Annotated in this window: 197 protein-coding genes, 4 tRNA genes, 1 other RNA gene, 2 pseudogenes and 1 riboswitch; of the genes and pseudogenes, 85 read left to right on the top strand and 119 right to left on the bottom strand. The window is 53.0% G+C overall.

Annotated elements, in window-relative coordinates:
- Window positions 1-184: 184 nt before the first annotated feature.
- Complete coding sequence (gene ribB, locus J4614_RS19535; RefSeq protein WP_001076978.1) at window positions 185-838, bottom strand: 3,4-dihydroxy-2-butanone-4-phosphate synthase; 654 nt, start codon at window positions 836-838, stop codon at window positions 185-187.
- 105 nt (window positions 839-943) lie between these two features.
- A riboswitch (FMN riboswitch) is annotated at window positions 944-1,142 on the bottom strand.
- A 132-nt stretch (window positions 1,143-1,274) separates the two neighbouring features.
- Between ribB and ubiK the strand changes: the two genes are divergently transcribed.
- Window positions 1,275-1,571, top strand: coding sequence for a ubiquinone biosynthesis accessory factor UbiK (gene ubiK, locus J4614_RS19530; protein ID WP_000566824.1), 297 nt, complete (start codon window positions 1,275-1,277; stop codon window positions 1,569-1,571).
- A 73-nt stretch (window positions 1,572-1,644) separates the two neighbouring features.
- On the opposite strand, the gene glgS is transcribed toward ubiK, so the two are convergent.
- Window positions 1,645-1,854, bottom strand: coding sequence for a cell surface composition regulator GlgS (gene glgS, locus J4614_RS19525; protein WP_000928927.1), 210 nt, complete (start codon window positions 1,852-1,854; stop codon window positions 1,645-1,647).
- 257 nt (window positions 1,855-2,111) lie between these two features.
- Here glgS and J4614_RS19520 point away from each other — a divergent pair, with 257 nt between their 5' ends.
- From J4614_RS19520 to J4614_RS19510, 3 genes are all read left to right on the top strand, one after another.
- Window positions 2,112-2,732 (top strand): OB-fold-containig protein, encoded by a 621-nt coding sequence (locus tag J4614_RS19520; RefSeq protein WP_061377842.1) that lies wholly within the window; start codon window positions 2,112-2,114, stop codon window positions 2,730-2,732.
- A gap of 18 nt (window positions 2,733-2,750) precedes the next feature.
- Window positions 2,751-4,430 carry a flotillin family protein gene (locus J4614_RS19515; RefSeq protein WP_000342883.1) on the top strand — a complete coding sequence of 560 codons (1,680 nt, stop codon included), beginning with the start codon at window positions 2,751-2,753 and terminating at the stop codon, window positions 4,428-4,430.
- Window positions 4,431-4,669: 239 nt separating this feature from the next.
- The gene (locus J4614_RS19510) at window positions 4,670-4,729 is read left to right on the top strand and encodes a type I toxin-antitoxin system Ibs family toxin (protein ID WP_111754053.1); all 60 of its coding nucleotides are present in this window, start codon (window positions 4,670-4,672) and stop codon (window positions 4,727-4,729) included.
- Between the two features lie 159 nt (window positions 4,730-4,888).
- Here J4614_RS19510 and hldE read toward each other — a convergent pair whose 3' ends face one another.
- From hldE to J4614_RS19495, 3 genes are all read right to left on the bottom strand, one after another.
- The gene (hldE, locus tag J4614_RS19505; protein WP_000867680.1) at window positions 4,889-6,322 is read right to left on the bottom strand and encodes a bifunctional D-glycero-beta-D-manno-heptose-7-phosphate kinase/D-glycero-beta-D-manno-heptose 1-phosphate adenylyltransferase HldE; all 1,434 of its coding nucleotides are present in this window, start codon (window positions 6,320-6,322) and stop codon (window positions 4,889-4,891) included.
- Window positions 6,323-6,369: 47 nt separating this feature from the next.
- Entirely contained in the window at window positions 6,370-9,213 is a 2,844-nt protein-coding gene (gene glnE, locus J4614_RS19500) for a bifunctional [glutamate--ammonia ligase]-adenylyl-L-tyrosine phosphorylase/[glutamate--ammonia-ligase] adenylyltransferase (protein ID WP_061377846.1), read from the bottom strand.
- A 117-nt stretch (window positions 9,214-9,330) separates the two neighbouring features.
- The gene (locus J4614_RS19495; RefSeq protein WP_208293295.1) at window positions 9,331-10,632 is read right to left on the bottom strand and encodes an inorganic triphosphatase; all 1,302 of its coding nucleotides are present in this window, start codon (window positions 10,630-10,632) and stop codon (window positions 9,331-9,333) included.
- A 241-nt stretch (window positions 10,633-10,873) separates the two neighbouring features.
- Here J4614_RS19495 and J4614_RS19490 point away from each other — a divergent pair, with 241 nt between their 5' ends.
- Together J4614_RS19490 and J4614_RS19485 are read left to right on the top strand one after the other, a co-directional pair.
- Window positions 10,874-11,488 (top strand): TIGR04211 family SH3 domain-containing protein, encoded by a 615-nt coding sequence (locus J4614_RS19490; RefSeq protein WP_208293294.1) that lies wholly within the window; start codon window positions 10,874-10,876, stop codon window positions 11,486-11,488.
- Between the two features lie 62 nt (window positions 11,489-11,550).
- The gene (locus J4614_RS19485; RefSeq protein WP_000708456.1) at window positions 11,551-12,792 is read left to right on the top strand and encodes a multifunctional CCA addition/repair protein; all 1,242 of its coding nucleotides are present in this window, start codon (window positions 11,551-11,553) and stop codon (window positions 12,790-12,792) included.
- Window positions 12,793-12,895: 103 nt separating this feature from the next.
- On the opposite strand, the gene bacA is transcribed toward J4614_RS19485, so the two are convergent.
- Together bacA and folB are read right to left on the bottom strand one after the other, a co-directional pair.
- The gene (gene bacA, locus J4614_RS19480) at window positions 12,896-13,717 is read right to left on the bottom strand and encodes an undecaprenyl-diphosphate phosphatase (RefSeq protein WP_001281933.1); all 822 of its coding nucleotides are present in this window, start codon (window positions 13,715-13,717) and stop codon (window positions 12,896-12,898) included.
- Window positions 13,718-13,814: 97 nt separating this feature from the next.
- Entirely contained in the window at window positions 13,815-14,174 is a 360-nt protein-coding gene (gene folB / locus J4614_RS19475) for a bifunctional dihydroneopterin aldolase/7,8-dihydroneopterin epimerase (protein WP_000355776.1), read from the bottom strand.
- Window positions 14,175-14,280: 106 nt separating this feature from the next.
- Here folB and plsY point away from each other — a divergent pair, with 106 nt between their 5' ends.
- Complete coding sequence (plsY, locus tag J4614_RS19470; protein WP_001272785.1) at window positions 14,281-14,898, top strand: glycerol-3-phosphate 1-O-acyltransferase PlsY; 618 nt, start codon at window positions 14,281-14,283, stop codon at window positions 14,896-14,898.
- A gap of 222 nt (window positions 14,899-15,120) precedes the next feature.
- Here plsY and tsaD read toward each other — a convergent pair whose 3' ends face one another.
- The gene (gene tsaD / locus J4614_RS19460) at window positions 15,121-16,134 is read right to left on the bottom strand and encodes a tRNA (adenosine(37)-N6)-threonylcarbamoyltransferase complex transferase subunit TsaD (RefSeq protein WP_138020081.1); all 1,014 of its coding nucleotides are present in this window, start codon (window positions 16,132-16,134) and stop codon (window positions 15,121-15,123) included.
- 227 nt (window positions 16,135-16,361) lie between these two features.
- Between tsaD and rpsU the strand changes: the two genes are divergently transcribed.
- The 4 genes from rpsU to J4614_RS19440 all read left to right on the top strand — a co-directional run bounded on the left by rpsU (window position 16,362) and on the right by J4614_RS19440 (window position 21,178).
- Window positions 16,362-16,577: a 30S ribosomal protein S21 gene (rpsU, locus tag J4614_RS19455; RefSeq protein ID WP_001144069.1), complete on the top strand. Its 216-nt coding sequence runs from the start codon at window positions 16,362-16,364 to the stop codon at window positions 16,575-16,577.
- Between the two features lie 235 nt (window positions 16,578-16,812).
- Window positions 16,813-18,558 carry a DNA primase gene (gene dnaG, locus J4614_RS19450; protein WP_138020080.1) on the top strand — a complete coding sequence of 582 codons (1,746 nt, stop codon included), beginning with the start codon at window positions 16,813-16,815 and terminating at the stop codon, window positions 18,556-18,558.
- 14 nt (window positions 18,559-18,572) lie between these two features.
- Window positions 18,573-20,555, top strand: coding sequence for an RNA polymerase sigma factor RpoD (gene rpoD / locus J4614_RS19445; RefSeq protein WP_001120159.1), 1,983 nt, complete (start codon window positions 18,573-18,575; stop codon window positions 20,553-20,555).
- 59 nt (window positions 20,556-20,614) lie between these two features.
- Window positions 20,615-21,178, top strand: coding sequence for an NADAR family protein (locus tag J4614_RS19440; RefSeq protein WP_001183951.1), 564 nt, complete (start codon window positions 20,615-20,617; stop codon window positions 21,176-21,178).
- 56 nt (window positions 21,179-21,234) lie between these two features.
- On the opposite strand, the gene mug is transcribed toward J4614_RS19440, so the two are convergent.
- The gene (gene mug, locus J4614_RS19435; protein WP_000237780.1) at window positions 21,235-21,741 is read right to left on the bottom strand and encodes a G/U mismatch-specific DNA glycosylase; all 507 of its coding nucleotides are present in this window, start codon (window positions 21,739-21,741) and stop codon (window positions 21,235-21,237) included.
- Between the two features lie 125 nt (window positions 21,742-21,866).
- Here mug and J4614_RS19430 point away from each other — a divergent pair.
- Window positions 21,867-21,942, top strand: a tRNA-Ile gene (locus J4614_RS19430).
- A gap of 135 nt (window positions 21,943-22,077) precedes the next feature.
- On the opposite strand, the gene J4614_RS19425 is transcribed toward J4614_RS19430, so the two are convergent.
- The 8 genes from J4614_RS19425 to J4614_RS19390 all read right to left on the bottom strand — a co-directional run bounded on the left by J4614_RS19425 (window position 22,078) and on the right by J4614_RS19390 (window position 29,189).
- Entirely contained in the window at window positions 22,078-22,296 is a 219-nt protein-coding gene (locus J4614_RS19425; protein WP_058215518.1) for an ogr/Delta-like zinc finger family protein, read from the bottom strand.
- A gap of 67 nt (window positions 22,297-22,363) precedes the next feature.
- Window positions 22,364-23,464 (bottom strand): phage late control D family protein, encoded by a 1,101-nt coding sequence (locus tag J4614_RS19420; protein ID WP_208293293.1) that lies wholly within the window; start codon window positions 23,462-23,464, stop codon window positions 22,364-22,366.
- Window positions 23,461-23,946 carry a phage tail protein gene (locus J4614_RS19415; protein ID WP_208293292.1) on the bottom strand — a complete coding sequence of 162 codons (486 nt, stop codon included), beginning with the start codon at window positions 23,944-23,946 and terminating at the stop codon, window positions 23,461-23,463. The genes J4614_RS19420 and J4614_RS19415 overlap by 4 nt, the downstream gene beginning before the upstream one ends.
- Window positions 23,943-27,008 carry a phage tail tape measure protein gene (locus J4614_RS19410; RefSeq protein ID WP_208293291.1) on the bottom strand — a complete coding sequence of 1,022 codons (3,066 nt, stop codon included), beginning with the start codon at window positions 27,006-27,008 and terminating at the stop codon, window positions 23,943-23,945. The genes J4614_RS19415 and J4614_RS19410 overlap by 4 nt, the downstream gene beginning before the upstream one ends.
- Entirely contained in the window at window positions 27,001-27,120 is a 120-nt protein-coding gene (locus J4614_RS19405) for a GpE family phage tail protein (RefSeq protein WP_001397628.1), read from the bottom strand. Before J4614_RS19405 ends, J4614_RS19410 begins: the two co-directional genes overlap by 8 nt.
- A 14-nt stretch (window positions 27,121-27,134) precedes the next feature.
- On the bottom strand, window positions 27,135-27,437 hold the full coding sequence (locus J4614_RS19400) for a phage tail assembly protein (protein WP_019077474.1): 303 nt from the start codon (window positions 27,435-27,437) through the stop codon (window positions 27,135-27,137).
- 54 nt (window positions 27,438-27,491) lie between these two features.
- Window positions 27,492-28,007 carry a phage major tail tube protein gene (locus J4614_RS19395; protein WP_138020077.1) on the bottom strand — a complete coding sequence of 172 codons (516 nt, stop codon included), beginning with the start codon at window positions 28,005-28,007 and terminating at the stop codon, window positions 27,492-27,494.
- A gap of 9 nt (window positions 28,008-28,016) precedes the next feature.
- Complete coding sequence (locus J4614_RS19390; protein WP_094888788.1) at window positions 28,017-29,189, bottom strand: phage tail sheath protein; 1,173 nt, start codon at window positions 29,187-29,189, stop codon at window positions 28,017-28,019.
- 204 nt (window positions 29,190-29,393) lie between these two features.
- On the opposite strand from J4614_RS19390, the gene J4614_RS19380 reads away from it, so the two are divergent.
- The gene (locus J4614_RS19380; protein WP_196214712.1) at window positions 29,394-29,705 is read left to right on the top strand and encodes a hypothetical protein; all 312 of its coding nucleotides are present in this window, start codon (window positions 29,394-29,396) and stop codon (window positions 29,703-29,705) included.
- Window positions 29,706-29,707: 2 nt separating this feature from the next.
- A pseudogene (locus J4614_RS19375) lies at window positions 29,708-30,121 on the top strand (tail fiber assembly protein); the annotation flags it as partial.
- Here J4614_RS19375 and J4614_RS22205 read toward each other — a convergent pair.
- From J4614_RS22205 to J4614_RS19285, 20 genes and pseudogenes are all read right to left on the bottom strand, one after another.
- Window positions 30,074-30,199, bottom strand: a pseudogene (locus J4614_RS22205) (tail fiber assembly protein); the annotation flags it as partial. The pseudogenes J4614_RS19375 and J4614_RS22205 overlap by 48 nt on opposite strands.
- Window positions 30,200-30,358: 159 nt before the next feature.
- Window positions 30,359-31,564: an acyltransferase gene (locus J4614_RS19370; protein WP_094888820.1), complete on the bottom strand. Its 1,206-nt coding sequence runs from the start codon at window positions 31,562-31,564 to the stop codon at window positions 30,359-30,361.
- 122 nt (window positions 31,565-31,686) lie between these two features.
- Window positions 31,687-32,115, bottom strand: coding sequence for a tail fiber assembly protein (locus J4614_RS19365; protein ID WP_154807311.1), 429 nt, complete (start codon window positions 32,113-32,115; stop codon window positions 31,687-31,689).
- 2 nt (window positions 32,116-32,117) lie between these two features.
- Window positions 32,118-33,452, bottom strand: a complete 1,335-nt coding sequence (locus J4614_RS19360) for a phage tail protein (RefSeq protein ID WP_154807310.1) — start codon at window positions 33,450-33,452, stop codon at window positions 32,118-32,120.
- Window positions 33,449-34,054, bottom strand: a complete 606-nt coding sequence (locus tag J4614_RS19355; RefSeq protein ID WP_094888627.1) for a phage tail protein I — start codon at window positions 34,052-34,054, stop codon at window positions 33,449-33,451. Before J4614_RS19355 ends, J4614_RS19360 begins: the two co-directional genes overlap by 4 nt.
- Complete coding sequence (locus tag J4614_RS19350) at window positions 34,047-34,955, bottom strand: baseplate assembly protein (protein WP_094888625.1); 909 nt, start codon at window positions 34,953-34,955, stop codon at window positions 34,047-34,049. The genes J4614_RS19355 and J4614_RS19350 overlap by 8 nt, the downstream gene beginning before the upstream one ends.
- Window positions 34,942-35,301 (bottom strand): GPW/gp25 family protein, encoded by a 360-nt coding sequence (locus tag J4614_RS19345; RefSeq protein ID WP_094888624.1) that lies wholly within the window; start codon window positions 35,299-35,301, stop codon window positions 34,942-34,944. The genes J4614_RS19350 and J4614_RS19345 overlap by 14 nt, the downstream gene beginning before the upstream one ends.
- Window positions 35,298-35,876: a phage baseplate assembly protein V gene (locus tag J4614_RS19340; protein ID WP_094888622.1), complete on the bottom strand. Its 579-nt coding sequence runs from the start codon at window positions 35,874-35,876 to the stop codon at window positions 35,298-35,300. Before J4614_RS19340 ends, J4614_RS19345 begins: the two co-directional genes overlap by 4 nt.
- A 68-nt stretch (window positions 35,877-35,944) precedes the next feature.
- Window positions 35,945-36,391, bottom strand: coding sequence for a phage virion morphogenesis protein (locus J4614_RS19335; protein ID WP_021823677.1), 447 nt, complete (start codon window positions 36,389-36,391; stop codon window positions 35,945-35,947).
- Window positions 36,384-36,815, bottom strand: a complete 432-nt coding sequence (locus tag J4614_RS19330) for a phage tail protein (RefSeq protein WP_138020018.1) — start codon at window positions 36,813-36,815, stop codon at window positions 36,384-36,386. Before J4614_RS19330 ends, J4614_RS19335 begins: the two co-directional genes overlap by 8 nt.
- Entirely contained in the window at window positions 36,778-37,026 is a 249-nt protein-coding gene (gene lysC / locus J4614_RS22200) for an Rz1-like lysis system protein LysC (RefSeq protein WP_237118421.1), read from the bottom strand. The genes J4614_RS19330 and lysC overlap by 38 nt, the downstream gene beginning before the upstream one ends.
- Window positions 36,911-37,339 (bottom strand): Rz-like lysis system protein LysB, encoded by a 429-nt coding sequence (lysB, locus tag J4614_RS19325; RefSeq protein ID WP_094888617.1) that lies wholly within the window; start codon window positions 37,337-37,339, stop codon window positions 36,911-36,913. Before lysB ends, lysC begins: the two co-directional genes overlap by 116 nt.
- Window positions 37,336-37,713, bottom strand: a complete 378-nt coding sequence (locus J4614_RS19320; RefSeq protein WP_094888616.1) for a DNZ54_00345 family protein — start codon at window positions 37,711-37,713, stop codon at window positions 37,336-37,338. Before J4614_RS19320 ends, lysB begins: the two co-directional genes overlap by 4 nt.
- Before the next feature lies 1 nt (window position 37,714).
- Entirely contained in the window at window positions 37,715-38,227 is a 513-nt protein-coding gene (locus tag J4614_RS19315; protein ID WP_001069909.1) for a lysozyme, read from the bottom strand.
- Window positions 38,208-38,423: an HP1 family phage holin gene (locus tag J4614_RS19310; protein WP_000171568.1), complete on the bottom strand. Its 216-nt coding sequence runs from the start codon at window positions 38,421-38,423 to the stop codon at window positions 38,208-38,210. Before J4614_RS19310 ends, J4614_RS19315 begins: the two co-directional genes overlap by 20 nt.
- Before the next feature lie 3 nt (window positions 38,424-38,426).
- Window positions 38,427-38,630, bottom strand: coding sequence for a tail protein X (locus J4614_RS19305; protein ID WP_061548814.1), 204 nt, complete (start codon window positions 38,628-38,630; stop codon window positions 38,427-38,429).
- Entirely contained in the window at window positions 38,630-39,094 is a 465-nt protein-coding gene (locus tag J4614_RS19300) for a head completion/stabilization protein (protein ID WP_000673529.1), read from the bottom strand. Before J4614_RS19300 ends, J4614_RS19305 begins: the two co-directional genes overlap by 1 nt.
- 95 nt (window positions 39,095-39,189) lie before the next feature.
- Window positions 39,190-39,840, bottom strand: coding sequence for a terminase endonuclease subunit (locus J4614_RS19295; RefSeq protein WP_042099595.1), 651 nt, complete (start codon window positions 39,838-39,840; stop codon window positions 39,190-39,192).
- Between the two features lie 3 nt (window positions 39,841-39,843).
- On the bottom strand, window positions 39,844-40,902 hold the full coding sequence (locus J4614_RS19290) for a phage major capsid protein, P2 family (protein WP_000742510.1): 1,059 nt from the start codon (window positions 40,900-40,902) through the stop codon (window positions 39,844-39,846).
- Between the two features lie 16 nt (window positions 40,903-40,918).
- On the bottom strand, window positions 40,919-41,752 hold the full coding sequence (locus J4614_RS19285) for a GPO family capsid scaffolding protein (RefSeq protein ID WP_000216240.1): 834 nt from the start codon (window positions 41,750-41,752) through the stop codon (window positions 40,919-40,921).
- A gap of 142 nt (window positions 41,753-41,894) precedes the next feature.
- Here J4614_RS19285 and J4614_RS19280 point away from each other — a divergent pair, with 142 nt between their 5' ends.
- Together J4614_RS19280 and J4614_RS19275 are read left to right on the top strand one after the other, a co-directional pair.
- On the top strand, window positions 41,895-43,661 hold the full coding sequence (locus J4614_RS19280; RefSeq protein WP_208293290.1) for a terminase ATPase subunit family protein: 1,767 nt from the start codon (window positions 41,895-41,897) through the stop codon (window positions 43,659-43,661).
- Complete coding sequence (locus tag J4614_RS19275) at window positions 43,661-44,695, top strand: phage portal protein (RefSeq protein ID WP_208293289.1); 1,035 nt, start codon at window positions 43,661-43,663, stop codon at window positions 44,693-44,695. The genes J4614_RS19280 and J4614_RS19275 overlap by 1 nt, the downstream gene beginning before the upstream one ends.
- A gap of 85 nt (window positions 44,696-44,780) precedes the next feature.
- Here the strand turns inward: J4614_RS19275 and J4614_RS19270 are convergent, their stop codons facing one another.
- The 11 genes from J4614_RS19270 to J4614_RS19220 all read right to left on the bottom strand — a co-directional run bounded on the left by J4614_RS19270 (window position 44,781) and on the right by J4614_RS19220 (window position 52,442).
- A complete protein-coding gene (locus J4614_RS19270; RefSeq protein WP_077950891.1) occupies window positions 44,781-46,532 on the bottom strand; it encodes an AIPR family protein in 1,752 nt (583 codons plus the stop codon).
- A 243-nt stretch (window positions 46,533-46,775) separates the two neighbouring features.
- Window positions 46,776-47,009 carry a DinI family protein gene (locus J4614_RS19265; protein ID WP_138020022.1) on the bottom strand — a complete coding sequence of 78 codons (234 nt, stop codon included), beginning with the start codon at window positions 47,007-47,009 and terminating at the stop codon, window positions 46,776-46,778.
- An 11-nt stretch (window positions 47,010-47,020) separates the two neighbouring features.
- Window positions 47,021-47,209, bottom strand: coding sequence for a hypothetical protein (locus tag J4614_RS19260; RefSeq protein WP_001154443.1), 189 nt, complete (start codon window positions 47,207-47,209; stop codon window positions 47,021-47,023).
- A 155-nt stretch (window positions 47,210-47,364) separates the two neighbouring features.
- Complete coding sequence (locus J4614_RS19255) at window positions 47,365-49,776, bottom strand: replication endonuclease (protein WP_138020023.1); 2,412 nt, start codon at window positions 49,774-49,776, stop codon at window positions 47,365-47,367.
- Complete coding sequence (locus J4614_RS19250; protein ID WP_138020024.1) at window positions 49,767-50,624, bottom strand: DNA adenine methylase; 858 nt, start codon at window positions 50,622-50,624, stop codon at window positions 49,767-49,769. The genes J4614_RS19255 and J4614_RS19250 overlap by 10 nt, the downstream gene beginning before the upstream one ends.
- Window positions 50,621-50,848 carry a TraR/DksA family transcriptional regulator gene (locus tag J4614_RS19245; RefSeq protein ID WP_000785510.1) on the bottom strand — a complete coding sequence of 76 codons (228 nt, stop codon included), beginning with the start codon at window positions 50,846-50,848 and terminating at the stop codon, window positions 50,621-50,623. The genes J4614_RS19250 and J4614_RS19245 overlap by 4 nt, the downstream gene beginning before the upstream one ends.
- Window positions 50,848-51,081 carry a DUF2732 family protein gene (locus J4614_RS19240; protein WP_094888612.1) on the bottom strand — a complete coding sequence of 78 codons (234 nt, stop codon included), beginning with the start codon at window positions 51,079-51,081 and terminating at the stop codon, window positions 50,848-50,850. The genes J4614_RS19245 and J4614_RS19240 overlap by 1 nt, the downstream gene beginning before the upstream one ends.
- Window positions 51,082-51,148: 67 nt before the next feature.
- The gene (locus J4614_RS19235) at window positions 51,149-51,490 is read right to left on the bottom strand and encodes a DUF5347 domain-containing protein (protein WP_094888610.1); all 342 of its coding nucleotides are present in this window, start codon (window positions 51,488-51,490) and stop codon (window positions 51,149-51,151) included.
- Window positions 51,454-51,654: a phage filamentation protein Fil family protein gene (locus J4614_RS19230; protein WP_094888629.1), complete on the bottom strand. Its 201-nt coding sequence runs from the start codon at window positions 51,652-51,654 to the stop codon at window positions 51,454-51,456. Before J4614_RS19230 ends, J4614_RS19235 begins: the two co-directional genes overlap by 37 nt.
- 7 nt (window positions 51,655-51,661) lie before the next feature.
- On the bottom strand, window positions 51,662-52,171 hold the full coding sequence (locus J4614_RS19225) for a phage regulatory CII family protein (RefSeq protein WP_094888608.1): 510 nt from the start codon (window positions 52,169-52,171) through the stop codon (window positions 51,662-51,664).
- A gap of 34 nt (window positions 52,172-52,205) precedes the next feature.
- On the bottom strand, window positions 52,206-52,442 hold the full coding sequence (locus J4614_RS19220) for a regulator (RefSeq protein ID WP_094888607.1): 237 nt from the start codon (window positions 52,440-52,442) through the stop codon (window positions 52,206-52,208).
- 101 nt (window positions 52,443-52,543) lie between these two features.
- Between J4614_RS19220 and J4614_RS19215 the strand changes: the two genes are divergently transcribed.
- The 4 genes from J4614_RS19215 to J4614_RS19200 all read left to right on the top strand — a co-directional run bounded on the left by J4614_RS19215 (window position 52,544) and on the right by J4614_RS19200 (window position 55,251).
- Window positions 52,544-53,158, top strand: a complete 615-nt coding sequence (locus J4614_RS19215; RefSeq protein ID WP_138020025.1) for a phage repressor protein CI — start codon at window positions 52,544-52,546, stop codon at window positions 53,156-53,158.
- Window positions 53,159-53,169: 11 nt separating this feature from the next.
- Window positions 53,170-54,069 (top strand): NAD-dependent DNA ligase, encoded by a 900-nt coding sequence (locus tag J4614_RS19210; protein ID WP_176456658.1) that lies wholly within the window; start codon window positions 53,170-53,172, stop codon window positions 54,067-54,069.
- 9 nt (window positions 54,070-54,078) lie between these two features.
- The gene (locus J4614_RS19205) at window positions 54,079-55,092 is read left to right on the top strand and encodes a tyrosine-type recombinase/integrase (RefSeq protein WP_138020026.1); all 1,014 of its coding nucleotides are present in this window, start codon (window positions 54,079-54,081) and stop codon (window positions 55,090-55,092) included.
- Window positions 55,093-55,174: 82 nt separating this feature from the next.
- Window positions 55,175-55,251 (top strand) — tRNA-Ile (locus tag J4614_RS19200).
- Window positions 55,252-55,330: 79 nt separating this feature from the next.
- Here J4614_RS19200 and J4614_RS19195 read toward each other — a convergent pair.
- The gene (locus tag J4614_RS19195; protein ID WP_023233420.1) at window positions 55,331-56,098 is read right to left on the bottom strand and encodes a siderophore-interacting protein; all 768 of its coding nucleotides are present in this window, start codon (window positions 56,096-56,098) and stop codon (window positions 55,331-55,333) included.
- A 231-nt stretch (window positions 56,099-56,329) separates the two neighbouring features.
- Between J4614_RS19195 and J4614_RS19190 the strand changes: the two genes are divergently transcribed.
- Entirely contained in the window at window positions 56,330-56,977 is a 648-nt protein-coding gene (locus J4614_RS19190; protein ID WP_000983434.1) for a PadR family transcriptional regulator, read from the top strand.
- Here the strand turns inward: J4614_RS19190 and J4614_RS19185 are convergent.
- Together J4614_RS19185 and J4614_RS19180 are read right to left on the bottom strand one after the other, a co-directional pair.
- The gene (locus tag J4614_RS19185) at window positions 56,974-58,542 is read right to left on the bottom strand and encodes a methyl-accepting chemotaxis protein (RefSeq protein WP_000478462.1); all 1,569 of its coding nucleotides are present in this window, start codon (window positions 58,540-58,542) and stop codon (window positions 56,974-56,976) included. The two genes, J4614_RS19190 and J4614_RS19185, sit on opposite strands and share 4 nt — an antisense overlap.
- A 386-nt stretch (window positions 58,543-58,928) precedes the next feature.
- The gene (locus tag J4614_RS19180) at window positions 58,929-60,449 is read right to left on the bottom strand and encodes a PAS domain-containing methyl-accepting chemotaxis protein (protein ID WP_208293288.1); all 1,521 of its coding nucleotides are present in this window, start codon (window positions 60,447-60,449) and stop codon (window positions 58,929-58,931) included.
- 429 nt (window positions 60,450-60,878) lie between these two features.
- Here J4614_RS19180 and ygjG point away from each other — a divergent pair, with 429 nt between their 5' ends.
- Window positions 60,879-62,258, top strand: a complete 1,380-nt coding sequence (ygjG, locus tag J4614_RS19175; protein ID WP_001520281.1) for a putrescine aminotransferase — start codon at window positions 60,879-60,881, stop codon at window positions 62,256-62,258.
- Window positions 62,259-62,428: 170 nt separating this feature from the next.
- Entirely contained in the window at window positions 62,429-64,447 is a 2,019-nt protein-coding gene (locus J4614_RS19170; protein ID WP_208293287.1) for an NADPH-dependent 2,4-dienoyl-CoA reductase, read from the top strand.
- Window positions 64,448-64,527: 80 nt separating this feature from the next.
- On the opposite strand, the gene rlmG is transcribed toward J4614_RS19170, so the two are convergent.
- Complete coding sequence (rlmG, locus tag J4614_RS19165; protein ID WP_115178811.1) at window positions 64,528-65,664, bottom strand: 23S rRNA (guanine(1835)-N(2))-methyltransferase RlmG; 1,137 nt, start codon at window positions 65,662-65,664, stop codon at window positions 64,528-64,530.
- 85 nt (window positions 65,665-65,749) lie between these two features.
- Between rlmG and J4614_RS19160 the strand changes: the two genes are divergently transcribed.
- The 14 genes from J4614_RS19160 (at window position 65,750) to J4614_RS19095 (ending at window position 76,142) form a co-directional block, all read left to right on the top strand.
- Window positions 65,750-66,247 (top strand): M48 family metallopeptidase, encoded by a 498-nt coding sequence (locus J4614_RS19160; RefSeq protein WP_000202966.1) that lies wholly within the window; start codon window positions 65,750-65,752, stop codon window positions 66,245-66,247.
- A 151-nt stretch (window positions 66,248-66,398) separates the two neighbouring features.
- Window positions 66,399-67,091: a vancomycin high temperature exclusion protein gene (locus J4614_RS19155; RefSeq protein WP_000951045.1), complete on the top strand. Its 693-nt coding sequence runs from the start codon at window positions 66,399-66,401 to the stop codon at window positions 67,089-67,091.
- 88 nt (window positions 67,092-67,179) lie between these two features.
- A complete protein-coding gene (locus J4614_RS19150) occupies window positions 67,180-68,178 on the top strand; it encodes a Gfo/Idh/MocA family oxidoreductase (protein WP_000617682.1) in 999 nt (332 codons plus the stop codon).
- 269 nt (window positions 68,179-68,447) lie between these two features.
- Window positions 68,448-69,416, top strand: a complete 969-nt coding sequence (locus J4614_RS19145; protein WP_001098833.1) for a TerC family protein — start codon at window positions 68,448-68,450, stop codon at window positions 69,414-69,416.
- Between the two features lie 254 nt (window positions 69,417-69,670).
- Window positions 69,671-70,915 carry a serine/threonine transporter SstT gene (gene sstT / locus J4614_RS19140; protein ID WP_208293286.1) on the top strand — a complete coding sequence of 415 codons (1,245 nt, stop codon included), beginning with the start codon at window positions 69,671-69,673 and terminating at the stop codon, window positions 70,913-70,915.
- A 438-nt stretch (window positions 70,916-71,353) separates the two neighbouring features.
- Window positions 71,354-72,016 (top strand): DedA family general envelope maintenance protein YqjA, encoded by a 663-nt coding sequence (gene yqjA, locus J4614_RS19135; RefSeq protein ID WP_000422141.1) that lies wholly within the window; start codon window positions 71,354-71,356, stop codon window positions 72,014-72,016.
- Window positions 72,017-72,019: 3 nt separating this feature from the next.
- Window positions 72,020-72,403: an EnvZ/OmpR regulon moderator MzrA gene (gene mzrA, locus J4614_RS19130; RefSeq protein ID WP_000917512.1), complete on the top strand. Its 384-nt coding sequence runs from the start codon at window positions 72,020-72,022 to the stop codon at window positions 72,401-72,403.
- 144 nt (window positions 72,404-72,547) lie between these two features.
- Window positions 72,548-72,916 carry a DUF1090 domain-containing protein gene (locus J4614_RS19125; RefSeq protein ID WP_000877297.1) on the top strand — a complete coding sequence of 123 codons (369 nt, stop codon included), beginning with the start codon at window positions 72,548-72,550 and terminating at the stop codon, window positions 72,914-72,916.
- Between the two features lie 41 nt (window positions 72,917-72,957).
- A complete protein-coding gene (locus tag J4614_RS19120) occupies window positions 72,958-73,263 on the top strand; it encodes a YqjD family protein (protein ID WP_000031219.1) in 306 nt (101 codons plus the stop codon).
- 2 nt (window positions 73,264-73,265) lie between these two features.
- Window positions 73,266-73,664, top strand: coding sequence for a phage holin family protein (locus J4614_RS19115; protein WP_000785626.1), 399 nt, complete (start codon window positions 73,266-73,268; stop codon window positions 73,662-73,664).
- A complete protein-coding gene (locus J4614_RS19110) occupies window positions 73,661-73,960 on the top strand; it encodes a YqjK family protein (protein WP_000095496.1) in 300 nt (99 codons plus the stop codon). Before J4614_RS19115 ends, J4614_RS19110 begins: the two co-directional genes overlap by 4 nt.
- Before the next feature lie 247 nt (window positions 73,961-74,207).
- Window positions 74,208-74,600, top strand: a complete 393-nt coding sequence (locus J4614_RS19105) for a DoxX family protein (RefSeq protein WP_001592732.1) — start codon at window positions 74,208-74,210, stop codon at window positions 74,598-74,600.
- Between the two features lie 66 nt (window positions 74,601-74,666).
- On the top strand, window positions 74,667-75,653 hold the full coding sequence (locus tag J4614_RS19100; RefSeq protein WP_076935688.1) for a glutathione S-transferase family protein: 987 nt from the start codon (window positions 74,667-74,669) through the stop codon (window positions 75,651-75,653).
- Between the two features lie 123 nt (window positions 75,654-75,776).
- Window positions 75,777-76,142 (top strand): DUF805 domain-containing protein, encoded by a 366-nt coding sequence (locus tag J4614_RS19095; RefSeq protein WP_000384139.1) that lies wholly within the window; start codon window positions 75,777-75,779, stop codon window positions 76,140-76,142.
- Between the two features lie 38 nt (window positions 76,143-76,180).
- On the opposite strand, the gene yhaJ is transcribed toward J4614_RS19095, so the two are convergent.
- Entirely contained in the window at window positions 76,181-77,077 is an 897-nt protein-coding gene (gene yhaJ / locus J4614_RS19090; RefSeq protein ID WP_001041026.1) for a DNA-binding transcriptional regulator YhaJ, read from the bottom strand.
- Window positions 77,078-77,181: 104 nt separating this feature from the next.
- Here yhaJ and J4614_RS19085 point away from each other — a divergent pair, with 104 nt between their 5' ends.
- Together J4614_RS19085 and J4614_RS19080 are read left to right on the top strand one after the other, a co-directional pair.
- On the top strand, window positions 77,182-77,883 hold the full coding sequence (locus tag J4614_RS19085) for a pirin family protein (protein ID WP_000633548.1): 702 nt from the start codon (window positions 77,182-77,184) through the stop codon (window positions 77,881-77,883).
- 23 nt (window positions 77,884-77,906) lie between these two features.
- Window positions 77,907-78,071 carry a hypothetical protein gene (locus J4614_RS19080; RefSeq protein ID WP_000039326.1) on the top strand — a complete coding sequence of 55 codons (165 nt, stop codon included), beginning with the start codon at window positions 77,907-77,909 and terminating at the stop codon, window positions 78,069-78,071.
- Between the two features lie 112 nt (window positions 78,072-78,183).
- Here J4614_RS19080 and J4614_RS19075 read toward each other — a convergent pair whose 3' ends face one another.
- The 12 genes from J4614_RS19075 to garL form a co-directional block, all read right to left on the bottom strand.
- Window positions 78,184-79,494 (bottom strand): serine dehydratase subunit alpha family protein, encoded by a 1,311-nt coding sequence (locus J4614_RS19075; RefSeq protein ID WP_208293285.1) that lies wholly within the window; start codon window positions 79,492-79,494, stop codon window positions 78,184-78,186.
- A gap of 25 nt (window positions 79,495-79,519) precedes the next feature.
- Window positions 79,520-80,851, bottom strand: a complete 1,332-nt coding sequence (locus tag J4614_RS19070; protein ID WP_000443189.1) for an amino acid permease — start codon at window positions 80,849-80,851, stop codon at window positions 79,520-79,522.
- A 315-nt stretch (window positions 80,852-81,166) separates the two neighbouring features.
- Window positions 81,167-82,531 carry an L-serine ammonia-lyase gene (gene tdcG, locus J4614_RS19065; protein WP_079982688.1) on the bottom strand — a complete coding sequence of 455 codons (1,365 nt, stop codon included), beginning with the start codon at window positions 82,529-82,531 and terminating at the stop codon, window positions 81,167-81,169.
- 69 nt (window positions 82,532-82,600) lie between these two features.
- Window positions 82,601-84,895, bottom strand: a complete 2,295-nt coding sequence (gene pflB / locus J4614_RS19060; protein WP_000867316.1) for a formate C-acetyltransferase — start codon at window positions 84,893-84,895, stop codon at window positions 82,601-82,603.
- A gap of 33 nt (window positions 84,896-84,928) precedes the next feature.
- A complete protein-coding gene (tdcD, locus tag J4614_RS19055) occupies window positions 84,929-86,137 on the bottom strand; it encodes a propionate kinase (RefSeq protein WP_079982689.1) in 1,209 nt (402 codons plus the stop codon).
- 66 nt (window positions 86,138-86,203) lie between these two features.
- Complete coding sequence (tdcC, locus tag J4614_RS19050) at window positions 86,204-87,535, bottom strand: threonine/serine transporter TdcC (RefSeq protein ID WP_000108129.1); 1,332 nt, start codon at window positions 87,533-87,535, stop codon at window positions 86,204-86,206.
- Window positions 87,536-87,555: 20 nt separating this feature from the next.
- Window positions 87,556-88,545, bottom strand: coding sequence for a bifunctional threonine ammonia-lyase/L-serine ammonia-lyase TdcB (gene tdcB / locus J4614_RS19045; RefSeq protein ID WP_000548366.1), 990 nt, complete (start codon window positions 88,543-88,545; stop codon window positions 87,556-87,558).
- A 97-nt stretch (window positions 88,546-88,642) separates the two neighbouring features.
- The gene (gene tdcA, locus J4614_RS19040) at window positions 88,643-89,581 is read right to left on the bottom strand and encodes a transcriptional regulator TdcA (protein ID WP_001094907.1); all 939 of its coding nucleotides are present in this window, start codon (window positions 89,579-89,581) and stop codon (window positions 88,643-88,645) included.
- A 1,391-nt stretch (window positions 89,582-90,972) separates the two neighbouring features.
- Window positions 90,973-91,347, bottom strand: an RNA gene (rnpB, locus tag J4614_RS19035) — RNase P RNA component class A.
- A gap of 32 nt (window positions 91,348-91,379) precedes the next feature.
- Window positions 91,380-92,525 (bottom strand): glycerate 2-kinase, encoded by a 1,146-nt coding sequence (gene garK / locus J4614_RS19030; RefSeq protein ID WP_208293284.1) that lies wholly within the window; start codon window positions 92,523-92,525, stop codon window positions 91,380-91,382.
- Between the two features lie 97 nt (window positions 92,526-92,622).
- The gene (gene garR, locus J4614_RS19025) at window positions 92,623-93,513 is read right to left on the bottom strand and encodes a 2-hydroxy-3-oxopropionate reductase (protein ID WP_000178106.1); all 891 of its coding nucleotides are present in this window, start codon (window positions 93,511-93,513) and stop codon (window positions 92,623-92,625) included.
- A 25-nt stretch (window positions 93,514-93,538) separates the two neighbouring features.
- Window positions 93,539-94,309 carry a 2-dehydro-3-deoxyglucarate aldolase gene (gene garL / locus J4614_RS19020; RefSeq protein WP_001057715.1) on the bottom strand — a complete coding sequence of 257 codons (771 nt, stop codon included), beginning with the start codon at window positions 94,307-94,309 and terminating at the stop codon, window positions 93,539-93,541.
- Between the two features lie 529 nt (window positions 94,310-94,838).
- Between garL and garD the strand changes: the two genes are divergently transcribed.
- Complete coding sequence (garD, locus tag J4614_RS19015; RefSeq protein ID WP_001273723.1) at window positions 94,839-96,410, top strand: galactarate dehydratase; 1,572 nt, start codon at window positions 94,839-94,841, stop codon at window positions 96,408-96,410.
- Window positions 96,411-96,649: 239 nt separating this feature from the next.
- Here garD and J4614_RS19010 read toward each other — a convergent pair whose 3' ends face one another.
- The gene (locus tag J4614_RS19010) at window positions 96,650-97,597 is read right to left on the bottom strand and encodes a sugar kinase (RefSeq protein WP_001027806.1); all 948 of its coding nucleotides are present in this window, start codon (window positions 97,595-97,597) and stop codon (window positions 96,650-96,652) included.
- 10 nt (window positions 97,598-97,607) lie between these two features.
- A complete protein-coding gene (locus tag J4614_RS19005) occupies window positions 97,608-98,441 on the bottom strand; it encodes a DeoR/GlpR family DNA-binding transcription regulator (RefSeq protein ID WP_058111632.1) in 834 nt (277 codons plus the stop codon).
- A gap of 333 nt (window positions 98,442-98,774) precedes the next feature.
- Here J4614_RS19005 and J4614_RS19000 point away from each other — a divergent pair, with 333 nt between their 5' ends.
- The 10 genes from J4614_RS19000 to J4614_RS18955 all read left to right on the top strand — a co-directional run bounded on the left by J4614_RS19000 (window position 98,775) and on the right by J4614_RS18955 (window position 108,412).
- On the top strand, window positions 98,775-99,629 hold the full coding sequence (locus J4614_RS19000) for a tagatose bisphosphate family class II aldolase (protein ID WP_000469985.1): 855 nt from the start codon (window positions 98,775-98,777) through the stop codon (window positions 99,627-99,629).
- A 10-nt stretch (window positions 99,630-99,639) separates the two neighbouring features.
- Window positions 99,640-100,554: a 1-phosphofructokinase gene (gene pfkB / locus J4614_RS18995; protein WP_000640685.1), complete on the top strand. Its 915-nt coding sequence runs from the start codon at window positions 99,640-99,642 to the stop codon at window positions 100,552-100,554.
- A gap of 26 nt (window positions 100,555-100,580) precedes the next feature.
- Window positions 100,581-102,008: a PTS fructose transporter subunit IIBC gene (locus tag J4614_RS18990; protein WP_000719914.1), complete on the top strand. Its 1,428-nt coding sequence runs from the start codon at window positions 100,581-100,583 to the stop codon at window positions 102,006-102,008.
- A complete protein-coding gene (locus J4614_RS18985; RefSeq protein WP_001175244.1) occupies window positions 101,995-102,801 on the top strand; it encodes an HPr family phosphocarrier protein in 807 nt (268 codons plus the stop codon). Before J4614_RS18990 ends, J4614_RS18985 begins: the two co-directional genes overlap by 14 nt.
- A 197-nt stretch (window positions 102,802-102,998) precedes the next feature.
- Complete coding sequence (gene gatZ / locus J4614_RS18980; RefSeq protein WP_000676006.1) at window positions 102,999-104,270, top strand: tagatose-bisphosphate aldolase subunit GatZ; 1,272 nt, start codon at window positions 102,999-103,001, stop codon at window positions 104,268-104,270.
- A 14-nt stretch (window positions 104,271-104,284) separates the two neighbouring features.
- Window positions 104,285-104,749: a PTS galactitol transporter subunit IIA gene (gene gatA, locus J4614_RS18975; protein WP_079964876.1), complete on the top strand. Its 465-nt coding sequence runs from the start codon at window positions 104,285-104,287 to the stop codon at window positions 104,747-104,749.
- A gap of 30 nt (window positions 104,750-104,779) precedes the next feature.
- On the top strand, window positions 104,780-105,064 hold the full coding sequence (gatB, locus tag J4614_RS18970) for a PTS galactitol transporter subunit IIB (protein WP_000824293.1): 285 nt from the start codon (window positions 104,780-104,782) through the stop codon (window positions 105,062-105,064).
- 3 nt (window positions 105,065-105,067) lie between these two features.
- Window positions 105,068-106,441, top strand: coding sequence for a PTS galactitol transporter subunit IIC (locus J4614_RS18965; protein ID WP_000490600.1), 1,374 nt, complete (start codon window positions 105,068-105,070; stop codon window positions 106,439-106,441).
- Window positions 106,442-106,484: 43 nt separating this feature from the next.
- On the top strand, window positions 106,485-107,528 hold the full coding sequence (gene gatD, locus J4614_RS18960; protein WP_000844174.1) for a galactitol-1-phosphate 5-dehydrogenase: 1,044 nt from the start codon (window positions 106,485-106,487) through the stop codon (window positions 107,526-107,528).
- Window positions 107,529-107,638: 110 nt separating this feature from the next.
- Entirely contained in the window at window positions 107,639-108,412 is a 774-nt protein-coding gene (locus tag J4614_RS18955; protein WP_001083899.1) for a DeoR/GlpR family DNA-binding transcription regulator, read from the top strand.
- Between the two features lie 157 nt (window positions 108,413-108,569).
- Here the strand turns inward: J4614_RS18955 and rsmI are convergent, their stop codons facing one another.
- Window positions 108,570-109,433: a 16S rRNA (cytidine(1402)-2'-O)-methyltransferase gene (gene rsmI, locus J4614_RS18950; protein WP_000812288.1), complete on the bottom strand. Its 864-nt coding sequence runs from the start codon at window positions 109,431-109,433 to the stop codon at window positions 108,570-108,572.
- A 63-nt stretch (window positions 109,434-109,496) separates the two neighbouring features.
- On the opposite strand from rsmI, the gene J4614_RS18945 reads away from it, so the two are divergent.
- The 4 genes from J4614_RS18945 to dolP are packed head-to-tail and all read left to right on the top strand — an operon-like array spanning window position 109,497 to window position 113,089.
- Entirely contained in the window at window positions 109,497-111,539 is a 2,043-nt protein-coding gene (locus tag J4614_RS18945) for a penicillin-binding protein activator (protein ID WP_000249222.1), read from the top strand.
- The gene (locus J4614_RS18940; RefSeq protein WP_000057285.1) at window positions 111,497-111,892 is read left to right on the top strand and encodes a YraN family protein; all 396 of its coding nucleotides are present in this window, start codon (window positions 111,497-111,499) and stop codon (window positions 111,890-111,892) included. Before J4614_RS18945 ends, J4614_RS18940 begins: the two co-directional genes overlap by 43 nt.
- Before the next feature lie 21 nt (window positions 111,893-111,913).
- Window positions 111,914-112,504: a DnaA initiator-associating protein DiaA gene (diaA, locus tag J4614_RS18935; RefSeq protein WP_000893481.1), complete on the top strand. Its 591-nt coding sequence runs from the start codon at window positions 111,914-111,916 to the stop codon at window positions 112,502-112,504.
- Between the two features lie 9 nt (window positions 112,505-112,513).
- The gene (dolP, locus tag J4614_RS18930; protein ID WP_000643280.1) at window positions 112,514-113,089 is read left to right on the top strand and encodes a division/outer membrane stress-associated lipid-binding lipoprotein; all 576 of its coding nucleotides are present in this window, start codon (window positions 112,514-112,516) and stop codon (window positions 113,087-113,089) included.
- 66 nt (window positions 113,090-113,155) lie between these two features.
- Here dolP and J4614_RS18925 read toward each other — a convergent pair whose 3' ends face one another.
- On the bottom strand, window positions 113,156-113,791 hold the full coding sequence (locus tag J4614_RS18925) for an NAD(P)H-binding protein (RefSeq protein ID WP_001530791.1): 636 nt from the start codon (window positions 113,789-113,791) through the stop codon (window positions 113,156-113,158).
- Window positions 113,792-113,921: 130 nt separating this feature from the next.
- On the opposite strand from J4614_RS18925, the gene yhbO reads away from it, so the two are divergent.
- Complete coding sequence (yhbO, locus tag J4614_RS18920; protein WP_000037599.1) at window positions 113,922-114,440, top strand: protein/nucleic acid deglycase; 519 nt, start codon at window positions 113,922-113,924, stop codon at window positions 114,438-114,440.
- On the opposite strand, the gene J4614_RS18915 is transcribed toward yhbO, so the two are convergent.
- Window positions 114,420-114,863 carry a YhbP family protein gene (locus J4614_RS18915; protein WP_000380407.1) on the bottom strand — a complete coding sequence of 148 codons (444 nt, stop codon included), beginning with the start codon at window positions 114,861-114,863 and terminating at the stop codon, window positions 114,420-114,422. The genes yhbO and J4614_RS18915 overlap by 21 nt on opposite strands.
- Before the next feature lie 37 nt (window positions 114,864-114,900).
- Here J4614_RS18915 and J4614_RS18910 point away from each other — a divergent pair, with 37 nt between their 5' ends.
- On the top strand, window positions 114,901-115,218 hold the full coding sequence (locus J4614_RS18910; protein WP_000928379.1) for a GIY-YIG nuclease family protein: 318 nt from the start codon (window positions 114,901-114,903) through the stop codon (window positions 115,216-115,218).
- Here J4614_RS18910 and J4614_RS18905 read toward each other — a convergent pair.
- Window positions 115,205-115,708 (bottom strand): N-acetyltransferase, encoded by a 504-nt coding sequence (locus tag J4614_RS18905; protein WP_000908562.1) that lies wholly within the window; start codon window positions 115,706-115,708, stop codon window positions 115,205-115,207. The genes J4614_RS18910 and J4614_RS18905 overlap by 14 nt on opposite strands.
- Complete coding sequence (locus tag J4614_RS18900; protein WP_000884721.1) at window positions 115,702-116,226, bottom strand: SCP2 domain-containing protein; 525 nt, start codon at window positions 116,224-116,226, stop codon at window positions 115,702-115,704. The genes J4614_RS18905 and J4614_RS18900 overlap by 7 nt, the downstream gene beginning before the upstream one ends.
- 216 nt (window positions 116,227-116,442) lie before the next feature.
- Here J4614_RS18900 and J4614_RS18895 point away from each other — a divergent pair, with 216 nt between their 5' ends.
- The 3 genes from J4614_RS18895 (at window position 116,443) to J4614_RS18885 (ending at window position 119,509) form a co-directional block, all read left to right on the top strand.
- Window positions 116,443-117,438 (top strand): peptidase U32 family protein, encoded by a 996-nt coding sequence (locus tag J4614_RS18895; protein WP_000421309.1) that lies wholly within the window; start codon window positions 116,443-116,445, stop codon window positions 117,436-117,438.
- Window positions 117,429-118,325, top strand: a complete 897-nt coding sequence (locus J4614_RS18890) for a U32 family peptidase (protein WP_001663052.1) — start codon at window positions 117,429-117,431, stop codon at window positions 118,323-118,325. Before J4614_RS18895 ends, J4614_RS18890 begins: the two co-directional genes overlap by 10 nt.
- A gap of 176 nt (window positions 118,326-118,501) precedes the next feature.
- A complete protein-coding gene (locus J4614_RS18885) occupies window positions 118,502-119,509 on the top strand; it encodes an LLM class flavin-dependent oxidoreductase (RefSeq protein ID WP_000130432.1) in 1,008 nt (335 codons plus the stop codon).
- Between the two features lie 90 nt (window positions 119,510-119,599).
- Here J4614_RS18885 and mtr read toward each other — a convergent pair whose 3' ends face one another.
- The 12 genes from mtr to J4614_RS18825 form a co-directional block, all read right to left on the bottom strand.
- On the bottom strand, window positions 119,600-120,844 hold the full coding sequence (mtr, locus tag J4614_RS18880) for a tryptophan permease (protein WP_208293283.1): 1,245 nt from the start codon (window positions 120,842-120,844) through the stop codon (window positions 119,600-119,602).
- Window positions 120,845-120,997: 153 nt separating this feature from the next.
- Window positions 120,998-122,887 (bottom strand): ATP-dependent RNA helicase DeaD, encoded by a 1,890-nt coding sequence (deaD, locus tag J4614_RS18875; RefSeq protein ID WP_000807248.1) that lies wholly within the window; start codon window positions 122,885-122,887, stop codon window positions 120,998-121,000.
- Window positions 122,880-122,960, bottom strand: a complete 81-nt coding sequence (gene yrbN, locus J4614_RS18870; protein WP_010723222.1) for a protein YrbN — start codon at window positions 122,958-122,960, stop codon at window positions 122,880-122,882. The genes deaD and yrbN overlap by 8 nt, the downstream gene beginning before the upstream one ends.
- Window positions 122,961-123,065: 105 nt before the next feature.
- Window positions 123,066-123,950: a lipoprotein NlpI gene (gene nlpI / locus J4614_RS18865; protein ID WP_000802069.1), complete on the bottom strand. Its 885-nt coding sequence runs from the start codon at window positions 123,948-123,950 to the stop codon at window positions 123,066-123,068.
- A 109-nt stretch (window positions 123,951-124,059) separates the two neighbouring features.
- Entirely contained in the window at window positions 124,060-126,195 is a 2,136-nt protein-coding gene (gene pnp / locus J4614_RS18860) for a polyribonucleotide nucleotidyltransferase (protein ID WP_001670767.1), read from the bottom strand.
- Window positions 126,196-126,436: 241 nt separating this feature from the next.
- A complete protein-coding gene (gene rpsO / locus J4614_RS18855; RefSeq protein WP_000059465.1) occupies window positions 126,437-126,706 on the bottom strand; it encodes a 30S ribosomal protein S15 in 270 nt (89 codons plus the stop codon).
- Between the two features lie 150 nt (window positions 126,707-126,856).
- Window positions 126,857-127,801 (bottom strand): tRNA pseudouridine(55) synthase TruB, encoded by a 945-nt coding sequence (truB, locus tag J4614_RS18850; protein ID WP_023137152.1) that lies wholly within the window; start codon window positions 127,799-127,801, stop codon window positions 126,857-126,859.
- Entirely contained in the window at window positions 127,801-128,202 is a 402-nt protein-coding gene (gene rbfA, locus J4614_RS18845; protein WP_001040208.1) for a 30S ribosome-binding factor RbfA, read from the bottom strand. The genes truB and rbfA overlap by 1 nt, the downstream gene beginning before the upstream one ends.
- Window positions 128,203-128,422: 220 nt before the next feature.
- Window positions 128,423-131,101 (bottom strand): translation initiation factor IF-2, encoded by a 2,679-nt coding sequence (infB, locus tag J4614_RS18840; protein ID WP_000133064.1) that lies wholly within the window; start codon window positions 131,099-131,101, stop codon window positions 128,423-128,425.
- Between the two features lie 24 nt (window positions 131,102-131,125).
- Complete coding sequence (gene nusA / locus J4614_RS18835; protein WP_001031038.1) at window positions 131,126-132,628, bottom strand: transcription termination factor NusA; 1,503 nt, start codon at window positions 132,626-132,628, stop codon at window positions 131,126-131,128.
- A 27-nt stretch (window positions 132,629-132,655) separates the two neighbouring features.
- Window positions 132,656-133,108, bottom strand: a complete 453-nt coding sequence (gene rimP, locus J4614_RS18830; RefSeq protein ID WP_000105461.1) for a ribosome maturation factor RimP — start codon at window positions 133,106-133,108, stop codon at window positions 132,656-132,658.
- 207 nt (window positions 133,109-133,315) lie between these two features.
- Window positions 133,316-133,392: transfer RNA gene (locus tag J4614_RS18825), tRNA-Met, on the bottom strand.
- Window positions 133,393-133,735: 343 nt separating this feature from the next.
- Between J4614_RS18825 and argG the strand changes: the two genes are divergently transcribed.
- On the top strand, window positions 133,736-135,079 hold the full coding sequence (gene argG, locus J4614_RS18820) for an argininosuccinate synthase (protein WP_001527949.1): 1,344 nt from the start codon (window positions 133,736-133,738) through the stop codon (window positions 135,077-135,079).
- A 197-nt stretch (window positions 135,080-135,276) separates the two neighbouring features.
- On the opposite strand, the gene J4614_RS18815 is transcribed toward argG, so the two are convergent.
- The 6 genes from J4614_RS18815 to rlmE all read right to left on the bottom strand — a co-directional run bounded on the left by J4614_RS18815 (window position 135,277) and on the right by rlmE (window position 140,879).
- A tRNA-Leu gene (locus J4614_RS18815) sits at window positions 135,277-135,363 on the bottom strand.
- A gap of 13 nt (window positions 135,364-135,376) precedes the next feature.
- The gene (secG, locus tag J4614_RS18810) at window positions 135,377-135,709 is read right to left on the bottom strand and encodes a preprotein translocase subunit SecG (RefSeq protein WP_000272680.1); all 333 of its coding nucleotides are present in this window, start codon (window positions 135,707-135,709) and stop codon (window positions 135,377-135,379) included.
- A gap of 222 nt (window positions 135,710-135,931) precedes the next feature.
- Window positions 135,932-137,269 carry a phosphoglucosamine mutase gene (gene glmM, locus J4614_RS18805; RefSeq protein ID WP_000071171.1) on the bottom strand — a complete coding sequence of 446 codons (1,338 nt, stop codon included), beginning with the start codon at window positions 137,267-137,269 and terminating at the stop codon, window positions 135,932-135,934.
- Entirely contained in the window at window positions 137,262-138,110 is an 849-nt protein-coding gene (gene folP, locus J4614_RS18800) for a dihydropteroate synthase (RefSeq protein ID WP_001646408.1), read from the bottom strand. The genes glmM and folP overlap by 8 nt, the downstream gene beginning before the upstream one ends.
- Before the next feature lie 104 nt (window positions 138,111-138,214).
- Window positions 138,215-140,149 carry an ATP-dependent zinc metalloprotease FtsH gene (ftsH, locus tag J4614_RS18795; RefSeq protein ID WP_001107480.1) on the bottom strand — a complete coding sequence of 645 codons (1,935 nt, stop codon included), beginning with the start codon at window positions 140,147-140,149 and terminating at the stop codon, window positions 138,215-138,217.
- A 103-nt stretch (window positions 140,150-140,252) separates the two neighbouring features.
- The gene (rlmE, locus tag J4614_RS18790) at window positions 140,253-140,879 is read right to left on the bottom strand and encodes a 23S rRNA (uridine(2552)-2'-O)-methyltransferase RlmE (RefSeq protein WP_000145974.1); all 627 of its coding nucleotides are present in this window, start codon (window positions 140,877-140,879) and stop codon (window positions 140,253-140,255) included.
- 126 nt (window positions 140,880-141,005) lie between these two features.
- On the opposite strand from rlmE, the gene yhbY reads away from it, so the two are divergent.
- A complete protein-coding gene (gene yhbY, locus J4614_RS18785) occupies window positions 141,006-141,299 on the top strand; it encodes a ribosome assembly RNA-binding protein YhbY (protein ID WP_001592995.1) in 294 nt (97 codons plus the stop codon).
- 155 nt (window positions 141,300-141,454) lie between these two features.
- Here the strand turns inward: yhbY and greA are convergent, their stop codons facing one another.
- Entirely contained in the window at window positions 141,455-141,931 is a 477-nt protein-coding gene (gene greA, locus J4614_RS18780; protein ID WP_001148008.1) for a transcription elongation factor GreA, read from the bottom strand.
- A gap of 247 nt (window positions 141,932-142,178) precedes the next feature.
- Between greA and dacB the strand changes: the two genes are divergently transcribed.
- Complete coding sequence (gene dacB / locus J4614_RS18775; RefSeq protein WP_001212686.1) at window positions 142,179-143,612, top strand: serine-type D-Ala-D-Ala carboxypeptidase; 1,434 nt, start codon at window positions 142,179-142,181, stop codon at window positions 143,610-143,612.
- Window positions 143,613-143,742: 130 nt separating this feature from the next.
- Here the strand turns inward: dacB and cgtA are convergent, their stop codons facing one another.
- The 4 genes from cgtA to rplU form a co-directional block, all read right to left on the bottom strand.
- Window positions 143,743-144,915 (bottom strand): Obg family GTPase CgtA, encoded by a 1,173-nt coding sequence (cgtA, locus tag J4614_RS18770; RefSeq protein ID WP_000673556.1) that lies wholly within the window; start codon window positions 144,913-144,915, stop codon window positions 143,743-143,745.
- 15 nt (window positions 144,916-144,930) lie between these two features.
- Window positions 144,931-145,896: a DMT family transporter gene (locus J4614_RS18765; RefSeq protein ID WP_000813052.1), complete on the bottom strand. Its 966-nt coding sequence runs from the start codon at window positions 145,894-145,896 to the stop codon at window positions 144,931-144,933.
- Window positions 145,897-146,025: 129 nt separating this feature from the next.
- Window positions 146,026-146,283 (bottom strand): 50S ribosomal protein L27, encoded by a 258-nt coding sequence (rpmA, locus tag J4614_RS18760; RefSeq protein WP_000940593.1) that lies wholly within the window; start codon window positions 146,281-146,283, stop codon window positions 146,026-146,028.
- A gap of 19 nt (window positions 146,284-146,302) precedes the next feature.
- Window positions 146,303-146,614, bottom strand: coding sequence for a 50S ribosomal protein L21 (rplU, locus tag J4614_RS18755; protein WP_000271398.1), 312 nt, complete (start codon window positions 146,612-146,614; stop codon window positions 146,303-146,305).
- Window positions 146,615-146,871: 257 nt separating this feature from the next.
- Between rplU and ispB the strand changes: the two genes are divergently transcribed.
- Window positions 146,872-147,843 (top strand): octaprenyl diphosphate synthase, encoded by a 972-nt coding sequence (gene ispB / locus J4614_RS18750; protein ID WP_001047353.1) that lies wholly within the window; start codon window positions 146,872-146,874, stop codon window positions 147,841-147,843.
- 232 nt (window positions 147,844-148,075) lie between these two features.
- On the top strand, window positions 148,076-148,363 hold the full coding sequence (gene sfsB, locus J4614_RS18745; protein ID WP_000444168.1) for a DNA-binding transcriptional regulator SfsB: 288 nt from the start codon (window positions 148,076-148,078) through the stop codon (window positions 148,361-148,363).
- Window positions 148,364-148,420: 57 nt separating this feature from the next.
- Here sfsB and murA read toward each other — a convergent pair whose 3' ends face one another.
- From murA to mlaF, 7 genes are all read right to left on the bottom strand, one after another.
- Window positions 148,421-149,680: a UDP-N-acetylglucosamine 1-carboxyvinyltransferase gene (gene murA / locus J4614_RS18740; RefSeq protein WP_000357288.1), complete on the bottom strand. Its 1,260-nt coding sequence runs from the start codon at window positions 149,678-149,680 to the stop codon at window positions 148,421-148,423.
- A gap of 53 nt (window positions 149,681-149,733) precedes the next feature.
- Window positions 149,734-149,988: a BolA family iron metabolism protein IbaG gene (gene ibaG / locus J4614_RS18735; protein ID WP_001518349.1), complete on the bottom strand. Its 255-nt coding sequence runs from the start codon at window positions 149,986-149,988 to the stop codon at window positions 149,734-149,736.
- Window positions 149,989-150,175: 187 nt separating this feature from the next.
- Window positions 150,176-150,472: a lipid asymmetry maintenance protein MlaB gene (gene mlaB, locus J4614_RS18730; protein WP_000188843.1), complete on the bottom strand. Its 297-nt coding sequence runs from the start codon at window positions 150,470-150,472 to the stop codon at window positions 150,176-150,178.
- Window positions 150,472-151,107, bottom strand: a complete 636-nt coding sequence (mlaC, locus tag J4614_RS18725; RefSeq protein WP_000476475.1) for a phospholipid-binding protein MlaC — start codon at window positions 151,105-151,107, stop codon at window positions 150,472-150,474. The genes mlaB and mlaC overlap by 1 nt, the downstream gene beginning before the upstream one ends.
- Window positions 151,108-151,125: 18 nt before the next feature.
- Window positions 151,126-151,677 carry an outer membrane lipid asymmetry maintenance protein MlaD gene (gene mlaD / locus J4614_RS18720; RefSeq protein ID WP_001193591.1) on the bottom strand — a complete coding sequence of 184 codons (552 nt, stop codon included), beginning with the start codon at window positions 151,675-151,677 and terminating at the stop codon, window positions 151,126-151,128.
- Between the two features lie 4 nt (window positions 151,678-151,681).
- Window positions 151,682-152,464 (bottom strand): lipid asymmetry maintenance ABC transporter permease subunit MlaE, encoded by a 783-nt coding sequence (mlaE, locus tag J4614_RS18715; RefSeq protein WP_000925786.1) that lies wholly within the window; start codon window positions 152,462-152,464, stop codon window positions 151,682-151,684.
- A gap of 7 nt (window positions 152,465-152,471) precedes the next feature.
- Complete coding sequence (gene mlaF / locus J4614_RS18710; protein WP_000531566.1) at window positions 152,472-153,284, bottom strand: phospholipid ABC transporter ATP-binding protein MlaF; 813 nt, start codon at window positions 153,282-153,284, stop codon at window positions 152,472-152,474.
- A gap of 212 nt (window positions 153,285-153,496) precedes the next feature.
- Between mlaF and J4614_RS18705 the strand changes: the two genes are divergently transcribed.
- From J4614_RS18705 to yrbL, 12 genes are all read left to right on the top strand, one after another.
- Window positions 153,497-154,474: a calcium/sodium antiporter gene (locus J4614_RS18705; protein WP_000922742.1), complete on the top strand. Its 978-nt coding sequence runs from the start codon at window positions 153,497-153,499 to the stop codon at window positions 154,472-154,474.
- A gap of 13 nt (window positions 154,475-154,487) precedes the next feature.
- Window positions 154,488-155,474, top strand: coding sequence for an arabinose-5-phosphate isomerase KdsD (gene kdsD, locus J4614_RS18700; RefSeq protein WP_000018619.1), 987 nt, complete (start codon window positions 154,488-154,490; stop codon window positions 155,472-155,474).
- 20 nt (window positions 155,475-155,494) lie between these two features.
- Complete coding sequence (gene kdsC, locus J4614_RS18695; RefSeq protein ID WP_000030029.1) at window positions 155,495-156,061, top strand: 3-deoxy-manno-octulosonate-8-phosphatase KdsC; 567 nt, start codon at window positions 155,495-155,497, stop codon at window positions 156,059-156,061.
- The gene (lptC, locus tag J4614_RS18690) at window positions 156,058-156,633 is read left to right on the top strand and encodes an LPS export ABC transporter periplasmic protein LptC (RefSeq protein ID WP_000047845.1); all 576 of its coding nucleotides are present in this window, start codon (window positions 156,058-156,060) and stop codon (window positions 156,631-156,633) included. Before kdsC ends, lptC begins: the two co-directional genes overlap by 4 nt.
- Complete coding sequence (gene lptA, locus J4614_RS18685; RefSeq protein ID WP_000669770.1) at window positions 156,602-157,156, top strand: lipopolysaccharide ABC transporter substrate-binding protein LptA; 555 nt, start codon at window positions 156,602-156,604, stop codon at window positions 157,154-157,156. Before lptC ends, lptA begins: the two co-directional genes overlap by 32 nt.
- A 6-nt stretch (window positions 157,157-157,162) precedes the next feature.
- Window positions 157,163-157,888 carry an LPS export ABC transporter ATP-binding protein gene (gene lptB, locus J4614_RS18680; protein WP_000224104.1) on the top strand — a complete coding sequence of 242 codons (726 nt, stop codon included), beginning with the start codon at window positions 157,163-157,165 and terminating at the stop codon, window positions 157,886-157,888.
- A gap of 47 nt (window positions 157,889-157,935) precedes the next feature.
- Complete coding sequence (rpoN, locus tag J4614_RS18675) at window positions 157,936-159,369, top strand: RNA polymerase factor sigma-54 (RefSeq protein ID WP_080166764.1); 1,434 nt, start codon at window positions 157,936-157,938, stop codon at window positions 159,367-159,369.
- 22 nt (window positions 159,370-159,391) lie between these two features.
- Window positions 159,392-159,679: a ribosome hibernation promoting factor gene (gene hpf / locus J4614_RS18670; RefSeq protein ID WP_001176589.1), complete on the top strand. Its 288-nt coding sequence runs from the start codon at window positions 159,392-159,394 to the stop codon at window positions 159,677-159,679.
- A 117-nt stretch (window positions 159,680-159,796) separates the two neighbouring features.
- Complete coding sequence (gene ptsN, locus J4614_RS18665; RefSeq protein WP_000609332.1) at window positions 159,797-160,288, top strand: PTS IIA-like nitrogen regulatory protein PtsN; 492 nt, start codon at window positions 159,797-159,799, stop codon at window positions 160,286-160,288.
- 45 nt (window positions 160,289-160,333) lie between these two features.
- Window positions 160,334-161,188, top strand: coding sequence for an RNase adapter RapZ (gene rapZ, locus J4614_RS18660; protein WP_000243749.1), 855 nt, complete (start codon window positions 160,334-160,336; stop codon window positions 161,186-161,188).
- Entirely contained in the window at window positions 161,185-161,457 is a 273-nt protein-coding gene (gene npr / locus J4614_RS18655; protein WP_000216797.1) for a PTS phosphocarrier protein NPr, read from the top strand. The genes rapZ and npr overlap by 4 nt, the downstream gene beginning before the upstream one ends.
- Window positions 161,458-161,703: 246 nt before the next feature.
- Window positions 161,704-162,336, top strand: a complete 633-nt coding sequence (gene yrbL, locus J4614_RS18650; RefSeq protein WP_000576805.1) for a PhoP regulatory network protein YrbL — start codon at window positions 161,704-161,706, stop codon at window positions 162,334-162,336.
- Window positions 162,337-162,410: 74 nt separating this feature from the next.
- Here the strand turns inward: yrbL and mtgA are convergent, their stop codons facing one another.
- The 4 genes from mtgA to J4614_RS18630 all read right to left on the bottom strand — a co-directional run bounded on the left by mtgA (window position 162,411) and on the right by J4614_RS18630 (window position 167,375).
- Window positions 162,411-163,139, bottom strand: coding sequence for a monofunctional biosynthetic peptidoglycan transglycosylase (gene mtgA, locus J4614_RS18645; RefSeq protein WP_001529270.1), 729 nt, complete (start codon window positions 163,137-163,139; stop codon window positions 162,411-162,413).
- Window positions 163,136-163,789: an isoprenoid biosynthesis glyoxalase ElbB gene (gene elbB, locus J4614_RS18640; protein WP_000719811.1), complete on the bottom strand. Its 654-nt coding sequence runs from the start codon at window positions 163,787-163,789 to the stop codon at window positions 163,136-163,138. The genes mtgA and elbB overlap by 4 nt, the downstream gene beginning before the upstream one ends.
- A gap of 226 nt (window positions 163,790-164,015) precedes the next feature.
- Window positions 164,016-166,352, bottom strand: a complete 2,337-nt coding sequence (gene arcB, locus J4614_RS18635; protein WP_000809807.1) for an aerobic respiration two-component sensor histidine kinase ArcB — start codon at window positions 166,350-166,352, stop codon at window positions 164,016-164,018.
- A 93-nt stretch (window positions 166,353-166,445) separates the two neighbouring features.
- Window positions 166,446-167,375, bottom strand: a complete 930-nt coding sequence (locus J4614_RS18630) for a TIGR01212 family radical SAM protein (RefSeq protein WP_023214003.1) — start codon at window positions 167,373-167,375, stop codon at window positions 166,446-166,448.
- A 671-nt stretch (window positions 167,376-168,046) separates the two neighbouring features.
- On the opposite strand from J4614_RS18630, the gene gltB reads away from it, so the two are divergent.
- The 5 genes from gltB (at window position 168,047) to J4614_RS18605 (ending at window position 177,882) form a co-directional block, all read left to right on the top strand.
- Complete coding sequence (gene gltB, locus J4614_RS18625; protein WP_001748595.1) at window positions 168,047-172,507, top strand: glutamate synthase large subunit; 4,461 nt, start codon at window positions 168,047-168,049, stop codon at window positions 172,505-172,507.
- Between the two features lie 9 nt (window positions 172,508-172,516).
- Window positions 172,517-173,935, top strand: coding sequence for a glutamate synthase subunit GltD (gene gltD / locus J4614_RS18620; protein ID WP_000081638.1), 1,419 nt, complete (start codon window positions 172,517-172,519; stop codon window positions 173,933-173,935).
- A gap of 207 nt (window positions 173,936-174,142) precedes the next feature.
- Window positions 174,143-175,246, top strand: coding sequence for a PDDEXK nuclease domain-containing protein (locus J4614_RS18615; protein ID WP_000184316.1), 1,104 nt, complete (start codon window positions 174,143-174,145; stop codon window positions 175,244-175,246).
- A 115-nt stretch (window positions 175,247-175,361) separates the two neighbouring features.
- Complete coding sequence (codB, locus tag J4614_RS18610) at window positions 175,362-176,615, top strand: cytosine permease (protein WP_001542969.1); 1,254 nt, start codon at window positions 175,362-175,364, stop codon at window positions 176,613-176,615.
- Window positions 176,602-177,882 (top strand): cytosine deaminase, encoded by a 1,281-nt coding sequence (locus J4614_RS18605; RefSeq protein WP_001180677.1) that lies wholly within the window; start codon window positions 176,602-176,604, stop codon window positions 177,880-177,882. Before codB ends, J4614_RS18605 begins: the two co-directional genes overlap by 14 nt.
- Window positions 177,883-177,963: 81 nt before the next feature.
- On the opposite strand, the gene nanQ is transcribed toward J4614_RS18605, so the two are convergent.
- From nanQ to sspA, 8 genes are all read right to left on the bottom strand, one after another.
- Complete coding sequence (nanQ, locus tag J4614_RS18600; RefSeq protein WP_000979901.1) at window positions 177,964-178,431, bottom strand: N-acetylneuraminate anomerase; 468 nt, start codon at window positions 178,429-178,431, stop codon at window positions 177,964-177,966.
- The gene (nanK, locus tag J4614_RS18595; RefSeq protein WP_000208969.1) at window positions 178,428-179,303 is read right to left on the bottom strand and encodes an N-acetylmannosamine kinase; all 876 of its coding nucleotides are present in this window, start codon (window positions 179,301-179,303) and stop codon (window positions 178,428-178,430) included. The genes nanQ and nanK overlap by 4 nt, the downstream gene beginning before the upstream one ends.
- Complete coding sequence (locus tag J4614_RS18590) at window positions 179,300-179,989, bottom strand: N-acetylmannosamine-6-phosphate 2-epimerase (RefSeq protein WP_000054444.1); 690 nt, start codon at window positions 179,987-179,989, stop codon at window positions 179,300-179,302. The genes nanK and J4614_RS18590 overlap by 4 nt, the downstream gene beginning before the upstream one ends.
- A 46-nt stretch (window positions 179,990-180,035) precedes the next feature.
- Window positions 180,036-181,526: a sialic acid transporter NanT gene (nanT, locus tag J4614_RS18585; protein ID WP_000108071.1), complete on the bottom strand. Its 1,491-nt coding sequence runs from the start codon at window positions 181,524-181,526 to the stop codon at window positions 180,036-180,038.
- A gap of 115 nt (window positions 181,527-181,641) precedes the next feature.
- A complete protein-coding gene (nanA, locus tag J4614_RS18580; protein ID WP_001029665.1) occupies window positions 181,642-182,535 on the bottom strand; it encodes an N-acetylneuraminate lyase in 894 nt (297 codons plus the stop codon).
- Between the two features lie 134 nt (window positions 182,536-182,669).
- On the bottom strand, window positions 182,670-183,461 hold the full coding sequence (gene nanR / locus J4614_RS18575; protein ID WP_000382926.1) for a transcriptional regulator NanR: 792 nt from the start codon (window positions 183,459-183,461) through the stop codon (window positions 182,670-182,672).
- A gap of 108 nt (window positions 183,462-183,569) precedes the next feature.
- Entirely contained in the window at window positions 183,570-184,070 is a 501-nt protein-coding gene (gene sspB / locus J4614_RS18570; RefSeq protein WP_000366112.1) for a ClpXP protease specificity-enhancing factor, read from the bottom strand.
- A gap of 5 nt (window positions 184,071-184,075) precedes the next feature.
- A complete protein-coding gene (gene sspA, locus J4614_RS18565; protein ID WP_000257298.1) occupies window positions 184,076-184,714 on the bottom strand; it encodes a stringent starvation protein SspA in 639 nt (212 codons plus the stop codon).
- A gap of 114 nt (window positions 184,715-184,828) precedes the next feature.
- Between sspA and J4614_RS18560 the strand changes: the two genes are divergently transcribed.
- Window positions 184,829-185,002 carry a hypothetical protein gene (locus tag J4614_RS18560; RefSeq protein WP_001518027.1) on the top strand — a complete coding sequence of 58 codons (174 nt, stop codon included), beginning with the start codon at window positions 184,829-184,831 and terminating at the stop codon, window positions 185,000-185,002.
- Between the two features lie 26 nt (window positions 185,003-185,028).
- Here the strand turns inward: J4614_RS18560 and rpsI are convergent, their stop codons facing one another.
- From rpsI to zapE, 3 genes are all read right to left on the bottom strand, one after another.
- Window positions 185,029-185,421: a 30S ribosomal protein S9 gene (gene rpsI, locus J4614_RS18555; protein WP_000829815.1), complete on the bottom strand. Its 393-nt coding sequence runs from the start codon at window positions 185,419-185,421 to the stop codon at window positions 185,029-185,031.
- A gap of 15 nt (window positions 185,422-185,436) precedes the next feature.
- Complete coding sequence (gene rplM / locus J4614_RS18550) at window positions 185,437-185,865, bottom strand: 50S ribosomal protein L13 (protein WP_000847559.1); 429 nt, start codon at window positions 185,863-185,865, stop codon at window positions 185,437-185,439.
- Window positions 185,866-186,166: 301 nt separating this feature from the next.
- Window positions 186,167-187,291: a cell division protein ZapE gene (gene zapE / locus J4614_RS18545; RefSeq protein ID WP_023212287.1), complete on the bottom strand. Its 1,125-nt coding sequence runs from the start codon at window positions 187,289-187,291 to the stop codon at window positions 186,167-186,169.
- Between the two features lie 192 nt (window positions 187,292-187,483).
- Between zapE and zapG the strand changes: the two genes are divergently transcribed.
- The 3 genes from zapG to degS all read left to right on the top strand — a co-directional run bounded on the left by zapG (window position 187,484) and on the right by degS (window position 190,569).
- Window positions 187,484-187,882 (top strand): Z-ring associated protein ZapG, encoded by a 399-nt coding sequence (gene zapG, locus J4614_RS18540; RefSeq protein ID WP_001519074.1) that lies wholly within the window; start codon window positions 187,484-187,486, stop codon window positions 187,880-187,882.
- A gap of 156 nt (window positions 187,883-188,038) precedes the next feature.
- The gene (gene degQ / locus J4614_RS18535) at window positions 188,039-189,406 is read left to right on the top strand and encodes a serine endoprotease DegQ (protein WP_000716690.1); all 1,368 of its coding nucleotides are present in this window, start codon (window positions 188,039-188,041) and stop codon (window positions 189,404-189,406) included.
- 92 nt (window positions 189,407-189,498) lie between these two features.
- Entirely contained in the window at window positions 189,499-190,569 is a 1,071-nt protein-coding gene (gene degS / locus J4614_RS18530; RefSeq protein ID WP_000497705.1) for an outer membrane-stress sensor serine endopeptidase DegS, read from the top strand.
- Window positions 190,570-190,602: 33 nt separating this feature from the next.
- Here degS and J4614_RS18525 read toward each other — a convergent pair whose 3' ends face one another.
- Together J4614_RS18525 and J4614_RS18520 are read right to left on the bottom strand one after the other, a co-directional pair.
- The gene (locus tag J4614_RS18525; RefSeq protein ID WP_000602024.1) at window positions 190,603-191,334 is read right to left on the bottom strand and encodes a triphosphoribosyl-dephospho-CoA synthase; all 732 of its coding nucleotides are present in this window, start codon (window positions 191,332-191,334) and stop codon (window positions 190,603-190,605) included.
- A 19-nt stretch (window positions 191,335-191,353) separates the two neighbouring features.
- Window positions 191,354-191,592: sodium ion-translocating decarboxylase subunit beta (locus J4614_RS18520; protein ID WP_020979246.1), on the bottom strand; the 239-nt coding region annotated here is incomplete at its 5' end.

Raw genomic sequence — 191,592 nt, 5'->3', positions numbered from 1 at the left:
CGACCTGCTCAACGACGGCTATTTTAAAGGATAGAGGATAATCGCGTTGGGTGCGTTTGAACTCAGTCATCATCACGTTCTCCGGATTTAAGTCTGGAACGTGTCAACGCTATTCAGGACGGGTCAAGGAATACAAAAAAGCCGATGACATCTCATCGGCTTTTTTCAACCATGATCCGTTCGATCAGCTGGCTTTGCGCTCATGCGCCTGGCGGTAAGCCACCAGATCTTCAATCGTGACTACCGCCATATTATGCTGGCCTGCAAACGCGATACACTCCGGCGCGCGCGCCATCGTCCCATCGTCGTTAGTCAACTCGCACAGTACACCTGCAGGTTTAAAACCGGCCAGCGTCATCAGATCGATGGTCGCCTCCGTATGACCGCCGCGCGTCAGCACGCCGCCCGCCTGAGCGCGCAGTGGGAAAACGTGCCCCGGACGGTTAAGATCGGACGGTTTTGCGCCATCCTTAATTGCCGCACGCACCGTAGTGACACGGTCAGCGGCGGAAACGCCGGTGGTCACGCCTTCTGCGGCTTCAATGGTCACGGTAAAACCGGTGCCGTAGGCGCTGGTGTTGTTTTCCACCATCATTGGCAAGTCGAGCTGCTTACGACGGTCTTCAGTAATGCACAGGCAAACAATACCGCTACCGTGACGAATGGTTAACGCCATCTGTTCTACGGTCATCGTCTCTGCGGGGAAAATCATATCGCCTTCGTTTTCACGATCTTCATCATCAAGCACCATCACACCGCGTCCTTCACGCAGCGCATCCAGTGCAAGTTCAACACGTTCAAAAGGCGTACCAAAAGAGGAAAGTAGCGTCTGATTCATGGTAAAAAAACCTCATTAACATTATGGTTACCAGAATCAGGGCAGTCTTAGGAGTGCCGACAAGCGGCAAAAAAATAACGTGAGCGGGTCCATGCCCGACTGGATCGTTACCCTCTCCCATCCGGACTTTAACCGTCGGCCCCGGAATTACACCGGATCTGCTGACCTTTTCGCTATGGCAAAAAGCGCTCGCGGGCTTTCAACCTGCTCTCCGCGTTCCGTCACGGCTCGCCGTGATGAGAAATGCGTTAAACATCGCTGATTTACCGCCGGTGGGGAATTTCGCCCCGCCCTGAGAATAAGCGGGTTAACTATAACGCTATTGATTACCTTCATCAACGCCTTTACTCCGTATGACGTCACACAATTCTGGTTTATGGCGTCCACATATCGCACTACAATAAGAGCTAACACTTACCAGTTCAGGGAAACCACAATGATTGACCCGAAAAAAATTGAGCAAATCGCACGCCAGGTTCATGAGTCAATGCCGAAAGGTATTCGCGAGTTCGGGGAAGATATCGAGAAAAAAATCCGTCAAACGCTGCAATCTCAGCTGACGCGTCTCGATCTGGTGAGCCGCGAAGAGTTTGATGTCCAGACTCAGGTCTTGCTGCGCACCCGGGAAAAACTGGCGCTGCTGGAGCAACGCCTCAGCGAACTGGAAGCTCGCGACAAGCCTGAAGAAGTAAAACCTGCGCCCGCCATCCCGCCAGTCGATCCACAAGAGTAAAAACGTGAACGGGCCTGACGGCCCGCTCATATAAGATCTGAATAATGCCCTGCACCTGTAAAGGGAGCCTGCATTAGTGTTCTAATTCTAACCTTTTCGCCTGAGTCGCCTGCTGGCAGTAAAGCGCGTAACGCTTGCAAAACCAGTCGCGGTGCTCCTCGTCCATATTGCCGGTTACCGCCTGGATATCAACAGGACGCCCCTCCGCCTGCATTCTGGCAAAACTGCGCGCCAGAAAATCGAAATTATTTAATGAATAGACGTTATTGTTGTTCATCAGCATACCCTCCAGTTATTGAATTCTGTTAAGGCTATATGCTTTTTCTGATTTCAGTATTTCCCTATATGTACGGCGGTTTTATACATAACGTGCGCAAATTTAATGCGCAAAATCACAATATTCACCAAAGATAGCGACGGATAAATCGCTTTTCGGACTTAAGGAGATATGGGTCACATGATATTGTAACGCAATGAAATAACAAGCTTGAAAATTATCACGCGAACCCCCTTCTGAAGGCGGCGACAAGGATAGAAAATATGACCTTATTTGCGGAGTATAACAGCCCCTATCTGTTTGCCATCGCGTTCGTTTTCTTTATCGGCGTGCTGGAGATGATTTCTCTGATTTTTGGCCACTTTCTTTCAGGCACGCTCGACGCCCATCTCGATCATTATGACGCCCTGTCATCTGGCCCTGCGGGCCAGGCGCTTCATTATCTGAATATTGGACGCGTTCCCGCACTGGTCGTCCTCTGTCTATTGGTCGGTTATTTCGGCCTCTTCGGTATCCTCATCCAGCATGGCGGGATCATGCTCTGGCAAGCGCCGCTCAGCAATCTGCTGCTGGTCCCGTTGAGCATTGTCCTGTCGGTCTTTGCCGTGCATTACAGCGGAAAAATCCTCGCGCCCTGGCTACCCAGAGATGAAAGCTCCGCCCTCAGGGAAGAGGAATTTATCGGCGGCATGGCGATTATTACCGGCCACGCCGCCGTCGCCGGTACACCTTGCGAAGGAAAATTTACCGATAAGTTCGGCCAGATTCACTATTTACTGCTGGAACCCGAAAAGGGAAAAGAATTTAAAAAAGGAGACAAGGTGCTGATTGTCTGCCGACTTTCCGCAACGCGTTATTTGGCTGAGCGTACCTTCTATGTCTAATTGAGAGGAACTTACATAATGGATGATGTTTTTGGCATATTGCCATCATGGATGTTTACCGCCATCGTTGCGGTTATCGTCTTACTAATTATCGGGATCATTTTTGCTCGCCTTTATCGCCGCGCATCTGCGGAACAGGCGTTTGTCCGTACCGGGCTTGGCGGGCAAAAAGTGGTGATGAGCGGCGGCGCTATTGTGATGCCAATCTTTCACGAAATTATTCCGATCAATATGAATACCCTAAAACTTGAGGTCAGCCGTGCTACCGTCGACAGCCTGATCACCAAAGATCGTATGCGCGTTGACGTGGTCGTTGCTTTCTTCGTGCGTGTAAAACCCTCTGTTGAAGGTATTGCCACCGCCGCACAAACGCTTGGCCAGCGAACGCTGTCGCCGGAAGATCTGCGTATGCTGGTTGAGGATAAATTCGTTGACGCCTTACGCGCTACCGCAGCCCAGATGACGATGCATGAGCTACAGGACACGCGTGAAAACTTCGTTCAGGGCGTACAAAACACCGTTGCGGAAGATTTGTCGAAAAACGGCCTGGAGCTGGAAAGCGTCTCATTAACCAACTTTAACCAAACGTCCAAAGAGCATTTCAATCCAAACAACGCCTTTGATGCCGAAGGGCTGACGAAACTGACGCAGGAAACCGAACGCCGCCGTCGTGAACGTAATGAAGTGGAACAGGATGTGGAAGTAGCGGTGCGCGAAAAGAACCGCGACGCGCTTGAGCGCAAGCTGGAAATCGAGCAGCAAGAAGCCTTTATGACTCTGGAGCAGGAGCAACAGGTTAAAACCCGCACCGCCGAACAAAACGCCAAAATTGCCGCTTTTGAGGCCGAGCGCCATCGTGAAGCAGAACAGACGCGCATTCTTGCTGAGCGGCAGATCCAGGAGACGGAGATCGAACGTGAGCAAGCAGTACGGTCCAGGAAAGTTGAGGCCGAGCGTGAAGTACGTATTAAAGAGATCGAACAGCAACAGGTGACAGAAATCGCCAACCAGACGAAATCTATCGCCATTGCCGCCAAATCCGAGCAGCAATCGCAAGCGGAAGCGCGCGCCAACGACGCGCTGGCCGATGCGGTTCGCGCCCAGCAAAACGTAGAAACCACCCGCCAGACCGCCGAAGCGGATCGCGCCAAGCAGGTCGCTCTGATCGCCGCGGCGCAGGATGCGGAAACCAAAGCGGTCGAACTGACCGTTCGGGCAAAAGCAGAGAAAGAAGCGGCAGAATTGCAAGCCGCCGCCATCATCGAACTGGCGGAAGCAACGCGTAAAAAAGGTCTGGCGGAAGCCGAAGCGCAACGGGCGCTGAATGACGCTATCAACGTACTATCTGACGAACAAACCAGCCTCAAATTTAAACTAGCGCTCTTACAATCGTTGCCTGCTGTTATTGAGAAGTCTGTTGAACCGATGAGATCCATCGACGGCATTAAGATTATTCAGGTCGATGGCCTCAATCGCGGCGCGACGGCGGGCGACGTCGCCGCTGGCGGCGCTAACGGGGGAAACCTGGCGGAACAAGCCTTATCTGCCGCGCTCACCTATCGTACCCAGGCGCCGCTGATCGATTCGCTGTTAAACGAGATTGGCATCGCTGGCGGCTCGCTAAAGGCGCTGACCACGCCGTTGGTTTCATCGGCAACGGATGAGATTAATCGCGAAGCAACGATAAAAGAGCAATAACCCCCCGCCATATCTCCTGTCCCTGGTCATAAGACCGGGGATTTTTTTATCTTTTTTCCACCTTGTCTGTACAAAGCGTTATGACCAGCAGGCCATTTTGCGTGGGCGATCCAGTAACGCAAAATCGGCGGGAGAAAGCCCTTGCGCCAGACAGGCCACTCACCAACAATCGCGATGTCAGCAAGGGGCTGAAACGGGAAAGCCCCTCCCGAGGAAGGGGCTTTAATAAGGAAAGGGTTATGATGCAACAGGTCATCATACTGATTGTTCTGTTACTGATAAGTTTCGCAGCTTACTAACAGCCAATCAGAGGGGGGAGAGATCCCCTCTCACCCTTATTCCTTTACTTTAGGTCGAAAAAAAAGCAGCGTCAACCGCGAGATACGCGTCGAAACAAAATGTCCGACGCGCCTTCAAAATCAGCGCCCGCCGCGTCTGTAACGCCTGATGTCGCGGTTTTACTTCTCGCTCTCGGTCTGGATCTTTTTGATGATATTGGTCGTGGAACAACCATCTTCGAAGTTCAGCACCATGACTTCGCCGCCGTTGGCCCAGACCTCTTCGCTGCCCGCGATCTCTTCCGGCTTATAGTCGCCGCCTTTTACCAGCAGATCCGGCAGAATACCGGCAATCAGTCGTTGCGGCGTATCCTCTTCAAAAGAGACAACCCAGTCGACCGACTCCAGCGCGCCCAGCACAATCATACGCTGTTCGAGCGGATTAACCGGACGGCTGTCGCCTTTCAGACGTTTAGTCGAGGCGTCACTATTGACCGCAACAATCAGGCGGTCGCCCAGTTTGCGCGCGTTCGCCAGATAAGAGACGTGGCCCGCGTGCAGAATATCGAAAACGCCGTTGGTCATGACCACTTTCTCGCCACGCTTACGCGCGCTGGCGACGGCCTGTCTCAACTCCTCTTCGGTCATGACGCCGAAGCCGGTATCCGCGCGTCCGCGCACTGCGTTTTCCAGCTCAATAGGGGAAACCGTCGACGTCCCGAGTTTACCTACCACTACGCCCGCCGCCGCATTGGCGAAATAACACGCCTCCTCCAGGGTATTTCCCGCCGCCAGCGTCGCCGCCAGCACGCCGATCACCGTATCGCCCGCACCGGTAACATCATAAACTTCCTGCGCCTGCGTCGGCATATGTAGCGGCGCTTTATTCGGTTGCAGCAGCGTCATTCCCTGTTCGGAACGCGTGACCAACAGCGCGGAAAGATCGTAATCGGCAATGAGTTTCATGCCGCGTTCAACCAGTTCGTCTTCGCTTTTACATTTCCCCGCGACCGCCTCGAATTCAGAAAGGTTTGGCGTCAGCAGCGTGGCGCCGCGGTAACGTTCAAAATCCGTTCCTTTCGGATCGATGAGCACCGGCACGCCCGCCTGGCGCGCCAGGGAAATCATAGTCTGCACGCTGGTCAGAGCGCCTTTGGCATAATCGGACAATACCAGCGCGCCGATCGATCCCAGCGCCTGGTTGATACGCTCATGCAACGGCTGCGGGTCCACGCCCTCAAAGCCTTCTTCAAAATCAAGACGAATGAGCTGCTGATTACGTGATAGTACGCGCAGTTTGGTAATCGTCGGATGCGTCGGCACAGAAACGAAGTCGCACTTCACATTGACCTCCGCCAACGTTTTGCTCAGCGCGCGCGCGGCGTCATCAATACCCGTCAGGCCGACCAGACGGGCGTTCGCTCCCAGAGACGCAATGTTCATCGCCACGTTCGCCGCGCCGCCCGGACGTTCCTCAACGGTATTTACCTTAACCACGGGCACCGGCGCTTCCGGTGAAATACGGCAAGTGGGGCCATACCAATAGCGATCCAGCATTACATCACCCACAACCATGACGCCTGCACGTTCAAACGCTGGCAGATTTACTTTCATTCCTGTCTCCTGAGAGATTCAAAATTTGCGCGCGATAATAGCATAATTCAAACGGCTACCAGCCACTTCCGCCAGCTTGCCTGCACCAGCGCGCGCTCTTTGCTAAAACACGTCTGCGCCACATGACCGGGAAGCTCCTGCAACGCCAGGTGGTGCAGTTCATCACGCAGTGTGGTGTAGGCTACCGTCAGCGCCTGCGCTTCGTGTTCATCCATAATGCCGTTTTGCGCCAGAAGCTCCAGGATGCGCACGTTATCAGACCAGCGCGTTAATTTAGGTTTTTCATGAGCGTAGCGCAGTACCAGATATTGCGCGATAAACTCAATATCCGTAATACCGCCTTCATCAGCTTTAATATCAAAACGATCGCGATGCTTATTGCCGAGATGCGCCCGCATTTTCTCGCGCATTTCACGCACTTCAGTCTGCAATGTCTTGCCGTCGCGCGCCGTCGTCATGATAGTGCGGCGTACCGCATCAAACTGTGAGGTAAGTTGTGGGTCGCCATATACCACGCGAGCGCGTACCAACGCCTGATGTTCCCAGGTCCAGGCTTCATGCTGCTGATAATCGGCAAACGCGTCCGCTGAAGTCACCAGCATTCCCGCCGCGCCAGAGGGGCGTAGACGCGCATCCACCTCATACAAAATGCCGGAGGAGGTGCGCGTACTGAACAGATGCATAATGCGCTGCGCCAGGCGCAGATAAAACTGCCGCCCGTCGATTTCACGTTCGCCGTTGGTCATGACGTCCATCGGACAGTCATGCAGGAAGATGAGATCCAGATCGGAACTGTAGCCCAGCTCCCATCCGCCCAACTTGCCATAACCGACAACCGCAAACCCCCGCCCCTGGCGCTCGTCCAGATGCGCTGGCTGACCATAACGCGCAACCATTTGCGTCCACGCCTGCTGCACCACAGCATCAATCATCGCCTCCGCCAGCCATGTGAGGTGATCGCTCACTTTCATCACCGGCAGCGTACCGGCAATATCCGCCGCCGCAATCCGCAAAAGCTGTGCCTGTTTAAACTGGCGTAATGCCTCCAGTTGTTGTTCTTCGTCTTCTTCCGGCACGCGCAGTAAATATTGACGTAATTCGTCGCGGTAAGCGTCGGTAGCCGTCGGCTGATAAAGCGTGCCGGGGTCGAGCAGTTCATCAAGCAACAACGGATAACGCGCCAATTGGCTCGCTATCATTGGCGAAGCGGCGCAGAGCATAATCAGGTGTTTCAGCGCGCCGGGAAATTCGCTCAGCAGCTCCAGATAGGTGGTGCGAGTGACAATCCCCGCCAGCAACGGCGTTATCCGCGATAGCGTAACAGCGGCGTCTTCGCGGGAACAAACGTCAGCAAGCAGGTGCGGCATCAGTTGGTCCAGCACTTGCCGCCCGCGCGGGCCGATAGGGCGTTTATCCAGTTCCTTACGGAAGTCAGCGATGAGGGTCAGAACTTGTCGCCGATCCTCATCGGCTAAATGCGCCAGCACTGGCGTCGAATCATCCTCCTGTAGCGCATCCTGCCATACTTCACGCCACGGCTCTGAACGTTCTTCCTCCTGCGGGGTATCGGCTTCATCATCGCCAATTAATTCGTTGAATACGCGGCGTACATTAGCCATATGATCCGTCAGTTCGCCAACAAGCTGCGGCCAATTCTCCGCCTTCATTCCCCAGGCCAGCCGCGCCCGATTCAGATCGTCGGCAGGCAGCGTTTGCGTCTGTTCGTCATTGATGCTTTGCAGCAGATTCTCCAGACGACGTAGAAAAAGATAGGCCACGCGCAGTTGCGCCACGTCATTCTCAGGCAGCAAATGCAGCGCAGCGATAGCATCCAACGTCGGCAGTAACGAACGCGACTGTAGCGACGGCTCGCGTCCGCCGCGGATCAGCTGGAATACCTGCACGATAAACTCAATTTCACGAATACCGCCCGCGCCAAGTTTAATGTTGTCTTTCAAACCGCGGCGTCGCACTTCGCGGGCGATCATCCCTTTCATATTGCGTAGCGACTGGATGACGCTGAAATCGATATAGCGGCGGAAAACGAAAGGCCGCAGCATGGCGCGTAATTCACGAGACCAGGCGTCGTCGTTATCGCCCATTAGCCGCGCTTTCACCATGGCGTAGCGTTCCCAGTCGCGTCCTTGTTCCTGATAGTAATCCTCCAGCGCGGCAAAACTCAGTACCAGCGGGCCGCTGTCGCCAAACGGTCGCAGGCGCATGTCCACCCGATAGACAAAACCATCCATTGTGGGCTGATCCAGCGCTTTGATCAGCCGCTGCCCGAGACGCGTAAAAAACTGGGCGTTATCGAGTTCACGGCGTCCGCCCCGGGTCTCGCCATGTTCCGGCCAGGCGAAAATCAGATCGATATCAGACGAAAAATTCAGTTCGCCGCCGCCCAGCTTGCCCATGCCTAAAATCAACAGCGGCTGCGGAACGCCCTGCGGGTTACAGGGGGTTCCCCATTCGCGGCAACAGGCGGCATACAGCCAGTCGCGCGCCCCCACAATGAGCGTCTCCGCCAGATGGCTCAACTGTTGTAAAATAGTCTCATCGTCCACCAGCGACAGCGTCTGCGCCCAGGCGATGCGTACCATGATGCGACGACGAAAAAGCCTCAGTTCATGCATCAGCGAGGCGTCGTCACAGACACCTGCCAACGCCTCCTGTAACCAGCCAGCATAATGTCGCCATTCATCAGCCTGCGGCGATGCGGATTCCAGTTCGGCAAGCCACTCCGGATGCGCTATCACGCTATCCAGCGCAAAATCGCTAAATGTAAGTACTGACTTCGCCTGCGCGCTAAGCGATGTCTCAGTAAATCCTTCTGGTAGGCGCTCAACAACGGTCTGCCAGTACTGCGATAAGGGTGAAGAGAGCGGCGTCATTTAGGGGATATCCTTTAAATAATGCCGGATGGCGGCGTTTCGCCTGATCCGGCCTACAAGTCCGCATACCGTAAGCCTGATAAGCGCAGCGTCATCAGGCGCTTTCTACGGTTCTGATTATCGTTTTCCGCTGTGCAACCAGAACGGCTGTTGGTTAATGGCCTCATTACGGAAATGTTCAATTTCAATACGTTGCCCGGTAATAATGGCGTGACGCAATCCCTGCCAGTTCTCCAGCCATGCCTGCGCGACTATCGCATCATAATACCCGGCCAGCAGTAAAACGCTGTCGATATCGCGAGTCAAACGCGGCAACTGGTCGCGATACTTATCACCCAGCGGTTGTCCAAAAACCTTCTTTAATTCAGCAGCATGACGAGAAAGATGAATGTCGGCGAAACGCTTAAAAGAATCGGCCATTTTGGCCTGCGCCTTCGCGTCCAGAAATGGCTGCCAGGCTTTCGTCACCAGCCATTCCGTCAATGCCAGTTTCGCCATCGCCGTTTGCGTACTATAAACGGCTGTGACGGCGGACACCGCGGATGTCATCGTCGCTTCCGCCTGGGTAAGTAGATCACGTAAGTGAGCGCTCGCTTTACGTGGAACAATGCCCCCAAAGAGCATTAAGGCATGGCGCACTAACCCCATAGCATCCAGCACGTGTTCTTTCGCCGACTCGTCGCCGCGCAGCCAGAGCTCTTCATGGTACTGCCACTGTGACAACGCCAGATCCAGCGAGGCCTCCAGCCCTTGCCCTACCGTGGCTTTCGCGGCAGTCCGCAGAATTGCCGTTGGTGTATTCTCTCGCGGCGCATTCCCCTGCGCCAGGTGATAACCTCGCGCCGCCTTACTCAGACTGCCCTGACGCAAACCGGTTTGCGACAGCAGTTGCTTCGCCAGTTTTAACACGGCGCGCGTATCGCCGCGAAGCAACTCAAGCTCCAGCTCACAAATCGGTTCGGCAAACTCGCCCGCTTTTACGTCGCCGAGATCGAGCGCAATTTCAATCCTGCTGCCGTCAACGTCCAGACACCATTTTTCCCGGTAAAAATCGGTACTGAACAGCGGCTGTACGCTTGATGCCAGGCCGGCGGGCAGGTTGCCATCCGGCCAGACCTCCGCCGGAAGTTGCGTCAGATCCAGCACGGGTTCGCTTAGCGCGACATTGTATTCGGGTCGCTGGTGCAGCCCGCCCGTTACCCGGCCGGCAATTTTCATGGTCATTTCATAGCGCCCATTTTCACCACGAATACGTAGCCCCATATCATGGCGGCGTAGCCAGTTATCAGGCGTTTCGAAGTAGATATTCAGCAACTGGCTGGGCGCATGATGCTCACCGCCGAGCGTATGAAGATGATTTCGCAGCGCATCTACGGCGTCGTGATTGACGATAAACTTTAATTCGATTTCCTGAGCCATGGCCTTGTACTTATGGGTTATGTCACATCTGGGAAGATTCTTGGCGAACTTACCCGCATTATTTTTGTCAGTAGATAGTATTTTGCGCCAAATTGCCATGCAACGAGCAATTTGACGGGCGTAAAAGTTTGACGTAGCGGCAAAGGCGACACAGATGATTCCGATTGATGTCGACTGCTTTGCGTAGCGACACTGATGCCGTTACTATCGTTCCACTTTCTCTGACAATAACGACAGCCTGATGCCAAAATTACGCCTGATTGGACTAACTTTACTTGCGCTTAGCGCCACCGCCGTCTCTCATGCTGAAGAGACGCGTTACGTTTCTGATGAACTGAATACCTGGGTCCGCAGCGGTCCGGGAGATAATTATCGCCTTGTGGGTACCGTCAACGCCGGCGAGGAAGTCACGCTCTTACAGAGCGATGCCAACTATGGTCAAATCAAAGACAGTTCTGGTCGTACTGCCTGGATACCGTTAAAAGAACTGAATACCACGCCAAGCCTGCGTACCCGCGTGCCGGATCTGGAAAATCAGGTCAAAACGTTGACCGATAAACTCAACAATATTGATACCGCGTGGAATCAGCGCACCGCCGATATGCAGCAGAAAGTGGCGCAAAGCGACAGCGTCATCAACGGGCTAAAAGAAGAGAACCAGAAGCTGAAAAACGAGCTGATTGTCGCGCAGAAAAAAGTTAGCGCCGCGAATCTGCAGCTGGATGACAAACAGCGCACCATTATTATGCAGTGGTTTATGTATGGCGGCGGCGTATTGGGTATTGGCTTGCTGTTAGGGCTGGTGCTGCCGCATATGATCCCAAGCCGTAAACGCAAAGACCGCTGGATGAACTAAATCGCCTTCTCTGCGGCACTGTCTTATCATTAGAGGATGATCGTTTTTAAAAGGAAAGTGGCGTGAAGATTTATCTGGTCGGTGGTGCGGTTCGGGATGCGTTGTTAGGGCTACCGGTTAAAGATAAAGATTGGGTCGTTGTCGGCGCCACGCCGCAGGAGATGCTTGATGCGGGCTACCAGCAGGTAGGCCGTGATTTTCCTGTGTTTCTCCATCCGCAAACTCACGAAGAATACGCGCTGGCGCGTACCGAGCGTAAATCCGGTTCCGGCTACACGGGCTTCACCTGTTATGCCGCGCCGGACGTTACCCTGGAAGCCGATCTCCAGCGTCGCGATCTGACCATTAATGCTCTGGCGCGCGACGATGACGGCCAGATTATCGACCCTTACCACGGGCGCCGGGATCTGGAGGCGCGTCTACTGCGCCATGTCTCTCCCGCGTTTGGCGAAGATCCCTTGCGCGTATTGCGCGTGGCGCGTTTTGCCGCCCGTTACGCTCATCTGAGTTTCCGTATCGCCGATGAAACACTGTCGCTAATGCGCGACATGACCGCGGCAGGCGAGCTGGAACATCTGACGCCGGAACGGGTATGGAAAGAGACGGAAAATGCGCTTACCACCCGCAATCCGCAGGTTTACTTCCAGGTATTGCGCGACTGCGGCGCCCTGCGCGTCCTGTTTCCGGAAATCGACGCCCTGTTTGGCGTACCCGCGCCGGCAAAGTGGCATCCGGAAATTGATACCGGAGTTCATACGCTGATGACGCTGTCGATGGCCGCTATGCTCAGTCCGCAGCTTGATGTCCGTTTCGCCACGCTTTGTCATGATCTGGGCAAAGGCTTAACGCCGAAAAACCTCTGGCCGCGCCATCATGGCCACGGCCCGGCGGGCGTGAAACTGGTCGAACAGTTATGCCAGCGTTTGCGCGTCCCCAATGACCTGCGTGATTTAGCTAAACTGGTCGCCGAATACCACGATCTGATCCACACCTTTCCGATACTCCAGCCGAAAACGATCGTTAAGCTGTTTGACGCCATTGATGCATGGCGTAAACCGCAGCGCGTCGAGCAGATTGCGCTGACCAGCGAAGCCGATGTCCGTGGACGTACCGGATTTGAAGCGTCGGATTACCCGCAGGGGCGCTGGCTGCGCGAAGCCTGGCAGGTGGCCCAAGCGGTATCGACGAAAGAGGTGGTGGAGGCCGGATTTAAGGGCATTGAGATTCGCGAGGAGCTGACGAAGCGACGAATCGCAGCGGTCGCCAACTGGAAAGAGAAACGCTGCCCGAACCCCGCCAGTTAAACGCCATCCAGCACACTAAATTGCCTGATGGCGCTGCGCTTATCAGACCGACAAAACAGTTAGGCCGGACAAGGCGGTACGCCGCCATCCGGCAGGTCAATCATCAGAAGAAGACAACGTAAACGGCAGCCGCCACCACAAAGCGGTAAATCGCAAACGGAATAAACGAGATACGCTTAATCAGTTGCAGGAAGGTCTTGATGGCGATCAGCGCCACCACAAACGCCGTCACAAAGCCCACCGCGAACATCGGAATATCCGCTGCGGTCAGGAATGACCAACTTTTGTAGAGATCCAGAACCGTTGCGCCCATCATCATCGGCACAGCCAGTAAGAACGAGAACTCAGAGGCGGCGTAACGGCTGACGCCCATCAGCATCCCACCGGAAATGGTCGCTCCGGAACGCGAGAAGCCCGGCCACAGCGCCAGACACTGGAAACAGCCAATCATAAACGCCTGACGATACGTCATATCATCCAGCCCCGGCGCGCGCGGTTCTTTCGGCTTCAGGCACTCGGCGGCAATCAGCAACAGACCGCCTACCACCAGCGCGTACATCACGTTAATCGGGTTAAATAGCGACTTGATCGTGTCATGAAAGACTAACCCCAGCACCACCGCCGGAATCATGCCCAGCAGGATGTGAATCAACGTTAATCGACCTTTACTTTCACCTTCACGCTGTAGCGGGCGGCCAAAGTGAATACCGATGAGACCAAACAACCGCCGCCAGAACATCACCACGACCGCCAGAATAGATCCAAGTTGAATCACCACTTCGAATGTCTTGGCCGTATCGCCTTCAAACCCCAGCAGATGACCCACAATAATCATATGGCCCGTGCTGGATACCGGCAAAAACTCCGTCAATCCTTCGACCACACCCAAAATTGCCGCTATCAGCAGCGAGTGCATATCGCTCATCAATAAACCCCTAAAATGAAAAACACTGCAAAAATGGATCTCGCGTTAAGACCCCATATATAACCGTTTGGTTTAAAAAATATAAAATTATTTATTTTTATTTCAGATTATTGCCACGCTCAATAATTACCCCTACGTTCGCCGCGCGCGCGACGGCGCCAGGCTTGCTCAGTTTGATGCGAACCCACGGAGAATTAAATCGGCTAAGCAGCAGATCCGCCACCTCTTCCGCCACGCGCTCGACCAGAGCAAAACGCCCGCCTTCGACATGATTTATCACCGTGTCGGCGATATCCGCGTAACTTAGACAATCTGCGACATCATCGCTTTTCGCCGACTTACGGTTATCCCACGCCATTTCGATATCGAACACCAGTTTTTGCTCGATAGTCTGTTCCCAGTCGTAAACACCGATAGTGGTGATTACCGAAAGTTGCTCTATAAATACAATATCCATCACGACCTGCCTGCTTTTTGGCTAACCCGGATACCACTTCCGGCGAAATGTGCGTATTATCCACAGAAATAGTAAATAAAACGACACTTTCAATACGGAACAGCTTATGAGTGCAATCGCGCCTGGAATGATCCTCTTCGCGTACCTCTGCGGCTCAATTTCCAGTGCCATTCTGGTTTGCCGCATCGCCGGGCTGCCCGATCCGCGTGAAAGCGGCTCCGGCAACCCGGGCGCGACGAACGTATTACGAATCGGTGGCAAGGGAGCGGCTGTCGCGGTACTTATTTTTGACATCCTTAAAGGCATGTTGCCCGTCTGGGGCGCGTATGCGTTAGGCGTTACCCCTTTCTGGCTCGGGCTTATCGCTATCGCCGCCTGTCTGGGGCATATCTGGCCGGTCTTTTTTGGCTTTAAAGGCGGGAAAGGCGTAGCAACCGCGTTTGGCGCCATTGCGCCCATCGGCTGGGATTTAACCGGCGTCATGGCAGGCACCTGGCTGTTGACGGTCCTGTTAAGCGGTTATTCATCGTTAGGGGCGATTGTCAGCGCCTTGATTGCGCCGTTTTACGTCTGGTGGTTTAAACCGCAGTTCACTTTCCCGGTGTCGATGCTGTCATGTCTCATTTTGCTGCGCCATCATGACAACATCCAGCGTCTGTGGCGTCGCCAGGAGACGAAAATCTGGACGAAGCTGAAAAAGAAACGCCAGAAAGATTCGGAGTAGTTTTTTACGCTATGCCGTGCCTGCGCATCGCCGGATAAATAGCTCGGTGATAGGCGTACATATCGAATCCGCCGCGCGTCACTCTTCCACCATTGGCGTGGTTAGGCGCGATTTTCGGCCTGATTTTCCTGGTGCTGCTGATCGTCACCGGGCTGTTGTGGATGCCCGTCGTTTTTCTGTAAACCCGTTGGGGCGGCATGATGTCGCCCCCTTTTTCCGCTTTTACGCCGCCGGCAGCTCGGCCAGCGGCCAGCGCGGACGTACCGTTACGCCAAGATCCGCCGTAACGCCCGCCTTAAACCGCACCATTCCGGCATAGGCGATCATCGCCCCGTTGTCAGTACAAAACTCCGGACGCGCATAGAACACTTCGCCGCGGCGTTTTTGCATCATTTCGGCAAGCTTCGCGCGCAGCGTGCGGTTAGCGCTGACGCCGCCCGCCATGACCAGACGCTTAAAACCGGTGCTTTCCAGCGCGCGCTTGCACTTGATCATCAGCGTATCCACGACCGCATCTTCAAAAGCGCGCGCGATATCAGCGCGAGTTTGTTCGTCGTCGCCATTACTACGAATGGTGTTAGCGGCAAAGGTTTTCAGACCGGAAAAACTAAAATCCAGCCCCGGGCGATCGGTCATCGGGCGCGGAAAGACAAAGCGTCCCGCCGTCCCCTGCGACGCCATTTTCGACAGCATCGGGCCGCCAGGATAATCCAGCCCCAACAATTTGGCGGTTTTATCAAACGCTTCACCAGCGGCATCATCAATCGACTCTCCCAGCAGTTCGTACTGACCGATTCCGGTCACGCTAATGAGCTGCGTATGTCCGCCGGAGACCAGTAGCGCCACAAACGGGAAATCCGGAGGGTTATCTTCCAGCATCGGCGCCAGCAGATGACCTTCCATATGGTGTACAGAAATGGCCGGCACAGTCCAGGCAAATGCCAGCGAACGCCCGACGGTTGCGCCGACCAGCAGCGCGCCGACCAGGCCCGGGCCTGCGGTATAGGCCACCGCGTCGATATCGCTCGCCGTCAGACCGGCTTCTTTTAATGCCGCCTGAATCAGCGGCACGGTTTTACGCACATGATCGCGGGAAGCCAGTTCAGGCACTACGCCGCCGTAGTCAGCATGTAATTTCACCTGACTATACAATTGGTTGGCTAACAGACCTTTTTTGTCGTCGTAAATAGCGATGCCGGTTTCATCGCAGGATGTTTCAATACCCAGTACACGCATGACTTGTTTTACCTCGCTCTAATACCGCGCAGTGTAGGTCGAATGCGGGTGGATGTATACCCTCAGTCCCGACTTCGTGTATACTCCCTCACCTTATAAAAGTCCCTTTCAAAAAAGGCCGCGGTGCTTTACAAAGCAGCAGCAATTGCAGTAAAATTCCGCACCATTTTGAAATAAGCTGGCGTTGATGCCAGCGGCAAACCGAATTAATCAAAGGTGAGAGGCACATGCCGGTAATTAAAGTACGTGAAAACGAGCCGTTCGACGTAGCTCTGCGTCGCTTCAAGCGTTCCTGCGAAAAAGCAGGTGTTCTGGCGGAAGTTCGTCGTCGTGAGTTCTATGAAAAACCGACGACCGAACGTAAGCGCGCTAAAGCTTCTGCAGTGAAACGTCACGCGAAGAAACTGGCTCGCGAAAACGCACGCCGTACTCGTCTGTACTAATCTTTTGAGAGCGGGCTGCTCTCAATTCAGATCGAGTTGTAGTTGTAAGGCCGTGCTTCCGAAAGGAATGCGCGGCTTGTTTTCGTTTATGCATTAGCATATACACAAAATCATTCATGCTGCGTCCAGGCGGCAAGAGAGCAAGTCCCCGGCGCTTACGCAAGTCAGCGACAGGGGTGAGCGAACGTAGCCAACACTACGGCAGCCTGAAGAATGACGTGTATAAAAGGGGCATATGGCTGGACGAATCCCACGCGTATTCATTAATGACCTGCTGGCGAGAACCGATATCGTCGATCTGATCGACGTGCGCGTAAAACTCAAGAAACAGGGCAAGAACTATCACGCGTGTTGTCCATTCCATAATGAGAAAACCCCTTCTTTCACCGTAAACGGTGAAAAACAGTTTTATCACTGCTTTGGATGCGGCGCGCATGGCAATGCGATCGACTTTTTGATGAATTACGACAAGCTCGAATTTGTCGAAACCGTCGAAGAATTAGCGGCCATGCATAACCTGGAAATTCCCTATGAAGCAGGCACCGGGCTTAGCCAGATAGAGCGCCATCAACGGCAAAACCTCTATCAGTTGATGAATGGTCTGAATGACTTTTATCAACAGTCGCTTACCCATCCTGCGGCAAAACCTGCGCGTGACTATCTGCAAAAGCGCGGTCTGAGCGCTGAAATTATTCAGCGTTTCGCCATTGGCTTCGCGCCGCCTGGTTGGGATAACGCGTTAAAGCGCTTCGGTAATAACAGCGATAACAAGGCATTGTTGCTGGATGCCGGAATGCTGGTCAATAACGAGCAGGGCAGCACTTACGATCGTTTCCGTAATCGGGTCATGTTCCCTATTCGGGACAAACGCGGCAGGGTGATTGGTTTTGGCGGTCGAGTTCTGGGGAACGACACGCCGAAATACCTTAACTCTCCGGAAACGGACATTTTCCATAAAGGCCGCCAGCTATATGGTCTTTATGAGGCTCAGCAATATAGTGCTGAACCGCAACGCTTGCTTGTGGTCGAAGGTTATATGGATGTCGTCGCACTAGCGCAATACGACATTAACTATGCGGTTGCTTCGCTGGGTACCTCAACCACGGCAGACCATATGCATATGTTATTCCGGGCGACGAACAACGTAATTTGCTGTTACGACGGCGACCGGGCTGGCCGTGATGCCGCCTGGAGAGCGCTGGAAACAGCAATGCCTTATATGACCGATGGTCGGCAGGTACGCTTTATGTTTTTACCTGACGGCGAAGACCCGGATACGCTGGTGCGTAAAGAAGGCAAGGCGGCTTTCGAAGCGCGGATGGAGCAGGCGCAGCCGCTCTCTACGTTTCTGTTTAATAGCCTCCTGCCGCAGGTGGATTTAAGCTCGCCGGATGGCAGCACGCAGTTAGCCGCACTGGCGCTGCCGCTCATTAATCAGGTGCCTGGCGACGCGCACCGTATTCAGCTGCGCCAGACGTTGGGGCTGAAGTTAGGCATTTTCGATGATAGTCAGCTTGATCGTTTAGTGCCAAAACAGGCGGAAAGCGGCGTTTCCCGCCCGGCTCCGCAGCTAAAACGCACGACCATGCGTATACTGATAGGATTACTGGTGCAAAATCCGGATCTCGCGCCGTTAGTGCCGCCCTTAGACGCGCTGGATCAGAATAAGCTGCCTGGACTTGGCTTATTTAAAGAATTGGTCAAAACTTGTTTGACTCAGCCAGGTCTTACTACCGGACAACTTCTGGAACTCTACCGTGGCACAAATGATGCTGCGACCCTTGAAAAATTATCGATGTGGGACGATATAGCAGATAAGGCGATTGCCGAAAAGACCTTTACCGACTCACTCAACCATATGTTTGATTCGCTGCTGCAACTGCGACAAGAAGAGCTGATCGCTCGCGATCGCACTCACGGTTTAAGCAGCGAAGAACGCCGAGAGCTCTGGACGTTAAACCAGGAGCTGGCCAGAAAATGAATTTAACGGCTTAAATGCCGCATATCGATCGGGAAGCCCCCGACAGCCGCAGTGAGAGGCAGCGGCCAAAATATAAGTATGCCCTCGCTTTAAATGTCGACAGCTATACCGTCGACACCAATCAAACGAATAAGTGTGGATACCGTCTTATGGAGCAAAACCCGCAGTCACAGCTGAAACTTCTTGTCACCCGTGGTAAGGAGCAAGGCTATCTGACCTATGCTGAGGTCAATGACCATCTGCCGGAAGATATCGTCGATTCAGATCAAATTGAAGATATCATCCAAATGATCAACGACATGGGTATTCAGGTAATGGAAGAAGCGCCTGATGCCGATGATCTGCTGCTGGCTGAAAATACCACCAGCACCGATGAAGATGCGGAAGAAGCTGCTGCACAAGTTCTGTCCAGTGTTGAGTCTGAAATCGGTCGTACGACTGACCCGGTACGCATGTATATGCGTGAAATGGGCACTGTTGAACTGTTGACCCGGGAAGGCGAAATCGACATCGCTAAACGTATCGAAGACGGGATCAACCAGGTTCAATGCTCCGTTGCCGAATACCCGGAAGCCATTACCTATCTGCTGGAACAGTACGATCGCGTTGAGGCTGAAGAGGCTCGTTTGTCCGATCTTATCACCGGCTTTGTCGATCCGAACGCGGAAGAAGAGATGGCGCCGACCGCAACTCACGTCGGTTCTGAACTCTCCCAGGAAGACCTGGATGATGACGAAGACGAAGATGAAGAAGACGGCGACGATGACGCCGCCGATGACGACAACAGCATTGACCCTGAACTGGCACGCGAAAAATTCGCTGAGCTGCGCGCGCAATACGTCGTTACGCGCGACACCATCAAAGCGAAAGGCCGCAGCCATGCTGCCGCGCAGGAAGAGATTCTGAAGCTGTCTGAAGTGTTCAAACAGTTCCGTCTGGTACCGAAGCAATTCGACTATCTGGTCAACAGTATGCGCGTGATGATGGATCGCGTGCGTACCCAGGAACGTCTGATCATGAAGCTCTGCGTCGAGCAGTGCAAAATGCCGAAGAAGAACTTTATCACGCTGTTTACCGGTAACGAAACCAGCGAAACCTGGTTCAATGCCGCTATCGCGATGAACAAACCGTGGTCGGAAAAACTGCACGATGTCGCGGAAGAAGTGCAACGCTGCCTGCAAAAACTGCGGCAGATTGAAGAAGAGACCGGTCTGACCATCGAACAGGTGAAAGACATCAACCGTCGCATGTCCATCGGGGAAGCGAAAGCCCGCCGTGCGAAGAAAGAGATGGTTGAAGCGAACTTACGTCTGGTTATTTCTATCGCTAAGAAATACACCAACCGTGGCTTGCAGTTCCTTGACCTGATTCAGGAAGGCAACATCGGTCTGATGAAAGCGGTAGATAAGTTTGAATACCGCCGCGGCTACAAGTTCTCCACCTACGCTACCTGGTGGATCCGTCAGGCGATCACCCGCTCTATCGCGGATCAGGCGCGCACCATCCGTATTCCGGTGCATATGATTGAGACCATCAACAAGCTCAACCGTATTTCTCGCCAGATGCTGCAAGAGATGGGCCGCGAGCCGACGCCGGAAGAGCTGGCTGAACGGATGCTGATGCCGGAAGATAAGATCCGCAAAGTGCTGAAAATCGCCAAAGAGCCTATCTCCATGGAAACGCCGATCGGCGACGATGAAGATTCGCATCTGGGTGATTTCATCGAGGATACCACCCTCGAGCTGCCGCTGGACTCTGCCACTACCGAGAGCCTGCGCGCCGCCACTCACGACGTTTTGGCTGGCCTGACCGCTCGTGAAGCGAAAGTGCTGCGTATGCGTTTCGGTATCGATATGAACACCGACCACACGCTGGAAGAAGTGGGTAAACAGTTCGATGTTACCCGCGAACGTATCCGTCAGATCGAAGCGAAGGCGCTGCGTAAACTGCGCCACCCGAGCCGTTCTGAAGTGCTGCGCAGCTTCCTCGACGATTAATTGTAAATATGTGCATAAGCCCTCCATCGTGAGGGCTTTTTTATTAAGGAAATCTGGCAATGCAGCAAGGATACTATTCTCTCCCCGCCCTTCTTTCCGCTCTCGATGCCGGGAAAAAAGTGAAATATCTGTGGTTCTGGGGTCATCAACCTGCCGCGAATAACGAAATTACCGCCTCTTGCTTTAGTCAGTGGTGGCAGGGTTCACCTTTTACCTATGATGGTATAACTTACGCCACCGCAGAACACTGGATGATGGCAGGAAAAGCGCGGCTGTTTAACGACAGTAAAACACTTGCCAGAATTCTGGCAGCGGCAACCCCGGCTGAAGCAAAAAAGCTGGGGCGACAGGTGACAAACTTTGATGAACAACGCTGGCAAGACTGCTGCTTTGAGCTGGTCAGTGAGGGGAATTATCACAAATTTAGCCAACATTCGGCATTAAAAACATTCTTGCTAAATACGCAGCCTCGCATTCTGGTTGAAGCCAGTCCGGTGGATAAAATCTGGGGAATTGGCCTTGCAAAAGATCATCCCCATGCCGGTGTGCCATCTCACTGGAAGGGGAAAAATCTGCTGGGATTTGCGCTTATGGTAGTCAGAGACCGTTTGGCGGAAGAATAAATCCGTATCTGTGAGGAGCGGTGCTTTGCCCACTCATAACTTCGTTACACTGTACTTCACAAGCCCCGCATCACCAGCGCCTGGTCCAGCTCGTGATATGCTTCCACCAGCTTCTCAAGTGAAACGCGACTCAAACCACTCGGATTTGGCAACACCCAAATTTGCGTCGCGCCAATGGTGTGCGTTTGTTTTCCCCACTGTGTGCCGCGCTGGCTGAATCCCTGTTCAAAAGCCTGTTTACCAAGCACCGCCAGCGCTGCGGGCTGGTAGTCCTCTATTTTTTCAATCAGGTTGCGTCCGCCGCTACGTAATTCATGCAACTTCACCTCAGTCGCTTGTACCGTCGGTCGATCGACGAGTTTCGTTACCCCGCAGCGAAAATCCAGTAATTTTTCCGCCTCTTCCGGTTTCAACTGTCGATCGGTAAAACCGGCCAAATGAATAACTTTCCAAAAACGATTCGCGGGATGCGCAAACGGAAAGCCGGTATTCGCCGAGGAGAGTCCCGGATTGATGCCGCAAAAAACCACCCGTAGCCCTGGCGCCAGTATGTCCTTAACCATTATTACTCCTGAGCAATACAACGTACTTTAAGTATAACGGGTTGAAAACACATTGTTTATAAAAACAGCACCCGCACGGTTACGGCTGGATTACAGCGTAAAGTTACATTATAATCCACCGCCACGGCCCCTTAGCTCAGTGGTTAGAGCAGGCGACTCATAATCGCTTGGTCGCTGGTTCAAGTCCAGCAGGGGCCACCAAATTTTAGCTTTAAAATCATATAATTAAGCCACTCTAGCGAGTGGCTTTTTTATTTAATAGAACCTAATTGGCAGCAAAATGGCAGCAGAATTTTTACTGCCTCCAATAAAAAACCCGCCGAGGCGGGTTTCTTGTTAGAAATTCATGTGGCCTTGACCACTGTTTAATGGGTGTGGCGGAGCGTGATCGATTAGTCCAGGGGTGACAATAAAGCGCACCACCGTTTCATGTGTGACAAAGGTGGTGCCACAATTAATATTCTGGCACTGGCAGTAACGCTCCTTAGTGTTATCAGATACCCGAAAGCTGCTACGAGTATGCGCCGCATGTCCACATTTTGGACAATTCATCATATCCGTTTCCCCCACCAATTCCTGCAATCACATAATGATACACTACGCATCCATTTTGTGAACAAATTCATTCCATTTCTAAATCATCAATCTTTACTTCAAGCTCCATGCTGGTTGTAAATCCATTATCCGGGCTGACAGAATGCGTCAGGGTGGTAATGGTCCATTCTGCATCATCGATCGGCTGCTTAAACCCCGTCACCTTTACCGGCATTTCCGTATAGAGATCAGCACGCCCCTCAGCGAGCTGCAGGGAAAATGAAGCAACCCCGCGCTGCAGGCGTTCCCACTGCATTTTTGCTGCGCGCTCTGCATTGCTCCGGTTGGCGTAGGTACGATTAAGAACCAACACGTTTTCATCCGTTCCCACCAGATAATCTCCCTGTTTTGCTTCCGGCTCTTTGGGTGTGGTGGTTTTCTTTCGGCGACGCTTAACACGGGTTGTCTCTTTTTTCCTGGGTTCACGCGTATGCAACCAGCTGGCAATAACACCGGTATAGGCACCACGATCAGCAAGGGTGAACCGATGACCGTCACCGGCTTTGCGCGTGATGGTGATAACCGGCAGCGGCTTGCCGCTTGCCGTTCTTCCCTGTCCCTGCCGAATAAATAGCAGGTTCCCGTCTTTAACGGAAGCAATCGCCCCATACTGCCTCGCCAGTTTCATCAGAAAACTTGCATCGCTTTCATTGGTCTGGTCCATATGATCCAGCGCCTTATCCGTCAGGTCTTTACCCAGCGCCACTTTGAGGTTATGCCGGGCGGCGATTTCCTTTACCACCTCCCCCACCGTTGTCTGATGCCATGATTTTTCGCGCCGTGTATTGAGGGTTTCACGGAAATCTGCGCTACGCGCCCTGATGGTCAGCCGGTCAGGGGCACCGCTGTGTTCAATTTCATCTACGGTAAAAGCCCCTTTAGGGAAAAGCGGCTGGCCTTTCCAGCCCAGCGCCAGCTGAATCACAGCCCCACGTCGCGGCAGGGCGATCAGCCCGTCGGCGTCGTCCAGCTCCAGATCAAGCTGGTCCGCTTCAAAGCCCCGGTTATCCGTCAGTGTCAGACTCATCAGGCGGGTATCCAGCACGGTCGTCACGTCCTTACCTTCAATGACGATACTGAAAGCCGGGCTTTTGCTGTTCAGATTCAGAAGATCAGAATTAACGTTCACTGCAGCAATCCTCCAACCGTGTTTTTGATACCTCCAATCGCAGAGGCTGCAGAATCCTGCAGGTTGCTGAGCTGGTCACTCAGGCTCCCGAACATGTCAGAGAGCGACTCATCAACCCGTTTGAGGGTGATCGTAAACTCAATGCGCCTGGGCATTCCGCTGGCAAAAAACTCCGTCTTTGTCTGGCTCAGACTCTCAATAACAAACATGCCGTAAATGGTTCCACTGCCTTCAATCAAAGGCCATGCCTTGCCCAGTTCAGCCATTTGTTCAAGCGCCAGTAATGACAGCCTGCCTCCGGTCACTTCCGGCAGCAGAACCCCGGACAGTGTCAGTGAATCGTTATCCGGGCCAAGAAACTGCGTTGACGGACGGCAGTTCACCCGGCTGTTGGCGGCGTGTCGCCAGCTGCGCTGATACTGCAGTTCCTGATAAGGGACAGTGCGCAGCATAAATACATATAAACCCAGTACCATCATCATGATTCATACCCCCCCTGATCGCTGAAATTGCTGCGCGCTTTTGCCCTGGCCCGGCGCTCCCGCTCGTCAAGCTGGCGTGCCACTTCACGGGCAATATCCTGCGCGTTCTGTCCAGGCTGCGCGACGATATGAATGGGCGCATTTATCTCATAACGAATAACCGGCGGCGGGCTGTCAGCCTTCACTGGCTGCGGCTGGTATGCCCTCGCAGGCAAACTGAACGGATGAAGCGGAACCGCTTCTGCAGGTGTCGCAGCTACCCCCATCACGCCAGCAACGACAGAGGCCAGCGCAGCAGTACGCCGCCTGCTGGTAACATTTGCCGGTCCGTTCACAATTTCAGGGCCATTTTCTCCGACAATGCCAAACTGCCCGCGTGGAATGATCCCGCCCGTGTCGTACATCCCCGCGTAAGCCGGGAACCCGCCTGGCGGCAGCACCACTTTGCCGTCACTGTTCACTGTGGCGGACTGCTGCTGCGTAACCTGCGCAGGTAATTTCGCCTTTGCCGCCTCCTTACTGACAATACCGAGCTTTTCCAGCAGCCATGACACACCGGATTTAAGTGACTCAAGTGGGTGCATCACCCTATTCAGACCTTCCGCCAGCGCCTCACCAAACCGGCGCCCCATTGCAGCTGCGCTGTTCAGTTCTTCGGAAGTGGATTTAACCGGGGTAAGTAAATCACTGAACCAGCCCCACAAGGCCTGCACCCTGTCACCAATCCACTGAAACACGGGTCTGAGCGGCTCAAAGGCGGCGCTGATGGGCGCAGCAGCGGCTTTGAACCCTTCCACCACGCCCCCCAGAAATGCACTGATGGGCTGCCAGTATTTCCACACAACCAGCGCCACACCCGCCAGCGCAGCCACAACCAGCCCTATCGGACTGAGCAGCGCACCCAGCAGGCCGGAAATACCAAACAGCGCGCCGCGAAGTAATGCCAGCGAACCAGAAACAAGAAAACGCAACACGCCACCGGTAGCTGTCAGCCCACCCCGCAACACCGCCAGCGGGTTCATCACCATACCGATAATATTACGGATGCCTGACATACCGGCACGGAACACGGCAAGCGGCGCACCTGCCACCGTTTTCAGTGCATTACCCGCTATTCCGGCTGAGCGACGCAGGGAATTAAGCGGGGCACTCAGCAACCCGACACTGCCACCGGATGACGCCATACCCCGACGCAACAGGGAAAGTGGCGCACCTGCCAGCCATGACAGGGCACCGCCAGTACGTGTTACCGCTGCAGCAACGGAAGGTAATGTTTTTACACCCAGCACAGACAGGCCAAACCGAATCACCGCAATCGGCCCCAGCACAGCAGCCACTGCCACGGCAAGTGTACCCAGCCCGACAGTGACAGCCGCCGTAGCTGCCGCCACTTTCATCAGCGTGCCAGCCAGCACGGGATTCTGCTCAACCCAGCGACGCAACGCCCCGGTCACGCGCTTAACCATGCCCATAATATCCATCAGCGGCTGGCGCAGCGTTTCCCCCAGGCTGCTGAAAGCGTTTTGCGCGCCCGTCTTAACCAGCAACCACTGCGCAGACAATGAATCCTTGTTAATGTCGGATTCTTTCTGCATGGAGCCATTAGCACCACTGCCTGATGTGAGTTTCAGCTGGCGCTGCAGCTCCGGCAGGTTGTTAGCCAGCTTTGCCGCATCATCGCCAAACTCTTTGCCAAAAATCATTGTCATGGCTGACAGGCGTTTATCCGGCGGCAGATTGTTGACCTTCTCCAGAACCCGCTGAATTGTGCCCATGGCATCGGTGGTCATCTGCTTTTCAATCTCCGCCGGATTGAGTTGCAACAGATTCATGCCTTCAAAAAATCGTTTACTTTGCATGGTGGCAATGGACAGTTCACGCACCATGGCATTAGAGGCGCTGGCGGCGATTTCCGGGGCAGCCCCAAGAGAAAGGAATGTTGAACCCAGCGCCGCGGCCTTTCGGAAGTCAAGGCGGTCAGCCACGCCACCCATACGCTGCAGGACGTTGATAATGTCCCCACCCTTTGACATGGCGTTATCGTCCAGGTAGTTCAGCGCATCGCCCAGTTGTTCAATATTGCGCGTCGGCACTTTATAGAGCTGCGCGATTTTCCCCAGCCCTTCTGCCAGTTCATCTGCGGGCAGCTCAAAGGCCGTTGCCGCTTTTGACGCCGTGGATGCAAAAGCCAGCAGGTCACGTTTCTGCTCTTCGTAAGGATCGTCCTGATTGGTCACCCCCATGCGAGCACCACCTTCAACCAGCGCGGCATAGTCTATAGCGCCGTTCTCCATCGGCAGCTGTTCACTGGCGGCCTTGATGGCATCCTGCATGTCATAATATTGTTTCGTGCGATTCCCGTTATCGTCGCGCAGGCCATTCATCTGTTTTGCCACGCCTTTCATGGCATCTTCCATGCTGGCGTAGCTCTTAACTGCCGCCACAACAGGTGCGCCCATTGCCACCCCCGCAGCCGTAGTGGTAGCCCCTGCCCCGGCGATGCGATCCCGCACCTCAAGGCGTCGGGAATATTGCTCACGGGCAGCATTCATTTTTGCCTGCTGTTCGCCCAGACGTTTCATGGATTTCTGCTGACGTTCCAGAGCCTGCCTTGTTTCATCTGCATTTTTCCGCAGTTCCCGCTGTGCGCTACTTAGCTGTTTAGTATCTATCCCAGATTCTTTCAGCGCCTGCCGCTGTCTTTGTACCGAACCCAACAGACCGTTGTATGTCTGCTGCAGTTCCTGTACGCGGGTTTTCGCCTGGCTAAATAACTTGGCCTGCGCAGCGGTTGGGCGGTTTGTTGCAGCAAACTGAGTGGCAAGTTTTGCGGCTTCTTCGCGTGCGGCGTTGAGATTTTTTGCAGTAATAGCAAGCTGTGACCTGGTTTTACGGAATTCATCAATACGCCCGGCCTGTTTATTCAGTTCTTTCAGGCTGTTCCGGGTGGTTTGAAGCACAGCAGCCAGCTCCCTCGAGCTGGCCTGCGCGGATCGAAATGGGCGGGTGAGTTTGTCAACCGCATTCAGAATCACCTGCAGACGCAGGTTATTGTCACTCATCGCTGGCCCCGCTTCTCTGAATCGCTTTGTGCCGCCACTCCAGCACCTCAGTCAGCGGCATAACGTCAGTGATGGACGGCGACCAGTGAAAGATGGTGGCGATATCCGCCACCAGGTCATCAATCGTCAGGCTGTCGGTAAACCGGCAAGCACCGACTTCTTCAACAAAAAAGTCACCACCTCGACCGACAGCGCGGTGAGATCGGCGGGGTCCAGTTCAGCCATTTCCTGTGCGGTCAGCGTCGGGGTGGAAATACGCGGGATCACTGTCATCATGGCCCCCACGTCCATATCCATAATGGCCTGCAGGCGGGTGCCGCGCAGCGCACCGGACTGCGGCTTACGCAGCACAATTTCGGTGATTTGGGTTTTACCGCGCATGACTGGCGTATCCAGTTGTACGGTTTTTTCAGTCAGCTTGTCGCTCATGTTCGTTTCCTGTTAATCAGATACTGGCGCGGATCACCGCGCCGTTAAGTTAAATCAGAGGCCAAGGGCGTTACGGTGTGCTTCCATCAGGTCCACGCCGTCAACGATTTCAATCATGTTGACCAGATCAACCTCATAGAGCACTTCGCCGTTAATGGTCAGCTTCGCGTAGCTGTTGGTGCTGCTGACTTTGGTGGTGCTGCTCTCTCCGGTTTTCCACTCGCCGGAATCCACTTCTTTATGACGCCCGCGCACAACCAGCTCAATGGCCTGAACTTCGCCGGTATCGTCACGCTGAATAGAGCCGGTGAAACGCAGCTGGATGCCATCAACGGCTGCCTTGCCCATCTGCTTGAATAACAACAGTTCGGTGCCGCCGATTGAAAATTCCGTGTCCAGTGCGCCGTCATCCAGCCCCATATCCACATCCACCGCGCCCGGCATACCGCCGCCGCGATACTTCTCAAACTTGCGGGTGAATTTCGGCAGGGTCAGGGACTCAACGATCCCCTGCCAGTTGTTCCCGTCGTTGAACAGGTTCAGGTGTTTTAGCTTGCGTGGTAATGCCATGTATCCCCCTTATGCACTGACACGGCTGGCAAAATCGACCAGGTAGCGATCGGTGATGCGCTGGCGCAGCATCAGATTTTCAAGTGGCGGCACAGGCGTGTAGTCGTAGTCGATGGTGAGTTTCCCGGCTTTCAGGGAGTCTTTATCGTTCACTGACTCATCCAGCCAGCAGTCCGCCCCGATGAGGTATCCCTGATTCACCAGGCTGCGTAATTTGGCGCGGATACCTTCGATAATGTCGCGGGCCAGTGACGGATTCAGTGGCTTATCCACCGCCCACATATGCCCCTCTGCAATCGTGTCAGCCAGCACCTGCGCCGTGCGGGTGTAGTTCTCAAACGCAAACAAGGGATCGTCACTGAGGCAGCGGGAACCCCAGAAGCGGAACCCGTCTTTACAGATCAGCGTGGTGACGTCGTTCTGGTTCAGCAGGCCCGCATCCGTTGCCGGGTCCTGCAGATCCCAGAACACATCAGCGGAAATACCGGTGACGCCATTCACACCCACGTTGGACAGGGTTTTGTGCCATCCGGTCTGTTCGTCGATTTTGGCGCGCAGCCCGAGCGCACGTGCGGAGGCGTAAGCCGTCGCATCGGCTTTTAGCACGGTGTCAAAGTTGATGAAATCAGGCCAGATCAGCATCCCCTCTCGCTGGCTGAAATTGTCCCGGTAAGCAATGGCTTCCTCCACCGTCTTACAGCCATAGGCAGACAGGTAGGCAAACCCGCGCAGTCTCTGCGCAACACTCATCAGCTCAGTGGCAACCGCCTGCGTGTCGTGCCCCGGAACACCGAGAATGCGCGGCTTAACTTTCAGCTGCGACTGCGCAGAAAGCAGCGCTTTCATACCCGTTTTTTTACCATCGGACGTGACGCCACCGATAATATTGGAGGTGGTTTCCGCTTCGGTTTCGCCCTGCGCCACGCGCACAACAACCGTCACGGGTTTAGCCTGGTCTGCAATCGCATCCAGCGAACGGGCCAACGTGCCGGACTCGCCCGCCTTACCGCTGGCAGTCAGAACATCGGTCAGCAGAACCGGCTTATTGAGGGGAAACATGGACGCATCAGCATCATCGCCGGTGCAGACCATGCCCACGATGGCAGTGCTCACCGTGGTAATAGTTCGGGTGCCCTCGTTGACTTCAACAACGCGCACCCCGTGGTGGTAATCCTGAGCCATAAGGCAGTCTCTCCGGTTTACAGGTGGTGTGCCTATGTTCTGGTTGATATGCGCGCGGCGCACGCGCCGGGCTATGTGTGGGAAATAGCACAATTGATATTGACGAAAAATGATCGTTAGCAGCGCATTTAAATTCTTTGAAAGGTTCAATTGGGAGAGGCGGCAAAAAGGGCCGTCGGGACGGGTGCAAATCAGATACCGGATATGAGCAACTTTGAGTTTCAAAATGAGCTGAATGGTGGTTATGTACGATTTCCTCAGAACTGGATGCTGCAATGGAAGAGAGTCTCTATTCCTGCTGCGTCTGGCATTACAGGGGCGACAACATCGGCAAACTATCTAATCCCGTTCACATCAACGGTTATAGGCTCATGGGCCAACGTTGAAAACCGCACCATTAACGTTGCAGCCAGTCCGTTTGTCAGTGCATCAAATAACAATTTGTCCTCGTTTCTGGCAACCAGCACATATACATCCAGCTCACTGGATGTAATGGTGTATTCAATAGGGCGTTAATTATGAAATTTTTATGGTCACCCGCAAACCTGTCATTTTTTCCCGAGACCCTAATGCAGGAATATATCGATGCTGGCTGGGATTTATCAGATGCCATTGTAATCAGCGATAACGTAAGAGCGGAATTCGGTGGTGTATGGCCGCAGGGGAAGATTCTCTCCAGCGTGAATGGAATGCCGGCCTGGGCTGACATCCCACCACCGACGAAAGAAGAATTAATTCAGGCCGCCGAATATGAACGTCAGCAGCTTCTTTCTCACGCTGATGGTGTGATGCTCGACTGGCGTACGGAGTTGATGCTGGGTGAAATCAGCGACGCCAACAGGGCTAAACTGTCAGCGTGGATGGCTTATAAGAACGAGGTTAGGTCAGTTGATGTGACAACCGACCCAGAGAATATTAACTGGCCTGTCCCCCGGAGGTATAGGCCATTCAATATCTGGAGCACTGGAGGTATCTACTGACTCCAGCGCATCAAGATAATTTAGCCATAATTTTCTAAGGGTAATGCGGTGCAACAAGCTATTGGTGCAGGATGTCCTAACAACATTATTTCCAGAATACCTAGTGTCTCCTTAACATTCAATTTTATGCAACAATGGCACTCGGGCACTCAAAATCCACGGAGATGAATGATAATGTCATCGAGAATTTCATTGTTCATGAATTTTACTCGCTGTAATACGAGTCACCATATTAGACTTGGACGCGTAACTAAATTTCCTCTCAATAAAAATGTATGTTGTCGTGCAGATAAATATGGTAATTGGTATAGCCGTAAAAACCATTGACTTATAGCCAAATGAATTACCCATAAAATGAACAGAAAGATTCAAGATTATTCCATGCATCAAATATATGCTATAACTTATCAATCCGATAAATCTTAGCGGAGTGAAACGCATAACTCCCAATAGCGTATTGCCATTTGAAACACAAATAAAGAACAGAAAGTAATAAACAATAACATATGGATTGTATACATCAGGATATTTAATTATAGCTATGCAAATTAGATACACAGAAAAAACACCCACAATCCACGATTTCAATATATTACTCACAGTACTATTGTTATAATTTCTTAAGCACGCCGAAAACATCCCTGCCATAAAACACAGCAAAAGAGAAGAGTCATGTGGGTTTATAACTCCAAAACAAAACAAATATGTTATAAACAACGTTGATACAAGTACAAATACAGAAGCAGATATCAAGCCCCCACAAAACACCGTCAGCAATGGAAGTATTAAATAGAACTTCCATTCTATAGCAAGAGTCCAGAATACACCCGCGGTTATCCGCCCATATTTAACATGATCAGTAAATCCTTCGTATGGAAACAAGTTGAATGTGAACCATCCTAACCTCAATGAAAGATAACCCCATATATCATCAACCCTGCTTAACCCATAAACACTTGAAGCCAAGAATGCAGCAGCAACAGCAAAGTAATACATGGGCGCGATTCGATATATTCTCTTGATAAAAAATTCCCTTGGAGATAAACTTCCTTTACTACTAATTAATTTATCAAAAAATAAAAAACCAGTTATCATAAAAAATATAGCCACTGCAACAGGGCCAGCATTAATTATAATATTATACAAGGTATTAACGACTTCCCCATGCCCTCCACGATAGATATTCCAATCTCCGCTTATACTTTGTTCATATACATAGAATGAATGATGAATAAAAACACCTATAGCAGCAACCCCTCTCAATCCATCAATTTCTTTAAATTTATGATCTTTAACCAATTCTTGTGATATGTAACCATGAAACAATCTAGATACAAAAAATGAAGATATAATAAATATTAAAGCTATGTAAACAATTGTGTTATAAGTTATCATAAAAAAACCAAAAAAAAATAGACCATTACATATGATATATTGGCACTCTCATGATTTCCACAAATTATTGCAGTTTCACTAACAGGTTGTTCACGCAGACGTTGTTGCTGCCTGTTGACATGTTACGTGGTTGGCACCGGAGGCCAGCTAATATCTGGTGCTGTGCTGGTATCGACAGCTGTCACCTCATCGAGATAATCTAGCCAGAAATTATACTGCACCAGCTCGTCACCTTTCAGCCGACCAATTGCCACCTTACCTGGCCATTGCTTACTGTTCATGAAATCGTTGGCAGCATCAATGCGCCGCTGGCGTTCATATTCAGCCGACTGCATTAATTCTTCTTTCGTCGGTGGTGGGATGTCAGCCCAGGCCGGCATTCCATTCACGCTGGAGAGAATCTTCCCCTGCGGCCATACACCACCGAATTCCGCTCTTACGTTATCGCTGATTACAATGGCATCTGATAAATCCCAGCCAGCATCGATATATTCCTGCATTAGGGTCTCGGGAAAAAATGACAGGTTTGCGGGTGACCATAAAAATTTCATAATTAACGCCCTATTGAATACACCATTACATCCAGTGAGCTGGATGTATATGTGCTGGTTGCCAGAAACGAGGACAAATTGTTATTTGATGCACTGACAAACGGACTGGCTGCAACGTTAATGGTGCGGCTTTCAACGTTGGCCCATGAGCCTATAACCGTTGATGTGAACGGGATTAGATAGTTTGCCGATGTTGTCGCCCCTGTAATGCCAGACGCAGCAGGAATAGAGACTCTCTTCCATTGCAGCATCCAGTTCTGAGGAAATCGTACATAACCACCATTCAGCTCATTTTGAAACTCAAAGTTGCTCATATCCGGTATCTGATTTGCACCCGTCCCGACGGCCCTTTTTGCCGCCTCTCCCAATTGAAGGTATTGGAGAAGGTCTGAAATACTTTTGCCACTGAGGCTTGTCAGCGTGGCATCCAGCGGCTGTTTGCCTGCCAGCGCATTTGTCATGGTGGTGGCAAAGTTAGGATCATTACCCAACGCTTCAGCCAGCTCATTCAGCGTGTCCAGCGCCGCCGGAGATGATGCAACCAGCGCCGCGATTGCTGATTTAACAAATGCCGTGGTGGCAACCTGCGTATTGTTGACCGTCTGTGCTGCAGTGGGAGCTGTCGGCGTTCCGGTCAGCGCCGGACTTGCAAGCGGAGCTTTCAGCGCCAGCGCGTTATTTAGCGCAGTGACCACATCCTGCACAAACGCAGTGTTGGCAATCTGCGTTGAATTGTTCCCAGCTAGTGCCGTTGGCGCTTTCGGCGTGCCCGTCAGCGTAGGGCTTTCTTTAGGTGCGTATTGGGTATGAGGGTCTGCTTCGGCAAGGTGTTTTGCCATCAGCTCATCCACATACACCTTCAACTCCAGCACCTTGTCATCCACATACTTGCGGGTTGCCAGCACCACTGCCGGGTCAATTTTCAGGGTAATATTATCGGTGCTGCTGGTAATCAGCACCATGCGCACGGTCTGCGTGCGCCCGCTCCCTTCCGCCAGTTGCGGCTTGTAACTCTCCGGGCAGTTGCCCACGGCAATCAGCGCGCCGGTGTCATCAAACAAACCAACCTCACGAATCCACCAACCGCCCTCAGTTTCGGGGATCACCTGTTCAGCAATAATCTGGCTGCTGTTCTGCGGATCGATGTACAGCATATTGAGGGAAGCGCGGCGTTTTTCAGCAACCAGCGCTGTCTGCTGTGCGCTTGGAGTCGGCAGCACTCCGCCACCGTCGCCCACCGCCATCTGGGTAATTTTCAACGGGACACCGAGCGCGGCGGCGCTTGCCAGTTTCGCCGCGCCGATATCCGTCAGCAGGGTATAAAATTTTGCGCTCATGGGTTCACTCTCATCGTGTCAATAACATGGACCGCGCCGCCCTCATAAGCGGTGCCGCCGGAAATAATGGTTTCGTTTATATACGGGTAGATCGTGATTTCTTCGCCGGTATAAGTGGCTGCCCCCACAAAATACGGGCCGCCTGTCTGCAGGTTGATGGACATGCCAACCAGATGACGGCTGCACGGTTTGGCATCACCGATCAGGCGCTCCAGCTCCAGATAGGTTTCTTCTGTTATGCCCTGGTCCTGCACGCCAATATCCAGACGAAACGTCCCTGGTGTTTCGCCAGTCTGCCACCACTCAATGATGCGGATCAGAAAGCCGAACGGCTCCACCACACGCCGCACGGAGCTGGTTGTCCCCTTGTGCTGATGGATATAAAACGCGTCCTGCACAACGCGGCGCTTGACGCTTTCTGTCCAGCCCTCATCCCAGCGGTCAACAGAAAACGCCCAGGCCAGATAAGGCAGAAATCTGATCGGGCAGGTTGCAGGGTTCCACAAATCCCGCAGTAATACCTGCAGATCGGAAATCCCGCTGCAGGTCTGCGCCAGTCGGCGCTCAAGCGGCGACGAACCCGGCGGCAACAGGCTATTCATCTGTGCCCCCGTTGGTGACGCTCCATTCAGTACAGGATGCCGCCTGCGTCTTATCCAGCACCACATCACCCAGCGGGGACGTCAGCTCCACACGCTGGACGCCCTCCACATGCAACGCGGCATAAATGGCGCTGCGGCGGATATCACGTCCCAGCCGCGTCTGACTGGCGATGTATTTCTGCAGACTGGCTTTTGCTTCTGCCATCACCGGCTCAGCCTCCGGCCCCGGATAAAGGAAGATCGTTGCGTCCACGCTGTACGGAATAATTTCAGCGCTGCGCACCGTCAGGCGGTCTGCCACCGGGCGAACCTTTTCACTGTTAAGCGCCTGCTCAACCACTGCCAGCAGGTCAGCCCCTGCCGTACCGTCACCCTCGCGGCTCAGTACGGTAAGCACCACCTCTGCCGGTGCCGGACTGGTTGCGCTGGCATCAGCCACCCGCCCGTCGGCGCTTCTGGCGTGGAACTCATAGGCTCCCGTCGGCCCTGCAACGGACAGCCCCTCAAATGCTGCAGGAATGCGCTGGCGTAATGCTTCATCACTTTCCATCACTGCGGCGACCGGCGGCACTGCGTCATTATCGGCAGGGACTACCGTCAGGCGCTTCACGTTGCAGTTGCCTGCCAGTTGCTCAAGGTCATTTCCCGTGGAATAGGCCACCATGACCGCCTGCGCAGCCTCATTAATTCGCTGGCGCAGCAGGATTTCGCGGTAAGTATTTTCCTGCAGCAGTTTGGTGACAGGTTCTGACTCCAGCGCTAACGTGCGCATAACGGCCTCCTGTTCATCAGCCGGATGAAGGGCCACAAAGGCGGCCTTACGTTCTGCCAGCAATGCCTCAAAGTCCGGCACGTCCACAATCTGCGGCGGCGGTAGCCGGGAAAGGTCAATAACTGCCATTGTCTGCTCCTGTTGATACAGAAAGGGAAACCGGCGCGCCGTTATTGCTGTGCCCTGTAAGTTCAACCACCATAGAGCCGTCAAAATTGCCGTTGATGATGATGGAGTCCAGTGTGAGGCGCGGCTCCCAGCGGTTCAGCGCCACATAGACCGCAGACATAATCTGCAGGCGTAGCGCCGGGCTCTGTGGCTGGTCAATCAGGGCAGACAGCAGGGAGCCATATTCCCTGCGGGCAAGACGGCTGCCCTGCGGCGTCAGCAGAATATCCCGCACCGACTGGCGCAGATGGTCCGTATCTGCAATGGCCTGCCCGTCATTCCTGCTCATACCGATATACAATGTCATACCGGACCTCCCGTGTTAGCGCCGCCTTTCAGAACACCTGTATGCTGATGTGCATCAACCACAATTCCGTTAGAACTCATTGCACCGCCGCCCTGGGTAACGCCACCATTGATCACTACTTCGCTGTTAATACGCGTGCGGTCAGCCTCCAGCACAAACTCACTGGTTTTCAGGGTGATGTTGTCGGCAGCCTCAATGACCATGGATTTGATGCCCCTGACATACCAGCGCCCGGTGGCGGGTTCGTATTCAAACCAGCCACCGTCAGGATGTTCTGTCACGCAGGCGTCCGCCGACGTCGACGGTGGTGCGAACTGATTCGAATAGACAGCGGGCAGCGCAAAGGCAGTCTCCAGATTGCCGCCCAGACTCAGCAGCACCACCTGCTCACCTTCCGATGGTTTCCACCATGTGCGGGCATTACCCGCGCGCAGCGTCAGCCAGTTAATCCAGTTGGTTTCAAGGTCGCCCGTTTTCACCCGACAAAGCCAGTTTTCCCGGTCCACTTCGGTGACTACACCTGTGCGGATCAGATTGGTGATAAGGCGCATGATTTCGGTTAATTGTGCGTTCATAGGGAAAGGTTGCCATCAGGGGAAGAAAGGCGGCAGTGCTGCAACTTGTATCAGTGCTGATACAAAGATCATCCCGCCAGCCATTGCAGAATCATGTCGCGGGTCATTGCCTCAACATCATCATTTACACCCAGCAGGCGGCGCTCTGCATAGCGGACCTCCGGTCCTTTGCGACTGACGCGATCGCGCAGGCCGTAGTGATGAACACGGGCAATACGCTGCACCTTACCTTCAAACTGTACGCTGGCAGAATCAGAGCTGGCGGCAGTTCTCAGGTATTTTGTGGTACGCAGCTTTGCAAACATCTGACGTTTGATGCGCCCCTTTTTACTGCGTGCTGTTACCCGTCGCGGTTCATAGCTGCTGCCATCAGGGTTGCGCTGCATCCTGATATTCTGCTGCTGTGTCCGGCGCAGTTCCTGCGCCAGCTGACGCATCATACGGCTTCTTGCAGCTGGCTCCAGATTCGCCAGCAAGGCACTCAGCCAGTCGTCCACCTTCTGCAATTCAGCCACGTTTCACCGTCCACATTTCTTCAGGTTCATCGGGTTCCGCTACAGCTTCAACACTCGACACACTGCCGTCAGTACTGACCAGCACACGTTCCGTCAGTTGCAGGTTAAGGCTGATATCACAGACATCGTTGCGCAGAATATCCACCTCAAAGGTGAATAGCTTTTCCCGTAACGCCGGGTTATTGATGGCATCGGGCTGGTTATCCCGCAGCCACAGTAAAACCGGGGCCATCAGCAGATTCGGGTCGCCGCTGAAATCCTCTATCACCACGTTCAGGGTGTAACGGTACTCCCACGACATGGAGCTGGCCCCCGTGGCAACCAGCGAACCGTTATCCACAAACAGATGCAGTTTGTCCGGGTTATTGCGGACATAAGGCACCGCTTTATTGAGGGCGTGGCGCAGGGATTGTGGTTTGTTCACTGTTTCGCTCCTGACACGCAATAATCATGTCCACTTTGTCTGCACAGACCGCCCAGGCGGCCTCCGTTTCATCCAGCAACGCGTTCAGATCACCGTTAGTGCGCGGCGCTGACTGATCCAGCCGACACGGCGTCACTCGCGGACAACCACTGACGGTAAGCTGCACCTCCGGTGAGCGTCGGACGTTCCCGCAGCCGGATAATGTCAGCAGGCAAAGGAGTATCAGCCCAGCGGCGTAAATCCTCGTTCTCACGTTTCAGTTCCTCGATCCGGTGTTGTCGTTGTCTCAGCAGCGCGCTGGTCTGTTCTGCTTCGGCATAGAGCCGCGCCTGCTCCCGGTTATTGGTTTCAGTCAGAATGGACAGGCTGATAAGCTGGCTGTTGCTCTTTGCCAGTGCCTGGCTTTTGCTCTGCAGCTCGTCTGCCTGCGTGCTGATGGTCTGGCTGGCATCAGCCAGCCGCCACGTCTGCCAGCCCAGCGCCGCCAGTAATAACGCCAGCACAACCAGCAGCAACCGGTTCATGCTGCTACCTGTTGCGCCATCTGATTATGGGTGATCCAGAAGGCAATAACGGTCAGCAGATAAAAGACCAGGGTAATAGCCCACCCCGTCCAGGCGAGACTTACAACAATCAGCAATCGCATCACCCAGGTGATAAATACGTTTTCTTTTCGGGTAATTGTCTTCAGCAAAGATGCCCTTAACTCCTGCCAGAGCGGGCCATTCTTAATTAACGCAGCCAGTGCTACCGGAATTACCGCCCATGTCAGCAAACAGGCTACCCAAACGCCGGACGCTGCCAGTACCGGAAAAATCCCCTGCGGATACACCATTGCTGCGATTAACAGCGCCATCCATAACATCAGAAATAGTCCGCTGATTAATTTCTTTTTCATTTCAGTTTGCTCCCTGTAAACACCAGGCCATCTCCCGCGCACGGCGGTTATCCAGCCCCTGATTAAACACACCTTTTACATAAACCCAGCGCGGCAACTGTCGGCACGCATCCGCCCAGCGCCGCTGATTGAGCAATTTCACCAGCGTGGAACTACAGGCATTGCCCGTCCCCACGTTGAAGGCAAACGACACCGTAGCGTCATACACCTTCTGTGGTGGCTGTTGCTTCACACACCTTTCCAGTGCCCGCTCCACACGCAGCACGTTGGAGATCAGCCCTTCTGCTGCCTGTCGTTCCGTGATTGTTTTGCCGGGAATGACGCCCGATGTATTACCAATGCCGTCGGTCCAGACACCCGCGCTGCACTGATACGGCTGCAGACGACAGCCTTCGTAATCGGCAATCAGTTTCAGCCCCTCCACGGAGGTGTGAAGCTGCTGAAAACCCGGCAGCGTGGCAGCAATAGCCAGCACGGCCCCGACAAGGCAGCGTTTAACGATTGATGGATTCATAGTCCTCCCGCGAGATCTGCCCGTCGCGCAGAAGCTGGTAGGCTTTGTGTTTGTAGTACCAGTTGATAGCCAGCATCAGCACACCAATCATCAGGCCGCCCAGCGTTGAGGCATCCTTGATGGACAAATCGCCCAGCCAGGCCAGCACAACGGCGATGCAGTACGTGATAAAGGCGCTGATTCGCTCAAGCGTCATAATTCAGTCCCATAGCTGGACGGTCTGCACGGTGGTGGTGGTCGGAATGTCCGGCAGCTCCACCTGCAGCCCGTGAGGTAAAAAGGGGCCATATTCGGCAAGCCCCGGATTTGCCTTCAGTACCTGCTCCGTGACACCCTGCGTGCGCCCGTAATGACGCCAGCAAAGCGCGTCCACCGTGTCATACTGATGCGCACACACTTTCATCAGATAAGCTCCACTGTGCAGTGCGGCGCATCCTGCACCCGGCTGATGGCCCAGCGGGCGTCACGCCACAAATCACCGCTGGCTTCCGCCAGTTCCTCGCCTCGCTTCACACCGGATGCCGTGGCGTCATAGTCCTGGTATCGTTCGTTGAGCATGGCGCGTGCCCAGCAGTAAACCGCGTTGAAATAGTGCTGAATGCGCTCACTTTTGCCGTCCAGCTGTTCCGCCGGAACCTCAGCCAGCGACACATACCCCAGCATCTGCTGACGTCTGCGAAACTCATACAGCTCTGCGTTGACCTCCGAAATTGCCGACAGCGCAACCTGCTTTAAACGCGGCTGCGTCACCGTGCCGTCAGTGCGCATGACACTGCGAAACTCCGACAGGTCCACATCAGGCCAGAACGGCGTATTTCTGATGATTTCCGCCTGTTCCGGTGCCTGTTCTGGCGCAACAAACTTCATGCTGCTTTCTCCTGAAATAAAGGGCGGTGGACGGGGTTTTGATGTGGCAGTGCCTTTCGCCACCCCGTGCCGCCCGTGCGCGGGGGCACGTTCTGTCAGCGGCTGTCATTGCGCAGTCTGCGCTCCAGCTGCTGTTTGTCTTTTTTCACGCCACAGCGGGGATCGAGCTGTAACGCATGGTTGAGATGATTAAGGGCAGACGCTGGATTGCCTTCACTCAGGACCGCGCCAATCGCTTTATGCAGACGCGCCCGTGACTGGTCCGGCATATCCAGACCGTCTGTCAGCTCCAGCGTCTGCAGCAACAGATCGACATCAAAGCCGGTGGCGGCAAGCATTGCGCTCTGTGCGGCGTCTGCCATTTCCTCTGCCAGCACGGTCTGCACGTTGCGATTACCCAGCGGCATCACCCAGCCATGACGCAGGGCATGACGCCCGATCTCCAGCGCCCCGGCATAATCTCCGGCATCAATGCGCCACAGCATCACGTACATCAGCACGTCATCCTGTTGAGCGCCTCCGGCAGCCAGGACACCCTCCGCCCAGGCGGCGTACTTCGGCAGCAGCTCCACTTTGATTTCCGCTTTTTTCACCGTGGACTGAACGCCCTTGAGACGACGGCGGTCTTCCGCCAGTTGCAGCAGCATCAGGTCATAGCCCGACGCGTGGCGAACACTGCCGCCCTCGCGGGCGGCCTGTTCAGCCTGAACGCGCAGGCGATGCTGCCGTGCGGGACTCAGGCTCATGGATTACGCTCCGGCTTCTGCTGCAGCGGCGCTGAAGTCGCCAATCTGGATGTTTTCCACCAGTGCAGCGCAGCGGTAGTCCTCAACCACATAGGCTTCGTTAACGGATTCAAAGTTTTCAATCCGGTCACGTTTCGGGTTGTCGATAACTGAACGGCGGCGGGTGTCTTCCTGCCAGTAGATGGACAGGTTATCCAGACGGGTGATCAGCAGCGCATTCGGCGGGAAGAACGGCGCACGCACGGCCTGCAGGCCACCCATGCGTTTCTGGCTGATGATCATATCGGCAGCCAGTTTTTCACTGTTTTCCTGCTCTTTGTTAACCAGCGGGAAATACTTGTCAGACAGCAGTTCACGACCGCAAATCACCACCAGATCGTCATCGTCTTGGTAGACCACGTCGATAAGCTCATTGACGGCATCCATCACCACGGCGTCCAGGTTGGCATATTCGCCACCTTTCCCGACTTTCACCGCACCCGGTGTGGTTTCACCGCCCGTGGTGGTGCTGCCCATGACGTGATCCGGTGCATCCTCACGGATTTTCTGCAGCCAGCCTTTGTTCACATCCTGCAGCAGCGGGTTTTCGCTACGGTTGGAGGTTTTCGCACGCTTCACGCCGTTAAAGCCGATCATGATGCGGTCCAGTGCCTGACGTTTCACGATGGCGTCACGGATACGCACCTGAAAATCCTGAAACTTCGCCCACAGGTCCAGCTTCGCGTAGGTCAGCACCGTGTCAAAGTTGGTCTGCTCGCATTTGTATTCCACATCGACCATCAGCGTCGGATCGACAGGTTCACGCTCTTTCGCGGTGGTGTCAGTGGTTCCGGCAATGGTGCTGCCAACACCCAGCCCCAGCAACTGACCAGACTGCTCAGTCACTGGCGTGACGTTAATCAGCGTCAGGAAAGCGGCGGACTGCTGGATCTGGTCTTCCAGCGTCTGCTGCACAGACGGCTCTACGGTGAACTTGCTGGACAGTTCCTCAACTGCCACACCGTTCAGACGCGCCAGTTGCTGCAGGTAAGCGTTAAAAGCAAAGCGGGTATTCTTCTTCATCAGGTTTTGTGCTCCATCAGCAATTGGTCAGAGTGTCAGCGGGGGCGTTACCGCCTGTTGCACGCTGGCGGTAGTCCTGGCGGCTGTCTTCATGACTCAGCTTATTCACCAGTTCGTTAAAGGCGGTTTGCTGCTCCTGCAGAGCAGTCTCCAGCTCAGACAGGCGTTCTTCCTGCTCAGACAGGGATTTTTCGGTGCGTGCGCTCAGGTTCTGCTGCTCAGTGGCGACCAGCTCCACGGCCTTATGCACATCAGAGAACCGGGCGTCATCGGACTGCTCTTTTTTGGTAAACAGCGCCGTGACGCGGGCAAACAGGGACGGTTTGTCGTCCTGGATTTCTTCCAGTTCGATCACCGTTTCCTCTGCAGCGGTAAAGAGATTGGCAGGATTCTGCTTGCGGTTTGCCAGTGGGTTATGGGCTGCACTGGCGCTGAATGTCAGCATTTCAGTGCCCAGACTGGCAGGGTCATCAGTGGCAGCCAGGCCGACCAGGTAGGCTTTGCCCGTATCAGCGAACTTCGGGCTGACTTCCATAGAGGTGAATAATTTCTGGCCTTTTTTCACCAGTTCCACCAGGGACTCCGTTGGCTCAACGTCGGCATACAGCGCCATCTTGCCTGCCAGCGGACCTTCCGTGATTTCTTCAGCAAACAGCGCCGTCACCTTGCCGTAGCGGTTAAAGGTGCTGTCCGGCAGATAAGACTTGATGTGCTCAAGGTTAATCAGCGCGGTATACACCGCCGGGTTGTAGCTGGCTGCCATCTGTTCCAGCCATTCACGCTGGATTTCGCGTCCGTCGGTGGTGGCACCTTCCACCCCGATGCGAAAACGCTTTGCTTTCACTGTCATGAGCCGTGCTCCGTTAGAAAAAACTTACTGGAGCCTTATGGTTGCGGTGATGGGGGCAGTGAAACAATGCGCGGTATTTGTACCGACAACCACACAAACCGCAGGCGGGGAAAGCCGTCATTCAAGGCTGTAGGTTTATGCCATGAACACCACACTGACACCCGCAGATCTCGATCCCCGTCGGCAGGCCATGCTGCTGTACTTTCAGGGATACCGCGTAGCCCGCATTGCTGAAATGCTGGGCGAGAAAGTTGCAACCGTTCACAGCTGGAAAAAACGCGACAAGTGGGGTGACTATGGGCCGCTGGATCAGATGCAGCTCACCACTGCCGCACGCTACTGCCAGCTCATTATGAAGGAGCACAAAGAAGGGAAAGATTTCAAAGAGATTGACCTGCTGGCGCGCCAGTCTGAGCGCCACGCGCGGATCGGCAAGTTTAACAATGGCGGCAACGAAGCCGACTTAAACCCTAACGTCGCCAACCGCAACAAAGGCCCGCGCCGTCAGCCGGAAAAAAATGTCTTCACCGATGAACAGATTGAGAAGCTGGAAGAAATCTTCCATTCCTCCATGTTCAACTACCAGCGCCACTGGTGGGAAGCCGGAAAAACCAACCGCATCCGCAACCTGCTGAAGTCACGCCAGATCGGCGCGACCTTTTACTTTGCCCGTGAAGCCCTGATTGACGCCCTGCTTACCGGGCGTAACCAGATTTTCCTTTCCGCCAGTAAGGCTCAGGCCCACGTCTTTAAGCAGTACATCATCGACTTCGCCAAAGAAGTGGAGGTGGAGCTGAAAGGCGATCCGATGGTGCTTCCTAACGGGGCCACGCTTTACTTCCTCGGCACCAATGCCCGCACGGCCCAGAGTTATCACGGCAACCTGTATCTGGATGAATATTTCTGGATACCGAAATTTCAGGAGCTACGCAAAGTGGCTTCCGGTATGGCTATTCACAAGAAATGGCGGCAGACCTATTTTTCCACACCATCCAGTCTGACCCACAGTGCTTATCCGTTCTGGTCCGGTGCGCTGTTCAACCGTGGGCGCAACAAAGCTGACAAGGTGGACATCGACCTGTCCCACAGCAATCTGGCCCCCGGCCTGCTGTGCGCAGACGGGCAATACCGCCAGATAGTCACCGTGGAAGATGCGGTGCGCGGCGGCTGTAACCTGTTCGACCTCGACCAGTTGCGCATGGAGTACAGCCCGGACGAATACCAGAACCTGCTGATGTGTGAGTTCGTGGATGATCTCGTGTCCGTGTTCCCGCTCAGCGAGCTGCAGGCGTGCATGGTGGACAGTTGGGAAGTCTGGACCGACTTTCATGCACTGGCCCTGCGCCCGTTTGGCTGGCGCGAAGTGTGGATCGGTTATGACCCGGCAAAAGGTACGCAAAACGGCGACAGCGCCGGGTGCGTGGTGGTGGCACCGCCAGCCGTGCCGGGCGGTAAGTTCCGCATTCTTGAGCGTCACCAGTGGCGCGGGATGGACTTCCGCGCCCAGGCTGACGCCATCAAAAAACTGACCGAACAGTACAACGTGACATACATCGGCATCGACTCGACAGGTGTCGGTCACGGGGTTTACGAGAACGTGAAAGCGTTCTTTCCTGCCGTCCGGGAGTTTGTCTACAACCCCAACGTTAAAAACGCCCTGGTACTCAAAGCCTACGACATTATCAGTCACCGTCGTCTGGAGTTTGACGCCGGACACACCGACATAGCGCAGTCATTTATGGCAATCCGTCGCGCCACCACCGCCAGCGGCAACCGCCCGACCTATGAAGCCAGCCGCAGCGAAGAAGCCAGCCATGCCGATCTGGCTTGGGCAACAATGCACGCACTGTTTAACGAACCGCTGCAGGGCGAGTCCGCCAATACCAGCAATATTGTGGAGATTTTTTGATGGGAAAGAGTAAGAAGAACCGCGCTGCATCGACGAACCAGATTCAGCATAAAAGCCAGACTTCAGCCGAAGCATTCAGCTTTGGCGATCCCGTTCCTGTTCTGGACCGCCGCGAGCTGCTGGACTATGTGGAATGCGTGCAGATGGACCGCTGGTATGAGCCGCCAGTAAGCTTTGACGGGCTGGCGCGAACCTACCGTGCCGCAGTGCATCACAGCTCTCCCATTGCGGTAAAACGCAACATTCTGACCAGCACCTTTATCCCGCATCCACTTCTTAGCCAGCAGGCGTTCAGCCGGTTTGTGCAGGACTATCTGGTATTCGGTAATGCCTATCTGGAGAAGCGCACCAACCGACTCGGCGGCATTCTGTCGCTGGAGCCATCACTGGCGAAATACACCCGCCGCGGGATCGATTTAGACACCTACTGGTTTGTGCAATACGGCCTAACCACGCAGCCCTACGAGTTCACCAAAGGCAGCATCTTTCACCTGATGGAGCCGGATTTAAACCAGGAGATTTACGGTCTGCCGGAATATCTGTCAGCTATCCCTTCCGCCCTGCTGAATGAGTCCGCAACACTGTTCCGCCGGAAGTACTACATTAACGGTAGCCACGCAGGCTTCATCATGTACATGACTGACGCCGCGCAGAACCAGGAGGACGTGAACAACATCCGCCAGGCCATGAAAAGCGCCAAAGGGCCGGGCAACTTCCGCAACCTGTTTATGTACTCGCCCAACGGTAAAAAGGACGGCATCCAAATCATTCCACTTTCGGAGGTTGCAGCTAAGGATGAGTTTTTGAACATCAAGAACGTGAGCCGCGATGACATGATGGCAGCACACCGCGTGCCGCCTCAGATGATGGGGATTATGCCGAGTAATGTTGGGGGATTTGGGGATGTGGAAAAGGCCAGCCGCGTATTTGTGCGCAATGAATTGATACCTTTGCAGGAGCGAATGAAAGAAATTAATGAATGGATAGGGCATGAGGTCATTAAATTCAAGGCATACTGTCTTGAAGTAATATAAATATCGAAAGAGTGCCTTTAACAAAGGCACTCACCTCATAATATATCCAGCGCTAAAGATAACTAGAAACCAATATCTTATGAAACTAAATCTTGGCAAGCATCTCGTCTAAAATCGCTTGCCTTTTCATTCTATCATCCGTAATATCATCGATCGACAAAACAATATCGACAGCTCTTTGAAAGGTTGCCTTTATTTTATCTCCATGTTTTGTCATCTCAGTTATAATTTTATTACAATAAACATCCATTTTCTTTGAGCCAAACTTTGGAATGTCCTTTCCAGCAATTAACACGCAAACAACAGCCATTAGATGCCATTTATACTTCCTAATGTTTTGTGGGATATCTGCATTCGATGTAAGCAAGTGAAGTCTATATAACGTTAGACATGCCGCATAAAATACAATTTCTTTCGTATCATTAGAAAATATTTTCTCAGCCAGTAATTCGTACATTCGCTTTGGGTATCTGTATGAAAGATCTGGACGACGGAAAAACATAGCTGCGACACATTTAGCCGCCATATGAACTGAAAACACCCTTACTGCAGGTATATCTCTACCGATAAATTGTCTTTCACGTCTTTCTAAATATAAGCGGCCGTCTTGTCCTTCATATGTGTCAAAGTACGCTTCGACTTTCTTAATTATTGGACGAAGAGAATAGAATTGTGTTTCGTCAACTTTAGTTTGGCTGTTAGTGGCACGAACCAGTTCTGAAAAAACATCTTCATTCAATGTTTCAACAACCTTCAAATTAACCATCATAGTATCATCTAATGAATCACGGCACTCATAAAGTACGTTAGATGTTTGACAACCGTTGACTATTTGAAAATTTTCCAAATGCAATATACTGCCTTGAAGCTTTACATCTGGGCTTACTATGGTAATCCCATTATTAAGAACAGGAAATCTTGAGGCCGCATCTCTATCTTTAATTGTCTCAGCAATCGACGCATTAACAGGGTTGTCTATTCCCAAGAAAGCTCGGACGTTCTCAACAAAAACATGATTACGAAGAGAACCCTCCTCCGTCATTAAAAGATTACTAACAAAATCCTTTGCTTTTACAACCGCAAGATAAGCCTCTTCGATCCCATTAATTTTTGGTAGAGGAGCATTACTAAACAATGGCAATTCAGCATTAACCACAGAGTATGTATCAATCCAAGTCCTAGTTAATTCATCACGATCTACAAACTCAACACTAACATTACAAAAATAACCTAATTCTTCGATTTCTTTTATAAAAAGTTTTCGCGCGGACTCTAACTCTCTAGGGCTCTTATATATTCCTGTGGCAACATATTTAGCGGTAAAACTTGGGCGGCCGCCTCTTATCTTAGGAACATTTTTTATCACCACGTCAAATACTTCATGTGCATTTTTTTGGATATCATCTAAACAAGAGTATGGAGACTCATCAATGAATCTAAAAACAGATGCTTTAAATTTTAAAAAATCGCCTAAATCAAATGATTCGCTACGCTTTGATTGTATAAAAACGATATCGACATCGTGATTTTTACGTTGAGAGGAAAAAATAGAAGACGCATCTTCCGGAGAGATGCATAACTCTTCGTCAATTATGATAGCAATACCATCCATGCCATCATCACCAGCTCCGGTCGTTACATCATCTATTTCAAAATCCATACTGATTCGAGAAGATAGCATGGCTTTGTTACAGAACAACTCGAACTGCACATCCTCTTCATGATTTTCAATACCGTAACTCTTTACGAAGCTATCAAGATGAGCCTTAACAATTCTATGCATGAGACATCCCTTTGCGAAATGACGAATTTTTCTTATCGTACCACTTGATTTCATCTTTTGACATGCTTGCGCGCGCTCGTATCCCCGCCACGCCTGCCCGCTTTGTGTAGTGGTTTTCATGCACCTGCATAACATAAGCAAAAGCCCACCAGTTCTGGCGGGCCTCAGCAAAAACGATCCTCAAACGATCATGCGATTTCATGCGGCATAGACATGCACAACAGCACTAACGCCTCGCATGGCTCGTTGTTCAACCTTGCGGACGGTAAAAACCAGTTTTATCGTCCGCAACGTTTGCTAATGTAACCAGCTGTCGTCCTCCCAGACCTGCTGCATAATCTCCATCACTCGCTTTTTGTCTTCATCCAGTTTTAACCCACTCAGCTCGACGCAGTTGGCGCTGCCCTTGCGGATACGAATTGCTGTTTTTGGGTACAGAGGGCGCAAATTACGGTAAAGCTCGGTTTCAAGGGCGTCCAGTGTGGACTGGCTAATCTTCTGCTCTTTATCGATCATTATTTCAATGCGCATACAGATTCCTTTTAACTGGTTACGTCCATTGACCGGCAGTATTCATGGCTGCGAATTTTTGCCATCAGCTCGTCTGTCAGTTCGGATACCCACTGGATAGCCAGCCGCTTCTCTTCGTCGCTGCACTCACTAGCCGCCACAAGCTTGATAAAAAAATCAATGCGCTGGAGCTTCAACGACTCCAAAAGATAGTCCTGCATCTTCCCTCCTTTCACTGCTACGGAACACAATGCTGTATATATAACCACTGTTTATAATTACAGTATATTAGGAAGCTAGAAATGTAAAACTCTTTTTATCTGTCAACTAGATAGCCCTGACGCCGATCAATAACAGCATAAATTATTAACCCGCGTCAGTCGTACCACTGCCGCCATTTATCATCCTCCTGCAGCCACTGGTTACGGTAAAAAATACGTAAACCGGCCCCGGAAGGAATGCTGCCGCCACGCAGAAGCAAATCAATCTCCGATGCACTACCTTCAAACCCTCTGGTAGTCAGTTCTGCCTGAAGCTGCAGGCGCTGCTGCTCCGAAATACTCTGTTTGTATGCTTTTTTCCGCTTAGGTTTTACCAGTCTCAACCTGGCTGTAAGCTCCCGCCGTTCTTTCTGGCTCATACTGTGGAGGTAATCGTGCAGTTCCTTCTCATTCATGGATTTAATATCGGGCAGATCCCCCCCTGTCTGGTTCAAATTTTCAACAGGGGGACAGTTATTGCCACGAGTCCAAGGGGCGCAAGCGCCCTGGTCGGCTGCCGCCTCCTGAACGTCAACGGCCTTACGAACCTTTTTCCACTTCATCGCGTGCGTGCAAATCTTGCCCTCTGCAATCGGGGACCAGATGCCATAGATACGGATACCGTGATCGCCGTAGGCGCTCGGTTCGTCGTTAAGCTCATAAGCTGTGCGGACAAGGTGATGTTTGCGGGGAACCAGTACACCGCCCTGTTTCATGATGTAGGTGGCAAAGCAACCTGCATCCGCAGCTGCCAGTACCGCATCCAGACGCGGATTATCCAGTACCGGCGCACCCGCTTTGCGTTCGCCTTGTACTCTCGCCGCCTGACCTGCCAGCAAGCGCAGCTCGCGGTATGCCTGACGCCCCGGAATACCAAAGAAACGAAATTGCTGGACACGGTGCAGCGACGCCCAGGCGCTGACATGCTCGGCGCTGTCACGCAGTGGTCTGCCGGTTTCTTTGCTGATTTCTTTAGCCAGCCCGCGCCCGTCGATGTTCTTACTGATGTATTTGGCGATGTAGCTTGTCGGCGTGCCCTTGCGCGGGTTGATTAGCTCGGACTTGAAGCGCGGCCCGGTATTGGTGCCCAGCTCCTCGCGGTCTTCACGGATGGCAAACTTACGCAGCAGCGCGGTGATGGAACGACGGTCTTTTTTGCGCATAAAGCACAGAAGATGCCAGTGCACGGTGCCGTCATGGTGCGGCTCTGCAACGCGGACGCCGTACCAGCGCAGCCCGGTCTTGTGCATGGCCTTGCGGAAAGCGGCGAATGTATCAACCAGATAGTCACTGCTCTGCCGGACCGTGGCACTGGTCCACTTCGGATTAGGCCTGCCGTTGTTGAGAGTTGCGTGGAAGCGTGACGGGCAGGTGATGGTATAAAACACCGCGCAGTCTCCACGCATTTCCGCGATCAGCTCCAGCCCCTTAACACAGGCCATCATTTCATTACGGCGGTGCGCCGGGTTGCTGTTGCTGGCGTTCACCACGTCTTCCATGTCCAGCGTGTCGCCGTCTTCGTTGATCAGCTCATGCGAGCGGAAGAACTCCAGCGATTTGCGGCGCTGCTCGCGTTTGTGGATCACGGCTTCGTAGCTGACATACGGTGAGGCTTTCTTGTTGACCAGGCAGACGGCGCGCAACTGCTCCTCCCGCCACTCGCAGCGCATCTGCCACAATTTGCGACACCACCAGTCCGCGCACAGCATACGGGCCAGCGACGGTGGGATCAGTTCATAAGGCACCGGCTTACGGCGGCGCTTTTTGCGGCGCAACTGCTCAAAGGCTGGCGGAATGACCTCAAGGCGCATGGCTTCTGCAGCAACCCTTTCCCATGCCTGGCGGATTTCTTCTGGTTTAACATCGTCACTGACAAACAGATCACCGCAGGCCGCATCAAGACACATGCTCATATGTGCCGCAACCAGCGTGGATAGGCGTTTGACCTGATCCTGATTCATTTCAGGGAGTACCAGCAGCCCCTCCAGCCCGTCGTGGCTCGCCATGAACCGGAAAGACGCAGACACCTGGCTGTCACGCACGCGCTCCAGCCGCTCAAGACACGGCCCGATTGTTTCGCGCAGGTAGCGGGAATAAGCTTTTGCTCTGCCCAGGCTATGGAAATATTTAATCCGTTCAAGTAGCGGCTTGCTGATATGCGCCGGTTGGGCGCCCACGTCGGCAATAATGACCAGATCGGGATTAAAACGCTGCTGCTCACGCGCCGTTTTGGCATGGCTAATCAGCCGATCCTGCTCTATTTCACGCTGGACAGGATCACGGGATTCATTGAAGAAATAGCGTTCCCAGACCTCATCGCTCAGCGTCTCACGGCGCAACTGCTCCTGCTCGTTATCCGCAGCGTAAAGAGCGATCAGGTTTGAAAGCGCAGACTCCGGCGCAACTTCCGCCGGGTCCAGATACGGGTTAACCGCTTTTTTTGGGGTATTCCATGGAAAGACCACGGCGGCCTCATTCGAACCGCCGGTGGTTGGTGCATTATGTAATGTGAATTTACTCACTGCCACGCCCGCACCTCAGTTTCCACCGAGATATCAGGACCAGACGCCAAATCAACACCAAACCAGCATGCTGATTTTGTGGCGATGATTTCTACTGCAGTTTTACTATCACCGGCAGCCACGCCCATGCTGCGCTTAGCGGTTATACGATGGCGAGTAAAATCACGATAAAGCGAACGGGTCAGAGACGTATCGCTGTTGGACACGATAACCGGATGACCTTCTGATGACCGGCGTTCAAGAATAGACGCCAGATGGAACTGATCATTCTCTGTAAAACCAGCTGTGTGATATCCGTTAAACGTGCCGTCATATGGTGGATCGCAATAGACAACATCACCCGTTTGCAGCAGTGCCAGTGTCTCGTCATAGCTGGCGCAGATAAACGTTGCGCGTTTTGCTTTTTCTGCAAATGCACGTATTTCGTTTTCAGGGAAGTACGGCTTTTTATAATTACCGTAAGGAACATTAAAATAACCGTCCAAGTTATAGCGACACAGTCCGCGATAACCATGGCGATTTAAATATAAGAAATACAATGCCCGTTCAATTGCGCCACCATGGCGCAAGTTAAACTCCTGTCTCGTCTTATAATATGCCTCTGGATCATTACGGGCTTCAAAAAGATATCTGCCCTCTTTGATGAAGTATTCAACATCATTCTTAATCACCTGATAGAGATTAATCAGGTCTGGATTAATATCCGCGACAAGATAATGAGGATAGTCTGTCGCCATCATCACAGCGCACGAACCCGCGAAAGGTTCAACCAGTCGCGGGCCAGCAGGAAGGTGCTTAATCAGTTCCGGCATGATGGCGGTTTTATTGCCCGCCCATTTCAGGATGGCGCTCATACAGCACCTCCATTGTAGTGTTTGCCTTTCAGCTCTGCGATTTCCTGACAGGTGACGCAGCACTGCACGCCCGGAATGGCGCGGCGGCGTGCTGGCGGGATCGGTGCATCGCAATCAATGCAGAGAACACGGGAAACGCCCGGCGTTTTATTGCGGGCGGTGTGGATGTGGCGCTGGCGTTCTTCTTCAACGCGCTGCTGTACGAGGTCCATTGAATCAGCCATCAGTGGATCTCCTGCGCTTCGTTCTGAATCTTCACAGCTTCCTGACGCAGCAGCTCAGCCGCTTCCGTGTGGTTAAGCTGACGTGACACGATACGGGCAGCTAAAGAGTCCAGACGTGCTGCCATCACATCAGCGCGTCCACGGCGTTCTTCCATGCGCGCATCAGTCAGCAACTGATTAAGGCCAGCATCATCTGGTCCGGTTTTAGTGATACGGGTTTCAATATTTCGCATAGTTGTTTCTCCTGAATTTGGGCAATAAGAAGCCCGGCGGGTTTACGCCATTAATTTCTGTTGTGGATTAATTCGGCATGGTTAGCCGTCTTGGAAATAAGCTCACCACTGCACGAAAATGATTCATTGCTTTCACCAGTTCCCGCTTTTCGTCAGTAGTCAGATCACTAATATTGACGCCGTGACGTTCTGCCGGAATTTTTGCCATATAAAAAATGGCTGCCAGTGCCCGCTCATTCTGTTTATTATTTACGTCGCGTGGATCGCGCATATCTTTAATAAACCTTTCAAGCTCCGGCTCAATATCCAGACCAAACACTTTAGCCCTCAATTCCGCAATATGGTTCAGTCCGTCCTGGCGTTTACCGGGGCTTAATGGAACAGTCGCTGCAGCGCCTTCAATAGCCATGATTTCCCCTGTTTGGTTGTGGACAGGTCAGCCAGCAGTTCATCCTGAGAGCGGCACGGGTGCCAGCGTTTGCCATCCTTCCCCATGATCCAGCCGTGACCGTAGTGCATTACCGGGCTTTGCTTTACGAGAAGTGACGCGAAAGATGGTTCTTTAGTCAGCATAACCACCTCAAATCAGGCCGAACGAAGCGCCGAGGCCCGTCACAGTATCCACCGCGCTTGCCATCGCCGGGTTAGCCTGTAAACGCGCCTGCATGGAAACGGCAGCCAATGCCATCAGACGAGTTACAGAGTTAATGCTGCTGATAACATCGCGGCGGCCTGCAGTGGTTTTCACATCACCCGATACGGCACTGGCAGCAACACGTCCGATTTCAGCAGTAGCGCTCATGACGTAATGCGGCAGCTTCTCTTTTGCCACTTCGTTCATCGGCACGCATGGCAGGCAGTGAATCTGAGCCAGAAAACCGTCAACCAGCGTGGAGTCCTCAGTAAGATCGGTAAGCAGCCAGATTTCCGACGGCGTGAGCTGATGCGGTTGCTCCGGGTTCAATTTGTTACGCAGCGTCTGGACGTTCATTCCCGCACGTTCTGCCAGCTTCGCCATGTTGTGACGCAGCGCAAAAGCCCGGCAGGCTTCGTCAAAGTGCGGATGTTTGGAAACACGATAATCAAACATGATGTAAATCCTTTTCTATCCCAAAATGGAACTATCAGGCTTGCATTGTGACTTCGCAGCCTTGGGCCGCTTCCATCGTCAACGCGAACATGTTGATTTCGATAAGGCTGTTAACTCCGGCTTTTTTCCTGATGGGCAGGCGGTTTTCCCGGATCATTTGACGGGCATAGCTAGTCTTGTAACCAGTACGGCGACAGAACTCATCCAGTGTGATGAATGGCTCAGATACCACAAGGTTGATGCTGGGGCGCATTGAAAAATTGCTTTTCATGATGCACTATTCCTCAGTTTGTGTTTAAAAACTTCACTATTCGGAACTATTCGCAATCATTCCGAACACCACAAAACCGATGATAGGATCGCATTTTAAATATGTCAAACACAAAAGAGACCCCTTTTGGGATCTCAAAATACAACTTTCCATCTCAAAGTGGTGGAAAGGAAGCGATAACACGTATCCTCCAAGCCTATGGATTCAGCACCAGACAGGCTTTGTGCGATCACCTTGGGGTATCCCAGAGCACCATGGCAAACCGTTGGATGCGCGATACTTTTCCGCATGACTGGCTCATTGCCTGCCATCTTGATACAGGTGCATCTATGCTTTGGTTAACTACAGGACAAGGCTTGCCCACAACAAAAGCAGATAGTGACAGTGGATTGACTTTGCAATTAAAAGAAATCTCAAACGGGATTTTTTCGTCCTCTGAGCAAGTTCGCTACGACTCTCATCTTTTACCTCAAGACACAACTGCCCCATTCATTGTGAAGTTTGAAAATTCGTTCTATCTAGTTGACGAGTTCAGGGGAGAGATCAACGATGGAATCTGGTTGATTGAATTAGATGGCTTTATGAGTATTAGACAGGTTTACCGTCTTCCTGGCGGACGCTTACGCGTAGAGAATGGCCCCGCATCTTTTGAGTGCACGCCATCAGATATTGAAGCCAATGGCAGAGTGATTAGCAAAATAACGTTTACTGAATAAGGAATATTGGTATGACTCAATTTAGCGCTTTCAACTATACACACAATAGAGATAAAGCCATCGCTAACTTAATCAACCTGATTGAAGGAATGACCTGTGATGGAAAATTAAGTGAAAAAGAAATGATTTTCCTTGATACGTGGCTGATGGAATCAGACATCCTTTCCCAAAATTATTTCGTAAACTGCATCAGAAATAAAATAAGTGAAATCCTTTCTGATGGTGTAGTTGAAAAAGCTGAATTAGACGAATTGAAAGACCTGCTTCATGAAATGCAACGCGGGTTGATGGATACTCCTCACATAGATCTTTTCTCCGCAGACTCAGACAAGCATTTGCTAGAGGGACTATGTAAGGGGCTTGCTTCCGACTATCATTTGAGTGATGAGGAAATCAGCTATTTAAACTGGTTCTTATCTACAAATGTAGCTTTAAAAAGCAACTATCCCGGCAGACATCTTTACGAACTGGTTCAATCAATCCTGAGTGATGGAGTGATAACAGATGAAGAACGCACCGAATTATTACAGGAAATAACCGCTTTTACAGGCTCAAATATTTCTGAGGGTATTGTGGATGGATATTCCACAACATCACCTATTGATCTAATTGATGAGTTCAATCCTAAAGATAGTAAAGTTTGTCTCACTGGTAAGTTTCTATGTGGCTCTCGGAGACAATGTGAAAGTGACCTTTTAAAGCTTGGTTGCCAAATTGTTGATCGTGTTACTCAAGATTTGGACTATCTCATTATTGGTGCTCTCAGCTCTAAGGATTGGAAATTTCAAAGCTTCGGAAGAAAGATAGAACAGGCTATTGATTATCGTGACAATAAAGGAGTTCCGCTCAAAATCCTCAGTGAAGAACATTGGCAAACCCTAATGCGTGATAATAATTCCTTATTTCAATAGGCCTGCAGAATGGCAGTAAGCAAATTAAGCAATGGCAAGTGGCAGGCTCAGGTCTTTCCCAACGGTAGGGATGGGCGGCGTATTCGTCGCCAATTCGCCACCAAGGGGGAAGCCATGGCCTTTGAGCGCCACATTAAGGATCAAGCACAGGAAAAGCCCTGGCTAGGAGAAAAAGCAGATAAGCGACGAGTTACTGACCTTGTTGATACCTGGTTCAATGCTCACGGCGTCACACTCTCTGATGGCCTCAAGCGTAAGGGCGCAATGGAATTTGCCTGCTTTGCAATGGGGAATCCTCTTGCCACTGAATTTAACGCCAAGCTTTTTGCAACCTACCGTGAACAACGTTTAAGCGGGAAGATTACACGCTCTGATCGGGTAAAGGCAGTAACACCCCGTACTGTCAATCTTGAGCTGGCGTATTTCCGCGCCATGTTCAACGAACTGAAAAGACTGGATGACTGGAGTGCGCCCAATCCACTCGAAAACGTCCGGGAATTCAAAATTGATGAGGCAGAGCTGGCCTGGCTAACAGTCGAAGAAGTCAAGCAACTGCTGGCAGAGTGTGAGAAAAGCAAAGCGGTAGATTTAGTAACCATCGTCAAAATATGCCTTGCAACTGGGGCACGATGGGGCGAGGCCGAATCACTGACAGGCAAGCAAATCAGCCCTGGCAAAATCACCTATATCAAAACCAAGGGCAAGAAAAACCGCGCCGTTCCAATAAGTGATGAACTTTACGAAATACTCCCAAAAGTAAGAACTTCTAAACCAGTCTTTACGGGGTGTTATTCTGCGTTTCGCGGGGCTATTAAGCGAGCAGGGATTGAACTACCTGACGGGCAGCTGTCACACGTTCTACGCCACACATTTGCAAGCCACTTTATGATGCGCGGGGGCAACATTCTTGTACTGCAGCGTATCCTTGGACACACTGATATTAAGGTGACGATGCGCTACGCACATTTTGCCCCAGATCATCTAACAGAAGCCGTGGAGTTAAACCCCTTAAATCTGATTTGATGGCAGCAAAATGGCAGCAAACCTATTCACTATCCTTTCATATTCTCCATTATTCGACGGCGCAAGGCATTGAAATTAAAGTAACTTATTGTTTTTTAAGGTTTAAGTTTGGGACTCATAATCGCTTGGTCGCTGGTTCAAGTCCAGCAGGGGCCACCAAATTTTAGCTTTAAAATCATACAATTAAGCCACTCTAAAGAGTGGCTTTTTTGTTTCTGACAGAGCTCGCCCCATACCGCTATTTACGATGCCAATAGGCTGCCGCACGTACCAGGTGTGGATCAAACCCCTTTTCAAAGCACTGACTTAAACGTTTTACCGTTTTGCCTTCGCCAGTAATCCAGATGAAATAGTCTGATTCTGGTATTGTCAGCTGCGACAGGCGCGTTTGTATTGCCTGTTCATCGCCGCCAACAACATATTCCACAGTAATATCCGTCAAATGGGCGAGATAATCGCGATATTCGGCATCCTGAATGCTCACCAGCGCGGTTACCGCAGGGCGCGCAGGCAGACGACTAAGCGATTCCAGACGACGACGCAGCGCAGGCATACCGGACTCATCGCAGACATAAACCTGACAGGCATAATCCTCCGGCACCACCAGCGAACCGCGCGGCCCGCCGATCGTCAGTGTATCGCCTTCACGGGCTTCCATTGCCCAACGGCTGGCTACGCCGCCATCGTGGATAAAGAAATCCAGCGCCAGCTCGCGACGCGCCTCATCATACAGCGGCGTGTAATCCCTGGAGACCGGACGAACGCCCTCCCCCCAGATAATACCTTCCTCAGTGACTGTCGGAGGCGTAAAGCGACAGCCTGGCTCAGGGAAAAAAACTTTCGTGTGATCGTCAAAGCCCAGGGAGGTAAAGCCGTCCAGCGCCTCGCCGCCAAGTACGATCCGCTGAAATCCTGCGCTAATACGTTCTACCCGTAGAACGGTCAGCTCGCGAAAACGCAGTTCATTACGAACACGCTGTGGATAGCGTGCGGATGATGTCGTCATTTTTTGCCTTCGTGAAGTAATACGATATATCTAAACTAAAGTTGTAAATGATAATGATTGTTAATCAGTAAAAATGCAACTGTTTTTTGATAGTGTTCTGGTAACGCGTCGCTAACTATAACCTTAGAATAAAACTTTATAAATTAATATATTATAGCAACAATCGCTTTTACTCTTGCTAAAAAGCATCATTTAGATATAAATTAGATATATCTAAATAAGCAGGAGACAATGATGCAAAATCAACATGAAGGGTGTTGCAAAAACCGGGATCATAAGCACGATGGTTGCTGCAAAGATCGAGAACATCAGCATGAAGGCTGCCATAGCGCGCATCAGCATGAGAACGCCAGTTGCGGCGGCGAACACCGTCACGGACACGGCTGTGGTCGTCATGGACAGGGCGGTGGTCGACGCCAGCGATTTTTTGGCCACGGGGAACTTCGGCTGGTCATTCTTGATATCCTGACCCGGGACGCCAGCCACGGCTATGAACTGATTAAAGCGATAGAAAACCTGACGGGGGGCGGCTATACGCCAAGCGCTGGCGTGATCTACCCTACGCTGGATTTTTTACAGGATCAGCAATTTATCACGATTAGCGACGAAGAAGGCGGGCGGAAAAAAATCGCGATTACCGCGAACGGCGCGCAATGGCTTGATGAAAATCGCGAACACCTGACGCATATTCAGGCGCGGCTAAAAGCCCGTTGTGTGGGCATGGAGTTACGTAAAAATCCGCAGATGAAGCGGGCGCTGGATAACTTCAAGGCCGTGCTGGATCTGCGGATAAACCACAGCGATATCAACGACGCGCAAATCAAACGCATTATCGGCGTGATTGATCGCGCGGCGCTGGAAATCGCCGAACTGGATTAAGCGGGCTGCGTGTCCTCTTCGCGGACGCGGAACACGTTAACCAGCTCTTTTAAATGTAACGCCTGTTCGTTCAGCGACGCTGCGGCGGCAACAGACTCTTCCACAAGGCAGGAGTTTTGTTGCGTGGCGGCGTCAATCAGGCCAATCGCGCTGTTAATCTGCGAAATACCGTCAGTTTGCTCACGGCTGGCCTGCCCAATCTCACGTAATATCACATCCATCTCTTCGACGTTATCCACCATGCCATTAATCAGGGCGCTGGCTTTCTCCACCAGGTGCATCCCTTCCTGAGTCTGACTGGTTGAATCTTCAATCAAATTACGGATTTCACTGGCTGACGAGGCGCTCTTTTGCGCCAACTGGCGAACCTCTCCGGCGACAACGGCAAAACCACGTCCATGTTCGCCCGCGCGCGCCGCTTCAACCGCCGCGTTCAGCGCCAGAATATTGGTCTGAAAGGCAATGGAATCAATGATATTGATGATATCCGACATACGATTTGCCGTGTCGTTAATGACGCGCATTTTCTGCGTCACTTGATTCATCATCTCCCCATTGTTTTTCACCACGCTGGCGGCGCCGGCAGAGAGTTTGGTCGCTTCACTGGTATGGTCAGCCGTATTTTTAACCGTGGCGGTAATCTGTTCCATCGACGCCGCCGTTTCTTCAACCGAGCTGGCCTGCTCTTCCGTACGCGCCGCCAAATCCTGGTTACCGGCGACAATTTGCGCCGCCGCCGTGGAGATACTCTCCGAACCGTTTTGCACTTCCTGTACGATATCCAGCAGACGCGTTTTCATCGCCATTAATGCTTGCAGTAGTACGCCTGTTTCATCTTTATAGTCGGTGGTGATATGACGAGTCAGATCGCCATCGGCGATCGCCTCGGCAAAGCGTACCGCGTCATCAAGCGGTCGGGTAATAGAACGCACAATATACCATCCCATTACGCCTCCGGCGGCGATGCTTATCAGCGCCAAAGTGATTAACAGCGTCCGATTATTTTTAAAATCCTCTTTGACCTGCACGCTCGCTTCATGCATCTGCGCGTCCTGAACAGCGATAAGTTCCTGGACTTTGTCCTTATAGACTTTTTGCACCTGCACCGTTCTGGTCATCATCTCCTGAATGGCCGCCTGACGATTATTGCTTTGAATATCTTTCAAAATACGGAATCTGGACTCCAGGTATTGCTGGCGCGCTTCACGGATCTCATTAATGATTTTCTGTGAATCCGCATCGTGACTATTTTCCCTGGAAAGCTCATCCAGTAGCGCCGAAATGCGCTGGCTTATCTCACTGAGTTCTTTCTGCGAGCTCTGGCTCCAGCGCCCCTCTTCATCCAGTAACATGAGCTGCTGCGCGATGATGAAATCATTAAAATTATCGATTAACAGATTGGCTTTTACCGTGGTGGGATAATCATTGGTAATAATGTCCTGCATACCCGTATTAGCCCGATCAAGGCTAAACAAAGACAGAGCGGAACTCACCACCATGAGAACAATGAATAAGCCAAAGGCCATAAATAATTTTGAACGTATTTTAATGTTATGCAAAAACATATTTTCTCCCTGGGATTGCATATCCTCATACAGGAAGATTTATCGGCAATAATGTTACTAACTTTATGATATTGATCGCTTTTTATTTCGGAACATTATTAGTAAGTAATTTTTATTGTTCACAGAAAGATGAACCAATAGTGACATAAATTGGCACCAATAATGAAAGAAATACGCTAAAAGGTTAACCATTTCTTATTTATTAACTGAGCTTATACCTATTAATAGGTAGGAAGAAAGAAGGAATAAATATCACATTATTTTTAACATCACAGGCCACTGATACTCTCTGTGATGGCAGGCACCGCCTTCTATCAGAGCGCATCCGCCCGGTAAGCTTGTTGCTACCGGGCGGATGTCATTACCGTTGCTACCTACAAATAAACTTAATGCAGTACCGTGACCGCATCCTCCAGCCGGCTGGCACGGTGTTTTACCATTGCGGAGACTTGTGCGCTCTCTTCCACCAGCACCGCATTTTTCTGGGTTATGCGGTTCAACTCGTCCACGGCGCGAGTCAGGCTGGAAAGCCCATCTGTCTGTTCCTGCGTCGACTGACTGATCCGTGCGATAAGCAGGGTGACATTTTGCACCTGGGCTACAATGTCATCCATGGTACGGCCTGCGGCGTGAACCTGCTCGGAGCCTGACTGCACCTTTGTTGCGCTGGCGTCAATTAATTTACGAATATCGTTCGCCGCGTTAGCGCTGCGGCTGGCAAGATGGCGTACCTCGCCAGCAACCACGGCAAACCCTTTCCCCTGCTCGCCCGCTCTCGCCGCTTCTACCGCCGCATTCAGCGCCAGGATATTCGTCTGAAAAGCGATATCGTTAATTAGCGTGGTGATCGTCCCGATACGTTGCGTACTGTGAGCGATATCATCCATCGTTTTAATCACCGTATCCATCGCCTCACCTCCCTGAGTCGCCGCGCTACTGGCCGCCATGGAAAGCTTATCCGCAGCGGAAGCCGTCTCGGAATTGAGCTTCACGGACTCCGCCATCTGGTTCATGGTCGTTACCGTTTCCTGAACATTCTCCACGGTCTGACGGGTGTGTTCGTTCAGATCATTGTTACCCTTCGCCAGCCTTTCACTGCCGTTTCTGACGCTGGAAACCTGACTTGATACGTCATTGATCAGCCAGCGGCACATCAAGCCAAGCTGCCCCACGGCCCTCAGCATCAGCCCCAACTCATCGCTGCGATTAAGATGTTGTACGCTGTTGCGTTCGCCGGTCGCCACTTTCAGCGCCTGCGTCGCCACATTTTCAATGGGACGCACAATTTGCCATTCCAATAGCGCCGTACCTGCCAGCATCGCCAACGCGCCCAACAACAACGCCTGCCATGAGGCATCCGTACCGAACAGCGCCAACGCCAGCATTACGGCCATTAGCCCCATAATACTACGCACTCGCCAGCGAACAGGCATAGCGGGCAGTTTGCCCAGCAAGCCCTGACGAACCACCAGGCCTTTATGAATACGTTTACTACACCGCCCTTCATTTAGCGCCTGATATAAAGGCTCGACGGCGGCAATCTCATCATCCGTGGCGCGGGTACGGATCGACATATATCCCGTCACACGCCCTTCACGTATCATCGGTACCGCGTTGGCCCGCACCCAATAATGGTCGCCGTTTTTACGCCGGTTTTTCACAATGCCGCTCCACGGTTCGCCCTGTTTTAGGGTGTACCACATATCTGCGAAGGCAGCTTTCGGCATATCCGGATGACGCACCAGATTATGTGGCTGCGCCAGTAACTCGTTTAACTGATAGCCGCTCACCTGGACAAAAGTGTCATTGGCGTGAGTGATATAGCTTTCCAGGTCGGTCGTAGACATCAGAGTGGTATCATCATCCAGCGGGGTATTTAGCTGGCTGACGTAGGGATGAGAAGACATGATAGCGTCCTGTGCAGGTTATCTGGATGTTAATTTTTCGCTCAGATGTTATTTCGGCGCTAATCTATTTATCTTTAGTTGTTAAAATTGCTCTGGATCGCAATTTGCGATTAATCCTTAATATTTGTACGATTTTCACCTCATCCTGCGCCTTATTTTCATTATGAAATTGTTTAGCATGGACAACCTTTTTCTTTAAAATCTGCCCTGGCTCACCTTTTTCTCACGCCACCGTTAACGCAACACACCGTAAACCATAAAACAAGATCTGCTCAAAATGCATCCAATTGTTAACACATAACATTAAATGTTGTGTAAATGTGATTATTCCTGGTGTTTATCCCGATTTTCACTATGGGCTTAGACCCCCGCTAATCCCTGCAATACTTAATTCAGTATCATGTGATACACGGCCCTCTGGAGCTCATTTTGAACAGGTTACCTTCCAGCGCATCGGCTTTGGCCTGTAGCGCGCACGCACTGAATCTCATCGAGAAGCGAACGCTAAACCATGAGGAAATGAAAGCACTAAACCGAGAGGTCATTGACTACTTTAAAGAGCATGTAAATCCAGGATTTCTGGAATACCGGAAATCTGTTACCGCCGGCGGGGATTACGGAGCCGTAGAGTGGCAAGCGGGCAGTTTGAATACGCTTGTCGACACCCAGGGGCAGGAGTTTATCGACTGTCTTGGGGGATTTGGCATCTTTAACGTGGGGCACCGTAATCCTGTTGTGGTATCCGCCGTCCAGAACCAACTCGCAAAACAACCTCTCCACAGCCAGGAGTTACTTGACCCCTTGCGGGCGATGCTGGCAAAAACGCTGGCGGCGCTGACACCGGGGAAACTCAAGTACAGCTTTTTCTGTAACAGCGGCACCGAATCCGTCGAAGCGGCGCTAAAACTGGCAAAAGCGTATCAGTCGCCGCGCGGCAAGTTTACCTTTATCGCCACCAGCGGCGCATTTCACGGCAAATCATTGGGCGCGCTCTCCGCCACGGCCAAATCCACCTTCCGCAGACCCTTTATGCCTTTACTGCCGGGCTTCCGCCATGTGCCGTTTGGCAATATCGACGCGATGAGCATGGCATTTAGCGAAGGCAAAAAAACGGGCGACGAGATAGCAGCCGTGATTCTGGAGCCTATTCAGGGTGAAGGCGGCGTGATCCTGCCGCCGCAGGGATACCTGACAGAGGTACGTAAGCTCTGTGATGAATTCGGCGCGCTGATGATTCTGGATGAAGTACAAACCGGCATGGGGCGTACCGGCAAGATGTTTGCCTGCGAGCACGAAAATGTGCAGCCTGATATTCTGTGTCTGGCGAAAGCCCTGGGCGGCGGCGTGATGCCGATTGGCGCCACCATCGCGACTGAAGAGGTGTTTTCGGTTCTGTTCGACAACCCCTTCCTGCATACCACCACTTTTGGCGGTAATCCGCTGGCTTGTGCTGCCGCGCTGGCGACCATTAACGTCCTGCTGGAGCAAAACCTCCCGGCCCAGGCGGAACAAAAAGGCGATACGCTCCTGGATGGTTTTCGACAACTTGCGCGTGAATATCCCAATCTGGTACACGATGCGCGCGGCAAAGGTATGTTGATGGCCATTGAATTTGTCGATAACGAAACGGGCTACCGTTTTGCCAGTGAGATGTTCCGTCAACGCGTGCTGGTCGCTGGTACGCTGAATAATGCGAAAACAATTCGTATTGAGCCACCGCTCACGCTAACCATTGAACTGTGCGAACAGGTATTGAAATCAGCGCGTAATGCGCTGGCGGCGATGCAGGTGAGCGTTGAAGAGGTTTAAAAACGATGCCGGATGGCGCTGTGCTTATCCGGCCTGTTTTCCCCGGGTCGCAGCCTCTTTTTTGAATCCCATCACAATCACCACATTCCCCTTTTCCCTTTTACCTCGCGACGGCTACAGTAGTAACTCATCCGACCACATAACAATAATTTTACATACTGGATACACTTATGAGCTACCCGTCGCTGTTCGCCCCGCTCGATCTGGGCTTTACTACTCTCAGAAACCGCGTGCTGATGGGATCGATGCACACGGGTCTGGAAGAACATCCTGATGGCGCCGAGCGCCTGGCGGCATTTTATGCCGAGCGCGCGCGACACGGCGTAGCGTTAATCGTCACCGGCGGTATTGCGCCCGTTCCCTCCGGGGTCGTGATGACCGGCGGCGCGATGCTGAACGATGCCAGCCAGTTAACGCCTCACCGCGTGGTGACCGATGCCGTACATGCGCAAGGCGGTAAAATCGCGCTGCAAATTCTGCACACCGGGCGTTACAGCTATCAGCCGCACCTGGTCGCGCCGTCGGCAATTCAGGCACCAATCAACCGCTTTATGCCGCATGAACTGACGCATGATGAAATCTTGCAGTTAATCGACGACTTCGCGCATTGCGCGCAACTGGCGCGGGAAGCAGGCTACGACGGCGTAGAGGTGATGGGATCAGAGGGCTATCTGATTAATGAATTTCTCACCCGGCGAACTAACCATCGCGATGACGAGTGGGGCGGCGACTATACCAGCCGTATGCGCTTCGCGGTTGAGGTAGTACGCGCGGTACGCCAGCGGGTAGGGAACGACTTTATTATTATCTATCGCCTGTCGATGCTCGATCTGGTGGAAAATGGCGGCACGTTCGACGAAACGGTACAACTGGCGCAAGCCATTGAAGCCGCAGGTGCAAGCCTAATTAATACCGGCATTGGCTGGCATGAGGCGCGAATCCCGACCATCGCCACGCCAGTACCGCGTGGCGCCTTTAGCTGGGTGACGCGGAAACTCAAAGGTCATGTGTCGGTTCCGCTGATCGCGACCAATCGCATTAACGATCCGCAGGTCGCCGAGACGATCCTGACGCGCGGCGATGCCGATATGGTGTCGATGGCGCGTCCCTTCCTTGCCGATGCCGAATTCCTGACTAAAGCGCAATCCGGACGCGCAGATGAGATCAACACCTGTATCGGCTGTAATCAGGCCTGTCTGGATCGGATCTTCATCGGCAAAGTGACCTCCTGTCTGGTGAACCCACGCGCCTGTCACGAAACCCACATGCCGATAACGCCGGCCATACGCAAAAAGAATCTGGCCGTTGTCGGCGCAGGCCCGGCGGGGCTGGCTTTCGCGATTAACGCCGCGTCGCGCGGCCATCATGTCACGCTGTTTGACGCCCAGAGTGAAATTGGCGGTCAGTTCACTATCGCCAGGCAGATCCCGGGTAAAGAGGAGTTTTACGAAACGATGCGCTACTACCGTCGAATGATCGATATTACTGGCGTTACGCTGAAACTGAACCAACGGGTGAACGCAGAGGATCTTCAGCCGTTTGACGAAGCGATCCTCGCCTGCGGAATAGTACCGCGCCGCCCGCCGATAGACGGTATCGATCATCCAAAAGCATTGACCTACCTGGAGGTATTGCGCGATAAAGCGCCGGTTGGTAAACGAGTGGCGATCATCGGCTGCGGCGGGATCGGTTTTGACACGGCCATGTATCTGAGCCAGCACGGCGAATCCACCAGCCAAAATATTGCTGAATTTTGTACGGAATGGGGAATTGATACCAGCCTGCAGCAGGCAGGCGGTCTGCGCCCGGAAGGCCCACGCCTGGCACGTAGTCCACGGCAAATCGTCATGCTGCAACGCAAAGCCAGCAAGCCGGGCGAAGGATTAGGTAAAACCACCGGCTGGATCCATCGCGCGACGTTACTGGCGCGCGGCGTGAAGATGATCCCGGCAGTCAGTTACCAGAAGATCGACGACGACGGATTACATCTCTTGATCGGCGGCGAACCGCAGTTGCTGGAAGTGGATCATGTGGTGATCTGCGCCGGACAAGAACCTCGCCGCGAGCTGGCGGACCCGTTACGCGCCGCAGGTAAAACGGTACATCTTATCGGCGGATGCGATGTCGCGATGGAGCTGGATGCCCGACGGGCGATTGCCCAGGGCACCCGACTGGCGCTGGAGATTTAACGACTTTACCTGATGGCGCTGCGCTTATCGGGCTTACGCTGTCATACCGGTTTTATAGGCCGGTATGACGCTTGAGAGCCTTATCGACGGCGTCCCTGCTTCACCGCTTTCAAAATGACAAATTTATTGTTGGTTGCTATCGTCGCGCAATTACCGAAAATCTTCTTCAGCTTGTGGAAATAGTCCAGATGACGGTTCGCCACAATATACAGTTCGCCGTTGATTTTCAGGCAGCGGCGGGCGTGATGGAACATCTCCCAGGCGATATTATCCGTCAGCGCATGTTTCTGGTGGAACGGCGGGTTGCAGAACACAGCGTTAAAACGGAACGGCTCCACGCCGGAGAGCGCATTGTTGATCATAAATTCGCAGCGTTCGAACGCTTCCGGCAGGTTCGTTTCTACATTCAAACGGCTGGAATCTACCGCCATCGGCGATTCATCGACAAATACCACGTTCGCCTGCGGATTTTTCGCCAGTAAGCTCAGGCCAATCACCCCATTGCCGCAGCCGAGATCGACAATCTCCCCGTCGAGGTTTTCCGGCAAATGCTGCATAAAGAAGCGCGCGCCGATATCCAATCCGGTACGAGAAAACACATTCGCGTGGTTGTGAATCGTCCAGCCTGTATCTTCCAGTTTCCAGCTTAGCGTTTGCGGCGCGTCGGCCAGTTGCGGATGACTGAAGGTACAGTTAATCAGGCGCGCTTTCTTCCACGCCAGCGTCGTCGTGGTTGGGCCCAGCACTTTTTCAAACAGTTCCAGCGTAGAGGTATGAATATCACGCGCTTTCGCGCCGGCGATAATACGCGTTTGCGCCGTAACGACCTTACGCAAAGCGCGTAACTGCTGTTCCAGCAACGCCAGCGTTTTCGGTACTTTAATCAATACCACGCCCGGCGCCTGCGGGTAGTCAGCGATACTGTCGAGAAACGTTACGCTGGACTCCGCGATGCCGTTATGGCGTAAATTCTCTCGCGTACCCAGTTCGCTTAAATACGAATCGCCAATACTGTATGGCGAATGCTCCGCCAGCGCACAGCTTAGCGCGCCAAACGTATCATTCAGGATCAGCACCGGGCCGCGAATTTCCGTCTCATCCAACTGTTGCAGCAGATACTCATCGGCCGCCTCCCACGCCAGAAGCGGGTTAACATCATCCGTTTGCGGAAAACGTTTCAGCGTCAGTGAACGGAAACCGTCGTCTACGTGGCTCATTAGGCCTCCTGAATGGTAAAATTGCGGCGTTATCCCTGAAAAGGGTGCGTGAGTATACACTTTTTATCAGCAACATGGAGCTTTGATGACCTCACTAACTTACCTTCAGGGGTATCCGGAACATCTCCTTGCCCAGGTGCGCGCCTTAATCGCCGAGCAGCGCCTGGGAGCAGTGCTGGAAAAACGTTATCCCGGCGCGCATGATTACGCCACTGACAAAGCGCTATATCACTATACTCAGGAACTGAAAAGTCAGTTTCTGCGCAATGCGCCGCCCATTAATAAAGTGATGTATGACAGCAAGATCCATGTGCTGAAAAATGCGCTGGGACTGCATACCGCTGTCTCGCGCGTTCAGGGCGGCAAGCTCAAGGCAAAGGCGGAGATCCGCGTCGCCACCGTGTTTCGTAACGCCCCGGAGCCATTCTTACGGATGATTGTGGTTCACGAGCTGGCGCACCTGAAAGAGAAAGATCATAACAAAGCGTTTTATCAGCTCTGCTGCCATATGGAGCCGCAGTACCATCAACTGGAGTTTGATACGCGACTGTGGCTGACGCATCAGGCGCTGTCGGCACAATAAATTCTGAAAATGCCCCTTCCCCCGTATCTTTTTAACGGCGTGGGCATAAAATCGGCGCGTTCACATTTCGCTCATTGCCTGCCGCCACGTCAAGGATGACGATCTGTAGAGGGTATTTTTTATCCACCGCCAACGGAACCGCGCAACAACCATGCTCTCACAATGTGCCCGTTTTATCCGCCGCCTCTGTTTTACACGCCGGGCGTTAACAGTGGCGTGTTTTCTGCTTGTCGCAGCAGGCGTCGCGCTTTTCTATTCCAACTGGCTTATCGTCAACGCCTCGCAGCATCTGACATGGAATGACATTCAGACCGTTCCCGCCCGCAACGTCGGGCTGGTGTTAGGCGCTAAACCCGGCAATCGGTATTTTACCCGGCGGATTAATACTGCCGCCGCGTTGTATCACGCCGGTAAAGTGAAGTGGCTGTTAGTCAGCGGCGATAACGGCAAAAAAGAGTACGATGAACCTTCGGCGATGCAGCAGGCGCTGATAGCGAAAGGTGTGCCGGAAGCGGCCATTTTTTGTGATTATGCCGGATTCTCCACGCTGGACTCCGTGGTTCGCGCCCGGAAAGTGTTTGGCGAAAGCCGCATTACGATTATCTCGCAAGCATTCCATAATCAACGGGCGATCTGGCTAGCGCAACAATATGGCATTGACGCTATCGGCGTTAACGCGCCGGATCTGAATAAAAGGCACGGAACCTACACACGACTTCGGGAAAAGCTGGCGCGGGTTAGCGCGGTGCTGGATGCCAAAATTTTGCACCGTCAGCCTAAATATCTGGGCGCTGGCGTCACTATTGGGGCTGATAGCGCACACGGGTGCCCTTCTCGCCAGTAAAATGCCAGAGTGCGTCGCAGCGCACTGGCAAGGGCGGAAAGGCGTGCTACATTGACGAAAAATCCCTTTCTGGAGTCCGCTGACGTTTATGATACGTTTCGCTGTAATTGGGACTAACTGGATCACGCGCCAGTTTGTCGACGCCGCCCATGAAACCGGCAAATTCAGGCTCGCCGCCGTTTACTCCCGTAGTCTTGAACAGGCGCAGTCTTTCGCAAATGATTATCCCGTCGAGCATCTGTTTACCTCGCTGGAAGCGATGGCGCAAAGCGACGCGATAGAGGCGGTTTATATCGCCAGCCCGAATTCCTTGCATTTCTCCCAGACGCAGCGCTTTTTGCAGCATAAAAAGCATGTCATGTGCGAAAAGCCGCTGGCTTCTAACCTGGCGGAGGTTGATGCCGCTATCGCCTGCGCGCGCGATAACCAGCGGGTACTGTTTGAAGCCTTTAAAACCGCCTGCCTGCCCAATTTCCTGCTGCTGCGGGAATCGTTGCCGAAAATCGGCAGAATGCATAAAGCATTCCTAAATTACTGCCAGTACTCTTCACGTTATCAGCGCTATCTGAACGGTGAAAATCCGAATACGTTTAATCCGGCCTTCTCCAATGGTTCGATTATGGATATCGGGTATTACTGTCTGGCGTCGGCGATCGCGCTATGGGGCGAGCCGCGCAGCGTTCAGGCGTCAGCGAATTTGTTGGAAAGCGGAGTAGATGCGCACGGCGTCGTGGTTATGGATTACGGCGATTTTAGCGTCACGCTACAGCATTCCAAAGTCAGCGACTCGGTACTGGCCAGTGAAATTCAGGGCGAGAGGGGATCGCTGGTCATTGAAAAGCTGTCGGAATGCCAGAAAGTGTGTTTTGCGCCGCGCGGCGCGCTGATGCAGGATCTGACCCAGCCTCAGCATATTAATACCATGCTGTATGAAGCCGGGGCGTTTGCCCAGCTTATTGAAAACCATGCCGTGGAACATCCGGGGTTGTCGCTAAGTCGCGCCACGGCAAAATGGCTGACAGAAATACGCCGTCAAACCGGGGTCATCTTCCCGGCGGACGATCTGACCCATCCCCTTACTGCGTAAAATTATGTAAATTATATGTTACAGGTCATTGACTCTACGCGTGGCCTGTCATACTTTGTTACGCGCAAAGGGGAGTAACTTCATTGTCGGTCGATCGTCATTACGATGTGTGCAAAACCACATCCGGTCACCGGGCAGCCATAAAGGAATGCGTCAGCGTATTCCTTTATTGTTGTAAGTGAGACCTTGCCGAATGGCAAGGTCTATGCATAAAAGCAGCGGCTAATGCCATTCGGCGTTAGCCGTTTTTTTTTGCATGGGGAGAAATAATGAATACTGTTGGTACGCCATTATTATGGGGTGGATTCGCGGTTGTTGTGGTGATAATGCTATCCATCGACCTGTTGTTGCAGGGACGCCGTGGCGCACATGCGATGTCGATGAAACAAGCAGCAGGATGGTCAATCCTATGGGTAACGCTCTCGCTACTGTTTAACGCCGCTTTCTGGTGGTATCTGGCTGAAACGCAAGGGCGCGAAGTTGCTGACCCGCAGGCATTGGCGTTCCTTACCGGCTATCTGATTGAAAAGTCGCTGGCCGTAGATAACGTCTTTGTCTGGCTGATGCTGTTTAGCTATTTCTCCGTCCCTCCGGCTCTGCAACGCCGGGTGCTGGTGTATGGGGTTCTTGGCGCGATCGTGTTGCGTACTATCATGATTTTCGCCGGTACCTGGCTTATCACTCAGTTCGAATGGCTGCTGTATGTGTTCGGTGCCTTCCTGCTGTTTACCGGCGTAAAAATGGCGCTGGCGAAGGAAGACGAATCCGGCATTGGCGAAAAACCGATGGTGCGTTGGCTGCGCGGGCATCTGCGCATGACTGATACGATCGAGAACGAGCACTTTTTCGTACGTAAAAACGGCCTGCTGTATGCCACGCCGCTGCTGCTGGTGCTGATTATGGTTGAGTTCAGCGATGTGATCTTCGCCGTTGACAGTATTCCGGCGATCTTTGCGGTCACCACCGACCCGTTCATCGTACTGACCTCTAACCTGTTTGCCATCTTAGGACTGCGCGCGATGTACTTCCTGCTGTCCGGCGTGGCGGAACGCTTCTCGATGCTGAAATATGGTCTGGCGGTCATTCTGGTCTTTATCGGCATTAAGATGCTGATCGTCGACTTCTACCATATTCCTATCGCGATTTCGCTGGGCGTAGTGTTTGGCATTCTGACCATTACGCTGGTGATTAACGCCTGGGTTAACCATCAGCGCGATAAGAAACTACGAGCGCAATAATCTTTTATCGGGGTAAACCTGCCCCGTCAAAAACGCCCGGCAGCGCACACCTGTCGGGCGTTTTTGTTTAACATGTCACAATACTGTTAATATAAAGTTATAAAACATGATCACAGCAAAAAATCCAGGATATTTCGCTTCCCGAACCTTCAACTTTCCTTATACTCAACCAGGCAAACACTTTGTTACATCCTGAAAGATGCGCCGTAAGAGCGTGCAGGGGATGACCAGCAACACAATACAAGGAACATGAAATGGCTACGCAACGAGCATCAGGGCTACTGCAGCGTTTAGCGCAAGGCAGTCTGGTTAAACAAATTTTAGTGGGTCTGGTACTGGGGATTTTACTGGCATGGATTTCTAAGCCTGCGGCAGAAGCGGTTGGCTTGCTTGGCACCCTGTTCGTCGGCGCCTTAAAAGCAGTCGCCCCCGTTCTGGTGCTGATGCTGGTAATGGCCTCGATCGCCAACCACCAGCACGGTCAAAAAACCAATATTCGCCCTATTCTCTTCCTTTACCTGCTAGGCACCTTTTCAGCCGCGCTGGCGGCCGTTGTGTTCAGCTTCGCCTTCCCTTCAACGCTGCATCTGTCCAGTAGCGCCCAGGATATCGTGCCGCCGTCCGGCATTGTAGAAGTCTTGCGCGGTCTGCTGATGAGTATGCTGTCGAACCCCATCGACGCGCTGCTGAACGCTAACTATATCGGGATTCTGGTATGGGCCGTCGGTCTGGGATTTGCCCTGCGTCATGGTAATGAAACCACCAAAAACCTCGTGAACGATATGTCTAACGCCGTGACCTTTATGGTGAAACTGGTGATCCGTTTCGCGCCAGTCGGTATTTTTGGTCTGGTTTCATCAACGCTTGCAACCACCGGCTTCTCCACCCTGTGGGGCTATGCGCACCTGCTGGTCGTCTTGATTGGCTGTATGCTGCTGGTCGCGCTGGTGGTCAACCCGCTGTTGGTATTCTGGAAAATTCGTCGTAACCCTTATCCGCTGGTGTTCGCCTGCCTGCGTGAAAGCGGCGTTTATGCCTTCTTTACCCGCAGCTCTGCCGCCAATATTCCAGTGAATATGGCGCTGTGCGAAAAGCTGAATCTGGACAGGGATACTTACTCCGTTTCCATTCCGCTGGGCGCCACCATCAATATGGCCGGCGCGGCAATTACCATTACGGTTCTGACGTTGGCGGCAGTTCATACGTTAGGCGTCCCGGTGGATCTGCCTACAGCGCTGCTGCTGAGCGTGGTGGCCTCGCTGTGTGCTTGCGGCGCCTCCGGCGTGGCAGGCGGTTCATTGCTGCTGATCCCGCTGGCGTGCAACATGTTTGGCATCCCGAACGATATCGCGATGCAGGTAGTAGCGGTCGGCTTTATTATCGGCGTATTGCAGGATTCGTGTGAAACGGCGCTGAACTCATCTACCGATGTTCTGTTCACTGCGGCAGCCTGCCAGGCAGAGGACGAACGTCTGGCGAATAACGCCTTGCGTAGCTAAGTGATTATTGATGCCGGATGGCGTATGCCATCCGGCGTAACGATAGATCTGAATCTCCCAATCCGTAGGCTGTGACGTAAAGCGAATTTATATCCACACGCGTAACGTTATATGTAGATGGCGTCTGCCGCGGCGCTCGGTCAGCGTAAAGTATAAAGTGTCAGCCTGTGTAAATCCTCTCGCCACCCTCCCTTGCGATAAGCAAAATCAAAGCTCAACGACGCGTAATTTCTATAACGGACTTCGTTGACCTTTGTTACAATTAGATGCATTTTGAATTTTTGTGTGTTAGTGCTTGCTTACTTCACAACTTAACAAGGAATAGTTCAGGCCGCGAATTTGCCGTTTCCGCAACGCTGATAAAAACTCCAACTCTGTTGCGGCAGTGCAAACCTCAGATCACCGGCGTGACGTTAACCGATTCTCCAGGAATACTGAATGGAACTACTGACTCAATTGCTGAATGCCCTGTGGGCTCAGGACTTTGAAACACTGGCCAATCCTTCCATGATTGGCATGTTATATTTTGTGTTATTTATGATTTTGTTTCTGGAAAATGGGCTGCTCCCTGCCGCCTTTTTGCCTGGCGACAGCCTGTTGATCTTGGTCGGCGTGCTGATCGCCAAAGGCGCGATGGGTTTTCCACAAACCATTTTGCTGCTTACCGTCGCGGCCAGCCTGGGTTGCTGGGTGAGCTATATTCAGGGCCGCTGGCTGGGGAATACCCGCACCGTGCAAAACTGGCTCTCTCATCTCCCCGCACATTATCACCAACGCGCCCATCACCTTTTCCATAAACACGGCCTGTCGGCATTATTGATAGGCCGTTTTATCGCGTTTGTCAGAACGCTGCTGCCCACCATTGCCGGCATATCCGGCCTGAATAACGCGCGCTTTCAGTTTTTCAACTGGATGAGCGGCTTGTTGTGGGTGCTTATCCTGACGTCGCTGGGCTATCTGCTGGGCAAAACGCCCGTCTTTATGAAGTATGAAGATCAGTTAATGTCATGCCTGATGCTGCTGCCCGTAGTGCTGCTCTTTTTTGGCCTGGCGGGTTCACTGGTCATGCTGTGGAAAAAGAAGTATGGGAGCCGGGGATAACTTATGCTTAAACCACGCATAACTGCCCGACAACTCATTTGGATCAGCGCTTTTCTACTGATGCTGACCATACTCATGATGGCGTGGTCAACGCTGCGTCAGCAAGAGTCGACGCTGGCCATTCGCGCGGTTAACCAGGGCGCCAGTATGCCAGACGGCTTCTCAGTTCTGCATCATCTGGATGCGAACGGCATTCATTTTAAAAGCATTACGCCTAAAAATGACATGTTGCTCATTACCTTCGATTCCCCTGCGCAAAGCGCCGCAGCAAAAACAGTGCTTGATCAAACGCTGCCACACGGTTATGTCGTCGCTCAGCAGGACGATGACAACGAAACGGTACAGTGGCTGTCCCGCTTACGGGAAAGCTCACACCGCTTTGGCTAATCTCCAGGAATCCGAATCATATCACTCACTTTGGTGATTTCATTGTTTAATGACTATGATTAATAAAGCGGTGTTTAACCCACCGCGTTATTATCGGGATCACCGCCCCGGACAACGGGTCCGAACATAAGGGAAAGTTCAGGAATGAAATACCGCATCGCTTTGGCTATCACACTTTTTACGCTTAGCGCCGGTAGCTACGCTAATTCGCTTTGTCAGGAAAAAGAGCAGGATATACAAAAGGAAATTAGCTACGCTGAAAAGCACAACAATCAGCGCCGTATTGAGGGTCTGAACAAGGCGCTCAGCGAAGTACGCGCCAATTGTACTGACAGCAAGCTGCGCGCCGAGCATCAGAAAAAGATCGCTGAGCAAAAAGAAGAGGTAGCCGAACGCCAACGTGATTTAGCCGAGGCAAAAGCAAAAGGCGATGCGGATAAAATAGACAAACGTGAACGTAAGCTGGCCGAGGCTCAGGATGAGCTAAAAAAACTTGAGGCCAGAGACTACTAAATTAACGCCGAATGTAAATACTCACTCACCTGGAGAAAACTATGTCGAAAGATAACACTACGGAACATCTGCGCGCTGAGTTGAAATCCCTGACCGATACGCTTGAAGAAGTGCTGAGCTCTTCGGGCGAAAAGTCGAAAGAAGAGTTGAGTAAGATTCGTAGCAAAGCCGAGCGCGCGCTGAAAGAGAGCCGTTACCGCCTGGGCGAAACGGGTGATGTGATTGCCAAACAGACTCGCGTCGCCGCCGCCCGCGCCGATGATTATGTGCGCGAAAATCCCTGGACAGGCGTAGGCATTGGCGCCGCTGTCGGTCTGGTGTTGGGCGTACTGCTGACGCGTCGTTAATTATGGCGGACTCTCGACAGGCACAAGGACCAGGCAAAAGCGTACTGGGTATCGGGCAGCGGATTGTCACCATTATCGTTGAGATGGTGGAAACCCGGCTGCGACTGGCGGTAGTAGAACTGGAAGAAGAGAAGGCGAACCTCTTTCAGCTTTTGCTGATGGTAGGTCTTACCATGCTCTTCGCGGCGTTTGGCTTAATGAGCCTGATGGTTCTGGTCATCTGGGCTATCGATCCTCAGTACCGTTTGAACGCGATGATCGCTACCACAGTTGTGCTGTTAGTGCTTGCGCTAATCGGCGGCATCTGGACTTTGCGCAAAGCGCGTCAGTCCACGCTATTGCGCCATACGCGGCACGAACTGGCTAACGATCGGCAAATTCTGGAGGACGATCAGTCGTGAGCAGCAAAGGCGAACGCGAAAAACGTAAAGCGCTGCTTCTCAGTCAGATCCAGCAGCAACGGCTGGATCTGTCCGCCAGCCGTCGCGACTGGCTGGAGACCACCGGCGCGTACGATCGCGGCTGGAATACGGTGTTAAGCCTGCGCTCCTGGGCGCTGGTCGGTAGCAGCGTAATGGCCATCTGGACCATCCGTCATCCTAATATGTTGGTACGCTGGGCGAAACGCGGCCTGGGTATCTGGAGCGCCTGGCGCCTGGTAAAAACTACCCTCCGTCAACAACAGCTCCGCGGTTAATATCTTTTCTTTTATAGCATCGCGCCATCAGGTTATCGCCCGATTACCCCTGGTGGCGCGATACTTTTATGCATATCGTCTCTTTACCAATCACTCAAATTTTTTGAAAAAATTTGGCAATTTTCCTTGCTAACAATTCCTTTACGCCACGTTTATGATTCTCTCCAGCGATAACAATGACGCGACAAACCGCGCCATTGCTCATGAAAATAGCAGCAGCCGCCGAATCGGCCTCCTGGAGAATAAAATGAAAAAATTAGAAGATGTTGGTGTACTGATAGCGCGTATTTTAATGCCAGTTCTGTTTATTACCGCAGGATGGGGAAAAATTAGCGGCTATGCGGGCACACAACAGTATATGGAAGCGATGGGCGTACCAGGATTCCTGCTGCCGCTCACCATACTGCTTGAGTTCGGCGGCGGTCTGGCGATTCTGCTGGGGTTCCTCACCCGCACCACTGCGCTTTTTACCGCTGGTTTTACGTTGCTGACGGCATTGATCTTCCATAGCAATTTTGCAGAAGGTGTAAACTCGCTGATGTTTATGAAAAACCTGACCATTGCCGGCGGATTCTTATTACTGGCGTTAACCGGGCCTGGCGCGTTCAGCCTTGACCGTCTGCTGAATAAAAAGTGGTAAGCAATCTATACTCAATTAAAAAAGCGAGGGATAGCGCCTCGCTTTTGTCATCTGAAGGAGAGAGACATGGGACAACTGATCGATGGCGTCTGGCACGACACCTGGTATGACACCAAATCTTCCGGGGGGAAATTTCAGCGTTCAGCGTCGGCTTTCCGCAACTGGCTTACCGCTGACGGCGCGCCCGGACCTTCCGGCGAAGGCGGATTCGCCGCAGAAAAAGATCGTTACCATCTGTACGTTTCCCTTGCCTGCCCCTGGGCGCATCGCACGCTCATTTTCCGTAAACTGAAAGGTCTGGAGCCGTTTATTCCGGTTTCCGTCGTGAATCCATTGATGCTGGAAAACGGCTGGACGTTTGATGATACTTTTCCGGCGGCCACCGGCGATACCCTCTATCAGCATGAATTTCTCTACCAGTTGTATCTGCACGCCGATCCACACTACAGCGGCCGCGTCACCGTACCGGTCTTATGGGATAAAAAAAATCATACTATCGTCAGCAACGAGTCCGCCGAAATCATTCGTATGTTTAACTCCGCCTTTGATGGACTGGGCGCTAAAGCCGGGGATTACTATCCCCCCGCGCTGCAAAGCAAAATTGACGAGTTAAACGGCTGGATTTATGACAACGTTAATAACGGCGTTTATAAAGCAGGCTTCGCCACCAGCCAGCAAGCGTATGATGAAGCGGTAGAAAAGGTGTTTACTGCGCTGGCGCGCCTGGAGCAGATTCTCGGACAGCACCGCTATCTGACGGGCGACCAGTTGACCGAGGCGGATATCCGCTTATGGACGACCCTGGTACGCTTTGATCCGGTTTACGCGACTCATTTCAAATGCGACAAATACCGAATCAGCGACTACCTGAATCTGTACGGTTTCCTGCGCGATATCTATCAAATACCGGGCATTGCTGAAACCGTTAATATGGACCATATTCGTCACCACTATTTCCGTAGCCATAAAACGATTAACCCCACGGGTATCATTTCTATCGGACCGTGGCAGGATCTGCTCGAACCTCACGGGCGCGACGTGCGCTTTGGCTAACTTCAGGCGTCCTCCGGGACGCCTTATTAATAAATACCACAAATATTTACCAACATTTCATTCGCAGCTATTCTTAGTTTGATTACTTTAAAAACAAGTGATTGAACCATTATTGAGGCGAAAATGGATTGGTATTTAAAGGTTTTAAAAAATTATCTGGGATTTGGCGGCCGCGCGCGACGCAAAGAGTACTGGATGTTTATTCTGGTCAATATCATCTTTACCTTTGTGTTGGGCCTGCTGGACGCCATGCTTGGCTGGCAACGCGCCGGGGGTGAAGGCGTTCTGACCACCATTTACGGCGTTCTGATCTTTTTACCGTGGTGGGCCGTGCAGTTCCGTCGTCTGCATGACACTGACCGCTCCGCATGGTGGCTACTGTTGCTACTTATCCCCATTATCGGCTGGCTTATCATCATCGCGTTCAACTGCCAGAATGGTACGCCAGGCGACAACCGCTTCGGCCCCGACCCGAAACGTTTTTCCTGATGGCAGCGCGGCGCCGCTTTTAAAGCGCCGCGCGCTATTTATTTTCCGGCGAATAGCTTAGGTATTTCCCGCAGGCACCAGGCTTTTGCCTCCCCCATACTGTCGCGCCGCCAGGCCATAATAATATCGATTTCGCTGGTCGATTCCGGGCTGACCACGCGTAGCCGCCCTTCGGCAATATCCTGTTCCACCATCGAATATGGCATGGTCGCGACGCCAAGCCCGGCCAGCAGCGCCTGACGTTTATCTTCAATCGTGCTTACCGTCAGACGTGGCTGCTTATCCAGCAGTTGCACCGTTAATACCGGCCGCTCGCGCGCGGTATCCGCTACCGCTACGCCGCGGTATTTAACCCGCGTCACTTCCGAAAGCGGCTCCGGCTCCTGATGAATAGGGTGGTCAGGCGCGGCGACATACACATTCATTAACGTATACAACTTACGGGAGTTAATTTCCGACGACGATCGAAAATGCATATCCGGGGCGATAACGATATCCGCCCGTCCCTGCTCAAGCCGCTCCCATGCGCCAGCCAGTACTTCGGTAATCAATGAAAGCTGCGTATTGGCTTTAGCGGCCAGCCGGTCGATCAGCGGAAAAAAAGCAGGCGTCGGTACCAGAGCTTCAGTGACCAGCGTCAGATGCGTTTCCCAACCGCGGGCCAACGCTTCAGCATCCGTCGTTAACTTGTCTGCCGCTTCCAGCAATACCCGCCCGCGTTCCAGCAGCATACGCCCGACGTTGGTGAATTTTGTACGATGGCCGGAGCGATCGAACAGTACAACGTCCAACTCTTCTTCCAGCTTCTGCATGGTGTAACTCAGCGCGGAGGGCACCCGCCCCAACTCATCAGCCGCTGCGGCAAAACTGCCCCGGCGGTCAATGGCGTCCATCACACGCAATGCTTCAAGCGTCAGCGCTCTCTCTTTAGCCATAACGTTCTCATTCAGGAAATTTGAACATACCGGGCAGAATATCTGGCTAACAATGCAGCGTCCAGCCCCTTAACATAAAAGGAAGTAAAGAGAGGTTAATAACGATGATTACGACCCGAACCGCCAAACAATGTGGACAGGCAGACTACGGATGGCTACAGGCCCGCTATACCTTCTCCTTTGGACACTATTTCGACCCTACACTGCTGGGCTACGCGTCGTTGCGTGTACTGAACCAGGAAGTGCTGGCGCCGGGCGCCTCTTTTCAGCCTCGAACTTATCCAAAGGTGGATATTTTAAACCTGATTCTGGACGGCGAAGCGGAATACCGCGACAGCGACGGCAACCATGTACAGGCTAAAGCGGGCGAAGCGTTGCTGCTCGCCGCGCAGCCGGGCATTAGCTACAGCGAACATAATCTCAGCAAAGTTAAGCCGTTAACCCGAATGCAACTGTGGCTTGACGCCTGTCCTGAACGGGAAAACGCGCTGGTACAAAAAATCCCACTCCTGGCGGCGCAACAACAGCTTCTTGCCTCGCCCGACGGTGAGCAAAACAGCTTACAACTGCGCCAACAGGTCTGGGTACATCATATTACGCTGGAGAAAGGCGAATCGCTTAATTTCCAGCTTCACGGGCCGCGCGCCTATTTGCAGTCGATTCACGGTACGTTCCACGCGCTGACGCACAACGAAGAACGCGAGGCGTTAACCTGCGGAGATGGCGCATTTATTCGTGATGAACCTAACATTACGCTGGTTGCCGATACGCCGCTGCGCGCATTACTGGTAGATTTACCGGTGTAGCCAGCCAGAAAAGGAGTCGCAAGATGAGCAAAAAATCGGCGAAGAAACGTCAGCCCGTGGTAAAACCTGCCGTACAGGAGGCGATGAGCGCCACTGTGCCGCTGGGCTATGAAGAGATGCTAACCGAACTGGAAGCCATCGTGGCGGACGCCGAAGCCCGGCTGGCAGAAGAAGAGGCCGCAGCCTGAAATCATGCCGGATGGCGGCGCAAGCGCCCGATCCGGCTTAGAACAGGTAGACCCGATAAGCGCAGCGCCATCGGGCAACACGCTGCCCCGACGTCATGCCGGGGCGTTATTATTAATGCGCTTTACTGGCCATAATCTCGATGATCTGCTTGTCTGTCTGCTGCATTGAGCGACACGCCAGCGAACACAAATTCGCAATAGATTGTTCGACATTGTGCGCCACAATCCCTTCGTTTCCGGTCACCGCCGTATCATCCAACGCCATCAGTACGGCTTTCCACGCCGCCGACGCGCTGGTAGAGACTTTCATCGCACAGCTATTCGACGCGCCATCGCAAATCATCCCGCTGACATCGCCGATCATACTGCTGATAGCCATTGCGATAGTGTCATAACGACCATCTATCAGCCACGCCATACCCGCCGCCGCGCCCATCGCCGCCGTAGTTGCCGCGCACAGCGCCGACAAACGCGGAAGCTGATGGTGAATATAGATAGCGCTCAAATGCGATAACATTAGCGCGCGCGCCAGGCGCTCGTCATCGGCACCGACATGTTCAGCAACCACCATGACTGGCACCGTGGCGGTAATCCCCTGGTTGCCGGAGCCGGAGTTGCTCATCGCGGGCAACGTGGCGCCGCCCATTCTGGCGTCTGACGCCGCGCTGGTACGGATCAAAATCGCCGTGGAGAGATCTTTCGCCAGCAGACCGCGATCGCACTGTTTGGCCAGCGTCGAACCGATATGCAGCCCCCAGGAACCACGCAGTCCCTCCTGCGACAACGCGCCGTTTAGCCTGGCCGCATCCAGAATAAAGCGGATAGCGTCAAAGGGCACCGCATTCACAAACGCCAGGATCTCTTCCAGCGAGGTATGAGACAGCACTCCCAGCGGCGAGGTTTTTTCTTCTTCCTGCGCATTATCGGCCTGGGTAAATACCACGCCCTTGTCGGTTTCTATCCGCACAATGTTTGTATGATCGCCGACGATCGTGACACATGCCCAGCTATCGCCGCGATAAACTTTCGCCCGTGAAAACAGGATGTCGTTACATGGCTCCTGCAACATCACTGCGACATGTCCGGCGGCCAGCATCGCTTTTGCATTGGCAACGGCTTTAGCGGAAGCGTCTTTTAACACCTCCAACCCGGCTTTCGCATTACCGCCCAACGCGCCAAGCGCTGCGGCGATCGGTAGCCCTACCATTCCCGTTCCTGGAACGGTAACGCCCATACCATTTTTCATCAGATTAGGCGAAACCCACGCGTCAATGCGTTCAACTGTGCCGTCAAGTTCAGCCGCCGCCGCCGCTGCCGCCAGCGCCAGTGAAATTGGCTCAGTACACCCCAGCGCCGGTTTTACTTCTTCCTGTACGGCCAGGATAAAACTTTGCCACAATGGATTTATTTTAGATTCAAACATAACAACAACCTTAATCTCAGGTATATCAAGAGAATGCCAGGAACGGAGAAACGCATAGCAGCAGACCGGTAATAATAATCAGGTACAACGAAGCGCCTTTATATTTGTGCAATGCGGGAACCTTGTAGACCAACCATGCCGGAATTAAACAGCCCACCATACCGAAGATAGGGCTACAAATAGAGGTGAAACTCAGTACCGGCGCGTTGAGCACAATGGCGCTCCAGGCCAGCAAAATAGCGAAAATCATAATGCCGCGCTGTACCAGATTTTCCTTAATCTTCTCGGCGGGCATTTTGCGGCGCAGGATATTCATCACAATGCCTTGCGTCGCTTCGCGGAATCCTAAGTAAACGCCAAAGAAGGCGGTCATGACGGCAAAGATGTTCAGAATTACGCTAACCACTTTGACCCAGCCAGCGCCATCGCCGCTAATAAACTGCGCGGCGATCGCCAGGGCGGAAATATTCTGCTCGTAGGCTTTCACCGCTTCGTCATGCCCCATCGCCAGGGTGAAGGAAACCGCATAGAAAAAGACGGTAACGAACAGGACGCCAAACGCGATATTCATGGCGCGCAACGCTTTATGACGTGCGACCTCAATAGATTTTTCGCGTGAACGGTAAGAGATCACCATTGGGCTTAACGTCTGGATAAATAAAATCGAGGTCAGCGTAAATGGCAGGGTAATAATGGCGTTTTTAATCAGCAGGGCCATCGGCGGCAGCGCGCCAATGTTATACAGATGCCACATACCCACCATGGAGACGCCCAGCGCCGCTACTACCAGTAGCTTGGTCAGCACCATGCCGGTGGAAATTTTGAACAGTAATTTTTCACCGCGTGAGGAAATCGCCACCAGGATGCAGATCAGCACCAGACCATAAAACGGACTATCGGAAAGTAATCCTTCCGTTACGCCGAAAGTATGCAGATAAGAGGCGCTGTCGTTAGTAATCGCCGTAGAATAGACGAACATCCAGATGACGAGCATTACAAAGTACAGCGCACCTAATAAAATACCCCAGTTTTTGCCCAGATAGCCGCTGATCACGCTGGGGTAGTCTTTACATTCCGGGGATTCCGCCAGCGTATTAATAAACAGCCGCTGGAACAGGTACATGGCCGGATAGCCAATAATAGAAGAGAGTAAAAAGACCCAAAGTCCCATCAGGCCAACCTGGACAGGAAGAAAAACGATTCCTGCGCCGATCGCCATCCCGATACTCATAATGACCCAACCGGTGTCGGTACTATCAAATTTGATGGCTTCACGCCATTCGCTTTCTGTCATCCCTGCCCGACGCGCCGGGGCTGATGCGTCGAGGATTACGCTGGTATTACTAGCCGATTCCATAAAATTCTCGCTCAATGTGTAGGTAGAGGTTTTTTTTATTTTTCGTGCCGCAGCAAGGCGATATGCAGAACGTGAGGTGCAGGTGCTTTCTTGTAATAAGAAAATCATACGCGCACGATAAGAGAAAAACTTACCAATAAAACACCTGCATTTCTTGTGGGTTAAGAATTCTTTTCTATTTACTATTGGTTTAATGTTGTTATTTTCTCTATTTGACGCACATCACAACAAAAAAGGGCGCACATTGGTGCGCCCTTTTCTCAGCTTCTGTCTTCTGCGTTATCCCATAGCCTGCTCACTCTGCGCCTGTCGGGCCTATCCACAAACGACTTTAATCGCCAGACCGCCGCGCGACGTCTCGCGATATTTGTCGTTCATGTCTTTACCCGTTTCGTACATGGTTTCGATCACTTTATCGAGCGAAACCCGCGGCTCAGAGGTACGGCGTAGCGCCATTCGCGCCGCATTTACCGCTTTAACGGCGTTAATCGCATTACGTTCAATACAAGGGATTTGCACCTGACCCGCCACCGGGTCACAGGTGAGGCCAAGGTTATGCTCCATCGCAATTTCCGCCGCAATACAGACCTGCGCCGGGCTACCGCCCAGCAGTTCTGTCAGCCCCGCCGCCGCCATCGAACACGCGACGCCAACCTCGCCCTGACACCCCACTTCCGCGCCGGATATCGAGGCGTTCATCTTGTACAGCATGCCAATCGCCCCCGCCGACAGCAGATAGCGGGCGATAGAGTTGGCATTGACCGGACGACGGAATTTGTCGTAATAGGCCAGCACCGCAGGAATAATGCCGCACGCGCCGTTGGTCGGCGCGGTGACCACTCGCCCGCCCGCCGCGTTCTCTTCGCTCACGGCCAGGGCGAACATGTTAATCCAGTCGATGACGTTCATTGGATCGCGGGAGAGATTATCGCTGGAGACCAGCAGACGCCGTAACGCTACCGCTCGGCGTGGAACGTTCAGCGGCCCCGGCAGCACGCCCTCAGTATTCATGCCACGTTCAATTCCGGTCGCCATCACCTGCCAGATGCGGGCAAAGCCAGCGTCAATCTGCTCTTTGCTCCGCAACGCCAGTTCATTTTGCATCATCAGGCCGGAAACCGAGAGCCCCTGTCTTTCACACAGCGTCAGCAGTTCGCTGGCGGAATGAAAATCATACGGCACCGATTTTTCTACGTCGTGCGACTGACCAAAGCGTTCCTCTTCGACAATAAAGCCGCCGCCAATAGAGTAATACGTTTTGTGCAAAAGCGGCGTTTGTCCGTTCCAGGCGGTAATTCGCATACCGTTTTCATGGCGCGCCAGGGTTTCAGCGTGAAAGAGAATACTGTCGGCGACGGGAAAATCCACCACATGCGCGCCACCCGCCACCGATAAACGGCTGCTGCGGGCAACCTCCTGGATAAACGCCGGAATGCTATCAATATTGACATCCTGCGGCGTATTGCCCGCCAGGCCCATAATGATGGCGGTATCGGTCGCGTGGCCTTTGCCCGTCAGCGATAGCGATCCGTAAAGATCAACCGTGATGCGCGTCGTTCGCGGCAGGTCGCCGCTGTCGTTCAGCCGATCGATAAAAAATTTTCCTGCATTCATTGGCCCTACGGTATGGGAGCTTGAAGGTCCAATGCCAATCTTAAAAATATCAAATGCGCTAATCATATCTCCCCCTAAGATTACCGTTCAGTGAAGATCCGTCGCGGGGCGATCCACACGATCGCCCCGTTCACGTTACATCGCCTGAGTAAAGGTGCGCGAAATAACGTCCTGTTGCTGCTCACGAGTCAGCGCATTGAAGCGCACGGCATAGCCGGAAACGCGGATCGTCAGGTTCGGGTAGTTTTCCGGATGTTCAATCGCATCCAGCAACATTTCACGGTTCATGACATTGACGTTCAGATGCTGCCCGCCTTCTACCTGTGCTTCATGATGGAAATAGCCGTCCAGCAGGCCAACCAGATTGGTTTTCCGCACCGCATCTTCTTTTCCGAGCGCCGCAGGCACAATCGAGAAGGTGTACGAAATACCGTCTTTGGCGTAGGTAAACGGCAGTTTCGCCACCGACGTCAGCGAGGCTACCGCCCCTTTGCGGTCACGACCATGCATCGGGTTCGCCCCCGGCGCGAATGGCGTTCCGGCGCGGCGTCCATCCGGCGTATTGCCGGTCTTCTGCCCGTACACGACGTTCGAGGTGATGGTCAAAATGGACTGCGTCGGCACCGCATTGCGATACGTCGGCAACACGCTAATTTTTTGCATAAAGCGTTTCACCAGGTCGCAGGCGATGCTGTCCACGCGCTCATCGTTGTTGCCGTACTGCGGATACTCGCCTTCAATAGCGAAGTCGATGGCAAGGCCATTTTCGTCGCGAATCGGCTTCACCTGAGCGTACCTGATGGCGGACAGGGAATCCGCCGCCACCGACAGTCCGGCGATGCCGCACGCCATCGTCCGATACACATCACGGTCGTGCAGCGCCATCAGCGAAGCTTCATAGCTGTACTTATCGTGCATGTAGTGAATGATGTTCAGCGCGCTAATGTACTGCACCGCCAGCCAGTCCATAAAATGGTCGAGGCTCTCCATTACCGCGTCGTAATCCAGCACCTCATCCGTTAACGGCGCGGTTTTCGGCCCAACCTGGATTTTCAGTTTCTCGTCAACGCCGCCATTGATAGCGTACAGCAACGTTTTGGCAAGGTTGGCGCGCGCGCCGAAGAACTGCATCTGCTTACCGATGACCATCGGGCTGACGCAACAAGCGATGGCGTAATCGTCGCTGTTAAAGTCGGTACGCATTAAATCGTCGTTTTCATACTGCAAAGATGAGGTCACGATGGAGACCTGCGCAGCATATTTTTTGAATGCCACCGGCAACGCTTCTGACCACAGTATGGTCAGGTTCGGCTCCGGCGCTGGCCCCATCGTGTGCAGGGTATGCAGATAACGGAAGGAGTTCTTCGTCACCAGCGTGCGGCCATCAAGCCCCATCCCGCCAATAACTTCGGTGGCCCAGATCGGATCGCCGGAAAAGAGCGAGTCAAATTCCGGCGTGCGCAGGAAGCGCACCATGCGGATCTTCATGATGAAATGGTCGATCAGTTCCTGCGCCTGCTGCTCTGTCAGAAGGCCCGCGTTGAAATCGCGCTCAATGTAGATATCAAGGAACGAGGCGGTTCTTCCCAGCGACATTGCACCGCCATTTTGCGATTTTACCGCCGCCAGATAAGCGAAGTAGAGCCACTGTACCGCTTCCTGCGCGTTTCGCGCCGGGCGGGAGATATCGTAGCCGTATTTCGCCGCCATCTCCTGCATTTGCAGCAGCGCGCGACGGTGCTCCGCCAACTCCTCACGCAGGCGAATCGTCGCCTCAAGATTCTGTCCCCGCTCCAGATTCGACTGCAGGTCGGCGAATTGCAGCTCGCGTTCGCGTACCAGATAACGGATGCCATACAGCGCGACGCGGCGATAATCGCCAATAATGCGCCCGCGACCATAACCATCCGGCAAACCGGTTAATACGCCGGATTTACGGCAGCGCAGCATATCCGGCGAGTAAACATCGAATACGCCCTGATTATGGGTTTTCCGCAGGTCGGTAAAGGTATATTCAAAATCGGCGTCCATTTCGCGGCCATAAGCGTGGAATGAACTTTTAATCATGTTAACGCCGCCAAACGGATGCAAAGCGCGTTTAAGCGGCTTATCCGTTTGTAAACCGACGATTTTTTCCAGATCTTTTTCAATATATCCCGCATCGTGCGCGGTAATCGTCGTCGCGATGTTGGTATCGAAATCCACCGGCGCATGGGTCGCGTTCTCGATACGTATTCCCGCCATCACCTTTTCCCACAACGCTGTGGTCGCTGGCGTCGCGTCGGCGAGAAAAGATTCATCCCCCTCATAGGGCGTATAGTTATGCTGAATAAAATCACGGACATTAATTTCTTCTTTCCAGTCCGTACCTTTAAAATCACGCCATGCTTCGGCATACAGCATATCGCTGGTATCGATATTTACCTTCATGAAAAATAATCTCTCTACAGAACAGCCGTTAAGTTATGCAAATTCCACTGGTGCTTTCACGTTGCCTAAATGAATGGCATCAAGGGCAATCATTTTCTCTTCATTCGTGGGAATAACAGCGCAAATAACCTGAGAAGGGTTAGCGGAAATAATGCGCTCGCCGTGAGAATTCGGCTGCTTATTCATTTCAACGTCTAACGTAAGCCCCAGCACGCCCAAATGTTCAATTACCAACTGGCGAATTAATACTGAATTTTCACCAATACCGCCGGTAAAAATAATGCCATCCAGCCGATGTAACGATGCCGCGTGTCCGGCAATGTGACGGGCGATACGGTGGACAAACGTTTTTATCGCCAACCGGGCGCGCTCATGTCCTTCGTGCCAGGCTTTTTCCAGGACTCTAAGGTCGGATGACAACCCGGAGATGCCGAGCAAACCGGACTCTTTATTCACCACTCGCTCCAGATCGCTCAACGTCTGCCCGGTTTCTTTAGCTATCCACGCCATCGCGCCGAAATCAACGTCGCCACTGCGAGTGCCCATCATCAGCCCCTCAAGCGGCGTCATCCCCATTGAGGTATCCACGCTCTGACCATTGCGTACCGCGCAGATAGACGCCCCATTGCCCAGATGCGCGACAATCAAACCCGAATTTTTTTCATCGAGGTCAAGCAGTTCATACGCACGCAGCGAAACATAGCGATGCGACGTACCGTGAAAGCCGTAGCGACGCACACCCAGGCTGGAAAAATACTCCCACGGCAATCCGTACAAATAGGCTTCCGGCGCCAGCGTCTGGTGGAAACTGGTATCAAATACCGCCACCTGACGCACGGCCGGGAAAAGGCGCCGCGCCGCGTCAATGCCGCTTAAATTAGCGTAATTATGCAGCGGCGCCAAAGGCGATACCCGACGAATATTATCGATAATCTCATCGGTAATAATGACGGACTGTGTAAATAGCTCTCCACCGTGCGCAATACGGTGACCAATTAATGCCACGCTATCCGTTAAATCACGTTTTTCCAGCTCAAAGGCAATGGCTTTTAACGCGTCCTCATAATTAGAGTGCGCGAGGTTTATCGGCTTATCGCCATTAATAGATAAAAAGGCGTTTTCAGTATTCATTCCATCTGCTATTCCCGCCATTAAAACATCACAGGTAGCGACATCCAGTACAGAGAATTTGATAGAAGATGATCCGCAATTAATGACCAGAACGACCGGAAATTCATTCATGTAGTGCCTCCGTCGATGTCAGCCTGCGTCCACGCCCTGGGGCGGAACGCAGGCTAAACGTGAGGATTAGAACAATTTGTAGACAATATTCAGGATGGTCAGCAGACCAATCAGGGTGACGAACACGTTATCCAGACGACCACGGTACTTCGCCAGCGACGGCGCTTTACGAATGGCGTACATCGGCAGCAGGCATAACAGCGAGGCGATAATCGGCGCGCCCATCGCTTCAATCAGGTCCAGAATGTTCGGGTTTGCGTAAGCTACGACCCAGGTAGACCCCATAATGAAGATCATGCTGATGGTGTTAAGCTTGCCCATAGAGACTTTGGTTTTATCGCCTTTATAACCGAATTTCAGCACCAGGCCGTTCAGCCCTTCCAGCGTCCCCAGGTAGTGACCGAAGAAAGATTTGAAAATAGCAACCAGCGCGATGATAGACGCGCCATACTCCAGCACCGTTGCAAAAGTAGATTTTGTCCCCGACAAAGAGGCGAAATGGTTGGCCAGGTAGGAAAGTACCGGAATGTTCTGCGCTTTCGCATCCGCCATGTTCTGTGGAGAGAGCGTAAACAGGCAGCTAAAGGCGAAGAACATCACCACGGCGACCATCAGCATACTGGCGCGCGAGATGATCTGTGAACATTTACGCTCGGTAAATTCGCGGCCAAACTCTTTCTCATACTCTTCCCGCTTAGACACCACGAAGGAAGAGACGATGGGCGAAAAGTTAAAGGAGAACACCATGATAGAGATTCCCAGCCACACCGTAACCAGTATGCCATCGTGCCCGGTCAGCGCGATATTACTGAGATCAACCTGATCGATAACCGCCGAGTTCCAGTAAGGAATCAGCGATAATGAGATTAGTACCAGACTGGCGATAAACGGCCATACCAGGTAACTCATCACCTTAACCATCAGATCTTTACCAAACCAGATCACAAAGGCCATCAGCAGCAGCAAGAACAGCGCCACGAAACCGCGGTTCAACGCTGGCATCTGCAACTGGTTTTCCCAAAACGTCATGAACGTGTTAGTGATGGTGACGCCATAAATCCACAGCAGCGGACAAATCGCAAAGAAGTAAAGGAACGTGATAACTACTCCGCCCGTTTTACCAAAGTGCTCTTCGACCGTTTCCGTAATATTGCCGGACGGATTAGATCCGGATAAACACAGACGCGCCAGCGCCCGGTGACAATAGAACGCAATGGGATAAGCTAAAACCAGCATCAGCAGAATGGGGATAAGCCCGCCAAACCCGGCGCGGATAGGGAAGAACAGCACCCCGGCGCCGATGGCGGTACCAAATAAACCCAGCGTCCACGTCGTGTCCGATTTACGCCATGACGACTGTTTTGCCTGGCTGGATACAATGCTATCAGTAGTACTCATATCCTATCCTCACGAAAAGATTAAGCGTCAACTAAACCCGTAATTTGTGATACACGAGAAAGATCGATATTGCCGCCAGAAATAATACTGACCGTTTTTCTGTTCTGAATATGGCTATCTAATTTCCCGCTTAATAGTGCGGCGCAGGCCAGAGCGCCAGCGCCTTCAGTAATAACCTTATTGCGCTGAATTAAAGCGATCATGCTGTTACGAATTTCATCTTCGCTAACCAGAACAATGTCATCGACTAATTCACGAACGATTTCATAGGTTAAATTACCCGGGCGGGAGACATCACAACCATCCGCCAGGGTGCCGGTCGTTCGGTGCGCGGTTATTTCGCCAGCGTAATAAGACGCCGCCATACCGTGAACATTTTCGGCCTGTACGCCGATAACTTTAATGGTCGGGTTAATCGATTTAATCGCAATGGCAATACCTGCAATTAAACCGCCGCCGCCAATAGGCACGATGACATTATCGACATCGTACAGATCTTCCATAATTTCCAGACCAATAGTACCCTGTCCGGCAATAACTTTTGGATCGTCGTAAGGCGGAATAAAAATGCGGCCTTCGGTTTCGACAATTTCACTCACCTTAGCAATGGTGTCATTGAAGTTGTCACCGTGGAGCACCACTTCTGCCGAATAATCACAGGTGGCCGCCACTTTTGACTTTGGCGCGCCCTTCGGCATCACGACTTTGCCGTCAATACCCAGCATTGCGCAAGAAAGAGAAACGCCCTGTGCATGATTACCTGCGGAACAGGCCACGACGCCTTTACGTTTTTCCGCCTCCGTTAACGAGCTAAGTTTGTTAAAAGCGCCACGAATTTTAAATGAACCCGTACGCTGCATATTTTCAAACTTGAGAAATATTTCGCCTTTGCAACGTTCACTAAAATAGTTAGAGCGAGGCATTCCCGTTTTATATATCTTCCCCGCCAGTCTTTTTTTCGCTTCGAGGATATCTTCAATTGCAACCGGGAGATCGTATGTAATGTGCATTATAACCTCTTAACCTGGGTATTAAAAATAAGTTACCGTTGCCCACTGTTCAAAAGAAACAGGTGACGTCAATTTCGCTAAATATGTTTATTCCATATCATTCAATTTCTATTAACTGCCTGCGTCTGCATCCATTATATGATGAATATTGTTTAGCCAATTCTACTAATACTGAAGCGGCTTTTTTGATACGATAATTTTTAGACCATACCGCCGCATAACGTGCGACGGGTAACGTGTCTTTTATGGGTATCGTGATAAATTGATTAGAGCCAAAAGGCGTGGTCATATCGCAGGGAATAACAGTTAAGAAATCAGCATTGAGAACAAGATTATATATTGTGACAACGGAATCTGTTTTAACAATGTTTTCGATGCTGATGCCATTTCGTTGTAGAGTGGTGAGTAATTCGCTGTAGTAGCCCATATTCGTTTGCGGCAACACCCACTGTTCGTCCTTTAACGATTCCAGTGTGATGGTGCCGGTGCATGTTCGGGACTTGCTGGCTACCAGGACAAACTCTGATTCAAACAGCGGCTCGACATGCAGATCCTGTAGTTGCATTTCATTACTGAGCGTACCGATAGCAAAGTCCAGCCGCCCGTCGCGCAGGGCCGGCAGGAATGAAGAGAGCTGGGCTTCGTACATGGATACCTGCGCTTTTGGAAATACCTCTTTGAACTTATGAATCATATCGGACATGAAGGTAAAGCCAATCAGCGAAGGAAAGCCAAACGAGACGTCGACAACGGTATTGCACGTCATACTGTTCATCTCGTTGATCATGTTTTTCATTTCGCGGGTGATAGATTCAGACCAGGAAAGCAGTACCTGTCCCGCTTCGGTCAACGTAACGCCGGTATTTTTGCGTACAATTAGCTCAACGCCAAAATAGGCCTCAACATCGCTAATGATTTTACTGACGGCGGGTTGGGTTAACCCTAACGATTTTGCGGCAGAACCGATAGAACCACTTCTAATGACTTCCTGAAAGACCACCAAATGCTGTGTTTTAGGGAGAACAAGAGTATTCATATCTACCGCTCTGAAATAACATTGTGAACGGCAGGAAGTGTAGCAAATTAAATCTTAAAGGTTATGTGCGACCACTCACAAATTAACTTACCGCAATTTTTACATGGTCTTTATTAAATAAATAAAACCTATTATTTCAATAAGTTGCAAAAATAAAGCAGTAACTTAGTCTGATTTCAATCAAAAAACAGGGTCGGGATAACGATATATTATGGCGATAACCAGTCTATTTTACCTCCTATTTTCGACATCCTATGAAGACGATATTTCAATCAATTACGGGACATTTTATCGACAATTCCAGCGTTAAATTTAAAGCGTAATTTCTCAAATTTAAGTATAAACCGGAGGTAAATGCGCTTAAAAACCGTTACGCGTCACATTTTTTTACCTTATTTGTTTGTAAAGAAACATTTAATAAAATTTTAACCAAAATATTTCATACATTTAATTTTCATTTACAACAAATAATTTACACCGCTTTCTTGCTGTTTTTCAGGATGTAATTTTGTGAAAGAAATCGATTGCTTTTCACTTCAACTAAAAAGAGCGCAGTCTACAGCATTTTGTGTTTCTCATCACAAAAACGAATAATATTATGTCACCACGGCTGTCAATTAATTGCCGGATAGTGACGCTGGCGTCTTCTGCAACCTCTATACCCTTCACCGGCCTGATAAGCAAAAACCCGCCGAAGCGGGTTTTATGAAGAGCTGACACTGACCGATAAGCCGCTTTCTTTTGGGTATAGCGTCGTGGACAGTCATTCATCCTGCCGCCCTGTAAAAGCAAAAACCCGCCAGCTTACACTGACGGGTTTTATGAAGAGGTGAAACTGACCGATAAGCCGCTTTCTTTTGGGTATAGCGTCGTGGACAGTCATCCATCCTGCCACCCTGTAAAAGCAAAAACCCGCCAGCTTACACTGACGGATTTTATGAAGAGGTGAAACTGACCGATAAGCCGCTTTCTTTTGGGTATAGTGTCGTGGACAGTCATTCATCCTGTCGCCCTGTAAAAGCAAAAACCCGCCAGCTTACACTGACGGATTTTATGAAGAGGTGAAACTGACCGATAAGCCGCTTTCTTTTGGGTATAGCGTCGTGGACAGTCATTCATCCTGCCGCACTGTAAAAGCAAAAACCCGCCAGCTTACACTGACGGGTTTTATGAAGAGGTGAAACTGACCGATAAGCCGCTTTCTTTTGGGTATAGTGTCGTGGACAGTCATTCATCCTGTCGCCCTGTAAAAGCAAAAACCCGCCGAAGCGGGTTTTATGAAGAAGTGAAACTGACCGATAAGCCGCTTTCTTTTGGGTATAGCGTCGTGGACAGTCATTCATCCTGCCGCCCTGTAAAAGCAAAAACCCGCCGAAGCGGGTTTTATGAAGAAGTGAAACTGACCGATAAGCCGGGTTCTGTCGTGGACAGTCATTCATCTAGGCCAGCAATCGCTCACTGGCTCAAGCAGCCTACCCGGGTTCAGTACGGGCCGTACCTTATGAACCCCTATTTGGCCTTGCTCCGGGTGGAGTTTACCGTGCCACGGACTGTTACCAGCCGCGCGGTGCGCTCTTACCGCACCCTTTCACCCTTACCTGATCCCACTTACGTGGGCCATCGGCGGTTTGCTCTCTGTTGCACTGGTCGTGGGTTTCCCCCCCAGGCGTTACCTGGCACCCTGCCCTATGGAGCCCGGACTTTCCTCCCCTCCGCCCGTCTCCCCGAAAGGACGACGACGAAGCGGCGACTGTCTGGTCAGCTTCGGCGCGAAGTATAGAGGGTTCGCGCGACTTTGTCACCCTGCGCTGCGCATTCCTATCGCCAGAGCGGCAGCAACATTTCTGGATGCCCGATAAATATTGTCAAAAGCGCCCCGAAAAGCCTCCTCCAGCGTCACGATGCGCGTGAGTACGCTAAAGACAGCGTCGATGCCATAGTGATGCACTATCCCTACATCGTGCGTCAGGCTGCCGGCAATGCCAATCACTGGCTTATGATATTTTTTCGCCACATTCGCGACGCCAATCGGCACTTTACCGCGAATACTTTGGCTATCAATCCGCCCTTCTCCCGTCACCACCAGCGTACAGTCGTGGATATGCTCCTCCAGGTTCAGTGCCGCCGTGACAATTTCGATCCCGCTGCGTAATTCCGCACCGAGAAAAGCCATTAACGCCGCCCCCATACCGCCTGCCGCGCCTGCGCCGGGCGCCGCCTTTACGTCGACATTCAGCGATTTTTTTATGATGTCGGCATAGTGAGCAAGATTTCTGTCCAGCTCAACAATGTTCTCTTCGGTCGCGCCTTTCTGCGGCCCAAAAATTCGTGATGCGCCGTTGTCGCCGATCAGAGGATTAGAGACATCGCAAGCGACACGAATAGCGCAGAGTTTTAAACGGGGATCGAGCTTTGAAATATCAATGTCGCTTAGACAATGAAGGCTTCCGCCACCGTAACCGATATCCGCGCCGTTTGCATCGCGCAGTTTTGCGCCTAACGCCTGCATCATCCCCGCGCCGCCATCATTTGTCGCGCTGCCGCCAATGCCGATAATGATATTGCTTGCGCCGCTTTCCAGCGCCTGCAATATCAGCTCCCCCGTTCCCCGCGAGGTAGTAATCAAAGGGTTGCGTTTTTCTGGCGAAACCAGCGCCAGTCCGCTGGCCGCCGCCATTTCAATAAACGCGGTTTTACCATCCCCGGACATTCCCCAGCAGGCTTTCACTTTTTCACCCAACGGCCCGGTCACCCATGCGGCGCGTTCAACGCCCTGCGTCGCGGCAATCATGGCTTCGACCGTTCCTTCGCCGCCATCGGCAACCGGAACAGAGACATATTGCGCATCGGGGAAAATTTCCCGAAATCCTTTTTCTATCGCCTGCGCTACCTCGGCGGCAGAAAGGCTTTCTTTGTAGGAGTCGGGGGCAATTACGATTTTCATAGTGGTAGCCTGTTACTGCACAACGCCGGATGGCGTTTCACTTATACAGCCTGAAATTCAGGCCCGGATCGCTACACGCCATCCGGGCACAACGTCGTTAGCGAGTGACTTCCACTTTCGCCAGTTTTTCGTAGTAGCACGCCAGCGCGCTATGGTCGTCATTACCGTGTCCATCCGCGCGTAATGCCTGCATCATTTCCATAACGGCGGCGGTCAGCGGGAGCTGCGCGCCAACGCCGTGGGAGGTATCCAGCGCATTCGCCAGATCTTTAATGTGCAGATCGATACGGAAACCTGGCTTAAAGTTTCTGTCCATGACCATCGGCGCTTTCGCATCCAGTACCGTGCTGCCAGCCAGACCGCCGCGAATCGCCTGATAGACCAGATCCGGGTTGACGCCCGCTTTAGTCGCCAGCGTCAGCGCTTCAGACATGGCGGCGATATTCAACGCCACGATCACCTGGTTAGCCAGTTTTGTGACGTTGCCTGCGCCGATATCGCCGGTATGCACCACGGAACCCGCCATCGCTTTCATCAGGTCGTAGTACTTGTCGAAAATGGCTTTATCGCCCCCCACCATCACCGACAGCGTGCCATCAATCGCCTTCGGCTCGCCGCCGCTGACCGGCGCATCCAACATCTCAACGCCCTTCGCCTTCAGCGCATCGCTGATTTCACGGCTTGCCAGCGGCGCGATAGAACTCATATCAATCAATACGGTTCCCGGCTTCGCGCCTTCGATGATACCGTTCTCGCCCAGCGCAACCTCTTTCACATGCGGAGAGTTAGGCAGCATCGTGATGATGACGTCACACTGTTCAGCGATCGCCTTCGCCGTAGAGGCCGTTTCCGCGCCTGCGGCAATGACGTCGGCAATCGCTTCAGGATTACGATCGGACACCACCAGCGAATACCCTGCTTTCAGTAAGTTTTTGCTCATGGGCTTACCCATGATGCCTAAGCCAATAAAGCCAACTTTCATCGTCATAGCGTTCTCTCTTTCCATACCAGGATTATTTTTTAAAGGTGTCGGCAAGCTTCTGCGTGCTGGCGCGGAATGCGCCTAAATCGCTGCCAACGGCGACAAAGGTCGCGCCCCATTCCAGATAACGGCGGGCATCCGCCTCTACCGGCGCCAGAATGCCGCACGGTTTACCGTGCGCTTTAGCGCGGGCGAAAATATGTTGAATCGTCTGCTGCACGTCAGGGTGAGAAGCATTGCCGAGATGACCCAGCGCGGCGGCCAGATCGCTTGGGCCGACAAAAATGCCATCAACGCCTTCCGTTGCGGCGATGGCATCAACATTGTCGACACCCAACTGGCTTTCGATTTGAACAATAATGGTGATGTTTTTGTTCGACTGCGCAAAGTAATCAGGCACCGTACCGAACATATTCGCGCGGTGAGAAACGGAGACGCCGCGAATGCCTTCCGGCGGGTAACGCGTCGAGGCGACGGCGCGAGCCGCTTCCTCTTGCGTTTCAACAAAGGGGATCAGGAAGTTATAAAACCCAATATCCAGCATCCGTTTGATAATGACCGGTTCATTGGTTGGCACACGTACCACAGGCGCGCTGGCGCTGCCTTTCAATGCCATTAACTGCGGAATTAAGGTGGTCACATCGTTCGGCGCATGTTCGCCATCCAGCACCAGCCAGTCAAATCCCGCCAGACCGAGAACTTCGGTGGTGATTGGGCTTGCCAGTGCAGACCAGCAGCCAATCTGCACCTGTTGCGCCGCCAGCGCCGCTTTAAACTTATTCGGGAAAATAGCGTTATTCATCGCTTATACCTTCGCTTATTTCTTTAATTCTCTACATGTGATGCCGCCACCATAACTTATAGCAACGACAATAAAATGCTTATCTGAAATCAGAATGGATCTCCACATTCTATTTCTAATGTGGTACACATCCTGTATCACAATATACCGTTCTGATATCTTTATCGTCTTTTATTATTATCATGGTATTTTCAAATAACTCGTCAGATACACTGAATTCGCCATTCAGTATAAACAGCCTATGGCGGATAATCATTGTGCAAACGCTCATTAAAAAGGGATTATTTAACGCTTATTTTTGAGCATACGCCCATGATACTGGGCGCTAATGCACACATTTACGCTTTACCCGGCCTACATAAAAAATTTCATAATTTGCGGTGATCTGGATCACATTCTTATATTTATACTCCTGTCATTCTTATTTCATTATGCATGAACTTTATTTCTTATATTGAGATTTAACGATTTAACCATAACCAAAATAGATAATCCTATTTCTATCATCCAGGCTGGAGAATGTTGAACAATGGCCAATATCGAAATTCGCCAGGAATCGCCATCGGCGTTTTATATAAAAGTACATGAAACCGATAATGTCGCAATTATTGTTAATGACCACGGTCTTAAAGCCGGAACACGTTTTCCGGATGGCCTGGAACTGACTGAACATATTCCGCAAGGCCATAAAGTCGCTCTGACGGATATCCCCGCTCACGGCGAAATCATCCGTTATGGCGAAGTCATCGGTTATGCGGTACGCGACATCCCGCGCGGAAGCTGGATCGACGAGTCGCTGGTTGAACTGCCAAAAGCGCCGCCGCTGAATACGCTACCGTTGGCGACCAAAGTACCGGAACCGCTGCCGCCGCTGGAAGGCTACACGTTTGAGGGCTATCGTAACGCCGATGGCAGCGTCGGCACCAAAAATCTACTTGGCATTACCACCAGCGTGCACTGTGTGGCGGGCGTGGTCGATTATGTGGTGAAAGTGATTGAGCGCGATCTGCTGCCCAAATACCCGAATGTCGATGGCGTTGTAGGGCTAAACCATCTGTACGGCTGCGGCGTGGCAATCAACGCGCCGGCGGCGGTCGTGCCGATTCGCACGATTCATAATATCGCGCTTAACCCCAATTTTGGCGGCGAAGTGATGGTGATTGGCCTCGGTTGCGAAAAACTGCAGCCGGAACGACTGCTGGAAGGCACCGAGGATGTCCCCGCTATCGCCGTTGAAAGCGCCAGTATTGTGCGTTTACAGGACGAGCAGCATGTCGGCTTTAAATCAATGGTCGACGATATTTTGCGGGTCGCCGAACGCCATCTGACGAAACTGAACCAGCGCCAGCGCGAAACCTGCCCGGCCTCCGAGCTGGTCGTCGGGATGCAGTGCGGCGGCAGCGATGCGTTTTCCGGCGTCACGGCAAACCCGGCGGTGGGTTATGCTTCCGATCTGTTGGTACGCTGCGGCGCGACCGTCATGTTCTCGGAGGTCACCGAAGTGCGCGATGCCATTCATCTTCTGACGCCGCGCGCCATCAACGAAGCCGTGGGTAAACGCCTGCTGGATGAAATGGCCTGGTACGATAACTACCTTGATATGGGGAAAACCGATCGCAGCGCTAACCCGTCCCCTGGCAACAAAAAAGGCGGCCTGGCGAATGTGGTGGAAAAAGCGTTGGGCTCTATCGCTAAATCGGGTAAGAGCGCCATTGTGGAAGTATTGTCGCCGGGCCAGCGCCCCACCAAACGCGGCCTGATTTACGCCGCGACGCCCGCCAGCGATTTCGTCTGCGGCACGCAGCAGGTCGCTTCCGGCATTACCGTACAGGTCTTTACCACCGGACGCGGCACGCCTTACGGGCTGATGGCGGTGCCGGTCATTAAAATGGCGACGCGTACCGAGCTGGCGAACCGTTGGTATGACTTAATGGATATCAATGCAGGCACCATCGCCACGGGTGAAGAGACAATCGAAGATGTGGGCTGGAAGCTGTTTCACTTTATTCTCGATGTCGCCAGCGGCCGGAAAAAGACTTTCTCGGACCAGTGGGGATTGCATAACCAGCTGGCAGTGTTTAACCCGGCACCTGTGACCTGATCTATTCTGGAAAGCGCCTCGCAAAACATGGCTTAAGGGCCATGTTTTCATATGTTTGATAAACTGCGCCATGTTCATACCGGATATGGCAAAAACACCCAATCCACCATAAAAGCATTAAAATTCAATAAATTGAAATTCTCTGCCAGGCGCAACATTACGTTTCTCACTAATTTGAGTCGCAGCACATGCAATTTGAGGTATGTCGAATATAACGACAGCCTATTAATTACCTTTACTCAATTCTGCTGCATCATCAATTCTTTAATTTGTGCCAGCGTGGACGTGCCTTCCATCGGCCCACGCGCAGAGATAGCCAGCGATCCTGCGGCATTAGCATGGGCTAAAGCATCGGGTACGGAATATCCCGCAAGAAACAGGCTAACAAAGGTTGCGCCAAAGCAATCGCCAGCGCCTGTAGGATCAACCACCTTCACCGGATACCCAGCCACATGATGTTGTTCGTCTTTTGAATAGTAACTGGCTCCACGGGCGCCACGTTTAATGATGACGTGGGCAATTCCACGCTTGTGAAGCCTTGCGACAATTTTCTCTTCATCGCGGGATTTACTCAGGCCGAAATAATCCAGTTCGCCATCGCTTGGCAGGAAGAAATCCGTGTAATCAAGAATGTATTCAAAGGCCTGCGACATTTCGCGGATCTTTAGCATCTCTTTACGGATATTAGGATCGAAAGAAATTGTGCCACCATTTTCTTTTACAATGCTAATCGCCTTGCGTACGGCATCGATCAAACGAAAGGAAAATAATGACGATCCCATAATATGAAAGTGGCGATATTGTCTGAGTAATGTTTCATCAAGGTGATCGGCACTCAGCAAACCGCACGCACTGTCCGGCATGTTGAAAATAAAATCGCGCTGGGCCTGGCTTCGGTAGCTGACAAAAGCACTGCCTGTTGTGGCGTTCGGCAGTACGGAAATTCCCTGTACATTTACGCCATCGCGCGACAAGCGGGTAATATTCATAACGCCAAAGGCATCGTTGCCAACACAGCTAAACAACAATGAACGAAAACCAAGTTTAGCAACCTGATCGGCAAATATGGCGGGCGCCCCACTGGGATACGGCCCCCAAAATTCTCCCGGAGAGGAAAATCCCTGGTTCTCTTTTTTTGCCAGAAACTCGACGAGCAATTCACCCAATGTTGCGATTGTTATGTTCATGCGTTGTCCTTCATCTTGCCTGATGCAGGGGCGGGTTTATCCAGGTCAGACATTCGTTATTGGTATAACTGTTGGTTAAGCCGTCGGCCAGAAACCGTGAGTGGTACTCAGCGGCGACAATCTGTGGCGTAATAATCGCGCTCAGCGTATTCAGTTTCCCTACCGGATAACGCGCCACATCATGAATCGGACGCTGCGCCACCACGGCAATACTCTGTCCACTAAGGCGCAGGCATTCACTTAGCAAAGCAGCTGCACTTTCGTTTTTCACGTTGAGCGTGCCATCCTCGCTGATATGGTCTACCATCACCAGACAACATGACGGTTGAAATTGTTGCAAAGATTGGATGGCGATTTCGCCCCCCAGCGCCTGGCCACTACGCCCCAGTACACCGCCCAACAACACAATTTCACCATCGATATAATCACGGGCCGGCGCAACATGGCTAAGATCGTTGATGATAAGGCACAGATCCCGATAATCGCCCAGGAAAGGAAGCGCTTTACGCAACACCTCTCCGGCCCCCAGAAACACGGTATCGTCGTCGCAGACCAGACGGGCAACCTGCTTAGCCAGTTCCAGCTCTACGCTATGCTCTAACGCCTGCGACTGCACCACTTCATGGCTTACCGCTGCTCTGACGGGTTGGGCCGTGTAAATCGCTCCGCCAAAGGAGCGTTTCAGATAGCCTTGTTGCTCCAGGTAATTGAGATCATTACGGATCGTTACCCCTGAAACCGATAACATTTCAGCCAAATCGTCTACTTTTATTTCGCCGTTTTTACGGACGATTTCGGCAATGTCCAGACGCCTTTTCAACAGGCTGGTAGATGGTTTTGCCACAACATACCCTTTTTTTCCGCTTCGTCGGGAAGTTATCCCGTGCTTTAACTTTCATTTTTAAACTTCTGACAGGGGATGTCAATTTTGCACCACGTCACCGAATGCTCAATGGAAAACATAACAATAAAATCAATTAATTATAGAATTTTCACGTCTCCTATTTACTTACAAAACAAAATTTAAATCCACATTTTTGATTTCATTTAAGAAAAATTATCCTGCTTTTGTGTCGATGATCACAATCATGTGTGGCAATGATCGTTACATTACTTTCAAAACGAAGGTTATTTTTATTTTAAACTTTAATTTCGAAAGTTATAAACGGAGACCACTATGTTCATTATTTCCAGTAAAAATATGCTCCAGAAGGCCCAGCATGCAGGCTATGCCGTGCCAGCCTTTAACATCCATAACCTGGAAACCTTGCAGGTGGTGGTAGAAACCGCCGCAGAAATGCGCTCACCGCTGATCGTTGCCGGAACACCAGGCACGTTTAGCTATGCCGGAATGGGTAACATTGTGGCGATCGCGGGCGATCTGGCTCGTGAATACAATCTGCCACTGGCCATTCATCTGGATCATCATGAATCGTTAGCCGATATCGAAAGCAAAGTTATGGCAGGGATCCGTTCAGTCATGATCGATGGTTCCCACTTTCCCTTTGAAGAGAATGTGGCGCTGGTGAAAAGCGTGGTCGATTTTTGCCATCGCTACGACACCAGCGTGGAGGCAGAACTGGGCCGCCTTGGTGGGATCGAAGATGATTTAGTGGTAGACAGCAAAGATGCCCTTTACACCAATCCACAGCAAGCACGTGAGTTTGTGGCGCGCACCGGCATTGATTCGCTGGCGGTTGCTATCGGCACGGCACACGGCATGTATGCCGCTGAACCTAAACTTGATTTTGAGCGACTGGCAGAAATACGCGCTCTGGTGGATATCCCTCTGGTATTGCATGGGGCATCTGGTTTGCCGGAAAGCGATATTCGCCAGGCCATCAGCCTTGGGGTATGCAAAGTCAATGTTGCCACCGAACTGAAAATCGCCTTCTCCGACGCCTTAAAAGAGTATTTCCTGCAAAACCCGAAAGCCAATGATCCCCGCCACTATATGCAACCAGCAAAACAGGCGATGAAAGAGGTGGTACGCAAAGTAATTCATGTTTGCGGCTGTGAAGGGCAACTGTGAGGAATCGCCTGTGATCTACACGCTAACACTTAATAGCGCGATTGATATGAATATATTTAGCGATCCTTTACAGCCAAATATTGTCAATCGCACTCACCACACCGAGTTTTGCCCAAATGGTAAAGGGGTAAATGTTGCGCTGGTTCTGGATCACTTTCAAATACCTGCGCATATATTAGGAATTTTTGGAGGTTTCACCGGGCATTATATTGTAGAAAGCCTGCGTACCCGAAAAATGCCAGTCACACCAGCATGGGTAGAAGAACCCACGCGGATTAATATTTTCATTCATGACGGGCAGCAGGAATATAAACTGATCAACCCTGGCTCATATATTCCAGATGAATGTAAACAACAAATCATCACGATTATTTCTCAACTGCCCGATGCAGAATATCTGGTGATAAGCGGCAGCCTGCCACAAGGTATTGAAAGCCGCTTTTACGCAGAAATTATGCATATTTGTCAGCAAAAAAATATCGGCGTAATTTTAGATATTAGTCATCCGTCATTACGTCAGTTACTGGAGTTCAAACCGTTATTAATTAAACCAAATGATGAAGAGGTTAAAGCAATATTCGGTTTAACTGTCTCTGACGACAATGATGCGAAAAATACTCTTACCACTTTACATGCACTTGGTGCACAAAATGTTCTGCTAACCCTTGGCGCTAAAGGAATGTATTTCTCCAATGGGATTGATTACTGGTTTTGTAGCGCGCCAACAGTTGATTTGGTGAGCTCCGCCTGTGCAGGCGATGCTGCACTGGCCGCCTTTCTCAGCCAGTGGTTATCTACAGGAGAAGTGGAATATGCCTTATCTCTTGCCAGTGCAACAGGAGCTGATGTCGCAAGTTCTGCCGGATTAGGCCAACTTGCGGCAATAGAAACCTTACTTTCGCAAATCCACGTCAGAAAGCTGTAGGTTAAATTACAATTTAAGGTCTGCTTATGAAAAAGATCATTGCAGTGACCGGCTGCCCTACCGGTATTGCGCATACATTTATGGCTGAAGAAGCCTTAAAAAATGCCGCGAAAAAATTATCTGTTGAAATAAAAGTTGAAACCAATGGTGCCAGTGGCGTTGAAAATGCTATTCAACCTGCTGATCTGGTAGATATTGCCGGAGTCATTATTGCGGCGGATAAAGATGTCTTACCTGATCGCTTTAATGGTTTACCGGTTATTGAAGTACCGGTAAAAGAAGCAATCCATCATCCTGCGGAGCTGATTAACAAAGTTATTAATGGTGAAGCCCCAATACGTAAAGGCGAATCAACCACCAGAACGGAAATTATCGAAAAAGAATCGCTTGGGCGACAAATTTATAAACACCTGATGAGTGGTGTTTCAAATATGCTGCCTTTTGTAGTTGCCGGAGGCATATTAATTGCGGTGTCGTTTTTATGGGGGATTTATTCCGCTGATCCTAATTCAGCTGAATACAATGCAACCGCCGCTATGCTAATGAAAATCGGTCAGCAAGCCTTTTCGATTATGGTTCCGGTCTTTACCGCTTATATTGCATTCTCTATTTCTGGCAGACCAGGGATGGTGGCTGGATTTGTCGGCGGCTTACTGGCAAATGCTACCGGCGCAGGATTTCTCGGTGGGATAATTGCCGGATTCGCCGCCGGTTACCTGATGTTATGGGTAAAGAATCGACTCGAAGGCTTACCGCGTCAGTATGAAGGCCTGAAATCGATTTTTATTATGCCGCTCATTGGCGTACTGGTTATTGGCGTGTTGATGTCGCTGCTTGGGCAACCTGTCGCAGCTATCAATAATAGCATGATGAACTGGCTGGCATCTCTACAGGAAGCGAATCCAATATTGCTGGGTATTGTGGTGGGTGCAATGTGCTCCTTTGACTTTGGCGGCCCGGTAAACAAAGCCGCTTATGTCACCGGCACGCTTTTACTGGGCCAGGGCAACTTCTACTTTATGGCTGGTGTGTCTGCCGCATGTATTACTCCACCACTGGTAATTGCTCTGGCGACCACCTTCTTTCCAAAAGGTTTTAGCGAGGAAGAACGTGCCGCAGGCATGGTTAACTATATCCTCGGTTGTACACACATCACTGAAGGCGCGATTCCTTTCGCAGCGAAAGATCCTTTGCGTGTCATCCCGATGATGATGATTGCTTCCAGCATTTCCGCGGTACTTAGCTACAGCTTGCGTATTCAGGTTCCGGCTCCTCACGGCGGCTTCTTAATTTTACCTTTGGTGAGTCAGCCGCTGGCCTGGGTGTTATGTATCCTTGCGGGCTCTGCATGTGGTGCGGTGATGCTTGGCCTATGGAGATTGTGGGCTGTGCGCAAAAATTCAGTCAACACAACTCCTGTAGTAAAGGCTGGAGGTCAGAATGCAGCTCTGTGAACACGATATTTTTGTCAGCGATGAGCGCCTCGATAAAGTCACCGCTCTGCACCGTGTGGTGGAAAAGTTATCTGCGGCTGGCAATACCACGCCTGACTATTTACGCGGCATGTTGGATCGCGAAGCACAGATTTCCACTTATCTGGGCAATGGAATCGCGATCCCACACGGTACGCCAGAGTCTCGCGATGCGGTATTACAAACCGGTGTAAAGGTAATCGTTTTTCGCTACGGCGTTGACTGGGGTGACGGCAACACCGCGTATCTGGTCACCGGAATTGCCGCGCGCTCCAATGAACATCTTGAGATTTTGCGCCAACTGACTCGCGTGCTCAGCGATGACGCTATTCCGCAAGCATTGGCTAAAGCCGAATCCCCCAGTCAGGTTTTAACGCTACTGACTGGATCGACGACCAATACGCCAGCAGCCGTGGAGTTGCAGGAGGGTGAGCAGGCAACGTTTGTCATCCATAATCCGCATGGTTTACATGCCAGACCCAGTGCGGTGCTGGTGAAGTTTATCAAACAGTTTCAAAGCCACATTACGGTAGAAAATCTGGATAACGCCTCCGGCCCGGTGGACGGGAAAAACCTGATGCGGGTGGTGTCGCTCGGCGCGAAAAAGGGGCATCGCTTGTTGTTCCGGGCGCAGGGCGAAGATGCACAGCAGGCACTACGTGAAATCGAGGAGCTTATCGCCTCTGGTGCAGGCGAGATGATCACCGTTCCCGTTACCCCACCACCAGAAGTCATGCAGCCAAAGCGCAGTTGGCTATCTCGATTGTTTAATTAGCCTTCGTTTGTTCCTCCGTGCCCGCTCCGGCGGGTACGGTTTTTCATGACAAAGTGAAATCACAGACATTACATACCCTTTCGTCATCTTACATTTTCTTTCGCAACTTTCATTTATCAGATCAAAATCACAAAACAACATTACGAAAGCCTATAAATTCTTTCGAAGAAGATAAACGAAAGAATTCGGAGATAAAAGTGAAAGGAATAATTGCTCGTCATAAAGCAGGAGAACATCTGGGCATCTGTTCAGTTTGTTCTGCTCATCCCCTGGTTATCGAATCAGCTCTGCTTTTCGATCTCAACACTGACAACAAAGTATTGATTGAAGCCACATCCAATCAGGTGAATCAGTTTGGCGGTTATACCGGCATGAAACCGGCTGACTTTCGTGATTTTGTCTATGGCATCGCCCAGGAAGTGGGATTTCCACGTGAGCGGTTGATTCTTGGTGGCGATCATTTAGGGCCTAACTGCTGGCAGAACGAACCGGCAGCGGCGGCAATGGAAAAGTCGGTTGAGTTAATAAAAGCGTATGTCGCCGCTGGTTTTAGCAAAATTCACCTGGACGCGTCGATGTCCTGCGCAGATGACCCGACACCGTTGGATCCGATGGTCGTTGCACGCCGTGCCGCCGTGCTTTGTAAAGCAGCAGAAGAGACCGCAAACGAAGAACAAAAATGCCATCTGACTTATGTCATCGGCACGGAAGTGCCCGTTCCTGGCGGTGAAGCCAGTACTATCGGCAGCGTTCATGTCACCCGCGAAGTCGATGCTGCCCGTACGCTGGAAACTCACCAAATCGCGTTTCGTGAATCAGGTCTGGAAGAAGCACTGTCACGCGTGATCGCCATTGTGGTGCAACCGGGCGTTGAATTTGATCATACCCAGATTATTCATTATCAGCCGCAGGCGGCACAGGCGCTCTCCGCATGGATAAAAGAAACGCCGATGGTCTATGAAGCGCATTCGACTGATTATCAGACGCGACAGGCCTACCGCGCCCTCGTTCGCGATCATTACGCCATTCTGAAGGTCGGCCCGGCGCTCACTTTCGCGCTGCGCGAAGCCATTTTCGCACTTGCGCAAATGGAAAATGAGCTGGTATCCCCGGAACAACGTAGCCGCGTGATGGAAGTTATCGATGAAGTGATGCTAAACGAGCCAGGCTACTGGAAAAAATACTACCGTCCAACCTGGAGCCAGGCGATGGTCGACATCCACTTTAGTTTGTCTGACCGTATTCGCTATTACTGGCCGCACCCGCGTATTCGTCAAAGCGTAGAGAAGTTAATCGCCAATCTGAACAACGTCACATTGCCGCTGGGATTAATTAGCCAGTTTATGCCCGTACAGTTTGAACGCCTGTCTGAGGGCGTGCTCACCCCCACGCCGCATAACCTGATTATTGACAAAATTCAGGATGTTCTGCGCGCTTATCGCTTCGGTTGCACGCCGGATGTCGCCTGAATAATGGAGAATTTATGAGCCAACTATTTGTCCGAACCGGAATCACATTCGACTCGAGCCAACAGGCGCTGGCGCACATTGGCAAAGAGATGCTGGCGAAAGACGTGGTACATGATAGTTATCCGCAGGCGCTGGTGGAACGTGAAGCGTCTTTTCCTACCGGCATTGCGCTGGAGCGTCACGCCGTCGCTATCCCTCATTGCGAGGCGGTTCATGCGAAATCACCCGCTATCTATCTGATTCGTCCAGATAAGCCGGTCATGTTTCAACAGGCGGATGATGACGAAGAGATTGCCGTTTCGTTAATCATCGCCTTAATCGTTGAAAACCCGGCGGCACAGCTAAAACTTCTGCGCCGCCTGTTTAGTGAGCTACAGAACCCGAGCACCCTCGATGCCCTGTTAAGCGCGCCGGATGCCGAACTGGCGATACGCTTTCAGGAAACCATCCTTGAGCCTGAGCAGTGCGTCCAGGTTTGATAATAAATTGATAATAATGAGGAATACCCTATGAAACGTAAAGTAATTGTGGCCTGTGGCGGTGCGGTTGCAACCTCAACGATGGCTGCGGAAGAAATTAAAGAGCTATGTGATGCCAACCATATTGAGCTCGACTTAGTGCAATGCCGGGTCACCGAAATCGAAACCTATATGGACGGCGCCGATCTTATCTGTACCACTGCCAGGGTCGATCGCGCCTTTGGCGATATTCCCGTCGTTCACGGTATGCCTTTTGTTTCCGGCGTGGGTATTGAAGCATTACAGCAAAAAATTCTGTCCATTCTCATGGGGTAACGTATGTTTAGCGAAATAATGCGTTATATCCTCGACTTAGGCCCAACGGTGATGCTGCCTCTGGTGATCATCGTGTTCTCTAAACTGCTGGGAATGAAGCTTGGGGATTGTTTTAAATCGGGTTTGCATATTGGTATCGGCTTCGTGGGTATTGGTCTGGTCATCGGCCTGATGCTGGATTCTATCGGCCCCGCGGCGAAAGCCATGGCGGAACATTTCCAAATCAATCTCCACGTTATTGACGTCGGCTGGCCAGGTTCATCGCCCATGACCTGGGCGTCACAAATCGCGCTGGTCGCGATCCCTGTCGCCATCGGGGTTAACGTCCTGATGCTGGTGACCCGCATGACCCGCGTGGTGAATGTCGATATCTGGAATATCTGGCACATGACCTTCACGGGCGCCATGCTGCATCTGGCGACCGGTTCATACTGGCTGGGGATTCTGGGCGTTGTGGTTCATGCCGCCTTTGTCTACAAACTGGGGGACTGGTTTGCCAAAGATACCCGCGACTATTTTGGCCTTGAGGGGATTGCTATCCCACACGGTTCATCCGCGTACCTGGGCCCCGTGGCGGTGCTCGTTGATACCATTATCGAAAAAATTCCGGGCCTCAATCGTATTCACTTTAGCGCAGACGATGTCCAGAAACGCTTCGGACCGTTTGGCGAGCCGGTGACTGTCGGCTTCGTGATGGGGCTGGTGATTGGTGTACTGGCAGGCTACGACGCCAAAGCCGTTCTGCAACTGGCGGTCAAAACCGCAGCGGTGATGCTGCTTATGCCACGCGTCATTAAACCTATTATGGATGGCCTAACCCCTATCGCGAAACATGCGCGTAAACGTCTACAGGCCAAATTTGGCGGGCAGGAGTTCCTGATAGGCCTTGATCCAGCGCTACTGCTCGGTCATACCTCTGTTGTCTCCGCGAGCCTGATATTCATTCCGCTGACCATCCTGATTGCCGTCTTAGTACCGGGGAACCAGGTGCTGCCGTTCGGCGACCTCGCCACCATCGGTTTCTTTATTGCGATGGCGGTCGCGGTACACCAGGGCAACCTGTTCCGCACGCTGATTTCAGGTGTCATTATCATGGGTATCACCCTGTGGATAGCCACGCAGACGATTGGCCTGCATACCCAACTGGCTGCCAATGCCGGAGCGCTAAAAGCCGGCGGACAAGTCGCCTCGCTGGATCAGGGCGGTTCCCCCATCACCTGGCTGCTGATTCAACTTTTTACCTGGCAGAATATCGTCGGCTTCGCCGTCATTGCCATTATCTATCTGGCCGGCGTACTGCTGACCTGGCGTCGCGCCCGACAGTTTGTTGCGGCTGAGAAAGCCACGGCGCTACAGCAAAATCAAATCGCCTCTTAATTTTAGGGGAGCAATCGCTCCCCTCACCTTCCTGGAGAATGTTATGAAATCAGTGGTTATTCACGCTGAGGGAGACGTGCGCGTTGAAGAACGCCCCTTACCACAACTGCAAGCCGAGGACGATGTGTTGGTCAAAGTCGTTAGCTCAGGGCTTTGCGGATCGGATATCCCGCGTATTTTCGCGCAGGGCGCCCATTATTATCCTATTACGTTAGGTCATGAATTCAGCGGCTACGTTGAATCCTACGGCACAGGCGTAACGGATATGCAGCCTGGCGATGCCGTCGCTTGTGTCCCGCTTCTTCCCTGCTTTCACTGTCCGCAATGCGAACGCGGTTACTTTTCTTTATGCAAACAGTATCAGTTTGTAGGATCGCGCAGCGAAGGCGGTAATGCGGAATATGTGGTGGTCAAACGGGCCAATCTTTTCCGCTTGCCGTCTGATATGCCGATTGAAGATGGCGCGTTTATCGAACCGATTACCGTGGGCTTACACGCCTTTCATCTGGCGCAGGGCTGCGAGGGGAAAAACGTAATTATCGTTGGTGCCGGGACAATTGGCCTGCTGGCCTTACAGTGCGCGCGGGAACTGGGCGCGCGAAGCGTAACGGCGATTGATATCAATCCGCAGAAACTGGAACTGGCGAAAGCGCTCGGCGCAACGCATACCTGTAATAGCCGGGAAATGACCGCCGACGACATCCAGACCGCGTTGTCCGACATTCAGTTTGATCAACTGGTTCTCGAAACGGCAGGAACTCCCCAGACCGTCTCGCTGGCTATCGATATCGCCGGGCCGCGCGCGCAACTGGCGCTGGTGGGGACGTTACATCACGATCTCACCCTGACAACGCGTACATTCGGGCTAATTTTGCGTAAAGAGCTCACGCTCCTCGGCAGTTGGATGAACTACTCCGCGCCATGGCCAGGAGAAGAATGGGAAACCGCAGCGCGCCTGTTGGCTGAAAAACGTCTTCAACTGACCCCTCTCATTGCCCATCGCGGCGATGCGGAAAGCTTTGCAGAAGCAGTCAAAGCGCTTAATGGCGCGCCCATGCAGGGCAAAATCCTACTTCAACTTTCCTGATGGTACGAGCCAGCAACCTGCGCTGGCTCACATTTCCTTTCGAAATTTAGCGTTCACCTTTCGCAATCCTTCGTTTAAACTAGTTACAGTTAATTATCAGGCAAATCAATATGAACTCATTTGAGCGAAGAAATAAAATTGTCGACCTGATTAATACGCAAGGCAGCGTGCTGGTGATGGACCTTTCAAATACCTTTGGTATTTCTGAAGTGACTATCCGTGCTGACCTGCGTCTGCTGGAAGAGAAAGGCCTTGTCACCCGTTTTCATGGCGGCGCGGCAAAACCGGGAAGTCATCTGGCGGAAGGCGACAATCAGGAAGTCATTCTGGAAGATCGGTATCAACTCGCCAGCGATCCGAAAAAGCGGATTGCCCAGGCGGCTGCGGCAATGGTTGAAGAAGGAATGACCATCATTCTGGATAGCGGGAGCACAACATTACTGATTGCGGAAGCGCTCGCGCGAAAAAGCAATATTACGGTGATCACTAACAGCTTGCCTGCCGCTTTTACGCTATCAGAAAATAAAGATCTCACGCTGGTGGTCTGCGGCGGTACGGTACGGCATAAAACCCACTCAATGCACGGCACGATTGCGGAACGATCGCTACACGGCATCAGCGCCGATGTCATGTTTGTCGGGGCGGATGGCATTGATGCGACAAACGGTATTACCACGTTTAACGAAGGTTATTCCATTAGCGGCGTCATGGCGGCGGCGGCACACAAAGTTATCGCGGTACTGGACGCGACCAAATTTAACCGTCGCGGCTTTAACCAGGTATTGCCGATGGACAAGATCGATTGTGTGATAACCGATGACACCATCAGCAAACAGGATAAAGCGGCATTAGCGAAAACAGGCGTGGAATTAATGATCGTCTAAAAAGGAGTCGGTTATGCGTTGCTGATCGCGAGAGTAAGCCCGAAGGAAAGGCCCGGCCCGCTATCACCGCCCAATGCCCCCATCAATTTACCCACATCAATCACCTGATTGAGTATTAACACGATGGCGATAAAAGGCGGTTCCCGGGCGCTCGCTTTTATTCTTCCTGCTGCTCCAGCGCGTACTTATACAGCGCATTTTTCTTCACGCCGTGAATTTCTGCTGCCAGCGCCGCCGCTTTTTTCAGCGGCAGTTCTGCCTGTAGCAGCGCCAGCGTGCGCAACGCGTCGGCGGGCAGGTCGTCTTCTTGCGCTTTATGGCCTTCGACAATCAGCACCATTTCGCCTTTGCGACGGTTTTCATCTTCTTTGACCCACGCCAGCAGCTCGCCGACCGGCGCGCCGTGAATGGTTTCCCAGGTTTTGGTCAGCTCACGCGCCAGCACCACATAACGGGATTCTCCCAATACCGCGACGATATCTTCCAGGCTATCTAACAGGCGGTGGGTTGACTCATAAAAAATCAGCGTTCGCGGTTCCGTTTCAATGGCTTTTAGCGCATCACGGCGGCCTTTGGATTTCGCCGGTAAAAAGCCTTCATAGCAGAAACGGTCAGATGGCAGGCCAGCGGCGCTCAGGGCGGCAATCGCCGCACATGGCCCTGGTAGCGGCACCACGCGAATCCCCGCTTCACGGCAGGTACGCACCAGGTGATAGCCGGGGTCATTAATTAGTGGCGTACCGGCGTCGGAAACCAGCGCAATGTTCTGCCCTTCTTTTAGCTTCGCGACCAGCGTTTCCGCTTTTTGTTGTTCGTTATGGTCGTGCAGCGCGAACAATCGGGCATTAATCCCAAAATGTTGCAGCAATAAACCGGTATGACGAGTGTCTTCAGCGGCAATTAAATCAACGGCTTGTAAAACTTCCAGCGCGCGTTGAGTAATATCAGCCAAATTCCCGATAGGAGTAGGTACAATAAAGAGTTGGCCCTGAGAATTATCCGCCGATTCGTTTTGTTTCATTGTGTCGTCCGTATTGCCGATTTAATATTGAGCATTGCGTAAAAAAATATCACTGGATACAGTATGGTACCCTCAACATTTTCTCGTTTGAACGCCGCGCGCGCGCTGCCTGTCGTCCTGGCTGCGCTACTTTTCGCCGGGTGCGGCACCCAGGCGCCAGATCAAAGCGCAGCCTATATGCAGGGTTCAGCGCAAGCTGACTCCGCCTTTTACCTGCATCAGATGCAGCAAAGCGCAGATGATAGCAAGACCAACTGGCAATTACTCGCCATTCATGCACTGCTGAAAGAAGGAAAAAGCCAGCAGGCCGTCGACCTGTTCAACCAACTCCCGCAAAATCTGAATGATGCCCAGCGTCGCGAACAGTCTTTATTAGCGGTAGAAATCAAACTGGCGCAAAAAGATGTCGCAGGCGCGCAGGCCTTGCTGGATAAACTAAAACCCGCCGACTTTGCGCCACATCAGCAAGCGCGTTACTGGCAGGCGCAGATCGTTGCCAGCCAGGGACGCCCGTCGCTTACCCTATTGCGGGCGTTAATCGCCCAGGAACCGCTACTGGCGGCGAAAGAGAAACAAAAAAATATCGACGCCACCTGGCAGGCGCTCTCCGCCATGACGCCGGATCAGGCCAGGACGCTGGTTATCAACGCCGATGAAAATGTGCTTCAGGGCTGGCTGGATCTGCAACGCGTCTGGTTTGACAACCGCAACGATCCGGACATGCTGAAAGCCGGGATCGCCGACTGGCGAAAACGCTACCCGCAAAATCCGGGGGCGAAAATGCTGCCGACGCAGCTCGTCAATGTACAACGTTTTAAACCAGCTTCCACCAGCAAAATCGCTCTGCTGCTGCCGCTGAACGGTCAGGCTGCCGTGTTTGGCCGTACCATCCAGCAAGGTTTCGAAGCCGCGAAAAACCTCGGCACCCAGGCGGTGGAAATGCAGCCTGCCGCCGCGCCTGACGCGCCGGTCGAACCTGGCGTGGAGGAGACGCAACCACAAATGACCAACGGCGTCGCCAGTCCGTCGCAGGCCTCGGTGAGCGATCTGACTGATGACGCTCCATCCCAGTCCGCTACGCCAGTCAGCGCGCCACAAACTCCCCCTGCTACAGCAAGCGCGCCGGCGGATCCCTCCGCTGAATTAAAAATCTACGATACCTCTTCCCAGCCGTTGGATCAGGTGCTCGCTCAGGTTCAGCAAGACGGCGCCAGTATCGTGGTCGGGCCGCTGTTGAAAAACAATGTGGAAGCGCTGATGAAAAGCAACACGCCGCTCAACGTGCTGGCGCTCAACCAGCCGGAAACTGTACGTAGCTTCCCTAATATCTGCTATTTCGCGCTCTCTCCTGAAGATGAAGCCCGTGACGCGGCGCATCATATTTATGACCAGGGCAAGCAGTCGCCGCTGCTGTTGATCCCACGCAGCGCGCTTGGCGATCGCGTGGCGAACGCCTTCACCCAGGAGTGGCAAAAACTGGGCGGCGGCATCGTGTTACAGCAAAAATTCGGCTCCGTAGCCGAGCTGAAAATGGGCGTGAACGGCGGCGCGGGTATCGCATTGACGGGCAGTCCGGTCGCCGCCAGCGTGCCTGCGCAGCCTGGCGTCACCATTGGCGGTCTGACCATCCCTGCGCCGCCGACCGACGCGCAAATCACCGGCGGCGGACGCGTAGACGCGGTCTATATTCTGGCTACGCCGGAAGAGATTGGCTTTATCAAACCGATGATCGCCATGCGTAACGGCACCCAGAGCGGCGCGACGCTGTATGCCAGCTCCCGTAGCGCGCAAGGCACCTCCGGCCCCGACTTCCGTCTGGAGATGGAAGGTTTACAATACAGTGAAATTCCTATGCTGGCAGGCGGCAATATGCCGTTGATGCAGCAGGCGCTGAGCGCTGTACATAACGACTATTCTCTGGCGCGGATGTACGCCATGGGCGTGGATGCCTGGACGCTGGCGAACCACTTTTCGCAGATGCGTCAGGTGCAGGGGTTTGAGATCAATGGTAATACCGGCGCATTAACTGCCAGCCCGGATTGTGTGATTAACAGGAAGTTATCATGGCTCAAATACCAGCAAGGGGAGATTGTTCCCGCCAGCTAACGCGTAAACAGGCTGGCGACGCGTGGGAAGCTGCCGCGCGTCGCTGGCTGGAAAGCAAAGGACTGCGGTTTATCGCCGCCAACGTGCGCGAGCGCGGCGGCGAAATCGATCTGATCATGCGTGACGGAAAAACGACGGTTTTTGTTGAGGTCCGCTATCGGCGCTCCGGGCTTTATGGCGGCGCGGCGGCCAGTGTGACCCGCAGCAAGCAACACAAATTATTACATACTGCCCGCTTGTGGCTCGCCCGCCAGAATGGGAGTTTTGATACTGTGGATTGTCGGTTCGATGTGTTAGCCTTCACCGGAAATGAGATTGAGTGGTTTCGGGATGCGTTTAACGACCACTCATAATTGAAGATTTTAAGGATTAGCGTGCTCGAAAGAATCAAAGTTTGCTTTACAGAAAGCATTCAAACTCAAATTGCTGCGGCGGAAGCGCTTCCGGATGCCATTTCCCGCGCCGCCATGACGCTGGTTCATTCCCTGCTTAACGGCAACAAAATCCTCTGTTGTGGAAACGGGACGTCCGCGGCCAACGCACAGCATTTTGCTGCCAGCATGATTAACCGCTTTGAAACGGAGCGACCCAGTTTACCCGCCATTGCACTAAATACCGATAATGTGGTCTTAACTGCGATCGCTAACGATCGCCTGCACGATGAAGTTTATGCAAAACAAGTCCGGGCGCTGGGACATGCAGGCGATGTTTTATTGGCGATCTCTACGCGTGGTAATAGTCGCGATATCGTAAAAGCCGTTGAAGCAGCCGTCACACGTGACATGACCATTGTGGCGCTAACCGGGTATGACGGGGGTGAGCTGGCCGGACTATTAGGGCCGCAGGATGTTGAAATTCGTATCCCTTCACACCACAGCGCGCGCATTCAGGAAATGCATATGCTGACGGTAAACTGCCTGTGCGATTTGATCGATAACACGCTTTTTCCTCACCAGGATGATTAAGGAGTACACATGAAGGCATTTTCGCCGCTCGCAGTCCTTATTTCTGCGTTGCTATTGCAAGGTTGCGTCGCCGCCGCGGTAGTGGGTACGGCAGCCGTCGGCACCAAAGCCGCAACCGACCCGCGTAGCGTGGGCACCCAGGTGGATGACGGAACGCTGGAACTGCGTGTCAGCAGCGCGCTGTCGAAAGATGAGCAAATCAAAAAAGAGACGCGCATCAATGTCACGGCTTATCAGGGCAAAGTTTTGTTAGTGGGTCAGTCGCCAAACAGCGAACTCTCCGCACGCGCGAAACAGATAGCGATGGGCGTTGAAGGCACCACCGAGGTCTATAACGAGATTCGCCAGGGTCAGCCTATCGGCCTGGGGACCGCCTCTAACGATACCTGGATCACCACGAAAGTTCGCTCACAGCTACTGACCAGCGATCAGGTAAAATCGTCAAATGTGAAAGTCACCACCGAAAATGGCGAAGTGTTCCTGCTGGGCCTGGTGACTGAACGTGAAGGTAAAGCGGCAGCAGACATCGCCAGCAGGGTGAGCGGCGTGAAACGCGTAACCACCGCCTTTACGTATATTAAGTAACCGGTGTGCCGGGTGGCGATAAAAATGTGTAAACCGCGTCGCCATCCGGTAAATCATCCGGCTTCGCTACTCCGCTTTTTCCCGCAGTTGCGATGAGGTCAGAATCGTCACGCCTTCTTGTGCTGGCGCCAGCGCTTCCGCCAGCATGGCCCGCGCCACATCCCGCGCATCAATCGATTTCCAGTTTCCTGGCAACAGCCGAAATAGCGGAGCGAAAAGCGTTTCATTCACCCGCCGCGTTGTTCTGTCGCCGAGCAGCATAGAAGGCCGGGCAATCGTCAAACGAGGCCAATTTTGCGCGATTAACGCCTCCTCCATTTCTCCTTTCACCCGATTGTAGAAAAACGGAGAGTGCGCGTTTGCTCCCATTGCGCTGACCACCAACATGTGCTGCGCGCCCAGCCGACGCCCGGTCAGCGCGGTATCAACCACCAGCGTATAATCCGCATGAATAAACGCCGCTTTACTTCCCGCTTCACGCCGGGTCGTGCCCAGGCAGCAAAAAACAATATCTACCGGGTCGGTCACCTGAGCTAACGCGTCGGTAAGCTGCGGATCGTGAGGGTTATAAACGCCGACAATATCCGTCAGCGGACGACGCGTCGGCGCGGCGATAGCGCTCACCTGCGGCGTGTTGATTAACATTCTCAGCAGATGTCCGCCGACCAGTCCGGTCGCGCCGGTAATCAGTACCTGACTCATCCTCGCTCCTTTACAGATTTGTCCACCTTGCACTCTCGGCCCTATCGACCAGGCTTAATAGTCTACGAGGTAAGTATCCATCATTGTGGAAAATTTGCCTTACCCGACGCCACCACTGCGGAGGAAACGCATGAGTAAGAAAATTGCCGTTTTGATTACCGATGAATTTGAAGATTCAGAATTTACCTCGCCGGCAGCAGAATTCCGTCAGGCCGGCCATGAGGTCATCACCATCGAAAAAGAGGCGGGTAAAACGGTGAAAGGAAAAAAAGGCGAGGCCAGCGTCACCATTGATAAGGCTATTGATGACGTTCGTCCCGACGAGTTCGACGCCTTGCTATTGCCGGGAGGTCATTCGCCGGACTACCTGCGCGGCGACAGCCGTTTCGTGGATTTTACCCGCGATTTCGTTAACAGCGGTAAACCGGTTTTTGCCATTTGCCACGGCCCGCAGTTGTTGATCAGCGCCGATGTCATTCGTGGCCGCAAACTCACGGCGGTGAAACCGATTATTATCGATGTGAAGAATGCGGGCGCGGAATTTTACGATCAGGAAGTCGTCGTCGATAAAGATCAGCTGGTGACCAGCCGCACGCCTGACGACCTGCCGGCATTTAACCGCGAGGCACTACGCCTGCTGGGCGCGTGAGTCGCGTAACCAGTGCAGTTTTTTACCAAACCCCAGCGTGTTGTCGGTGAATTTAATCTCATCCAGCCGGATTTCCCATACCGGCGCTGGCAGCACCCTGGCGACCGGGAAGCGACGAAGGTAAGCTTTACGCGCGGCGTCGCTCTCCTGCCCCTCCAGACGGCGAATTACCCCTTTAAACTGCACGCCGCGAATGCGCGTCACCGTTTTCGGCTGACCATTGACCGTTCCCGCAACTGGCGCGCACGCGCCGGACATTTGCGCATGGCGGGTTTTATCATCCGTTAACAGATACAGCGCGACGTTTTGCGCATCGAACAAATAAAACGCATTGGCGCACCACAGCTCTCCCTCATGGTGTACGCACCAGGTCACCACGTGTTGTTTCGCCAGCCAACGGCCAATAGCGGTAAGTGTGTCCATCTTTATTCTCGCTTATACTGGGAACCTGAAAATTATCATGCTGATGGCGACAATGACACCCTGGTATCTGTATCTGATTCGTACTGCAGACAATGCGCTTTACACCGGAATAACCACCGATGTGGCGCGTCGTTACAGGCAGCATCAAACGGGAAAAGGCGCAAAAGCATTACGGGGAAAAGGCGAGTTAACGCTGGCGTTTGCGGCGCAGGTCGGCGATCGCTCGCTGGCCCTGCGCATAGAGTATCGCATCAAACAGCTCACAAAGCGCCAGAAGGAGCGCCTTGTGACGGAACGCGAAGCGTTTGAGGCGCTGCTGTCCAGCCTGCAAACGCCGGTGCTTAAAAACGATTGAAGTGGTCGTGATACTCCACCAGCCCCGTCACGCCTTCCAGCGCATCCTCAGCCAAACGGTGTACCTGGAAAGCGCTTTCCGTACCGGGCCAACGGCAGTGAAGATCGTAATGCGCGGCCAGTTCAAAACCGAAGCGGCTATATAACGCCGGGTCGCCCAACGTCACGACCGCCGCGTAGCCGAACTCGTTGAGCGAATCCAGCCCTTCATACACTAACTGGCGCGCCAGCCCTTGCCCGCGATACTTTTCATCGACCGCCAGCGGCGCCATGCCGACCCACTGTAAATCTTCGCCCTGCACATCAACCGGACTAAAGGCGACATAGCCCACCACCTGGCCTTCATCATCCGTGGCCACCAGTCCGAGCGTCAGAAAACCATCTTCACGCAAATCGTGAACCAGCTTCGCTTCCGCATCGCTTTCGAATGAACGGCGTAACAGCGCATCAATACCAGGCGCATCAATGGGAATTTCTACTCGAATTAGCATGGTTCACCTACCGAGGTCTGTTTGGTTTCCGGCGAGTTTTTCATACCCGCCTCAACAAAATCCGCCAGTTGCAGCAGCATAACGCGTAACGCTTTCGGCATCTGCTCCAGTTCGATGGCGTCCATCAGATTCTTCACATACAACCCTAACTCAGTATCGCCTTCAATGACCAGTCGACGCTGGAAAAAGAGCGTATCCGGGTCCTGTTTACGGGCAGCTATCATTAGCAGATCGCTGGCGTCGGCGCTAAAACTGACGTCAGCATCCGCCTGCTGGCTAACGATCAGCTTTTCATTTTCAACCGTGGTATACCATTTTAAGTCGATGTCACGAACATGAATGCTTAACCAACGACCTTCGAGGAATTCCAGCTCTCCATCGGCCAGCGCCTGACGAAACTGCCAGCTCAGAACCTGTTCCAGAACCTGGCGCTTTAGCGCAAAGGGCGTCAGTTTAACCGGTACACTCATCAGAGACGGGCCAGCATGGACTAAGCGTGAACGCAGTTTATCTAACACGAGCTTTACTCCCTGTTTCAATAGTCCTGTTATTTTGCCATATCCAATAAATCACATGGCGGCGTAAATCAACAATTGGGTCTGATTTTCTACCCCATTATTGGTGTTACCAATACGCCTTTAACTGCCTTAAATCAAAAATTGTCGCAGCAAGGTTAACTAAAATCCCTGTTCGTTAACAATTTTGCGTCTCAGACGTAACCCTCAGGATAAATTATGGAGCTGCTCTGCCCTGCCGGAAATCTCCCGGCGCTGAAGGCGGCCATCGAAAACGGCGCTGACGCCGTTTATATCGGGTTAAAAGACGATACCAATGCCCGTCATTTTGCCGGCCTTAACTTTACCGAAAAAAAATTGCAGGAAGCGGTGAGTTTTGTTCACCAGCATCGCCGCAAATTACACATCGCCATTAATACTTTTGCGCATCCGGACGGCTATGCTCGCTGGCAGCGCGCCGTGGATATGGCGGCGCAGCTTGGCGCCGACGCGCTGATTCTCGCCGACCTCGCTATGCTGGAATATGCCGCAGAGCGTTACCCGCATATTGAGCGCCATGTTTCCGTTCAGGCCTCGGCAACCAACGAAGAGGCGATTCGCTTTTATCACCGCAACTTTGATGTCCACCGCGTAGTACTGCCACGTGTACTGTCGATTCACCAGGTAAAACAACTGGCCCGCGTCACGCCGGTGCCGCTGGAGGTATTCGCGTTTGGCAGCCTGTGCATTATGGCGGAAGGTCGCTGCTATCTTTCTTCTTACCTGACGGGGGAGTCGCCCAATACCGTCGGCGCCTGCTCGCCCGCCCGCTTTGTTCGCTGGCAGCAAACGCCGCAGGGGCTGGAATCGCGCCTGAATGATGTCCTGATTGACCGTTACCAGGATGGCGAAAACGCGGGCTACCCAACGCTGTGTAAAGGCCGCTATTTAGTGGACGGCGAGCGCTATCACGCGCTGGAGGAGCCAACCAGCCTGAACACGCTGGAACTGCTGCCGGAGCTCATGGCGGCGAACATCGCTTCGGTGAAGATCGAAGGCCGTCAGCGCAGCCCGGCCTATGTCAGCCAGGTGGCGAAAGTGTGGCGCCAGGCGATCGATCGCTGCAAAGCCGCCCCGCAAAACTTCGTTCCACAGCGCGACTGGATGGAGACGCTCGGCGCGATGTCCGAAGGCACTCAAACCACGCTTGGCGCATATCACCGTAAATGGCAGTGAGAGGAGCTATGAAATATTCCTTAGGACCGGTGCTTTATTACTGGCCGAAAGAGACGCTGGAAGATTTTTATCAGCAGGCCGCAAAAAGCAGCGCTGATGTCATTTATCTGGGCGAAGCGGTGTGCAGCAAGCGTCGCGCGACCAAAGTCGGCGACTGGCTGGAAATGGCGAAATCCCTCGCCGCCAGCGGTAAGCAGGTGGCGCTCTCCACCCTGGCGCTGGTACAGGCGTCATCTGAATTAAGCGAGCTGAAACGCTATGTGGACAACGGCGATTTTCTGCTGGAAGCCAGCGATCTTGGCGTGGTGAATCTGTGCGCCGAGCGCAAACTGCCGTTTGTCGCCGGCCATGCGCTGAATTGCTACAACGCGGTCACGCTGCGCCGGTTGCTGAAAGAAGGCATGGTACGCTGGTGTATGCCGGTGGAGCTGTCCCGCGACTGGCTGGTGAATTTGCTTAATCAGTGCGATGAACTGGGCATCCGCAATCAGTTTGAAGTGGAAGTGTTGAGCTACGGGCATCTGCCGCTGGCCTACTCCGCTCGCTGCTTTACCGCCCGTTCGGAAGACCGCCCGAAAGATGAGTGCGAAACCTGCTGTATCAAGTATCCAAACGGTCGTGACGTGCTCTCGCAAGAGAATCAGCAGGTGTTTGTGCTTAACGGTATTCAGACCATGAGCGGCTATGTCTATAACCTTGGCAACGAACTGACGTCGATGCAGGGATTGGTCGATATCGTGCGGCTGTCGCCGTTGGGTACGGAGACATTTGCCATGCTTGATGCCTTTCGCGCTAACGAAAACGGCGGTGCGCCATTACCGCTTGCCTCCCATAGTGACTGCAACGGCTACTGGAAGCGGCTGGCCGGGCTGGAGCTACAGGCCTAGCCGGATGGCGGCATAAAGACCTTATCGGGCCTACAAATAGCGCTCCCGTAGGCCCGATAAGCGCAGCGCTATCGGGCATTGTTTTGCCGTCAGTCTCATAAAGCTCACTTTGTTAACAACATTCGCTAATCTTTAATGCAGTATTAAAAGATTAACCGGTAACAAAGTGAGCCGTTATGACTGACAAAACTATTCCGTTCTCGGTGCTGGATCTGGCACCGATCCCTGAAGGATCTTCGGCAAAAGAAGCCTTCACGCACTCGCTTGATCTCGCACGGCTGGCTGAAAAGCGCGGCTATCACCGCTACTGGCTGGCGGAACATCACAACATGACCGGTATCGCCAGCGCGGCGACCTCGGTATTGATTGGTTATCTGGCGGCCAATACCACAACATTACATCTTGGCTCCGGCGGCGTGATGCTGCCTAACCATTCACCGCTGGTGATTGCCGAGCAGTTCGGCACGCTGAATACGCTCTACCCGGGACGTATCGACTTAGGGTTGGGACGCGCGCCGGGTAGCGATCAGCCGACGATGCGCGCGCTGCGTCGCCATATGAGCGGCGATATCGATAACTTTCCACGCGATGTCGCAGAGCTGGTGGACTGGTTCGACGCTCGCGACCCTAATCCGCATGTGCGCCCGGTTCCCGGCTACGGCGAGAAGATCCCGGTCTGGCTGTTGGGCTCCAGCCTGTATAGCGCACAGTTGGCGGCCCAGCTTGGCCTGCCGTTCGCCTTTGCTTCGCATTTCGCGCCGGATATGTTGTTCCAGGCGCTGCATCTGTACCGTACCCAGTTCAAACCTTCAGCGCGGCTGGAAAAACCGTACGCGATGGTGTGTATCAATATTATCGCCGCCGACAGCAACCGCGACGCCGAATTCCTGTTTACCTCCATGCAACAGGCTTTTGTGAAGCTACGCCGTGGGGAAACCGGCCAACTGCCGCCGCCGATTGAGAATATGGAGACCTTCTGGTCGCCATCCGAGCAGTATGGCGTGCAACAGGCGCTGAGTATGTCGCTGGTCGGTGATAAGGCGAAAGTCCGCCACGGGCTGGAATCCATCCTGCGGGAGACCCAGGCGGATGAAATTATGGTAAACGGGCAGATTTTCGATCATCAGGCGCGGCTGCATTCGTTTGATTTGGCGATGGATGTGAAGCAGGAATTGTTGGGGTAGTGCGTTGTTTTGCCCGGTGGCGCTTCGCTTACCGGGCCTACAGCATCAAGTAGGCCGGATAAGGTGCAACCGCCATCCGGCACAATAACGTTACTGGTACACCGGCAGCAAATTAAAGCTCGACAGAATATGGATAACCGCGTTGCCGACACCGAAGACCAGAATCAGTACAATCATCGGCGTGCCGCCCCAGACGCGGAATTTCGGGCTGCCGAAACGTTTGCGAGATTTACGCGCCAACAGCGCAGGCACAATGGCCGCCCAGATAGTTGCAGCTAAACCTGCATAACCAATGGCATACAGAAAACCGTTCGGGTACAGCAGGCCACCGACAATCGGCGGTACGAAGGTCAGCAGCGCCGTTTTAAAACGCCCCATTGCCGAGTCATCAAAGCCAAACAGATCCGCCAGATAGTCAAACAGCCCCAGCGTCACGCCGAGGAAGGAACTGGCGACCGCAAAGTTAGAGAACACCACCAGCAGCAGATCCAGGCTGCGACTGTTCAGCACGCCGCTCAACGCCTGTACCAGCACATCAATATTGCCGCCTTTCTGCGCAATGCCGATAAATTCCGGACGCGGGATGTTGCCCATCGTCCCCAGCAGCCAGACGGAATAGAGCGCCAGCGCCAGTAACGTCCCATAAATCAGGCATTTGACGATGGTGCGCGGATCTTTGCCGTAATATTTCATCAGGCTCGGTACGTTACCGTGATAACCAAAAGAGGCCAGACAAAATGGCAGCGTCATCAGCAGGTACGGCGTATATGACGCATGGCTTTCAGCCACGTTAAACAACGTGGCAGGCTGAACATGCCCTAACAGGCTGCCGAAGGTCAGGAAGAAAGTAATCACTTTCGCGCCCAGCACAATCGCCGTCATCCGACTGACCGCCTTCGTACTCAGCCACACAACAAACGCCACCAGCAGCGCAAAGGCAAAACCTGCCGCTCGCGCCGGAACGTTCAGCGACATCTCAGCAAAGGTATGATGCAGAATCGAGCCGCTCGCCGAGATATAGGCGTAAGTCAGGATGTAGAGCACAAAGGCAATAGAAATGCCGTTGACAATGTTCCAGCTTTTCCCCAACAGATCTTTGGTGATGGTGTCGAAACTCGAACCAATGCGGTAGTTAAGGTTGGCTTCGAGGATCATTAGCCCGGAGTGCAGCATACAAAACCAGGTAAAGACCAGCGCCGCCATCGACCAGAAGAACCACGCCCCGGACATGACCACCGGCAGGGAGAACATCCCCGCGCCAATGATGGTGCCGCCGATAATCACCACGCCGCCAAGCAGCGAAGGTGACGTTTGGGTGGTGGTAAGTGTTGCCATTCAGCTCTCTCTCCAGTCATTTATAGTGTGACTATCTCTCAATACGCTGCACTGTACCAGTACACGAGTACAAAAGAAATAAAAAAAGCCCCGATTGTGACGATCGGGGCTGTATATTTTACTTTACGCTGTGAATGCGCAGGTCAGCGCGAGTTACGCATCACCGCCGAAACGACGGCGACCGGTAGAGTCATCACGACGCGGACCACGGCTTTCACGACGTTCGCCGCTGAAGCGACGACCATCACCACGACCACCTTCACGACGTTCGCCGCTGAAATTACGACCGCCTTCACGACGTTCGCCACTGAAGCTACGACCACCGCCGCGACGTTCGCCGCCCGCGTGCGGAACCGCATCACCCAACAGCTGCATATTCATCGGCTTGTTCAGAATGCGGGTACGCGTGAAGTGCTGCAACACTTCGCCCGGCATACCTTTCGGCAGCTCGATGGTGGAGTGAGACGCGAACAGCTTAATGTTACCAATGTAACGGCTGCTGATGTCGCCTTCGTTAGCGATAGCGCCCACGATATGACGAACTTCAACGCCGTCATCACGGCCCACTTCAATGCGGTATAACTGCATATCGCCAACGTCACGACGTTCACGACGCGGACGTTCTTCACGGTCGCCACGCGGGCCACGGTCATTACGATCGCGCGGACCACGGTCATCACGGTCACGGAATTCACGCTTAGGACGCATCGGCGCATCCGGCGGCAGAATCAGCGGACGCTCGCCCTGCGCCATTTTCAGCAGTGCGGCGGCCAGCGTTTCGAGATCCAGCTCTTCGCCTTCAGCAGACGGCTGGATTTTCGCCAGCAGCGCACGGTACTGATCCAGATCGCTGCTTTCCAGTTGCTGCTGAACTTTCGCGGCGAATTTTTCCAGACGGCGTTTACCCAGCAGTTCTGCGTTCGGCAGTTCCACTTCCGGAATGGTCAGCTTCATGGTGCGTTCGATGTTGCGCAGCAGACGACGCTCGCGGTTCTCAACGAACAGCAGCGCGCGACCGGCGCGACCCGCACGGCCGGTACGACCGATACGGTGAACGTAGGACTCGGAGTCCATCGGAATATCGTAGTTCACCACCAGGCTGATACGTTCAACGTCCAGACCACGTGCCGCAACGTCGGTGGCGATCAGGATGTCCAGACGACCATCTTTCAGGCGTTCCAGAGTCTGCTCACGCAGCGCCTGGTTCATATCGCCATTCAACGCGGCGCTGTTGTAGCCGCTACGTTCCAGCGCTTCTGCTACTTCCAGGGTCGCGTTTTTGGTACGCACGAAGATAATCGCCGCATCAAAGTCTTCCGCTTCCAGGAAACGCACCAGCGCTTCGTTTTTACGCATACCCCAGACAGTCCAGTAGCTCTGGCTGATGTCAGGACGGGTAGTCACGCTGGACTGAATGCGCACTTCCTGCGGCTCTTTCATAAAGCGGCGGGTAATGCGACGAATCGCTTCCGGCATAGTGGCGGAGAACAGAGCGGTCTGATGACCTTCCGGGATCTGCGCCATAATAGTTTCAACGTCTTCGATGAAGCCCATACGCAGCATTTCGTCGGCTTCATCCAGCACCAGACCACTCAGTTTAGAGAGGTCGAGGGTGCCGCGTTTTAAGTGATCAAGCAGACGTCCCGGCGTACCGACAACGATCTGCGGCCCCTGACGCAGGGCGCGTAACTGCACGTCATAACGCTGACCGCCGTACAGGGCAACCACGTTTACGCCGCGCATGTGTTTAGAGAAATCCGTCATGGCTTCGGCAACCTGTACCGCCAGTTCGCGGGTTGGCGCCAGCACCAGAATCTGAGGTGCCTTCAGCTCAGGATCAAGATTGTTGAGCAGCGGTAAAGAGAACGCTGCGGTTTTGCCGCTACCGGTCTGGGCCATGCCCAGCACGTCGCGACCGCCCAGCAGATGCGGAATGCACTCTGCCTGGATTGGAGATGGTTTTTCGTAACCCAGATCGGTAAGGGCTTCAAGGATAGGAGCCTTCAGCCCCAGATCTGCAAAAGTGGTTTCGAATTCAGCCATGTAGTACGTGTGCCTCAAAATTAATGGCGGCCAGTCTACATAACTCATCATGAAATTGATCTGCAATTTTCATTGAAAAGTGTGAACCGGCTCAAAGTAGGTGTATTAACGAACAACAACGCCCTCACCCGCGAAGGTGATGGCAATCAAAAAGATTACGGGCTGATATGTTCGTCAGCTATTGCTGGTCCGATTCTGCCAGGTCATCTTGGTCCTGGCCCAGGAGCGATAATTCCAACAATGCGTATCGGTGCTCAACAAAGTTATGAACGTTGTTGGCCACCGCCAGTTTGAACAGAGCCGTGGCACTGTCCAAATCCCCCAGACTTAGGTAATACTTACCTAAATAGAAGTTGGTTTCACTGAGATGCTCAGCGAGCGAGGTGTTATCCGTTGCGTCCGCCTTGAGCCTTTCCATCAGCGTTGCTTCGCTAATGTCGCCCAGGTAGAACTCGACAATGTTCCATCCCCATTGCTCTTTATCCGATTTTTCGAAGCGTGCTTTTAACGCTTCTTTCGCCTGCTTCTCATTAAGCTTCTGCTCAACAAGATACAGCCACAGGCTGCGGTAAGGATCATTGGGATCGTCTTGATAAAACGCCAGCAGATCATCTTGCGCTAACTTATCACGGCCGCCGTAATACAATGCGATACCGCGGTTTAAGTGCGCGTAGTTGTAAGTTGGATCAAGCTCTAGTACAGAATCAAACGCTTCATAGGCAGCATCAAAATTGCCTGCCTGCGTTAAATAAATGCCTAAGTAATTGAATACTTCAGGCATATCCGGTCTGATTGCCAGCGCTTGTGAAAAATCATTTCGCGCTAATGCCCTCAAACCAAGACTATCATACAACACTCCGCGCTCATATAAAAGCTGTGCGCGTTCGTCATCGGTTAAAGCCCGACTGGCAAGAATCTGTTCCATACGCGCCAGAATCACTTCCTGCTGTAAAGTCGGTTGCAATGGTACTGCGAGGACTTCACTTTTACGCCAGGCGGAATTACTGCATCCTGCAAGCGTAAGTGCTGTCGCAACGAAACACCAGCGCAAAAAAGGCTTCATTTCCCACTCCCGAAGACAACGATTGAATGAACGTCCTGTTCCCCGGTGGCTCAACAAGGCGTCCAGCCAGGTCTAAAGCCCTCCGCGCTGCGGAGGGCAAAAGGCTACCTTACTCGGCCTGTTCGCTCGCCGGAGCTTCCGGCGCAGCCGCAGGTTGAGACTGCTCGGTTGCTTCTTTAATGCTCAGACGTACACGGCCCTGGCGGTCAACTTCCAGAACTTTAACCGGGACTTCCTGACCCATCTGCAGATAGTCGGTCACTTTCTCTACACGCTTATCCGCGATTTGAGAGATGTGAACCAGACCTTCTTTACCGCCGCCGATGGCAACAAACGCGCCAAAGTCAACGATACGGGTCACTTTACCATTGTAGATACGGCCGACTTCGATCTCCGCAGTAATCTCTTCGATACGACGGATAGCGTATTTCGCTTTTTCACCGTCGGTCGCCGCGATCTTCACAGTACCGTCATCTTCGATTTCGATGGTGGTGCCGGTCTCTTCAGTCAGCGCGCGGATCACAGAACCGCCTTTACCGATCACGTCTTTGATCTTGTCCGTGCTGATCTTGATGGTATGGATACGCGGCGCAAATTCAGAGATATCGCCGCGCGGCGCGTTGATCGCCTGTTCCATCACGCCCAGGATGTGCAGACGCGCGCCTTTAGCCTGGTTCAACGCAACCTGCATGATCTCTTTGGTGATACCTTCAATTTTGATATCCATCTGCAGCGCAGAGATACCGTCGCGGGAACCCGCCACTTTGAAGTCCATATCGCCCAGGTGATCTTCGTCGCCCAGAATGTCAGACAGTACAACGTAGTTGTCGCCTTCTTTCACCAGACCCATAGCGATACCTGCTACGGCGGCTTTAATTGGCACGCCAGCGTCCATCAGCGCCAGAGAAGCGCCGCACACGGAAGCCATAGAGGAAGAACCGTTGGATTCGGTGATTTCAGACACCACGCGAACGGTGTACGGGAATTTATCCATGTCCGGCATCACTGCCAGCACGCCGCGCTTCGCCAGACGACCGTGACCAATTTCACGACGCTTCGGAGAACCGACCATGCCGGTTTCGCCTACGGAGTACGGAGGGAAGTTGTAGTGGAACAGGAAGCTGTCAGTGCGCTCGCCCATCAGTTCATCAAGCACCTGCGCGTCACGAGCAGTACCCAGAGTCGCGGTAACCAGCGCCTGCGTTTCACCACGGGTAAACAGAGCGGAACCGTGAGTACGCGGCAGCACGCCAGTGCGCACGTCCAGACCACGGATCATGTCTTTTTCACGGCCATCAATACGCGGCTCGCCTGCCAGTACGCGGCTACGCACCACGTTTTTCTCAATAGCGTGCAGGATTTCGCCCAGCTCGTTAGCATCCAGAGTTTCATCTTCTGCAATAAGCTGCTCGATGGTTTCGGATTTGATTACGTCAACCTGAGCATAGCGTTCTTGTTTATCGGTGATGCGGTACGCGTCGCTCAGACGAGATTCAGCAAGCGCAGCAACACGCGCGTTCAACGCGTCGTTGACGGCTTCCGGCTGCCAGTCCCAACGTGGTTTACCGGCTTCTTTCACCAGATCGTTGATCGCCTGGATAACAACCTGCTGCTGCTCGTGACCGAATACCACCGCGCCCAGCATAGTGTCTTCGCTCAGCAGTTCAGCTTCGGATTCCACCATCAGCACAGCCGCTTCGGTACCGGCAACCACCAGGTCCAGCTTGCTTTCTTTCAGCTCGTCCTGGGTCGGGTTCAGCACGTACTGGTCATTGATGTAACCTACGCGCGCCGCGCCGATTGGGCCGTTGAACGGAATGCCGGACAGCGACAGCGCAGCAGATGCGCCGATCATCGCCACGATATCCGGGTTAACCTGCGGGTTAACGGAAACGACGGTCGCGATAACCTGCACTTCGTTAACGAAGCCTTCCGGGAACAGCGGACGAACCGGGCGGTCAATCAGACGCGCGATCAGGGTTTCGCCTTCGCTTGGACGGCCTTCACGACGGAAGAAGCTGCCCGGGATACGACCAGCAGCGTAGGTACGCTCCTGATAGTTAACGGTCAGTGGGAAGAAGTCCTGGCCTGGCTTGGCTTTTTTCTGGCCGACAACGGTAACGAATACGGCGGTGTCATCCATGCTTACCATAACAGCGGCAGTGGCCTGACGCGCCATCATGCCAGTTTCCAGCGTAACGGTATGCTGACCGTACTGGAATTTACGAACGATCGGATTAAGCAAAATAATATCCTTTCCAATTTTTGACGGCATAATACGCGCCGTCGTTAATACCCGATCTTCTGCGCATCCTCGCGACTAATGACAACCCTAACCCTGATATGGGTAAAGCCTCTCATTAGCCGCGCGAACCTCTGCAACGGAAGATCATTCATAGCAACAATACATTAGTTTCCAGCGAATTGCTGCCATCTGCTGGAAAAAAGGGGCCATGAAGGCCCCCTCTTTCTGAAACTCGAAAGAATTAGCGACGCAGACCCAGACGCTCAATCAGCGCGGTGTAGCGTGCAACATCTTTACGTTTCAGGTAGTCGAGCAGTTTACGACGCTGAGAAACCATACGCAGCAGACCACGACGGCTGTGGTGATCTTTTTTATGCTCTGCAAAGTGACCCTGCAGGTGGTTAATCTGTGCAGTCAACAGAGCAACCTGAACATCGGTAGAACCGGTGTCGTTTGCGTCACGACCGAACTCAGAAACGATTTTAGCTGTAGCTTCAGTACTTAGAGACATTTTAAAACTCCAAAGTATTTAAGAATGAGAGGACGCCGATCTCTAATTCAGCGATCCCAGTGTACGCCGTGTAAACTGTTAAATAATTTACGCGACGTTAAGCGGCGGTATTCTACTCGCAGCGCTCTCTTATCGCAAGACGAAGCGACATTACGCTGGGTACTCTACTACCAGCCGACGAGGCGCGACACGGCCTTCGTCGTCAATTTCGCCCATACCGATAAATTTATCGTCTTCACCTTCCGTCACACGAACCAGTCCCTTCAACGGCGCGCCCGAGGTACGAACCGGGTTGCCATTCTTGAAGTATACCGAAGATGTTAACGGCAGATTAACAACAGGATAGTCCGAAGCTGGACTGTCCATTGGCATCAATAATGGATCGAGCAACTGCGCCGCCGGAACGCCCTGCTGTTCCGCCTGTGCTACCAGCTCGCGCAAGTGCTCCAGCGTCACCATTCGCTCAATCGGATACTTGCTGACCGTCAGACGACGCAGGTACGTTACGTGCGCGCCACAGCCCAGTTTCTCACCTAAATCATCAATAATGGTACGAATATAGGTGCCTTTGGAGCAGTGAACTTCCAGCTCCAGCTCGTTACCTTCATGGCGAATAAACAGCAGCTCATAGACGGTAATCGGGCGGCCTTCGCGCGGCACTTCGATACCCTGGCGGGCATATTCGTACAGCTTCTTGCCCTGATACTTCAGCGCCGAATACATCGACGGAATCTGTTCGATATCCCCACGAAAGGTCTCCAGCGCGCTCGCAAGCTGCTCAGCGCTGAAAGTCACCGGACGCTCCTGCACGATTTGACCATCGGCGTCAGAGGTATCCGTGCGCTGCCCCAGACGGGCAATAACACGATAGCGTTTGTCAGAATCCAGCAGGTACTGCGAAAATTTTGTCGCTTCGCCGAGGCAAATCGGCAACATGCCGGTCGCCAGCGGGTCCAGCGCGCCGGTATGCCCGGCGCGGTTGGCATTGTAGATGCGCTTAACTTTCTGCAGCACGTCATTGCTGGACATACCCTGCGGCTTATCCAGCAGCAGCACGCCGTGAATGTCGCGGCCACGACGACGAGGACGACTCATCAGTCCTCCTTGCTGTCGTCCGGGTTCACACGACGTTCTTCGTCATGTTTCACCACGTTAGTCACCAGGTTGGACATACGCATCCCTTCCACCAGCGAGTTGTCGTAGAAGAAGGTCAGTTCCGGTACGATGCGCAGACGCATCGCTTTACCCAGCAAGCTGCGGATGAAACCAGACGCTTCCTGCAGGGCCTTAATGCCGTTTTTCACAGCCGCTTCGTCCTGATCGTTGAGGAACGTCACGAATACTTTGGCGTATGCCAGATCGCGGGACATTTCAACACCCGATACGGTGGTCATCATACCTACACGTGGATCTTTGATTTCGCGTTGCAGGATGAGCGCGATCTCTTTCTGCATCTCTTGCGCTACGCGCTGAGGGCGACCAAATTCTTTCGCCATAATAAATTCTCCAGAATAAAGACAAAAAAGGGGCCATAAGCCCCTTTTTAAATTTCTTGCCGGGTGGCGCTTCGCTTACCCGGCCTACGCCTAATCATCTTCTAAGGATTTTGGATTGCAACAAGGCGGCAAGCTCGTAAATCCCCGGGAGCATAGATAACTATGTGACCGGGGTGAGCGAGCGCAGCCAACGCCGTTGCGGCCCAAAAGACGACGAAGATTAAGCGATAGTACGTTGGATCTCGATAATCTCGAATACTTCGATCATATCGCCAACGCGAACGTCGTTGTAGTTCTTCACGCCGATACCACATTCCATGCCGTTACGGACTTCGTTAACGTCATCTTTGAAGCGGCGCAGGGATTCCAGCTCGCCTTCATAGATAACCACGTTGTCACGCAGAACGCGGATTGGGTTATGACGTTTAATCGTACCTTCGGTAACCATACAGCCCGCGATCGCGCCGAATTTCGGCGATTTGAACACATCGCGCACTTCAGCCAGACCGATGATCTGCTGTTTCAGTTCCGGAGACAGCATACCGCTCATCGCCGCTTTCACTTCGTCGATCAAGTTATAGATGACGGAGTAGTAACGCAGATCCAGGCTTTCAGATTCGATCACTTTACGCGCAGAGGCATCAGCACGAACGTTGAAGCCCACCAGAATGGCGTTGGACGCCGCAGCCAGGGTCGCGTCGGTTTCGGTGATACCACCTACGCCAGAACCGATGATCTTCACTTTCACTTCGTCGGTAGACAGTTTCAGCAAAGAGTCGGAAATCGCTTCCACAGAACCCTGTACGTCAGCCTTCAGCACGATGTTCACTTCGTGAACTTCGCCTTCGGTCATGTTGGCGAACATGTTCTCGAGTTTAGATTTCTGCTGACGAGCCAGTTTAACTTCACGGAATTTACCCTGACGATACAGAGCCACTTCACGCGCTTTCTTCTCGTCGCGAACTACGGTCACTTCGTCACCGGCAGCCGGAACGCCGGACAGGCCGAGGATTTCCACCGGAATGGACGGACCCGCTTCCAGCACTTCCTGACCCAGTTCGTTACGCATCGCACGCACGCGGCCGTATTCGAAGCCACACAGCACGATATCGCCCTTATGCAGCGTACCTTCGCGTACCAGAACGGTAGCCACCGGACCACGACCTTTATCCAGGAAGGATTCGATCACCGCGCCGCTCGCCATACCTTTGCGTACCGCTTTCAGTTCCAGAACTTCGGCCTGCAGCAGGATAGCATCAAGCAGTTCGTCAATACCGGTACCTGCTTTCGCAGACACGTGAACGAACTGGCTCTCGCCGCCCCACTCTTCCGGCAGAATGCCGTACTGGGACAGTTCGTTCTTAACGCGATCCGGATCCGCTTCCGGCTTATCGATTTTGTTCACCGCAACCACGACCGGCACACCTGCCGCTTTCGCGTGCTGGATAGCTTCGATAGTCTGCGGCATCACGCCGTCGTCTGCCGCTACCACCAGAACCACGATATCCGTTGCCTGGGCGCCGCGAGCACGCATAGAAGTAAATGCGGCGTGGCCCGGGGTGTCCAGGAAGGTGATCATCCCGTTGTCAGTTTCAACGTGGTAAGCACCGATGTGCTGGGTAATGCCGCCCGCTTCGCCAGAGGCTACTTTCGTGGAACGAATGTAGTCCAGCAGAGAGGTTTTACCGTGGTCAACGTGGCCCATGATGGTCACAACCGGTGCGCGCGGTTCAGCCGCAGCGCCGGTATCACGGTCGCTCATTACCGCTTCTTCCAGTTCGTTTTCACGACGCAGGATAACTTTGTGGCCCATCTCTTCGGCAACCAGCTGTGCGGTTTCCTGGTCGATGACCTGGTTGATGGTGGCCATGGCGCCCAGCTTCATCATCGCTTTGATGACCTGAGAACCTTTCACCGCCATCTTGTTCGCCAGTTCGCCAACGGTGATGGTTTCACCGATCACCACGTCGCGGTTAACGGCCTGAGCGGGCTTCTGGAAGCCTTGCTGTAAAGAAGACCCTTTACGCTTGCCGCCTTTACCGCCGCGAACCGCAGCACGCGCTTCTTCGCGATCGGCTTTGGATTCGGCATGTTTGCCTTTTTTCGCCGGACGCGCCGCTTTTGCATTACGGCCACGACCACGACCGCCTTCAACTTCACGATCGTTTTCGTCTTCGGCCTGGCGCGCGTGCTGAGAAGTGGTGACATGATAGTCACTGGTGTCTTCTACTGGCTCAGGCGTTGCGGTCCATTTGTTTTCTTCCGCCATGCGGCGAGCTTCTTCTGCTACACGACGCGCTTCTTCTTCGAGTTTGCGACGTGCTTCTTCTTCCGCTTTACGCTTCAGCTCTGCAGCTTCATTCTCACGGCGGGCTTTTTCGGCCTGGGCGGTTTTGGTCATATCGTCAGTCTGTTGATTGCTCACTTTGTCTTTTTCCGCAGCTTCACGTTTCGCTTTTTCAGCGGCTTCACGCTTAGCTTGTTCTGCGGCCTCGCGTTCAGCTTTTTGTTGCGCCTCGCGTTTGGCCTGTTCTTCTGCCTCACGACGGGCTTGCTCTTCCGCTTCACGCTGCGCCTGCTCTTCCGCGGCCAGGCGTTCAGCCTCTTGCGGATCGCGTTTCACAAAGGTGCGCTTCTTGCGGACTTCGATTTGTACCGATTTACTTTTTCCACCGGTACCTGGAATATTCAGGGTACTGCGCGTCTTACGCTGCAGCGTCAGTTTATCGGGACCAGAAACCGCTTCGCGGTTCAGGTGCGCCAGTAAAGTCTGTTTTTCTTGTGCGGACACAGAGTCGTCAGCAGATTTCCGGATACCTGCATCAGCAAACTGCTGTACCAGGCGATCCACGGAAACCTGTCTCTCTGCGGCCAGCGCTTTTAGGGTTACATCTGTCATGCTGTTCCTTCCTGCTACAGTTTATTACGCTTCGTCGCCGAACCAGCAAATATTACGGGCAGCCATAATCAGCTCACCGGCTTTTTCGTCGGTCAACCCTTCGATATCAGCCAGATCATCAATGCCCTGGTCGGCGAGATCTTCCAGCGTACAAACACCACGAGCCGCCAGTTTGAAAGCCATATCGCGATCTAATCCTTCCAGATTCAGCAGATCGTCAGCCGGTTTGTTATCACCGAGGCTTGCTTCCTGGTCCTGCGCCAGAGTGGCCAGTGCGTTTTTAGCACGCTCGCGCAGTGCTTCAACGGTCGGCTCATCAAGGCCGTCAATTTCCAGCAGTTCTTTCATTGGCACATAGGCCAGTTCTTCGAGCGTGGAGAAACCTTCTTCTACCAGAACGGTCGCGAACTCTTCATCAATATCAAGATATTTAGTAAAGATCTCGATAGCGGCATGTGCTTCAGCCTGATGTTTAGCCTGCAAGTCATCAACGGTCATTACGTTGAGTTCCCAGCCGCTCAATTGCGAAGCCAGGCGGACGTTCTGACCATTACGTCCGATCGCCTGCGCCAGATTACCGGCTTCAACGGCGATATCCATGGTATGTTTATCTTCGTCCACCACGATAGACGCGACGTCTGCCGGTGCCATCGCATTAATGACGAACTGCGCCGGGTTATCATCCCACAGCACGATATCGATACGCTCACCGCCCAGTTCGGTAGAAACCGCCTGAACGCGCGCGCCGCGCATCCCCACGCAAGCGCCGACCGGATCGATACGTTTATCGTTGGTTTTCACTGCGATTTTCGCACGAGAACCCGGATCGCGAGCCGCCGCTTTAATTTCAATCACTTCTTCGCCGATTTCCGGCACTTCGATGCGGAACAGTTCGATCAGCATTTCCGGCTTGGAACGGGTGACGAACAGCTGCGCGCCACGCGCTTCCGGGCGAACAGCATACAGCACGCCGCGAATACGGTCGCCAGGGCGGAAGTTTTCGCGCGGCAGCATATCTTCACGCAGAATCACCGCTTCAGCGTTACCGGCCATCCCTTCGGATTTAATTTCCAGAGAGATATTGTCGCGGTTCACTTTCTTCACCACGCCAGTGACGATTTCGCCTTCCTGGTCGCGGAACTGATCGACAACCATCGCCCGTTCAGCTTCACGGACCTTCTGTACGATAACCTGTTTCGCAGTCTGCGTGGTGATACGGTCAAAGGTGACAGATTCAATCTGATCTTCAACATAGTCGCCGACATTCAGGCTTTCGTCTTCAAAACGCGCCGCTTCCAGCGTAATTTCCTTCGTCGGCATGGTCACTTCTTCAACGATCAACCAACGGCGGAAAGTATCAAAATCACCGCTTTTACGATCGATTTCTACACGAACATCGATCTCCTGCTCATATTTTTTCTTTGTTGCTGTCGCCAGCGCACTTTCCAGCGCTTCAAAAATTTTTTCGCGTGGCAGCGCTTTTTCGTTGGAGACGGCTTCAACAACAGCCAAAATTTCTTTGTTCATCGCGGGCTTTTCACCTCATCCAGACTGTTAAAAGTGGGGAACCAGGTTCGCCTTCTGGATATTACTCAGCGCGAACACTTCATCTTTGCCTTCGACTGTGACGGTAATCATTTCACCGTCCACCGCTTTGATAATGCCCTGCCACTTGCGACGGTTCTGTACCGCCATGCGAAGAACCAGCGCGACTTCTTCACCCTGGAAACGCGCATAGTGATCGGCAGTGAACATAGGACGGTCGAGACCCGGTGACGAGACTTCAAGGTTGTAAGCCACGGAGATAGGATCTTCAACGTCCAGCACCGCGCTTACCTGGTGGCTCACATCAGCACAATCATCAACATTGATGCCATCTTCACTATCAATATAGATGCGCAGTGTGGATGTGCGACCGCGAATAAATTCGATGCCGACCAGCTCGTAGCCTAAGGCTTCAACTGGCGCTGTAATCATCTCTGTTAATTTTTGCTCTAATGTGGACAAGCCCACCCCCAAGACATAAAAAAAGGGCCTAAAGCCCAGTTATTCTGTAGTCAGATAACAAAAAACCCCGATAAATCGGGGCTTTAGATAACTGAACCCTATAACCGCAACGGCGGTCTGGTGTACCTTCCGAAAGAATTTTTTTCAAATCCAGCTACGAAGGACATAATCTTCACAGTATATTTGAAAAAGAACTCTAAGGGAAAGTGGTTGCGGGGGCCGGATTTGAACCGACGACCTTCGGGTTATGAGCCCGACGAGCTACCAGGCTGCTCCACCCCGCGCCTGAAACGTGGCAAATTCTACTCGTTTTGGGTAAAAAATGCAAATACTGCTGGGATTTGGTACCGAGGACGGGACGTAAAATCTGCGCACAGTATAGTGACCAGGCATGAGTTATGTCAACCCTATTCCCAATATGCAGATGAATGAATATCACTCTTCGTTATACTCATCCCATCTCTCCGGCTTATACACGCATTTCACAACGTTATTTCAGTAAACCTTCACTAAACGCTTCCTGTCTCTGCTAAAAGATGATTAAATGAAAACTCATTTATTTTGCATAAAAATGCACTAAAGCAGAAACCGATCTCATTATCAGTCAATCAAGCAGGGTTCTATTCTATGACGACGATTCTTAAGCATCTTCCAGCAGGTCAACGTATTGGTATCGCTTTTTCCGGCGGTCTGGACACCAGCGCCGCACTGCTGTGGATGCGACAAAAAGGAGCTGTCCCATATGCCTATACTGCGAATCTGGGACAACCGGATGAGGATGACTATGACGCCATTCCTCGTCGCGCAATGGAGTATGGCGCAGAGAATGCTCGCCTGATTGATTGCCGCAAGCAGTTGGTTGCAGAAGGGATCGCAGCGATTCAGTGCGGCGCTTTCCACAACACAACCGGCGGCCTGACCTATTTCAACACCACCCCGCTGGGCCGTGCCGTCACCGGCACGATGCTGGTCGCCGCGATGAAAGAAGACGGCGTAAATATCTGGGGCGACGGCAGCACCTATAAAGGCAACGATATTGAACGTTTCTATCGTTACGGCCTGCTGACGAATGCTGAATTACAGATTTACAAACCGTGGCTGGATACCGACTTTATCGATGAGCTGGGTGGTCGCCATGAGATGTCTGAATTTATGATTGCCTGCGGTTTCGACTATAAGATGTCCGTTGAAAAAGCCTACTCCACCGACTCCAACATGCTCGGCGCGACGCACGAAGCGAAAGATCTGGAGTTTCTTAACTCCAGCGTCAAGATCGTCAACCCGATTATGGGCGTGAAGTTCTGGGACGAAAGCGTGAAGATCCCGGCAGAAGTTGTGACCGTCCGTTTCGAGCAGGGTCACCCTGTTGCCCTGAACGGTAAAACCTTCAGCGATGATGTTGAGATGATGCTGGAAGCGAACCGCATCGGTGGCCGTCACGGCCTGGGCATGAGCGACCAAATTGAAAACCGCATCATTGAAGCAAAAAGCCGCGGTATTTATGAAGCCCCCGGAATGGCGCTGCTGCACATCGCTTACGAGCGTCTGCTGACCGGTATTCACAACGAAGACACCATTGAACAGTATCATTCTCATGGTCGTCAGCTGGGTAAACTGCTGTATCAGGGCCGCTGGTTCGACTCGCAGGCGCTGATGCTGCGTGACGGCCTGCAACGCTGGGTCGCCAGCCAGATTACCGGTGAGGTCACACTCGAGTTGCGTCGCGGCAACGACTACTCCATCCTGAACACCGTGTCAGACAACCTGACCTATAAGCCAGAACGTTTGACCATGGAGAAAGGCGAGTCCGTATTCTCACCGGACGATCGTATCGGTCAGTTGACGATGCGTAATCTGGACATTACCGATACCCGCGAGAAACTGTTCGGCTACGCGAAAGCGGGTCTGTTAACCGCCTCTTCCGCGACCGGTCTGCCGCAGGTTGAGAATCTGGAAAACAAAGCGAAGTAAACATTTATCATTTTAAGGCCGCGAAAGTGGCCTTTTTTATGCGCGGAATATAAGGTGTCTGTTGGCCTGATAAACGTAGCGCCATCATGGGTTGTAATAATGTCGGATGGCGGCGTAACGTCTTATCCGACCTACAGACAACCACAAATAACAAACGAAAAAAAAAGACGCTTTTCAGCGTCTTTCTTTCGGAATATTGGTACCGAGGACGGGACTTGAACCCGTAAGCCCTATTGGGCACTACCACCTCAAGGTAGCGTGTCTACCAATTCCACCACCTCGGCACGGATACTGCTATTAGCGCGGGATATCGCTGGTCGGCTGGGCCGGTGCAGCAGGTTGAGTCTGCTCGGTCTTCGCCGGCGCGCTCAGATTTTCCCACTCGCTTCCTTTATTGGTTTTATTGCTATTGATATTACCCAACACCAGACTGATGATGAAGAACAGCGTCGCCAATACCGCCGTCATTCGGGTCATGAAGTTACCAGAACCACTTGAACCAAATAGCGTAGCGGAAGCGCCTGCTCCGAAGGAGGCTCCCATATCAGCGCCTTTACCTTGCTGCAGCATGATCAGACCTACAAGGCCAATTGCCACAATAAGGAAAACAACTAAAAGAGCTTCGTACATAATCAACCTGTTCCTTGCGGAGTTGCCGCGTACCAATGCTTCTACCAATAAAGCGGGATTTTTACTGTTTCCCACTGAAGCGGGTGTGAATACTAACCAAAGCGAATGACCTTCGCAAGGGCAATTTAAGCGCATTGTATCAACTGCGGAAAAAAACAGCAAAAGCGTTGTTTTTTGCGGGCCGTAAGGCGGCAACCGCCGCCTTTTTAGTCACTTAAACGCTTAAACGGCTTTTACCGCATCCGCAATACGATGGGCGAATGCCGTAACCTGCGCTTCATCCTCGCCTTCCACCATCACGCGAATCAGCGGTTCGGTACCGGATTTACGTAGCAGTACCCGCCCACGATTGCCGAGCGTGGCTTCTACGTCCGCCGTTACCGTTTTCACCGCTTCATTTTCCAGCGGATCGCCGCTACCGGCGGTGTAACGCACGTTAACCAGAATCTGCGGGAACATTTTCATACCGCTGCACAGATCGTGCAGACTCATATGATTACGCACCATCGCCGCCAGAACTTGTAGCCCCGCTACAATACCGTCGCCAGTGGTCGTTTTATCCAGCAGAATAACGTGACCAGAGTTTTCCGCGCCGATGCGCCAGCCTTTTTCCTGCAATTTTTCCAGCACGTAGCGGTCGCCCACTTTCGCCCGGGCAAACGGAATGCCAAGCTGCTTGAGCGCCAGCTCCAGCCCCATATTGCTCATCAGCGTCCCCACCGCGCCGCCGCGCAGTTGCCCCTGGCGCAGCCCTTCGCGCGCGATGATATACATGATCTGATCGCCATCGACTTTATTGCCTTCATGGTCAACCATGATGACCCGGTCGCCGTCGCCGTCAAGCGCAATGCCGAGGTCCGCCTTCTCCGCCAACACGCGCGCCTGCAACGCGCGCACGTCGGTCGCGCCCACTTCTTCGTTAATGTTGACGCCGTTTGGCTCACAGCCGATGGCGATAACGGTCGCGCCCAGCTCGCGCAGCACATTCGGTGCGATATGGTAGGTAGCGCCGTTGGCGCAATCCACAACCACTTTCAGACCGTTGAGGCTCAGTTCGTTCGGGAAGGTGCCTTTACAGAACTCAATATAGCGTCCGGCGGCGTCGACGATGCGGCTCGCTTTCCCCAGCTCGGCGGAGTCTACGCAGGTGATCTCTTTTTCCATTTCGGCTTCGATGGCTTCTTCCACATCGTCAGGCAGTTTCGTACCGTCGATAGAGAAGAATTTAATGCCGTTATCATAGAACGGGTTATGCGAAGCCGAGATAACGATACCCGCCTCCGCGCGGAAAGTCCGCGTCAAATAGGCGACGGCTGGCGTTGGCATAGGTCCGGTAAACGAGGCCGACAGCCCCGCAGCGGCAAGGCCCGCCTCCAGCGCGGACTCCAGCATATAGCCGGAAATACGCGTATCTTTACCGATAATGATTTTACGCGAGCCATGACGCGCCAGCACTTTTCCGGCAGCCCAACCCAGTTTAAGCACGAAATCAGGTGTAATGGGGGCATTGCCTACACGTCCGCGAATCCCATCGGTACCGAAATATTTACGATTACTCATAGCGTTTGTTTCCCTTTGCAGACAGAGTGGCTTCTACCACCCGCATCGCCTCTACGGTTTCTTTGACGTCATGGACGCGAATGATCTGCGCGCCCTGCATCGCGGCAATTACCGCGCACGCAAGGCTGCCGTTCAGACGGTCTGATGGTCCCACGTTAAGTAACTGACCAACCATCGTTTTACGTGACATGCCCACCAGCAGCGGCAGGTTAAAATGATGAAACTCACCCAGTCGCGCCAGTAAGGTATAATTGTGAGTGAGATTTTTACCGAAACCGAATCCGGGGTCGAGCAACAATTTCTCTTTTGCGATGCCGGCCTTCTCACAACGTGCTATTTGCTCAATAAAGTAGCGATTCACCTCGGCAAAGACATCGTCATATTTCGGCGCCTCCTGCATGGTTTTGGGGTTGCCCTGCATGTGCATAAGACTGACCGGCAAGCCGGTTTCCGCTGCCGCTTCCAACGCGCCGGGTTCGGAGAGCGAACGGACATCATTGATAATATGCGCGCCCGCCCTTGCCGCTTCACGGATCACCTCAGGTTTAGAGGTATCCACAGAAATCCACACTTCAAAGCGTTGCGCGATTGCTTCCAGTACCGGAATAACGCGATCCAGCTCTTCTTCCACGCTCACTTCCGCCGCGCCTGGTCGAGTTGATTCCCCCCCCACATCAATAATTGTCGCCCCGGCATTCACCATTAAATTCGCATGTTTCACCGCCTCAATCAGCGTGTTATGCGCGCCACCGTCGGAGAACGAATCCGGCGTTACGTTCAGGATCCCCATAACATGCGGATGAGTGAGATCGAGCGTGGCGCCCTGAGCGAAGAGTTTCATGGTCAAAATCCCTGTTTTATTTGTGGTGAGTAAAAAAAAGAAAAACCCCGGGGCAAGCCCCAGGGTTTCGGTGAGCGCTAAACATAATGTTGTACAACAAACGCTTATTTGTCGCCCAGCTGCTCTGACATCGTGTTGCCCGGGTTCGGCGTGCGTGGTTCATCAACCGGACGCGGCGCCTGAGGCGTACCATTGCTGTCAGAGTTATTGGTGCCGTTTGGATCTTCCCAGCCCGCAGGCGGACGCACTTCACGACGCGCCATCAGGTCATCAATCTGCGGCGCATCGATGGTTTCATATTTCATCAGCGCATCTTTCATCGCGTGCAGAATATCCATATTGTCAGTCAGGATCTGACGAGCGCGATTGTAGTTACGTTCAATCAGCGCTTTCACTTCCTGGTCGATGATACGCGCAGTTTCATCAGACATATGTTTCGCTTTTGCGACGCTACGGCCGAGGAACACTTCGCCCTCTTCTTCCGCATACAGCAGCGGACCAAGTTTGTCGGAGAAGCCCCACTGAGTCACCATGTTACGCGCCAGGTTAGTCGCGACTTTAATATCGTTCGACGCCCCGGTAGAAACATGTTCGGCACCGTAGATGATCTCTTCCGCCAGACGACCGCCGTACAGGGTAGAGATCTGGCTTTCCAGTTTCTGACGGCTGGCGCTGATCGCGTCGCCTTCAGGCAGGAAGAAGGTCACGCCCAGCGCACGACCGCGCGGGATAATCGTCACTTTGTGCACCGGATCGTGTTCCGGCACCAGGCGACCGATAATCGCGTGGCCCGCTTCGTGGTACGCGGTCGACTCTTTCTGCGCTTCCGTCATCACCATGGAGCGACGTTCGGCGCCCATCATGATTTTGTCTTTCGCTTTCTCGAACTCAACCATCGACACTACGCGTTTGTTGCCGCGTGCGGCAAACAGCGCTGCTTCGTTGACCAGGTTCGCCAGGTCCGCACCGGAGAAGCCTGGCGTACCGCGCGCAATGATCGCCGCATCAATATCCGTCGCTAACGGTACGCGACGCATATGCACCTTCAGAATCTGCTCACGACCGCGAACGTCCGGCAGGCCTACCACCACCTGACGGTCAAAACGACCAGGACGCAGCAGCGCCGGGTCAAGGACGTCCGGACGGTTAGTTGCGGCGATAACGATGATACCTTCGTTACCTTCGAAGCCGTCCATCTCAACCAGCATCTGGTTCAACGTCTGCTCACGTTCATCGTGACCACCGCCAAGACCTGCGCCACGCTGGCGGCCTACGGCGTCGATTTCATCGATGAAGATAATGCACGGCGCCGCTTTTTTGGCCTGTTCGAACATGTCACGCACACGAGACGCGCCGACACCGACGAACATTTCCACAAAGTCAGAACCGGAAATCGTAAAGAATGGCACCTTCGCTTCACCCGCAATGGCTTTTGCCAGCAGGGTTTTACCGGTACCCGGCGGGCCGACCATCAGGACGCCTTTCGGAATTTTACCGCCCAGCTTCTGGAAACGGCTCGGTTCACGCAGGTATTCAACCAGTTCCGCCACTTCTTCTTTCGCTTCGTCACAGCCCGCGACGTCAGCAAACGTGGTTTTGATCTGATCTTCCGTCAGCATACGCGCCTTGCTCTTACCGAACGACATGGCGCCTTTGCCACCGCCGCCCTGCATCTGACGCATGAAGAAGATCCAGACGCCGATCAGCAACAGCATCGGGAACCAGGAAATGAAGATAGAAGCCAGCAGGCTTGGCTCTTCAGGTGGTTCGCCAACAACCTTGACGTTTTTAGTCAGCAGGTTATCAAGCAGCTTCGGATCATTAATCGGAATGTAAGTCGTGTAACGGTTACTATCTTTCTTGGTAACGTTGATCTCACGTCCGTTGATACGCGCTTCGCGAACCTGGTCCTGATTGACCTCTTGCAGGAAGGTAGAGTAATCCACCTTACGGCCATTAGACTCGCTGGGCCCAAAGCTCTGGAATACTGACATCAGCACAACGGCAATGACCAGCCAGAGTATTAGGTTTTTCGCCATGTCACTCAAGGGATTAACCTCTTATTACAACTGTGTTAAAAACAGCGTCAGGATACTCTATATCCAGTTTCTTTCAAACCTTACGTCTGAAATCTGCCGGTTATCACTTTCGCCCGGTCGCTACAATGTACACTTCACGCGAACGCGCACGCGAAGAGTCCGGCTTACGAACTTTAACCTTCGTAAACAGGGAGCGAATTTCCCTTAGATACTCATCGAAACCTTCGCCCTGGAACACCTTCACTACAAAACTTCCGCCTGGCGCCAGCACATCGCGGCACATCTCTAACGCCAGCTCCACCAGATACATGGCGCGGGGGATATCCACCGCCGGTGTTCCGCTCATGTTTGGTGCCATATCCGACATGACAACTTGTACTTTACTGTCACCCACGCGTTCCAGTAACGCTTTCATGACAAGTTCATCACGAAAATCGCCCTGAAGAAAGTCCACACCAACGATAGGATCCATAGGTAAAAGATCACAAGCGATGATGCGGCCTTTGCCGCCAATCTGCGTGACCACATACTGTGACCAGCCTCCTGGCGCAGCGCCGAGATCGACTACCGTCATTCCCGGCTTAAAAAGTTTGTCACTTTGCTGTATTTCATCAAGTTTAAACCAGGCACGGGAGCGTAGCCCCTTTTTCTGCGCCTGTTGAACATATTTATCGCTAAAGTGTTCCTGAAGCCAGCGGCTTGAGCTGGCAGAACGCTTTTTACCTGTCATTTAACTTTCCCGTCGGGGCAGTTCATCGTAGCCAATGGCGTAAATTTCTACACGCCTATTTGGCGATATAAGGGAGATGGCGGTAGAATGACCCGTTTTCAATCCCAACGTAAGCAAAAATATACGATGAATCTGAGTACTAAACAAAAACAGCACCTAAAAGGTCTGGCACATCCGCTCAAGCCTGTTGTTATGCTTGGCAATAATGGTTTGACCGAAGGGGTACTGGCCGAGATTGAACAAGCGTTAGAGCACCATGAACTTATCAAGGTGAAAATCGCCTCGGAAGATCGCGAAACAAAAACCTTGATCGTGGACGCTATCGTGCGCGAAACCGGCGCCTGTAACGTACAGGTCATCGGTAAAACGCTGGTGCTGTATCGCCCAACTAAAGAGCGTAAAATCTCGCTGCCGCGTTAAGGATATCCTAAAGTCGAACACAAAATCTGTGTAAAACGAGGGGTTTTCCACGAGCAGGAGAGCAAAATGCCACGCTCTCTCCGTTGATAAAAGGCCGCTATGCGGCCTTTTTCCTTTCTTTACAATACACCAACAATTTGCGTATTGAGTACTGCTTAAAGGTATTCCACTTTAAGCACTTCGTATTCCACATCGCCGCCAGGCGTTTTGATCACCACGACGTCATCCTGCTCTTTGCCGATCAGGCCGCGAGCGATTGGCGAGTTTACCGAAATGAGATTTTGCTTAAAATCCGCCTCATCATCGCCAACAATACGATAGGTCTGCTCTTCGTCGGTGTCCAGGTTCAGCACCGTGACGGTAGCGCCGAAAATCACGCGACCATTGTTCGGCATTTTAGTGACATCAATCACCTGCGCATTCGACAGTTTTGCTTCGATATCTTTAATGCGTCCTTCGCAGAAACCCTGCTGTTCGCGTGCAGCATGATACTCCGCGTTTTCTTTTAAATCGCCATGTTCGCGCGCTTCGGCGATAGCGGCGATGATTTCAGGACGGCGCACAGATTTCAGAAAATCCAGCTCTTCGCGCAGTTTTTCGGCTCCGCGTAAGGTCATCGGAATAGCTTGCATTTGTTATACCTCTTGAACATTCCTGTAGGGGGCAATGAACTCTACCCCGGCTGCTAAGCCAGCCCCGGCATATGCCATACCAGGGTCAGAAGCAAAAAAACACCAACCCGGGCGCGCAGTCCCAGGTCAGCTACAATTTCCTCTTTGATAACCATTTTACCCTGGAGTTCCCTATGGGTCATCGTTTACTTTTTAGGGCGTTGCGCCGTAGTATGACGGCTTGTTTCCAGGGTGTTAGCGCGAGATTATGCGATTTTCCAGATTTATCATCGGATTGACCACCAGTATAGCGTTCAGCGTTCAGGCCGCGAATATTGACGAATACATCAAACAGCTTCCGGCCGGCGCCAACCTCGCGCTGATGGTGCAAAAGATTGGCGCGCCCGCGCCAGCTATTGATTATCATAGTCAGCAGATGGCGCTTCCCGCCAGTACCCAAAAGGTGATTACCGCGCTGGCGGCGCTGATTCAACTCGGCCCGGATTTCCGTTTTACGACCACGCTGGAGACTAAAGGCAACGTCGATAACGGCATCCTGAAAGGTGACGTAATTGCGCGATTCGGTGGCGATCCAACGCTAAGACGTCAGGATATTCGCAATATGGTCGCGACGTTGAAAAAGTCAGGCGTCACGCAAATCGACGGCAATGTGCTTATCGACACGTCGATTTTCGCCAGCCACGATAAAGCGCCAGGCTGGCCGTGGAACGACCTGACGCAGTGTTTCAGCGCGCCTCCCGCCGCCGCCATTGTTGACCGCAACTGTTTTTCTGTGTCGCTTTATAGCGCGCAAAAACCAAACGATTTAGCTTTTATTCGCGTGGCCTCTTATTATCCGGTAACGATGTTCAGCCAGGTACGGACTCTGCCGCGCGGTTCGGCAGACGCGCAGTATTGCGAGCTGGATGTTGTGCCTGGCGATTTGAACCGTTATACGCTTACCGGCTGTTTACCACAGCGCGCCGACCCGCTGCCGCTGGCCTTTGCTATTCAGGACGGCGCCAGCTACGCGGGCGCGATCCTCAAGCAGGAACTGAAAGAGGCCGGGATAACTTACCGCGGCACACTGCTGCGCCAGACGCAGGTTAACGAGCCCGGAACGATCGTCGCCAGTAAACAGTCGGCGCCACTGCACGATCTGCTTAAGATTATGCTGAAAAAGTCAGACAACATGATCGCCGATACTGTTTTTCGGATGATTGGTCATGTCAGGTTTAACGTGCCTGGCACCTGGCGGGCGGGATCGGATGCCGTTCGCCAGATCCTGCGCCAACAGGCGGGAATTGATATCGGCAATACCATTATTGCCGACGGTTCCGGTCTTTCTCGCCATAACCTGATCGCTCCCGCCACGATGATGCAGGTGCTGCAATATATCGCCCAACACGATAACGAGCTGAACTTTATCTCTATGCTGCCGCTGGCGGGCTATGATGGTTCATTGCAATACCGCGCCGGACTGCATCAGGCGGGCGTAGACGGTAAGGTTTCGGCGAAAACTGGGTCACTGCAGGGCGTGTATAATCTGGCGGGCTTTATTACCACCGCAAGCGGGCAACGGATGGCATTTGTACAGTATTTGTCGGGCTACGCGGTTCCACCTGCCGATCAGCGTAATCGGCGTATTCCGCTGGTACGCTTCGAGAGTCGGTTGTACAAGGATATTTATCAGAATAACTGAGTGCATCATTGCCGGATGGCGGCGCTAACGCGTCTTATCCGGCCTACAACGAACATAATAAAACGGGCCGCAAATGCGGCCCGTTGGCTTTTGTAGGCCGGATAAGCGTTAGCGCCATCCGGCTACGAGATTAACGTTTGTAGATGAACTCGACGCCTTCTTCGTCGTCTTCATCCCAGTCGTCATCCCAGTCATCGTCTGCGTCTTCTTCCACTTCAGCCAACTGCTGGCGATGATAATCGTCCCACATGAACTCGACTTTTTCCGGCTGTTTTGCTTCTTCAGCCTGCGCGATCGGATTCTCGATGATAAAGGTCATCACATCCCAGCAGAGATCTTTCACCCCCAGCTGACTGGCGGCGGAAATCAGATAGTATTTCCCTTCCCAGCCCAACGCTTCGGCGATCGCTTTCGCTTTCTCTTCCGCTTCGGTTTTATCCATCAGATCGATCTTGTTGAACACTAACCAGCGCGGTTTAGCCGCCAGATCCTGGCTGTATTTTTCCAGTTCGCCAATAATGATACGGGCGTTTTCCACCGGATCGGAACCGTCGATCGGATCGATATCAATGAGGTGCAGCAGTACGCGGCAACGTTCGAGGTGCTTCAGGAAGCGAATCCCCAGGCCCGCGCCTTCCGCCGCGCCTTCGATCAACCCCGGAATGTCAGCCACCACAAAACTCTTTTCGCTGTCCATTCGTACCACGCCCAGGCTCGGCACCAGCGTGGTAAACGGATAGTCCGCGACTTTCGGTTTTGCTGCCGATACCGCGCGAATGAACGTTGATTTACCGGCGTTTGGCATCCCCAGCATCCCGACATCCGCCAGCAGCATCAGTTCCAGCAGCAGGTCGCGCTTATCACCCGGCGTACCATTGGTTTTCTGGCGCGGCGTACGGTTAACCGAGGATTTAAAACGGGTATTGCCTAACCCATGCCAGCCGCCCTTCGCGACCAACAGACGCTGACCGTGTTTGGTCATGTCGCCCATCGTTTCACCGGTTCCCTGGTCGATAACGCGCGTACCGACCGGCACTTTGATGGTCACGTCTTTACCGCGTTTACCGGTACAGTCGCGGCTCGCGCCATTCTGACCACGTTCAGCGCGGAACGATTTTTCAAAGCGGTAATCGATCAGCGTATTCAGGTTTTCATCGGCTTCCATCCAGACGTCGCCGCCGTCGCCGCCATCACCGCCGTCCGGGCCGCCTTTCGGGATATATTTTTCGCGGCGGAAGCTCACACAGCCATTACCGCCATCGCCTGCAACGACCAGAATCGATGCTTCATCAACAAACTTCATTTTATTCTCCGTAAATCATTCGCCTGAGCGGGGTTGCGAAACCACCGTTTCATGCTTGCGTAAACCGCCCCAAATACGATGACCAATGGCGGAATACATCGCGCCCGCAACCACGACAAACGCACCGAGATAACCTAAAAGGTTTAACATCGGTCTGGCGAAGAAATCGGGCCAGGCCATAGATAAAAGATCTGAAAACAGCAGGGTAAATAGCGGTGTAAGCGTGATTATCGCGCTCACCTGCGCCGCCTGCCAACGCGCCATCGCTTCCGCCAGGGCGCCATATCCTACCAGCGTATTTAGCCCGCAGAAAATCAAACAGGCGAGCTGCCAGTCGCTCAGTTGCGCTATCACCATCGGTTTTGCCAGCGGCAAGAGCGCTATCGTACATAAAGTGTACAGTAAAAACAGGATCTGCTGCGAGGCCAGACGTCGCAATAATACTTTTTGCGCCACGCCATAGCTCACCCACACCATCGCCGCGCCTACGCCAAAAATAACGCCCCAGGTGTAGTCGGTCAGTCGGGTAAAAATCTCGATCAGACTGGTGTTAAAAAACATCACCAGCCCGCTCAATAACATCAGCGCGCCAATCACCTGCGTACCGCGCATCTTTTCTTTCAGAATAAAGACGCTGGCGACCATCATGCCAACCGGCGAAAGCTGGCCGATAACCTGCGACGCGGTTGGGCTTAAATATTGCAGGGAAGAACTGAACAAAATGAAATTACCGAACAGTCCGCAGGTCGCTATCGCCAATAACACCAACCAGCGCGGCTTACGAAAAATACGCAGCGGCGGCAGCTTTCTTTTTACTGCCAGTATCGCCCCGAGGCCAATACTGGCCATTAAGAAGCGGTAGAAGACAATGGTTGAAGGCTCCATCACCTCCAGCACTTGCTTCATTGCTATTGGCAACGCTCCCCAGCACATCGCGGTAGTGAGCGCTAAAAGAATGCCAATGCCTGCCTGCTGCTTCATGCCGTGTTCCCTGCAAAGACCCGTTAACGGCATTCGCACAGCCACACGGGTATATTTTAGTCGGCCATCGAATGTAAAAAGCCCCGCAACAGGTGCGGGGCTTTCATCCGTTACCGGACCACAAAAAACTTACTCAGCAACGATGCTGATGTATTTACGGTTTTTCGGGCCTTTAACTTCGAATTTCACTTTACCGTCTGCTTTAGCAAACAGAGTGTGGTCACGACCGCAACCAACGTTGGTGCCAGCGTGGAATTTAGTACCACGTTGACGAACGATGATGCTGCCTGCCAGAACTGCTTCACCGCCAAAGCGTTTTACGCCCAGACGTTTAGCTTCAGAATCGCGACCGTTACGAGTCGAGCCGCCAGCCTTTTTATGTGCCATTTAATCTGCTCCCCTAATCTTAAGCGCTGATGCCGGTAATTTTCACATCAGTGAACCACTGACGATGGCCCTGCTGCTTACGGTAGTGTTTACGGCGACGAAACTTAACGATTTTAACTTTCTCGCCACGACCGTGGGCAACAACTTCAGCTTTGATTACGCCGCCATCAACGAAAGGAACGCCGATTTTGACTTCTTCACCGTTTGCGACCATCAGAACTTCAGCGAACTCGATAGTTTCGCCAGTTGCGATGTCCAGCTTTTCCAGGCGAACGGTCTGACCTTCGCTTACTCGGTGTTGTTTACCACCACTTTGGAAAACCGCGTACATAAAAAACTCCGCTTCCGCGCACACCTTTCAATGATTCAGAGCGCGCTATAAATATTCACAATAGGGCGCGAATATTACGCAAATTGCACGGCTTTGACAAGTGCTACCATCAATACATGAAGAAAAAAAACACAACGCATACGGTAACGTTTATCTGCGGCGTTTTTTCAGTACAATCAGGGTATATTTCTAACCATAAACCCTACGTTACCTCATTCAGACATGGGATAATCGGGGCGATAAGCCCGGCTTTTGCGATGAATTTAGAAAAAATCAACGAGTTAACCGCGCAAGATATGGCGGGTGTCAATGCGACAATCCTTGAACAGCTTAATTCCGACGTTCAACTGATTAATCAGCTAGGATATTACATTATTAGCGGCGGCGGGAAACGCATTCGTCCGATGATTGCCGTTCTTGCCGCGCGTGCGGTGGGTTATCAGGGTAACGCGCACGTGACTATCGCCGCTCTGATCGAGTTTATCCACACGGCGACGCTGCTACATGATGATGTGGTGGATGAATCCGATATGCGTCGCGGCAAGGCAACGGCAAATGCCGCCTTCGGTAATGCCGCCAGCGTGCTGGTCGGCGACTTTATCTATACCCGCGCCTTCCAGATGATGACCAGCCTCGGCTCGTTAAAAGTGCTGGAAGTGATGTCGGAAGCGGTCAACGTGATTGCAGAAGGCGAAGTGCTGCAATTGATGAACGTGAATGACCCGGACATTACCGAAGAAAATTACATGCGGGTGATTTACAGTAAAACGGCCCGTCTGTTCGAAGCCGCCGCCCAGTGCTCCGGTATTCTTGCCGGTTGTACGCCTGAGCAAGAGAAAGGGTTGCAGGACTATGGCCGCTACCTTGGTACGGCTTTCCAGCTCATTGACGATCTGCTGGATTACAGCGCCGACGGCGAGCATCTCGGTAAAAATGTGGGTGATGACCTCAATGAGGGCAAACCCACCTTACCGTTGCTTCACGCCATGCGCCACGGTACGCCAGAACAGTCAGCGATGATCCGTACCGCTATTGAACAAGGTAATGGTCGTCATCTTCTGGAACCGGTTCTGGAAGCGATGACCACCTGCGGCTCGCTGGAATGGACGCGTCAGCGAGCGGAAGAAGAAGCCGACAAAGCGATATCCGCGTTGCAGATATTGCCGGATACTCCATGGCGTGAGGCGCTAATCGGTCTCGCACACATCGCGGTGCAGCGCGATCATTAATGCCGTTCTCTTATCCCGCGTACTACGCGGGATATCCCATTAAGTTCCAATAAACTCCAGATACTTTGCTCCCTGTCTTTTCATATAGCCATATAGGGCTTCCCCTGGCATATTCTGAATATTGCCGCCACTTACATGAACTTTTTAGAACATTCTTTCACGAAGCGTTATAGTATCGAACGTCGTCGGGTTGTTAAAACCGTAAGTGATTAACCTAAGGAGTGATGGATGTATGGAAAGCAAGCTTATTGACTGGCATCCGGCCGATATCATTGCCGGACTACGTAAAAAAGGGACGTCAATGGCCGCTGAGTCACGTCGGAATGGATTGAGTTCATCCACGCTGGCCAATGCATTAACGCGCCCGTGGCCGAAAGGAGAGTTGATTATCGCGAAAGCATTGGGAACGGAACCCTGGGTTATTTGGCCATCGCGTTATCACGATCCGCGCACGCATGAGTTTATCGACAGAACGCGGCTTATGAGAGCGCGTAATAAAAACAAACAGAATGTAGAGTAAGAGCCTGTAAAACAACCCCCGCATCGCGTTCGCGGGGGTTATTCAGCGTACAGAAGGTTATTCGCCTTTCACGCGTTCAATATTCGCGCCTAGCGCGCGCAGTTTGTCTTCGATGCGCTCATAACCGCGATCGATGTGATAAATGCGATCCACAATCGTCGTGCCTTCCGCAATACAGCCCGCCAGCACCAGGCTCGCAGATGCCCGCAGATCTGTCGCCATGACCTGGGCGCCAGAGAGCGTTTCTACGCCATGGCATATGACGGTATTGCTTTCAATTTCCGCACGCGCGCCCATGCGGCTGAGTTCAGGCACGTGCATAAAACGGTTTTCAAAGACGGTTTCAGTGATAAAGCCCGTCCCTTCCGCCACCAAGTTCAGCAACGTGAACTGCGCCTGCATATCGGTCGGGAATGCCGGGTGCGGCGCGGTACGGACATTGACCGCCTTCGGTCGTTTGCCGTGCATGTCCAGACTAATCCAGTCCTCGCCCACTTCGATATCCGCGCCAGCATCGCGCAGTTTCGCCAGTACCGCGTCCAGAGTGTCCGGTTGCGCGTTACGGCAGAGGATTTTGCCGCGAGAGATCGCTGCCGCCACCAGGAAAGTCCCCGTTTCGATACGATCCGGCAGCACACGATAAACGCCGCCGCCCAGACGCTCTACGCCCTCGATCGTAATACGATCGGTGCCCTGCCCGGCGATCTTCGCCCCCAGCGTAACCAGGAAGTTAGCGGTGTCGACAATTTCCGGCTCGCGCGCGGCGTTTTCAATGATGGTCGTCCCTTCCGCCAGCGTAGCGGCGCACATAATGGTGACGGTCGCGCCGACGCTGACCTTATCCATCACGATATGCGCCCCTTTAAGACGTCCTTCGACGGAGGCCTTTACGTAGCCCTCTTCCAGCTTGATGGTCGCACCCAGTTGTTCCAGACCGGTAATATGCAGATCAACCGGACGCGCGCCGATAGTACAGCCCCCCGGCAGAGAGACTTGTCCCTGACCAAAACGGGCAACCAGCGGCCCCAGCGCCCATATCGAGGCGCGCATGGTCTTAACCAGATCATAAGGCGCGCAGAACACGTTCACCTGGCTGGCGTCAATGTGTACCGATCCATTGCGTTCCACTTTCGCGCCTAATTGGCTCAGGAGCTTCATCGACGTATCCACGTCTTTCAGTTTTGGAACGTTTTGGATCTCTACCGGTTCTTCTGCCAGCAGAGCGGCGAACAGGATCGGCAGCGCGGCGTTTTTGGCGCCGGAAATTGTGACTTCGCCCTGGAGCGTCGTTGGCCCCTGTACACGAAATTTATCCATTATTGTATTCTCAGTTAAGCATTCATCTCCGCTACCGGCAGGTTACCCGTAGCTTAAAATCCGTTAAGTTTACGATCGCGCGCCCATTCCGCCGGGGTATATGCTTTGATCGATACGGCATGGATACGGTTGTCCGCAATGTACTCCATTAGCGGCCCATAGACCGTTTGCTGTTTCTTGACCCGGCTCATGCCGTCAAACATCTCGCCCACGGCAATAACCTGAAAGTGACTGCCATCGCCGGAGACGTGGACTTCCTGGAGGGAGAGGGCATTCATCAGCACACTCTGAATTTCATGATTTTCCATGGGTTCTTTATTCGTCAAATAGTGAAAACAGCCCAACATCTTAGAGCAAAGTCGCGCCGTCTTAAATAAGCAAAAGATTACGCTGATAAATCAGCGCGGTAAAAGTGCCGGATGGTGCTGCTAACGCAACTTATCCGGCCTACGGGGATCATGCGAAGTGTAGGCCGGATAAACCATCCGGCATTCATTACATACGGGGAAGTACGTCTTCGGGCAAGTTATATAATTGCGCCAGCGCGTAAACCTTGTCGTTAACGCCAGACAGCGACACGGCATTGCCCTGCTTTTTTGCCTGGTTCACAAGGTGCGCCAGCAGCGCCAGTCCCCCTGTATCCACCCTGGAGATCTGGCTCAGGTCGATACGGGTAACGCCATTCATCGCTTCTACGCGCGCGTCCCATAGCGGCGCCAACACGTCCTGATCCAGCTCTCCCGCCAGCACCAGAGTGTCCGCCTCACGCGTCCAGGTGAGTTGCGGCGTCATTACTGTTTCTCGTCCAAAGTAATTTTCTGTTGAGAGATAGATTTCAGTTGTGCGGTCAGGCCGTCGATGCCTTTAGTACGCAGCAGGTCGCTCCACTCATTTTGCTTGGTGGTGATCATGCTGACGCCTTCCGCAATCATGTCATACGCCTGCCAGTTGCCGGTCTGGGTGTTTTTGCGCCACTGGAAATCCAGGCGTACCGGCGGACGACCGTTGGGATCGATAATCGTTACACGGATAGGCACAATGGTCGCATCGCCCAGCGGTTGCTCAGGCGCTATCTGGTAAGTCTGGCCGTGGTACATCGCCAGCGCCTGACCGTAGGCCTGTTTCAGGTATTCGCGAAACGCTGCAAAATAGGCTTCACGCTGCGCCGGGGTCGCCTCTTTGTAGTAGCGGCCCAGCACCAGCGCGCCGGCATATTTTACCTGCACGTACGGCAGAAGTTCCTGATCAACAACGTCGCGCAGGTAATCCGGATTGGCACGAATTTTCGGCTGTTCGTTTTTTAGGCGATCAAAAGTTTTCTGCGCCGCCTCGTTCATCAGTTTATAAGGATTGCTCTGATCCGCTGCCGTTGCTGCGCTTAATGGCGCAATGACCAGCAGGGCCACCATCATCAGTCGTTTAAACATGCCTCAATTCTCCTGAGATTATTTCGTTTCGCCCGCGGGCGTTGTGGCTTCAGTATGGCCTTCCGTTGCGGCTGGCGCATCGCCAGAATTCTTATTGTCGTCGCCTTTGCTGTTATAAAGGAACTGGCCAATCATATCTTCCAGCACCATTGCAGACTTGGTGTCCTGAATCGTACTCCCATCTTTGAGGATAGACGTTCCCAGCTCAGGATCTTCAAAACCGACGTTTAATGCCAGATATTGCTCCCCCAGCAGCCCGGAAGTACGAATACTCAACGAGCTGGTATCGGGAATATGGTTATAACGCTCTTCGATGTCGAGCGTTACGCGCGGCAGGTATGTTTTCGGATCAAGCGAGATATCTTCAACCCGCCCGACAACCACCCCGCCGATGCGTACCGGGGAACGCACTTTCAGACCGCCGATGTTATCGAAGGTCGCATAAACCTTATAGGTCGGCTCCGTGCGCATAGAGGTCACATTTGCCGCCTTCAGGCAAACAAACAGCGCCGCCAGCAACGCTACCAGCAAAAAAACGCCTACCCAAATTTCATTTTTTTTCGTTTGCATGAACTCAATTCCCAAACATCAGTGCGGTCAGCACAAAATCCAGCCCCAGAACGGCCAACGATGCGTGAACCACGGTACGCGTCGTTGCCCGGCTAATCCCGGCAGAAGTCGGTATTGCGTCATAACCGTTGAATAACGCAATCCATGTTACCGTAATGGCGAACACCACGCTCTTTATCAGACAGTTCACCAGGTCCATACGCCAGTCGACGGCATTCTGCATCGCGGACCAGAAGAACCCGGCGTCGATTCCCTTCCAGCTTACGCCGACCAGCGAGCCGCCCCAGATACCGACCGCCACAAAGATAATGGTCAGTAGCGGCAACGAAATCACGCCCGCCCAGAAGCGCGGCGAAATCACCCGGCGCAATGGATCGACCGCCATCATCTCCATACTGGAGAGCTGCTCCGTCGCCCGCATCAGGCCGATTTCCGCCGTCAACGCCGACCCGGCCCGCCCGGCAAACAGCAACGCCGCGACCACCGGCCCCAGCTCGCGCAGCAGCGAAAGCGCCACTAACATGCCAAGACTGGTCTCCGCGCTGTAAGTAGTCAGAACCAGATAGCCTTGCAGCCCCAGCACCATACCGATGAATACGCCGGAGACAATAATGATAAGCATCGACAAGACGCCCACATTATAAAGCTGGCGCACCAGCAGCGGCGCATGTTTGCGAAACTCCGGCTTACCGATAATCGCATTGAATAACATTAACCCGGCGCGCCCGAACGTCCTGACGGTTTTGATCCCGCTGTGTCCGAGTGCTGCCAGCGCATTTAACAGCATGAGTGGCTTAACTCCCTGTTTCGAGTAAATCAAGGTGATAGTCGCCCGCCGGATAGCGGAACGGAACCGGCCCGTCGGCAATGCCGTCAAGGAACTGACGCACGCGCGGGTCCGTATTCTCCTGCAACGCCTGAGCGCTACCGTGAGCGACGATTTTTTTGTCCGCCATGATCCAGGCGTGATCCGCAATACTGAGCACCTCTGGCACATCATGCGAGACCACCACGCAGGTCACGCCCAGCGCGCTGTTCAATTCTGAAATCAGCTTCACCAGAACGCCCATGGTAATCGGGTCCTGGCCGACAAACGGCTCATCGAACATGATGAGATCCGGTTCCAGAGCGATGGCGCGCGCCAACGCGGCGCGACGCGCCATCCCACCGGAGAGCTCGGAAGGCATCAGTTTTGCCGCGCCGCGCAGCCCGACAGCTTCCAGTTTCATCATCACAACGCTTTTTAGCAGCGGCGCGGGTAAATTGGTGTGCTCCCGTAGCGGATAGGCCACATTGTCAAACACGTTCATGTCGGTAAACAGCGCTCCCGACTGAAACAGCATACTCATACGTTTGCGGACGGTGTAGAGCCGCGAACGGGACATGGCCGGCACATTCTCGCCATCAAATAAGATCTCGCCCTTATCCGGCGGGATCTGTCCGCCAATCAGGCGCAACAGCGTGGTTTTACCGATGCCCGACGGCCCCATGATCGCCGTGATCTTCCCGCGCGGCACCGTCAGGGAAATATTATCGAAAATGCAGCGTTCGCCACGGGAAAAGCTGACGTCGCGCATATCGACTAAATTGGCCGCAGACTGACCCATTGATTCATCCTTCGTATTGCCTTGTTGAGGTAACCATGGCGCTGAATTTAACCATGGGTTCGACATAATTACAGAATATTAACTGACAGGGTTAGCGAAAGCTGGCATTCGTTTTACTTTTTAGCCGCATAAAGTCAAAATTAGGACTTCGTTACGGCTTCCAGATATCCCTTCCAGGGGACCGGCGAGTATACCTGAAGAAAGGACTTTAGATGCTTTTAGCGATGGCGCTACTCATAATTGGTTTGCTTCTGGTGGCCTACGGCGCCGATCGTCTGGTGTTTGCGGCCTCTATTTTATGCCGTACATTCGGTATTCCCCCGCTGATCATCGGGATGACGGTCGTGAGTATCGGCACCTCGCTGCCGGAAATTATTGTGTCGGTCGCCGCATCGCTACACGGTCAGCTCGATTTGGCCGTCGGCGCGGCGCTCGGTTCTAACATCACCAATATTTTGCTGATCTTAGGGCTGGCGGCGCTGGTTCGTCCATTTACCGTGCATTCCGATGTTCTACGTCGCGAATTGCCATTAATGTTATTTGTTAGCGTGGTAGCCGGTTCCGTACTGCATGACGGACAGTTAAGTCGCAGTGATGGTATCTTTCTCCTGCTTCTGGCTGTGCTATGGCTGTTATTCATTGTTAAAATCGCGCGTCTGGCCGAACGCCAGGGGAATGACAGCCTCACCCGCGAACAACTGGCGGAGCTGCCGCGCGAAGGCGGGCTCCCCGTCGCGTTCTTATGGCTGGGCATTGCGCTGGTCATCATGCCAATGGCGACGCGCATGGTAATCGATAACGCTACGGTGCTGGCGAACTATTTCGCCATGAGTGAATTAACGCTCGGTCTGACAGTCATCGCCGTCGGCACCAGTCTGCCAGAGCTGGCGACGGCGATTGCCGGCGTGCGAAAAGGCGAAAATGATATTGCCGTTGGTAATCTCATTGGCGCCAATATTTTTAATCTCGCCATCGTGCTGGGACTGCCTGCGCTGATCGCGCCGGGGGAGATCAACCCGCTGGCGTTTGGGCGAGATTATAGCGTGATGTTGCTGGTTAGCGTGGTTTTCGCTTTACTTTGCTGGCGGCATCCGCGCCAGATTGGTCGGGGCGCAGGTATACTGCTGACCGGCGGGTTTATCGTATGGCTGGCGATGCTCTATTGGCTATCGCCACTTCTTGTTGGATAACTGGAAACGGATTATGTCGCATTTAGCGTTGCAACCGGGGTTTGACTTTCAGCAGGCAGGCAAAGAGGTCCTGGAAATTGAACGTGAAGGCCTGGCGGAGCTTGATCAATATATCAACCAGCATTTCACGCTGGCCTGTGAAAAAATGTTCAACTGCACCGGAAAAGTGGTGGTCATGGGGATGGGAAAATCCGGCCATATCGGACGGAAAATGGCCGCCACGTTCGCCAGTACCGGCACCTCTTCCTTTTTTGTACATCCGGGCGAAGCCGCGCACGGCGATTTGGGGATGGTTACGCCGCAGGATGTGGTTATCGCTATCTCCAACTCCGGCGAATCCAGCGAGATCGCGGCGCTAATACCGGTGCTTAAACGGCTGCACGTACCGTTAATTTGCATTACCGGGCGACCGGAAAGCAGCATGGCGCGTGCGGCAGATGTGCATCTGTGTGTTAAAGTGCCCAAAGAAGCGTGTCCGTTAGGCCTGGCGCCTACCACTAGTACCACCGCAACGCTGGTGATGGGCGACGCGCTCGCCGTGGCGTTGTTAAAAGCGCGCGGCTTTACCGCCGAGGATTTCGCTCTGTCGCATCCTGGCGGCGCGCTGGGACGTAAGCTACTGCTGCGCGTAAGCGATATTATGCATACTGGCGATGAGATCCCGCATGTTAATAAACATGCCACCCTGCGTGATGCGCTGTTAGAAATTACGCGTAAAAATCTCGGTATGACCGTCATTTGCGATGAATCCATGAAGATCGACGGTATCTTCACCGACGGCGATTTACGTCGCGTGTTCGATATGGGCGGCGATATGCGCCAGTTGGGGATCGCCGAGGTGATGACGCCAGGGGGCATTCGCGTGCGTCCCGGTATTCTCGCTGTCGATGCGCTGAATTTAATGCAGTCCCGCCATATCACCTCCGTACTGGTTGCTGATGGCGACCAGTTACTCGGTGTGTTACATATGCATGATCTCCTGCGTGCAGGCGTCGTGTAGAAACTCAAGGATAATTAACGATGAGTAAAGCAGGTGCGTCGCTTGCGACCTGTTATGGCCCCGTCAGCACCCATGTCATGACCAAAGCGGAGAATATCCGCCTGCTCATCCTGGACGTGGATGGCGTATTGTCTGACGGCCTGATTTATATGGGCAATAACGGCGAAGAGCTGAAGGCTTTCAACGTTCGTGACGGCTATGGTATTCGCTGTGCTTTGACCTCCAATATCGAGGTTGCCATTATTACCGGACGAAAGGCTAAACTTGTAGAAGATCGCTGCGCCACGCTGGGGATTGTCCATCTTTATCAGGGACAGTCGAATAAGCTGATCGCCTTTAGCGATCTGCTGGAAAAACTGGCCATTGCGCCGGAAAATGTTGCCTATGTCGGCGATGATCTGATTGACTGGCCAGTGATGGAAAAAGTGGGGTTAAGCGTTGCCGTTGCGGATGCGCATCCGCTGCTGATCCCCCGCGCTGACTATGTGACGCACATTGCCGGCGGGCGCGGCGCGGTACGTGAGGTGTGCGATTTGCTGCTGCTGGCGCAGGGCAAGCTGGATGAGGCCAAAGGGCAATCGATATGAGTAAAACCAGACGTTGGGTTATCATTCTACTGTCGCTGGCCATTCTGGTACTGATTGGTATCAATCTGGCGGATAAAGACGATCCTGCTGCCGTGATGGTCAACAGCAACGATCCCACGTATAAAAGCGAGCATACGGATACCGTCGTGTACAGTCCGGAAGGCGCGTTGAGCTATCGTCTGATCGCGCAGCACGTTGAATATTTTTCCGATCAGGCGGTCTCATGGTTTACGCAACCGGTATTAACCACCTTTGATAAGGATAAAGTGCCGACATGGTCGATCAAGGCCGATAAAGCCAAATTGACTAACGATCGGATGCTCTATCTGTATGGCCATGTTGAAGTCAACGCCCTGGTGCCTGACGCTCAATTACGCAGAATTACCACCGATAACGCGCAGATTAATCTGGTGACGCAGGATGTTACCTCGAACGATCTGGTGACGTTATACGGCACAACATTTAACTCCAGCGGACTGAAAATGCGCGGTAACTTACGCAGCAAGAACGCCGAGCTGATTGAAAAGGTTAGAACCTCTTATGAAATTCAAAACAAACAAACTCAGCCTTAATCTTATGCTTGCCGGCTCGCTGCTGGCCGCCAGCATTCCGGCTTTCGCCGTCACGGGCGATACCGAACAGCCTATTCATATTGACTCGGATCAACAGTCGCTGGATATGCAAGGCAACGTCGTGACCTTTACGGGCAACGTGGTGATGACCCAAGGCACGATTAAGATCAACGCCGATAAAGTCGTGGTTACCCGCCCTGGCGGCGAACAGGGGAAAGAGGTGATCGACGGTTACGGCAATCCGGCCACCTTCTACCAGATGCAGGACAACGGTAAGCCGGTGAAAGGCCACGCTTCCCATATGCACTACGAGCTGGCGAAAGATTTTGTGGTGCTAACCGGCAACGCTTATCTGGAGCAGCTTGACAGCAACATTACCGGCGACAAAATCACCTACCTGGTGAAAGAGCAGAAAATGCAGGCCTTCAGCGAGAAAGGCAAACGCGTCACCACCGTTCTGGTGCCGTCGCAGTTGCAAGACAAAAACAAAGGCCAGACTCCGGCGCAAAAGAAGAGTAACTAATTCGTTATGGCAACATTAACTGCAAAGAATCTGGCGAAGGCCTATAAAGGCCGTCGCGTAGTGGAAGATGTCAGTCTGACCGTTAACTCCGGGGAGATTGTCGGGCTGCTCGGTCCAAACGGCGCGGGTAAAACCACCACCTTTTATATGGTCGTCGGTATCGTGCCGCGTGACGCGGGCAATATCATCATCGATGATGAAGATATCAGTCTGCTGCCGCTGCACGCGCGCGCGCGCCGCGGTATCGGCTATTTGCCGCAGGAAGCCTCTATTTTCCGCCGTCTCAGCGTATTTGATAACCTGATGGCGGTACTGCAAATTCGTGACGATTTGACCGCAGAACAGCGAGAAGACCGCGCCAACGAGCTGATGGAAGAGTTTCATATTGAGCATCTGCGCGACAGTATGGGACAGGCGCTGTCCGGTGGTGAACGCCGTCGTGTAGAAATAGCCCGCGCGTTGGCCGCTAATCCCAAATTTATCCTGCTGGATGAACCGTTTGCCGGCGTTGACCCGATTTCCGTTATCGACATCAAACGCATTATCGAGCATCTGCGCGATAGCGGGCTCGGCGTGCTGATCACCGACCATAACGTCCGTGAGACGCTGGCAGTCTGTGAACGCGCCTATATCGTGAGCCAGGGCCACCTTATTGCCCACGGTACGCCGACAGAAATCCTGCAAGACGAACACGTTAAGCGTGTATATCTTGGGGAAGACTTCAGACTCTGATAGGGTAGAGGGCTATGCTGCTCTAGCGGGAGAAAACGACTCTGAATATGAAGCAAGGTTTGCAACTCAGGCTTAGCCAACAACTGGCGATGACGCCTCAGCTACAACAGGCCATCCGTCTGTTGCAGTTGTCTACGCTGGAACTTCAGCAGGAACTCCAGCAAGCGCTGGAAAATAACCCGCTGCTTGAGCAAACCGATCTTCATGACGAAATCGACACTCAGCAACCTCAGGATAACGATCCTCTCGATACCGCCGACGCGCTCGAACAAAAAGAGATGCCGCAAGAGCTGCCGCTTGACGCCAGTTGGGATGAAATTTACACCGCCGGGACGCCGTCCGGCCCCAGCGGCGATTATATCGACGATGAGCTGCCCGTCTATCAGGGCGAAACGACGCAGTCGTTGCAGGATTATCTGATGTGGCAGGTTGAGCTAACGCCCTTCTCGGACACCGATCGCGCTATTGCGACATCCATTGTCGACGCGGTAGATGATACCGGTTATCTCACCGTATCCCTGGACGAAATTCGCGAAAGCATGGGCGATGTAGAGGTGGATCTCGATGAGGTTGAAGCCGTTCTGAAGCGCATTCAGCGTTTTGATCCGGTAGGCGTCGCGGCAAAAGATCTTCGCGACTGTCTGCTGATCCAGCTTTCACAATTCGACAAATCCACGCCGTGGCTGGAAGAGGCGCGGCTTATTATCTGCGATCATCTTGATTTGCTGGCCAACCACGATTTCCGCACGTTGATGCGCGTTACCCGACTAAAAGAAGAGGTGCTGAAAGAGGCGGTAAACCTGATTCAGTCGCTCGATCCCAGACCCGGTCAATCGATCCAGACCGGTGAGCCGGAGTACGTTATCCCGGATGTGCTGGTACGCAAGCATAACGGTCGCTGGACGGTGGAGCTTAATAGCGACAGTATTCCCCGTTTACAGATTAACCAGCACTATGCCGCCATGTGCAATAGCGCGCGCAACGATGCCGACAGCCAGTTCATCCGCAGTAATTTACAGGATGCGAAGTGGCTGATAAAAAGCCTTGAAAGCCGCAACGACACGCTGCTGCGTGTCAGTCGCTGCATCGTTGAGCAACAGCAAGCCTTTTTTGAACAGGGCGAAGAATATATGAAACCGATGGTACTGGCGGATATCGCCCAGGCCGTCGAGATGCACGAATCCACTATATCCCGCGTGACCACGCAGAAGTATTTGCACAGCCCGCGCGGTATTTTTGAACTCAAATATTTCTTTTCCAGCCACGTCAATACCGAAGGCGGAGGCGAAGCCTCTTCCACCGCGATTCGCGCGCTGGTGAAGAAGTTAATTGCGGCGGAAAACCCCGCGAAACCACTGAGCGACAGCAAGTTAACCTCTCTGCTGTCAGAACAAGGTATCATGGTGGCGCGCCGCACTGTTGCGAAGTACCGAGAGTCTTTATCCATTCCGCCGTCAAACCAACGCAAACAGCTGGTTTGACCCAACCGATAAGGAAGACACTATGCAGCTCAATATCACCGGACATAATGTCGAAATTACTGAAGCCCTGCGTGAATTTGTGACGACGAAATTCGCCAAACTTGAACAGTATTTTGAGCGGATTAATCAGGTATACGTGGTGTTGAAAGTGGAGAAGGTCACGCACATCTCGGATGCGACGCTACACGTTAACGGCGGCGAAATTCACGCCAGCGCGGAAGGCCAGGATATGTATGCCGCCATTGACGGCTTGATTGATAAACTGGCAAGGCAGTTAACCAGGCATAAAGATAAACTGAAACAACACTAATTGTCCGGGCAGTTAGCCAGTGCAGGACGGCCTGTTGTGTGACACAACGGGCCATTTGTACAGTTAGCGCTCCGAACCTGGCCATCAACCTGACAGGACAGGTTCTTAGGTGAAATTATGATAAATAACGATACGACTCTACAACTGAGCAGTGTACTTAACCAGGAGTGTACGCGTAGCGGCGTTCATTGTCAGAGTAAGAAACGCGCGCTGGAAATCATCAGCGAACTGGCGGCAAAACAGCTCAGTTTACCTCCTCAGGTCGTGTTTGAAGCCATTCTGACACGCGAAAAAATGGGCAGTACCGGTATTGGTAATGGTATCGCCATCCCGCACGGGAAACTGGAAGAAGATACCTTACGCGCCGTCGGCGTGTTCGTTCAGCTCGAAACGCCGATCGCGTTCGACGCCATCGATAACCAGCCGGTCGATCTCCTCTTCGCCCTGCTGGTGCCCGCCGATCAAACTAAAACGCATCTGCACACGCTGTCGCTGGTAGCGAAACGTCTGGCGGATAAAACGATCTGCCGCCGCCTGCGCGCGGCGCTGAATGATGAAGAGCTGTATCAAATCATTACTGACACCGAAGGTGAGCAGAATGAGGCATAACAACTCAATGGCATTTCTTTCTGTCGTTGTGAGGAGAAACGGTACATGGTACTGATGATCGTCAGCGGGCGTTCCGGATCAGGTAAATCTGTCGCTCTGCGCGCGCTGGAAGATATGGGATTTTACTGCGTGGATAACCTCCCCGTCGTGCTGTTGCCCGATCTGGCGCGAACGCTGGCCGATCGCCAGATTTCCGCCGCCGTCAGCATTGATGTGCGCAATATGCCTGAATCACCTGAGATTTTTGAACAGGCGATGAATAATCTGCCTGGCGCTTTCTCGCCACAATTGCTGTTTCTTGATGCCGACCGCAATACCTTGATTCGCCGCTACAGCGACACGCGCCGTTTGCATCCGCTTTCCAGCAAAAACCTTTCTTTAGAGAGTGCGATCGATAAAGAGAGTGACTTGCTGGAGCCGTTACGCTCACGTGCGGATCTGATCGTCGACACTTCAGAAATGTCCGTCCATGAGCTGGCGGAGATGCTGCGTACCCGGCTGTTGGGCAAACGCGAGCGCGAACTGACGATGGTATTTGAGTCCTTCGGCTTTAAACATGGTATCCCGATTGATGCGGACTATGTGTTTGATGTCCGCTTTCTGCCCAACCCGCACTGGGATCCAAAACTGCGCCCCATGACCGGGCTTGATAAGCCGGTAGCCGCGTTTCTTGACCGACACACAGAAGTTCACAATTTTATCTATCAGACTCGCAGCTATCTTGAGCTATGGTTACCGATGCTGGAGACCAACAACCGCAGCTACCTTACCGTCGCTATCGGTTGTACCGGCGGGAAACACCGTTCGGTGTATATTGCAGAACAGCTGGCAGACTACTTCCGCTCGCGCGGTAAAAATGTCCAGTCTCGCCATCGCACGCTGGAAAAACGCAAAACATGACCGTAAAGCAAACTGTTGAAGTCACCAATAAGCTGGGCATGCATGCCCGGCCTGCCATGAAGCTTTTCGAACTGATGCAGGGTTTTGACGCCGAGGTGCTATTACGCAATGACGAAGGCACAGAAGCGGAAGCGAACAGCGTCATCGCTCTGTTAATGCTCGACTCCGCCAAAGGGCGTCAGATCGAAATTGAAGCCACCGGCCCGCAAGAAGTTGAAGCGCTGGCGGCGGTTATCGCGCTGTTCAATTCCGGCTTTGACGAAGACTAAACCTCCTCATATACCCTATTTTCCCCAACGCCGTCCCGGTATTTGATGACAATCATCCCAAAACCGGGCGTGTTACGCCTGCCTGCCACTTATCCCGCAGCCCCACCCTTTCGTAAGATTTGTACATTTCGTGCGCTTTACCTATGCATAAAAACATTAAGAAAACCTTAAAAAATTTCGTTTAGGTTTTATTTAAGTTCTTTGTCCATACTAAATTTATGTGAATAAATTTTTCCAGGACTTGCCATGATCTTCTTATCCAAACAGACTCCGCTGGGCACCGGTCGACATCGTAAATGCTATACGCATCCGGATAATGCCCGGCGTTGCATAAAAGTCATTTACAACCGTAACCACGGCGGTGATAAAGAGATTCGGCGTGAACTGAACTACTATGCGCATCTGTCCCGCTACCTGACGGACTGGAGCGCTATCCCCCGTTATTACGGCACGGTAGAAACCGATTGCGGCACCGGCTATGTCTACGACATGATTACCGATTTCAACGGCGCGCCCTCTATTACCCTGACCGAGTTCGCCGCGCAATGTCGTTATGAAGAGGATGTCGCTGTCCTGCGGCGGCTACTGAAAAAACTGAAACGTTACCTGCTGGATAACCATATTGTGACGATGTCGCTGAAGCCGCAAAACATCCTGTGCCAGCGTATCAGCGAGTCAGAAGTGGTTCCGGTGGTTTGCGACAATCTGGGGGAAAGTACCTTTATCCCGCTGGCGACCTGGTCAACATGGTGCTGTGAACGCAAACTGGAGAGAGTGTGGCAGCGGTTTATCGCCCAGCCTGCACTGGCCGTTGCCCTGGAGAGGGACGCGCAGCCAAAAGACAAGAAACGGCTGGCGCTTACTTCTCACGAAGCTTAATGGCCTGTGCTTATCAGGTCTGGACGACACAGATCGCAGGCCGGATAAGGCGTTCGCGCCGCCATTCAGCAAAATTAATTAAGCTGGTTGCTCGTCATAAAAGATTCCCCGCCCAGTTGGCGCATCTGGCGCATAATCCACGCCTGCCGGCTACGCACATAGCCAGAAGGCGTATTCGCCTTATAGCGTAACGGATTTGGCAATACCGCCGCCAGCAACGCGGCTTCAGACACACTCAAGCGACTGGCAGGTTTATGAAAATACCGTTGTGCCGCAGCCTCCACGCCAAAAATACCATCGCCAAACTCCGCGATATTCAGATAAACCGTGAGGATGCGCTTTTTGCTCCAGACAGTTTCAATGCCCAGCGTTAGCCCGGCCTCCAGACCTTTGCGCAGCCAACTGCGTCCATCCCATAAAAAGAGATTTTTCGCCGTTTGCTGCGAAAGCGTAGAGGCGCCGCGAATACGGCTCTCATTCCGCTCATTATGCGCCAGCGCTTTTTCAATCGCCGGAACATCAAAGCCCCAGTGCTCAGGGAACTTCTGGTCTTCCGCCGCAATTACCGCCAGCCCCATCCACGGCGAGATATCCGCCATACTGACCCAGTCAGAATGCGCCACATAACCGAACTCTCCACTCAGCCAGGCGCTAATCTGCCGTTCCGCCATCACCGCCGAAAAAGGCACCGGAACCACGCTAAACAGCGCAATGCCGCCGCCCCAAAAGACGGCGAGCGCAGCAAGGATACGTAAAAGTAGACGGCGCAAAAACGTTAACGGCGCGATGCGTCGTTTGCTCATTCCGCCAGAACCAGCACGCGCGACACTAATTTATCAATGCCGCTTGCCGCCTGGGCGATATCCTGCGCCAGCATATAGGCAGGGGTGGTCACGACCTTGTTATCCTCGTCCACAACGATATCATCAACCGGGCAAGGTACGTGTTCGGCCCCCATCTCTTCAAGTACTTCAGCGGTATCAATATCCGTCCCTATTGTCAGACGTAGCGGGAAGTCAAAGATTTTCGGCAACATTGCGGGCGCGATACAGATGAATCCCAGCGGCTTGCCGGACTGGTGCATGGCCTTCGCCAGCGCGACGACATCGCTATCCACCCGGCATTCGCTCCCCTGGCTGGCGAAATTACTCAGGTTCTTCGCCGCGCCGAAACCGCCAGGCACAATGAGCGCATCCAGTTCCTCTGGCTGAGCCTGGGACAGGGGACGAATATCGCCCCGCGTAATACGCGCCGCCTCAATCAGAACGTTACGCGTTTCCGCCATCGCTTCGCCGGTCAGGTGATTAATAACATCCGCTTGTGGTTTATCCGGCGCGAAGCAGACAGCCTGCGCGCCGCTGCGGGCAATGGCCAACAGCGTCAGAACGGCCTCATGAATTTCGGCGCCGTCATAGACGCCGCATCCGCTGAGCACTACGCCAATTTTTTTCATGGTGAACATCCTCCTGCAACCGACTCAAGCCCATTAATAATTTTGATTAAAATGCTACGCTTCACACATTTAAATGATTCATGTAACAAATCATTTAGGATTTGCTATCTTAACTGCGTGCGGCCTGAAAACAGGACTGCGCCTTTGACATCATCATAATAAGCACGGCGCAGCCACGATTTCCCTGGTGTTGGCGCAGTATTCGCGCACCCCGGTCAAACCGGGGTCATTTTTTTTCCGCGTTTGCCACCCAGGCTTTCAGCACCGCGACATCGTGCTGCCACTCCTGCTTCATCTCTTCAATCCATTCCGCGACGTTATCTTCCCAGGCTGGAAGATCCGGCGACTGGATTTGCTGGCCAAGCTGTTGCAGATGACGCAGCCCTACCGAACCGGCGGCGCCTTTAATCTTATGCCCTTCCTCAACGACGCCTTTTTTGTCACGCGCCGTCAGATTGGACTCCAGCACGCTTAAATAGCCAGGCATCATTTTTTCAAACACCGCGAGACCGTCGGTGATCAATTTAGGCCCAACCAACTCGATGTATTGTTCCAGCATCGGGATATCCAGCAGCGCTTGCGCTTTATCGCTCTCTTCAGGCGTCACGGTACTCTCCTCTTTATCGGTGGCATCCCAGAATTTTTTAATCATCGCGGTTAAGGCCGGCACCGACAGCGGCTTACTCAGCACATCGTCCATACCAGCGTCCAGATACTCTTTTTTATCTTTCAGAACGTTAGCCGTAAGCGCTACCAGCGGCGGTAAATCTTCCCGCGTGTGGCGACGGGTCAGTTCTCTGGCGATATCCAGACCCGTCATATCCGGTAGCTGAATATCCAGTAAGACCAGGTCATATTCGCCCGGCGCGAACATCTCCAGCGCCGCCTTGCCGGTCATCGCGACATCCACGCTGTTCCCCAGTTTTTCCAGTACCGAACGCGCTACGATCACGTTCAGTTCAATATCTTCGACCAGCAGAACATGCAGCGCGGGCAGCGGCATGTCGTCTTCATCAAAGGCGTCCTCCACCTCTTCCGCCACCGCTGGCGCATGAACCGTTAGCGTAAAGGTCGATCCTTTGCCCGGCAGACTGGAGACGGTAATATCGCCGCCCATATTTTTCGCCAGCCGACGGGAGACCGCCAGCCCGATACCGGTACCCGTCGCCGGCTTACCGCCATGACTGTCTTTCACCTGATAATACATGGCGAAAATTTTATCCTGCTCATCCTGCGGAATGCCGATCCCGGAATCTTCCACTTCAAAGTGCAGCATGTCGCCTTCATCATAGCGCGCCCGCACCGTCACCTGGCCCTGCTGAGTAAACTTCACCGCATTGCTGATCAAATTCCATAAAATCTGGCGCAGACGCGTTCCGTCGGTAATAACTTTGTGCGGCAGCGGCAACGTCGGCTCAAGCACAAAACGTAGCCCTTTTTGCTGCGCCTGCAAACCGGAAAGGTTTTCCAGATCGGCCATAAAGCTGGTGAAATCAACCGGTTGGTTATCAAGCTGAACCTTACGCCGCTCCATCTTATCCATATCAATGATGTCATTGAAAATATTGCCTAACGTCACGGCGGAGACATGGATTGTTTTAAGGTATTTTTCCTGTTCGGCGGTGAGATCGGTATCCAGCAGGATGCGGCTTAAACCGACGATGCCGTTAAGCGGGGTGCGCAGCTCATGACTGATGGTAGAGATAAACGTGGTCTTGTCGCGGCTGGCGCGTTCCAGCGCGTCCTGATAACGCTTACGTTCGGTAATATCACGACCAAATCCCATCAGGCCATGACGTTTACCGACACGGTCGTAATAAGGCACTTTACGAATTTCAAAGCAGGCTTTTCGTCCGTCCGGGTAATCCAGCCACTGTTCGTAGGTCAGGGAGACGTTATGGCGGAATACTTTTTCATCGGTTTCAATGACTTTCTCCGCCGCTTCGGGAGAGTACACATCTTCCGGCTTCAAATGCACCAGCTGTTTTTCGCTCTTGCCGGTTAGCAATTCCATTGCGCGGTTACAGCCGGAAAATTCTTTATCCTCATTACGATAAAAAACCAAATCCGGCGAGGCGTCCAGAAAGGAGCGCAGAAAAGAGGATTGCTGTTCTAGCTGGATTTGCGCTTCTTCACGCTCTTTAATTTCTACTTTTAGCTGTTCAAATGTCTCATGCAGCTCCGCTTCCGCTTTTTCGCGATCGGCAATTTCCTGATTAAGCTGGGCAATATTGTCCTTCAACTGTACGTTAAGCTTGAGATCGCGCTCGCGCATCTCCTCCAGCTTTTGCACCAGACGCGACAGTCGCTGCCTTGACTCTTCCAGTTGTTCAACAACAACGGATAAGAAATAGACCGCCCAGGGCGTAATTAACAGGCCAAAAAAGATGGAGCGAATGACGTCGATACTTTCAACCTGACCATGCAGCACCATGGTCACCGCCATCTGCACGACAATCGCCAGCACCACCAATGCCAACGCCAGGAGCATGGAAAAGCGCACCAGACCCAATTTCATCATCAGGTCGACATAGTATTGCGCCAGCATACGAATTTGCTTCATAGAGGATTCCTTCACCACAACTTCGCACATAATACCCAATTATGGGAACCGCGTTGAATATTGTGCGAAATATGCGTAGCGCCCCTCATCACGCTACGCTACAGGTGGTATCCAGGGACGGGCCAGCGCAGAGCCCTGTACGCCATGCTCATTCAGGTATTTGTCCAGCTCAACCATCCCCGTCCAGCGATTCTCACACCACAGCGGGGCAAGCAGCGTCGGACGGCGAGCGCTGGCTGAAATCCGGTGATAAATTATCTCCGGCGGCGTATGACGAATCATCTCACCTGCCGTTAGCGTGTAGTCTTCCAGTTCGATGCCGTTCAGCCGCCCCGCTTCCCAGGCTTTGGCCATCGTACTGCCTTTCACAATATGTAGCGGATGCAGTTTAATACCGTCTACGCCCGTCTTCACCACACGCTCCATGGTTTGCAGGCATTCTGCCTGCCCTTCTCCCGGCAGCCCCACAATCAGATGCGCGCACACTTTCAGCCCGCGCTCCCGGGCAATCCGGGTGGTACGCTGATAGCAGGCGAAGTCATGCCCGCGGTTAATTCGGCGCAGGGTTTTATCGTGCGCGGTTTGCAATCCCAGTTCCAGCCACACCTCGTAGCCTTGATCTTTATATTCACACAGTAAATCTACTACTGCCTGAGGGACGCAATCCGGACGCGTACCGACACATAACCCGACGATACTGGCCTGGCTGACCGCCTGTTGATACATGGAACGCAGCACCTGCACTTCCGCAAAGGTGCTGGTGTAGGCCTGGAAATAGGCCAGATAGCGTTTAGCGCGGTTCACCAGATGCGCCTGATGCGCAAGCTGCTCGGCAATCGAATGATGCTGCTGCGCCTCATCGGCAAAAGAGGCGACATTACAGAAGGTGCAACCGCCACGCCCGATGGTACCGTCGCGATTAGGGCAGCTAAAACCGCCATGAAGCGTCAGCTTATGAACCTTTTGCCCATACCGACGTAAAAGATCCCCACCAAACATATTGACTAATTTCTGTAACTGCATAATCTGATAGACCGCCTCTTAAAAAGAGGCCAAAGCCTGCCATTTTTAGTCTCCTTTGGCGATGACCTGGATCAATCGTCCCGGAAGGCTTTTATCCATTGCATAATCAAGCAAAATAAACGATATTTCATTCATAATCCCGCTGATGATTTTTCCTGATATTCCCCTCTTTTTTCAGCGTTTGCTGGGTCATCGATAAAAACAGTAGCATTCAATACTGCTCACGCTTAAAACAGCATAAAATGCCAAGATTTTTGAAAAAGCAAGGTCAGATAACGTCTGGCGAGCGGCTCTTATAGTGAGACAGATCACAGGCTTTCTGCCGCTCCGTATTAGCAGCCACTCTATAAAAAACCTTTTAATTTCAATATATTCAAAAAGTTATCTGTGCTACAGCACACTTTTGCATAAATCAGTTTGCCATTTGACCTGGGTGTGGATTCCCGATAAGTTGGGGATCCGCTGGAAGCTTTCTGGATGAGCCGTCTGCTCATCATATTTATGCAGTAATTGAGATTCCCTCTTAACCGTATTTACCAATGCGCAAAGGACACAAAGAGGGCGAATGCGAGGTAAGCGTATGATGCGCCAGCCCCGTCGCCATGCTCTTGCTGTGCCCGCGCGCCGTCGGTTGGGAGAGCGTCCCGTAGAGCCTGGGGAGGTTCACTGATATGTTGTACGATAAATCCCTTGAGAAGGATAACTGTGGTTTCGGCCTGATCGCCCACATAGAAGGCGAACCTAGCCACAAGGTAGTGCGTACCGCCATACACGCGCTGGCCCGGATGCAGCACCGTGGCGCGATCCTTGCCGACGGTAAAACCGGCGACGGTTGCGGCTTGCTGTTACAAAAACCTGACCGTTTCTTTCGCATCGTGGCCGAAGAGCGCGGCTGGCGCTTAGCCAAAAACTACGCCGTCGGGATGATCTTTTTGAATAAAGATCCTGAACTGGCCGCCGCGTCACGCCATATTGTCGAAGAAGAATTACAACAGGAAACCCTGTCGATTGTCGGCTGGCGCGATGTGCCAACCAATGAAGGCGTGCTCGGTGAAATCGCCCTCTCCTCCCTGCCGCGTATTGAGCAGATTTTTGTCAACGCTCCGGCGGGCTGGCGTCCGCGTGATATGGAGCGCCGTCTGTTTATCGCCCGCCGACGCATTGAAAAACGCCTGCAGGACGACAAAGATTTCTACGTATGCAGCCTGTCGAACCTGGTCAACATTTATAAAGGTCTGTGTATGCCGGCGGATCTGCCGCGCTTCTACCTGGATCTTGCGGATCTGCGTCTGGAATCGGCCATCTGTCTGTTCCACCAGCGCTTTTCCACTAACACCGTGCCGCGTTGGCCGCTGGCGCAGCCGTTCCGCTACCTGGCGCATAACGGCGAGATTAACACCATCACCGGCAACCGCCAGTGGGCGCGCGCCCGTACCTATAAATTCCAGACGCCGCTGATCCCGGATTTACAGTCCGCTGCGCCGTTTGTTAACGAAACCGGTTCGGATTCCAGCTCGCTGGACAACATGCTGGAACTGCTGCTGGCAGGCGGGATGGACATTATCCGCGCCATGCGCCTGTTGGTGCCGCCCGCCTGGCAGAACAACCCCGATATGGACCAGGATCTGCGCGCCTTCTTTGACTTTAACTCCATGCATATGGAGCCGTGGGACGGTCCGGCAGGCATCGTGATGTCCGACGGGCGCTTCGCCGCCTGTAACCTTGACCGTAACGGCCTGCGCCCGGCACGCTATGTCATTACCAAAGACAAGCTGATCACCTGCGCCTCCGAAGTCGGTATCTGGGACTATCAGCCGGATGAAGTGGTCGAGAAAGGCCGCGTCGGTCCAGGCGAGCTGATGGTGATCGACACCCGCGGCGGACGTATTCTGCATTCCGCGGAAACCGATGACGATCTGAAAAGCCGCCATCCGTATAAAGCGTGGATGGAAAAGAATGTTCGCCGTCTGGTGCCGTTTGAAGAGCTGCCTGATGAAGAAGTCGGTAGCCGCGAACTGGACGATGACCTGCTCGCCAGCTATCAGAAACAGTTTAACTACAGCGCCGAAGAGCTGGACTCGGTTATCCGTGTGTTGGGCGAAAACGGCCAGGAAGCCGTCGGCTCAATGGGCGACGACACCCCCTTTGCCGTGCTCTCCAGCCAGCCGCGTATTATTTACGACTACTTCCGCCAGCAGTTCGCGCAGGTCACTAACCCGCCTATCGACCCGCTGCGTGAAGCGCACGTCATGTCGCTCGCCACCAGCATCGGTCGCGAAATGAACGTCTTCTGCGAAGCGGAAGGTCAGGCCCATCGCCTGAGTTTTAAATCGCCAATTCTGCTGTACTCCGATTTCAAACAGCTCACTACCATGAGCGAGCATCACTACCGCGCCGACTGGCTTGACATTACCTTTGATGTCACCGAAACCACACTGGACGCGACGGTTAAAGCGCTGTGCGATAAAGCGGAACAGATGGTGCGCAACGGCACCGTGCTGCTGGTCCTCTCGGATCGCAATATCGGTAAGAATCGCCTGCCGGTCCCCGCGCCGATGGCGGTGGGCGCGGTGCAAACGCGTCTGGTGGAACAAAGCCTGCGCTGCGACGCCAACATCATCGTAGAAACCGGAAGCGCCCGCGATCCGCATCACTTTGCGGTACTGCTCGGCTTTGGCGCAACGGCCATCTATCCGTACCTGGCCTACGAAACGCTGGGGCGTCTGATTGATACCCAGGCCATCGCTAAAAACTACCGTACCGTGATGCAGAACTACCGCAACGGCATCAACAAGGGGCTGTACAAGATTATGTCCAAAATGGGCATTTCGACCATTGCCTCTTACCGCTGCTCCAAACTGTTTGAAGCGGTCGGGCTGCACGATGATGTGGTAAACCTGTGCTTCCAGGGCGTGGTCAGCCGTATCGGCGGCGCGAGCTTTGATGACTTCCAGCAGGATCTGCTGAATCTCTCCAAACGCGCCTGGCTGGCGCGCAAACCCATTAGCCCTGGCGGCCTGTTGAAGTACGTCCACGGCGGCGAATATCACGCCTATAACCCGGATGTCGTGCGTACCCTGCAACAGGCGGTACAGAGCGGCGAGTACAGTGATTATCAGGAATACGCCAAACTGGTCAATGAGCGTCCGGCGGCAACGCTGCGCGATCTGCTGGCGATACATCCAGACGGCGAGGCGGTGACTATCGACGAGGTTGAGCCCGCCAGTGAGCTGTTTAAACGCTTTGATACCGCAGCCATGTCTATCGGCGCATTAAGTCCGGAAGCGCACGAAGCGCTGGCGGAAGCGATGAACAGCCTCGGCGGCAACTCCAACTCCGGCGAAGGCGGTGAAGACCCTGCGCGCTACGGCACCAATAAAGTGTCGCGTATCAAACAGGTGGCCTCTGGTCGCTTTGGCGTGACGCCGGCCTACCTGGTCAATGCCGATGTGATCCAGATTAAAGTCGCGCAGGGCGCGAAACCGGGTGAAGGCGGTCAGTTGCCGGGGGATAAAGTCACTCCGTATATCGCTAAACTGCGTTATTCAGTGCCGGGCGTGACGCTGATCTCCCCGCCGCCGCACCACGATATCTACTCTATCGAGGACTTAGCGCAGCTCATTTTCGACCTCAAGCAGGTCAACCCGAAGGCGATGATCTCCGTGAAGCTGGTGTCCGAACCGGGCGTTGGCACCATCGCGACCGGCGTGGCGAAAGCCTATGCGGATCTGATCACTATCGCTGGTTACGACGGCGGTACCGGCGCCAGCCCGCTCTCTTCGGTGAAATATGCGGGCTGTCCGTGGGAACTCGGACTTGTTGAAACCCAGCAGGCGCTGGTCGCTAACGGCCTGCGTCACAAGATTCGTCTGCAGGTGGACGGCGGTCTGAAAACCGGCGTCGACATCATTAAAGCGGCGATTCTTGGTGCGGAAAGTTTCGGCTTCGGCACCGGCCCGATGGTGGCGCTGGGCTGTAAATACCTGCGCATTTGCCATCTGAACAACTGCGCAACCGGCGTAGCGACGCAGGATGAAAAACTGCGTAAGAACCACTATCACGGCCTGCCGTTCAAAGTGACCAACTACTTTGAATTTATCGCCCGCGAAGTGCGCGAGCTGATGGCTTCGCTTGGCGTGACTCGCCTGGTGGATTTGATTGGCCGCACCGACCTGCTGAAAGAGCTGGAGGGCTTTACGGCGAAACAGCAGAAGCTGGCGCTGTCTCGTCTACTGGAAACCGCTGAACCTCATCCGGGTAAAGCGCTGTACTGCACCGAGAATAACCCGCCGTTTGATAACGGTGTGCTGAATGCGCAACTGTTGCAGCAGGCGAAGCCGTTTGTCGATGCGCGCCAGAGCAAAACCTTCTGGTTCGACATCCGCAACACCGATCGTTCCGTCGGCGCGTCGCTTTCCGGCTACATCGCACAGACCCACGGCGATCAGGGGCTGGCTTCCGATCCGATTAAAGCGCACTTCAGCGGTACCGCAGGCCAGAGCTTTGGCGTGTGGAACGCGGGCGGCGTGGAGTTATATCTGACTGGCGATGCCAACGACTATGTCGGTAAAGGTATGGCAGGCGGTTTGATCGCCATCAGACCGCCGGTAGGTTCCGCCTTCCTCAGTCATAAGGCCAGCATTATCGGCAACACCTGCCTGTATGGAGCGACCGGTGGCCGTCTGTACGCGGCGGGCCGCGCGGGCGAACGTTTCGGCGTGCGTAACTCCGGGGCGATTACCGTAGTAGAGGGCATCGGCGACAACGGCTGTGAATACATGACCGGCGGCATCGTCTGCGTGCTGGGTAAAACCGGCGTTAACTTCGGCGCGGGGATGACCGGCGGCTTCGCCTATGTGCTGGACGAAGATGGCGAATTCCGTAAACGCGTGAACCCGGAACTGGTAGAAGTACTGGACGTTGATTCGCTGGCTATCCACGAAGAGCATCTGCGCGGCCTGATCACCGAGCACGTGCAGCATACTGGTTCGCAACGCGGCGAAGAGATCCTGTCCAGGTGGTCAAGCTTCTCAACCCAATTCGCGTTAGTGAAGCCCAAGTCCAGCGATGTCAAAGCCCTGTTGGGCCACCGTAGTCGTAGTGCGGCAGAATTGCGCGTGCAGGCGCAGTAAGGAATTGAAATGAGCCAGAATGTTTATCAATTTATCGACCTGCAGCGCGTTGATCCGCCGAAGAAACCGCTGAAGATCCGTAAGATCGAGTTTGTTGAAATCTACGAACCGTTTTCTGAAGGTCAGGCGAAAGCCCAGGCGGATCGCTGTTTGTCCTGCGGGAACCCCTACTGCGAGTGGAAATGTCCGGTACATAACTACATCCCGAACTGGCTGAAACTGGCTAACGAAGGGCGTATTTTTGAGGCGGCTGAGCTATCGCACCAGACCAACACCCTGCCGGAAGTGTGTGGCCGCGTCTGCCCGCAGGACCGCCTGTGCGAAGGCTCCTGTACGCTGCACGATGAGTTCGGCGCGGTGACCATCGGTAACATTGAGCGCTATATCAACGATAAAGCGTTTGAGATGGGCTGGCGCCCGGATATGACCGGCGTACGCCAGACGGACAAACGGGTAGCGATTATCGGCGCAGGTCCGGCAGGGCTGGCGTGCGCCGACGTGCTGACCCGCAACGGCGTGAAGGCGGTGGTCTTTGATCGCCATCCGGAAATCGGCGGCCTGCTGACCTTCGGTATTCCAGCTTTCAAACTGGAAAAAGAGGTGATGACCCGCCGTCGCGAGATCTTCACCGGCATGGGTATTGAGTTCAAACTTAATACCGAAGTGGGTCGTGATGTACAGCTTGAAGATCTGCTGAAAGATTACGATGCGGTATTCCTTGGCGTCGGCACCTATCAGTCGATGCGCGGCGGGCTGGAAAATGAAAATGCGGACGGCGTATTCGACGCTCTGCCGTTCCTGATCGCCAATACGAAGCAGATCATGGGGTTTGGCGAAACCAGCGACGAACCATATGTCAGCATGGAAGGCAAACGCGTGGTGGTGCTGGGCGGCGGCGATACCGCAATGGACTGCGTACGTACCTCCATTCGTCAGGGCGCAACGCACGTAACCTGTGCTTATCGTCGTGATGAAGAGAACATGCCGGGTTCCAGACGCGAAGTGAAAAATGCGCGCGAGGAAGGTGTCGAATTTCAGTTTAACGTTCAACCGCTGGGCATTGAAGTCAATGCCAACGGCAAAGTGAGCGGCGTAAAAATGGTGCGCACTGAAATGGGCGAACCGGATGCCAAAGGCCGTCGGCGGGCGGAGATCGTCGCCGGTTCCGAGCATGTGGTTCCGGCTGATGCGGTGGTGATGGCGTTTGGTTTTCGTCCACACAGCATGGAATGGCTGGCGAAACACAGCGTGGAACTGGACTCGCAGGGACGAATTATCGCGCCGGAACGCAGCGATAATGCTTTCCAGACCAGCAACCCGAAAATCTTCGCCGGTGGCGACATCGTGCGCGGTTCCGATCTGGTGGTGACGGCGATTGCGGAAGGCCGTAAAGCGGCTGACGGGATTATGAACTACCTCGAAGTATAACCCTTCCGGCTCCCCGGTTAATGCCTTGTGCTGATGGCTGGGGAGCCGATATTCCTCTCCTCAATATCTCTCCTGCCGATTCTGGAAACCCGCTCGTAAATCGAGATGTAATGCCATGTAAAATCCGTTCATGGATTGATCCGTTTACGCCTGAAGCGTATTGATAGCGTTCTAATTTCACAATGAAACTATCACGTAAGGGATGACATGACGAATCCAACTTTAGCGCCACAGTCTGATGAATATCAGCAAATTCATAACGGAATTGTTCAACTGCTGGATACAGCGCGGACACAAACCGTTCGCAGCATCAACACCATCATGACAGCAACCTATTGGGAAATGGGTCGACGCATTGTTGAATTTGAACAAGGCGGTGAAGCCAGAGCTGCTTATGGTGAACAGCTAATTGATCGTTTATCACAGGATTTAAGCCAAAGATATAAACGAGGTTTTTCTGCCAGTAATCTATGGCAATTTAAAAAGTTTTATCTTTATTTTCAAAAAATTGAGATTCTCCAGACAGTGTCTGGAGAATCTCTCCATTTGGCGCAACTGGCTAAATCTTTCCCACTCCCCTGGTCGGCGTATGTCCGCCTCTTGTCGGTAAAAAATCCCAATGCCCGCACTTTTTACGAGAAAGAGACGCTACGTAACGGCTGGTCAGTTAGGCAGCTCGACAGGCAAATCGCGACGCAGTTTTACGAACGAACGCTACTGTCCCACGACAAATCCGCCATGTTGCAGCAGCCTGCACCCGCCGAGCCAAACGTTTTGCCGGAGCAAGCCATACGCGACCCGTTCATTCTGGAATTTCTTAACCTGAAGGACGAGTATTCCGAATCAGATCTCGAAGACGCGCTGCTCAGCCACCTGATGGACTTTATGCTGGAGCTCGGTGACGATTTTGCTTTTGTTGGCCGTCAACGCCGACTACGCATAGACGATAGCTGGTTCCGCGTCGATCTGCTGTTCTTCCATCGTCGCTTGCGCTGCCTGTTGCTCGTTGACCTGAAGGTAGGCAAATTCGGTTATGCGGATGCCGGGCAGATGAATATGTACCTGAACTATGCCAAAGAGCACTGGACAATGCCTGGAGAAAACCCGCCAGTCGGCTTGGTTTTGTGCGCAGGGAAAGGCGCGGGGGAAGCGCATTACGCGCTGACTGGCCTGCCAAACACCATCATGGCGAGCGAGTACAAAGTGCAGTTGCCCGACGAAAAATTACTCACAGACGAACTTATTCGTTCGCAAACCATGCTGGAAACTCAACTCACTCGCGGTGGTTCACGGACAACGGAGAAAAACTAGCGAACCATTAATGTCATGAATGATTATCAAAAAAATATCACACGAAAACGTTTGCTTTATTCTGAGAACTGTATATTATGCGGCGGATTTTTTGGGCAAAATTCATGGAGGCGTTGTGTCGCAGGACAACAATTATAGCCAGGGCCCCGTCCCTCTGGCGGCGCGGAAGGGCGTGATTCCACTGACGTTTGTCATGTTGGGTTTAACGTTTTTTTCCGCCAGTATGTGGACCGGAGGGACACTCGGCACCGGTCTTACCTATCACGATTTCTTCCTCGCAGTTCTCTTCGGTAATCTCCTCCTCGGTATCTACACTGCATTTCTTGGTTACATCGGCGCAAAAACCGGACTCTCCACCCACCTCCTTGCACGTTACTCCTTTGGCGTTAAAGGCTCATGGCTTCCCTCCTTGCTGCTTGGCGGCACACAGGTAGGCTGGTTTGGCGTTGGCGTAGCGATGTTCGCTATTCCGGTCAGTAAAGCGACGGGCATTGATGCCAATATTCTGATTGCCGTTTCGGGTCTGCTGATGACCCTGACCATTTTTTTCGGCATCTCGGCGTTGACCATTTTGTCTATCATTGCCGTACCCGCGATCGTGATTCTGGGCAGCTACTCCGTCTGGCTGGCGGTCAGCGGCGTGGGTGGGCTGGAGCATTTAAAAACGATAGTGCCGCAGACGCCGCTGGATTTTTCCAGCGCGCTGGCGCTGGTGGTGGGCTCGTTTGTCAGCGCCGGTACATTAACCGCCGACTTCGTCCGCTTCGGGCGTCATGCCAAAAGCGCCGTACTGATTGCGATGGTCGCTTTTTTCCTCGGCAACTCGCTGATGTTTATCTTTGGCGCGGCAGGCGCTGCCGCCGTCGGTCAGGCGGATATCTCTGACGTGATGATAGCGCAGGGGCTGCTGCTGCCCGCGATTGTGGTGCTCGGCCTGAATATCTGGACTACCAACGATAACGCGCTGTACGCATCGGGTCTGGGCTTCGCCAATATTACCGGTCTTTCCAGCCGCACGCTGTCGGTGGTGAACGGGATTATCGGTACCGTGTGCGCGCTGTGGCTTTATAATAATTTTGTCGGCTGGCTGACGTTCCTGTCATCTGCCATCCCACCGATTGGCGGAGTGATTATTGCCGACTATCTGTTGAACCGCCGCCGCTATGCTGACTTCAACACCGTGCGCTTTATTCCCGTTAACTGGATTGCTATTCTTTCCGTCGCGCTGGGCATCGCCGCCGGACATTATGTTCCTGGTATTGTGCCCGTCAACGCCGTACTCGGCGGCGTCTTCAGCTATATCCTGCTGAATCCACTTTTCAACCGCAGCCTTGCTAAATCACCAGAGGTCAGCCATGCAGAACAATAACATCACCATTCGTCAGGCGCGTCTGCAGGGACACGAAGGATTATGGCAGATTACGATTGAAAACGGGCGCTTTAGCCGGATTGAGCCTCAAGAAGCCGCATCGTTACCGCAGGGCGAAGTGCTTGATGCCGAAGGCGGTCTGGCTATTCCACCGTTTGTTGAGCCACATATCCACCTGGATACCACGCAAACGGCGGGTGAACCGAGCTGGAACCAGTCCGGCACACTGTTTGAAGGGATTGAGCGCTGGGCAGAACGTAAAGCAATGCTCACGCATGAAGATGTGAAAGCGCGCGCGATGCAGACCCTGAAATGGCAGATGGCTAACGGCATCCAGTACGTTCGTACTCACGTTGACGTTTCAGATCCTACGCTCACCGCGCTGAAAGCCATGCTGGAAGTGAAGCAAGAGGTTGCGCCGTGGGTAGACCTGCAAATTGTCGCCTTTCCGCAAGAAGGTATTCTGTCTTATCCCAACGGTGAAGCGCTGTTAGAGGAAGCCGTGCGTTTGGGCGCTGACGTTATTGGCGCCATTCCGCACTTTGAGTTCACGCGGGAATATGGCGTTGAATCGCTGCACAAAACCTTCGCCCTGGCGCAGAAATACGATCGCTTGATCGATGTGCACTGCGACGAAATTGATGACGAGCAGTCTCGCTTTGTCGAAACGGTCGCGGCGCTGGCGCATCGTGATGGCATGGGGTCGCGCGTGACCGCCAGCCACACCACGGCTATGCACTCGTACAACGGCGCGTATGCGTCACGCCTGTTCCGCCTGTTGAAAATGTCGGGGATTAACTTCGTCGCCAACCCGCTGGTGAATATTCATCTGCAAGGGCGGTTTGATACTTACCCGAAACGTCGTGGCGTCACGCGAGTGAAAGAGATGCTGGAAGCGGGGATCAACGTCTGCTTTGGCCATGATGACGTCTTCGATCCGTGGTATCCATTAGGCACGGCAAATATGCTGCAGGTGCTGCATATGGGGTTACACGTTTGCCAGTTGATGGGGTATGGGCAAATCAACGATGGGTTAAATCTGATCACTACCCACAGCGCAAAAACCCTGCATTTACAGGACTACAGTCTGAGCGTCGGCAATGCCGCGAATCTGGTTATCTTACCCGCTGAGAATGGATTCGATGCGGTACGTCGCCAGACGCCTGCCCGTTACTCGATTCGCCACGGGCGGGTAATTGCCGAGACGGTGCCGAGCCAGACGACGCTGCACCTGCCCCAGCCGGAAGCCGTGACGTTTAAGCGTTAACCCGTCATACCCGCGCTCTCCGGCACATTCACCACGCAGCCCGTAAGGGGCTGCGTTCGGAAGACTGCTCCGGCAAGAGATTCAGGCCGCCAGCAGACTGGCGCGTACTTTCACTACCACTTTCTTGATGTCATCCGGCTCACCCACTGCACATCCCGGTTTATGCGGTTCTCCCGGCATAAACACAGCAAACATCCCCGCTTGCAGCGTAATAGTCTGCTCGTCGACAATTTGACTACAAAGCTGGTAATCCTCTTCAACGTGCATCTCCTCGCACTGGCGAGCGGCACCGGACATCCCAAACGCAATACGCTCGACGCCGGTTAGTAGTAGCTGAATATCAATGTATTGTTCATGCAATTCCGCTTTCTTCTCGGCCGGCATTTGCGTCGTTAACTGCATTACATTCATAAAGATATTGTCGCCCTGCAATTCATAGCGCCCCGGCGCTTTCTCCTGCGGCCTTGCCGCCAGCGCGAGAGTCAAGGCATCCAGCAGTCGCGGATGCAACCCGCAAGAAGGCAACGACTGTACTTCCCCCATCATCATAATGTGTCTCCTTGAGCTAACAAAGCAGCGCCTAATAATCCTGCGTCATGCCGATAGCGAGCGGCGCTCAGCGCCACGTGATAAGGCGCAGGCTCTTGCATCAAAAAAGCGCGAACCTGCTCCAGGTATCCCTCAGCTAACCCTACGCTGCCGCCAATGACCACACACTGGCAGTCGGTAATCGCTTTCACATCGGCGATCATTCGCGCTATTACCTGCGCGGATTGGCTTACCAGATGTCGCGCCTGCTGATGACCTTCGCCAGCGCGAATAAATAGGGTTTTGGCGTCGCATCCCGCCAGATCGTCCCGCGCCGCCGCGGCCATCCCTCGTCCGGAGGCGATGGCCTCTACGCAGCCAACGCGTCCACAACCGCATACGGGCCCGTGTGGGTCCGCCAGGGTGTGTCCCAGGTGCCCGGCCAGACCGCCTTTTCCGGTAAGGAGCTTGCCGTCGCAGACAACGCCGCCGCCAACGCCGGTTGAAACGGTGATAAATACCATATCGCGGATATCATCAGGGAGCGCGTGATACTCCGCCCAGGCCGCCGCCTGCGCGTCGTTCACCGCCAGCGTCGGCAGGCCAGCGATCGTTTCCAGTGTTTGTACTAACGGAAAGTGTAGCAAGCCACCCAGATTATGGGGGTTTAGCGCCAGCAGCATCCCTTCCTGAATGATCCCGGTAGAAGCTATCGCTACCTGACGCGCCTCTGCCCGTAGTGGTTCAACCAGCGCCTTTAATGCTTCACGTAACGCATCCGGCGTTTTGCTCGCGGGGGTCGGTAGCTCGCGACGCTGGCTAATGCGCAAGTTTTTGTCGATGAGCGCGGCGGCAAGTTTAGTACCGCCAATATCGATTGCTAACGTAGTCATGACGCCGCCTTTTTTAATGCGTCGTTATACCATCCACAGATATGTTCCAGACGGGTAATGGCGGACCCCACCGTCACCGCCCATGCGCCATAGCGGATCGCCTCCGCCGCCAGTGCTGGCGAGTTATAGCGCCCTTCGGCTATTACCCGGCATCCGGCGTCATGCAACGCTTTGACTAAGGGCAGATCGGGTTCCTCCGGCGTATCGGGGGTGGTGTAGCCGGACATTGTCGTGCCGATAATGTCCGCGCCCAACCGTTGGCAGGCGAGACCATCGTCCACGGATGAGCAGTCGGCCATCGCCAGTAGATGGTGGTGATGAATGCGCGCCAACAACGCCTCAACGGCTACCGGCCGTTGCCGAGCGGTTCCATCAACGGCGATAATAGCTGCGCCAGCCTGCGCCAGCGCATCTACATCGTCGAGAAAAGGGGTAATGCGCACTGGAGAGTCGTCCAGATCGCGTTTGATAATGCCGATAATGGGTACCGAAACGAGCGAGCGGGCCACGCGCAGGTTGTCTATGCCTTCAATACGCACCGCAACCGCGCCCGCCTGTTCCGCCGCCAACGCCATTGCCGCTACAATCTCCGGCTTATCCAGCGGACTGCCCGGAACGGGCTGGCAGGAGACAATCAGGCCGCCAGAAGCGGCAATATTTTTATCCAGTTGTTCAAGTAACGACATACTACTCCCTTACAAATATTGCCCGGTTTAAAACCGGGCAAGCGGATTAACTTTTCGTTTTTACAAAGGCACCTTTACCACTGCCAAGCGGTACGGCTCCGCTGAACGGTTTGTCGTCGATAGCATCATGGGTGCGTAACGCTTCCGGACGTAGCCAACGCTGTACGCGAGACGGCATATCAAGCCCAATAAGCAGGATCACGACAAACGTCAGGCTGAAAGAGAGCGATGCCAGCGCAGTGCCCAGATCCAGACGTTGAGCGATCAGCGCTCCCAGGATCGGCGCCAGCGCGCCGCCGAGCGCGCCGACGTTATAAGTAAAGCCCAGCCCCGCCGCGCGCTGATCGGTATCGAAGTAACCGCCGATCAGTTTCGGCAGAATCCCGGCAATCCCCTGCCCCAACATCTGTTGGAAAAACAGTAGCAGACCCAGAACCCAGACGTTTGTGCCGCCAATCGCAAAGACCGGAATAATGAGGATTTGCGAGGCCAGCAGGCTACAGACATAGGCTTTACGCGTTCCCAGCCAGTCGCCAAGAAAACCGCCCACGCAGCAACCAACCGCCGCGCCAAATCCGCTAAAGAACAGGACATTCGCCACCGTATGCGGATCGTAGGCCAGCTCGGTTTTCAGATAAGTGGGTAATAGCGCCTGAATCGGCCAGGAATAGAGGAAAGCAAACAGTACCACCAGCATCAGCATGACGCCAGTGGGCCAGCGTTTACCGCTGCTCTGCACCATAAAGCTGATAAAGATAACCGCGCACAGTAGTCCCAGCCCCGCCACAATCGCAGCATTTTGTAGGTTACCGGCAAAACAGAACCACAGCGCAGCGGCGGCGGCGAAGGTCATTAAAATGTTGATGATGCGATGTTCGCCCCGATAAAGAATGTCAACCATCGTGCGTACCGGCGCTTTACCCGCGTGTTTCTCTTTCCAGTCTTCCGCTTCTGGAATATTTTTCCGCAGCCAGAGGGCGAAGATAATTGGCAAGATGCCAATGAAAAACAGCGCGCGCCAGCCCCAGACAGGCACCACCAGGCTGTACACCTGCGCGGCAACGACCGCGCCGACGGAGAAGCCGGAAATCAGAAAACCGCTGGCTTTATTGCGTAAATGTTTTGGCCAGCTTTCAATCACATAGGTCGCGCTGGAACCATATTCGCCCGCCATGCCCATACCAATCACCAGTCGGGCGATGAACATGGTGGTGTAACCGGGCGCAAACCCGCATGCCAGGGTTCCCACCGAAAACAGAATGATGCTGCTGACCATCGCCAGACGACGCCCATAGCGATCGCCCATCGCGCCCAGTAATAACCCGCCGAACCAGCGAGAGATAAAAGCCGCAGAAATCAGGCTTGCCGCCTGTACCGTCGTCAGCCCAAATTCGCTTTGTACCTCAGTCAGTACAAGAGCAATCAACACAAAATCAAAACCATCAAGCAGATATCCCAGCCAGGCAGCGGAAAATGCCCGCCACTGCGCCCGGTTGAGATGGCGATACCACGGGATGTTCTGGGTAGAAGTACTCATTTTACTCTCCCGACGATTTTTGTTGTCGTTATGCCGAATGGCGGCTCCGCCTTATCCGGCCTACCGCTCACACTGTTGTAGGCCGGGCAAGCGTAGCGCCCCCGGCATTATGCTGTTACGCCTTTTCTTCCATCAGTTGTTGCGCCAGCGCCTTGAGCGCCGGCAGGTATTTTTCATCAACAGGCGCAAACGGTTTACGACACAGCGGCACCGATAGCACGTCCATATAATGCAGGACCGTTTTCAGGCCGCGGAATACGCCGGTTTTAATCAGTAAATCAATAACCTTATTGCACTCGGTTTGCAGACGCTGCGCTTTCGCCACATCGCCCTCACGTAATGCCTGCACAATCCCCTGATAACGCCAGCCCATAATGTTGTATGTGCTGCCGATACCGCCGTCCGCGCCCGCCAGCAGGCCGGAAGCGAAGATTTCGTCATAACCGTTGTACAGCACCAGATCCGGATGTGCGCGGCGGATCTGCTCCATCTGGAAGAGATCGCCGGAGGTTTGCTTCAGCGCGCTCACGCCCGGTAATGTCACCAGCGTATTGATCTGATCGAGGGTAAGTTTTACGCCGCTTAACGCCGGAATGTTGTATACCACCATCGGCAATCCATCTGCGGAATCAATGATTGCCCGATAATGGTCACAGTGCTCTTCAAAACTGAAAGGGTAATAAAAAGGCGTCACCGCAGAGACCGCATCAAAACCGTAACGCTTTGCGGCGCTGGCAAGCTGCTGGCTTTCTGCGGTGCTTACCGTCCCGACATGGGCGATCAACGTGATTTTTCCCTTCGCCTCTTCGGCGACAATCTCCAGTACCTGCTCTCTTTCAGCAAGGCTCTGTACGAATGCTTCCCCGGTGGAACCGCCAACGTACAGCCCATCGATACCCTGCCCGATGTTAAAACGCACCAGACGGCGCAGGCTTTCGCTATCCAGTTGCTGCTGATGATCAAATGGGGTCAACAACGCCGCCATTACGCCTTGCAATGCTTTTGCCATACCTACCTCTACGGATGATGAATATATTAACTACCTACCTTTATACCTGTTATACCAGATCAAATAAGCAGCAAATAATACAGAACGCTTATAGTGCGATCTGCTTCACTAAACTGAGATCGGAGGCGCGATCGCTACCGCATTTTTTGACTTTTTTTACCGAGCGCGTGCCAGGTAGCGGAAACGCTATTGAGGTGGGTTTGCAGAGCGCGATCCGCTTTATCGGGATCTCGCTGGCGAATGGCATCAACAATCACAATATGCTGTTGATAACTCACGTTATTATGTTCATGCAGCTCACGATCGGGAACGCTTGGGCGAGCGGCGATTAGCCAGTCCAGCAGAGCAACATGAATAGCCATAAAGATCGGATTGCCGGGAATTTCAGCCAACACCCGGTGAAACTCGACATCCGAACGAATAAACAGCGCGTTGTCATCCAGCGACTGGCTATTAATTTCCAGTGCTTTCGTTAACAACGCGATCTGCTCGTCGGTGGCATGTTCCGCCGCATAGCGTACCAGGCTGGATTCAAAGAAAAGCCGTAGCTGTTCAAAGTGAGCGATGCCGCCAGGATGAGTAAGAAAATCTTTCGCCATACCCGACAGTTCGCTGATGATGGTATCAGCAGAGGGGCGCGAGACGCGGGCGCGTTCACCGTTATTGATTTGCACCAGGCCTTTACGCTTCAGCGCAGCTAACGCTTCACGCACGGAGGGACGTCCTACATTGAAGAAGGCCATTAATTCACGTTCAGACGGTAGCTGTTCTCCCTCGCCAAACTCATGACGGCGGATCATCTGCTCCAGCTCTTCCTCAACCATTTCAGACAGTTTTTTACGCGCCAGCGGGCGGCGGCGCAAACTACGCCCGAGGGATGTCGGTGAATCCTCTGCTTGCGAATCAAATGCGTTCATAACGTCCATTCATGAGTGGTCGGTGGCAAATAATAGCAAGCTTATCGTAACACAGCTTCAAAAGCAGGGTGAACCCGCGAGGAGACCAAACAAAACAGGCCCTTCCGGGCCTGTTGATTATTTTACTACACGCAGCGCCGGACGTCCGCCACGCGGCGGAGGCGGCTCGTCATCAGGGCTACTGTCGTCATCGTGGTCGGGCTTATCGCCATCAATGACGGACATCACGGTCTCGCTTTCCGCGCCTGCGGTATTGTCATCATCATTTAAGCTGACAACGTCTTCATCATAGGCGGCTTCAGGCTCAAACATGGTGCCTGCGCCGTTTTCACGGGCGTAAATCGCCAGCACCGCAGCCAAAGGCACAGAAACCTGACGGGGAACGCCGCCGAAGCGCGCATTAAAACGCACTTCATCATTAGACAGCTCCAGATTACCTACCGCCCGCGGCGCAATATTAAGGACGATTTGCCCATCGCGTGCATATTCCATAGGGACATGCACGCCTGGCAGCATCACATCCACTACCAGATGCGGGGTCAACTGGTTATCCAGCAACCACTCGTAGAAAGCACGCAACAGGTAAGGACGACGCGGCGTCAACTGTGACAAATCCATACAGGTTAACCCCGACCGAGGCGCATTTCACGTTCAGCTTCGGTTAAAGAAGCCAGGAAAGAATCACGTTCAAAGACGCGGGTCATATAGCCTTTCAGCTCTTTCGCCCCTGCGCCGCTGAATTCAATACCCAATTGCGGTAAACGCCACAGGAGAGGCGCCAGGTAGCAATCAACCAGGCTGAATTCGTCGCTCAGGAAATACGGTTTCTGACCAAATACCGGCGCAATCGCCAGCAGCTCTTCACGCAGTTGTTTACGCGCAGAGTCGGCCTCGGAAGCAGACCCGTTTACGATGACGTTCATCAGCGTATACCAGTCTTTTTCAATACGGTGCATGTACAGACGGCTTTCACCGCGCGCGACCGGATAAACCGGCATCAGCGGCGGATGAGGGAAACGCTCATCCAGATATTCCATAATGATGCGAGATTCCCACAGGGTCAGCTCACGATCCACCAGTGTCGGAACGCTTTGATTCGGGTTGAGGTCAATCAGATCCTGAGGTGGATTGTCCTTTTCCACATGTTCGATCTCAAAACTAACACCCTTTTCAGCCAACACAATGCGGACCTGATGGCTATAGATGTCAGTAGGACCAGAAAACAGCGTCATTACCGAACGTTTGTTGGCAGCGACAGCCATGAAAACCTCCAGGTATATTCAGAATTTTTACTGCTACCAGCCACAATGTGACCAGCCAGATGTTATGTCACCCAGGGCGAAAAAAGCCATCATTGCTCAGAAACGAGACAAAAAATGAACATTCCCCGCTATTTGGGCAGAAAATTGGATGATAGTTTACCAGATTTTGTGACCTTTGTGGTGAGTCGATTCTGGAATTGGGGAAAAAGAGACAACAATCCGCATTTCATCGTGACAGATAAATGCATTGCCCATAAAAAAACCCGCCGAAGCGGGTTTTTTCGCTAACAGTTGTCTGCCGAAGCAGAACCCCATTAACGTTTGGAGAACTGCGGACGACGACGTGCTTTACGCAGGCCGACTTTCTTACGTTCAACCTGACGAGCGTCACGAGTAACGAAGCCAGCTTTACGCAGTTCGCCACGCAGGGACTCGTCGTACTCCATCAGAGCGCGGGTGATACCGTGACGGATCGCACCAGCCTGACCAGAGATACCACCACCTTTAACAGTGATGTACAGATCCAGTTTCTCAACCATGTCGACCAGTTCCAGCGGCTGACGAACTACCATGCGGGCAGTTTCACGACCGAAGTACTGTTCCAGAGAACGTTGGTTGATAACGATTTTACCGTTGCCCGGTTTGATGAAAACGCGAGCTGCGGAACTTTTGCGGCGACCAGTGCCGTAGTATTGATTTTCAGCCATTGCCTATAATCCCGATTAGATGTCAAGAACTTGCGGTTGCTGTGCCGCGTGGTTGTGCTCGTTGCCCGCGTAAACTTTCAGTTTACGGAACATAGCACGACCCAGCGGGCCTTTTGGCAGCATGCCTTTAACCGCGATTTCAATCACACGCTCAGGACGGCGGGCAATCATCTCTTCAAAGGTCGCTTGTTTGATACCACCGATGTGGCCGGTGTGGTGATAGTACACTTTGTCAGTACGCTTGTTGCCGGTTACAGCAACTTTGTCAGCGTTCAGAACGATGATGTAATCACCGGTATCTACGTGCGGAGTGTATTCCGCTTTGTGCTTACCGCGCAGGCGACGAGCCAGTTCAGTAGCCAGACGGCCCAGAGTTTTACCGGTCGCGTCAACAACATACCAGTCGCGTTTTACGGTTTCTGGTTTAGCTGTAAAAGTTTTCATTAAAAGCTTACCCAAATAAATAAGTTACACGTTGGTGAACACCCAAACGTTTTAAATAGTTGAGGTTCACACGACAAAGTCCGGTAAACCTACCCCCTCGGATATGTTTGGCCGGCACAGAGAAAGTTTGGGAAAAAACTCTCTTGTAACGTGGGGTCGCAGGATTATAGAGAAGTCCAGGTCAAAGATCGACCCCTTTTTGCGATTTGCCGCGGGTTTTGTTCAGGCCTGGTTCACCCTCGGTCGGGGAGGTTGCACAGATATAATACCGCATAATGCCGGGGCGCTGCGCTTGTCCGGCTTACGGCATATGCTCCCGCTTGAGGTACTCCGCACTCTGCATCTCTTGCAGGCGTGACAGACAGCGCTGAAATTCAAACTTGAGCCGCTCCCCCTGATAAATTTCATATAACGGCGCGGCGGCGCTGACCACCAGCTTAACGTGGCGCTCGTAAAACTCATCCACCAGCGCAATAAAGCGGCGCGCTTCGTTCTCCATCAGCGGCGTCATGACCGGCACGTCAAACAGCAGAACCGTGTGAAATAACCTTGAGAGCGCAATGTAATCATGCTGGCTGCGGGCCTCGACGCACAGCGTAGCGAAAGAGACCGCTAGCGTTTGGTTTTCAACGCCCAGGGTGGATAAAGGGCGATGATTGATTTCCAGCGTCGGAGCGCGCGCGCGCGCGGCCCCTGCTAACGCCAGCCACAGTTTATCCATTTGCCGCCGGGTTTCATCATTAAGCGGCGTTAGCCATAAATGGGCCTGCGTCAGCGTCCGCAGTCGGTAATCGACGCCGGCGTCCACATTCATAATATCGCAGTGCTGTTTAATGGCATCGATAGCCGGCAGGAAGCGGGCGCGTTGCAAACCGTTGCGGTAGAGTTCATCCGGCGGAATATTGGAGGTCGCGACCAGCGTAATGCCGCGTGCAAACAGCGCCTTCATTAAACCGCCCAGCAGCATGGCGTCGGTAATATCGGTGACGAAAAACTCATCGAAACACAGTACGTCCGTCTCGGTTTTAAACCGATCGGCAATAATGTCTAACGGATCGATCTGTCCCTGTAGCGCAGTAAGTTCTTCATGCACGCGCAGCATAAACCGATGAAAATGCAGGCGTAGTTTTCGCTCGCCCGGCAGGCTGTGGTAGAAGAGATCCATGAGCCATGTTTTGCCGCGCCCCACGCCCCCCCACATATACAGCCCGCGAACCGGTATTTGCGCGTCCGGTTCGTTTTTGCCTAATAATTTCCCCAGTCGCGCTATCAGTCCGCCGGGTGGCGTAGCCGACGATTTTTTCGCGGTGAGCGCTTGATAAAGGGTTTCCAGACGGTCGACCGCCTCTTTCTGTACGTCGTCAGGCTGATGGGTGCCTTCGTTGAGTGCCTGGAGATAACGCGATGTAGGGGAAAGGCTTTGCATAATGTTATTGTTATTCCTTGAAAATCGATGTGCCGTCGTTCACGGCTGACGAAAAAAAGGCCGTTCTACACTACGCGATATGCTGCCGGGATTCCACTTCTACGGAATTAGCGGTTATAGTGGCATAATCAGGCGCGGGCATGGAGCCTGGAGCCAACACCCTACGGAAACATAAGACAACGGGAGATGTTCATGACCTGGGAATATGCGCTAATTGGATTAGTCGTCGGTATCATCATTGGTGCCGTGGCCATGCGTTTTGGTAATCGTAAGTTACGTCAACAGCAGGCATTGCAGTACGAACTGGAAAAAAACAAAGCTGAGCTGGAAGAGTACCGTGAAGAGCTGGTTAGCCACTTTGCTCGCAGCGCGGAACTGCTGGATACCATGGCGCATGATTACCGCCAGCTGTATCAGCATATGGCGAAAAGCTCCAGCAGCCTGCTGCCGGAAATGTCTGCGGAGTCGAATCCGTTCCGTAACCGTCTGGCGGAGTCTGAGGCGAGCAACGATCAGGCGCCAGTACAAATGCCACGTGATTATTCTGAAGGCGCGTCTGGCCTGTTACGTAGCGGCGCAAAGCGCGATTAATCGCACGCCGTTAAGAAATTTATCGGGCGCATCGCTTGCGCCCTCTCTCTATCTTTCCTGTCCCAGCTATTATCATTGTTACCAGGCTGAAAATTCAATAACATCAATCTGTTTTGAATTGTCTATCCGTTCATCCAAGGTACGAGAGCAGCATCCATGAAAAAACACACCCAGCTGTTAAGTGCATTAGCGTTAAGTGTCGGGTTAACTCTTTCGGCGCCGTTTCCAGCCCTTGCATCGATACCAGGCCAGGTGCCAGGCCAGGCGACGCTGCCAAGCCTTGCCCCTATGCTGGAGAAAGTGCTGCCTGCTGTCGTCAGCGTAAAAGTCGAGGGAACCGCCGCCCAGAGCCAAAAAGTGCCGGAGGAGTTTAAAAAATTCTTTGGCGAGGATCTGCCAGACCAGCCGTCCCAGCCGTTTGAAGGACTCGGTTCGGGGGTGATTATCGATGCCGCGAAAGGCTATGTATTAACCAATAATCATGTGATTAATCAGGCACAAAAGATCAGCATTCAACTGAATGACGGACGCGAATTCGACGCGAAGCTGATCGGCGGCGACGACCAGAGCGATATCGCTCTGTTACAAATTCAGAATCCCAGCAAGTTAACGCAAATTGCCATCGCCGATTCCGACAAACTCCGCGTCGGCGATTTCGCCGTGGCGGTCGGTAATCCGTTTGGTCTTGGACAAACCGCCACCTCCGGGATTATTTCAGCGCTGGGACGCAGCGGGCTTAATCTGGAAGGGCTTGAGAACTTTATTCAAACCGATGCCTCTATTAACCGCGGCAACTCCGGCGGCGCGCTGCTTAACCTGAACGGCGAGCTGATCGGGATTAATACCGCGATCCTCGCGCCAGGTGGCGGGAGTATTGGCATTGGCTTTGCTATTCCTTCCAATATGGCGCAGACGCTGGCGCAGCAGTTGATTCAGTTCGGCGAAATCAAACGCGGATTGCTGGGAATTAAAGGCACTGAAATGACCGCTGATATCGCTAAGGCATTCAAACTGAACGTTCAGCGTGGCGCTTTTGTCAGCGAGGTTTTACCCAATTCAGGTTCGGCGAAGGCCGGGGTGAAATCCGGAGACGTGATTATCAGTCTTAACGGTAAGCCGCTGAATAGCTTTGCCGAACTGCGTTCACGTATCGCCACCACCGAACCGGGCACGAAAGTGAAGCTGGGCCTGCTGCGCGATGGTAAGCCGCTGGAGGTGGAAGTCACGCTGGATTCCAATACCTCTTCTTCCGCCAGCGCCGAAATGATCGCCCCGGCGTTGCAAGGCGCGACGTTGAGCGACGGCCAGCTGAAAGACGGGACGAAAGGCGTTAAGGTTGATAGCGTCGAAAAAAGCAGTCCTGCCGCGCAGGCCGGTTTGCAAAAAGATGATGTTATCATCGGCGTTAACCGCGATCGTATCAGTTCTATCGCCGAAATGCGCAAAGTGATGGCGGCAAAACCGTCCATCATTGCTCTTCAGGTAGTACGCGGCAACGAGAACATTTATCTATTGCTGCGCTAATCCTGTCTTAAACCGGGCATCAGCCTGCGATGTGATGTCCGGTTAACTCATGGTATGCTGCTGCCGTTCCCTTTTTTAACGACGCCTCCATCATGTTTGTGAAGCTCTTACGTTCGGTCGCAATAGGTTTAATTGTCGGCGCTATTCTGTTGGCCGTCATGCCTTCTTTGCGCAAAATTAATCCTATCGCCGTCCCGCAATTCGACAGTACCGATGAGACGCCAGCCAGTTATAATTTTGCGGTTCGCCGCGCCGCGCCTGCCGTCGTCAATGTCTATAACCGCAGTATGAACAGTACCGCGCATAATCAACTGGAGATCCGCACGCTGGGTTCCGGCGTGATCATGGATCAACGCGGTTATATTATTACCAACAAGCACGTGATTAACGATGCCGATCAGATTATCGTCGCGCTACAGGATGGCCGCGTCTTTGAAGCGCTACTGGTTGGCTCCGATTCGCTTACCGATCTGGCGGTGCTGAAGATCAACGCCACTGGCGGGCTGCCTACCATCCCGATTAATACAAAGCGTACACCGCATATTGGCGACGTCGTACTGGCTATCGGCAACCCATATAATCTGGGACAGACCATCACCCAGGGGATCATCAGCGCAACGGGTCGTATCGGCCTGAACCCGACGGGGCGACAGAATTTTCTCCAGACCGACGCCTCGATTAACCACGGTAATTCCGGCGGCGCGCTGGTCAACTCGTTAGGCGAACTGATGGGGATCAACACCCTCTCTTTTGATAAGAGTAACGATGGCGAAACGCCGGAAGGCCTTGGTTTTGCGATTCCCTTCCAGCTAGCCACGAAAATTATGGATAAGCTTATCCGCGACGGTCGCGTGATTCGCGGCTATATCGGTATTGGCGGACGAGAAATCGCGCCGCTGCACGCGCAGCAGGGTAGCGGCATGGACCCGATTCAGGGCATTGTCGTTAATGAAGTGACGCCAAACGGCCCCGCCGCGCTTGCCGGTATTCAGGTTAATGATTTGATTATTTCGGTCAATAATAAACCCGCTGTGTCCGCACTGGAAACGATGGATCAGGTGGCGGAAATCCGTCCGGGCTCCGTCATTCCGGTCGTGGTAATGCGGGATGATAAGCAGCTCACGTTCCAGGTGACGGTGCAGGAATACCCGGCGTCGAACTAAAACGACGCGGCTTTTGCCCGCGTCGTTCGACGGCTAGTCAATAAAGACTGGCCCTGCCGGAAAATGTGCCAGGAAACTCGTGAAAATCAGCAGAGCGGGGAGACTTTTCTCCCCGACGGCCTCTTCACGCAGCGCCTTATCGAGTGCCAATAAGCCAGACTCGCCTCCTTCCCCCAGAATGCCGCCCATCCAGAGCAGTCGTTGCGCCTGTTGACGCGCATACTGCGATGCGCTTTTCCAGGCAACCAGATGCAGCAACGTTTGTAACAGCAGGATCCGAGACGCGTGACCATCGCGTTGTAATCGCCTGAATACGGGTAATGCAATACTACGTACCGTCGAGAAACCGCTCGCCGCTTCCTCCTCAATCGGCGATAAACCAACAGCCGCCTGTTTGACGAAATCGCATAACTGATTGTGTGTTAATGGCCGCTCGCCTGCGCTCATATACCCTGCGGCAAAACAGAGTAACCCGATACCCTGAGCCCAATCGGTCGATGGCAGAATCCCCTGCGGAACATTCGGTGCCGACGTCTGTGCGGCACAAAGCCCCTCGTCGTAACACTGTGCAAAACGTTGCTCATATATTGCTGAGTTGACGCCAGACCACGGCAGCAAATGCAGCGCTGGCTCAAGCTCAGTTATCTGATTCACCGTCTCAACAACATAATGCAAGATGGTTTCTCTGGATGGCATGGATGTACCTTGCCGAAACGCAACCATTTCACTCATTACTGTGTCCTCATTTTGCGGGAGCAGAATCACTGCTCCCGATTAGATTGGATTACATCGCCAGCACGTACTTGAGCATCACGCCCGCCGCAATCGCCGAACCGATAACACCCGCCACGTTCGGGCCCATCGCGTGCATCAGCAGGAAGTTCTGTGCGTCCGACTCCAGCCCCACCTTGTTCGATACGCGGGCCGCCATCGGCACCGCCGACACCCCCGCCGAACCGATAAGCGGGTTGATTTTGTTCTTACTGCACAGGTTCAGCAGCTTCGCCATCAGCACCCCGGCCG

Origin of the sequence: Salmonella sp. 32031103-2018-00083-FB-01-SM-01 (genome assembly GCF_017571995.1) — a bacterium.
Taxonomy (GTDB): Bacteria; Pseudomonadota; Gammaproteobacteria; order Enterobacterales; family Enterobacteriaceae; genus Salmonella; species Salmonella enterica.
This window is presented reverse-complemented; position numbering and strand designations above follow the sequence as displayed.

Bases quoted from the DNA above. Each gene is read 5' to 3' on its own strand.
- ribB (WP_001076978.1), bottom strand. From the start codon at position 838: ATGAATCAGACGCTACTTTCCTCTTTTGGTACGCCTTTTGAACGTGTT.
- ubiK (WP_000566824.1), top strand. From the start codon at position 1,275: ATGATTGACCCGAAAAAAATTGAGCAAATCGCACGCCAGGTTCATGAG.
- glgS (WP_000928927.1), bottom strand. From the start codon at position 1,854: ATGCTGATGAACAACAATAACGTCTATTCATTAAATAATTTCGATTTT.
- J4614_RS19520 (WP_061377842.1), top strand. From the start codon at position 2,112: ATGACCTTATTTGCGGAGTATAACAGCCCCTATCTGTTTGCCATCGCG.
- J4614_RS19515 (WP_000342883.1), top strand. From the start codon at position 2,751: ATGGATGATGTTTTTGGCATATTGCCATCATGGATGTTTACCGCCATC.
- hldE (WP_000867680.1), bottom strand. From the start codon at position 6,322: ATGAAAGTAAATCTGCCAGCGTTTGAACGTGCAGGCGTCATGGTTGTG.
- glnE (WP_061377846.1), bottom strand. From the start codon at position 9,213: ATGACGCCGCTCTCTTCACCCTTATCGCAGTACTGGCAGACCGTTGTT.
- J4614_RS19495 (WP_208293295.1), bottom strand. From the start codon at position 10,632: ATGGCTCAGGAAATCGAATTAAAGTTTATCGTCAATCACGACGCCGTA.
- J4614_RS19490 (WP_208293294.1), top strand. From the start codon at position 10,874: ATGCCAAAATTACGCCTGATTGGACTAACTTTACTTGCGCTTAGCGCC.
- bacA (WP_001281933.1), bottom strand. From the start codon at position 13,717: ATGAGCGATATGCACTCGCTGCTGATAGCGGCAATTTTGGGTGTGGTC.
- folB (WP_000355776.1), bottom strand. From the start codon at position 14,174: ATGGATATTGTATTTATAGAGCAACTTTCGGTAATCACCACTATCGGT.
- plsY (WP_001272785.1), top strand. From the start codon at position 14,281: ATGAGTGCAATCGCGCCTGGAATGATCCTCTTCGCGTACCTCTGCGGC.
- tsaD (WP_138020081.1), bottom strand. From the start codon at position 16,134: ATGCGTGTACTGGGTATTGAAACATCCTGCGATGAAACCGGCATCGCT.
- rpsU (WP_001144069.1), top strand. From the start codon at position 16,362: ATGCCGGTAATTAAAGTACGTGAAAACGAGCCGTTCGACGTAGCTCTG.
- dnaG (WP_138020080.1), top strand. From the start codon at position 16,813: ATGGCTGGACGAATCCCACGCGTATTCATTAATGACCTGCTGGCGAGA.
- rpoD (WP_001120159.1), top strand. From the start codon at position 18,573: ATGCCGCATATCGATCGGGAAGCCCCCGACAGCCGCAGTGAGAGGCAG.
- J4614_RS19440 (WP_001183951.1), top strand. From the start codon at position 20,615: ATGCAGCAAGGATACTATTCTCTCCCCGCCCTTCTTTCCGCTCTCGAT.
- mug (WP_000237780.1), bottom strand. From the start codon at position 21,741: ATGGTTAAGGACATACTGGCGCCAGGGCTACGGGTGGTTTTTTGCGGC.
- J4614_RS19425 (WP_058215518.1), bottom strand. From the start codon at position 22,296: ATGATGAATTGTCCAAAATGTGGACATGCGGCGCATACTCGTAGCAGC.
- J4614_RS19415 (WP_208293292.1), bottom strand. From the start codon at position 23,946: ATGATGATGGTACTGGGTTTATATGTATTTATGCTGCGCACTGTCCCT.
- J4614_RS19410 (WP_208293291.1), bottom strand. From the start codon at position 27,008: ATGAGTGACAATAACCTGCGTCTGCAGGTGATTCTGAATGCGGTTGAC.
- J4614_RS19400 (WP_019077474.1), bottom strand. From the start codon at position 27,437: ATGAGCGACAAGCTGACTGAAAAAACCGTACAACTGGATACGCCAGTC.
- J4614_RS19395 (WP_138020077.1), bottom strand. From the start codon at position 28,007: ATGGCATTACCACGCAAGCTAAAACACCTGAACCTGTTCAACGACGGG.
- J4614_RS19390 (WP_094888788.1), bottom strand. From the start codon at position 29,189: ATGGCTCAGGATTACCACCACGGGGTGCGCGTTGTTGAAGTCAACGAG.
- J4614_RS19380 (WP_196214712.1), top strand. From the start codon at position 29,394: ATGAGCAACTTTGAGTTTCAAAATGAGCTGAATGGTGGTTATGTACGA.
- J4614_RS19370 (WP_094888820.1), bottom strand. From the start codon at position 31,564: ATGATAACTTATAACACAATTGTTTACATAGCTTTAATATTTATTATA.
- J4614_RS19365 (WP_154807311.1), bottom strand. From the start codon at position 32,115: ATGAAATTTTTATGGTCACCCGCAAACCTGTCATTTTTTCCCGAGACC.
- J4614_RS19360 (WP_154807310.1), bottom strand. From the start codon at position 33,452: ATGAGCGCAAAATTTTATACCCTGCTGACGGATATCGGCGCGGCGAAA.
- J4614_RS19355 (WP_094888627.1), bottom strand. From the start codon at position 34,054: ATGAATAGCCTGTTGCCGCCGGGTTCGTCGCCGCTTGAGCGCCGACTG.
- J4614_RS19350 (WP_094888625.1), bottom strand. From the start codon at position 34,955: ATGGCAGTTATTGACCTTTCCCGGCTACCGCCGCCGCAGATTGTGGAC.
- J4614_RS19345 (WP_094888624.1), bottom strand. From the start codon at position 35,301: ATGACATTGTATATCGGTATGAGCAGGAATGACGGGCAGGCCATTGCA.
- J4614_RS19340 (WP_094888622.1), bottom strand. From the start codon at position 35,876: ATGAACGCACAATTAACCGAAATCATGCGCCTTATCACCAATCTGATC.
- lysB (WP_094888617.1), bottom strand. From the start codon at position 37,339: ATGAACCGGTTGCTGCTGGTTGTGCTGGCGTTATTACTGGCGGCGCTG.
- J4614_RS19320 (WP_094888616.1), bottom strand. From the start codon at position 37,713: ATGAAAAAGAAATTAATCAGCGGACTATTTCTGATGTTATGGATGGCG.
- J4614_RS19315 (WP_001069909.1), bottom strand. From the start codon at position 38,227: ATGAATCCATCAATCGTTAAACGCTGCCTTGTCGGGGCCGTGCTGGCT.
- J4614_RS19310 (WP_000171568.1), bottom strand. From the start codon at position 38,423: ATGACGCTTGAGCGAATCAGCGCCTTTATCACGTACTGCATCGCCGTT.
- J4614_RS19305 (WP_061548814.1), bottom strand. From the start codon at position 38,630: ATGAAAGTGTGTGCGCATCAGTATGACACGGTGGACGCGCTTTGCTGG.
- J4614_RS19300 (WP_000673529.1), bottom strand. From the start codon at position 39,094: ATGAAGTTTGTTGCGCCAGAACAGGCACCGGAACAGGCGGAAATCATC.
- J4614_RS19295 (WP_042099595.1), bottom strand. From the start codon at position 39,840: ATGAGCCTGAGTCCCGCACGGCAGCATCGCCTGCGCGTTCAGGCTGAA.
- J4614_RS19290 (WP_000742510.1), bottom strand. From the start codon at position 40,902: ATGAAGAAGAATACCCGCTTTGCTTTTAACGCTTACCTGCAGCAACTG.
- J4614_RS19285 (WP_000216240.1), bottom strand. From the start codon at position 41,752: ATGACAGTGAAAGCAAAGCGTTTTCGCATCGGGGTGGAAGGTGCCACC.
- J4614_RS19280 (WP_208293290.1), top strand. From the start codon at position 41,895: ATGAACACCACACTGACACCCGCAGATCTCGATCCCCGTCGGCAGGCC.
- J4614_RS19275 (WP_208293289.1), top strand. From the start codon at position 43,661: ATGGGAAAGAGTAAGAAGAACCGCGCTGCATCGACGAACCAGATTCAG.
- J4614_RS19270 (WP_077950891.1), bottom strand. From the start codon at position 46,532: ATGAAATCAAGTGGTACGATAAGAAAAATTCGTCATTTCGCAAAGGGA.
- J4614_RS19265 (WP_138020022.1), bottom strand. From the start codon at position 47,009: ATGCGCATTGAAATAATGATCGATAAAGAGCAGAAGATTAGCCAGTCC.
- J4614_RS19260 (WP_001154443.1), bottom strand. From the start codon at position 47,209: ATGCAGGACTATCTTTTGGAGTCGTTGAAGCTCCAGCGCATTGATTTT.
- J4614_RS19250 (WP_138020024.1), bottom strand. From the start codon at position 50,624: ATGAGCGCCATCCTGAAATGGGCGGGCAATAAAACCGCCATCATGCCG.
- J4614_RS19245 (WP_000785510.1), bottom strand. From the start codon at position 50,848: ATGGCTGATTCAATGGACCTCGTACAGCAGCGCGTTGAAGAAGAACGC.
- J4614_RS19240 (WP_094888612.1), bottom strand. From the start codon at position 51,081: ATGCGAAATATTGAAACCCGTATCACTAAAACCGGACCAGATGATGCT.
- J4614_RS19235 (WP_094888610.1), bottom strand. From the start codon at position 51,490: ATGGCTATTGAAGGCGCTGCAGCGACTGTTCCATTAAGCCCCGGTAAA.
- J4614_RS19230 (WP_094888629.1), bottom strand. From the start codon at position 51,654: ATGCTGACTAAAGAACCATCTTTCGCGTCACTTCTCGTAAAGCAAAGC.
- J4614_RS19225 (WP_094888608.1), bottom strand. From the start codon at position 52,171: ATGTTTGATTATCGTGTTTCCAAACATCCGCACTTTGACGAAGCCTGC.
- J4614_RS19220 (WP_094888607.1), bottom strand. From the start codon at position 52,442: ATGAAAAGCAATTTTTCAATGCGCCCCAGCATCAACCTTGTGGTATCT.
- J4614_RS19215 (WP_138020025.1), top strand. From the start codon at position 52,544: ATGTCAAACACAAAAGAGACCCCTTTTGGGATCTCAAAATACAACTTT.
- J4614_RS19210 (WP_176456658.1), top strand. From the start codon at position 53,170: ATGACTCAATTTAGCGCTTTCAACTATACACACAATAGAGATAAAGCC.
- J4614_RS19205 (WP_138020026.1), top strand. From the start codon at position 54,079: ATGGCAGTAAGCAAATTAAGCAATGGCAAGTGGCAGGCTCAGGTCTTT.
- J4614_RS19195 (WP_023233420.1), bottom strand. From the start codon at position 56,098: ATGACGACATCATCCGCACGCTATCCACAGCGTGTTCGTAATGAACTG.
- J4614_RS19190 (WP_000983434.1), top strand. From the start codon at position 56,330: ATGATGCAAAATCAACATGAAGGGTGTTGCAAAAACCGGGATCATAAG.
- J4614_RS19185 (WP_000478462.1), bottom strand. From the start codon at position 58,542: ATGTTTTTGCATAACATTAAAATACGTTCAAAATTATTTATGGCCTTT.
- J4614_RS19180 (WP_208293288.1), bottom strand. From the start codon at position 60,449: ATGTCTTCTCATCCCTACGTCAGCCAGCTAAATACCCCGCTGGATGAT.
- J4614_RS19170 (WP_208293287.1), top strand. From the start codon at position 62,429: ATGAGCTACCCGTCGCTGTTCGCCCCGCTCGATCTGGGCTTTACTACT.
- rlmG (WP_115178811.1), bottom strand. From the start codon at position 65,664: ATGAGCCACGTAGACGACGGTTTCCGTTCACTGACGCTGAAACGTTTT.
- J4614_RS19160 (WP_000202966.1), top strand. From the start codon at position 65,750: ATGACCTCACTAACTTACCTTCAGGGGTATCCGGAACATCTCCTTGCC.
- J4614_RS19155 (WP_000951045.1), top strand. From the start codon at position 66,399: ATGCTCTCACAATGTGCCCGTTTTATCCGCCGCCTCTGTTTTACACGC.
- J4614_RS19150 (WP_000617682.1), top strand. From the start codon at position 67,180: ATGATACGTTTCGCTGTAATTGGGACTAACTGGATCACGCGCCAGTTT.
- J4614_RS19145 (WP_001098833.1), top strand. From the start codon at position 68,448: ATGAATACTGTTGGTACGCCATTATTATGGGGTGGATTCGCGGTTGTT.
- sstT (WP_208293286.1), top strand. From the start codon at position 69,671: ATGGCTACGCAACGAGCATCAGGGCTACTGCAGCGTTTAGCGCAAGGC.
- yqjA (WP_000422141.1), top strand. From the start codon at position 71,354: ATGGAACTACTGACTCAATTGCTGAATGCCCTGTGGGCTCAGGACTTT.
- mzrA (WP_000917512.1), top strand. From the start codon at position 72,020: ATGCTTAAACCACGCATAACTGCCCGACAACTCATTTGGATCAGCGCT.
- J4614_RS19125 (WP_000877297.1), top strand. From the start codon at position 72,548: ATGAAATACCGCATCGCTTTGGCTATCACACTTTTTACGCTTAGCGCC.
- J4614_RS19120 (WP_000031219.1), top strand. From the start codon at position 72,958: ATGTCGAAAGATAACACTACGGAACATCTGCGCGCTGAGTTGAAATCC.
- J4614_RS19115 (WP_000785626.1), top strand. From the start codon at position 73,266: ATGGCGGACTCTCGACAGGCACAAGGACCAGGCAAAAGCGTACTGGGT.
- J4614_RS19105 (WP_001592732.1), top strand. From the start codon at position 74,208: ATGAAAAAATTAGAAGATGTTGGTGTACTGATAGCGCGTATTTTAATG.
- J4614_RS19100 (WP_076935688.1), top strand. From the start codon at position 74,667: ATGGGACAACTGATCGATGGCGTCTGGCACGACACCTGGTATGACACC.
- J4614_RS19095 (WP_000384139.1), top strand. From the start codon at position 75,777: ATGGATTGGTATTTAAAGGTTTTAAAAAATTATCTGGGATTTGGCGGC.
- yhaJ (WP_001041026.1), bottom strand. From the start codon at position 77,077: ATGGCTAAAGAGAGAGCGCTGACGCTTGAAGCATTGCGTGTGATGGAC.
- J4614_RS19085 (WP_000633548.1), top strand. From the start codon at position 77,182: ATGATTACGACCCGAACCGCCAAACAATGTGGACAGGCAGACTACGGA.
- J4614_RS19080 (WP_000039326.1), top strand. From the start codon at position 77,907: ATGAGCAAAAAATCGGCGAAGAAACGTCAGCCCGTGGTAAAACCTGCC.
- J4614_RS19075 (WP_208293285.1), bottom strand. From the start codon at position 79,494: ATGTTTGAATCTAAAATAAATCCATTGTGGCAAAGTTTTATCCTGGCC.
- J4614_RS19070 (WP_000443189.1), bottom strand. From the start codon at position 80,851: ATGGAATCGGCTAGTAATACCAGCGTAATCCTCGACGCATCAGCCCCG.
- tdcG (WP_079982688.1), bottom strand. From the start codon at position 82,531: ATGATTAGCGCATTTGATATTTTTAAGATTGGCATTGGACCTTCAAGC.
- pflB (WP_000867316.1), bottom strand. From the start codon at position 84,895: ATGAAGGTAAATATCGATACCAGCGATATGCTGTATGCCGAAGCATGG.
- tdcD (WP_079982689.1), bottom strand. From the start codon at position 86,137: ATGAATGAATTTCCGGTCGTTCTGGTCATTAATTGCGGATCATCTTCT.
- tdcC (WP_000108129.1), bottom strand. From the start codon at position 87,535: ATGAGTACTACTGATAGCATTGTATCCAGCCAGGCAAAACAGTCGTCA.
- tdcB (WP_000548366.1), bottom strand. From the start codon at position 88,545: ATGCACATTACATACGATCTCCCGGTTGCAATTGAAGATATCCTCGAA.
- tdcA (WP_001094907.1), bottom strand. From the start codon at position 89,581: ATGAATACTCTTGTTCTCCCTAAAACACAGCATTTGGTGGTCTTTCAG.
- garK (WP_208293284.1), bottom strand. From the start codon at position 92,525: ATGAAAATCGTAATTGCCCCCGACTCCTACAAAGAAAGCCTTTCTGCC.
- garR (WP_000178106.1), bottom strand. From the start codon at position 93,513: ATGACGATGAAAGTTGGCTTTATTGGCTTAGGCATCATGGGTAAGCCC.
- garL (WP_001057715.1), bottom strand. From the start codon at position 94,309: ATGAATAACGCTATTTTCCCGAATAAGTTTAAAGCGGCGCTGGCGGCG.
- garD (WP_001273723.1), top strand. From the start codon at position 94,839: ATGGCCAATATCGAAATTCGCCAGGAATCGCCATCGGCGTTTTATATA.
- J4614_RS19010 (WP_001027806.1), bottom strand. From the start codon at position 97,597: ATGAACATAACAATCGCAACATTGGGTGAATTGCTCGTCGAGTTTCTG.
- J4614_RS19000 (WP_000469985.1), top strand. From the start codon at position 98,775: ATGTTCATTATTTCCAGTAAAAATATGCTCCAGAAGGCCCAGCATGCA.
- J4614_RS18990 (WP_000719914.1), top strand. From the start codon at position 100,581: ATGAAAAAGATCATTGCAGTGACCGGCTGCCCTACCGGTATTGCGCAT.
- J4614_RS18985 (WP_001175244.1), top strand. From the start codon at position 101,995: ATGCAGCTCTGTGAACACGATATTTTTGTCAGCGATGAGCGCCTCGAT.
- gatA (WP_079964876.1), top strand. From the start codon at position 104,285: ATGAGCCAACTATTTGTCCGAACCGGAATCACATTCGACTCGAGCCAA.
- gatB (WP_000824293.1), top strand. From the start codon at position 104,780: ATGAAACGTAAAGTAATTGTGGCCTGTGGCGGTGCGGTTGCAACCTCA.
- J4614_RS18965 (WP_000490600.1), top strand. From the start codon at position 105,068: ATGTTTAGCGAAATAATGCGTTATATCCTCGACTTAGGCCCAACGGTG.
- gatD (WP_000844174.1), top strand. From the start codon at position 106,485: ATGAAATCAGTGGTTATTCACGCTGAGGGAGACGTGCGCGTTGAAGAA.
- J4614_RS18955 (WP_001083899.1), top strand. From the start codon at position 107,639: ATGAACTCATTTGAGCGAAGAAATAAAATTGTCGACCTGATTAATACG.
- rsmI (WP_000812288.1), bottom strand. From the start codon at position 109,433: ATGAAACAAAACGAATCGGCGGATAATTCTCAGGGCCAACTCTTTATT.
- J4614_RS18945 (WP_000249222.1), top strand. From the start codon at position 109,497: ATGGTACCCTCAACATTTTCTCGTTTGAACGCCGCGCGCGCGCTGCCT.
- J4614_RS18940 (WP_000057285.1), top strand. From the start codon at position 111,497: ATGGCTCAAATACCAGCAAGGGGAGATTGTTCCCGCCAGCTAACGCGT.
- dolP (WP_000643280.1), top strand. From the start codon at position 112,514: ATGAAGGCATTTTCGCCGCTCGCAGTCCTTATTTCTGCGTTGCTATTG.
- J4614_RS18925 (WP_001530791.1), bottom strand. From the start codon at position 113,791: ATGAGTCAGGTACTGATTACCGGCGCGACCGGACTGGTCGGCGGACAT.
- yhbO (WP_000037599.1), top strand. From the start codon at position 113,922: ATGAGTAAGAAAATTGCCGTTTTGATTACCGATGAATTTGAAGATTCA.
- J4614_RS18915 (WP_000380407.1), bottom strand. From the start codon at position 114,863: ATGGACACACTTACCGCTATTGGCCGTTGGCTGGCGAAACAACACGTG.
- J4614_RS18910 (WP_000928379.1), top strand. From the start codon at position 114,901: ATGCTGATGGCGACAATGACACCCTGGTATCTGTATCTGATTCGTACT.
- J4614_RS18905 (WP_000908562.1), bottom strand. From the start codon at position 115,708: ATGCTAATTCGAGTAGAAATTCCCATTGATGCGCCTGGTATTGATGCG.
- J4614_RS18895 (WP_000421309.1), top strand. From the start codon at position 116,443: ATGGAGCTGCTCTGCCCTGCCGGAAATCTCCCGGCGCTGAAGGCGGCC.
- J4614_RS18890 (WP_001663052.1), top strand. From the start codon at position 117,429: ATGGCAGTGAGAGGAGCTATGAAATATTCCTTAGGACCGGTGCTTTAT.
- J4614_RS18885 (WP_000130432.1), top strand. From the start codon at position 118,502: ATGACTGACAAAACTATTCCGTTCTCGGTGCTGGATCTGGCACCGATC.
- mtr (WP_208293283.1), bottom strand. From the start codon at position 120,844: ATGGCAACACTTACCACCACCCAAACGTCACCTTCGCTGCTTGGCGGC.
- deaD (WP_000807248.1), bottom strand. From the start codon at position 122,887: ATGGCTGAATTCGAAACCACTTTTGCAGATCTGGGGCTGAAGGCTCCT.
- yrbN (WP_010723222.1), bottom strand. From the start codon at position 122,960: ATGAAAATTGCAGATCAATTTCATGATGAGTTATGTAGACTGGCCGCC.
- nlpI (WP_000802069.1), bottom strand. From the start codon at position 123,950: ATGAAGCCTTTTTTGCGCTGGTGTTTCGTTGCGACAGCACTTACGCTT.
- rpsO (WP_000059465.1), bottom strand. From the start codon at position 126,706: ATGTCTCTAAGTACTGAAGCTACAGCTAAAATCGTTTCTGAGTTCGGT.
- truB (WP_023137152.1), bottom strand. From the start codon at position 127,801: ATGAGTCGTCCTCGTCGTCGTGGCCGCGACATTCACGGCGTGCTGCTG.
- rbfA (WP_001040208.1), bottom strand. From the start codon at position 128,202: ATGGCGAAAGAATTTGGTCGCCCTCAGCGCGTAGCGCAAGAGATGCAG.
- infB (WP_000133064.1), bottom strand. From the start codon at position 131,101: ATGACAGATGTAACCCTAAAAGCGCTGGCCGCAGAGAGACAGGTTTCC.
- nusA (WP_001031038.1), bottom strand. From the start codon at position 132,628: ATGAACAAAGAAATTTTGGCTGTTGTTGAAGCCGTCTCCAACGAAAAA.
- argG (WP_001527949.1), top strand. From the start codon at position 133,736: ATGACGACGATTCTTAAGCATCTTCCAGCAGGTCAACGTATTGGTATC.
- secG (WP_000272680.1), bottom strand. From the start codon at position 135,709: ATGTACGAAGCTCTTTTAGTTGTTTTCCTTATTGTGGCAATTGGCCTT.
- glmM (WP_000071171.1), bottom strand. From the start codon at position 137,269: ATGAGTAATCGTAAATATTTCGGTACCGATGGGATTCGCGGACGTGTA.
- folP (WP_001646408.1), bottom strand. From the start codon at position 138,110: ATGAAACTCTTCGCTCAGGGCGCCACGCTCGATCTCACTCATCCGCAT.
- ftsH (WP_001107480.1), bottom strand. From the start codon at position 140,149: ATGGCGAAAAACCTAATACTCTGGCTGGTCATTGCCGTTGTGCTGATG.
- rlmE (WP_000145974.1), bottom strand. From the start codon at position 140,879: ATGACAGGTAAAAAGCGTTCTGCCAGCTCAAGCCGCTGGCTTCAGGAA.
- yhbY (WP_001592995.1), top strand. From the start codon at position 141,006: ATGAATCTGAGTACTAAACAAAAACAGCACCTAAAAGGTCTGGCACAT.
- greA (WP_001148008.1), bottom strand. From the start codon at position 141,931: ATGCAAGCTATTCCGATGACCTTACGCGGAGCCGAAAAACTGCGCGAA.
- dacB (WP_001212686.1), top strand. From the start codon at position 142,179: ATGCGATTTTCCAGATTTATCATCGGATTGACCACCAGTATAGCGTTC.
- cgtA (WP_000673556.1), bottom strand. From the start codon at position 144,915: ATGAAGTTTGTTGATGAAGCATCGATTCTGGTCGTTGCAGGCGATGGC.
- J4614_RS18765 (WP_000813052.1), bottom strand. From the start codon at position 145,896: ATGAAGCAGCAGGCAGGCATTGGCATTCTTTTAGCGCTCACTACCGCG.
- rpmA (WP_000940593.1), bottom strand. From the start codon at position 146,283: ATGGCACATAAAAAGGCTGGCGGCTCGACTCGTAACGGTCGCGATTCT.
- rplU (WP_000271398.1), bottom strand. From the start codon at position 146,614: ATGTACGCGGTTTTCCAAAGTGGTGGTAAACAACACCGAGTAAGCGAA.
- ispB (WP_001047353.1), top strand. From the start codon at position 146,872: ATGAATTTAGAAAAAATCAACGAGTTAACCGCGCAAGATATGGCGGGT.
- sfsB (WP_000444168.1), top strand. From the start codon at position 148,076: ATGGAAAGCAAGCTTATTGACTGGCATCCGGCCGATATCATTGCCGGA.
- murA (WP_000357288.1), bottom strand. From the start codon at position 149,680: ATGGATAAATTTCGTGTACAGGGGCCAACGACGCTCCAGGGCGAAGTC.
- ibaG (WP_001518349.1), bottom strand. From the start codon at position 149,988: ATGGAAAATCATGAAATTCAGAGTGTGCTGATGAATGCCCTCTCCCTC.
- mlaB (WP_000188843.1), bottom strand. From the start codon at position 150,472: ATGACGCCGCAACTCACCTGGACGCGTGAGGCGGACACTCTGGTGCTG.
- mlaC (WP_000476475.1), bottom strand. From the start codon at position 151,107: ATGTTTAAACGACTGATGATGGTGGCCCTGCTGGTCATTGCGCCATTA.
- mlaD (WP_001193591.1), bottom strand. From the start codon at position 151,677: ATGCAAACGAAAAAAAATGAAATTTGGGTAGGCGTTTTTTTGCTGGTA.
- mlaE (WP_000925786.1), bottom strand. From the start codon at position 152,464: ATGCTGTTAAATGCGCTGGCAGCACTCGGACACAGCGGGATCAAAACC.
- mlaF (WP_000531566.1), bottom strand. From the start codon at position 153,284: ATGGGTCAGTCTGCGGCCAATTTAGTCGATATGCGCGACGTCAGCTTT.
- J4614_RS18705 (WP_000922742.1), top strand. From the start codon at position 153,497: ATGCTTTTAGCGATGGCGCTACTCATAATTGGTTTGCTTCTGGTGGCC.
- kdsD (WP_000018619.1), top strand. From the start codon at position 154,488: ATGTCGCATTTAGCGTTGCAACCGGGGTTTGACTTTCAGCAGGCAGGC.
- kdsC (WP_000030029.1), top strand. From the start codon at position 155,495: ATGAGTAAAGCAGGTGCGTCGCTTGCGACCTGTTATGGCCCCGTCAGC.
- lptC (WP_000047845.1), top strand. From the start codon at position 156,058: ATGAGTAAAACCAGACGTTGGGTTATCATTCTACTGTCGCTGGCCATT.
- lptA (WP_000669770.1), top strand. From the start codon at position 156,602: ATGAAATTCAAAACAAACAAACTCAGCCTTAATCTTATGCTTGCCGGC.
- lptB (WP_000224104.1), top strand. From the start codon at position 157,163: ATGGCAACATTAACTGCAAAGAATCTGGCGAAGGCCTATAAAGGCCGT.
- rpoN (WP_080166764.1), top strand. From the start codon at position 157,936: ATGAAGCAAGGTTTGCAACTCAGGCTTAGCCAACAACTGGCGATGACG.
- hpf (WP_001176589.1), top strand. From the start codon at position 159,392: ATGCAGCTCAATATCACCGGACATAATGTCGAAATTACTGAAGCCCTG.
- ptsN (WP_000609332.1), top strand. From the start codon at position 159,797: ATGATAAATAACGATACGACTCTACAACTGAGCAGTGTACTTAACCAG.
- rapZ (WP_000243749.1), top strand. From the start codon at position 160,334: ATGGTACTGATGATCGTCAGCGGGCGTTCCGGATCAGGTAAATCTGTC.
- npr (WP_000216797.1), top strand. From the start codon at position 161,185: ATGACCGTAAAGCAAACTGTTGAAGTCACCAATAAGCTGGGCATGCAT.
- yrbL (WP_000576805.1), top strand. From the start codon at position 161,704: ATGATCTTCTTATCCAAACAGACTCCGCTGGGCACCGGTCGACATCGT.
- mtgA (WP_001529270.1), bottom strand. From the start codon at position 163,139: ATGAGCAAACGACGCATCGCGCCGTTAACGTTTTTGCGCCGTCTACTT.
- elbB (WP_000719811.1), bottom strand. From the start codon at position 163,789: ATGAAAAAAATTGGCGTAGTGCTCAGCGGATGCGGCGTCTATGACGGC.
- arcB (WP_000809807.1), bottom strand. From the start codon at position 166,352: ATGAAGCAAATTCGTATGCTGGCGCAATACTATGTCGACCTGATGATG.
- J4614_RS18630 (WP_023214003.1), bottom strand. From the start codon at position 167,375: ATGCAGTTACAGAAATTAGTCAATATGTTTGGTGGGGATCTTTTACGT.
- gltB (WP_001748595.1), top strand. From the start codon at position 168,047: ATGTTGTACGATAAATCCCTTGAGAAGGATAACTGTGGTTTCGGCCTG.
- gltD (WP_000081638.1), top strand. From the start codon at position 172,517: ATGAGCCAGAATGTTTATCAATTTATCGACCTGCAGCGCGTTGATCCG.
- J4614_RS18615 (WP_000184316.1), top strand. From the start codon at position 174,143: ATGACGAATCCAACTTTAGCGCCACAGTCTGATGAATATCAGCAAATT.
- J4614_RS18605 (WP_001180677.1), top strand. From the start codon at position 176,602: ATGCAGAACAATAACATCACCATTCGTCAGGCGCGTCTGCAGGGACAC.
- nanQ (WP_000979901.1), bottom strand. From the start codon at position 178,431: ATGATGATGGGGGAAGTACAGTCGTTGCCTTCTTGCGGGTTGCATCCG.
- nanK (WP_000208969.1), bottom strand. From the start codon at position 179,303: ATGACTACGTTAGCAATCGATATTGGCGGTACTAAACTTGCCGCCGCG.
- J4614_RS18590 (WP_000054444.1), bottom strand. From the start codon at position 179,989: ATGTCGTTACTTGAACAACTGGATAAAAATATTGCCGCTTCTGGCGGC.
- nanT (WP_000108071.1), bottom strand. From the start codon at position 181,526: ATGAGTACTTCTACCCAGAACATCCCGTGGTATCGCCATCTCAACCGG.
- nanA (WP_001029665.1), bottom strand. From the start codon at position 182,535: ATGGCAAAAGCATTGCAAGGCGTAATGGCGGCGTTGTTGACCCCATTT.
- nanR (WP_000382926.1), bottom strand. From the start codon at position 183,461: ATGGACGTTATGAACGCATTTGATTCGCAAGCAGAGGATTCACCGACA.
- sspB (WP_000366112.1), bottom strand. From the start codon at position 184,070: ATGGATTTGTCACAGTTGACGCCGCGTCGTCCTTACCTGTTGCGTGCT.
- sspA (WP_000257298.1), bottom strand. From the start codon at position 184,714: ATGGCTGTCGCTGCCAACAAACGTTCGGTAATGACGCTGTTTTCTGGT.
- J4614_RS18560 (WP_001518027.1), top strand. From the start codon at position 184,829: ATGAACATTCCCCGCTATTTGGGCAGAAAATTGGATGATAGTTTACCA.
- rpsI (WP_000829815.1), bottom strand. From the start codon at position 185,421: ATGGCTGAAAATCAATACTACGGCACTGGTCGCCGCAAAAGTTCCGCA.
- rplM (WP_000847559.1), bottom strand. From the start codon at position 185,865: ATGAAAACTTTTACAGCTAAACCAGAAACCGTAAAACGCGACTGGTAT.
- zapE (WP_023212287.1), bottom strand. From the start codon at position 187,291: ATGCAAAGCCTTTCCCCTACATCGCGTTATCTCCAGGCACTCAACGAA.
- zapG (WP_001519074.1), top strand. From the start codon at position 187,484: ATGACCTGGGAATATGCGCTAATTGGATTAGTCGTCGGTATCATCATT.
- degQ (WP_000716690.1), top strand. From the start codon at position 188,039: ATGAAAAAACACACCCAGCTGTTAAGTGCATTAGCGTTAAGTGTCGGG.
- degS (WP_000497705.1), top strand. From the start codon at position 189,499: ATGTTTGTGAAGCTCTTACGTTCGGTCGCAATAGGTTTAATTGTCGGC.